Raw genomic sequence first — 215,390 nt, 5'->3', positions numbered from 1 at the left:
GTTCTGGCTGAATCGGGATGGTCATAAAAGTACTCTCATTCATTTAGATGGTTTTTTATTTCATACTCAATAATAGTTAAGAACCAGATTTTAGGTATTGCACATAAATATTTATAACGGTGAAAACCTTATAGAGCATTTGCACTTATTGTAATACTAGTGATGATACGCTGATAACTGGCTCCATAATGCTACTGCTTGCTGCATCATCGCCACATTATGGGTACGAATGATACTCGCGCCTTGCTGCAGCGCGAACAAACCAGCAGCAGTCCCTACGACATCGCGATCCACCGCTTTGGTAGTAGCAACTACTTCAACACCACTCTTGCTCAATACTTCTGCTAAAAAACGCTTACGCGAAATACCAAACATCATTGGCAATCCGAGTGCTTGTAAGCTTCTGAGCTGACTCAATAATACACAGTGATGTTCATAGTCCTTAGCAAAACCAAAGCCTGGATCAATGATTATATTTTCACGTTTAACACCAAGGCTCGTTACTTCTTCAATACGCGTCGTCAACTCTGTCATCACTTCATCAACCACATCATCGTATTGAGCTAGGTTGTTCATCGTGGTTGGCTCACCGCGCATGTGCATCAGCATGATGGGTATATCAAGCTCAGCCGCTAGTGCTGCTGCTCCCTCGCGTTTGAGTGCGCGTACATCATTCCAAATATCGGCACCAGCGTCAAAAGCTGCGTTCATCACCTCTGGATTACTGGTATCAATGGATAACCAAATATCCTCCCCGTAATGCTGACGGATGGCTCGAACTACTGGCACAACACGCTGCATCTCTTCAGCAGTGGACACAATATCCGCATTGGGGCGAGTAGACTCACCGCCAATGTCGATAATAGTCGCACCTTCGTTTATCATCTGCTGGCAATGAGCAACTGCTTTATCTACCACAGTGAACTGTCCACCGTCTGAAAACGAATCGGGTGTGACATTAAGAATGCCCATGATATGAGGCTGCGATAAATCTAGTGTTTTATCACGACTTGATATCTTATAGCTGGGTAAAGGCTGAAATAAGGACATAACCAAACCATCTCTCATCAAAATATTCTATATTATTGCACATTGTCTGTTATACACTGTGCTTATGATACCAGTAAACCTTATTCTGTACTAAGCCCTTCATGAAATATGGACAACAAAAAGCCCTTTATTAAAAAGGGCTTTTCTATTGAGTATTAATGAGCTAGCAACTACATCGCTGGTAATGGTGGCGGTGTTGAGCCAGTTGTCTTGATATCATTCTTTGACAAGTTGACTTCGTTATGCTGATAGACTCTTGGTGGACGTGGGTCTTCACCTGCTAGGATATCTTGCAATTGATCACGGTCAATGGTTTCCCATTTCATGAGAGCATCAACCATCGCATGCATTTTCTCTTGATTGCCTTCAATCAATTCACGCGCGATGTCATACTGCTCTTCTAGCATACGGCGAACTTCTTCGTCGACCTTTTGCTGCGTGGCTTCTGAAATCGTACGGCTACTAGAGCCAAAATAGCCTTGTGAGCTATCTTCGTCTTCGTAAACCATGATACCAAGGGCATCAGACATACCGTATTTTGTTACCATGGCGCGAGCCATCTTGGTTGCACGTTCAAAGTCGTTAGAAGCACCCGTCGACATTTGATTGATAAAGACCTCTTCAGCGATACGACCACCGAATAAAATAGCAATATCACTCAGCATTTTTGATTTATACATACTGGTTTGGTCATGCTCTGGCAACTGCCAAGTAACCCCAAGCGCAAAACCACGCGGCATAATAGTGACTTTATGCACAGGATCAGTACCTGGTAGTAGCTCAGCCACTAAGGCGTGACCTGCTTCATGATAAGCAGTCGCACGGCGCTCCTCTTCACGGATGACCATTGATTTACGCTCAGGACCCATATATAGCTTGTCTTTTGCATCCTCAAAGTCATTCATATCAACGCTGGTCTTATTACGACGTGCCGCAAACAGTGCCGCTTCGTTGACAAGGTTGGCCAGCTGCGCACCACTAAATCCAGGTGTGCCGCGAGCCAGTGCATTGGCATCAACACCGATAGTATTCGGCAGTTTTCTCAAATGCACTTTTAGAATTTGTTCACGACCTTTAATATCTGGCAAGCCCACTTGTACCTGACGGTCAAAACGACCTGGACGCAGTAGCGCTTTATCAAGCACATCTGCACGGTTAGTCGCGGCAATGACGATTACGCCTTCGTTGCCTTCAAAACCATCCATTTCGACCAATAATTGGTTCAGTGTCTGCTCACGCTCATCATTACCGCCGCCCATACCCGAGCCACGATGACGACCGACCGCATCAATTTCATCAATAAAGATGATGCAAGGTGCGCTCTTTTTCGCTTGTTCGAACATATCGCGTACACGTGAGGCACCGACACCAACAAACATTTCAACAAAATCAGAACCTGAGATTGAGAAGAACGGCACTTTAGCTTCACCTGCAATGGCTCTGGCTAATAAGGTTTTACCCGTACCTGGAGGGCCTACCATTAAGATACCACGTGGAATTGTTGCACCCAGCTTGGTAAATTTATCAGGGTCGCGTAAAAACTCGACCACTTCGACCACTTCTTCTTTGGCCTCTTCACAACCAGCCACATCTTCAAAGTTCACCTTGATTTGGTCTTCAGTCAGCATTTTGGCTTTTGACTTACCAAAGCTCATAGGGCCGCCGCCTTTACCGCCAGCGCCGCCTTGCATGTTACGCATGAAGAATAAAAACAGACCAATAATCAATAGAATTGGGAAACTGGCTATCAGTAATTGCATCAAGACGCTTTGGCGTTTTGGTGCAGTCCCTTGGACTTCAACTTGGTTCTCACGCAGCAATGGCATCAGCTCGTCATCTGACACAGCTGGTCTAATGGTCTCAAAAGATGAACCATTTTTCTTTTCGCCGGTGATTTGCTCGCCATCGATTTCAACGCTGGCTACTTGGTTTTCTGACACAGCGGTCACAAACTCAGAGTAGTTAAGGCTATCCGGCTCGGATGATTGATCAAAGCCGCTAAACACCAGCACCAAAACGCCGATTACCACCAGCCACAATAAGGTATTTTTTACCATGTCGCTCACTAGTTATTCCCATCCCTTACTTATTGGTGTGTTTATTAAACACGTGACGTCTATAAACGTATTGCTCATTTTTTAGTAGATATATTCATAGCCAGAATTTGTGATTCAGACTGACACAACCCAAATGCTGCATTAGAACTGTTTTCACAAGTTATAAATATCAATGACCTATATATCTATCGTAGATGAGCACATCAGGCGCTTATTGTCAGACGACTTTGCCTAAAACATATGCTTGAAACAAAGTTAATATACCATGATATGTGGTGCTAACCTGCATAATTCAAGCAGGTTTCGCTATTATTCAGTTAACGATTGTAGCGGGTTCAATGCACTCATAAGACTCTGTTATGGTGACACATTATCTCGCTTACAATGGCTGTGACGTAACGACTTTATGATTATTTAATCGCTATCCAAAACATCTCTTTTGACCGTGGTCTTGACGCACCTGGTTTGATACTACGAATCTTACTAAAATCCTGCTGCATCTGCTTGCGTAATTCTTGTGTGCCTTCGCCTTGAAACACTTTCATAATAAGTGCGCCACCTTCTGGTAAGGTTGCAAGCGCAAAGTCCACTGCCAGCTCGCATAAATACATCATGCGTGGCTGATCGATTGCGCTGTTACCTGCCGTATTTGGTGCCATATCGGACAGCACTACATCAACCTGCCTATCACCAACCTCTGCCATGATCGCATCAAACACTTCTGCTTCGCGAAAGTCGCCTTGAATAAAGGTCACATCAGGCAATGTATCCATCGGCAGAATATCAGAGGCAATCAAAATACCTTTTTCGCCTACCAGCTGACCTGCCACTTGAGACCAACTGCCTGGAGCACTGCCCAAATCCACAACCGTCATGCCTTTTTTAATAATATTGGTCTTTTCATTAATTTCTAATAATTTATAGGCAGCACGGGCACGATAGCCATCTTTTTGCGCTTTTTGCACATAATGATCGTCAATATGCTCTTTCATCCAAGCGCTACTACTCTTTGACAGTTTTTTATTTTCGATACGCGTGGCCAAAATACCTGCTCCTATTGCTTTGCAAAACATTAATACATATTACTGAAGTAGCTAAAAGATTTCTGAAGCACTTCGATATGGGTTAAATTCATTCGAGTATGCTATTAATCAAGCTTTTTATACATTTACAGTCTTAGACTGGCGAAATTCTATTGGTTAAAACACTGATTTATCAGACAGTAGCGTTTATAATGTGCCCAAACATTCAGTTTAACATTTTCATCACGTAAAATCGTGCAAAATCCTGCTGATCTCATGCAAGATGACCACAGATTATCTATAATGGTCGTCAACTGCTCTTAATAGCACTGTCTTTTATTTTTACCAACACCTAGGAATTCTATGCAACTCGATAACGCTACCATTAAACGCCTAAGAGGCATTGGTCACGACCTCAAACCTATCGTCATGATTGGTAACAAAGGTATTACCCCAACCATTACTGAAGAGATTGATCGCGCGCTATCAGATCATGAGCTCATCAAAGTAAAACTGCCTGCTGGCACAAAAGAAGAACGCGATGTCATCGGTGCGGAACTTGCCAAAGCGGCTAACGCGTCTTTGGTTCATTCTATTGGTCGTATGGCACTATTGCTACGTAAAAATCCAAACGCCAACCCAAAACTGTCTAACTTAGCACGTCATGCGCAATAATATGTCATGACCAGCTTGGTTTGAGTGATTGTATGCCGCACCAACTCAAGTCATAGCTAAATGATGACGATAAATATAAAAGCCGCGATGCATCTTGCTCGCGGCTTTTATATTGCCTAATCGTATTGGATTTACTTAGCGTGTAGTATTAGCTCTCTTAATCGGTACAACTTTTTTATGGTTACTTATATATTTTTATTGTCGGATCTTAAATTATGAACCAATCATTCAATCTCCGTATAGCCGCTGAAACGATAGCAAACGATGCGCAGCAACTGGGTGTGACTGTAGATGAGTTACAGCGTATCTGTATAGATGTGAGTGCACAGATTATTCGACAGCCATTATTGCACTTACAGCTGACCTATCAAGTTACCTTACCCAGTCAAGTGTTAGCAGATCAACTAACTTGGCCGACTTGGCAGCAAGCGCAAGTAAGATTCGATGATTACTTATGGGAGGAGACTTGCCTTGAGTGTTTTATCGCTGGTCGTCTGATAAATGATAAAGATCTAACGAATGATCACAAAACAGCGCCTTACATTGAGATTAATGCCAATCCAGACGGTCGTTACGCACTGTATCAATTTCAGAGCTATCGTAATCCTGCCACCTTACCGCCAATACCCTTACACACAGCTGATGGACAGCACGCATCTATTGATTGGACAGATAATGTAAAGCCAGCATTGAGCTACGTAGAAAACCCTTTATCTAATGGTTCATCAGTAGCAAATCAACCTCATCATTATGAGCGGAGCTTTGGGGTGCCCGTGACCCGACTACCCAATCAGCAGTACGTCACCGCAAATACTGTGATTGAGCAGATACATCCTTGCGTTATTCTATGGTTTGGTGAGACTGCTTTATATTTTGCCTCAAGCCATCCCTCTCCGCCTGACTTTCACAATCGCAACCACTGGTCGAGATTTAAGCTTTAGCTCTAGTTTTGCATTGGGCATCACAACTCAAAGCGCAAAAAAAGCCCAGCAACGCTATAAAAAGCATTACTGGGTTTGGAGAAAACTTTTAACTTAGGTTATATCTAACTAATATTTATTTGTCAGCCATCGCAAGGTAGATGCCGCGGTCTGATGCATCATCGACATATTGTGAATCACGCCATGTCGTATAGCTGTAAGTACCGCTGTATGGGCTAATACTGTTTTGACGGAAATCAGATACCCAATCGTTGCCATCAAAGATCTGGATATGACCATGTGGGCGGTTTGAAGTGCGATTATAGACAACAACGTCACCCACTTGTGGCTGCATATCATTACTGATCTTAGTAAAACCTGCTTGGGCAAGTGTGCCACGAGAGGCATACTGATATGCTGAAGGATTAGGCGTAAATTCGTAACCTGCTGATTGTAGCGCTTTACGTACATAGCGAGCACAGTAGCCAGAGCTTCTAGATAGGGCTACTCGAGAGGCATTTGCCGCTGCGATAGCAGGAGCAGAATTGCGATCAGGAGCACGGCTTGATTGCTGCTGACGCTGCTCGTAAGACAAACGGCTGGTAAGCGAAGCAAGCTGGTATTCTTTTTGCTTGGCATGCGCACTTAAATTATCAATAGCTTGACTGATCTCGTCGTTGCTATATACATGAGCACCACTGTTAGTGCTATAGATATTGCGACTAGAACCGTAGTTCGAAGAAGCAGAAATATTTGTGATGGTATGACTCAAGGTATTATTTGGTTGAAAGGTTGTTTCGACAGCACCACTTGTCTGTGCTATACCCATTCCCAATACTGACAAAATTAATAAAGCTTGTTTCATAAATTTACTACCTATTGTTAATACAAGACCGCTCGTCATCCGTGACAAAGCATCAATTAGTTTAGAGGAGATAATCATTAAAAAAACATGATAAAATCCTTATTACAACAGCCCGCTATTTCTTCTGTAGTGACTAATGCCGATATTAGCTATTAATACCATATTCTGCTTAGTCAACTATCTCGCAAATTGTTCACTATAAATTACTTTTAGCCTGTCAGTTATGAATATCGATTTTGTCACCTATTAGATGAGTCATTACGATGTCAAAAAAACAGCCAAATCGGCTTGCCCAACTTATCGACCATCAAGCTTTTGCTGGTAGCGCACTACCCCGAACGCTTGCTGACAATATGCGGCTATATATAGAAGCGACCCATGAGGTAAAAGAGTTATTGGTAGATTGTCTACCTGAAGAAATCCTTAATACCTGTTGGGTCGTAGGCCTCACATCCGAGCAATTAATACTCAGTGTGGGCTCAATGACTGCCGCTAATCATATTCGCTATTTACAGAGCGCTTATTTGCAAGTCCTAACAGAGCAGTCAATTACATTTAAACAACTCAAGCAAATTCGCGTCGTCGTAGCTAAAAGCTCAGCTGATAATCACTCATCTAAACAACTACCAGCAGCATCAGCAACCTTGTCAAAATCTAGTAAAGCCAATGCAAATCAGGCTCTTAGCCAAAACACAAAGCGGACTATATCACAGGCTGCAGAGCATGTCACCACTGATGAAAATCTCAAAAAAGCGCTTTTGCGTCTGGCAAATCATTGAAATTCTTAATGTTACTATGTAAAGTTGTGTAAACTAAACCGTAAAAATCAGCGGGTAAGGCTGGGATTTTGTAATGATGCAAACGAAAAAAATCACCTGCTCGCTCCGTTCACATTATGAACGTCACCAACAGATGATTGAAAAACTATCCACAGCTTGTATATTCTCTACTCTGGAGCAGAATTGTTAAAATAATCTAAACAATACATTCAAAATAATGAATATTATTAGAATGTAATTACAGCCGGATTATGTAATATTGCGTAAATGTTTCGATACTTCGTGTATATTCCTGTATTCATCCTTCAACAGTCAAACCTTCAAGAGGTAAATACTGGATTGGACACGTTACATTGTCATCAAAAGTTACAATTTCAAAATTATTATGGTCAGATAATATCTCACGTACCAATAAATTGTTCAACGCGTGACCAGATTTATAAGCATTAAAACGGCCCAAAATCGGATAACCAATCAAATATAAATCACCTAAAGCATCCAAAATTTTATGACGAACGAACTCATCATTAAAACGTAGACCTTCTTCGTTAAGAATATTTGCTTCATCAATAACAATGGCATTGTCCATACTGCCTCCTAACGCCAAATTATTCTGACGTAAGGCTTCGATATCCCGTAAAAAACCAAAAGTACGGGCTGAACTCAATTGCTCAATGAAGTTTTGCGTCGAAAACTGCAGCTGGGCATGCTGGAAATCTTTGTCGATAGCAGGATGATCAAAATCAATCTCAAAATTTAGCTCAAACCCTTCATAAGGGCGCAGTTCTGCCCATTTATCGTCTACTTTTACTCGTACTGGTCTGACGATTTTTATAAACTTCTTTAAAGCATCTTGTTCACAAAATCCTGCGTCAAGTAGCAGCGCCACAAAAGGAGCGGCACTACCATCCATAATTGGTATTTCTGAGGCTGACACACGGATTAAAAGATTATCCACACCTAGTCCAGCAATGGCACTAAGCAAATGCTCGACCGTCCCCACACGTGTTCCACCAAACACTAAATTTGATGACATCATAGTGTCTTGTACCAAAAAGGCACTGGCTGGGATCGGCTGGCTGCCTTCGATATCAGAACGCTCGAAAACAATACCCGTATCAATAGGTTGCGGATGAAACTCTAGGTCAACAGGCTGACCACTATGAAGACCAATACCTGTGACAGCAATCGCAGTTTTTATGGTTCTTTGGTTCATGGCTGTCTTCTCACATATTTTGTTACAATTGCCATAGTGTATCATTACCCGCCCCTAGTTCGCTATAGTTAAAACTCGCTAATTTTCTTATCTCCTTGATTGATAACACTTATCGCCAATAAATCTTGATTGTTTTTATGTCTTACTGATTGAACTTTCCTTCTTAGAATAGCGAAATATCAGTAAATATTTACAATCATAAATTATTCTATACGCTTATATATTAATGATTATCTTCATATCAAGAGGCGCTATTTATAAATAAAGCTCTTTGATAGCTGAATCAGCTTACTAATATATGGGCGTTATCTATACGCACAAAAAAGCCAGCAACTTAGTACTGGCTTTTTTTGATTCCAAATATCTAAAAATATTATTTGTTTTGTTGGCGTTTCAGATAATCTTGAATGCTATTGGTTTTGGTTTTTGCCTGCTCTTGAGGCGCGCTTGCACGGGTAGCACCAGCTGTATCTTGATACATCTGGGCCTGCGATTGCTTTTGACTGTTTAAAGCGCTGGTATGCACGTTAGGGTCAACAGGCTGAGTGCTATTGACAGAAGGAACTGGTGCCTCAACTACTTCCGGCTCTTGCCCAGCATTTTCATCTAAAGTCAGACCCGTGGCGATAACGGTAACATGCAAGTCATCACCCATTTTTTCGTCAATCACTGAACCATAGAAAATATGAGCATCGTCGATATCTGTAATTTCTTCAACGATGATACTAATTTTACTCATCTCATCCAATGATAGTGATTCAGAAGAGATTACGTTAACCAATAGACCTTTTGCATTCTCTAAACGCAAGTCATCAAGCAATGGTGATCTGATGGCTTTCTCAGTTGCTTGACGCGCACGATCATCACCGCTGGCACGGCCAATACCCATCATTGCATGACCTTTAGCCGTCATTGCGGTGCGAATATCGTTAAAATCGATATTGATCATACCCTCACTAGCGATAGTTTCAGCAATACCTTGAACCGCGTGTAATAATACATCGTCCGCTTTTTTAAAGGCGTCTTGCATAGAGATATTGCCATAGACACTCATCAGCTTATCATTCGGAATCGTAATGATAGAATCAACGAAGTTGGTCAGCTGCTCAATACCTGCTTTGGCAGCCTTGATACGTTTGCCACCTTCAAACTTAAATGGCGTAGTCACTACGGCGACTGTCAATACTTCCATTTCTTTAGCAATACGTGCAACCACAGGCGCTGCACCCGTACCTGTACCACCGCCCATACCAGCAGTAATGAACACCATGTCGGCATGTTCGAGTAATGCGCGGATAGCTTCCTCTTCGCTTTCTGCTGCTTCACGCCCAACTTCTGGGTTTGCCCCTGCGCCTAATCCACGATTCGTTTTTGCGCCAAGCTGCAATTTGTGCGGTGCAGTTAAACGATCAAGCGCTTGTTTATCCGTGTTAGCACAGACGAACGTTACACCTCTAATCCCTTGTTGTACCATATGTTCAACCGCATTACCGCCACCACCACCAACACCGAATACAGTGAAGCTTGCTTGGCCGTTATTTTGAAGCTGGTTATCATCTGGCATGGTGTATTTTGACATAAAAAGGTTTCTCCAGTTGCAGATAGCGTGATGGTCGATACTTGGTAACACACTTATATGGCGCGCTATCGACTTACTATATATAATTGTATTTAAATAAAACAGGGCAATGGCTTAGACAATTGTGTTAGCCAAAATATGCCAGTATGGTACAGGGTGTTACTTTTCGTATTCTTGCCTATAATCTAGCTGCATACTCTTATATTGCTTAATATAAGGATGCTTTGCTAACAGATTATAATATCTTTTTGAGTACACTAGCAAAACGTTGCCCTGCACTTTGAAAAACACCAGTGACTCGATTTTTTTGAATCGCTTCAGGCTCGCTTTTTTCACTACGGCGAAACTGCTCGCTTTGACTATATAATAGTGTACCAAATGCTGTCTGATAAGCACGATCATTTACTTGACTGTTTAGCTGCTTAAATGACTCATCATTATCAAAATGGTTATGAGCACTAATAGCAGGATGAGTATTGGTTAATACTACGGGCATTTTGAGCAATTTTTTGGTAAAGGGTATCATACCTTTAATCGCCGTACCGCCACCTGTAAGTACGATACCTTTGTCGATATAGCCGATGAGATCAGCCTCATGCAATTGACGAGCAACTTCCGTAAATATCTGCACATAGCGCGCCTCAATAATGCGGGCTAGATTATAGATACCAATATTAATCTCGTCACCTGTTCCTTGTGGTTTAAAGATAAAGAATGAGCTAGGATCGACGCTATTGACATCAACAGTACCATGGGTTTTTTTCAGCTTTTCAGCTTCAATCATGGAGATACCAAAATCAGCTGAGATATCCATCGTTACTTCGTGGCTGCCCGTCGCGATACAATGGGTAAATATCAGCTTGTTTTCTTTGTATACGCAAATACTGGTTGTACTAGCACCAATATCTACCAAACAAACCCCTTGCTGGCGCTCGTCACTCATCAAACTATATTCAGCACTCGTCACTGCATCAAATACGATATGGTCAATACCAACATCACAACTTTGCAGTAATTTTTGGATATTCTGACGGCTAGCAACAGGCATCATCATCATGTGGTACATCACAGTAATATTGTGCGCCATCATTTCGATTGCATCATCCACCATGAAATCTTGATCATCGACATAAATACCTTGCTGACAGCAATGCATCAAATAATAGTCTGACGATAGATCGCGTGACTTAGCATTAGACAAGGCCTGTACCATATCTTTGGCACGTACGGCCTCATCTTCTACGCGTACCTCGCCTGCACTATTTTTGCTCGATAGTTCGGGGGTCGCTAAGGTCAACCACACACTGTGCACACGGCAATTGGCAGTATCTTCTGCTTCTTGAATGGCTTGTTTAATAGCACCTTGTAGACGTTCACGGTGTTTTATTTGACCTTGGTAGAAATCGCTGTTTTTGACTTGTCCCACGCCCAGAATACGGATGTCTTTTGCAGAGACAACATTGCCAATGACGACATAGACTGCCGTGGCACTTAGATGGACAACAACCAGATTTTCAGTATTTTTCATGGTACCAGACAAATTATCGCTAAACAGGAGACCAAATGACGTCTCCATTAGATCATTAAAAAAAGCGTTATCAACACGCTATGATGTTGTATATTCTGTGCTACAAACTATCAAAACAGCTCAACCTAAAATACAAAGCAGTTTTTGCTTGCTTATGCTATCTATCTATAGTTATTTTGCTTCATCAGTTTTTGGCTGTGCCATATCCCAAGCGATGGTAAAGCCATTTTTATAACGCAAATCTACAGACTGTATTTCGCCTCGGCGCTTACTTAACTGATTACCCAGCAGCTGACTTAGACTCAGCAGCTTTTGAGCGGTATTCTCATTATCGACAATCACACGTAGCCCATTGTCAAAACGAATCAGCCAAGTCATTCTTGGTGACAGGATAATATCTTCGACCTGCATACCCAGTGGCGCGTACCAATCATTAACTTGCTGCATCTGCTGCATGATAACTGGGGCTTGCGTTATCTCACCTTGTAAGGTGGCGAAGCGTTCCTGCGTCAGATCTCTACTATCAGCAGGGACAAAAACCGCCCCTTTTGCATCTACCAACCGCTCTGTACCAAAATTAGCAACCGCTTGCTTAGGTAATGCGGTAACGACTATGCCTCGTTGCCAATCACGAGAAATACTAACCTGATCAACCCAAGCCAGACCCGTCGTAATATCTCTTAACGCTTGCAAATCAGAGGTAAAAAAGCTGCTTACCTTTTGTTGATTCATAACCTGTTGCAATGCGCGATATTGGGTAACTGTCAAACCCTGATTATTCACATGGATCGCAGCTGGAGGCGCATCACGCAATGCTTTTCCACCCATTATCAATATCAGTACGAGCAACCCTAGTACCAATACCATAAAAAAATATTTGACCGAAGTCGGTACTTGGAATTTAGAGTTTGGGCGACGGGTTTTATCACTCATCAAGTCAGTTACCTCGTTGACAGTTTGAGCCATAACGACCTTTGTCCCTATATTTGCATAAAACTGATCATGCTATTTATAAATGTAAATCTGCATATTTTTGCAGAAGCCTATTGAGTTAACATGTTATCAAAATATTTTACTAAAACGATTTATAGAATGACATTATGCTCATTTAAACGTAACATTTTTCTTAATTTATGAATAACTTATGGGCTATGTTCGTAGAAAACGGAAATATCACTAAAACAGACCTATAATTACAATATTAACGTATTTTATGGTTAAACAATAGCTTAACCCCTACTAGTGACAACGAATTTACACAAGTTTACATGACGCTGTGGTATAGCAGCTCTAGTGATACATTAGCCCGTTTTCGTCTATTAGTATTCACCGACTATAAGCAAAATTCAAATCTAATAATTCATAATTTTTATCACTGCTTTATTAAGACAGCCTATCAATGATAACTGTCTTAATGAATATGAATGGCATTATGAGCAGTGTAAAAAAGTAGAATCACTAAATAATCATTTAAGCAATGACTGCTAAACAAGTCCCTCTAATGTCTGCGCTAAAATATGCCAGCACAATGCATCAAAGTCCATGCCTCGAGCCTTGGCTGCCATCGGAACCAAGCTATGGCTGGTCATACCAGGAACCGTATTGATTTCAAGCAACCAAAAGTTACCTGCTTCATCTTGCATAGCATCGATACGTCCCCATCCTTTTGCATCAACGGCACGAAATGCCGCAAGGCTCAGATCTTGTAAATGCTTTTCATCAGCAGCGCTCAAACCACAGGGAATATAGTAACTGGTATCATTGCGATTGTACTTGGCTTCAAAATCATAGAAGTTGGTAATATCAGCAGGCTCAAGACGAATGACTGGATAAGCTTCATCGTCGATAATGACAATCGTGAACTCACGACCGGTAATCCAGCGCTCAGCCATTACAGCATCACCGCACTGTACCGCCGTTGCATAAGCCGCGGGCAACTCGTCAAGATTGTTGACCTTGGTCATGCCAATACTAGAGCCTTCATGAACAGGCTTGATAATAAGTGGCAGACCTAGCATGTTGACCACTTGCTGCCAGTCGGTATCAGCTGTCAGCAATGAAAATGGTGCAGTTGCTAATCCACAACCTTGCCACAATTGCTTGGTACGAACCTTGTCCATGCCCAGCGCTGATGCCAAAATGCCTGAACCCGTCTGCGGGATATCAAACCATTGCAGCACACCTTGTAACAAACCATCTTCGCCGCCGCGACCATGCAACACGTTGAACACACGGTCATACTCGCGTAACTCCGTGATGTCTTGATACTTAGGATCGAAATGAGTGGCGTCAACGTTTTGGTTTTGTAGCGCCTGCAATACGGCAGCACCACTGTCTAATGACACGCTGCGTTCATTGCTACTGCCGCCGTAGACAACCGCCACTTTACCAAACTGTCTGGCATCTTTTGCATCACTGGTCGTCGTGTTTAGGGTTGCGCCATTACTATCTAAATTATCTAAATTATCTAAATTTTGAGTGCTGGTATTTTCTTTATTATCAGTCGTCATGAGGATCGTTCCTAGAATTTTTTAGCTTACTTAATGTAAAGGTTATTGGCAGCCAAGTCGACAGCGATCTGCCCTACATTACCTGCACCTTGAGTAATGAGCATGTCATTGGCTTTTAATAAACGCTGCATGACAGGAGCTAAATTGTCCTTGTCAATAATCGTCGGTTCAACTTCACCGCGCAACCGAATACTACGTGCTAATGACTTGGTATCAGCACCAGTAATTGGGCTTTCACCTGCTGAATATACGTCTAATAATAATAATTCATCAACGCTGGAGAGTACTTCGACAAAATCATCAAAACAATCGCGGGTGCGACTATAACGGTGCGGCTGGAACATCATTACCAAACGACGTTCAGGGAAGCTTTGACGCGCCGCTTTAATAGTGGCATCGACTTCTTTTGGGTGATGACCATAATCGTCAATCAACAAAACATCACCATCATCAATACTGACCGAGGCATGCTGCTCAAAACGGCGACCAACCCCTTCAAATTTTTGCAGAGCGCGTTTGATGGCTTCGTCATCGACTCCCTCATCGGTCGCCATGGTAATAGCGGCAAGCGCATTGTAAACGTTATGAGTGCCAGGAATATTGAGAGTCAAACGTAAAGGTTCACGGTCACGGCGCAGTACCGTAAAGTGAGTTTTGGTTCCTTCCGTCACCAAATCAACGCCTTGTACATCATTAAAAGGCTCAAGTCCAAAGGTCAGTACGGGACGACCGATATCATCAATCATTGCATACAATTCTGGGTCGTCACCGCAGACCACCGCCAAACCGTAAAACGGCATGTTTTGTAAAAATTGAATATAAGCGGCTTTTAATTTATCAAAGCTATTTTCATACGTTTCCATATGGTCTTGATCGATGTTGGTCACAATCGCTGCCATCGGACGCAATGATAAGAAAGACGCATCAGATTCATCGGCTTCTGCCACCAAAAAACGGCTACTACCCAGCGCCGCATTTTTACCAGAAGCGTTTAATTTACCGCCAATCACATATGTTGGGTCAAGCTGCCCTTCTGCCATCATCGTAGTCAGCAAACTGGTCGTTGTCGTTTTACCATGAGCACCAGCAACCGCAATACCATGACGATAGCGCATCAACTCACCCAGCATATCGGCACGGCGTACCACCGGCAAACGCGCTTCTAACGCCGCTTTAACTTCAGGGTTGCTGCGATCAATCGCTGACGATACAACGATGACATCGGCATTGGCAATATTTTTGGAATCATGGCCGATTGATATTTTAATGCCAATTTGCTGTAGACGCCGAGTAACCAAACTTTCAGCAATATCAGAACCACTTACTTGATAGCCTTGATTGTTCATCACCTCCGCGATACCACACATCCCCGAGCCACCAATACCGACAAAATGCAAATGCTGAATACGACGCATTTCTGGTATTTCAATCAAACGCTTAGGTAGAGCTTTCGCAGGGTTAGACATAAGGCTTCTCTTTATTAAAGGCTAATAAAATTTAATGTATCAAAATAATTGGTGATAAAAACAGTCAGCTATAAGAATGTAGGCTACAGCGTTTGCCAGATAATATCAGCAACTTGCTTGCTCGCACTTCGATTGGCAAGGGCATGACCTTTTTTTGCCATCGTTAGACACGTTTCTCGATTAAGTACAGCAAGTTCATCACTTAAACGCTTAGCTGTCAGCTCAGACTGCGGTAACAGAATCGCCGCATCGTATGAGGTTAAAGTGCGGGCATTAGCAGTCTGATGATCATCTACTGCATGCGGCAGCGGTACAAAAATTGCGGCAATACCGACGTTTTGAATTTCCGTAACCGTCAATGCGCCTGCTCGGCAAACAATAATATCTGCCCAATTATAAGCGGCGGCCATATCGTCGATAAAAGGCTGTACCACAAACGTGTGCATACTCAAATCTTGCTCATCGTAAGCCGCTTGCGTGGCAGCCTCATTATTGCGCCCGCATTGGTGACGGACTGCAAAAGGCTGGTTTAGCAATGCCAGCGCTTTTGGCACAGTGTCATTTAAGGCTTGCGCACCAAGTGAGCCGCCCACCACCAAAAGTTTAAGCGGTGTGTTATCATTAACATCATAACGCACCGTCGGTTCAGAGACACCAGTGATGGCATTGCGTACTGGGTTACCAACCGTTTCAAGCTTAGGATCCTGTGCACTATTGGCAAAGGTATGCTCAAATGCTTGCAACACCTTGGTTGCAATCTTGGATAGGTAGCGATTACTCATGCCTGCAATGGCATTTTGTTCATGGATAATCAGAGGTGTATTGGTCAGACGTGCGGCGATACCGCCAGGCGCTGTCACATAACCACCAAAACCGACGACTATATCAATTTGATTGCTTCGAATCACTTTTATAGCGGCCATCGTCGCTGACAATAAGGTCACCGGTAACTTTAATAAACGCCCGATTCCTTTACCACGTAGTCCTTGCATATCGATAGCATGAAAGCGATAACCAGTCGGTGCAACCAAGCCATTTTCCATACCATTTGGCGTTCCTAGCCAATGAATAACCGCACCACGCTGGGTCAATTCCTCAGCCACTGCCAGCGCTGGGAACACATGCCCGCCAGTACCCGCGGCCATCATTAATATATGCGGTGCTTTCATGAACGCCTGCCTATCTTTTCTTTATTTATATGAAGGACTTATTATCCTATAATCATCTCAGTCATCAGCAAATAATGACCCTATAAAATCTCGCATAGTATAGTGTAAATCGTTGTCTGACATATAGCACTTTATGCACTGTCAATAACAAAAATCCAAGCCGTGAGCAATCGCGACTTGGCTGTTATAAATACTATCGAGAAGCCATAAAAGCATCGTTTGTTAATGACGTTTTATCGCCTTTTTATGGGCTATTAAAAGATGCCGTTTATCAATCTATCTTAGCACACTGTTTTTTAAGTATTGTGCGCATAGCTTAGTGATAAATCACTCTATCCTTACAGCGTTGCGCAAACTGCTAATTTATTTTCAATGGCGATGATAAAGTCTGTCGCGATGTCCGTACCACATTGGTCGTCAATCTCACGAACGCACGTTGGGCTGGTGACATTAATCTCAGTAATACGACCACCAATTAAATCTAGCCCGACAAACATTAGACCTTTTTCTTTGACAATCGGTGCGACTACTTCTGCCACTTGACGTTCGATATCGGTGAGCGGCATCGCAACACCGCTACCACCTGCCGCTAAATTACCACGGGTTTCGCCTTTGGTAGGAATACGCGCCAAGCTATAATCGACCACTTCTCCATCGACGATCAACACGCGCTTATCGCCCTCTTTGATCTCTGGCAAATAACGCTGCGCCATAATGGGTAGTGTCTCAAGCTCAGTTAAAATCTCAAGCGTGACGCCGATATTTGGACTATCTGCGGTCAAACGGAAAATCCCCGTACCGCCCATACCATCTAATGGCTTAACAATGACGTCTTGCTGCTCAGCGATAAACTTACGAATATGCGCCTGTTTACTGGTCACAATCGTTGGGCTCATATAATCGCTAAACCACGTGGCAAATAGCTTTTCATTACAATCACGTATCGCTTGTGGGTCATTGACCACTAGCACGCCTGCGGCTTTGGCATGATCAAGCATATAAGTGGCATAAATAAAACGCATATCAAACGGCGGATCTTTACGCATCAAAACCACGTCATAATCGCTGATTGGCGCTGTCGATTTATCCCCTAATGAATAAAAATCCTCAGGGTCACGCTTGACGGTCACTGGCTGCGTATCAACCATCAACTGTCCACGATCCAACCACAAGTCATGAATCTGACAGTAGCCAAGGCTGTGCTTACGGTCTTGCGCCGACCACATCATCGCAAGGGTCGTGTCTTTTTTATAATTAACCTGCTCGATAGGATCCATAATGACGAGTATGTTTAACGATTTTTTTTGATTTTCTAGACTCATAACAAGACTCACTTACGTTATATTATTAATATAGAACAGCTTCAAACTCAGTGCACAACTATACGCCGTACTGCGCGCGATAATGTTGCATCTTGGCAAGTTGGGTCGCATCTTTATATTGGCTGCTTTGTACGCCATGGTCATCTGCCAAATAACTGATTAAATCATCAATATCGACGAGTGCGCGCACCGGTACTTCTAATGTTGATGCCAGCTCTTGAATAGCAGAATACTCAGCCTGACCTTTTTCTTTACGGTCAAGGGCGACGATAATACCGGCAACGCTAGCGCCCGCTTGCTCTAAAATCTCAACCACTTCGCGCATCGCCGTACCAGCGGTAATGACATCATCGAGTACCCATACTGCTTTACCACTAACGTCAGCGCCTACTAAGTTACCACCTTCGCCATGAGTTTTGGCTTCCTTGCGATTATAGCCCCACTTAGCATTGATACCATGATGAATCCATAAGGCTTGCGCGGTTGCTGCCACAAAAGGAATACCCTTATACGCTGCACCAAAGATCACCAACTCCTGCTCATCTGTACCGTTATGACTAGCCACCATTTGCTCAGCCAAGGCATCGGCATAACCACATGCTAGCAACGACAACATCTCACCCGACGCCAGCAAGCCTGCATTAAAAAAATACGGACTGATACGACCAGACTTGAGGACAAACTCGCCAAATTTAAGGACTTGATTGTCTAAAGCCAGTTGGATAAATTGATGTGAGGAGAAAGAAGGGTGTTGAGCATTAGGCATTGGGGCATTAAGCATGGAAGCGTTCCTATTGACAAGAAGAAGAGCAAAAAAATTGGCGTTATTGTACGCATTATTGATCAGCTTGACCAACCATTGATGTCGTAATCCTGCATATTAGGATAACGGGTCAATAGGCCACTGCGCGATGAGAGATTAAAATAACACTGACCGCCATCACTCACTTGTATCTCCCAGCCTAAATGATACGCGGCAACAATAACATGTCCTGTGAAAACCCTTATTTGACGGTATGCATGACGCTGCGATGGTTCACAAATGATCTGACTCAGCAGATAGCTGCGTATGTGCTGACAGATTTGCGCAGCGCTATAGCGATGATTGATACTTTTGCGCGTATCACACTGCCTCAATGCATGGACAGCAACGCTACACGCCATAATGTCAGTAGCCAAACTGCCCTCGCCTGTCTCAAATTGCTGCGGCTGCAAAACCACCTGCCAATCTTCGGCGTAAACACTGTTGAGCAACTCATCTGGATTATAACGTTTGGTCAATGCACGTAAAGAAGCCTGTTGGTTTTTAGCATCGCTACTCACACTAGTCTCAGTACTTGCAGGAGAGTCATTCAGTGCAAAACCGTAACGATGTAGTTTTGGATAAGCACGAAGCACCTGCTGGATATCGGCCATATCGAGCAAAGTCATAGCATTTAATGATGATAATAATGGTTGCGCGCTATGGTTGTGATAAAAACTGTCTGGAAACTCGACAAGCTCTGCCGCCCGCAGTAATGACAGATGCTCGCCCAATACTTCTGAAGCAATCAGCGCCCATTTTGACAAATTGTGTGCTTTAGGCTGATAAAAACGCGCAGAGCGGCCATATAGCCTTTGCAACTGACCATTTAGGCGCCTGGCAGGCTCTGGAATATCGCTCAAGGGTCTGGCAGGATCAAGTGGCAAACGACTCGGGTCAAAATTAGGATGCACAATCGCAGGTTGGGTACTATCTGGCAAGATAGACGACTGCTCAGCATTGCCTTCTGAAATTGTACCGCCTACTGCTGTAAGGTTAGCACTGGGTAAATGGTTGTCAGAAGTAGAAGGCTGGGTCATGAAATCTCCATAAGCTATAAAAGATGAAACAATCAAATCAAACTGGCATATTACTCTTGATGTTGTTCTTGATGGCGCAAAATATCACGGTAACCGACTTGCCAATCAGGATATGCCAACCAAGCTAATGGAATATTACTGTGCAAGCGTTTTCCCGTAACCGCTACTTTTTTATCGTCAAGCGCAGGAGGCGTTTCATTTATCTGCTGACTTAACCAAACGCCTAACTCAAAAGTCGTGACTGGCGTATAATCAGTAGCAATATAAAGGGGCTTGGGCGCATGGATAGTCAGTACGTTAGTAATGATAGTGACCAAATCGCGATCCATAATTCGATTGCTCCAGTGCGCTGCTGCCACTGCCTCTTTGTGTGGCTCGCGGGCTTTGCGTAAGCGCATGAGACGCGCGCGTCCATAAATACCGCTTGGACGAATGATAATGGCTTTATCACCAAAGCCTTGTTGCAAGACTTGTTCTGCTTGCAATATCACCTGCGATGCTTCGCGTTGTGGCGGCACAGGTGCGGTATCTTCATCAATCCATTCGCCGTTATCTTGCCCATAAACACCCGTTGATGAAATAAAAACAATGCGCGAAAGGTTGGTGAGTTTGTCCGCAAGCGTTGCCAAATGCTGGCTAATTGCTAAGTAGCTGTTGTGATAGCCACTGGTTGAATAGTCATCGGGGGTAACGATAATTGCTATCGCCGTAAAATCTTGCAACTGCTCAGCCGTCAGAGTCAATGCATCGGCTTGCATAAATTCAGCGTTATCATCCAAAGAGTAATGATGGCGCTCACCACGAGCCAAACCTGTGACATTTAAGCCGTCCTGTGCCAGCTGATTGCTGACTGGCAAACCAATATCACCTTGACCGATAATCAATAAATTTTGTGTACTCATCATTTATCCTTTATTCGAACGCCACTTCTAATGACTGCTTATACATCTTTTTAATAACCTATGCATCTGTTTAATAATAAGTACTAAAAATAGCGTCTGTACGACAGCTGTATGTCTTCACTGGCATCAACACGATCTTGCCAATCATAATTAGCATTAATGCGTAACGCTTGTTTTTTATCGATATCATATTGCAAGCCTAAGCTTGAGATCGGCTGCCAATAATGACCACGGACATTAGACTCATTGCTGCTGCCATGATACCAATATGGCAGTTGCAATTCAGCTTGTGCGCGTAACTGATTGTTAATCTGATAGCGACAACCTGCATTCACGCCTGCACCAACGCGAAAGCCTTTATTGATACCACGCCCTGCTTGCGCTGTGCCGGACAAAAAGGTGTAGCATAGCTGCGGCGGCATCTCACCCGTACCTGTGCGAGGCGTGCCAAACGCCCATGACCAGCCCGTCTCGTAGCCCAAACTGCCGACTAAATGATCGGTGCCCTCTTGCTGAGAGCCATCATTAACGCGCGTCGCCTCGATACTGGCACCCCACGTTTTGCCTTTTTTGGCAGAATTTACTGGATTAAACGACCGCCCACGAATCAACGTAAAATTTTGCAAAACCACACTGTTTGGCTGATTGGCTTTATCATTATCAGTGTCGTACAAACGCAAAGTCGCAGATGCGCCTTCTAAATCAAAAAACTGTGGGAATCCTGAGGGACGATCGAGGGTATCATGGTAGCCCGCTCGTAAGCCCAAATCGATATAGTTATTATCACCGCGCTGCCCTAGTCCAATATGAGCCAGTTGCAGCGGATGTCTATCTATTGGATTGTTATCTGATACCGCTATATTAGGCTGCAATAATGTTTGTCCGTCAGCTGACATGCTCGAAACAGCATTGAGTTGGGCAGATTTAATCTCATTGATCGTCTGTTTAGCGCTGTTGTGATAGCCGAATTGCTCACGCTGCTCTTTGACCTTATTCAACTGTGATTGGCGTAAAGTACTATCAGAAGGAGTATAGTTGGTGCTGGCGAGTAAGCCCTCATCATCAAGTAATTGCACGACATCTGAGGGAATAACCGCATAAGGTAGACGACTTAATAAATGCTGCTGCGGTCGCACCACATCAATTAAGCGTAAAATCTCAGACGCGCAGTTATCAGTGGTGAAGTAATACGGCAATTTTAAATCTTTGGTTTCCCAAACGTGTAACATAATCTGCTGCACTTCCGCTGGAGTCAAATCTAATTGATATGTCCATGCATCACGCTCATCTTTTTGCAGATACTTGGCAAGCTTTTCTGGATAAGGATCGATTTCTATCAAATTATCATAGCGGCCAGTCATTGACTTGACGGCATACACCACAAAATTGTCTTTTGGATTACCACCAACCGTATAATTCAACGCAACCGCATGATGAATCTGGCTCGGATCAGCCACGCTCGCTTTTGAGTCGATACGCAATAAAGTATGAGCAAAGGCCGATAAAGGGTTGTCTAAATACTCTTGGGCAAACATGATAGATAGCTGCTCGGGGGCGATCTTTTGCATCCATTCATTAAGCGCTGGACAGTCAACTTGTAGCGCCGTCTTATCAATGCCTAATGTATTGGTCAGCCATTGTACGCGGGCTGGAAAACGACATAATACCGAATTATTAGCAGTATTTTTTTTAACAGTACGGTTATTCGTTGTCGCTACCTCATTAGCGAGAGCGACGAGTAATGCATCAAGCTCGGCAGCTGAATCATGCTGTCCATTCTCACTTAAAAAAAAGTCAGCCTCATCAACCATGCTGGTGTTTTTTTTCTTACCAATCAAATTCTTTTGATCATCAAAGAAATATAACAAACGTCGCCATGTCGTATGTTGGGCTAAATTTTGTGTTGCTGCTTGCTCACGCCACTTGGCTAATAATTGCTCAGCGGTGCTTTTTTCTAGCCCTTGGGTATCTTCTGGAGCGTCATTATCTAGCGTATTATTAGCGATTGCAGCAGCTTGAGGCGTAGGCGCTAATGCCCCTGTCGTTACTAATGATGCTGGGGTTGGCAAAAAAGCTTGCGCTTGTGCAGAGAGCAGCAATCCTGCAATAACAAGTGGTAAACACGCTCGTTGACTCATAGTAGTTAGGGTACAATCTACAGATAAAAAATTAGGCTTTAGAGACATGGGGTAAACCTCGCACGTTATTATTCATACGCCGATAGCGTGATTAAGGGCTGGTTGATAATGCCGATTGGATCGTCCACCGAAATAATCTCAAAAACCATATACGAGCTAGACCATTGAAATACCTTAGTCAAAGTGACTATTATCAATAGTTGCTACTATCAGAATGGCTATTAATTGATAAAAAATGGCTAGCAACTGGCAATCAATGCACACTTATTAATATCATGATAAAAGAGAATATTATGTCCATAACACCAATAACGATTAATGATGGCAGATTATCGGCAGCCACATACCTTGCGTCACCAAACTGCAATCTGCGACCAGCAGACATGAGTATTGATACTATTGTTATTCATAATATCAGCCTACCGCCGAACGAGTTCGGAGCGCATGATGCTGACGGCATTCATTACGTTAAAGCATTATTTACCAATCAGCTAGACTGGGAGGCACATCCCTATTTTCAAACGATTAAAGGCGCAGAGGTTTCGGCTCACTTATTTATCGAGCGTGATGGCACGATTACTCAGTTTGTCAATTTTAATGAGCGCGCGTGGCATGCTGGACGCTCTAGCTACTTGGGTCGCCCTGAATGTAATGATTATAGCATTGGCATTGAGCTTGAAGGGTCTGATTTTGTGTCCTTCACCGCCGCACAATATGAGGTACTTGCAAAAGTGGTCTGTGCAATTTATGCCGCCTACCCCAAAACTCGTCGTCATCTGACAGGTCATAGCGATATTGCACCTGGTCGCAAAACGGATCCCGGTGATTATTTTGAATGGGCAAGATTGCGTGAGATGGTTGCCAACACTCTTGAGGATTAAGTCGTATGGATAATTATTTTGTCCATCATATTAAAAGCTCTATTAACCGTACGCATCAATTCCACATCCAATTCATTTATCTCAGCGATGAAAGTGATATAATTCGTCAGTTTTTCGACACCAGCAAATCAGCAAACAACTTGGCATAATAGGTTCTCATGGCAAAAAGTCGGTTATTTCGTTCAACCATGGTGGTCAGTAGTATGACCATGTTGTCTCGTATCTTAGGTCTGGTACGCGATGTCGTATTGTTAGGCGTCTTTGGCGCTGGTGGTCTGATGGATGCCTTTTTGGTCGCTTTCAAAATCCCAAACTTTTTGCGGCGTCTGTTTGCAGAAGGTGCTTTTAGTCAAGCCTTCGTCCCTGTGCTATCCGAATACAAAGAAAAATATAGTTTGCAGCAGGTACAAATCTTAGTCAGTCGTACTTCAGGCGCTCTGTTGTTAATCTTGTCGATGCTTACCGTGGTTGTTATTTTAATGGCACCTTGGGTCGTGACTTTATTCGCGCCTGGTTTTGCCGACCAACCCGATAAGTTTGCCATCACTGCTGAATTACTGCGTCTGACCTTTCCTTATTTGCTATTTATTTCTATGACCGCCTTTGCCAGTGGCATTTTACAAAGCTACGGACGCTTTGCTGCGCCTGCTTTTGCACCCGTGTTATTGAACTTATGTATGATTGGTGGCGCGCTAATTTTTGCCCCTATGTTCGATGTTCCTATCATGGCGCTAGGCTATGCAGTCGCTATCGCAGGATTGTTGCAATTCTTACTACAGCTGCCTCAGCTATGGCAACAAAAGCTGCTGGTCGCACCAAAAATCGATTTTCAGCATGAAGGCGTTCGCCGTATTTTAAAACTCATGCTGCCTGCTATCTTTGGCGTCTCTGTCACTCAGATTAATCTGCTACTCAATACCGTTTTTGCCTCATTAATGATTGGCGGCTCGGTTTCTTGGCTGTATGCCGCAGAGCGTATGAGTGAGCTACCATTAGGCTTAATTGGCGTGGCAATCGGTACAGTAATTTTGCCCAGTTTATCGAAAAGTGAAGCCAAAAAAGACGATGTTAGCTTTAAAAAAACCATCGATTGGGCGGCACGCTTAATCATTTTAGTCGGTGTTCCGGCATCAGCAGCGTTGTTTATACTTGCCGATGTACTGATGCAAGCGCTGTTTTTGCGCGGTGAATTTACCTTACGCGATGCGCAGATGAGTTCTTTAGCGCTACGTAGTATGGCTGGTGGTATTTTAGGCTTTATGCTTATTAAAATCTTTGCCCCTGCTTTTTTTGCCCGTCAAGACACCAGAACACCAGTAAAAATCGGTATCATTTCTGTCTTTGCTAATATGGTTTTTAGTGTCATTTTTATCGGTATATTTTATTTCTTAGAGATTCCGCTGCATGGCGGCTTGGCATTAGCAACCACAGGCGCGGCCTTTGTGAACGCAGGCTTATTATATTACTTCTTACATAAACGCGATATTTTTCGTTTTGGCAGTCATTGGAAAAAACTATTCACCCAGTTTGCGATTGCGACCAGCGCTATGATTGGTGTGCTTTATGTCATGCTGCCTTACTTCCCTAGCGATGATGCGCAGTGGCGACGTATCGCCGCTTTGCTCATTATGTGTGCCGTGGGGGCACTGGTTTATGGCGTGGTATTACTAGCCACTGGTTTCCGTGCGCGTCAGCTAAAGCATGGTTAAGCAGCTTCTTTACGAAACCAAAACAAGCTTAGTAAGAGAATGGATAGTGAATGACGCGGATAGTTGCCATAATTGACCATTAATGGATAAATGAAATTTGAGGATTAATATGACAACCAAACAAGCAACCTTGCTACGCTTACCAACCATTCTGACTGCTGGTGTCCTTAGCACTGGACTGCTTTTAAGTGCTTGTAGCAACAACGATGAGACGGCTAGCAGTAACGAAAATACGGCAGCGGTCGCTGAAGGCAGTTCTGATAAAAGTATTGATACTGAAAACAATGCTGCTAATCAAACGTCAGCAGTGGAAAGCGAACAGATGGCTGACAGTGGTAAAGCTGAAACGGCGATTGATAGTGATAATATTAACCCAGTCACTTCTGCGACCAAGCAAAAAAGCCTAATCACCAATCCAACCCAAGCTGGCACACCAGAAGATACTGTAAAGCAAGCACTAGATAGCTTGTATTATGGCGACGTAAAAGAAGCCGCTAAATATTATAAAGTGGATATGGCAAACTTCGAAGAAGAGCTGGCTAAAACCCAATATGCCTTTCAGCAAACCGTTGATGGCGTCACTATTACCGATACTAAATACAGTGATGGTAAAACCCGTGCTACCATCACTGGAGAGTTGATGCTCAAAGGACAAAGCGAGCCTGCACCGTTGACTTATGAGCTACAAAAAATTGAAGGTCAATGGAAAATTTTAGGTTAGAAAACTTCGTTGTCCTCATTTAACATTACTTTAGCTTAAATCACTTTGACTTAAACTATTCTATTTGATACCAATCAATCTGACGACACTGCCTTGCCAAGCATCACGACATCAGCGATAAAGCCTTGCATATCACACACTTTTGGCATGTATCCCCATTGCTCAAAACCAAGCTTACGGAATAACCCTAAGCTTGGCTGATTGTGCGCAAAAATAAGCGCAATCACATTATGAATGCCTAGGTTTGGTGCTTGCGTCAACATCCAGCATGTCAATAAGCTACCCATTCCTTGACCATGATAATCTTTATGCAAGTAGATACTAATCTCGGTGCTGATATGATAAGCGGGACGTGCATAAAGGTCACTAAAGCTCCCCCATGCGACGATTGCTGCTGTCTCTGTTTGTGCTGCACTCTGAGTTGCCTTATTTATCACTTTTACGACATAAATAGGACGCGTCGGACTCTTTATATGCTCATCAAACCAATCCGTACGTTCTTCACAAGTCACTGGGGTGAGATTGGCAGTGGCTTGTTTACCTGCAATAGTCTGATTATAAATCGCCAAAATCTCTGACAAGTCGTCTCTACTTGCACGCTGCACGACAAACTCATCCGTAAGATAATGTTCCGACAAAACAGCTGGTACAGCATTTAAGGCAGCAGCGGACATAAGTTCTCCGTAGTTATTAATTAATAGTCTATTAGTAATAATTGTTGTAAGACAATCCATCTATAAAGAGGGTCATTATAGAAGCAGCATATACACAAGCATCACCTTATTTTAAGATGAGAGAGCTAATAGCACCATACTTTTATTGTGAGCAGACTATAGGATGTTAGTATGGTCATTTTACTTTATAATGGCTGATTTTAAACACATTGATTTTGGTATGGGTGTGTTTTTTATCTGGTTCTATCTATCATAGCTGAAAATTTATGAACACCTATTTTCTTGAGCAACTGATTGCCTCGCCAAGTAATTTGACTGCAAATACTAGTCCAATAGATTTAGCGCCCTGTGTGCTCACTATCGGTAACTTCGATGGTGTCCATCTTGGTCATCAAGCGATGCTTAAACAAGTCCGTGATATTGCCCATGCACAAAATCTTGGTTCTGCTGTCATGATATTTGAGCCACAGCCTCGTGAATTTTTTGCGCCAGCCACTGCACCTGCTCGCCTCACCAATCTCGCTGAAAAACAAGCCTTATTAGCAGAGTATGGCGTTGAGACCTTGATTGTGGCAGGATTTGATGAGGAATTTCGCTCGCTATCAGCCCAAGCATTTGCGGATCTTTTAGCCCTACGCTTAAATGTCAAAGCTTTAGTATTGGGTGATGACTTTAAATTTGGTCATGATCGTACTGGCGACAGTCAGTTTTTGCGGAATTATGGCTTAGATGTGACCAATCTACATACCGTCATCGATGATAGCGGTAAAGCGGCACGTATCAGCTCTACTCGCATTCGTGACTTACTATTGGCTGGTAATATTCACGCAGCTAATGCGCTACTTGGTCGCGATTACGCGATTACAGGGTTGGTCGTTGGTGGCGATAAAATTGGTCGCACCATGGATTTCCCTACTGCGAATATTGACCTACAGCGTTTAAAACCTGCCCTGCATGGTATATTTGCTGTTGATGTCGTCAGCCTTGACGATGATGGGCAAGTGATTGCTGATGGCTTAACGGCACTTGCTATAGATGGCAAATCAGGTATCTCAGGATTACGTTCAAACAGCCTATTTGGGACAGCCAATATCGGCACTAGACCCTCTGTCAACAAACAACACGATTGGCGGCTGGAAGTGCACTTCCCAGAATTAAATGCTGATTTATATGGATTAACTTTACAGGTTCGTTTTTTGCATTATTTACATGGTGAACGACATTATGATGGCTTAGAAGCATTAAAAACAGGCATCCATAATGATGTGAAAGCATTGATTGAGTGGCGAGAGCAGCAGCCCAGTTAGGTTGCTATTAAGCTTAAATGCGACCCTCGATATCTATAATTTATAAAAAAACCCACAGCGTTTATAACGTTAGTGGGTTTTTAATTAATGGTGGTTTTTCTAAGCATCTGGATGCATACGTACGTTTAAGTCATCGATGACTTCTACCCATTCCGCATCTTTTTCCCATTCTTCTTGTAGAAAAGCACGTTGATTGTCTGTCCAAATGCTCGCTTCTATTAACTTCTCTTCTTTTCCCAACTGATTGTTTTCAATAAAATTATCAATCGCTGCATCTGAGCTATCAAGTCCCAACTGTGCAAATAATTCATTCATATTGTATTCTGGTTCACCCAACATACTTTTCTCCTTAAATGATACGAGTGTCATTGTGTTTATTATCCAGATTGACATATTTATTGTAGCAAGCTTTATTTTAATAGCTGTTAATCAACGTGTATCTAACGTTATCAATTGTATTAATAGGCATGCAAGACACACAAAAAGGCCCTCTACATTAGAGGGCTTTTTTAGAACAATTTCTATATAACAGCTTTATGACATTATTACATTGGCTGCTTATGGTAGTAAATGAGCTACCGCATCACGTTCTTCGCTAAGCTCTTGCTCAGTCGCTGCCATTTTCTCTTTAGAGAAATCTGATGACACATCAACGCCGTCTACGATAGACCAGTCGCCGTTAGTGCATGTGCATGGGAATGAGTAGATCAAGCCTTTTGCAATACCGTATTCGCCGTTTGAATAAACGCCCATTGATACCCAATCGTTCTCATCAGTACCCAATGCCCATGTACGTACGTGTGCAATAGCAGCATTGGCAGCAGAAGCGGCAGATGATGCACCACGGGCTTTAATGATAGCTGCGCCACGTTGTTGTACTTCTGGGATATAAGTCGCTTCGTACCATTCGCGATCAACCAAATCTAACGCAGGCTTACCGTTGACAGTAGCAGCAGTCAGATCAGGATACTGAGTTGATGAATGGTTACCCCAGATGATCATTTTCTTCACGTCATTTACTGTGCTGTCAGTTTTGCCAGCCAACTGCGCCATGGCACGGTTATGGTCTAAACGAGTCATCGCAGTAAAGTTGCGTGGATCAAGATCTGGTGCATTACGCTGAGCGATAAGGGCGTTGGTGTTGGCAGGGTTACCAACAACCAATACTTTTACGTCACGGCTTGCAACGTCATTCAATGCTTTACCTTGCGCTGAGAAAATCGCAGCGTTGGCTTCTAGCAAATCTTTACGTTCCATACCTGGACCACGAGGACGTGAACCGACTAGCAGAGCATAGTCAACATCTTTGAATGCAACGGTCGCATCATCAGTTTGAACGATACCCGCTAATAAAGGGAATGCACAGTCTTCTAATTCCATGACTACACCCTTTAGGGCGTCAAGTGCTGGAGCGATTTCAAGCAATTGCAAAATAACTGGCTGATCTTTACCTAGCATCTCGCCAGATGCAATACGAAATAACATAGCATAGCTGATATTACCAGCGGCACCAGTGACGGCAACACGTAAAGGCTGTTTCATTGACATTGAATACTCCCTAATTATAGATTAGATAATTCATGATTCTAATTGATGACTATCGTTGTAGATAGCGACTTGCCTACTGAATATAGCAGTCATAAACCGAGAGCTAGTGTAGCACTTCGTTCAGCAAATCGTCTAGAGACAATAAGACGCCGACCACCGATTATATTGTTACATTTTATACGGAAGGAGTTTTATACCCACTATAAACCTATACGGATACAGTGCTAGAAAGTAATAAAAGGCAGCTGATAACAACATTTAGAAGCGTTATATACAATGATATGGCACTTAAAATAAGCGAATATTGCTAGAAATCGCTGCTTATAAATATCGTAAAGAAGGTCAGCAAATACTGATAAAAGACGTTTGAAAAGGTGGTAAAAAACTACTTTCCACCTGAAATGATGAATTTACTGCCACAATTATCCACAACATTATGACATGTGCCAAATTCGCTACCTTCATAACAAATATGAATCTCAGTCAATGTTGATTGACGACGACTGCCCGCTTGGCAAATCAAATCAATACTGTTTGAGGACATACCACTATTAAGCTGGGTCATTTGACTGATAAATCGAGATTTAGACACCGTATAACTGTTACCCGTATTAAGCTCATTTGGTAGCTTTAATGCGCTAGCGTAATTGGTAATCTGGCGAAAATAACTACTGGCACTGAGTGGACTACAAGCCCCATGACGCTGCCAAGCTTGACTACGCACTGTCGTATCAGGCATGACACGGTTGACGACTTTTAATTGAAGCGGTGTCAGACGTGGCTCGCTACCGCGTCCGCAGCGCTCACCATATCCCATATCTAGACCTGATACTGTCAAGGAGTAACCCTCCAAGCATTGACGCATGCGAGCACGTGTCGGCTGTATGCTACACAATGCTGGTGTCATCTCAATCATCAACACACGCTGTCCGCTTTTGACAGCGCTCGCGGCATGTACGGGCATCAGTATCATGCCTTGCAACATCACGAATGCACCGATACTTAGCGTCGTATTCATTTTGCCCATAGGTTTATTAGTTATCGAGCTTGCATAGTATTGACCCAAACACTTGACAGTTTTAGTCACTGAGTGTTTTTTCGATTGATTTAAATCTGATGTCAGATTAGATAGCGAGCGCACCTGCATCTGCTGAATAGATGACTGATGCCTAACTTTGGATAATATGGACAGTTTGAAATATTTTTTGATCATAGGGCTGAAGGCATCTAGCAATGATAAAAACATGGGCTATCGCTTAGATCATAGCGTTCGACGTATAAACACTGATGAAACTAAGAATAGAGCTAACAAAGATGTGTGCATTGATTGATAAGCACTTATTATAAGCACGTATTAAAGACACTAATTGATGCAATGGTAGCAAAACGTTTTTTTTAATCTATAGCAGAAACGTAAACATAAGCTAAGGATAGCATCAACAATACGAAAATATCGCAGCGTTAGCATGCCATTATCATTGAATTGAACATCGCGTTAAGGCAAAGCCAGCTTTGATTACACTGTAAAAAACAACATATAAAAAACCATTAATGATTGCTCATTAATGGTTTTTGTGGTTTATACATTAGCATTTTAGAACGAGGCAGGTATCGTTCCCATACGCTGACTAATAGGCTGACTACGACCTAATAGACTGCTATAAATGGTGGCATTTTCCATCACGTGCTTGACGTAATTACGGGTTTCAGGAAAGGCGATCGACTCGACGTACTGGTCGGCTGCGAGCGAACCATATGCTGGTTGCCAACGCTTGGCATTGTTCGGACCGGCATTATAGCCAGCCGTTGCCAACACAGGCTGACTGTTTAGCTTGCCAAAAATATCACCCATATACCATGTACCATAGCGGATATTTGTATCGCCACTATTGGCACGGCTGGCACTATAAGTCTCACCTAAGTTACGAGCAATATATTTCGCCGTATCAGGCATCACCTGCATCAGACCACTGGCACCAACATTTGAGCGTGCTGATGTAACAAAACGACTTTCTTGACGCATGATGCCATAAGCCCAAGCAGGATCGATACCTGCAGACTGACTATAACGTACGACTGCATCTTGATGCGGCATCGGATGTGATAACGCCAAGCTGTCTACTCTATCGGTGTTATCAACGGCATAAATTGCTCGGTCGAGCCAGCCCATATCATAGGCTTGACGAGCGGCGGCAATAATCAAGTTGTTATCACGCTTGTCACGCGCCTGCTTTACCGCCCAGTTCCATTCACGATTGGCATAGGCACGGCTGGCGTCGGCATTATATAAAGCAAAAGCACGCGCAAAGTTGGCATCTTGCATAACACGTGCACGATCTGCGGTACTGACATTTGGTAAATTACTACCACCCAAACGACTGGCATCGAAGCGCTGACCCACTTTATCTTTTGCCATTAAGCCATAATAGTCATTATTCTTTGCCAAGTTTTGATACATTTTTTTAGCAGTATTACGCTTGTTAGCATCGCTTGATTGCTCATAAGCGCGAGCCAACCAATATTGCCACTGGTCACTCTTTTGGGTTTCAACATCCATTTTTGCGATGGCTTCGACCACATCATCCCAGCGGCTAAAGCGAATCGCTGCCATGGCATAGTCTTCAGCTTCTTCAAAATTAAAGTCTTCGTCTAAGCTATTGCGGAACCAGTCGACCGCCTCAGCATTAAAGCCATCATCAGTATTATGATTCATACGTTGCACGCCAAGGATACGATACGCATAGCGACGGGTCTCAGCATTCAACAGCTTAACTGAACGCTGATTGTCTTGCTTAATATCAAAATCCAACTGTAATGCAGCCTCACGGTAAGACTTGTCAGCAACGCGCCCCATGGCATATAGATATAGGTATTGATTGTTTTGACTAGCAGGCTCTTGACTAAAACGGCTAAAAAAGGCAGACGGATTCAGTTGAATCTCACTCAATGCTGAATAAGCAATGGGCGTTCCTAAACGTGATGACAATGCCATAATGTCGCCCGTTTTGCCTTTACGTAGCATACGTTTGAGCCGAGCCGCGCGATCCTGATTGCTAATTAGCGCGTTATTATTCATCTCCATCGCGAGCTGGTCACACAAGGCGGGCTGCTTTTTGGTCGTCAACCAAACCTCAGACTTGGCTGCCATAGCCCGCATGGTGTCACCACCATTATTAAACCCAAGCGCAACCGCACAGCGCTCACTGGCATCCGCATTGGTAATCAAATTCGCGACTTGGCGTACTGAGGCGTAATCATTGGAGCCTGCTTTGGTCTCAGCAAAATCAGCCACTAGTTTTTCTGCCATCACGGTATTTGGATATTGACGCACAAACTGTGATACAGCCGCCGAACTTTGCGAATTAAGATCTAAATTCATCCGCCAATAAGTTGGATACATGGCAAACAAACCGCCACTCATTGCTTGCTCATAATTGTATAGGGCACTGACATCACCGCGATCTGCCGCAATTGCCGCTGCTGTAAATGAGCTCACACCGTTGTCTGGCTGATAACTACTGTTTTGTTGATAGCTATCTTCTTGCTGATAACTGTCCTCTTCACCCCACGTCAGCTCTGCACAAGCCACTTGCGACAATCCTAGCGCACTTACTGCCGTCGCCAAACTCAACGCACTTACTCGTAGCGTCCTTGCTTTCAATCGTTTTGCATCTTCATTTTGCTTAATAAACTCTCTATCCTTGATGCTATGAGCAACCTGCGGCTTTGTCATACTGACTCTCTTTGTAATGTGTCCAAATGATTTGGCTAAATAATATATTTAGAATAACAATGCCAAAACGGCGTAAATCGCGATGTAATCAATCGCGCTAATATGGTTGCATTCATCATACTATACTCGTTGCACTTTCAACCATCACCTTTACCTTTTGTTAATAAATACGATAGCACGGTGTAACATAGAAGTGATAGCAAGCCATAATTTTTGCCAAATGCGTTGCTATCAGCAGTAAACAATTGATACTGTTACGAATTATTTACTATATTACTGACTCATCGTCTGTGCTAATTTTTCACATTGTCACAGGGTTGTGATAAAATACGCCACCTGTTAATCACCTATCACGCTATATTTTTAGTCAATCATGGACTTATCCTTATGAGTGTTACTGTATTTAATCCCCGCATCGATGACACTGCTGTCGCTGAAACAACCGCTACTGCACCTGCTCTCACTGCACTCAAAGAATCAAGTTCAGCCCAAGCACCTGTCAAAACAGCGACGAAGAAAGTCTTTGTCACCACGCAGGGCTGTCAGATGAACGTCTATGATTCTGGCAAAATGCTGGATGTGCTCGGTGATTCACACGGTATGGAAGTCACACACGATATCGATGAAGCCGATGTACTGCTGATGAATACCTGCTCTATCCGCGAAAAAGCACAAGAGAAAGTCTTTTCAGAGTTGGGTCGCTGGCGCAAGCTAAAAGAAAAACGTCCTGACCTTGTCATCGGCGTTGGTGGCTGTGTGGCCTCACAAGAAGGTGATAATATTCAAAAGCGCGCGCCTTATGTTGATATGGTATTTGGTCCGCAGACTTTGCATCGTTTGCCAGAACTATATGATCAATCAAATGAGCAGCGTGAAATCGCGCCTAAAAATCGTATCGGTACGATTGATGTGTCATTCCCTAGTATTGAAAAGTTTGATTTTTTGCCAGAACCAAGAGTAGAAGGCTATAAGGCCTTTGTCTCTATCATGGAAGGCTGCTCAAAATATTGCTCATTTTGTGTGGTTCCTTATACCCGCGGTGAAGAATTGTCACGCCCGCTTGATGATGTGTTGGCAGAGATTGATAGTCTTGCCGCTCAAGGTATCCGTGAAATCAACCTATTAGGTCAAAACGTGAACGGCTATCGCGGCGAAAAAGACGACGGCAGTATTTGCCGTTTCGCTGAGCTATTGCATTATGTATCACACGTTGATGGTGTGGAGCGTATTCGTTATACGACCAGTCATCCACTTGAGTTCACAGATGATATCATTGACGCGTATGCACAATTGCCAGAGCTGGTATCGCATTTACATCTACCTGTTCAGAGCGGCTCAAATGCTATCTTGGCAGCGATGAAACGCAATCACACCATCGATGTTTATATTGATCAGATCAATAAGCTTAAAGCCATTCGTCCAGATATTCACTTGTCGAGCGACTTTATCATTGGTTTCCCTGGTGAGACGGATCAAGATTTCCAAGATACCTTGAACTTGGCAAAAGAATTGAACTTCGATCACTCTTACAGTTTCATCTATTCTAAGCGTCCAGGCACGCCAGCAGCAGAGCTACCAGATGATGTGAGCTTCACAACTAAAAAAGCGCGGTTGGCGGAGTTCCAAAAAGTTATTATCGACTCGACACTTGCGAAAACTCATGAGATGGTCGGCACCACCACTCGTGTATTGGTCGAGCAAATCGCCAATCGTCATCCTGACTGCCTAATCGGCACTGCGGATAACACTCGTACGGTCATGTTCACTTATGACGAAGACAAAATGGATGAGATGTTAGGTAAACTTGTAAGCGTACGTATTACTGATTTTGTCAGCCCGCACATGGTGAAAGGTGAGCTAATCGAAGTATTGGCGTAACTGTTAGAAAGCAGCTACTCAAAAGTAGCTATGAGTCAATAAGAAAAAGCCGTTCACTATAATAGCGAACGGCTTTTTTGTGAGCGTCTAATAATGATCGGTCTGAGAAGACTACTCATTATTTGCTGGTTACTTCTGAGGTAGTCTCTATCATAATCTTCCAGTAGTACAAAATCATTTTTAGCGTTTCATTAATTTTAGCCATTAGGAGCAGCCGTACTCCCTGCCAGAATGCCACCATCAATCGTTAGCTCAGTGCCAGTCACGTATTTTGACTCATCACTGGCCAAATAGAGTGCCGCATAAGCCACATCCATGACATCACCCATATAACCGAGCGGAATATCCTTGCTAATGGCTTTAATAGCGTCTTCACGCGCATCGCCTTCTCCCAACATCGCATCCCACATCGGCGTATAGATAGCGGCGGGATGGATGGAATTACAGCGAATATCATAGCCCTTTTGCGCACAGTATAAGGCGACTGATTTACTATGATTTCTAACGCCAGCTTTACTTGAGGCATAAGCTGCCGCTAAAGGAATACCGACCATACCTGAGCGAGAGGATATATTGATGATACTCGATGTGCTGTTTTTATCCGTTGGACGATTTTTCATCAAAGCGATCGCCGCCTTACACCCTAAAGCCACGCCATCTAGGTTCACTTGATGTACCTTGTGCCAACTTGCCATATCTAAGTGTTCAGGATCATGAGCACCTGTGGTCTCTAAAAATCCAGTAATACCAGCATTGTTTACGACAATATCTAACCCGTGATAGCTTTGTTGAATATACTGCTCGGCTTTTTGCCAATCGCTCTCGTTTGAGACATCCAGATGCATATATTCTGCTGGTTTTGACTCACGCCATTGTTGACGCTTGATATTAATATCATCGCAAGCTTGAATCCCTTTATCATCATGGATATCACTGAATATGACCGTTGCCCCTTCTTTTACAAAAAGCTCAGCAATCGCCTTACCAATGCCTTGTGCTGAACCCGTAACTAATGCAACTTTATTAAGCAATCTCATAGAACGCTCCTTTATGTCTGTTAAATCTTGATCTTAGGTACTACTTTACTTGGATACCCAATCATAGAAACTCGCGCTCTCAGTTTTCTTATTTAGTGTCGTGGTTTGAATGGCCTTGCCACCCAAACCATTTAAACTAAGAATGCATGATCGCTACTCTGACAACCAGTCCGTCTGCCGTAACTGCTGCTTAGTTTCGCGACGGCGCTTTTTTCGGACGATATCGATATCCTCTTTTTCATGAATACCGCCCTTTCTTAATAGTGGATCAAGCGCCAAGTAATTACGAGGCTTCACTACGCCTAGTGTTTGTTGACTCAAACTATTGTCAGAATCATTTTGGCGCTCTAATGCTTGTTCAATTTTCTTGGCCTTTTTTAAGGTTTGTTTTAAGCTCATATTGTTACCTATTCTGTAATTCTTCTTAGATACCAATGCCGAAAACCCTATTAGCGAGGAAAACGAGCGCAAATTGTACATCCAGTACATTAAGCAAGTTTAACGATGCTAAGAGGATTTGCAGGCTTGGTATTAGCCCTTAATACACATGACTTGTTTTAGCGTATGCACCACTTCGACCAAGTCCGTTTGATTGGCCATCACTTCATCAATGTCTTTATAAGCACCGGGTATCTCATCGATAACGCCCTTGTCTTTACGACATTCAATGCCATCAGTCTGCGCTTTTAGCTCATCAACGGTGAACGCTCGTATGGCTTTACCTCGGCTCATTTGTCGCCCTGCCCCATGTGAGCAGGAGCAAAACGACTCTGCCGCGCCTAGACCACGAACGATAAAAGATTTTGCACCCATAGAGCCGGGGATAATGCCAAGTTCACCTGCATAAGCACTAATTGCGCCTTTACGAGTGACATAAACTTGCTCGCCAAAATGCACCTCTTCATTGACGTAGTTATGATGGCAATTGATAGCTTCTTTGGTCAGCTGGAATCGTGGTAATCCTGCTTGCGGTGATTGCAGCGCCTTAATCACCAAACGCATCATTTCACGGCGATTTTCTAGCGCGTAATCCTGCGCCCAGCCGACCGCCTCGACATAATCAGCAAAGCTATCAGACCCTTGGGCAAAATACGACAAATCCCGATCGGGCACATGACCAAAGCGCGATTGACGTTCTTTTTTGGCCAGATTAATAAAGTAGCGACCGATACAGTTACCAATGCCACGACTGCCAGAATGCAGCATTACCCAAACATCTTGGTTTTCATCTAAGCACATCTCGATAAAATGATTGCCACCGCCAAGTGTACCCAGCTGCTTCGCCCACGTACGCTCAAAACCTTTAAGCATTTTAAGCAAGCCCGGATGTTTATCGGTAACTGGCTTTAGGCGTTTGTCTAACGGATCAAGCGTTGAGTTTTTCGCTTGGATTTGCTTGTGCATGTTAAAACCAACAGGCACTTGTTGCTCTACTACTGAACGTAATGACCTTAAGCTATCAGGTAAATCACTTGCGGTGAGGGATAAGCGCACGGCGTTCATACCGCAGCCGATATCCACACCGACCGCCGCAGGAATGATAGCAGACTTGGTCGGAATCACACTGCCAACGGTTGCGCCTTTGCCAACATGCACATCAGGCATGACCGCAATATGCGAGTGTACAAACTCTAGCTGCGCCAAGTTACGTAATTGCTGAATCGCGCCTTGCTCGACATCTGAGGTATAGATTTTGACAGGCACGCCATGCTTGCCACTTTTATTTAACGTTAATTGAATGCTCATTATTTTTTATTTCCATTCTTTTATTTTAAAGCCATATATTTTTTAATTCGCCTATTAATATTTTTTAGACACAGTTATCCGTCTTAAATAAACACGATGTTTAATAAGAAAATTAATTGATAAATAAAATATTATAGGCAATAAAATACCGTCTCTTTATTAATTAAAAATCAATAAAAAGTTATGGCTAATTTATTATGGACGTTTTAAAGAAGAGTCTTTCTATACCAAAAATGAGGGCATAAATATTATACGCACAGATATATAGTTGCTAAGTTAATAGCGTGACTCATTTTTTGGTAATAAAGGTAAAGCAGAATGTTAGATAAACAGACAGCAGCGAGCGCGAAACCAATTAGCACTATCGCATCGCTATTTTGACATAGAAGATTTAGAAGAAGGATGGAGCGAGTATATATAGGAGGCTATTTATTGATATTAATAGATAGAACATCACTCAATAGCTATATATAAACTTAGCCAAACCTTTTCGAAGTCTTCATTGTTGTCATTATTTTCATACATTCAGTCTTTAAAAACGTCTTTATAGTTATATAGGACACGATGATTCCTCCATAGGTTGTGGCTAATGTCAGGGCGACAGTAGCAGATTTATTAAAAATCTATAGCAAGACTATAAATCAATGATGTAATAATAACGATTTAAAAAATATTGTCAACTATTAATTTAAGTCGTCTTTAAAATAATTATTATTTAATATATAAAATATAAATAGGATTACTGTTTTTTTAAATGGTAAAACCTTTTATAACGTCTGCCAACAAAGCTGCTGCAATTATTATAAAGATAACGCCGCAACCGCGATTGAGCCACGCTAAACGATTACCTACATCAAGCCAGCTTGCCAGTTTTGTACCACCTAGCGTATATACGATCTGCCAAATGGTTTCGCTTAAAAATAAACCTATCGTCAATAAGATATATTGCGGCCATAGTGGCGCACTAAAATTAATAAACTTGGGAAAAAAAGCCGCGAAAAACAAAATAGCTTTTGGGTTGGATAGAGATACCCAAACACCGGTACGAAACAAAGTAAGATTACTGGGACCTACTTGCACGGCAGCGCTAGAGAGCGAACGTGGCTGCGGTGTAGTAGGTGCGCGCTCAGAGGCAGTATAGTCAGCTTCCACCTCTGCACTTAACTCTTTAGCATCGCTCATCAAGCTGCCATCGCCAGCATCACGCCATGAGCTGATACCCAAATAAATCAAGTATGCCGCACCCACGGCTTTGATGATCGTGAGCAGCCAAGGCGACTGCCGACTGATCACATCCAGTCCAAGCAGCGTTGATAGTAACAAAACAAACAGTCCAAGGCTTAGACCTGCCAGCGTCCATAATGTCCGCTTCACGCCATAGTTCATGCCGTACTGGAACGCCAGTAGCATATTGGGACCTGGGGTCGCGGAAATCAAAAACGTACTTGCGAAAAACACTGCAAACAGATGCCAAGACATCAGCTAACCCCTACTTTGTTATATATGAATGGTTCTTATACTAATAGCCATATCGCCAAAAAAAGAAATACCGCCATTAAGACGGTATTTTTTATACTTACTTATATTATATACATATGTTCGGCATTTTTATAGACTATTTAATGGTGCAGCTGGTTAGCAATTTCTGCAAAAACGCATCACAACGTTCAATTTCAATCAATTCAACATACTCATCGGCTTTGTGTGCCTGTTCAATACTACCAGGGCCACAAATGATGGTTGGGATACCTGCATTGGTAAACTGACCACCTTCCGTCGCATAAGCGACTTTATGACGCTCATCGTCACCAGTCAGCGCAGCTATCAATGACTGTAGCTCAGCGCTGTCATTATCCGTCATGGCAGGAACGCTTTCTTCTTGCATCAGCTCGATGCCCGTCTCAGGCGCACGTGCTTGCATTTGCGCATTTAGCTCAGCGACTTTTGCTTGAATAGGCGCTAGTATATCGTCTTGCGTCATGTGCGGCAGGTTGCGGTAGTCAAAGGTGAACTCGCACAGGTTAGGCACGATATTGGTGGCTGTGCCGCCGTGTATCGTACCTACTGACAATGTTGAATAAGGTACCGTAAACAATGCATCGTTATCGTTTCTCGTACTGAGCTCTTCGGCAAGCATATCGACATAGCCCACCAATTTGCTTGCATAGCTGATTGCATTGACCCCTTGAGCAATCAACGAAGAATGCGCTGATTTGCCATGGACACGGCAACGATAAACCGCGATGCCTTTGTGCGCGACCACCATCGCCATATTAGTCGGCTCACCCACGATGCAATAATCAGGCGTGATACCACGCGCTTTCAAGTCTGCCAAAATTAATGGCGCACCCAAACAACCTACCTCTTCATCGAACGACAAAGCCAAGTGCAATGGGCGACGCAGCTGACCGCTGTTCGACAACTGCACCGCTTGCGGCAACATCGTTAGCGCACACGCGATAAAACCTTTCATATCACAAGCACCGCGTCCATATAGCTTGTCACCACGAATCGTTGCTGCAAACGGCTCTGATGTCCATGCTTGCCCATCGACTGGCACGACGTCAGTGTGACCAGATAATACCAGACCGTTATTCACGATATCGGCATTTTCGCCAGCGGGTACCGTCACAAACAAGTTGGCCTTGGTTTTAGCCTCGTTAAAGGTCAGATCTACCGTTAAACCCAATTGCTCACAGTACGCTTTTACATCGTTAATCAAAACTAGATTGGAGTGTCGACTGACCGTATCAAAGGCAATAAGGCGCGTTAGCCAATCGAGGCTGTGTTTGGGATGCTCAGTATTGTTGAACTGCTTGTCATTGCTAACGTTATCACTACTAGCTGTATCATTAGTATCTTGGATCATAAAATATCCTTATCACGATATATGATAAAAAAGGTTACTGTTTTTTAAATGAGCGCCGCTGCAATGCCTTGATCTCTTCATCTAATCCTGCAATCGGACCTTGTATTGGTATGTTTGGCGCTACTTCTTGAATACTTAATGAGTTGATTGGCGATGTTGACGTCACGCCCATCTCCTCCATCCACTCGCCAAGCTGTTTTGATGAGCTAACGTAGATGATACGACCCAGACCTGCCCACGCATGCGCAGCTGAGCACATAGCACAGTGCTCACCTGAGGTATAAACCACCGCTTTTGTACGCGCGTCCGTAGTCATATTCTCTGCGGCCCACTTTGCAACAGCAATTTCAGGATGGTAAGTTGCATCGACGGTATTAGCACGATTACGATCTTCATGTAGCACCTGACCATCGCCATCAACCAATACACTACCAAATGGCTCATCGCCCGCCGCTAGCGCTTCAGTAGCAAGCTCTACGCAGCGGCGCAAATATATCATATCATTGTCAGTGATCATCTCCATCTCCTTTTATCAATTCATTCTAGGACGTGTTGAATATTAACCCATATCAAAGCATTTACGATGGCGTCTTTATTATGAAGGACGGTTTTGATTCATCGCATCGACGACTGGCGGCATTGGCTTTGGTAACTTACCTTCTGCCTGTAGCTCTTTGCTGGTTTTGGCATCGATAGCCAGTCCAGCAATCAGGGCAATATCTTTAACAGGTTTACGCTTGCGGGTAGCAAAGCTCACTGGCACCATGCGCGCAAACTCATAAATATGCAGATAAGACTCTTCGCCACCTTCAAAGTTTTCGTCATCTTCTAATCGAATACCACCGATTTTAGCCAAATCAGACAGCATCTCATTTTCATCGCCACTCAGACCACAGTCGGTAATACCAAAACCCGTCATAAAACCATTTGCCCACTGTTTCAATGCCATCACGCGCTCGTACAAATCATGTTCATCATCTGGCACTAATGGCGTGTAAGAATAAGCATCGTCTTTATCTTTAAGCTGAAAAACAGTGTCTTCCGCTTCTTCTGTTAACAGAGTCAATGCCTCATCGGGTAAAGGCGCAAAACTGAGCTCTTCAAACACCTTCGCCCATGTTGCTTCATCAGGCGCGTTACAGGCCGTCATCAGCCCTGTCATCAGGCCATGCACTTCACTGATAGACACGTCAGTCCAGTCATCAAAAGCAGTCAGCCATGTATTCCAGCCAGAGATATTGTCATTCATAATAGATGTCCTAGTAATTGATTATTGCTTAAAAAATAAAAATAGAAGGATAAAATAGGTGTGAGACATCGCTTGATATTATCAATCAAACCATGGCTCATAAAAATAAACAAACAACCCCTAATATAGGTAATTACTTTGTTGATATAGATATTATGCGGTCACCTATGGCATTATTAAACGCAGAGAACAAAATTCATTCACGCTTACTTGTTAAGGATAAAAACTGACTATGTATGATCAACTTAGAATATTAGAAAAAATGGTACTCGACATAAAAAAACAGTATCAGCTTGTCAGTGCTGAACTTAGCAGCCTCAAACAACACCCTGTTAGCGACCCTCAGGAGCTTGCGGCAATAAGAGCCAAGCTCAACACTAGCCATAGCGAACGTGATGGTGCCAAAAAACAATTGAACGATCTCGACAAGCGCTACCAAAGTCTCGCAGAAGCGCATCATATGATCGGTGAAGAGCAAGACAAACTGCAAAAACAGGTCAGCCAATTACAACAACAAAACAGCCAGTTAGAGCAACAAAACAATGAATTGAAGCAGCAATATAGCGATATTAAACAGCAAAACAGTGAGCTGCAGAAAAAGAATCAATTGGCAGCAGAGCGTACACAAGTCGTATTAAAACGCTTAACCCACATCGATCAAGTAGAAGGCTGATCAGTGATGGCAATAAGGACATATTACTTATTTAACTGCCCAACACTACTCGTAAAATCTGATATCACTCATTTCACTGACCAGACATTGTAGGATTTATCATGACCGATGACCACAAAAACTCTATAGAAAAACAGCCACAAAATAGCCAGCAGCAGAATATTGGCTCTAAACCACAACCAGTCGCTGCAACTGGCTCAAACACACCGAGTACTACTGTGAAAACCACTATCCCTGAACCACAAATCAAAAAAGTAGATATCGCAATTGCTGGTGTCACCTATCCTATTTATTGTCCAGTACACGAACAAGAAGAGCTACTCTCAGCCGTCTCTTATATCAATAACCATGCGCTAGATCTTAAACGGGACGCGCCAAGCCTCAGTCAAGAAAGCATCTTGGTACTGTGCTGCTTAAATTTGTATGAAAAAATACACACCAATCAAAGAAGCGATGAAGATCGGCTACAGCAAGACAAACAATCTGAAGCTCTATTAAATAAAATTATGAAAGACGCACAGTCTGTTTTATAAGCCTGTATTAGGCGACGAAACAATAAGCGCTTTGCTCTGATGAGCCAAGCGCTTTTTTATACCCAAGCCATAATCTAATTATTTATACGTCAGGGTTATAAACCTTACCTGCATGAAAGTCTGCTTGATGTTCATAATTGCAAAAGAATAATGCTTGGTTTTCGCCAATAGCACTATCACTACTTGCAGCCAAGTTGGGCTTAGTTTCAAGGACGCCGCGGTATTCAGCCAAGCTGTTGCCACAAAAGTTGCACTGACGCGGTGTGATCACATCACCTTTTTTTGGCATCATACTTTTGGGCGCACGCGGGTACATAAATTTATAAAACCCCCACATTACTATCCAAATAACGATGATGATAATGATAACAGCAAACACGGCAGTGCTCCTTTGAATATGAGTAAGCGCTATGAATGATAAAAGCCACTTGGCGGATTATTCAATACGTCTGGACAGTATAACTTAACCATCAATACTGACGATAGTAATATGCTTGAGCGAGTTAATTGACTATCCAATTCCCATGGTAACTTATCAATAAATGCCATGATACGGCGTAAAAAACTGGCCATAGCGGGCCAGTTTTTATATTAAACAGAAAACAATAAAGTGAGCGATCTATATTGGTGAAACTATAGCTGCAGCTCACTGATATCAGCCACAGTTAAGAACAATGCGCGTACTTGCTTAAGTAACGCTAAGCGGTTGTTTTTGAGGGCGGCGTCTTCACTGTTGACCATCACATTATCAAAGAATTGCGTCAACGGCTCATCTAAGCTAGCAAGTGTTTGCAATACTTGTGTGTAATCCGCTTGCTCTAGCAGCGGTTTAACCGCCGTCTGCGCTTGTATTACACTTGCGTATAAACCTTGCTCGGCAGGCTCAGATAATAACGCTTCATCGACATTATCAGCGACACTCACTTCTGATTTGGCCAATATATTGGCAACACGCTTGTTTGAATCAGCAAGCATTGAAGCTTGTGACAATTCGCTAAAGGCTTGTACCGCGCGAATACGCTGATCAAAATCAAGCGGCATATGCGGGTTAATCGCTTGCACTGCCTGAATGGTATCAACGCTCACGCCTTGCTCAGTATACATCGCACGATAGCGCGAGTTTAAGAATGCCATGACTTGGGTACGGGTAGTTCCCATACTAAAATCTATACTATTTCCATCCACGAAAAACTTTACAGCACTTTGTGTGCTATAACCTTTAATCGCTTGCTCAACCAATGCCACCAGATTAATTGGCAATTGCTTTTCGATCAAGATACGCAGAATACCAATGGCTGAGCGGCGTAAGCTGAATGGGTCTTTCGAACCCGTCGGTGCTTGATCAATCGCAAAAATACCGACGAGCGTATCTAAACGGTCGGCTAATGCTAAGCAAATACCGATCGGCGTCTGTGGTAATACATCACCGCTGAACTTAGGTAAATATTGCTCTTCTAAACTTGCCGCAACTGCTTCTGGCTCATTATTCAAACGCGCATAATAAGTGCCTGCAATACCTTGTAATTCAGGATATTCACCGACCAATGAGCTGGCCAAATCGGCTTTGGATAAAATACCCGCACGCACCGTTTCATCGATATCAATCTGCTGACCCTGCTGTTGCATCAAGGCGGCAATAAAGGCGGCAAGCTTAGCAATACGGTCAGATTTTTCCCAAATCGTACCCAGCTTGTCTTGGAAAACGCGAGTTTTGAGGCTTTCTGTCAGCGCAAACAATGGCTGCTTCTGGTCTTGTAAGAAGAAAAACTCGGCATCCGCCAAACGTGGACGTACGACTTTCTCATTACCTTCAATAATTTGATTAGGGTCTTTTGATTCAATGTTGGTAATAAAAATAAAGTAAGGCTGTAGCTTGCCAGTTTTATCGGTTAAGCAAAAATACTTCTGATCCGCTTGCATGGTAGAGATAAGCGCTTCTTGCGGTACTTGTAAAAAACGCGGCTCAAAGCTTGCTCGTAGTGCAATGGGGAAATCAACCAATGCGGTGACTTCATCCAACAAATCTTGCGGCACGATGGCATCAGAATTGACTTCATCTGCTAGCGCTTTGACTTGATTTTTGATCAGCATTTGGCGCTTATCAAAATCAGCCACGACTTTTAAACTGTCAAGCAGTTGCTCATAATCATTGGCGTGCGCAATCTCATGATAATTAGGACTATGGAAGCGATGACCACGAGTTTGCGTGCCTGTCTGATGCCCCTGAATGGTCGCATCAATGACGGTGCTATCTTGCATCAACACTGCCCACTGTACTGGACGCACAAATTCATTGCGGCTGGCACCTGAACGCATACGCTTAGCAATCGGTAGATTGTCTAGTGCAGTCTGAAAAATAGCAGGTAACAGTTCAGTGGTTGCTTGACCATGAATGACTTGCTCATAACCGACATAATCACCTTTATCGGTGTTAATAGTTATCAACTCGCTGGCGTCGATGCCCAATCCTTTAGCAAAACCCATCGCCGCACGTGTTGGATTACCATCTGCATCAAACGCGGCTTTAATCGCAGGGCCGCGTTTTTGCTCACTGCGATCCGGCTGCTTATCACTAATGCCCTGAATCTGAAGCGCCAAACGACGCGGTGCAGCAAAGGCTTTGATGCTATCGAAGCTAATTTCTGCTTCATTTAACTGTTCAATGACACTTGCTTGTAGCGCGTCACGTAGTGGCTTTAGGCTTTTTGGAGGTAGCTCTTCACACCCCAGTTCAAATAGAATAGTACTCATGGGATGCTCCTATTTATTATTGTTAGTTGATTGGTTTGTATTTGATTCTTCAATTGCCATGTCAGTGTCTTCTTTTGGCAAATACTTATCGAGCGCCGCTTGACGATGCGCCTCATCTGCTAATGGGAAGCCCAGCTTAGCGCGTGCTTCAACATAACCAATGGCCACTTTTCGTGCTAGCGTACGTACGCGTAGGATAAAGCGCTGACGTTCAGTCACTGAAATCGCACCGCGAGCATCGAGCAAGTTAAAAGCATGTGAGGCTTTTAGTACCATCTCATAGGCAGGTAATGGCAAACCTTCGGCAACCAATTTATCCGCTTGCTGCTCGTAGAAATCAAACATCTGACCCATCATCGGCACATCAGCGTGCTCAAAGTTATAGGTAGACTGCTCAACTTCGTTTTGATGAAAGACATCGCCATACGTGACACGACCAAACTCACCATCTGCCCAGACCAAATCATAAACGCTATCGACACCCTGCACGTACATGGCTAATCGCTCAAGACCATAAGTGATTTCGCCAGTGACTGGGAAACACTCAATACCGCCTACTTGCTGGAAATAGGTAAACTGCGTCACTTCCATACCGTTGAGCCAGATTTCCCAGCCCAGCCCCCACGCACCCAGCGTTGGCGACTCCCAGTTATCTTCAACGAAACGCACATCATGCACCAATGGGTCAATACCAATGGCTCTTAATGAGTCTAAATACAACTCTTGGATATTAGGTGGATTGGGCTTTAGCACCACCTGAAACTGATAATAATGCTGCAAGCGGTTGGGGTTGTCACCGTAACGACCATCAGTTGGACGACGTGATGGCTGCACATAAGCAGCATTCCAACGCTCAGGACCTAACGAGCGTAAAAATGTCGCGGTATGAAAAGTACCCGCGCCGACTTCCATATCATAAGGCTGCAAGATAACGCAGCCCTTATCAGCCCAATAATTCTGTAGAGTCAGAATTAAATCTTGAAATGTCATCGGTTGAGGGTCTGTGTCTTGTATCATCGGGGTTGTCGCTTGGGATGTCATAGTTTGGGTTTTCATAGTAAAGCCACTGTGAAATGAATATGAATAAATAAAGTTTTGATAGCACTCGTATAGCCTATTTGGCAACGACTCTATTTGCCTGCTCACCTTACTAAAAATTGACTATTTTATCTATATTTACATCAACTAAATTTATGCTGCAGACCAAAACGAGTCGTTATAAGGCTCATTTATAATCAAACTGCTGCAATAAAGGGCACAAAAGTAGCAGATAAAAAAATACCCAAATGCGCGAGCATCTGGGCAGGAGGAAAGGTATGTCTTTGGTATCCTGATGAGTCAGGCTTTTTGTTTTTTAGTTGAACTGCTGTTCTTTTCTTTTGATACAAATTTAATCTAAGTGGATTTTGATAGTATTACTATCAAAATAGCACTGTCAAAATGGTACTGCTGTTAAAAATACTGCTATAAAATATGAAACAATCTTATTGATAGGATGCACTGGTTGCTTTTGGCATGATTATCCATAAGACTATATAAATTAAGATGCCAGGTACTGCAGCACTCAAAGATGAGATAATCACGAATAATACTCTCACCCAAGTCGGTGACCAACCAACGTATTCGGCAATGCCGCCCATCACACCTGCTATCATGCGATTATTCTGTGAGCGATGTAGTTTTGCTAATTTAGCCAAATCAAATACCTCTCTATCATTTCTATTATTGTTTAAACTTCTGTTATTTTCGTTTGTTCTTCTATTTTTTATGCTTTTTTTCTGATTGTAGTCATGAAGATATTTAGCCCTCTTAACTTATGAATAATTATAGCAACTATTAAATATTTATCTGTTGAAGGTATAGAAGTACTTTGTGAGTTTATGCTACTTAAGCTTGCCCTAATCTGTCATAAAACCTCGTAAACTGCTGATTTTAAATAATTATTTCAAAATGTTTCAAAATTAGGTTTGTTGCTGCCACATTACAACGCTTGTTACAAATTCAATATTTAGCCATTGTCAGCACATAAACATTGTTATAGATGTAACTTCATAAATGGTAAAAAATTCAAACAATCACAGTTAAATTAATAACTTGGTGATATTTTTATCAGAAAAAAGTCTTATAAAAAAACACCTATTTACAATAACCTACCTGTAAATCCGCTTAAACCTTTATACCATGCTGATAAACCGCTTCTATTTTAGAAATCTACCTATAAAACTTAGTGCAATGAAGCACAAATAAAAATAAAGGAAAGCTATGTACGAGTCAGGATTGATGATTGGACATTTTGAGCCATTACATTTAGGTCAAATGCGCAGTATATTGGCTGCGGCAGGACAAGCGAAAACCTTGCATATTATCATTATGGCCCATCCAGCACCGCATCCAGACTTTACCATTACTTTGCAAGACAAAGCTCGTTGGCTACAGATGGCGTGTGCTGATTTGCCATTTATCCAAATTCATACCACCCATGAGATTGAGCTGCCGCTGCATGATAGCTTTGTTGATGTGACAATCAACATTCCCGCCAGCAATGCCAAACTACAACGTTTAACGGCAGCGCTCGACTTACCAGCAGAGACGGTATTGTTTGTCGCAGAAAACCACCCATTGGCGCAGAGTGATGTTTATAAGCAATTATCGATACCAGTCGTCACGACCCCGCTACAACCTGAGTTTGATTCTTATGCCATTGCTCATAATCCGGTCGCGCATTGGTCAGCCATTCATCCCCAAGCACGCGGCGACTATACCAAAACGGTTGCGATTGTCGGCGGTGAAAGCTCAGGTAAGACGACATTGGTGCATAAACTGGCCAATTATTATGGTGCCAGCTTTGCTTTAGAGATGGGACGTTTATATGTCGGCACAGATTTGGGCGGTAGTGAAGTCGGCCTACAATATAACGACTATGGTCCCATTGCCCTCCAGCATGCTCAAGCTATAAGAGATGCGGCGGCTAACGCGACGGCTCCTGTCACCATTGTTGATACCGATTTTGTGACCACTCAAGCGTTTTGTGAAGAGTACGAAGGTCGCAGCCATCCTTTTGTGGCGGCTTGTATCGATGAGTTTCGCTTAGATCATACCATTATGCTAGATAACAATACGCCGTGGGTTAATGACGGCATGCGCTCATTGGGCACTCCTGAGGCGCGCGGACGCTTTGAACGACGTCTCGTCGATATTTTCGCTCGTCATGATATCAAACCGCACATGATTGACCAGCCAGATTACGATGCGCGCTATCAGCAAGCACTGCTGCTTATCGATCAGTATGTTTATGGTAAATAGGCAGCATGGTAAAAATAGCGATAATACAAGAATAATATGATATTAAAAAACAAAATAAGAACCCATTATAGTTTTAATACTTTAAGGAAAAAGGCTTTATGCGTATTCAGCTATTAGATAATATTACTGGAAAATGGGCGATGCAATGGATTGTCATCTGGTTCATTTGCGGGGTGATTGCATTATCCACAGGTTTTTGGCTCACGACAGAACACACCACGCTTGATATGTTTTATCTGGGCGTATCTTTCGTTGGTTTGGTCTGTGTGGTTTCGCTGTCATTTCGCAAAAACGTCATGGGTAACGGGTTGGGAATGGCAGCAACTGCGGGAGAAGTCGTCGTGCAGGCGACGTCTGGTGCAGTCGGTTTGATGCTCGCACCACTCTTTAACTTTTTCACCCATGTCTACGGTATTTTTTATTGGTCAAAACATACCGATCCTGATGGCGACATGATACCAAAGGCCGCTAGCAAAGCTGTTTGGTTGATTACCGCCGCCTTTATTATTATCGGTCTTGCACTTTTCCCCACGGTAAATAATTTACTCGCTAGCTATGGCTATGCAGTGGTTGAAGATGATAACAGTAAATTCTTAGGATTTATCTCCTTCTTTTGGATCAACGTCATTGCTTTTGTCCTCTCCATTACTGCACAAGCCGCGATGATTTTGCGCTATTCATTTAATTGGTGGTTATGGATTATTGTTAACTTTGTCTGGCTCATCGTCAACCTAATGTCAGGCAATTACATTTTTGCCATTCAAACCATGATATATCAAATAAATGCCTTTATTGGTCTGTATGAATGGCAGCGCAGTGAACAAGGTTAACGGTTGTTTTGCATTGCTGTAAGTACTGACAGATTAAAAGGATAAAATTGACCAACTCGAGTATATTGATAGCGCTATAAGTTTTGACTGTGCCGTCTATCAGATAATGTGGTGGACTGGCTCAATTAATGCTAAAACTGATGGGAGAGATTTCTCAATTTATGGACTAACACGGAGGTTAGTATGTCTCGTACTCAGCAAAAGCGATTGTCTAAACGCACACTTGAGCAATGGCTTAGTGAATATTCTGTCAGTCATCAAAACCTAGTCAATAAAAAAATCCACTGGCTATGCGTTCCCACTATATTTGTCAGCTTGTTAGGCATGGGCATGTCGCTATCAGTCTGGTTTACCTTAGTGATGAGCGCTTTGGTGTTATTGTTTTATATGCGTCTATCCACGCCGTTATTTTTAGCGATGGGCATGTTTATTCTCATTTGCTTGTCAGTAATGACATTATTCCCATGGGGCTTTAAGATTTGGGCGGCTATTTTTATAGTTGCTTGGATTGGACAATTCATCGGTCATAAAATTGAAGGCAAAAAACCCTCATTTTTTGAAGACTTACAGTTCTTATTAATTGGTCCAGCATGGGTGGCTAATAGCGTGATGGGTCGTAAACAAAGCCAAGCCTAACTATTCATTATTGATGTTATTTTTAAGCTTAGTATCGTTAAGCTTAGTATCTAAAAAACTACTGTCTAAAATTAATTTTTACCAAAAAAAGCAGCCCTCAACAATCAGTTGAGGGCTGCTTTTGATATTAAACTATCAAAAAAATCTATTTACCAAATACTTGCATACGATCTTCAATTGGCTTGAACGCTTTATCACCTGCTGGTTGCTCGATAGCACCAAATACCATTTGGGCATTCAGTTCCCAATGTTCATCAATATTCCAGGTACTAGCCACTGCTTTATCAATGATTGGATTGTAATGCTGTAAGTTGGCGCCAACATCAATACTGGCCAACGCGGTCCAGATGACATACTGGTGCATAGCATTAGTCTGATGTGCCCAGATTGGAAACTTGTCCGCATACAAAGGCGCAGCAGCTTGCATGTCTCGAACCACACTGTGATCTTCAAAGAACATCACGGTACCTGCTCCTGCTTTAAAGCCAGCGATTTTTTGTTTGGTTGCAGCAAATTGCTCTTCATTATCAACGATACCGCGTAACGTATCTTCAGTAATTTGCCACAGCTTATTGTGGTCATCGCCGAACAGTACCACGACACGCGTCGATTGTGAGTTAAATGATGATGGCGTATGCAAAACAGCATGCTCAACCAGCTTGACGATTTCGTCATTTGAGACAGGTAATTGATTGCTCAATGCATAGATAGAACGACGTTTTTCAGCCAATTGCTGTAATGTTTTTAGATCTGACATAGTGTTTCTCCACGTTATTAATATTGATTGTTTAACTGCGGTTAATATGGATGATTAACGAGTATGGGAGTAATCCAACTAATCCCATACTTTGGTTTCGTCCACAAAATTGATGATAGATGAACCTTTAAAAACTGCGTTCATAGACAATGTCTAACGGCTTCCACCCTTAAAACCTTGCGGTAATTCTGGTGCTGGTAAACGCTTCATATCAGAGTCTACATTACCAAAACGCTCATGACCGTTATTCCAATCACTGATTGACTGCTCAATCTCTGCTTTATTGTCCGCGACAAAATTCCACCACAGTAGTACTTGGTTATTCAACGGCTCACCACCGATAAACACCACTCGCGTACCTTTTTTGGCAACCAGCTTGATACTTTTATTGTTCGCAACATCGCTATCACTGAAGCGAAATAGCTGATCTTGTGCGCAAACCTTGCCTTCAGATACGATCTGACCTTCTGTAACCAAGATACCGTATTCAAAATTTGGCTCTAAGTTGAGAATGACCTCACCGTCCTCAATGAAGTACACATCGATACCCACCATTTGTGAATACTGGATGGTCGGTGCTTCGTAACGCTTACCTGATAGGCTATTATAGCTGCCCGTCGTCAGAATCATCTCGACACTATCCTCTGTCCACGTTGGTAGCTCAGGATAATGGTGGAAGCTACGCTCGATTTTCTGATCCGTCGGTAGTGCTATCCACAGCTGTAACATGCTCAGACCGCGTGCCGCATCTACTGAGCCACCCGTATCTGGAAAAACGCTTTGTTCGGTATGACTGATGCCTTGGGTCAGACCTGTACCCGCTGTCATGACATTGACTTGATTTTTGATAATAACTTGCTCATTACCTAAGCTGTCTTTGTGCAGGACTTCGCCACTTAACATCCAGCTAAAAGTTTGCAGGTTAGTATGTGGATGGCGACCGACTTGCATGCCTGTCTCATCTTCACCAAACTCAGCAGGACCAGCGTGATCCAAAAAACACCACGCACCGATTGGCTTTTTGCCAGTATTGGGCAACAAACGGGCAATTGGTATGCCGCCTACCTCTGCCAACCGTGGCTCTAGAGTTTCGATACTCATGATTCATCTCTTATTATGTGATGCTGAAACTTATTGCTCATGACAATTAAAAGCTCATTGGAACTTCCATCAATAGCACCCTAGCATCTTCTTCTACGTCCATCGTAAAGTTCTTAGTATCGCAAACACCAAGCCCATCTCGGGTATCTAAAATGTTACCGTTTACAACGATTTTACCGCTAATAACAAAGATATAAACGCCGTTACTAGGGTCTTTTAACTGATACGTCTCAGTCACACCTTCATCAAAATCGCCCATGCTAAACCAAGAATTTTGATGAATCCACACACCTGCATCGTCAGCGTTTGGCGACAATACTTGATGAAATCCATTCGGCTGCATGATTTCATCGATGCGTACTTGCTGATAGCGTGGCTCAACGTTCATTTTATTGGGGATCACCCAAATCTGTAAAAATTTTACCGCTTCTTCGTTATCGCCGTTCATTTCACTGTGCGTGATACCAGTACCTGCTGACATGACTTGGATTTCACCCGTTTCGATAATGCCATTATTACCGATGTTATCGCCGTGACCGAGCCTACCAGACAAAGGAATACTAATGATTTCCATATCACGATGGGAATGTTTTCCAAAGCCTTGACCACCGATGACGAAATCGTCGTTGATGACACGTAGAGCGCCAAAACCCATACGGTCTGGATTATGATAGTTGGCGAAACTAAAGGTATGCTTGCTTTTGAGCCAGCCATGGTTGGCATCGCCACGAGAATCTGCTGCATGATAGACAGTTTGCATAATTTATCCTTAGATATTAATAAGTTAAATTTTTGTAAATTTATTATTAATTAATTTACTTAAACAATGGGTCTATTATAATTGTTGTCTGCTAATAGATAAACAATGATAAATGCAATTAACTATTCTAATTTTCAGAACAATAGCATGATAAACATAGCGTTAAATAGTGACACCATCACCATTGATTTCATAATAAATCCAGCTTATAAGCTCAATAATAAGTAAGCCCAAAAGCCATTACGCAATATGTTGTAGAAACTCTTTATCACGCGCCATCACTGATAGATATAGCACTGGCAATATAAACAAGCCTACCGCCCAAAAGCTCAGTTTAAGATACAGAAGCGCACCGACCAAAGCGCCTATTAAAAAGCTAAAAACCAATACCGAGCTGTGGGCCAGATCTTTAGCATTTTCAGGGCTGCGATTATTCAGATAATCCGTTAAATTAATACCCAGCTGCGTCGTATTACCCGTCATCAGCACAGTTGGACTCATCTTCTTAATCACCGTCTTGCTGGCGGTATTTCTTATCGCTAAAGCGATCAAGCCCAAAGCGCCCGTTATCGCCACAGTGATATCACCTGCATCGACAAAAGGTTGATAATACAAACCAGCGACCATAAATGCCGTCAAAAATGCCGCTTCGGCTAAGAACAAGTGACTCAGAATTAATACAGGCTTTTGACTTCTATCAATACAAGTCTTGGTCACCATGACAGTCAAAACGAATAGCGGCAGAGCAGCCAGTTTAATCCACAGACCATCCTCACCGTTGACCAAACCACTGCCTGCCATTACTAAGTTCCCCGTGACATGTGCCGTAAAGAACCCAAACAGGGTAATAAAACCAATGGTATCAATGGCGCCGCCGACCACCGTCAATAACACTGGCGTCTGATAACGCTGCCAAAAGCTCGGTAACTGCTCATTGGTAGCACTGTGATTTTGAGTTGTCATAATTATTAGTTGCCCTCAATATATCTTAATTATTGTTTTCTTAGCTGTTTACAGTATGGCGATACCGCCAAATAACTCGAGCGCAATGACTAATGATAGTTGCACAACCGGCACGTTCATCCATTTCATATAGTCTTGCGTCGCAGCGTAGCCTGTGATTTTAGTAAAACGTAAAGGATCAAAGTCATCGATAAAAATAGGCGACCAATCGAGGCGCTACACCGCTGTAATTTATACATCGTTGCTATCTAAGTATGTTTTCAAAATAAGAAGGCCGTCAAACTAAGTGTATGTTCAAATACGTTTTTAGCCAAAAAATGGCATCAGTATAGGCGTTGACTGTAAAGGGATAAACAGCAATAATTACAAATGTAAGTTCTCAAATTTAGAACAATGCTGCTTTAGAAAAATATTACTTTAGAAGAATCATAAACCTACAAAGGTGGGAAGGTAAAATGGGACAGTTAGAAGATATGGCGATGTTTGTACGCATTGTCGAAGCTGGTAGTATCACCAAAGCAGCAGAACAGCTAAATATTGCCAAGTCAGCCGTCAGCCGCCGTCTTAAAGAATTGGAAACACGTTTGGGTAGCCAGCTCATCAGCCGAACCACTCGACAATCTAACTTAACGCAAGCAGGTGAGCAGTATTACCAACAAGTGAACCATATCTTGAGCGCGGTTGATACTCTGAATGAACAAACCAGCGGCGCACCCACACGCATCGAAGGCACACTCAAGATGACTGCACCATTATCATTTGGACTCATGCATCTGAACGATGTGATTGATGAATACGCCAATCAGCACCCTAACCTACACTTTGAGTTGGATTTTTCTGATCGACACATTGACTTGATCGAAGAAGGATATGAGCTCGCCATTCGCATTAGAGAGCTGCAAGATTCTAGCTACCAAGCAAAACGTTTGGCGCTGATTCGTTATTCGCTCTGTGCCAGTCCCGATTATCTGAGCAGAATGGGGACACCTGAGACGCTAGCAGATTTGGAAAATCATGAGTTTTTACAATATGGTCTTGGTAAAACAAGCAGCCTAGAGCTGATCGATGAAGAAGGCAAAAAGCATAACCACACGATTCATGCCAAAATTAAAGCCACTAATGGTGAGTTTTTGGTAGATCTGGCCGTCAAAGGTCATGGCATTACCTTTATACCAACTTTTATCGCTTACCAAAAATTGGCACGTGGCGAGCTGATGCCCATCCTTCAGCAATATCAACTGCCCACGCTAAACGCCTATGCGGTGTATCCCAAAAATCGTTTTTTATCACAGCGCTGTCGCTATCTGATTGACTTTATAGCCGAGCGTTTCGGTGACGATCCTTATTGGGATAAATTTTGATAAGCCTTGATTCAGAAAATTGAGCCGTATTCTAGAATCTCTATGCAGCCATACGAATCAAACTAAAAGACAATGATTGACATAAGCAAATATTAAAACAAGCACATTGATACAATGTCGATATTTTATCACGCAAATAACATCACATATCTATCATAGTAGAATCATCGCTTATAGCCTGCCAAATCTAGCAATCTTAGTTACTTATGCATCCTACTCAGTGATAGCAGAAATTACACCAATCAGTTTTTTGGTCTTATATCTTGCTTCTGCTAGTGCCATCTTATTCTGCGCTACCACGGTCAATACACACGGCTTACCGATATAGTCAGTTTTGACGAATAGTATATTTCCAGCAGTGGCTTCGACGATAGTAATGTCGCACTTGCCCTGCTTCATTTGACTCGCAGATGAATCGCTCAGCGCTGATAGCGTGCTACTCATCGCTGCAAACTTGTCCGTTTGATTGCTCAATTCACTGATCGAAAAACAACTAATGGGAAAGCCATCTGTGGTGCATATACTGACCAATATAATTTCTCTATTGGCCTCGCACAATGCTTTCATGTGGCTTAATAACGCTATTTTTGCTGGTGATTTTTCGTCTACTTTTTCTTTTAACATAGTCATATCTGGCATTAGTCTTGATTATTAAGGGTATTAAATAATGACAACAGAGATACGGCGGACTCTCTGCTTCTAGGATCAGCATGGATCACGGGCGCCACTACATTATGCTGCATCAACATCATTCTTATTTCTTGTCCCAGTGCTGAAAGACTATCTTTGTCAGCATCCTCGCAATGCGTAATACCAATGATGCACGTGGTCTGATTTTTTTCTGGTGCAAAAAAGTGTAACAGCTTATCTAAATTGGCATAATCGGGTGTCTCGCCATATCTAATCAAAATGAGCAATCCCCATAGCGACTGATTGACGAACTCCCATAAAAAAGAAAAACGCTCTTGACCTGGTACGCCGTAAATACCTAGCGCCATATCGTCAGACAGAGTGATACGCCCATAATCGATGCCTACCGTCGTGTACTCCTTACCGATATCGATACTAGATTTTGCTTCTGTTTCGATGGGGCTTATCTCGCTTAAGGTCTTGACCAACCGAGTTTTTCCAGCGCCTACTTCACCAATGATAGCTAGCTTCTGATAATTCAATTTTTTACCTCATTCCTAAGAATTTTTTGATCGCACCATAAAATTTATTAGATTTTTTCTCATTTATGGTTTGCTCATTTATCGGCTCTGCTTCTGTGACACTCAATAAACCTAAACGCTCAAACTCTTTGATAATTTGTGTGACTTGATGATGAGTGCCAAACTCACCACTGCTCACTAATGCGCTGAACGGGTAAGGCTTCTTAGTCAATTTAACACACAGATTCATAATCATCTGCGGCTCGCTTTCATTGTTGAGGTCAGGCCATGCCAGCAATCTTAGATTCTTACCTTCATAATAATTTTCAGGTACAGTGTCAGATTTTTTTATATCAATAAAGGGCTGAATACGTTTCTGCTGATACTCATCAAAGCTGTTTAACACAGCACTATTGTTCTCTATGAATGCATTAAAAAAGCTGCCTTGATCCACAAAATCAAACACGCTAACGCCCCAGTTAGGAAAACTACGCTTGGCAACGCGCACATCCAAAAAGACCCAAAGATCTTCGTGTCTAGGATCAGAAGCTATCTTGCTCATCAACTTGTCTACTTCAAGATCATGTCCTTCTAGCACTTGCAGATACTGACCTTCACGGTAAGAGATGATACCAGTGATTTGCGACTTTAGATTTTTATTTCGAGATATCCTAATGATGTCTGATAATCCAGTAGGCAGTCGAATACTGCGATCACTAATAGGTGCTCTACTGACGTATGCAATACATTTCATTTTGCCACCACTTGATAAAACGGCTAACGCTCGTTAAGTTGTCATCACTGTATATAAAATGATCACTCGCTATGCACAGTACGTACATAACGAATATGACCTTCTTACTAGTCTTGTTTAGTACACGGTAAGCAACAAGGAGAGTCTGACCAATCACCCATTGGCTTGAATATTACCAACCAAATTATATTTCTAGTTTACTTTCTACGGCTTGCACCTTACGGCGAGCTAATGCAAGGTTGGCTTTTGATTTATCAAGAACCAAATAAATAAACAAATCTTCATGATTAGCAGCAGGACGAAGGATGTGCAGTTGAGACTCTAATGTGATTAACATATCTTCGATTTCACCTTTGATATCAAGTGATTTCATTGTTGCTACTTTCGCTTTTACTACTTGTGAGTTACCTGCTGCCGCCAGCTCTAAATCAACACCACCGCCAGTCATACCTAATACCATACCTGACATATAGTCGACAATACAGCCGCCCATAGCACCATCAAGATCCATTAATTCTTGTAAAGACTCATTGATATTTGACATACTTTCTTCCTATCCATTTGGTTGTGTTTAAATAAAATAATGCTATTTTGGGAACGCTTGTTCAGCTTAATAATACTAAGCTGCATTGAGCTTATTCACTACCTGGTTATTAGATTAACTTAAATTTAATCATTTATATTTAAGAAAATTATGATAATTCAATATAAATAATTAAATGTTTTTTTTGGTACAAAAAATATAGCGTACTCGTAAACAAAACCTAAATCCCGTAGTGCTGGCTATTATATTCTATATAACAAACTAGAGAACATTTGTACCTAACCGCTCATGAATAAAAAACGACCACTGAGTAGGAAAAACAATCGCAATCAATAATGATTCTATTTTAGAGCTTAAAGGTATTATTTTTAACCTTAAATTTGATCGATCCGCGGGTTCTCTTAATCTAATAATGAGAGAAACACAATGCCCGATTTACTCACAAAAAATTCCCAATTACCAAGTCATAAAAACTTGTGAATATCCGTTAGCGACGGGCATCAATACGACTATTTCTAGCAATAATATTTTAAATGCTTTCACGCCTTACGATGATGCCTCGCTGATTAGAATGGCAAATATGTATGCCAATATCACTCAATTAGCAAAGGATGAGCAGATAACAGAGGTATTCGATATGATTGGCAAAAATACAGCGAAGCTTTTGTCACGGCAAACGGAGATCAAAGTAGGAGCGCAAGCGACGTTGGTCGTATTAGAGGCGAAAGACGCAGTAGCCGCCATTAGAACCAACTCACAAGCCATAGCAGGCTTTAAAAATGGTAAACAAACCTTTTGCAACGAAGCCGCGCGTATTTGTTTTGAGTGATCTGAATAATCTTGATGGCGCATATTCAGTTTATCGAAGTGCCAATAGTTATATCGTAAAACATAATGACAAAAACGATAAAAGCGTCACCCAACTATACATTGGACGACGCTTTTCAGAACGGTTTTTCACTATTTACTATGGCTCTAATATTATGGTTTAAACACCATCGTTCAAGCGGCATAAATGAAAACATCAACTATCCATACAGATAATCTTAGTCTAAAGTTTGTACGCCGCCGCCATTCACAAATAGGGTTTGACCACTTACCCATTCAGATATTGGTGCGGCAAAATACAGCATGGCACCAGCGATATCATCCGCTTCACCTAGACGTTGAATCGGCGTATGCTCTAGCATTTTCTTTTCGATCTCTGGCGTTAAGACAGTTTGTAGGGCGTCGGTGCGTGTCGCACCAGGGCCAACAGCATTCACACGTACTTCAGGGCCAAAATCATGTGCTAAATTTGCCACCATATGATTGACGGCCGCTTTTGATCCCGCATAACCACTCATATTTGGGCTTTTATTGATACTCGACATCGAAGTGGTAAATACAATCGAACCATAACCCGACGCTTTCATATGTGGCACGCATAACTGGGATAAACGCCAGCCACTAAAGACGTTCAACTCAAAGTCACGACGAATATCATCCACTGAGATCTTCGCAGGGTTTTCACGACCGCCACCGCCGCCACCAGCATTATTAATTAAAATATTGATAGTCCCAAATTCAGTAATTACCTTGTCTACCATAGCGACCAAATCATCGTCTTTTAAGATATTACATTCGACTGCCAAACCTTTTACACCATACACTTCGATATCTTTAACCGCCGCATTGGCGTCTTCTATTTTTAGATCGGCAATCACAATGTTTGCACCCGCTTGTGCCAGACGTAGCGCCGTTGCTTTGCCAATACCATTTGCACCGCCAGTCACAATCGCAGTTTTTCCTGACAGATCAAATAATTGACTAAATGCTTTATGTTTGAACTCTTGCATGATTATTCCTTATTATCGTTATTTATAAATAGATTATTTATTGTTATGTTTATTTAAAAGGTATATATAATTATGCGCGGTCAAACTGGATCTAATGTGTCGAGTTGACCCTCTTTTGTAACTTAAATATGGTGACGGCGTTTTCATAGACAGCACTGAGTATGTATCTCTATTAAATGTGTTTGTTTAGACTTTCATCAGTTTTGTCCAAATGACTGATAGTTATGCCAGTAAAACCAAATAGCAGCGTCAGCAACAGCGATAAATAACAGAAAAAAGCATACGGCAAATAGTCAAGCACAGGCACGCCTAACGCCTGACTAATGAAGACCCCGCACACGCTCCAAGGCACCAACGGATTAATCACCGTGCCTGCATCCTCGATAGTGCGAGAGAGGTTTTTAGGGTGTAAATTGAGACGCTCAAACGTCGAGCGAAAGGTCGTACCTGATATCAAAATACTGAGGTACTGCTCACCGATGAGCACGTTGATACTGAGCGCTGACATGGCAGCAGCAAAGATGGCTCGCCCTGAATGCGTCAACGTGTCTTTTAGTCCAGATAGTAGCGCGGGTAAAATCCCTAATGCCGTCAGCAGCCCGCCAAGGCTCAACGCCAATATCACAATCGTTTGAGTAAAAAACATACTCTGCACACCGCCGCGTGACAGCATGCCACCGACCTCACCCAATGCTAGCGTTTCAGCAGGTTTATACCCAGCAAAAAGGTAACCGCCTAATTGTTCAAAACTTGGTGAGCTATGTAAGTAAGTGATGATCAACGCTGTAATCGTGGTACAGATGATGGTGTAAATGGCATTGACTCTACCTATCGCCAGCCCTATCAATACCAAGAATGGCAGTACGGCATAATAATATACTAAACCGCTATTGATAAGCTGTGACTGCAAAACCGTCACTTGGCTCAAATCTACATTGACCGTTTGCTCAGAAAACAGCCAAAATAAAATGACAGTCAGTATCCAAGCCGGTACTGTGGTGTACATCATATTGCGAATATGCGCAAATAAGTCAATGCCCACAACCGATGAAGCGATGGTACAAGTATCTGATAGCGGAGACATCTTATCTCCAAAAAAAGCGCCTGATACGACAGCGCCCGCTGCTATCGCGATATTGGCGTCAAACGCATTGCTCATACCAATAAAAGCCACGCCTAGCGTTGCCGCTGTTGTTAAACTACTGCCTAAGGCGATGCCGATAATGGAGGTCAATACAAAGGCTGATATATAATAAAATTCTGGTGATATCAGCTCAAAACCAAAATACATGAGCGTTGGTATCGCGCCTGACATCATCAAAGCCGCCACCATCAACCCAATAAAGAAAAACAGATATATCGCACCAATACCGCTCATCACCCCAGCAGCCATCTGTGCTTGCATACTATTAAAGGTCAATCCTTTATATAGACCGATAGCCAATAAAATGCAGATAGCGAGTATCAAGGAGAGATGAGGTACCCAGCCAAAACCAATCATCGTGACGCCCATAATCGTGATGACAATGGCTGAAATAATAACTGCCACTCCGGATGAAAACTGGGTCAATGTTTGTGGAGCCATGACACGCCCTTATGTTGTCTAGTAATTTGCGATACTTAAGGGTTTACAAGTTTAGTGAGTGGCAATCATTATTGCTACCCGCTTGTTCTTTGTTTGCTTTGTAGAGTACAAGACTACCAGTGCTTAGCATGCTGTATTTCGACTGGCTTTACTGAACAGACTTTTTGGCTGTCAATAAACGGCTCTTCAGCAGCCCAAAGTAAATTTTATGCATAAAAAAAAGCCTCACTTTATAGTGAGGCTTTTTGCGCTTTTTCAAGCCATATTTGGAGCGGGAAAAGAGATTCGAACTCTCGACCCCAACCTTGGCAAGGTTATGCTCTACCACTGAGCTATTCCCGCTGATTATCGAATTGTAGTGTTGTTAACAACAACTCCGTCTCGATAGGCTGGCTATTCTATCAAATATTCTGAGCCTGTCAACCACTTTTTTAAAATTTATTTCCAATATTATGGTTTTAATTCGCTATTTATTGATGCAATCATCATAAATAATTGATTTATCAATAATTATTTATTTAAAATAATATGACTTATTTTCCACAATAATGATAGAAAATTAAGGCTCTACTCTTCTAGATGATATCACATTGCTTATGAGACAATTTTTTGACTGATATTTATGCCGCCTATCAAGTTTGCGGCAGTGAGTAGCGAAAAATAGATTTGTTGGTATCAGCGTCCCTCTCACTTACAATCCTACGTTGTATTGTTACTTTTCCTGCATTGGTTTTGCCTTGGTAACATTATTATACTTATGCCTAATGACAGTTCGGGTAAAATTTTACTGTTGAGGTCGCGTAGCAAGCACAGGTAGAACATCAATAAAAAATTGCCTTACTTGCTACTTTAACTCTCCATTCTACGAAAAAAATTTAATACGAGTCATTTGAACGATAATCACTTTAACGACAACCGCTTTATTATTAACAGCGACTTTGTTCTATTTTACTTTTTATCATTTACAGCGAGGATGTTTATTATGAGAAAATTACTGACCACCACCGTGATGGCCGCTTCATTGTCGGCACTAACCCTGACAGGTTGTACCAGCACCACCAGCACCGGTGCCGTTGGCGTTGACCGTCAGCAGCTCTTACTGGTTTCTAGTGAGCAAGTTTTACAGCTGTCTGCACAGAGTTATGCCAAAACATTGCAAGAAGCAAAAGCGCGCGGCGTGCTAGATACTAATACAGCTCAGCTTAATCGCTTAAAAAACATCGCTAATCGTTTGGTCGGTCAGGTCGGCGTCTACCGTCCAGATGCCGCGAAATGGCAATGGGAAGTGCATACGATCAAATCTAATGAGTTGAATGCCTTTGTGGTGCCAGGCGGTAAAATCATGTTTTACTCGGGTATCATTGACCGCCTGAACCTCACTGATGACGAGATTGCGGCCATTATGGGTCACGAGATGTCACATGCGCTGCGTGAGCACTCACGTGAACGTCTCTCACGCCAATATGCCACGCAAACTGGTATCGGCGTGGCCGCTAGCATCTTTGGACTGTCACAAGGTCAGGCTGAGCTAGCAAACGTCGCTGGTGACTTGGGGCTGAGCCGTCCACACAGTCGCACACAAGAAGCTGAAGCCGATCAGATTGGTCTAGAGCTAATGGCACGTGCAGGCTATAACCCGCAAGCAGCAGTTACTTTATGGCAGAAAATGCAAAGCGCAAGCCAAGGTGAGCCACCACAGTTCTTAAGCACTCACCCGACCAGCAGTAATCGTATTGCTCAACTGCAATCATTGATGCCTAAAGTCATGCCGCTTTATCAAAAAGCGCGTCGCTAATGAGGTGGTCCGATTTCATGCTTTGAGTAAGTGGTAATAGCTTAATATTCATCGCTTAGAAAAGCAGAGTACATGTTATAAACTGTACTCTGCTTTTTTTGCTGTTAGCTAATAAGTGATCGCACTTGCCATTAAAGAGAATATCTTTCATTGCTATATTTTTTTAGAAACAGGGTTGCTGAAAAGTTTAATCGCTTACAGACACACGCAACTTAATAGCAGGCTTTACCACTAATAGCGTCTGTTATAATGGGCATGATATGCAATTCACAAATTGCTAAGTATGATACCGCCAAATACTATAAGTACTATTAAGCAAAATATATGGAAGGACTGTTATGAGTAAAACACCGACTGCCGATGCACTCAATGCCGAATTACAATCGTTGCAGCCGCAACATCTAGAATTGACGAATGAATCGATGGATCATGCCGGTTATTTTGACGGTAAAGAAAGTCACTTTAAGCTTACGATTGTCAGTGATGCTTTTGAAGGCAAACGATTGGTCGCACGCCACCAGCTTGTATATGGACTGGCAAACTCGTTATTGACCTCACAAGGCGGTCAAATCCATGCCTTAGCAATTCATGCTTATACCCCCATAGAATGGCAAGGTCAAAGCCCTGAGAGCCCATTATGTGCTGGACAAAACAAGGGCTAGTAGCTGACTGTTGCGTAAACAGTCTTTTCCATACCATAATTACATGCAATCAATAAGCAGTCAAAATGCTACTTTAAGGGAAACGATATCCAATGAAACATTTACACATGCTCATGGCTGTATTGCTCATTGTGCTGTTTTTATACCAGAGCTATCTGGTTTTGAGCACCAATAAACTAGCACCTCGCGCAGTTAAAATAGCGACCCATATCATCTATGCCCTTATTATTGTGTCAGGGGCAGTCATGCTAATGCAATTAATGAGTGCCAATGCACCGATACAATGGGTATTTGCCAAAATTATCTTACTGGTCGCAGCCATTAGTTCTAGCATAAAAGCCTTTAATAGTAATGCAACACCCGTACAAAGAAAAACAGGGATTCTTATCGCTGCTATCGCATATATTGGTATCGTCATACTGGCCTTCGCTAAGCCTGGCAACCTATTTTGATGAGTATTGAATAGTAGAGTTGCCCAAATAGTCGTGTTGCTAGGGGTGAAAAATATTTGATAACCGATGTATTTTCAATATCTTAATGACATTATTTTTGCTATCTTAAACAAACATAATCACCTCAACCTAGCCTAATGGAGCCACTATGAAAACTCTTACTGCAGCGATACTACTGGCGACAACTGGCATTTTTGGTCTCTCAGGCTGTGCCTCTACGGGCAATGTCACGCCACAATATGTGCCACCAAGCACTTATCAAAGTTACGATTGCCAAGCCCTTAGCCAAGAATATACTCGCGTCAATCGCTATGTCGACGCGGCACGCAATGAGCAATCAACTTTATCCGCTTCAGGTGTGGGGGTTGGGGTTTCTGCGGGACGTTGGGGCATCTCTCCTAACATCAGTTTTGGTGTTGGCAAAAGCAACAATACCAAAGCGCGCGATGCAAAATTATCACGGCTTTACGGCGAGCGTGATGCCATTATCCAATCCGCCCGCATTCAGCGTTGTAGCTTTGCCAATGGCATTAAGATTTATGGCGAGTAATGTTCGATAGGTTATGTTTAATAAGTCATGTTTGATGAATGACGTTTAACCGCTTAATTCTCTGATCACTTTAGATAGTATTTGTGATGAAAAAAGCCAGTATGTGATAAACATACTGGCTTTTTTGTCTAATTATAACGAGTTAAAACTCAAGAATTTAAGCTTTGCACCCACTGAACAATTTGATCGCTAGGTAACGCACCAGATTGTCGCGCGACCTCTCTGCCATTTTTAAAAGCCACCATGGTTGGCAAACTACGAATATTATAAGGTGCCGCTGCTTGCTCATATTTATCCGTTTGTATTTTGGCAAAGACTACTTGTGGCAGTTGCGCCGCTGCGGCTTTAAACTGCGGTGCCATCATTAGACACGGCTGACACCAACTTGCCCAAAAATCAACGATGGTCAATACTTCATTTTTTTGAATGACTTTACCAACCGTTTGGGCGTTTAGTTCATGCGGCATTCCAGTTAATAATGGCTGACCACATTTGCCACAATTTGGCGCAGCACTAAGTTTGGCTGCTGGTATGCGATTGGTTGCCTGACAATGTGGGCAGACCAGATGAGAGTTTTGCTCACTCATTATAAGACTCCTATACAAGTAGCATGGGTATTGGTCAATCAAAATATCCATGCTTGATGATGTATTTATGACAAAAAATCTAGCGACTGTTTAACGCTTGCAGGTATTCATCCCAAGCATTTTATACAGAGGACAAAAGCGGAAAAGTCCTGTGAGTAAAGGAACTAAGCCAATCACGCCCCACCAGCTTTGAAAATATAAACCCAAACCGATAATCACAACACCCGCGCTAATACGTAATAAACGCTCAGTACTGCCGATATTAATTACCATGGTTCAATCCTTAAGAGTGAAAGCTTAGTGGTAAAGGAGTAATATAGCCATGTATTTACAGTACAGACTAGCATTATGATGGCTTGTACTCGTATTGTGCTTACGTAACGTTATGCATGTTTATAATCTTTTGCTTTTACTGCTATTTATCTTATTGTCCCAATACGTTAATCGGTACTTTGAGATAACGGGTACCATTGTCTTCTGGCTCTGGAAAATGACCTGCATCGATGTTTACTTGTACCGATGGAATAATTAGGCGCGGCATATCAAGAGTGGCATCGCGGCGCTCACGCATTTGCACAAACTCTGCTTCATTGATGCCATCTTTCACATGGATGTTGCCCAGTTTTTGTGCAGCGACAGTCGTGGTTGGACAGTGTTTGCGACCCTTGCTTGGATAATCATGACACAGATACATCATCGTATCTTCAGGCAGCGCAAGGAGCTTCTTGATTGAGTGATACAGCGTCTTGGCATCCCCACCTGGAAAGTCACAGCGAGCCGTGCCGACATCAGGAGCAAATAAAGTATCACCAACAAAGACCACGGTCTTTTCATCATCAGTGGCAATATAGGCCATATCGGCTGGCGTATGACCTGGCACATACATGACCGTAAGAGTAATATTCCCAAGCGCCAAGGTGTCGCCATCATCCGTTAGAATATCGAACTGGCTGGCATCGGTGCGAAAGCTGATATCAAAGTTGAATATTTGCTTAAATATTTTTTGCACTTCGGTGATATGTTGACCGATTACCAACTGCCCACCGAGTTTGTCTTTGACGTGTATCGCAGCGGATATATGGTCGGCATGCGCATGAGTCTCTATGATGTAAACCAGCTCCCACCCATGCTCGCGGACGAACTTAACCACCTCATCGACGCTAGTAGTACTAGTACGCCCTGACTTAGCATCAAAATCCAACACGGGATCGATGATGGCACAGACTTGTTGTTGGACGTCCGCGAGTACGTGAGTATAAGTTTCTGTGTCGCTATGTAAGAATGAATGAACTTGCATGGCTACCTCTTTGCTTTTAGATGAATATTTTATTTTTTGATAAATTGTTCAGTATAATATGCGCTGGCTTATGCTTATCGTATTTACAGCCATATATTTATCAACGATGCATACCAATATAGCAACGATTTAACATTTTATCAATTTATATAATGCAAATAATGATAACTTGCTATCACTAGCAATATCATTGATAATTAACCATCTCTTAGCTATAAATCTTAAATTTTTTATTATGTCTTATATAAGGAGCTTGCTCTGACTACTTCTACTTCAGCATTGAGCACCTCGACTACTAGCATTGATGACATGTCATCTAGCGTAGCAGACTTTGCACCTAAAGACCTTGCTGAGCAAATGCAGCAAGCGTCCATGCAAGCTAGCCAGTTATTAAAGTCGCTTTCACATCCGGATCGCTTATTACTCTTATGTCAGTTGACTCAAGGAGAGTATTGCGTCAGCGAGCTTGAAAGCTTAGTCGGTGTTGGTCAGCCAAGCCTGTCACAGCAGCTCGGTATCCTACGCAAAGATGCGCTAGTGACGACCCGCCGCGAAGGCAAGCAAATTTATTATAGTATCGCCAGTGACGATGCCTTGGCGGTGTTACATTTGTTGTATGAACGCTTTTGTGCCAAAAATGACAGCTAGTTTGTTGGCTTGAGTTTTTAGCGTCAATTTTTAGCTTCATTCTTCAGCATGACCTTGTGAATTTAGTGCTTAGCTGTAATTAAACTTTTCTTTTATTTAACTTTTTCTTTTATATTGTGATGACGTATTGCTATGCCTTCTATCGCCGCTCGTCTGATTCCTGCTTGGTTGCGTCAATACCAGCTGTCTGCCCTGCCAACTGATGTTATTGCTGGGTTGGTGGTTGGGGTGCTCGTCATTCCACAAAGCTTAGGTTATGCGGTATTGGCAGGATTGCCACCCGTCTATGGACTCTACGCGGCCATCGTTCCCGTGCTGGTCTATGCATGGATAGGCTCGAGCAATGTGCAAGCAGTAGGGCCTGTCGCTATTACTGCGATTATGACAGCCAGTAGCCTACATCCTTATGCTACAGAGGGCACTCAGCAGTATATATTGATGGCAAGTTTGCTGTCATTGATGGTTGGTACGATGTTATGGTTGGCAGGTCGGCTCAAGCTTGGCTGGATTATGCAGTTTATCAGTCGCGGCGTTTCAGCAGGCTTTATCAGTGGCGCAGCCGTATTAATTTTTATCAGTCAGCTTAAATATCTTACCGCGATTCCTATTGCGGGAAATAACTTAATCGGTTATCTATCAAGCATGCAAATGTATGCGCGCCAGCTACACCCGCTAACCTTAGTTATTGGTGTCATTGCTTTTGCACTGTTGGTTGCCAATCGCTACGGCAGCAAATGGCTATGGAAATCTTGGTTATCAGTGTCTTATGCCAAATGGGCTGAGCGGCTATTTCCGCTCATTTTGCTTGGTATTGCGATTGTTTTGAGCATCAGCTTACACTGGACCACGAACGGCGTAGCCACGATTGGTAGTATTCCACAAGGCCTACCAACCTTTACCCTGCCCTATGTACCAGACTTCGATGAAGCACTGAACCTATTACCTAGCGCAGGTTTGATGGCATTGATAATATTTGTCTCTAGCAGCTCCGTCGCTAGCAACTATGCACGCCTGCGCGGTGAGGCTTTTAACGCCAATAGCGAGCTGACTGGACTGGGGCTTGCCAATATGGCGGGCGGCTTCTTTCAAGGCTTTACCGTCGCTGGCGGATTTTCGCGCACCGCTATCAATGCCGACTCAGGGGCCAAAACACCAGTTGCAAGTTTAGTAACCGTGCTGGTCATGATTGCTGCTTTAATCGCTTTTGGCAATGCACTCGCACCACTGCCCTATGCTTTATTGGGCGCGACCATCATGGCATCAATCATCGGTCTCATTGATATGGCAACCTTAAAGTCGGCATGGCAACGCGACCGCCTAGATGCGGCCAGCTTTTTGGCAGCATTCGTTGGTGTGCTGATATTTGGATTAAATACTGGCTTGGTGATTGGTTTGATGGTGTCGTTTGCTAGCCTCATTTGGCAATCGAGTAAACCGCACGTCGCTGTGGTTGGTCAGCTAGCTGGCACAGGGCATTTTCGCAATATAAACCGTCACGATGTAGTGACATTTAGCAACTTATTGATGCTGCGTATCGATGAGAGCTTATTTTTTGGCAATAGTGAATCCGTCCATCGCAGGGTCATACAAGCCACTCAGCAATATCCCGAAGCGCATGAGGTCATACTTATCATGTCAGCGGTCAATCACATTGACTTGACGGGACAGGAGATGCTTATTAGTCTCAATCAAGAGCTTTTGAACCAAAACAAACATTTAAACTTTAGCTTTATTAAAGGGCCAGTAATGGACATTATCGAGCATACTCCGGTCATTACTACCCTCTCAGGTCAAGTGTATTTAAGCACGATGGATGCGGTAAATGCGCTAAAGGATGTCTGATCGGTCTGTGAGCGATATGTTGCTTAATCAAGCATAATTATTATTGTCTGTGACAAAATATAGATATGATAAAAGCTGTGTTATGCTAAATTGGTATAAGCCCTTAAAAAATACAGCCTTTAGAAGAGATACCTAAAGCACAGCCTTTATAAAATGGCGCTTAGCTACAATACGATACCTCCAAACGTCTTTTAATATACGCGACCGAAGCTACTTATGACCGATAATTTAACTATTTATAAGCAAATTTATCCAAGCCAATGTGTCAAGATTGCTGAGCTTGGCTACCGCTCCGTGCTCAATATTCGTCCTGATGCCGAGACAGAAATGCAGCCCAATAGCTGTGATTTTACTAGTGCCACGGCAAAAGCCAACCTTACTTATCATCACTTACCTTTTGATGATGAGCGCTTAAGTATGGCGACTGTCGAGCAGTTTGCAGCGTTTTATCGCTCGATGCCTAAACCGATATTGATGTTTTGTGGGACGGGTGCGCGTGCTAAATTGTTGTATCAAAGCGCATTGATGCAAGGTTTGTTATAACCATTACTATAAAAAAGCGATAGCGTTTACATAGCGTATATTTAGATATCTGTACATTAAGCTTAGGCTAAGACACTGCTTTTTCAGCAAACACTATACGCTAATAGCAAAATTTTCATTTTTACTCTAAAAAATAAAAAGGAGCTCTTATGAGCCATCAAGTTAGTATTACCGGACAAATCACCCCTGATCAAATACCGATGATTGCTGAAAATGGTTTTAAAACCATTATTAACAACCGTCCAGATGGTGAAGAACCAAATCAACCGACCAGCGCTGAGATTGAAGCCGCTGCTAAAAAAGCAGGTCTTGCTTATAAAGAAGTGTCTTTTGCTGGTAGTGAGCTCAATCAAAACCATGTCGAAGAATTTGCTGACTTTTTTAATCAAGCTGAGCAGCCAATGCTGATCTTTTGCCGTACCGGTAACCGCTCAACAGGTATCTACGAAGCGGCTAAGCGTATGGACTTGTTAGACGATTGATAGTGATTTAAATACCATCGCTACTGCTGAAAAAACGCCCGTCCAAATTTGGATGGGTATTTTTTTGAAACTACTGAACTATAGACTGGTTAATTTCTAATATTGAGAACATAATAAAATCTTACTTATACAGCTCAATAGGATTTTATGATGCAAAAACCGCTACTCATCATCGGCAATAAAAACTATTCGTCATGGTCATTGCGAGCTTGGCTACTACTCAAGGCATTCAATATTGACTTCGATGAACAGCTGATTGAGCTTTTTCATCCATCCGCGACACCCATTCTCAATGAACATGCACCAACAGGAAAAGTGCCAGTTTTAGTCTATGGTCAAGATGATGAAAAAGTCACGGTATGGGATACTTTAGCGATTGCCATTCACGCCAATGATTATTTGACAGACTTAGATCTTTGGACAGGATTGAGTAAGTCTGTTGCTGAGACCAATACTAGCACTAGAATAAATAGCGCTTATTGCCAAAGCATCATTGCTGAGATGCACTCAGGGCTAATGGGTATCCGTAGTGAGATGCCGATGAACATTCGAGCCATCGCGAGGATACAACCCAGCAATGCCTGCTTAAATGATATCGCGCGTATAGAAGAGATTTTTGCAGATTGTTTAAAAAATCGCTCAACAGACAGTTATCTATTTGGTCATTTCACTGCCGCTGATGCTTTTTTCGCACCAGTAGTGCTACGCTTGCAAACGTATGCCGATACCTCTGACATAGTATTGAAATCAACGACCAAACAATATTGTGAAACGATGTTAAACAATCCTCATATACAAGCTTGGCGAGAAGCAGCACTTGAAGAAACTCGCATAATTGAGGAAGATGAAGCAGGTGAGATACTTTCGTTAATTGGATCATTAGCTAAATAGTACTTAATTCATATTTATAAGCAAAAAAACCCGACGCCTTAGCATCGGGTTTTTATCTGAACTTGTAGAAAATGCATTTAAAGCTTACTGCATCACTAAGTATTCAAATGCTGATAATGCCGCTTTACTACCCTCACCCATCGCAATATTAATCTGCTTAAACGGCACAGTCGTGACGTCACCACAAGCAAAAATACCTTTGCGATCAGTACGGCAGCGCTCATCAATCTCAATCTCGCCAAAGCGGTTTAAATCAACAAAGCCTTTAACAAACTCAGTATTCGGTACTAGACCAATCTGTACGAACACCCCTGCCAAGTCACGCTCATGGATATCACCTGTACTGCGATCTTGATAGACGACAGAAGTCACTTTACCATCAGTCGCTTTGATTTCTTGCGTCGCCGCGCCAGTGACAAACTCAATATTATCTTTTTCTTTGGCTTTGTTAATCAATACCTGATCCGCTTTCAAATCATCAGCGAACTCAAGTACCGTTACATGCTTCACGATACCGGCAAGATCTAATGCCGCTTCGATACCAGAGTTACCACCACCGACGACAGCAATATCTTTGCCCTTAAAGAATGGGCCGTCACAGTGAGCGCAGAAAGCCACGCCTTTACCGATGTTCTCTTCTTCACCCGGAACACCAAGCTTACGCCACTGAGCACCCGTCGCTAAGATAATACTACGTGTCTCAAACGTCTCGCCCGTGTTTAGATGAATGCGGTAGTTTTCATCTTCCGTCTCACTGATTTCTTTGACGCTGACGTGCTCTTTTAAAGTAATATCGTATTCACGCAAATGTTTTTCAAAGTTCGCTGATAGCTCACTACCAGTCGTCAAAGGCACAGAAATCAAGTTTTCGATATCCTGCGTGTCTTTCACCTGTCCGCCGATACGGTCAGCGACCATGGTGACTTTTAAGCCTTTACGAGCGGTATAAATCGCAGCAGCAACCCCTGCAGGACCAGCACCAATAATCGTCACATCTTGCTGCTCTAACTGCTCAGCATCGTCATCAGCTTCTGCTAATAAGTCAGGGAACTGCTCTTGCAATTTTTCAATCAATTTTGCCGTGTCGATGAGACCATTGGCAAATGGCTTACCATTTAAGAATACCGCTGGTACACCTTGGATGTTATTGGCATCAACTTGCTCTTGGAATAAAGCACCATCAATCATCTCGTTACTGATGTCATCGTTCAGTAGCGCAAACTGGTTCAGCGCTTGTACGACTTCTGGGCAACTGTGGCAAGACAACGATACATAAGTTTGAAACTGCAACGGCTTGTTAAAACGCTTAATCAGCTTCTGAATACTTTCATCCAGTTTTAGCGTATGACCACCCGCTTGCAAAATAGCCAAAATCAAGGAGGTAAACTCATGACCACCTGGGATACCACTAAAAACAATACCCGTATCAGTCAATGCGCCATCGACATGACTAACTACTTTAAAGCTAATTGGACTTGGTAAGCTGTCATCAGTTGCTGTTGCATCAAAATTAATTTTATCTGTGGTACCAGCAATTTTAGACAAAAAATCAATCAACTCGGCGCGCTTATTATGGTCGCCACTACCCAATACAAAAGTAATTGGGCGAGTCATCTTTTCACTATAGCTTTTCACGGCGTCTAATAAACTTTGATCTATCATGTTTGTTCCTCATCATTACTGGATATGTAACGGCAACTATCATGTTGCACGCTCAAATATGGATTATTTGGTATTAATAATTTTATCTAAAATATTATAGGACCTAACTTTATGCCCTTTGATGTCTCTATTATCATAGGTTCTAGAAGTTTGGGCAAGCTGAGAAACTCAAATACTATGTTTTATAAAACCAATCAATATTAGTTATTTACCATTAAATTCTAATTAAACTGCTCGTTCTTATCAGATTATTATCATAGTAACGAGGTTATTTTTCCGCTACAATCAAGTGAGGCTGATAGGAATAGTTCCTATTTGTCTAGTTGCAGATTGGCTTTTTTACAGGTTCATTAAAAGGGCTGTCTGCTGCTATTAGGCCTTATCTATATTGTGTTAAATATCGTTCTGGCTTAATAAAAATCAAGTCTCAAAATCATAGCAATTCATCACAGCACTTTTAACGACAATGCGCGGATGCTTATCGTAAGCTTGCGCTTCATAACAAGGATGACAACATGAGAAAGACTGATACATGGCAAGACAACAGAGATATTATTGCTGAGCTCAAGCTGAAAGACAGCCACTTCGCGAGCATTTTTGATGAGCATACTCAGCTTGATCAGCAAATTAATCAACTGGATAAAGACTTGGTAACACACACCAGTCGCGATGAAGAAATTGAACAAATGAAACGACGAAAACTACATTTAAAAGATGAGATCTATAAGATAATTGACAAAAATAAAATTCAATCTCATGCTTAGCGCTTCATTTATTATCACAAGACAGAAGTAAAATTCTTCATTGATACATACCATAAAAAAGCCCCCATCAACTTAGGCTGATGAGGGCTTCATTTATAGTACTGATTTAACTAATAGCATTATATGCAATACTACAAACATCTAAATCGTTAAACTGATTCATGAAATCAGGAGTTAGATTTTACCAACCAGATCAAGACTTGGTTTGAGCGTTTCTTGACCAGCTTCCCAAGCTGCAGGGCAAACTTCGCCATCGTTTTCACGAACATATTGTGCTGCTTTCACTTTACGTAGCATATCTTTTGCACTACGGCCGATACCGCCAGCATGGATTTCAGCTACTTGAATCAAGCCATCAGGATCTACTAAGAATGTACCGCGCTCAGCTAAACCAGCTTCTTCAATCATAACGTTGAAACCACGAGTGATTTTACCAGTAGGATCGCCGATCATTGGATACTGTACTTTGCCGATCGCTTCTGAAGAATCATGCCATGCTTTGTGCGTGAAATGAGTATCAGTCGATACTGAGTATACTTCAACACCAAGACCTTTAAGCTCGTCGTAATGAGCGGCCATATCTTCAAGCTCAGTTGGGCAAACAAAAGTAAAATCAGCTGGGTAGAATAAAAAGATTGCCCAATTGCCTTTTACGTCTTCTGAAGTGATGGTTTTGAATTCACCATTTACATACGCATCAGCTGAAAATTCTGGGATTTCTTGATTGATAATAGACGCCATGATTGGCTCCTTTATAGTTAAGTTGATTGAAATTTTTGGTATGATTGTTTCTATCAAGCCTTTAATACTTTGGGCTACCTGACAAACTATACGCGAATTCTATCGTTAATCCAGTTAAAAGTTTTTAATGTGATGTTTTGTTTTATTAAACTTGTTAAACTATTCTCTCTAATTTTTATCATCAGTGCACTGTACGTCAGTCACTATACAACCGTTAGGTTACGTTAAGATGACATCGAGTTTGGCTATCAAACTGGTACACCAAATAAATCAGCATAATATATCGCGTTAAAAGCCCATTAATAGAGAGGTTTTATGATTACTTTACGTCAACTTGAGTTTGCTTTAGCAGTGGCCAAACACCGTCACTTCAAACGTGCAGCAGAAGACTGTAATATCTCGCAATCAGCACTGAGCTTGGGTATTGCCGAGTTAGAAAAGCAACTGGATACGCAGATTTTTGAGCGTAACAATAAGCAAGTATTGATTACCCCTATTGGTGAAGACATTCTCACGCGGGCGCAGCGGGTTTTTTCTGAAGTCAATGATTTGACCACACGCGCCCATAGCCATCAATCGCCGCTGGCGTATCCGATGACTGTCGGTATCATTCCAACGATTGCCCCTTATCTGCTACCAAAAGTATTGCCTGCGCTGCGTGCTCAATATCCTGAGTTTCGTATGACCATCGTTGAGCAACAAACAGAGCGCTTACTTGAGCAAGTACGCTACGGTCATATTGATACGGCTATTATTGCGCTGCCTTATGCGGTAGACGGCTTGCACAGCTTTGAGTTTTGGGCAGAGGATTTCTTTGCTGTATTCCCAAAAGATGACGTACACGCCACGCTTGAAACCATCAACGCTGATGAGCTGGCTACTGCCAATCTTATGTTGCTCGGCGAAGGACATTGCTTGACCGATCAGACGCTGTCTGTCTGCCATTTTGACCGTGCACAGATGAAATCAAGCTTTTCAGACGCCAGTCTAAATACTCTTATTCAGATGGCACTTGCCAATATGGGGACGACGTTAGTACCAGAGATGGCGCTCGACCAGCTGCATCTGCAGAACCAAAATGCGGTCGCTGTGCCACTGGCAGAAAAAGGCCCGCATCGTCATATTGCCTTTGTCACCCGTCTAAATTATGCCCGTGTCGATGATGTTAATTTATTGGGTAAAGTATTCAAGCAAGCCTTTGAAGATGCTGCCAATAAAAAATAATCAGTTGGTTATAAATTGCCAACAGTTATCAAATGAAGGTTAACAATGGACGATTTGTCGCAGCTAAATACTGAGCTTGGTACGATTTTCACGCGGCATTTATCCGCTATGAGTAGCCATATCACGCTAGAGCAAGTGAGAATACTTTGGCAGGATATCGCCATGCGTTATAACGAAACGCAGCGTGTTTATCATAGCTTGCAGCATATTCAGCAGTTGTTTGGGCAGTTCGAACAGGTTAAGCATAATTTGCATGAGCCGCATATCATTGCGTTAGCACTGTTCTATCATGATGTGATATATGAACCGACGCGCTCAGACAATGAGCTACAAAGCGCAGAATATGCAGTAAAGTCATTAACTGGTTATTTAAGTGCGGAGCAATGCCAGCATATCTACACGCTGATTATGATGACGGCTAGCCATCAAATTGACGAGAATGATGAATGGTCAGACAAAGCTAAAGAGAAGGATAGATATTGCGATGCCGCTTATTTACTAGATATGGACTTAAGTATTTTAGGGGCATCTTGGTCGGAGTATGAACAGTATGCTCACGCTGTACGCCAAGAGTATGCACATGTCTCAGATGGCGATTATCGCGTCGGACGCATAGCAGTATTAAAAGAATTACTGGCGCATCCAACGCTTTATCTAACAGGTTATTACTATGCACGGTTAGAAAAGCAGGCTCGAAAAAATATTGAGCACGAAATTACGCTTTTACACGCATCTTAATAAACAGCTCACTGCCCTGCCTTGCAGGATGTGAATTATAGCTTGGCGCCATGATTTCAATATCAAAGTACTGCTCAAAACGTTGCTGATATTCAGCTTTTGTGCCGCCAAACGGTGGCTCTTCTCGTCCAAAGTCTTTATCAAATAGCAACCCAATCAGCTTACCATTCGGTTTCAGTAATGCTGCCATCTGCTGCACATACTCGTCACGGCGTGATGGATTTATCGCACAAAAAAACGTCTGCTCAAGCACCCAATCAAACTGATATTGCTCAGGCGATAACTCAAAAAAGTCGGCACAGATCAAATGCTTAGCTGGAAAGTCAGGATAACGCTCAGCAAACGCTGCAATCGGCGCAGGGGCAAAATCAACCAAAGTCACATTGGTAAACCCTTGCTCATGTAGATAACCCACCTCGTAAGCATTACCCGCACCTGGCACCAGAATCGCTTGCTCTTTGGCAGACTCTGGCAGTTGATCAATATAGGCTTTGAGCGGTGGTGACACCTGCCCCATGTCCCAACCGATACTGTCTTGCTCATAACGCTGCTGCCAAAACTGCGCTTGATTGACGTTTTCCATATGACATCCCTGTATGTATGATAAATAAGAATATTATTTAAACGACATAATTGGTATCGTTATGATTAATCATATCAGTCTTATCGACATTACTGAAACCACCTAAGTATTATTTCTAATCGAGCTGACCACCTTTACCTGCCAGCATATCGTGCCAATGCTGATAATCGGGCATCGCAGTCGCCACCGTTTGCCAAAAGGCACGGCTATGATTAGCATGGTGTAAATGACACAGCTCATGGACAATCACATATTCGGTGCACGCAATAGGATAAGCAGGCAGATAAACGGATAGCCAAATCCGCCGTGCGCGCGTATTACAACTGCCCCAGCGCGTATGCATCTTTTTTAGGCGTACCTGGTTAGCATAAGCGCCGACAATCGGTTGCCATTTATCAAATAATGCAGGCATTGCTTCGGAGAGGTGTTGCCGATAATAGACAATTTTTTCATCATTGTTTAAGGTGAACGGTTGCTCTACACCCCACAACAGCAGAGTACAGTCAGCAGTTGAAGCTTGCGCTAAAGGGATTCGTTGCCGCTTATATTGCTCTAATACTTGCGGGTGGTTTGCTATCGCCCATGGCACCCGTTTCACCACTGCCTGTACGGCTTGTGCGGAGCTAATAAACAATGGTACAGATACCAGTAATTGATGTGGCTTTAAGCGAAAGTTGATATTTTTAACCCGCTTTTTGGTGATGTATAGCTCAATATCTGCTTGCGCCAAACGCTGTATCGACTTTTCTAATAAGGGAGACTGATATGCTGGTGGCACATTCATGCTCACAGCGCTTGCAGATGATTATCAAACGACATCATATGTAACTTGCTGTCTATAACAATACGCTCGCTTTTATCTACAGCATCCAGTTCTGCCGTTGCCCAACGATGTACATCTAGTGCGGTTAACTGACCTTGCCCATCACTAACGATGAAACCTGATTGCACATCATGATTGTCTGTCTTATTAGCGCTCTGATGACACAACACTGCTGCCCCCGCACAATCTGGCAGGCTAACGTCATTTATCAAGGTGCGAGTGTTTAAATCATAAATCGCTGCACAACCGCCAATCGGTGTGGTCACACATAGTAGGTTACGCGCACTATCGACCGCCACACTGGCAATATATTGATGAAAACGCTGCCATTGATTATTGGGCATAATGAGCGCTTTAAAATCAGTATCACCGCGTTTATGCATCAATACTAACGGCACATTGATATGCTTTTCGCCTTGGAATTGAATGCCTATCATCACCGTTCCATCGTCATGCATGGCTAAATGTCGCACGCTCATTTGATTGTGCTCAGGCATAATCTGCTCAAGTAAAGCACCATTATGACGGTTGAGGTAAACCAATGATGGACGCATGCTGTCTAAATTTAGCTCTTCACGCGACGCTTGCTCGGTTTTGATACCGCCATTAGCGATCACCAATGTCTCACCATCAGGATGCATAATCAGCTCATGCGGTCCAATACCATGCGAGTCATACTCTGCTATTTTTTTATAATTATCATAAGCATCATAGATACCGATTTTACCATCCAAACTTATGGTGTCATTCTCGGTCACATACAGCAACTTGCCATCTAAACTATAACAAGCATGCCCATAAAAATGACGATAAGTAGATGCTTTAATAGCAAACTTTACTTGTCCAGTTGTCGTGTCTAATACCCAAAACTTTTCGCTCGGACGGCGACCCATCACCACGACGTCTCTATTTCTAATATCGATAAACGCATTTTTAATATCAGCGACGGGCTGAACGACAATATCGTGAACACGTTCAGGCATGGTAGTTTGCCAAACGATTTGTCTATCAGCGTCGATACCGACCACACCAAAATCATTGTCAGCACGCCTATCATCATTTGCTAATGCGCTATTTTTTGGCATAGACGCCACGCCGCTAACCCAACAAATGGGTCGCGTCAATAAGGTGGTGGTATGTAGCGCACTAAAGTCAGCGACGCGATGATGATTGGTATTTTTCCGATCATCTATCGGTAAATGATAAGCTTGTTGCCATGCAGCAGCGGCTTGGTGATAGGCTTGACTAAACCGTGCTAGCTGGGGTTTTGGTGTGGAGGTTAACGACTGCAACTGCGAGCGTATGCCTACCACATAATCTTGCAAGCTGGCATCAGGGTGACGCTGCTTGCGATAACGATGATGAATACTGACAAGCGCTACGGTACCCATTATAGTAGAAAGCATCGTCAATGCTGATGTCGCTAGCAGCTCATTATTAGACTGCTTATCTTCTAGCTGCTGTTGTGATTTTTTTGCTGTCTTAGCATCGATAGAGTGCATTTTTTAATCGCCATCAGTACTGTTAAAGCCTACACGGATACCTAGTGTCGGAATCAATTGGCGCTTAATAATACGTGTGATAGTCGTGAGGTGATCATAAAGCTCTTGTTGAATGGCTTTATCAGCAGCCCCTAAGTCTTCTGGCATTTGCGCTAATAATGTCGTGGCATCAGCAAGCGCGGTCGATAAGTTATCCGCTACTTCATTTTCATTATTGCTGCCCAAAATAGCCGTCAAAACAGGATCAGTCAGTGCTTCATTCAACGTGGCCAATTTAGCATTGATAATGGCACGGCTTTGCTCTGCGGTAGCGGCTGGCAAATGACCTTTTGCCTTTCCTGTTAATCCTAGCGGTTGATCGATGGCATTAGACTTCATAGTCTCAACCAACGAGAGTAAAGAATTAAACCATTGATTCAACCCTTGATCGCTTTCAGCCGTTTTATCAATGGCTAATAGCCCAGTGGCATTTTGCTGCCAGTTTCTCTCAATATCTTTTAAGCGCGTGCTCAAAGCACTACTTGCACTAATCACATAAGCACATTGACCAGCATCCAGACTGTCATTGGCATATAGCGCTTCTTCTAATCCGGGCACCCCTTGCACGATGGCGCTCTCGTTAGCCAATTGCTCGGCGGTGAGCTTAGGATTGGCAGCAATCAGCTCGGCAACGCCACTGTGTACCAGACCGCGCTCGTCAGGATAGTAATTGATATATAAATTACTCATGCTGGCGGTCGCTGGACCGAAATTAATCATCTCAGCGCCTGCCCATGCTTGTGCGAGCACTAGCCATTGATCGCGCAGTGCTTGCAGATCGTCACCGCTAACTGGTACTTGCTGACAATGCTTTTGTGCCAAATCATGCAGTAAAGCACTCTGTCTCGCGGCATCGGCATAAGCTGGAATGACAATGTCATTTGCCACATGGGCCAAATAGGTTTTTTCAGTATCAGCACTGATTTCCACTGCCGTCACTGGATTCGCAGACGCACTACTATCTTCTGCTGCGCTGGTAGATGCTGCTTTGTCTTGCACAACTTTTTGGCTGTCTGCCTCTGATGCTTTATTGTCATCAGCAGGTTTAACGCAGCTGATAAGTAAGCCTGCGCTTAAGGCCGACAAGGCCATCGCTAAAGCATGATTTATTTTCATAAATTTCTCAATGATATTATCAATAATTATTTAAATTCTAGTCCTTACGAACTCTAGTATTTGATTGGGCGGATAACCTCATCAACACTCACTTATTTTCTTAGCCATTATTCAGTCATTTAAAATAGTTGAATGACATTATCTCTATAATGACTGTAAGAACGCATTCAATTCAGTACGACCTTGTTTATCGAGTTTGAGTACTTTTTGCTGTTGCTTTTGTGCTTCTCCGCCGTGCCATAGCACCGCTTCCATCAACGTACGGGCGCGACCATCATGCAAAAACGTTGCTTGTGGATCGACGGTTTGTGCCAGACCAATACCCCATAAAGCAGGCGTACGCCATTCATAAGAATTGGCTAAAAACTCGACTTGGATATCTTTTGCGGGTAATTTTCCAGCAATCGTGCGGTCGGCAAGATCATCACCCATGTCATGTAACAGTAAATCCGTATAAGGATAAATCACTTGTCCATGCTGCTCAAGATGGTCATCGTCGGTTTTTGGCAACTGATATCTTGGTGTATGGCAACTTTGGCAACCCATATCATAAAAGCGTTTTTTGCCCGCTAGCACTAGCTTATCGTCAGCATCGCGGCGATGTGGTACGGCTAAATTTCGCGTATAAAACTCCACAAACTTCGCTACTTCATCATTGACTTCGACGGGCGGCTTACCATTGCCTTGTTCATCAGCACCAGTCGTCGCATTCATACAAGCAGTCTGTGTCGGCATACAGGATTCATGAGGACGTATATTTGAGGTCAAGCCCATGTCTTCATTAAAAGCACTTTGGTTTTGGGTGATAAGCTTGGTTTGCCCTGCTTTCCAGCCAAAGCGTCCAAGGGCATGCTTGCCAGTCTGTGGATCCATCACCCAGTTGAACTTACCACTGATATCGCCATTCGTACTATTTTTATTATCAACTGCTTGTTTTTTAATCGCTTCATCAGGTATTTGCTCGAGTAATCCAAGCCCAATCATCGGTAAAGCCACTCGCGGCGACACCATCAAATCATCATCAAATGCCCCATAACCTGGTTTGGTTAAATTAAAGGTGGGCGCACGTAATGTTTCGATGTGACCATCTGCAAAAGTAACAGGCTTGTCTGTCCACTGCACCGCGATTCGGGCTTCAGCAGGCACACCTTGAATACCTCGATCTTGTAGCTGACCGCCATACATAGGATGAACGACTTTTTCGATAAGTGAGTTTTGCAATTGCTGACGCTGCTCATCAGTAGTCGCTGGCATTGCAAGGCGAATAAGCAAGCTATCGGCATCGTCATCACTGGTCATCGGCGCATGACCGCGACCGTCCTTGACATGGCACGACTGGCAGGCAGCAACATTGAACAATGCGCCCAAACCATCGCGGCTGTCGGTGCTGGCAGGGGCAATCACCCACGGCTGCCGAAAGAACGCATTACCAATAAAGAAATGCCCTTTCCGTGACGCGGTCAAGTTTGATGAAGGTTTAGAGTAACTCTCAGCGCTGCTAATACTAATACTAATACCAGTATCACCACCTTGCTTGACCTCTTGCGGATCAAAGCTTGCCAATTGCTGCATTGGTACACCAGCGAGCGTTTCGATGGTTTGGAGGCGTTCAGATGTTAGCGTTTGGTTGTCAGCATTATTTATGGCAGATTTTTCATTTTCAGAAACGTCATCAGAAACACTGTCCATCGGCTGACAGGCACTAAGGGATAGCACGCATAGAATACCAAACGCTGGCTTTAATAGTGTAGTTTTGATGACAAAAGATGTGTAAAAAGAGGCAGAGGCTTTAGCTTTGAAGACATTTGTGGTGTTCATCGTGGTGTTCATAAAGAGTACCTTAGTTCTAATCTAGAACCATTAAAATCGCATGCTATAAAGTGCTTCACTTCTAGTCGATAAGGTACAGCAATGCACTGACCTATCAGGCTATTTTAATACGGTAAAAAATACGCTGCCAACGGTGGTTGACAACGTGTGTATTATACCTAAATTATTTTTCCATAAAAATAAGTCTCATTAGCTTATAGCGACTTGTCAGGCATTATAAATATAGGGTCTGTTGAAAAGACCCTAATTAAGCTTTGAATACGAAGACGTCTCAACTTAAAACTGCGAGCCTGCGTCAGCATCTAAATTGTCAATACCAACCGCTTTTGCCGCATTTTCGATACCAGCTGTCAGCTCTTGTAAGCTAGTGATACTATTTTCAATCCAGCTACGACGGACATTTTGCTCTTCAGCTGAAATACCTTGTTTGCTCACTTGACCAGCAGTGGCAATCATTTGATCAACTTTGATGCCTTCTTTTTCGCCTTTTTCAACGATCACATTAAAGGCGGCTTCTACCTTAGCAAAGTCGGCAGCCAATTTATCAGCCGCTTCTTTGTTGTTCGTATCGACGAGATAGTTTTTAACACCATAACCGCCAACGGTCTTACCTGCGACCGTCTTATAGCTGCCGTTAAAGACATTTTGAATACCACGGGCATTGTTGGCATAGCTCAAATGCGTCAGATCACTAAAGCATTCGTGCTCATCTTCGGTAGAGCCCGTCACAAACGCAACCTGCATACGCTCAGAAGCAAGCTCACCCAGTGCTAGGCTGCCCATCTGATACATGATTTGGCGTAAACCATTATCGTATTTACGAGCCATCAGATCGCTACGTAAGGTATTTTCACTCTCAGGCTGCCACTCAGCTTCCATTGCAGTCAAATCATCAACCAATAATTGAGTCGCTGCTTTTAAGAACGCGCCACGACGCTCACATATACCAGCATCCTCATTGACCGTCTCACCACTGGTACATTGGCCCGCCTCAGTCACATAATCAGTCACTGGACGATTGCCTGCACCTTCGCCAATGCCGTTGGTATCTTGACCCCATAGCATAAATTCAATCGCATGGTAGCCGGTCGTCACATTGGCTTCACTACCACCAATCTCATTCATTTCTGCTAACAGCTCAGGCGTGATCGTGCTGGTATCTTGTTTGATACTACCGACCGTAATGCTATCGCTATTGATGATATTATCTTGGCTATTATATTCACCTTCATAGCTATCACTAACGTAGTCAATCAGCGCTTCATCAAGTGGCCAAGCATTTACCTGTCCTTCCCAACCATCGATACTACCGAGTGCTCGCTTATCATTAGCTGTCACAAAGCCTTCATCAAAACGAAAAATCTCAGTTTGCGAATACGGCTGGCGCGCTGCTTTATACGCCGCTTTTGCCGCATCAAGGTTTGCTTGGGTTGGTGTTGTCACATATGTTTCTACTGCCGCTTGCAGGACTTTAGCAGTATCTAGCGAATCTTTGTAAGCAGCATGCGCCATGTTGGCATAGCTAATCACAAGTCTATCGGTATAAGCTTGATCAGCCGCTGATAGTTTCGTCGTATCGGCGGCTGTTGTGTCTTGCACTGCTGTTTGCGCATCGGCAGTAGTGTCTGTGTCTTCCTTGGCTTGCTTGGTACAACCCGACAGCATTAACAACCCTGCAAGTGCAGCAGCTAAAGTAGTTGGTAAAATCTTACGGCTCGTTACTGTGGTAATCGTCATACATATCCTCAAAAAGTATCGCAAAAGAAAAATGGGCTTTGAATAATAAAGAGCATTAGGGCATACCCTCATTTTAAATAATGCTGATAAAAACGAGGTAAATGACAGTCAAACAAGAAAAACAGCGCAGATAATATCAAGATATTGACCAGAAATTTGATGCTATTAGACAAAATTTAGCTGTTTCTAGTCTATTTGGATCACAATCAATTGAATTGAGAATCTACCCTAGTATCGCCACAATAACAAAGCTTTATAAATTATAGTGTTATTGATAATCATTATCAATATTTAATTAATATTAATATAACCATTTAGCTAACGATTGTTTTATAAATAAAAACACGAAAAACAGCTCTAAATTGGTTTGAAGCTAACGGAATCGTAACACCTAAAATCATTTTGAATTTAAAACCTAAATATCAGACATAAAAAAAGGCCAGTTTATCACTGACCTTTTCAAGACTATAATGACAGCCAAACTATCAGCTGAATTAACGTACGCTGCTTGGCGCATTGATCGTTAATTCAACACGGCGGTTTTGCTGACGACCATACTCGGTGCTGTTATCAGCAATTGGACGAGACTCACCATAAGCGACGACATTGATACGACTAGAAGCCACACCGCGTGCGCTTAAATAGTTCGCTACTGCATAAGCACGATCACGTGATAATTTCAGGTTATAAGCATCAGAACCTGTGCTATCAGTATAGCCAGCAACGGTTATCGTGTTTTGGTTATACTCATTTAGCGTTGCTGCAAGCTTATCAAGCGTTGGTCTAAATGATGGGTTTAAAGTCGCATCATCAAATGAGAATGTGATGTTGCCTGGCATTACTAGGTCAATATTACCGTTCGCATTTGGCTTAACCGTTACACCCGTACCAGCCATTTGCTGCTCAAGCTGCTTGGCTTGACGCTCCATATAATAACCAACGCCCGCACCTAGTGCTGCACCGATAGCGGCATCACGACCAGTGTTATCGCCACCTGTTGCTTTTGAAATAACACCGCCACCTAAAGCACCTGCCAATGTACCAATAGCAGTTTTGTTCAAGCGTTGTTGTCCAGTGTTTGGATCAGTAGCACAACCACTAAGAACCAAACCTGACGCTACTGCTGCAATCATTAATGTATTACGCATAATATTTCCTCTTAAGTTTAAAAAATTATAGACAAAGTGTGCTTTTTATAAATATTTTCTGTTAATTCCGTCTAGGTGCTTGTATACACTCGTCATTATTATGGCAATTACAATCTAACCATGTGTAATATTTTGTCACACCTCTGTATGAGAAGTGCAGAATGCTTTAATGAGGCTTTCACAGTGATTGGATAAGTTTGTCTTGTCACCTTTGGCTATTCATTATCATAAGATGTTATCACAAGTCACGTTTACACTCGTATACTCTGAGCCGTTTCTGCTAAAATTATGCAATAGAACTGGCAATGAATAATTCATATACTAATAAGACTGACCGAGAAGGATTTAGCATGCGATTGACATCTACTATTCGAAAAATACACAAGCGCAACCCTAAATTAGGCAAAGCCGTTTCACTTGCGACAGCGACTGGTGTTATTGCAGCCAACAGCTTCGGTGGTAGTATCCCCTTATGGTTAATGGGTGTCGGCAAAGTCATCACTGGTGCTCCTATCGCGGACAAAGCAGTCATCAAAATCGCTACTTATTGGATCAGTAGCAACAGTGCCTTGATCGATGACATGTTGCCGCGTAAAGATTGGCGTATCAGCTTACCCGATGACGTTCACATCAATGGCAAATATTTGCTGGTCAGTAATCATCAGTCTTGGGTCGATACCAGTATCGTGCAATATATTGGCGAAAATCGCCTGCCACTCACACGTTTTTTTACCAAATTTGAACTGATTTACATTCCGATTGTGGGTCAAGCTTTTTACTTTTTAGACTTCCCAATGATGCGTCGGCATTCTAAAGAAGCCATCGCTAAGAACCCTGCTCTACAAGGCAAAGACATCGAAGAAGCCAAACGCGCCTGTGCCCTGTTAAAAGACAAGCCGTTTACTTTGTTAAATTACTTAGAAGGCACGCGTTTCACCAAAGCCAAGCATGCAAAACAACAGTCTCCCTATACTCACTTATTGAAGCCACGGGCAGGCGGCCTATCTTTAGCAATTAACGCGCTAGGCGAAGACATCGATGGCATATTAGATATGACCATTGTTTATCCTGATGGTGTACCGACTTATGGGGATTTGTGGAAAGGAAATATCAAGCGCTTGGGCGTTGATGTCAGATATATCGAGATGCCTGACTCATTGTTTGCTGGGATTCAAAATGGCGGCTACGAAAACGATGACGCGGTAAAATCACAAATGTTTGATTGGGTTGAGAAAGTCTGGCGCGAAAAAGACCAGCGTATTACCGATATGCTGGCTGAGTTTGAAACAAACCCTAAAGCTCCGAATGCTTAGAGACATCATTAAGAGAGCAACGGTGCACAACAGTGAATTACTTTAGGTCGTTTTAGAACCACGATTGACCACTGTTGTTTCAAACGCTAAGGTTAAATACCAACTCCTAAATACCAGCTGTAAATGATAATGCGTAATTATAATGAAAGATGGGTTGTTTTTTGGCTCTATTCATTGATAATGTGAATAGTCATGAGCTTATGACTTTTTGACCATTAGTGACTTGATAGCCCTGTACTATTTGAGCCGCTTATTTTTCGTGCTATTTATCATTTATAAGGTTTGACTGTGCCCGCTTCCTCTTCTACTAGCCTGCCTCTAGACTCAGCGCCTGTGCCCAATCAGCCGCCTAGTCGGCCCGATAATACGCTGCCACCGCCAAACCGACCAACACCAAATCGTTTGAAACTTACTTACGATATCGTGATGATTATTGCTATCAGTATTGATCTATTATTGATTAGTATTGACGCTATCTTGATGAGTAGCTTTAGTAGCAATGCAGCAGGATGGCTCAGTATTAGCGATGCTCTCAACTGGTATCAAAATACCTTACATGAGCCTTTACGTACCGCTGGTGGATTTTTTACCCTATTTTTGATCTTTGAACTACTGCTACGTTGGGCGATTGCGATTAAACAAAACGTCTATTATCGCTGGTTCTTTTTTCCTTTTGTCCATTGGTATGAGGTATTAGGGTGCTTTCCGCAGCTACGTGCCTTACGTTTATTCCGAGCGGTCATCATTGGGCGACGTTTATACCAACTTGGTTACCAAGTGCTGCCGCAGCCATGGATTAATCGGATTAGGTTTTATATCGACTTACTGTTAGAAGAGCTGTCCGACCGCGTCATATTGACGACTATCCAAAACTTTCGGCAGCAACTGACCGATCCTAAAACGCATAAATCCTTTATTGAATCAACGATAGCTCGTAATCGTAACGAGATTGAGGCAGCAGTGCTGTCGATACTGCGCTCAGAGCTAGCACCAAAACTGCAGGAGTTGACGGCATCATCAGGTGGCGGCAGTATACTGGCAAGCGAGATGGGTAATGCTATTGAAGAAGGTTTGGCCAATACGCCTGAGCTACGTCGCTACCTACGCATGATACCGATCGCCGGTAGCTTGATTGAATCACAGTTGCAACACGTCGGTCACAATATAGGTGAAAACGTCGTTTATGCATTGAATAAACGCCTTCTAGATCCTGAGCGTCTCGACTCATTAATGGTAGCAATTGCCAATGGTATTGCTAGTATCGATACTGATAATACTGCGTTAGATACCTTAATTTCGAGTATCATTGATGACAGTTTGACTGAATTTGAAGCGCAGGTAAAAGTGCAGCAATGGAAGCATCAAGAGATGCTTAATCTATAATCCATACTACTAATAGCACGCCTTACCTACAAGATATTAGGCTTGGCAATCAAATGAATGGTATGACTCGATAATAAAAATAACACCGTGAATACAGCGACAGAATTATCTCTTGAGGATTTATATATGACAGTTTCAGATAATGACACCCAAGGCTCAAGCGCCGCACCAGCATTACCAGCATTGGCATTTTATGGCAAAATGCTGACCTTTTCGCGTTTGCAGTTTAGTACAGATGATTTAAGCGCGATAGACGCCCAGCTTGCCGCAACGCTTAGTAATAAATCTAGCAACATCCCCATCCTCATCGATAGCGAGGTCGAACAAGATCTATCAGCATTGGTAGAGCTTTTATGGTCGTGGGGCTTGCAGCCTATTGGCGTCGTGACCGGTACACTAGATGCGCAAGCCCGAGAGCAGCGATTGGCCATCTTCCCTGCTGATGGCAAACGTATTGAGCGTATCTTACCCAGCAAGAAAGCTGCGACTCAAGTGGATAAAGCTGCCGATGATAAGCGTACAGACTCAGCCAGTAGCAATTCAGCCAGTACCAATGATGCCGCAGCCATCAGCGAGTCGAATACAGAAACAACGATAGCAAACGCCACAGCAGAAACGCTGATGAGCGCTCAGCACATTACCAGCCTAATTTATGATCAAATGCTACGCTCAGGACAGAGCCTGAATCACGTTGGCGGTGATTTAATTTTAACCAATAGTGTCAATAGCGGCGCGGAAGCGATTACAGATAATAGCTTGCACGTTTACGGCCGTGCCCAAGGTCGCTTGGTTGCTGGCGCAACTGGTGACAAAGATGCCCGTATTTTTTGTCAGGTCTTTAATCCCTCATTAGTATCCGTTGCAGGGACTTATTGCTTACGAGACAACTTACCTGAGCACGTGATTGATAAATCTGTACAAGTAAGATTTGTAGAAGGCGAAGGTTTGGTATTTACGGTAATGGATGATGCTTAAATGCTTTAACCGTTAAGAACAATAAATGTGTCCATAATTTTTAAAAATGTAGACAGACTAAGCTGAATTTCATAAGACATGACGCTTATTGAAAAAGCTTAGTGCCAAAATCTCCATGATAGAGGCTTAGACAGCGCACTTAATATTATAGTAAGTTTATTTAACAAAACTGTTCTATGATGAATCGCTAGCTCTGCCACTATCTACACTACTCGTAGGCGTCTATTTTATTATTCACAATAGGTAATATCGGCCAGCAAATTTTAGGTAGCAATGCTTTGTGATCCATATATAAGTTGTTTTTCTGCTTTGCTATGGACGTGCTATAAATTTTTGTTTATTTATGCTAGGCTAGCTTCGCAGGTAGTGTATACATAGCATGTGAATAATCTGCAATTGCGCTATTTATTTATATAAAAGATATCCCATTGATTCATAGGAGTGTGCCATTGTGGCGAAGATAGTTGTAATCACTTCAGGTAAAGGCGGTGTGGGCAAAACCACGACAAGCGCTTCTTTTGCCGCAGGTTTAGCATTGCGTGGCTATAAGACAGTCGTTATCGATTTTGATGTAGGTCTACGTAATCTAGACTTGATCATGGGTTGTGAGAACCGTATTGTTTATGATTTTGTTGATGTCATCACCGGTAACGCACGCTTGTCGCAAGCACTGGTTAAAGACAAACAGCTTGAAAATTTGTATATCCTACCCGCCAGTCAAACGCGTGATAAAGACGCTCTGACAGACGAAGGAGTGGCAGAGGTCATGTCTGAGCTGTCTAAACAGTTCGATTATATTATCTGTGATTCACCTGCTGGTATTGAGCGCGGTGCACAGCTTGCCATGTACCATGCTGATGAAGCGATCATCGTCACTAACCCTGAAATTTCTTCAGTGCGTGACTCAGACCGTATTATTGGTATCTTGCAAAGCCAGACCAAAAAGGTTGAAGAAAACCAAGGCTCTGTACGTGAGCATTTGATTATCACTCGTTATAATGCTGAGCGCGCAGCGGCCAATGAGATGATGGACATTGATACCATTTCTAATGACATCCTAAAAGTTCCGTTACTTGGGGTTGTTCCTGAAAGTCATTCCGTACTTGAAGCATCTAACCATGGTGAGCCAGTTATTCATTATACTGATTCGGTCGCTGGTCAATGTTATGATGACATCGTCGCCCGTTTCTTAGGTGAAGAACGCCCACTACGTCATATTGATGTGAAGAAAAAGAGTCTATTACAGCGCTGGTTTGGAGGTCAATGATGACGAAGAAAAAAGGATTTTGGAGTAGCCTATTTGGTACTGACGACAGTAGTAGCGCAGGTAGCGCTAATTTGGCTACTGAGCGTCTTAAGGTTATCGTTGCGAGCGAAAATCGCTTAAACAACCGCTTAACAGCTGATCGTATCGAAAAAATGAAACGTGAGATCTTAGAAGTGGTTAACAAATACGTCAACGGCGTACAGATTGATGATGTGAATATCAATCATCGTTCTGAGGACAGTTTAGACGTATTGGAAATGAATATCAGTTTACCTGAGCACAAAAAGTAATATCTGTCTAAGAAGTATGCTTGACTACGTCAAATTTGATCAAGCTAATAAATAGCGTACTTTCACGACTTTTTTGCTAGTTAAATTTAGACCGTCTTAGAAAGACAAAAAAGCCCTAAGTATCATGACTTAGGGCTTTTTTTATTGTATAAAGTAGTAGGATTATCTATATCAGCCCACGACTGTTTTGATACCCACTATTTTATACGCGCTATCAAATTGTCTTTTTTGACAAACTGATGATATAGAGCAGCACCGATATGAATGAGTGTAAATACAATAATGGTCGGCCAAATAATATCGGTATGCAGATCATTATAAAAGCGAGCCAACCCTCTATCTGGTGTGACAAATACAGGGATTTGAAACAAGCCAAAAATATCGACGGGTCGCCCACCATAAACAGACATCAGCAAACCAGCCATTGGCATTGCAATTAATAAGGCATATAAGCCAAAATGCGACAGCTTAGAGGCTAATAACTGCCACTTCGGCATCGGTACAGGTGGCGGTGCCTTAGTAAGTACGCGATTAAGCACCCGTGCTATCATCCAACATAACAAACTGATGCCAAAAGCTTTATGCAACCCAATATAAAGATTGTTATCCAGATTATCGTACAACAGAATCATTATCCACGTAACCAACAGTAAAACTGCACTGATCCAGTGAAATATCCGGCTGCTGACTGGCCACTTTGACACATTTGAATTGGTACTATTCATGAGCTGTCCTATTACCCTCATCACTAATTATCTATCATCAATGTTATAGACAAAACAGCCACTCATTCAGCGCTTAGCAATCATCAAAGTGACTGGGTAACCCCTTTTCTCTTATAGTGAAAACTAACCCTGATATAAGCGAGAAGCTAACTGTCTAAATCGACCAACTGATGCGCAATTTTATCTAAGTCAGGCACCAAATAAGCTTTATCATCGATCATAACCGTTTGGAAAAGATAGGATAGCATAACGTTTTCATCAAAAGGTAGGGCTGTTTTGTCGCTGTCTATATTATCAAGCTGCTCAGGGGTGTTGAATTCTTCAGGAACCTCAATATCTTTGACTTCAGAAATACGCACTTGTCGGTGGTGCAGTGCGCCTGCCGTTTGTAAAGCTAAGCGATGATCTGCAGTATTACCCTCTAATACAATCATGGTATCTGGCATTTGCTCCTGTGGCAGCAAATGACACACCTCTACCTTTTGCTGCTGCCACTCATAGGTTGCCGTGCGCTCATTATAATCATCCACACTCAAAATCAGGCTACTTGGAATAAGCCAATCAGGTTGGTTAAATGCTGGAACAATAGTGACATCCAGCATACCGTTATTTGTGGTCAGTAAACTCACTGCCTCAAACGAATGTTTCAAAATTTGTTTCATACATCGCTCACAATCAGTTAATGCAAAGAGGCTACTACTAATCTGTCATCAATATAGTCTATTAGTTTTTGTGCTAAGTCTGCTGGACTGCCAATAAAACCACAATACCCTGAATCAATAATCGCCTGAGGTTGACTCGGGCAAGCGCTTAAGCTGGGATCTTGTACCCACAATTGACTGTTATTTTCTTGAATGAGATCCAAATACTGCGAACCATCATTCCCCATACCGGAAAATATAATATTGATAAGCTCGCTACCATAAACGTCGCTGGTATTTTTGAGAATCTGACCAATAGCTGGCTTATACTCACCCTCCCAAGCTTGCTCGAGCAATATGACTCGACCTGTCGAATCACAGACAATTTGCTTATCAATAGGGGCTATAAGACAATGGCCTGCTCTTAAACGCTGTGAAGAGGTAATAACCTGACAATGCCAGTCATTATGGCGATTCAAAATGCGTGGTAGTGTGCCAATCATCATTTTATTAAAATGGTGCGCCAGCAAAATACAAACCGGTAGCGTCGCCGACAAGTTATCCAAAAATTCTTTTATGGCACTCGGCCCACCCATAGAAGCCCCTAAAAATACTACATAGCGCCAGCTCACATCAGCATTATCAGGTTTGTGCACGGGTGCATCCATTAAAACGGGCAAAGCAAGCATATGTGCCAGTTTACGCTTTAATTTGCGCTGCCATTTGGCATATTGCGGTGCTTCATTTAGGTAAGGCGCTTGACTAAAACCCACCAACACCGCAGCAGGTTTAGACGCTGTGGTCGCGGTTACCACACTGTCATCATAATCACTATCTATCAGCCAGATATCAATCGCGGTGTCAGAGCGCCCCTGTTTTTCTTGCAGTCGCGCCCGTGACATACAGCCAACAAGGCTAAAGCCACAACTGCGTACAGTATCTGAAAAGGCCATACGCTGATGATGGTCTTCTGACACCACCATCACCTTAATGTCATCCTTGTTTTTTTCTCTCAGCGCCAAAACACGTGCATTATCCTTCATAAGTCAAGCTGACCTTTTGACCCAGTATGTGCTGGATTTTATTAAGTAGCTCTTGTTCTTGGAATGGCTTACCCATGTAATCATTCACGCCAATCTCTAATGCACGCTCACGATGCTTTTCACCTGTACGTGATGTGATCATGATGATTGGAATATGCTGCAAGCGCTTGCTATGTCTGACTTGAGTTGCCACCTCGAAGCCATCCATGCGTGGCATTTCAATATCTAGCAATATCATGTCTGGTATCATGTCTTGTAATATCTCAATCGCATCGATACCATCTTTTGCAACCGCCACATTGAACGCTTGGCGTTCCAAGAAACGTGACGTCACTTTACGTACGGTAACGGAGTCATCCACGACTAAAATAGTAGACTTAAATGCTAGACGACTTCGTTTAGAATCAGCAGATTGCGAGATATTTTTGACCAGCTGCGCATTACGCATCAAAGCAATCAAGTCTAAGATAAGCATGACCGAGCCATCGCCCATGATAGTAGCTGCTGAAATACCTGGTAGATTCGATAACTGTTGCCCTAAAGGTTTGACCACCACTTCAATACGTGACCCTGCAATCTGATCGACCTGCAATGCAATATTGTGTCCCGTACGGTTCTTAATGATAATAAGCGGCAAACTGGTATTGGTATTAACGACCAGCTCATTCAGTTCGTTGCCTGACAAAATCTCATTTAAGTAACGCACCCGATAATCCACATCTTCAAAGTTTAATGTTGCATCACCTGACTGGTAATAGTCATAAAGCTTTTCTGGGTTAATCCGTACCACACGCTCAATCTGTACCAATGGTATTGCATAATAGCGATCCGCTGCACGAACAACCAAAGCATCAGATACCGCAACCGTCAGTGGTAAGCGCAGCGTAAAGCATGAGCCTTTACCCAGCTCTGAGACAACCGATACGGCGCCGCCTAATTGACGAATTTCACTGATAACGACATCCATGCCCACGCCACGTCCAGAAATCTGCGTCACTTGCTTACTGGTACTCAATCCAGCATGGAAGATATACTGCATAATATCAAGATCAGTTAGGCTATTATCATTTGCATCAATCAAACCTTGAGAAATGGCTTTATTACGTACTGCATCTACATCGATGCCGCGACCGTCATCTATTAACTGGATAACAATCTCACTACCCTCTCGATTCACCTCAAGAGTAATACGCCCACTACGCTCTTTACCTGCTTTTAAACGTGTTGAGGTATTTTCGATACCATGATCGACGGCGTTACGGAGCATATGTTCAAGCGGTGAAGTGATACGCTCTAGAATGGTTCTATCCATCTCATCATCGGCATTGATGATCGTTAGTTCAACAGATTTGTTCAGCTCATTGGCAGTTTGTCGTACGATACGCTCAAGACGTGGCGTTAAGCGCGTAAACGGCACCATACGCGAATTCATAAGCCCATCTTGTAACTCGGTCTGCGTACGAGACAGCTGTAACAAAAGACTTTCACTATCGCGCGTCTTTTCTAATAATGTATGATTAATATCAATCAAATCCGAAGCTGACTCTGTCAAAGATTTGGATAACTGATTTAAAGAAGAATATTGATCCATCTCTAGAGGGTCAAACCCTTCGTGATTAATCAGCTCATCGTCTATCTGCGACAAGATCTGTTCCTCAAGCTCAATTTCCATTCGGCGTAACTGATCCGCCAAGCGCTGTACTGTAATACCCATATCTTCGATACTGTTGGTCAAGCTACTCATGCCCATGTCGATACGAGCACGGTTGATGGCTGACTCACCAGACAGGTTAATCATATGCTCGATCAAACCACCTGAGATACGAATCATCTCATTATTATTGGCACTCTGATCTTCCTCACCCGTACTGCTGAGCATAGAGGGCATTTCACTAATATCTTTTGCCAGATACTGTGAGTCTTGTTGCTCTCTAGCAATAAAGAGGGCTTCATGCTGCGATTGTAGGGACTCTTTAGGTATCTGCTTTAAGCTGTCAGGGTTTTTACCAAATTGCTGCAATGCCTCAATTAATAATGCAGGCGTCGGTGGGTTGACATGTTGTCTAAGGATGGATATCGCATCAGCAAGCCAGTCATGACTGGCAACCAGCAACTCCAATACTTTTTTGGTAGCAGGACGACGATTATCTACAAAATCTGTATAAACCGATTCCATTTCATGAGCCAGATCAGCGATACCCGCTGCAGTGACCATTCGTGCACCACCTTTGATGGTATGCAAATCACGCTGCAATGCCTGTAACGCTGTTGTATTATTGGTATCTTTTAAGAACAGTTGCAGATACTTATTACGATTGGTGAGCTCCTCAGCCTCTTCTAAAAACACCGACAATATATCAGGATCTGGCAAGCCATTCGCCCATGACTGTTTAATCATCATGTCTAGGCTCAGGGAATCTGATACTTCATAGCTGAGGTGAGCCTTGTTAGTCACCCTACTTTGTGCTTCAGGTTCGAAGTGGTTTTTCGGTATAGGTATGATGAGCTCTACCGTTTCTGGCAAGGCTTGGGCTTTTACAAAATGTTGTAGCTGCTCAATCAGTGCTGAAGCAAAAAATGATTTTTTGTAATTTAAGATATGCAGTACTTGCAATGACATTGTGTCTTGCACCATTTGCATTATTTCAAGCCATTGTGCTGTCGGTGTTCTTCTATTCTCTACAAATGCTTCATAGACACTTTCAGCTTCGTGGGTCAGATCACCAATACTACGAATACCTGCCATTCGCGCACCACCTTTGATAGTGTGCAGATGGCGCTGTAAAACCTTTAATGCATTAATATTGCTGATATCAGCACGCCACTTATTAAAACTCTCGTCTAGCGCGGCATCAAGCTCTTGAGCTTCTTCTAAAAATATTTCTAATAGCTCAGCATCCGTATCAATAGATTCAAGCTGTAGCTCAGCTGCTGCAATGGCTCGCACGACAAAGATACCCTCATCACCACTGCTATCATCGTCTTGGTAAATACGCTGTAGATCTGCAATAACTTGTTGGTCAATTTTCAATGACGTGCTACCAGCCAATGCATCGAACAAACCAACCAGTTGAGCATGACCGGCATGTAAAACAGCTTGGGTATCGATATTCCTTGCTGTATCAATATTATCTTTCAAATAGGCATAAGCGTGACTCAACTCATTAAGAATAAAAGTGAATTTTGGAAACGCTTCTGCTTTATTGGCTAAGTAAGCTATTTGCGATATTTGCTGCGATATATAGCCCTGAACATGTGCTGTCTCAGAGTGATTAAGTGCGTCATCTAATTCCCACTCAGCATCCAATAGTTCATCAATATTATTATCCAACAACTGCTCTATCGTTGGTTTGTTATCAGCCGTGACCTTATCATCGCTAATGACGTATTGCTCACTAAGCATGGCTTGCAATGAGGCTATGTCTTGCTGACTTTGCGCGTCTTCGATCGAGATATTCTGCGGCTGAACGTTTTGCTTGTAGTTGTTTAAATAACCGTCCATTAGCGTAGCAGACTTCGCCAATGCTTCTAGATGTTGAGTATTCATGGCAGTATCTTGCTGCTGTAGTAGCTCTAAGCTATGCTCTATCGTTGCGCTAACCTCACTGATCGCTGCTAAAGCACTAGAACCTGAAGCCCCTCTCAAAGTATGAAATGCGCGTACAATCTCATCCGTTACTTCAATATAAGACTGATCTTGATGCTCATCAACAAATTGGTCAATATCTTGTAATAATCCTTCTGCTTCGTCGATAAAAATCTCACAAAACATTTTTTCTTCTTCGCTTTGCGGTGCTAAATGAATAGGCGCTTCTGCTATCATTTCATTGACAGAATTAATCGTCTGCAGCGTCGTATCTATAGCTTCATTAGGATTATCTTGAGTGGGACTATGCTCATCAATAGCACAAGATACTACTGATGCTTGGATTGTATCAGGCTTAGAACGGTTTAACGCTTGCTCATATAAAGTAGAATAGCTAAATTCATCACCTTGCTGTTTACTGTAAGCATTAGCGCATGCGATCCATAAAGGCACCATCGCTGGATAACTTTGACTGTTATTTTCAAATATCGTTAGCATCGCAGGATAAGCAGCTAACACATCAGCAATAAGCTGACGCATATCTTCTGAGACAGTCACGCTATGATCCAATATGCGATTAAGCATATTTTCTATGGCCCAAGCCAACTCAGCAGTATAATTCGCACCGACCATGCGACCGGAACCTTTTAAAGTATGGAACCCACGACGGATATCCACCAATCCGCTTAAGTCGGCTGGCAATAATCGCCAATCTTCATATAAAGGTACGATCTCAGCCAATACTTCATCAGCTTCTTCTAAAAATATCTCTTTGATATCAGGGTCTGCATCATTAGCATCCGCCGATAGCTGCTCAGTTTCTTGCATAAAAGGTTCGAGTATCGCTGGAATATCGATAGCAGATAATGAGGCAACCGTAGGGCTCTTTGCGCTATCAGCAGTTGTCTCGTTTGACTCATTAGCCATGTCGAGAGCACTTAGCAACTCAGCACCATCAACCATTGGATGAGATAGCTCTGATACTAAGGCTGATTCTGAGTCAGGTGATGAGGCAGAAGATTGATTACCGAATGTTACCGCAGAATCAGCAATTGCAGGATCTAATATGGTCAGCCCCAAATTGATAGGTTGCTGTGCCATGAGGTTATGGCTTTGTAAAATAGTGACAGCAGGATCAAAGCTTGGAGATTGTTGCGCTTCAAAATCTATCACCAATGCGGGTAGTTGTTTTGCCGTATCCATCACCAGCTTTACCACTTCATCTGTGACAGGTAGTGTCTTATCTAAAAGGCGATTGAGCAGATTTTCGATTGACCATGCCATCTCGCTGATGCTAAAAGCCCCAACCATACGTCCTGAGCCTTTTAAGGTATGGAACCCTCTACGCACTTCAGTTAGTGGGGTTAAATCCTTTGAGTCTTGCTGCCAGATAGGTAGAAAGTCTTCTAAATCAGCAATGACTTCCGTCACCTCTTCAATAAAGATGTCACGGATATCTGCATCCATCTCAAAATTATCAGGCTTAACTTGCTCACGAGCACGCGTTAGTGCGTCACTCTCCGTACTATCACCATCAGCGGTATTTTGCCCTACCACACTTTCATTATTCACCTCTGCATCAGTCAAAGCGTGGTTAGCAACGTCATTTTGACTACTAACAGGAGCAATCTCGCCACTGTCATCGTAACGCAATACGTTGGTCGCTACGGATTTTTGGGTAAGGAAAGTGTCGTTGATCGTCTCTGGCGCTGCAATATAATGAGTAAGAAGCTCGGCGGCCTTAGCGGTATACTCATTTGCCCGCGTTAATAATTTCTGATCAAAAACCTGCTGCGCAAGGTAATCAAGCAACAACTCAATAGACGTTAGTCCTTCAGCCAATGCCTGAGTCACATCCCAACTGAGCACGTCAATCTCATGAATGGTCAATTGTGTAAATATGCTGGCCATGTCGTTCATGGTTTGGCGAATCGCGGGTAACCCCATATCGACAAAGGCATCACCAATATGGGTAAAGTCAGCAGCAATGGGCAATAAATCAATATCTTGACGCTGTACATATTCGTGGAAGCTTTGTTTGACATCTTCTACCGCAATGCGCAGCTCACGTAAACTTCCACCAACAGGGGCCTTTGCAGGACTTTCTTCCGACTGCGTCTCAATACCTTCAAACGTTGCAGATAGTGTCGTAAAAGAGGCGGCTTCCCCTATCTTGAGAGATATCGTCTGTTCGGTGTGATAGATAGCGTTATATAGCTCTTGAAGCTGGCGCTCAATCTGCCATTGTTCTTGTGCAAATCCTATTTCTGATGATAAAGCCTGCTCTATATCTGTAACAATTAAATGTATTTTCGACACATAATAAGTCCAACCTCGACCTTCGAGCTGACTTTGTATTTTCTGTAAAGGAACGAGAAGCATGTCTGGCTTATCTAAAGTAAAGATAAGTGTCTCAAGCTCGCTGAGTATACGTGGTAAAAAGCGTGATACCGTTGATGAGGTTTGTGATAAATCATTTAGAATTGACTGAGTGCGCTTGCTACTTTGTGCAAGGCTATGTAGTTCGATATACACACTTATGATCAAGCTTCGAATAACGCCTGATGACAATTCATTTTCCTGAGTACAGGATTCTATTACTTGATCCAGCTGACTTAACAGTGGCACATAATGCTCAGGTAAAGGGGTATCATTATGAGCGAGGTCATTTAGCCACAGTTCCGTTAAGTACCAAAGGCGTTGTAAGTCATCATCTTGAGTCGTCTGCCATAAATACTGGCTGACTCTTTCTAATACCGTTAATAAGGAAGGTTGATTGGTATTGGCACTCAATAACGCTTGTACTTGCTTTCGCCAAACCAGTAATAATTGTTGATAGTGATAATCAGCTAAATGCATCGCGGTTCTGTTCGCAGGCATCATCACTTCGATACTATCGATAATATGATCATCGATAGCATGATTACTTAAATTCTTATGCTGAGTGTTCGATAGTCGGGCAGAGGTGTCTGTCGCTATCCCTAATTTCGACAATGCTTGAGTAAGCTTGTCAGCGGCATTGTCAATTAAAGTAGTGTGGTGATTGCCCGTACGTGCGTATTGATTCAACCCACGCTGTAACAACCGATGAGAAAACTGACCAATACGGCGGTCATTAGCAGAAATACGATCGCGACTATCAACTTCTGCTAGCAAGCTCAGTTTATTAGCAAGATCTGCTAATAAATCAAGACGAATCATCGTTAGCGCACCACCAACCTGATGATAATGTTGCACCATCTGATCGTAATCAGTGCTATCAGCGTCTAACTGCCAGCCATCAGATATCTGTGATAATTGCTGATTAAACAGTGGTAATAACCACTCAAGCGTCACTATGTCATTGGGCTGGTTTTTCATAGGGTCATCCTAACTTGTCTAGGCACTAATTTAGACATTAATTTTTTGCCACACATTAACCTGTGGGTGCGCAATACGGCGCATATTCGAAGGACGCCAAAACAACGCCTCACCTGGAGCCAATATAATATATCCACCTAACGCACACTGCTCTGATAGCCTTGCTAAAATATCACGTTGATCAAACTTGCGAAAATATAGCAGCATATTTTGACAGATGATGACATGCTGAAGGTGTGAAGTAGGTGGTTTTTGCTCAATAATATTGTGTAAAGCGAAGCTAACATAGCGTTGCAACGATGGCGCAATCTGCCAGTCTGTCTGATTGCTAGTCATCGCCTTTTTTATAGTAGACACCTTATAAAAGTGCGATTGACTGATATCATGCTTAGCTCGCAAGGGCTGAACGAACTGCTGGCAAGCTTCTGGAATTAACGATTGCTGCCGCTTGTCATAATGCCCTAATCGCGCTTTTGTAATGGCTTGTTGGCTGACATCTGTACCCAGTATCGTATAATTCACCAATCGTTCAGAAGCCAAACTCATCGCCAACGACCATGTCTCCTGCCCACTGGCACAACCAACACTCCAAATGCGAAATAAATCATTAGAATCATCGTTATGAACGCTATCAAGACTGGTAGCAGTAAGTTGCTGATACTGTAAGGCACATTTTGTGACAAAATCGATAGAAGGCATATGACGAAAAAAACGACTTTCGTGAATTAGTACTTTATCTAATAACTGCTGGCGTATTTCATCATTTTTTGGTAGTTGATACCACAGTTTTTCAACTGTCAATCCATGTGCTAATGCCGTATGTTCAATCGCATTTATCAACCATTGCAACTGGACATTGGGTAGAACAAAACCAATTTCTTGTTCTATATATCGTTGCCACTGCTGCACATCAAAACTGTCTACCTGCAACAAACCCTTAATCAATAAGGGTTTAGCTGCTGTAATAGGATTGCTGTCTGGTTGGGTAAAATTATTCACGTCACCTGCTATAGTCACTGCTGCAAATCATCATTATTTGCACAGTATGTTAATTAACACATTCATTTAAATACGGTCAGTCATCTAACACTTACTTGATGTTCACACTTATCATTACACACTTGCTGATAACGTTTCTTCGGTATCTAACATCTCGTTTTCTAGTAGCTCATCATCGTTTGATACTTTAAAACCAGTGACTGACTCTTGTAGTGCTGCAGCCATTTCGCTCAGCTCTCCGATAGAACGTGCTGTTGCCATCGTGCCAGAAGAGGTTTGTGAGGTGATATCTTGAATAATATTCATCGTATGAGAGATGTGACCAGCTGACTCGGCCTGCTGCAAAGCGGCGTTTGAAATGTTTTGAATCAAATCAGCCAAGGTACTAGAAACGCTCTGCACTTCTTCTAGGGCTTCACCAGCATCTTTTGCCAAACGTGCACCGCGCACAACTTCAGAGGTCGTAGATTCCATTGACATAACCGCTTCGTTGGTATCTGCCTGAATGGTTTTTACCAATGTTTCAATCTGTTTGGTAGCGTTAGCTGAACGCTCAGCAAGACGTTGAACTTCATCGGCAACAACCGCAAAGCCCCGACCAGCCTCACCTGCCATCGATGCCTGAATAGCCGCATTCAATGCCAAAACGTTGGTCTGGTCAGCAATATCATTAATCAAACCAACGATATCACCAATTTCTTGCGAAGATTCACCAAGACGCTTGATACGTTTTGAGGTCTCTTGAATCTGATCACGAATAACGTTCATACCTTCAATAGAGCGCTGTACAACTTCTGCTCCATTATGAGAGATGGCTACTGAGCGCTGGGCAACGGTCGCCGATTCTGAGGCGTTGTTCGAAACTTGGTCAATCGATACTGTCATCTCATTAATAGCCGCTGATACACCAGCAATTTCTTGTGCTTGGTGCTCAGATGCTTCAGCAAGTTCAACCGCATTCATCTGTGTTTGATCTGAAGACTGCGAAACGCGGTCAGCCGTGTTGTTGATAACCAAAACCAATTGACGTAATTGGTCAATCGCAAAGTTCACTGAGTCAGCAATTGCGCCAGTAAAATCCTCTGATACTGTGGCATTAACGGTCAAATCACCTTCTGCTAAATCACCCAATTCATCAAGTAAACGCAGAATAGCAATCTGGTTACGTTCGTTTTCTTCTTGAATTTGACGGGCTCGCTCAGATTCCGCTTCTGCTTCCTGACGACGACGCAAGGTTTCTTTTTCAATGAGTAGACGCTCTGAACCCCCACGCTGCTTCAGTAGCTGATACAGAGCAAAGAGAATACCTAATACCCCTACGACAAATATAATCGCTGGTAAAGTAACGGATTGATTAAAATCAGCCAAGTACTGACTTACTGACGATAACGAATTGACTAGCCAAATCAGGCAGGCCAAACTTATTAGCACAAAAAACCCTAACAACAATTTCCACTTGCTGTTAGCGTCCTTGCCATCCGCTGTTGTATTGGTCGTACCAGCTACAGGTTTCTTTATAACATCACTCATCGTACGTATTCCTTTCAAACAATCATCAAAGTCTCATCGTGACTGACTTTGACAATCTTATTGTTATAAAAACAACAGTGATTAGCAAAGCCTGTATGAATACTGACATCCAACCGTATCATGTCATTCGCTATTATTTCGTCATCGTTATAGCAGCCCAATCGCTGTTATCGACTGCTATCGACTGCTATCGACTGCTATCGACTGCTATCGACTGCTATATTGCAGCATCTGTATACTGCAGGTCTTGTGCAAGCAGGCTTGGCATAAAAACATACCAATCTTGCTCATTTTTAAAGAACTTACCGTGATTGTAAGGGGCAAAGGGCGAATTAGGCTCTATAGCTTCTGCACGGTATTGATCATGCGTAAATTGTTCAATCCCAATAACTTGATCGACTAGCAGTCCTGAAAAGAGATTGTCATGTTCAATGACAATGACTTTGCGTTGGCTCATTTGCGTTAAACGACTAGGAACCTGTAGAAACTGGGACAAATCGGTGATTGGCAATAGGCGTCCACGGATATTGGCGATGCCTAGCATCCAAGGCTTCACTAGAGGCAAGCTGGTATACTCTGGCATGGCCAATACTTCTGATACTTGACCCATCGGTGCAACTAACCGCTGCCCGCCAATCTCGAATACCACACCTTGCCAGTCATACTCTTGTCCACCGCGGCGACCACTTTTGCGCGCACGTGCCAAGTCTGCTAAACGCAGAAGCTCAATAAACCCTCTGGAAGCCACAATCTACTCCATTACTTTACGAATGATATTAACCAATTCATTTTCGTCAACAGGCTTGGCCATATACTCTTTAGCGCCTTGGCGCTTTCCCCAAACTCGATCGGTTTCCTGATTTTTGGTACTGATCATAATCACTGGAATATGAGCGGTGGTTTTACCTCTAGTAATTTTTCGAGTGGCCTGAAAACCGTTCATTTCAGGCATAACCACATCCATTAAAATAACATCTGGTAAGTGATCAATGGCCATCTGACACCCTTGTTCACCATTTATGGCCTCTAATACTTTAAAATTATGTCTAGCCAGCATATCGCGAAATTTCGCCATCTCAGATGGCGAGTCGTCAATGACTAAAACAGTAGTCATAGGGATTTCCTTTATTTTCGAAAATATCCATAAGGATATTTTGTTATATTATTGAGACAACCCGACTGAAAGTAGCACGCCACAAATGCATGGCAGAGTAACTCTCTTAACAGTTGCGATTAAATGTTGAGCCGTTATTAGTCATATTTTGCTAATACTAAGTCCCTTGACCGCAATGTCTAGCCCAATTTATCTGATTATATAAAGCATAGCCATGCATAAATCATACCAACTTGTAAGACGACATTTAGTGATATGTCTACAAGTGGATTTATTTATATTAGCGGTACTGGTTGATTGCCTCAAACAGCTCATCTTTACTAAACGGCTTGGTCAAATACTCATCCGAACCCACAATACGACCACGTGCTTTATCGAATAAACCATCTTTAGATGACAACATAATTACAGGTTTGTTGGCATAATCAGGGTTGTTTTTTATCAGCGCACAAGTCTGATAGCCATCCAAACGCGGCATCATGATGTCAACAAAAATAATATCTGGATTGTTATCAACAATTTTTGCTAAAGCATCAAAACCATCAATGGCAGTCACAACTTCACAACCTGCTTTTTGTAATAAAGTCTCTGCAGTACGGCGAATGGTTTTTGAATCATCAATCACCATTACTTTTAAACCATCAAAATTATTTTCCATTATCAGTGTCCTATAAACGACTATTTATTCTTAATACTATCCATCAATGCAAGACTTTAACGGTTATTTCAACTTGTCATATCATTTATTATTCGATTGATACGAGCCGCTAAATTTGCATTACCATGTGTTAGGGCAGCCAACATATCATCTGCCAGTATCGGCCTGTCAAACAGAGCGTCAACATGGGTTACTATACGCACTTTCTAATTAATAAGCTTACTAAATTGCACCAAATATCTGGCTTTTTAGACGACTTATTTTGCCTTTATTATCGCCTACTGAAACCGTATTTGCTTTAAAGCAGTTTAACTCACCTTTTATTGGTTATTACCATTACTATAAAAGATGACAAGCCCCAAGTAGAAAAACCATCAACCTTATGATATTTCTGCATTATATAGAAACGATAGACACATTGCTGAATAATTTTATTTTGTAATAAAAATGTATCATTGTATTTTGTTATGTTTGTTTTAGCACAGTTATCGACTATTTTCCAGTCATGACTGAGCCAATATTCGAACTGGTCAGTAATATAAAAATTTGTTCAGACTTGCTGTCGCTACTAGCGTATCTAACCACTGGGTTTAACAGCCTTATTGTCACCTGTTCATTAAGTTTTCTGCAATTATTTCACCCAGTTGCAATTCACTATATAATAAAGCGATGATTACTATGGTGACTGCTATGACAGCTTCTAAACTTTTAAAAAATAGCACCTATCTACTGAGTGCTTTGCTTCTTGCTGCCTGTCAGCCATCGCCGCCTACCAATGAATCTGTGACAGATAACAACAGTGAAACTGTAAATAGCCCAATTGTCATTACTGACGATAGTGTGACCATGACGCCAGATCATATATTGAGTATAAAACCTTCACGTTATCAGCCCAGTCTCGGCTTACAAGGTAAGATTGAGCCTATTAAACAGACTAAGCTTATCGCTGCCCACCCTATTAAAGTCGAAGAAGTACTGGTTACTGAGGGTCAATGGGTAGAAAAAGATACGCCATTGCTCATTGTTCGACGTGTGCAGGCAGAGAGCAAAGCAGCAGATGTATCCAACCCAACCAAGGCACAATCTTCGGAATCAAACAACGTTGCACCAGATTCTGAAAGAGCTAACGATGCTATTGATGTAAAGCAAACACGCTCACAAGATACAGACACCGCGTCTAAACCTAGTCAGCCTACAGCAGAAAATAGCGCAACAACCGCGAAGAACATCCCAAGTGCTGACAAAAAAGATTCAGTAGCAAACGTAGCTGTGAGCAACCCTAAAAACAATGATAAAACTAGCGCTGATAGCACGACGAATTCAAAGCCTCAGCACAATCAGTATAACTTGGTCACTGTGCGTGCCAGTTTTTCAGGTCGCGTAAAAAACTTATATGCCAAAACAGGTCAAAAAGTAGAAGCGCGCACGCCTTTATTACAGCTTAGTGATGAGACTAAATTACACTTTATCGCCACCTTACCTATTCAAGCAGAACCGCAACTTTCAGTTGGCCAGACTGTCAATTTTACAGTTGAAGGTATGTCGGACAAATTTACGGGACAAGTCAGTAAGCTGACAGCGACCAGCCAGCCGAAGAAGCTGTTGGTCTATGTTAATGTCATTGATAATGAAGTAAGTCAAGACAAATTATTGCCAGATATGAAAGTCACGGGGCGGGTTAATTATGGGCAAATAGATGTGGGTACTATCGTACCTAAGCGCGCGCTGCACGATGTCGACTTGACAGAATTACAAACGTCACCATATAAACCTCTTAGACCTTTAACTGCTAACGTTTGGATTATTGGCCAAGATCAGCGTCTGATACGTCAGCCTATTGAAGTAATCGAATATGACCCTATCACAAAGCAGTATTTAATCGCAGGTATTAGCAACGACAGTTTAATTTGTTTGGCTGATTTACCGATTGATTCTAAAGGTAAAAAAGTCAGTGTCTCATAGCTATGAATGCTGACAGTTACATTGTGTAGAAACATTAACAAAGCCTCTCTTGTTTTGTAACTGCTAAATTAGGCAATATGGCCGTATGATATATAGCATTAACCGAGTATTCTGAATTGTTTGTATTACTTGAATAATTCAATTATTTTGAAAGTTTGAGAAATCTTAGAAAGTTTGAGAGCCTAGAGGCTTAATCGTTTAAATGTTCGAGTTCCTAAAGTCATCGATGTATTTATCGTGATACAGAACATCAAAGCAGATGACACGTTTGGCCACTCATAACAACAACTAGAGGATAACCCATGAGCAAGCAGATTTTATTAATTGAAGATGATCCTGATCTAGCTGAATTAATCAGCGATTACCTGACCATGAATTATTACGACGTCCATCATGCCGGTCTAGGTCAAGAAGGGCTTGATCTATTGGATACCAAAGAGCGGGATATTGATTTGGTCGTGCTCGACTTGATGCTACCTGATATGGACGGTATGCAAGTCTGTCAAAAAATTCGCGGCAACAAAAACAACATGACCAACAAAGTACCTATTATCATGTTGACAGCAAAAGGGGATACGACGGATCGCGTTCTAGGTCTTGAGATGGGTGCTGATGATTATATCGCTAAGCCTTTCGAACCGCGTGAACTTCTTGCCCGCATCCGCGCGGTTATTCGTCGCCATGAGCAACCCAATCAAGCAGACAGCCAATCTGACAGCTTGACCTTTGGTCGCCTAAGTGTGTTCCCTGACAGTCATGAAGTGACCATCGATGATGAGCCTGTCCGTTTAACGACACATCAGTTCCAATTATTGCATTATTTTGCCACTCATTCTGGTAAAGTACTGAATCGCGAGCAACTATGGCAAGCCATGCCCAATGATGACAGCTCAGACAACATTGATCGTGCCATTGATGTTCATATCTCGCGTCTGCGTGCTTTAATCGAAGACAATCCACGCCAGCCAAAGCGTATTATTACAGTACGCGGTGTCGGTTATCAATTTGCCACTGATCAGGTTTGATCATAAAAAACAGCCAAACAATCGAGAAAAACCATATTTTTGATTTTTTGATTCAAATTAAAAGTATGATTCGATATAAAGGGCTGATAGTAGAGATGTTTTAATGCAACATTTGGGTTTTCGTTCGGTATTTGCTAAGTTATTTGCCAGTGTCATGCTGGCACTTATCTTATTTGCAGTGGCGATGGTGCTCTTGACGCAACTTGTGCACGATAAAGATGCAAGTATTCGATCAGAAGTATTGGCCACACAGATTCTAGGACAAATAGACCCATTTTTGCATGAGCTGAATATCTCTGTTAGCAAGGACAACCGTCTACAATCACGTTTTATGCTAGCAGTGGTCAAAAAGAGCTTTGATATCTTTGATGAATCATTGCAAGCAAAGATGGGCTTGTATGACAGCGAAGGTCGATTGCTGATGCAAACCGACAACAGCGATTTGCCGTTGGAGTTACCCGCACCGCCCTCTTTATTTTCACGCGTTTTTCCTTCTTTAGCAGATACCTCTCCTACCAAGCAAGTTCAGGTTGATAGTAACACGGGCTATACGCTGTTATATGAATCACGCTTACCGCCTAAAAAACCAGTACTCTCTTCTGCACTGAATTTATTTACCGGCACACTACTACTGTTACTTATTATGGCAGGCGTTCTATGGTGGATCGCTCGTACCATCACTTGGCGTATCAATCAGATGAGCCAGCAGATGGCGCAATTGGGTGATGGCGATTTTACAGTACGGGTGAACGCTCGGGGTAACGATGAGATTGCCTCACTAGCGCGGGGATTTAACCAAGCAGCACAAAAAATTGAACACCTTATCGATGCCAATAACCTGCTCTTAGCACATGCTTCTCATGAGCTACGTACACCCATTACTCGTATTCGCTTACAGATTGAGATGATGGATATGCTCGCAGAGGGGCTACCACCTGATACCAAAGCAAAATTCGATAAACGCGCGCAAGCGATTAACCGTGATTTGTCAGGGCTCAACGATTTGGTAGAAAGTATCTTATTGGTTAGTCGTTTAGACGCCGGCCATGCCTTGCAGCAAGTTGAAAGCTTAGACTTGTACGATCTGGTGAATCAAGAACGGCAACATTATCCTGAAGCCACTCTGATTGGTGAGCACATTATGATCGACGGTCAGTCATCGATGTTGACCCATTTGATTCGCAACTTGTTAACCAATGCCATGCTACATGGTAAGCCACCCGTGACGGTACTATTGTATGGTGTGCAAGCTATTGATGAAGCAGATACCATCCCTGATTACCTGCTTCAAACGATAGTTTGCAGTAGCTTTGCTGATTATAATAGCTCTGATTTTGACTCCTATCACGAACCAATCGATGTCAATGAAAACGATACGCATAGTCATACGCAGTTAAATGACTCTTCTCATATTACTGATAAAGTTAAATCTGAAGCACCGGATACTATCACGGTGTTGCCAGCACCACCGATATATAGAAACGGAGAAAATATTGCGGTTGATCGTGATATCAATGCCGATACCGATGCCGATGTGAACATAGAGACGAAAATCGATAAGGCTGATATTCATAATACCAACAGCGACACTGATTCTATTGAAGCCCACGCGACCTTAATAGAATCTACTGATGCGGATAGTATTCAAACTGACTCAAGCACTGCGACAAACTTAGTCCACCGTGACGATACAGCTGGAAGCACGAGTGAATCTTCATTGATTGCTAATTATCATAACTTTACTAATGATTTGACTGACAAAATTAAAAAGGTCATTTGGAAAGCAGTTCCTGAAACTGAAGAGCCGTCTGGAGTTATTACTAGTCACGCTGATAGTGCTGCCATCAATGATGCAACTCCTAAGTCTAAGGATGTAGTGATAAGTAAAAGCGGCAGTACACGCGACAATGGTGATGCTCAGAATAACACTCAAAACCATACAGAAGTGCTCAGTACACCGCGTAAAGAAGGCTTGTTTGCCAAGCATCTAAAAAAAGCCAAAACCGACCCTATACGCCCATTACCGAAGTATGCGGTATTGGCAGTGATTGATGAAGGTACGGGTATTCCGGAAGACAAACGTGAAGAAGTATTTAGCCCATTTGTGCGTTTGCAACAAAAAAATAAAGGCTCTGGACTGGGCTTATCCCTAGTATCACAAATCGTTACCGCACACCAAGGGCGCATCATTACTGATACGTTGAATGGACATACCAGATTTTTAGTTATCATACCAGTCAAGCACGACCCACATTATCACCAGCATGATTAGTCAGCGATACCATAAGATGCTATAAATAGACACTTTATCTTACGCGATCATCGCGACTCACATTCTACAAAGCCCCTCTTACTAATAGCTATTAATCATAAGCCTGTCACGGATGTTCATATCCAAAGTGCTCGATAATATGCTATATTAGCGCCCCTTATTATAGGGTTATTAACGGTTGTTTCTTAATTGGCTTCTTACATTGTTATAGAGGCCGAACAGCACGTTTGTGACTATTAAAAAAATTATTGAATTTTGAGCCCTCCATGAATGACATGATTGTCTTAAACAATGTGACCAAGAGTTTTTTAAGCGACCGATCAATCAAAGACAAAGATGGCAAACCACATTGGTTTACTGCCGTTGAACCGACCTCGTTATCTGTCCAGCAAGGCGAAATCTTCGGCCTAATGGGATACTCGGGTGCGGGTAAGTCGACTTTGCTACGCCTAATCAATATGCTTGAGCGTCCGGATGCTGGTCAAGTCATCGTCGATGGCACTGACTTGACCACTTTGTCTGCCAGTGAGTTGCGTATCGCTCGGCATAATATTGGTATGATTTTTCAGCAATTTAATCTAATGTCCAATCGTACTGTTTTTGACAACGTGGCTTTTAATCTAACCGTTTCAGGATATCCGAGCCGCGATATTCATAAACGAGTCATGGATTGCTTAGAGATTGTTGACCTAACAGACCGCGCTGGTCACTACCCTGCGCAGCTGTCAGGTGGACAAAAACAGCGCGTTGGTATTGCCCGAGCGATTGCCCCCAGTCCCAAAGTATTATTGGCTGATGAGCCGACCAGTGCGCTTGATCCTGCGACGACCCGCAGCTTGTTGACTTGTCTACGTGATATCAACGAACAACTTGGCGTTACCATTGTGATTGTGACTCATGAGATGAGTGTCATCCGTAGACTGTGTGATCGCGCGGCATTACTACATCAAGGTCAGCTTTTGGAAGTTGCAGATGTGAGAGACGGTCTGATTCAAGCGACCACCCCGATTGGCAAAGGCTTAGTGCACGAAGACTAATGAGGCAGGAGAAATAAATATGTTAACTGGTAGTGAATTATCCGCCTCGATAGACAAGCTGTTTGCCCTGCGCAAAGAGATTGTGAATGCGTTTATTGATACATTTATTATGCTTGGCATCTCAACGACGGTGGCCATTGTCATCGGCGGGTTGTTTGGCGTGTTTTTATTTTTATCCAGTGATCGACAGTTTTTGCAAAATAAAACATTGTATGGCGTGCTTGGTGGTATCACCAATTTTATGCGCGCTTTCCCATTTGTCATTTTGATGATTGCCATGAGTCCATTTACTAAGGCTATCGTTGGCACGGGTATTGGACCGATTGCGGCGTCGTTAGTACTGGCCATTGCAGGTTCGTTTTATTTTGCCCGTTTGGTTGAGCAAAACTTACGCGAAGTGCCACGTGGCATCATTGAGGCGACCGAATCTATGGGCGCACGTCCACTGACCATCATTAAAGTTTTACTCAATGAAGCACGCTCAGGGCTGGTATTGTCCGTGACGATTCTCTGTATCAGTCTGCTCTCTTATTCAGCGGCGGCGGGCATGATAGGTGGCGGTGGTCTGGGTGATTTAGCCATTCGTTATGGCTACTATCGTTATCAAACGGAAGTGATGATTTTTATCGTTATTGTCCTATCGATAATGGTCGTCTCCATTCAAGCGTCCGGTAATTGGTTGGCTAATCGTTTGGATAAACGATAGAAAAAAAAGACTTAGACAGAGTCAAGCAGTGCTAATATGAATAATACTCAAGGTTTAATGCCGATTCATCCTAAGCAAAATGCTTGACTTTGTTACTGAGACCCTTTAATTTTGATACTAACTTAACAGTCGTTAACTTAGCAGCATTACTATCCCTAATGTTGCTTTTTTAATGGCCAGCATTTGCCCTACATCCAATCCCTCTTATTAAGGAAGCTCCATGAAATTAACAGATATCAGCCGTCAGTTAGCGACTGCATTTGCTGCTGTTGGCGTATCAAGCCTAGTCTTGGTTGGTTGCAACAACTCATCAGCACCGGAAGCGACTAAAGAGCCTGTTACTGAAGGCTCAACAGCAGAAACTGCCGCTAGCGATATCGATCCTGAGCATACCAAAATCGTCATCGGTACCACCGAAGGTGACTTCGCCGATATGGTACGTAACCAAGTGAAAAGCTCACTGGAAGCGCAAGGTTACGAAGTTGAGCTGGTTGCTTTTACTGACTATGTACGCCCAAACCTTGCCTTGGCTGAAGGTGATTTGGACATAAACATCTTCCAGCATAAGCCTTATCTTGATACCTTCAAAAAAGAAAACAATCTTGATTTAGTGGAAGTTTTCCAAGTACCTACTGCCCCACTTGGCATTTACTCAGGTAAAAAGACCACGCTTGATGATGTCTATAAAGGCATGAGAGTTTCTGCACCAAATGATCCAAGTAACTTTGCCCGTGCGCTCGTGATGATGGATGATCTTGGCTGGATCACGCTAAAAGACAATATTGACCCACTAACTGCATCAAAAACTGACATCGCTGATAACAGCAAATATGACATTGAAATCATTGAGTTAGAAGCTGCTCAATTGCCACGTGCTCGTGATGAAGTCGACTTTGCCGTTATCAATGGCAACTATGCCACGGATGCTGGCATCAAGCTGACTGAAGCGCTATTCCAAGAGCCTAGCTTTGCTTATGTCAACTGGTCAGCCATCAAATCAGCAGATGCTGGCAAAAAGTGGGTCGAAGATGTGACCAATGCTTATAACTCAGAAGCCTTTAAAAAGTATGCTCATGAAACTTTCCCAGGCTATAAGTACCCCAAAATTTGGGGCTCTGATCACAGTGCCCACACGGATACCGCTGCAGAACCTGCACCTGTAGAAACTGCTGCTCAATAAGGTCTTCAACCGAAAACACCTAAATATAGGCATCGTCCTGACTGTAAACGCCCATTGCTGAATCGTAATGGGCGTTTTTTATGGACTCGATTTTACGATTTCTGTTTTTTAACTGCACTCTTCTGTCTATCAGTTACGAAAAATGACGTTACAGCCTGTTTGTCCTTTGTAGGAAAGCGTCACTTGCCCTTTCACTTACCGCCACTTTTTTCTATAGTGGGTAACTTAAATAGAGATCGTGAACAGAGTATTGATGATTCGACACTCTATAAATTAATCCAATAAATGAACCCATAAATAACAAGGATAATAAGATGCGTGCTAAAACTTATAATATTCGTACCGCTGGACAAGCAAATATTCCTGTACTAGGACTTGGCACATGGCAATCAACCGGTCAAGACTGTGTCGATGTCGTCAGTCAAGCATTGAAAATGGGCTACGAACATATCGATACTGCTCAAGCTTATGGTAATGAAAAAGAAGTTGGTCAAGGTATCAAACAATCAGGAGTATCTCGTGATAAATTCTTTTTGACCACAAAGATTTTTCCTGATGATATGAAGTTTGAGCCAGAAAAACTGGTTGCAGCAGCTAAACGCTCTCTAGAAGATTTGGATACAGATTACGTTGATTTACTACTACTCCACTGGCCGGATGATCGTGTGCCGTTATCTGAGACTATTCCCGCATTGTGTGAGCTACAAAAACAAGGTTTGACACGCCATATCGGGGTGTCAAACTTTAATATTGCCAATATCATTGAAGCTGAAAAATATGCTGACGTGCCGATTGTGGTCAATCAAGTTGAGTTTCATCCTTTTATTAAGCAAAAAACCTTGCAGACTTTTTTGAACAATCACCACATTCTACTAGAAGCTTATTCGCCGCTTGCACGCGGTGATGTGTTCGACAATGACATCATTAAAGAAATAGCCGATAAACATAATGTCACGCCAGCACAGATATCATTGGCTTGGATTCTGTCAGACAAGTACCGTATTGCTATCCCAAAGACCGCCAATCCTGATCATTTGCAAGGCAACTTAGATGCTATAAAAGTACAATTAAGTTCGGATGATATTGAGAAAATCAGCAGCTTAGCACGTGCTGATGGGCGCAAAATTAAGCATCCAGATTACTCGCCTGAGTGGGACGACTAAATGCTTGTAAAGAACTACCAAAACTTACTAGTACCAAAATTCGTGTAAAAAAAGAGCCGCTAATATATTATTAGCGGCTCTTTTACTATTATATAAACTATATAATTACTGCTGTAAGGTATCCGTCTCATGCAACTTTTCAGCAGGATTGTATTGCTCAGAAGGAGGCACTATACCGCTACGGTTGTTTTCTTTCATCGATTTGGCCACTTCTGGCGGCATGTAGTTTTCATCATGCTTCGCCAATACTTCTCCAGCGACAAAAGTATCACCCTGCATCTTACCTGTAGCAACGACACCTGAGTTTTCAGCAAATAAATCTGGCAAGATACCTTGATAAGTCACTGGTACTGTCGATTGAAAATCAGTAATGGCAAACTCAACGTTTAATGGATTGTCTTCTGCGCGCTGGACACTACCCGCAACGACCATACCGCCTGCTCGAATACGCTTATCTTGTGGTGCTTCACCTTGCGCAATCGCGGTAGCATCAAAGTAGTAATCGGTCTGTTGCCCAATGGCATAAATAACCAATACCACGGCTATCGCCGCCCCTGCAAGCGTAAACATAACCCACATCAGTTTTTTGCGACGAACTGCGTTCATACCACTACCTCATTGATGAGTCACTGTTTTATAAACTATAGTCAATGCCATATAAATATATAAAACAGAAAATATTAAAGAAACTACCATTAGAAAAACGTTCTAAAAATGTCTTTCTAATCGTACTCTTCTAATGGCTATATGGTAGCATTTTTCGGACAAATCAATAAGCCCTATAACCTATGTGGAAGTCACCTCTTTATCAGGTGCTAAGTTGCAGATTGAGTGGCTAAAAATTAGCGGCTAACGCTAGAATATTAGGACGAGCCTGCTAATTTGACTGCTTAGTGACAGGCATCGTTGTTTTAGCCGTGCGCTGTGCTTGGCGTGCTTGCTGAATGGTCAGCTGCTTAATAAGAGCTTGTCGCTGCCTGCGACTATAAACAATAAAAGCCAGCATCATGCCAACAGTAATTGCCCAGCATGACCAAACAAACACACCATGCTTACCCATGGCGAGAAACTCAGATACGCTATAAAAGTAAGGCTGCATAATATTTTCCTAGCCGTGATTTGTTTTGGCGACAGTCATTACAGTCATTTGGCTTGCCCGCGAATATATTCTTTGACCCACGCTTTACCTTGATCACGATACAAGATAAGGGTATTGGTACGATAAATCGCTAATGTTGCCACTAATAAATAACTACCAATAATCATCAGTAGTAATGGCATCCACATATCTGCGGACATTTTGGGTGCGGCGGTTAAAGTAAAGGTCGAGCCTTGATGCAAGGTGTTCCACCACTGTACCGAATACTTGATAATGGGCAGATTTACTGCACCAACAATAGACAAAATGGCGGCGGCTTTACCACGATTGGCAGTGTGCTCAAACGCGGCAAATAACGCCATCACGCCCGCATACAAAAACGCCAAAATAAGCATAGATGTCAAACGTGCATCCCAAACCCAGTAAGTACCCCAAGTGGGTTTTGCCCAGATGGAGCCTGTGATTAAGCTAATCACGCAAAGCAAAAAACCCATGGGAGCAAGCGCCTGCGCCACTAAGCTAGCCGTTTTTATTTTCCAAACCAAGTAAATGACCCCAAGCACTGCTAAGGCAAAATAGATGGAAATGGCGATACTGGCAGCGGGTACATGGATAAAGATAATGCGGTAGCTATTACCTTGCAGATAATCAGGCGGCGCAAAAGCGAGACCCCAAACACTACCGATCAGCAGGCAGATACTGGCTAATATTGCTAGCCACTTGACCCAAGGCGAAAAAATGTGAAAAAACTGCTTGGTACCCACAGTGGTCAAAAAGCCCTGCCAGATGCGCTGCCACAGGCTAGGAGATGAGACATTATTCAGGTTGGGCATGGGAATAAACCTATTGGCACAGCGTATTGGTTGTAACCGATATAGCGCATCATGGGCGCGACTACCTGCCAACCTGCTGGCATTAAACACTGGATAGAATCTACAAGTGATTGTTTGCTTAGTTAGCTGACTATTATAGCAAAATTGCCAGTTTTCAACATGCTGTTAATACAAAGGTTTTTTATAAGGATTTTTAGCACAGACTCTTAATACAGGTTACTGTATACAACTTATGTCGTTTTTAATTCAGCCACGCCATTTTTAACGTCATGGCAATCACCCATGGCATCACCAAAACCGAGATAATACTACCTGCTAATAATAAAGCCAGTATCGGTAAGCCATTGAGACCAGTAGCAAATAAATCAACTGCTCCTGTGGCAAAAATCAACACCGGCAACTGCATCGGCAAAGCAATCAAAGGCACTAACACCGCACCATTCTTCAATGACAGCGTCAAACTACTCGCGACCGCTGACAGCATCAATAACATAGGACTGCCCGTCACAATAGACGCCATCAATATCCACGCCTCAAACCAACTAAGCTGAAACAGAGGCACGGCTAGCAAACTAAGCGCTGCCACAATACCACTACTAAAAATCCAATGGATAACCAAACGAATCAACACCCATAAGGGCAATGACGCTTTGGCGACGACCAATTGCGCCAGCGTGCCATTATCAAGGGCAGGCTTAAACAAACCATCGACACCCATGACCAGTGACAACAGAGCGGCTATCCACACCGCCGACACGCCAAGGCGTTGCAATAGCGCAGGCTCGCTACCCACTGCTAGCGGAAACAAGGTGATAATGACTAAAAACAGTACCAAAGGGTATAACCATTGTACCGCCCCTTGCTGCTTCACTTGCCACTCGCGCCGCCATAGCTGCATAAAGCTGATACCGCGCATCGCAGCTAAGTTAGCATTTGAGCTTTTATTCACTGTTTGTACTGGACTGTCTATTTCTATCATTTATCGGCTCTTCCACGGATGCTTGTCACACTCATACTGATAGTATTCAAACCATATAATCGGACAAATCGAGCACTTGATTGGCAACACCAACTGCCTGATGACTGGTCATTAATATAGCGCCGCCAGCATTGGCAAAATCGCACAATCTGTCTTCCATCCGCGCCACCATATCGACATCAAGGGCAGTAAAAGGCTCATCAAGTAGCCATAATGGTGTCACTTCAGGGGTTAATAAATATAACCTTGCAAGGGTGATACGGCGGGTTTGTCCAGCAGATAAATGGCTTGAGCTAATCGTCTCAAAGCCTTGTAATCCTACCCAAGCTAAGGCGTCATCAATATCAGCAACACTTGGGCTGATGCCGTATAAATTCAGCAAAAAGGTCAGGTTTTGCGCGACCGTCAGATTTGGATGTATACCCAACTGGTGTGACACATACAAAGGCTGAACCGGTAAACTTGCCAATCCTTCATAATAAACCTCACCGCTTAACACTGGCAATAACCCAGCCAGCTGCATCAGCAGAGTGGTCTTACCTGTTCCATTGGCACCCACTAGATGGCAAATGCTACCAGCTGCTAGATTGAGTACAACTCCTTCACATAGAGGGGTTTCGCCGCGCTGAACGGTCAGCTCATCAAGCGCAAGTAAGGCGGTATTCAGAGCTGTCATCAAAACCTCTTATTATTTATTAAGCAGCAGTCAATATTCATCACAAACACAGATGACGTTCATGGCATAATACTTTATGCTTACCCCACCCACACAGTATAACAAATTGTCGATTATTATGACCTCAAAACCTATGCAGACTTCAAAAGATAACCAAAATCTAGATACGCCAGCGCTAACCATAGATGGCTTAATCGAGGCGCAAGTTGCGTTTATGCAGCAATGGTTGCGCACGCAAGCTGAACCGCTGTCGATGGAGGCATGGCAATGGTTTGCTGCACAGCCATTGAATAAATATGTCAGTGCCGATGATTTACAACATCTGATTAACGACTGGCTACTGAACCAACCGATGACTGATATGATGCGTAAAGATATTCGCGATATCTTGCATACTGTCATTTATCATCCGGTCAATGATAACGTGCCGTTGTCTGAGCTGGTGGATGACACTCAAGTTGAAACCCTTGCCAACTATGTTGGTAGCCACGATCAGCAACGCAATATCTTGATTCATACACTGGTCGGCAACGAGACTTTTGCCGATTTGCTAACCCAAACGCTATATCATGCCATTAACGACTTTATGGAAACCACGCTGGATAAAGCGGGCGCTGCTGGTAAATTGATGAAATTTGGGCGCAGCTCTTTTGAAAAAGCAACCAATAGAAACCTTGACGAAAAACTGCAGGCGTACTTACATCGTAATATTAAAGATTTAGCACGCCGCGCAGAAGCCAATGCGCAAGAGCATTTATCAAATGACGAAGTCGCGCGATTATTAATCACTGGTTGGGCGCGAATCAAAGACCAGCCTGTCAGTCATCTACAGACTTATCTGCGTGATGAGCCTGACAACAGCAGTATCGATCATATCGAAGCCAGCATTCAGCAAAGCTATAACCGCCTGCGCCAATCGCCTTACTTACACAGCCTCGTGGCAGCCAGCATCGATACTTGGTATGGTAATCATCAGTCAGATACTATTGCGACGGTAGTCGCGAGTCTTCATATTGATGAGCAGGCCATGACTCAATTGAGTACAGCGCTCTTACCTGTGGTGCACGATGTCATTAAAAGCGAGTGGTTGACGGCACATACTCGTGAGATGTTACAAGCGTTTTATGAGCAACCAAATATTAAAGAAGGTTTAGCGCTTAATGCTCAATAATTTACTGTCTTGACGTATTTGTCTCAATTTTCCATATCATTCATTTATTTGACAGCACCATACTTATGAGTCAACGTAACACACTCAGCTTGTGGCAAAAACTCAAACAGTTACTGACTGGTTCAGCAGCGCAGGCTGATGAAGTTGAAATTGATATGATGCAAATAGAGCCTCATGACACGTATAGTAGTGATACATATAATAATGACGCACATAGTAGTGGTGCATGCGATGAGGACACTAGTGATGCTTATGATGATACCAAAATCGATTCTGAATCTGATGTCAAAAATAAAAGCGAACATTCAGAAACTGACGCTTTTGACTCGAGTGCCAGTCAACACGAAGCTAGCGGCACGCCCATTATCGATTTTCTGAAACAGTACTTTAATGATAAGCAATGGCGCTATACTCACTATCGACCTAAAAGTAGTGGCAACAAGAGCACTGACCGTCAGCAATCGCATCACTTATCGCTTAGAATGCGCAATAAAAACCTCGATTGCGGCTATTTGTTTCGCGTGCAAGAAAACAACAAGCTGCTGGCAGTCTATGGAATTTTGCCATTTTTAATACCAGAAAGTCATCAAAGCGCGGCGATGCTACTGATTACTCAAATAAATTATGACTTGCTAATCGGCAATCTAGAAATGGATGTCAATGATGGCGAAATACGCTACAAACACGCTATCGATGTCGAAGCGGTAGGCATCGATAATGATATTATTGAACATTTATTACAAAGTGTCATCGCGATGACTACCGTTGCGAATGAGATATTTAGTGATTTGATCAATAATCAGAACCCTGCAGAAGACTTGCCAACATTACTGACCGAGCTACGTCAACAATCAGATTCTAGAACCTTCTTTTTGCCAACGCAATTTGTACAGTAATTAACTGATGACAATAAATATCCATAGCTTTTACAATGTCTCATAAGCACTTTACTTTCAAAGCGCTTAAACCTATTTATCCTTAAAATACCTTTCAAAAAAAGACATCCTCTAACACTATGCTAAAAATTGCTTACTCTGATATTTTTCGATATTCCGTGCCGGAAAAACACCGTTTTCCTATGCAAAAATACACCATGATCCCTGAGCGGCTATTGGCTGAAGGTACTATCAATAACGATAATTTTTTTGCCCCTGCACGTTTGAGCGAAGATGAGATTTTGACCACTCATACTGCGGATTACTGGTATCAGCTGAAAACTCAGACGCTACCACGAAAGGAAGCGCGAGCCATTGGCTTCGAAATGACACCAGAGCTGGTAGAGCGTGGGCGTTATATTGCTCATGCTACTTATGAATGTGCATTATATGCGCAGCAATATGGCGCGGCGATGAATGTCGCAGGTGGCACGCATCATGCGTTTTCTGATCATGGCGAAGGGTTTTGCGTGTTTAATGATGTTTGTATCGCGAGTAATTTATTATTAAATCGTGGACAAGCGCAAAAGATTTTGGTGGTCGATTTAGACGTCCATCAAGGCAATGGTAATGCCAGTATCATGGCGCATGAGCCGCGCGTATTTGTCTTTAGTATGCATGGCGCAAAGAACTATCCATTTCGTAAGCAATCGTCCGACCTAGATATTGAGCTAGACAATGATACTGGCGATGCGGAGTATTTGCAGTTACTAGAGGAAAATCTGCCGCGTTTGATTGCTGATGTTGCACCAGATATGATTTTCTATCAATCTGCCGTCGATGTCCTTGCCACCGATAAATTAGGAAAACTTGGACTGACGATAGCCGGTTGTAAGGCGCGTGATGAATATGTGTTACGCCAAGCAAAAGCCGCTAATATTCCAGTTGCCATTGTCATGGGCGGCGGCTATTCAGAAGATATTGATGATGTGGTTGAAGCGCACTGTAATACCTTTCGAGTAGCGCAGCAGATATTTTTTGGTGAGATAACAGAATAACGCGCACATAAAATAGTAACTAAACAGCCAGCTGCCTCGCGATTTTATAAAAATGCCATAACTCCTTGCCAACCGACACGAATACCAAGTACCGTGAGAATCAATAAAATAAGCTGACGAAAGCGCGCTTGTGGTAAATAGCGCCGCAAGCGGATGCCGACTAAGAGCGCAGCAATTGATAATACACTAAGCAGAGTAATCAGCTGCCATTCACCACTGCTGAGCGCCATAATAGGCTCACGTAATACAATTATTTGGGCGATTTTACCCAAAAAATAGCACATGTTGCCGACTTTAGCGATGGTGTTTTTATCATCGCTGGCAGACAGTAGATACATCATCAATATGGTCGACATGGCATTGGTCGCCCCACCAATCACGCCTGCACTAAAGCCAACGATAATTAACACAGGCTTGGTAGCAGGTAGACGGAGTTGCTTACCAAGCAAGCTACTTATGACGTAAAAACCAATAACCGCTGCCAATAGCAATAAAATATAGGCGCTATCGACCCATAGTAAGAGCTTCGCGCCTAAAATACTACCGAGTAAGCTGGTCAACGCCAGTAACCAATAGCGCCTACCGTAATAGATAAAATTTTGCCAGATCGTGCGCCCGCCACCCGCGAGCCAAGTCATGGCATTAAGCAATAATGACGGAAAAATGACCAATACAATTGCATGTGGTAACGGGTAAATACTAGCAAGCGCAGTGGTCGTCACCAACGTCACACCCAGCCCACTAATACCGTGTAGCAACGATGCTAGTGCAAATATTACCATCAGTAATAACGTCTGGGTGCTATCACTATCCATCATATTAGCCATAAACATTAAGACCTAATATCTGGATTAATAGTGACATAACTAGGCATTGTGACCATTGTGGCGTTGCCATATTGTCTCACCAATGATGCCAGCCAACTGCTCGGCAATCTTATCTTTGCTCGCCTTCTCAAGTGTGACGCTATCGTGCTCATAACGCTCTGAGAAAAATACCTGCATGGCATTGTCATCACTGGCGAAACCAATATCTGCTCGTGAAACATCATTACAAGCGATCAAATCTAGATTTTTAGACACCAATTTACCACGAGCATAGCGCTCGATATCTTGCGTTTCTGCCGCAAAACCAACGACAAACAGCTCTGGATGCGCAAGCGAAATTGTCGCTAGAATGTCAGGATTTTTGACCAAACTTAGTGTCATTGCGTCTTGGGTTTTTTTAATTTTTTGCGGGGCAGCCTCTTCAGTACGATAATCAGCGACAGCCGCAGTGGCAATAAAGATATCCGCCATTACATTTTGATTCTCGCTATGAGAATGATGCTTATTATCAAGCTCATGGCTGTGATCGTCGCCGCAATCACACTCACCATGATGATGCGCATGTTCATGGCTATGATCATGTTCGTGATCATGAGAATGCTCATCTTCAGGCACATACTGTAGCGCACTGTGCGTACCATCCACGCATTGCTGCGCCGCCATCAGCATCTCTTTAGCCGACAACACATCAATGCGCGTGACATTCAGCGGTGTGGGCAGTGCCACTTTGCCACCCGCAATCAAAATAACGTCTGCACCAGCAGCCACGCACGCACGTGCTAATGCAAAGCCCATCTTGCCAGTAGAGTGATTGGACAAGTAGCGCACCGGATCGATAGCTTCTACCGTCGGTCCTGCAGTAATTACCACGCGTTTACCTGTCAATAATTGCGGCGTGGTTTGCATCGCGTTAAATAATAATACTTCTGCCAATAGCTGCTCAGGTTCAGGCAAACGCCCTGCTCCCACATCACCGCAGGCTTGCTCACCGCTAGCAGGTTGAATAATCTGATAATTCATATCGCGCAGGGTCTGGACATTGAGATTGACCGCAGGATGCGCCCACATCTGCTGATTCATGGCTGGCGCAATGATGACTGGTGCCGCCGTTGCAAGGCATACCGTTGTCAATAAATCATCAGCCATGCCCATCGCGAGCCGCGCAAGCGTATTGGCAGAGGCTGGCGCAATGATGATTAAGTCCGCCCATTTGGCCAATTCGATATGCCCCATCCCCGCTTCTGCTTTTTCATCGAGTAATGAGATATGCACCTCATTACCCGTCAAAGCTTGTAAAGTCAGTGGCGTAATGAAGGCTTGTGCGCCTGTGGTCATAATGACACGCACATCAAAGCCTGCTTTGACTAATAAGCGGGCAAAGATAGCAGATTTATAAGCGGCGATACCGCCAGTGATAGCAAGCACAATATTGGACATAAGCATGGCATCAATAAAAAGTTGAAAGATAAAATTGCGCTTATAGTAACAATTATGAGATAAGTTGGGTAAGAATTTCCGTATTTACTCAATATATCTGACAGTAATCCATTTTCAAGGAGTGACAATGGCGATTAAAGACTGGCATGAAGATGATAGACCACGTGAAAAACTGCTGAAATTTGGGGCAGCTCATTTATCTGATGCCGAGATATTAGCGATATTTCTGCGCACAGGTACGCAGTCACAGTCAGCTATCGAGTTGGCGCGTCATTTAATCGAGCAGTTTGGTAGCTTGGCAGAATTATTGGCGGCGCCGCAAGAGGCTGTACTTGCTTGTCATGGTATTGGTCCTGCCAAATACGCGCAGATATTGGCCTCACTTGAGATGGGTACGCGTTATTTGGACAGTCAGCTTAAAACTGGTCACGCACTTGGGCGCTCGCAAATGGTCAAAGACTATATCAGCACTCAGCTACGCGGAGAGCATCGCGAAGTCTTTGCGGTACTTTGCTTAGACAATGCATTAAATCTAATCAATTTTGAGATACTGTTTACTGGCGGTATTTCCTCTTGCTCGGTCTGTATCAAACACGTCCTACGTCATGCTTTGAGTCACGCAGCCAGCCAACTCATCGTCGCACACAATCATCCGCATACCGATGCGACCCCTTCAACGGCAGACAACTTATTGACCTACGAGCTAAAGAAAGCCTGTGATTTAATAGACTTATCCTTGGTGGACCATATTATTGTTGGACGCAATCAGACGTTATCTTATGCCGAAAGCTGCTTAGTACCTTTTGGATAATTAATAACCACTCTTCTTTTTACCTATATGAGAAAATTTTGATACATATTATCGACACAGCGTAGCACTTTAGCTATTGATAGTTATCGGCCACTGTTTCATATTGATAGCTAAATTTGTCTTTTATTTGTCTGTCACTGGTTAGACAGTTATCAAAGCCACTTTTGTAACACGCTCAACAAATTAAAATTGATTATAAAATATGCTACAAAACCCATAACGGCTCATTGTTTTAATTTGGTCACCAGACCCTTAAACATCAGCAAAAATAACAACAAGATTTATTCAAATACTTTAATACACACACATTTTTCACGCTTTTGGTTTAGCGTTATAAAGGAGACAGTCATGGCAATTGGCTTATTTATTTTGGCAATCATTATTCAATTAGCCATGGTTTTGGCCATCTTTTTATTGTCTCTATCACGAGTCACAGGCAGTATTGTTGCACTGGTTACCGTTCTTGTCACTGCCTTTATCAGTCCTTGGTCGCTCATTTTGGGCATACCAATCGCTTTACTTTGCATCGTTTTGCTCGTCGCTCCTATTCGTCAATCACTCATTACTAAACCTGTTTACAAGACTTTGGGCGGGGCAATGCCGAGCATGAGCGATACCGAGCGTGAAGCGCTTGATGCGGGTACCAGCTGGTGGGAAAAAGAGCTGTTTATGGGTGCGCCTGACTGGAACACTTTTGCTCAATATCCCTATCCAGAACTGTCAGCAGAAGAGCAAAGCTTTATTGATAATGAAGTAGAAACGCTGTGTGCCATGCTTGATGAATGGAAAATTCAGCATGAAGACAAAGAGCTATCGCCTGAAGCATGGCAATTTATCAAAGCCAATGGTTTTTTGGGCTTAATCATTCCAAAGGAGTTTGGCGGTTTAGATTTTAGCTCTTATGCACAAAGCCGTATCATGAGCAAAATCGCTTCACGCTCGCCGACCGCTGCGGTCACCTGTATGGTGCCGAACTCGCTCGGCCCTGGTGAGCTGTTGATGCATTATGGTACGGACGAACAAAAACAGCGCTGGCTACCCGGTCTTGCCAAAGGCGACGAGGTGCCTTGCTTTGGTCTCACGGGTCCTGAAGCGGGTTCCGATGCTGGTGCGATTCCAGATACAGGGGTGGTTTGTTATGGTACGCATGAGGGCGAGCAAGTGCTCGGTTTGCGTATGAATTTTTCTAAGCGCTGGATTACTTTGGCACCTATCGCCACGGTCGTGGGTTTAGCATTCAAGATGCACGATCCCGAAGGTTTGCTTGGCAATCCTGATAAGACTGATTACGGTATCACTTGTGCACTTGTGCCTGCCAGCCATAAAGGCGTCATCATAGGACCACGTCATAACCCAATCGGCTCGCCATTTATGAATGGTACAGTCGATGGTAAAGACGTCTTTATTCCACTAGATTACATCATCGGCGGCGTCGAAAATGCGGGTCGCGGTTGGCGTATGCTGATGGAGTGCTTAGGCGTTGGTCGCGGCATCTCTTTACCAGCCTTATCAACCTCAGCCAGTGAGATGACATATCTGTCTGTCGGTGCTTTTGCCAAAGTACGTGAACAGTTTAAAATCTCTGTTGGTAAGTTTGAAGGCGTCCAAGACGCTACCAGCCGCATGGCCAGTAACACCTATATGCTAGAGGCCTTTCGTCACCTCGTTACGTGCGGTCTGAACCAAGGCGGCACACCATCGGTGATGACGGCAATGGCAAAATACTATGCGACTGAGACTATGCGCAGTGTGGTGAACGATGGTATGGATGTGGTTGGTGGACGCGCAGTACAGATGGGTCCACGTAATTTTTTGGCCACACCTTATCAGGCAATTCCAGTATCTATCACGGTTGAAGGCGCAAATATTTTGACACGCTCGCTCATGATATTTGGTCAAGGCGCGATGCGTTGCCATCCTTATCTCTTTGATGAGCTGCAATTGCTGCAAAGCGAAGATAAAGAAGGTGCACTCAAACAGTTCGACACGCTATTTTTTAAACATTTGGGTTATACCTTCAATCGCGGCGCAAAGGCATTTGTCGCAGGTTATGTCGGTGGCAGTAATCATGCACCGAGCTTCGCTGACAGCTTTACTCGTCCCTATTACAAACACATCAACCGCCTGAGCGCAAGCTTTGCCTTAACGGCTGATATGGCGTTAGGATTGCTCGCTGGTGACTTAAAACGTAAAGAAATGCTGTCTGGTCGCTTAGCCGATATTCATAGCCATTTATTCATTAGCACTGCTATTTTACAGTTTTATGAGCATGGTACTAAATCAACGTCTGAACGCTTGCATGCTGAGGTTGCCTTACAAAATAGCTTATATACCATTCAAGAAGCTTTTGAAGCCTTTTTTGCGAACTTCCCTAATCGCATGGCGGCCAGTTTGGTAAGTTTTGTGACTTTCCCCAGTGGTCGCATCTTTACGCCGCCAAGTGATGAGCTTAAACGCAAGCTGGGCGATGCTTTTATGGATGACTATGAAGCCAACCCATTCCGTGATTATCTTAAAACCATGGTCTATTATAATACTGAAGCCGATGATGTCACTGGACGTATGGAACACGCTTATCAAACGCTGCTGAGCATCGAGCCATTATGGCAGAGGTTTAAAAAGGCTGAACACAAAGACAGTTTTGAAGGGCTTACTTTTGAAGACCATGTGGTATATGCCAGCCAAAACGGCGATATTACCGAAGAAGAAGCTGAAGTGCTTATTCAATATAACGCCATACGCTTTGACTCATTATTGACCGATGTGTTCGATAAGCATTTATTGCATGCTCAAGAGCGTAACAATCCACACAGCCTCGATAATGCCGTACAGCAACTGACTGACTATGCGCAATTGAGAAATAATGCGCAAGCCAGAAATGGTATTGCGACACACATCACAGCTGAAAATAATGTCGACTCTAATGACTTAGCTGCGCCCGCCAGTACAGACAAACCAACTGGCGATGCCAATCCCAATCATGGTTATGAAAGCGACGGTGATGTAGAAATGGTCAAAGAGCAAGATACCATTGAGGAAGTACGTGCGCAGACAGATTTCGATGAATATGACCCTGAGGTGGAAGCGCTAGATCATCGCCACCGTGATGCAGAGTCACACTTAAGTGAACGCATGAGCAACAACCATCGTCTGAATCAATATAATACTGACGAAGTAGACCGTTCTGCAGCATCTGAAGATGCAGAAATTGCAAAGGATGATATAGAAAAACCTGCCACTACTGACCCCAAATGGCAGGATGGTCTACGCCGTGATGAAGATGACAAAGTCTAAAAGAACAATGCTCAAAATATTCGAAAAATGACGGGTATTTAGGCAGTTAAAAATCTTGTATGATAGGCTCTAACAACCTACCTAAAAAAGACCGCTCAACTTGAGTGGTCTTTTTTTAGTTATAAATGACTGCTTTTAATCATTAGGACGTGTTGAATGATTCAACCATGGCACTGATAGAGACTATTTTTTAGGCAGTTCGACGTTAAAAATAATAAGTTTAGTCATTCTAAGCGTCTACTTTTAATAATGAAATGGCAAAAAACAGTCCTGTCTCCTTCTATTAATATTGGAAATAATGCTAAATTCTCCCAGCTCCATATAATAAATGTGTTATAAAACTAATTAAGGCATGAGCATTACCGTTGTTTTGTGCTTTGTCTGGAATAGTTTTGGCGTTCAGCAGTGCCTATTTGTCAGTGTTCAACACGCCCTAATATTGGTCAATATGCCGTGTTATTTACCTACTTTGCTCGCGAAAAATCCTGCGTAGACAACTTAACTATTGATTTATATCATCTTAGTCATAAAAAAACATTGCAGTACCCTTAACAATTATTTTATATTGTGCCCCGAAAACGTGACACTAAGTAGAAGTTAAAAGAATTTAATAGACGTAGCAAGAGCGGTGATGAGAATAATGGTAATAATCACATTGATGTGAGCAGCCATCTATCCGCTACTGGGACACGTACACAAAGGATATAAGTTATGTGGAAAAATATGGGACTGACGGGCAAGATTATTGTTGCCATGATACTCGGTATCGTACTGGGTTTATTTATAAACTACTCAGGGCTGAATACCGAAGGCGGTTTTGTTAGTACGTATATTACGAACGGTTTCCTCGCTATCGTTGGCAAGCTATTTGTTAACTCGTTAAAAATGTTGGTAGTCCCCTTAGTACTTATCTCACTGATTTGCGGCGTTTGCGGCATTGGTGACATTCGTTTGCTTGGTCGTATTGGTACCAAAACGTTCATTATTTATATGATCACCACCGCACTCGCTATTGCAACGGCGATTGGGCTTGGCGTGCTATTTGGTATCGGCAAAGGTATGAATATCGAAACTGAAGCGGCATTTGAAGCAGCTTCAGCGCCGCCTCTACTTGATGTTTTCTCTAACATTATCCCATCAAACCCCATCAGCGCGATGGCAAATGGTGATATGTTATCGATTATTTTCTTTGCTATTTTGATCGGTGTTAGTATCTTGATGGTGGGTAAACCTGCCAAAGGCTTAGTGCAGAGCTTAGAATTAATCAATGAAGTCATCTTAAAAATGGTGACCATCATTATGAATCTTGCGCCTTATGGTGTATTTGCTCTATTGACCAAAGCGATGGCAGAGCTGGGTTTAGACTTGATTTGGTCACTGCTCGGTTATGTGGCGGTATTGGTCGGCTCATTGGCATTCCATTTCTTTGTCACTATGATGATTGTACTAAAAGTCTCTTCAGGCTTATCCATCAAAACCTTTTTGGCAAAAATGCGTGAAGTTCAGATTTTTGCTTTTAGTACTTCAAGCTCGAATGCGACGATTCCTATTACCTTGCGTACAGTCACCAAGCGTATGGGTGTAAACAACTCAGTTGCTTCATTTACTGTTCCGTTTGGTGCGACCATCAACATGGATGGTACCGCCATCATGCAAGGTACTGCGACCATTTTCATTGCCAATATTTATGGTATTGACTTGGGCGTGACTGAGTATCTGACTGTCATTCTAATGTCCGTCTTGGCATCTGTTGGTACCGCTGGTGTACCGGGTGTTGGTCTGATTATGCTGTCCATGGTATTTGCCCAAGTCGGTCTACCTATCGAAGGTATTGGCTTAATCTTAGGTGTGGATCGTATCCTTGATATGTTACGTACCGCAGTGAACGTCGGTGGCGATGCTGCTGTGACCGCTATTGTGGCAAAATCAGAAGGCAAAATGGACTTAGCTATTTATAACGATCCTAACGCTGGCGCAAAAGACGTGTTCGATGGTCACATTGATGAAGACAATGAACGTGAATTCTCTGAAGTCTTTAGTGATGGGATCATGGGCAGTGAGTACGATGATATCGATCGTCGTCGCTAGTCACTCGCATTGAATAGATGTTGTTAGTTTATTAACGATACATAAAAAACCTCAGTCATATTGGCTGAGGTTTTTTGCTTCGCTAAATATATTTCCCTGATGGACAGCAATCAGCCAAAAACGTATTTGGTTATCATCGCCAAGCACACCAATACAATCACCGGACGAATCAGCTTACTACCGCCTTTGACCACCATATGAGAGCCAAAATACGCGCCTATCGTTTGTCCCACCATCATGGCAAGCCCCACTTTCCACAAAACATTACCACCCAGAATAAAGAATATTAACGAGCCAATATTGGTCGATAAATTCAATACCTTTGCTGCGCCTGTCGCTTCGATAATTTGCCGACCACGCAACGCCACGTTGCCGAGCGCAAAAAACATCCCTGTGCCTGGTCCAATATAACCATCATAAAAACCAATTAATGGTGCAACCACTTTTTGCCACTTACCTTCTGAGATACGCGGCGCGGCTTCTACTTCACCGAGTCGAGGCGCAAACAAGGTATAAACCCCAATAGCCGCAATCAAAAACGGAATTAGTGTTTCAAGCAGATCCGGCGGCGACATCTGTACGGCGATAGTACCGATAACAGAACCGATAAAAGCGCCTATAATAGCCACTTTAATGCGCTGCGGTTTGACCACCCCTTTCCTAATCATCGTAATAGAAGCTGCTAACGCACCTGACGCGGCTTGTAGCTTATTGGTACCGAGTGTCAGCACTGGTGGAATATTAGCAAGCAACATGGCGGGAATCGTCAATAATCCGCCACCACCAGCGATGGCATCAATAAAGCCTGCCAACGCTGCCACAGCGGTAAGCATTAATATAACCTCTAACGAAAGCGATAAATCCATGACGCTGACCTGTAAATTTTATGATGAAAAATAAGAAAGTCCTAAAAACTGGCTGTAGGAACTGAGAATAAATTATCACTATCAGTATTGCTACCAACTTTGCTATTCATTAGCCAATAGTAGTAGTACTGCTGATATGTATCAAAGCTGTGACATAACATCACAAAATGCTGCTCATTATAAAGATAAAACGCTAAAAAAAGCCAAAAACGTAAAAAAGTCTGCTAGATTTGTCTAAAGGCTCAATAAGCATCTAAAATAAACAGTGATCGATTAAAAAGATTTAATGACTTATCACGCTTTTGTCTGTTCTATCGACTTTATAATATCGCTATTATTGAGGTGACAAGCGGCACTTATAACTTTTGGTTGACGTATTTTGTTGTCTATATCAATAAGAGTATGAGAAACTGTTGCTTTCTATCATGTCTTTATGAGTCGTGGCATAGATTATTTGAGGTTATTGGATTATTTTATAATTCGTGTTTAGTAAATTGTATTTAGCAAATGAGGATGATATGGCAATACGCAGGATTAAAGCATTTTTTGAATTTGAGGCAGCGGGCGGTATCGTCTTAGCATTGGCTGCCATTGCTGCAATGATTATTGCCAACTCCCCTCTTAATGTGTGGTATGAAGGCTTTATTCACGCACCCGTTGCCATTCAAATCGGTGAGTTCGCTATCGCTAAAGACGCTCATCATTGGATCAATGACGGTTTGATGGCGATTTTCTTTTTCTTAGTGGGACTTGAGCTAAAACGTGAAGTCTTGATCGGTGAGCTGTCTAACGTCAAGCAGATCATCCTGCCAGCTGGTGCGGCACTCGGTGGCATGATCATGCCAGCGATTGTTTATCTGCTCTTTAACTATAACGAGCCTGAGTTTTGGAAAGGTTGGGCGATTCCAGCTGCGACTGATATTGCTTTTGCCCTAGGTATTTTGAGCTTGTTAGGCAACCGCGTTCCCAACTCCTTAAAAGTATTTTTAGTATCGATTGCGATTTTTGATGATATTGGCGCAATTTTAATCATTGCTTTATTTTATACCAGTGATTTGTCATTAGAGTCATTAGCAGTGGCAGGTCTATGCCTACCCTTTCTATACCTTCTTAATCGTCGCAACGTCACCAGCATCACGCCTTATCTGCTGATCGGTGTAATCATGTGGATTGCGGTACTCAAATCTGGCATCCATGCCACCTTGGCTGGGGTGGTCTTAGCCCTATTTATTCCTATGTTTGACCGTACTGATCCTGAGCATTCACCACTAGAAGAGCTAGAGCACGATCTACACAATACCGTTGCCTTCGGTATCTTGCCGTTGTTCGCGTTTGCCAACTCAGGTATATCCCTCAAAGGTGCAGGCTTCGCTGAGCTGTTCCATTCGGTACCACTTGGTATTGCAGCCGGTCTATTCATCGGTAAGCAACTGGGCGTGATGTTCATGTGCTGGTTGATATTTAAGCTTGGCATCTCAACCATGCCAAGAGGCATGAACTATAAGCAGATTTATGGTGCAGCCTTACTTTGTGGTGTTGGTTTCACCATGAGTCTGTTCATCGGCGGCTTGGCATTTGCTGGTGACACAGCCTTATTCGATGAACGCCTAGGTATTATTATGGGTTCAATCGTCTCTGGTATTGCCGGTTATCTCATGCTCAAAGTCAGCCTAAAAGACAATGCAAGCGGCACATCAGTCGATCTGACTCGCCCTCATTAATAGGACAACAAGCCACTTAAAGGCGATTTAGCTTATCGATGGCTTATGATTTGATAGTTCACGAGTTTTGATATCCGGACATGATTGATTAAAAGTATTTTTCATCAGCTATGTTCGGGCTTGCATCAATAGCCATGGAAAAGGTAATCATGCGACAGTTTGCACCGCGGCCTTCGTTAATGTTAGCTCTCCTTGGTAGCATTGTTTTACTATCAAGCTGTGCCACACTCTCTAAGCAGGAGTGCCTCGTTGGTGACTGGCAGGCTATTGGCTATAATGATGGCATGGCAGGTTACCCATCAGACCGCCTCGCATCACATGCCAAAGCCTGTGCCAAGGCCAGTGTTGCCCCCAACTATCTAGCATGGGAGCGCGGTCGCCAGCTGGGGCTTAAGCAATACTGCACGACCAATAATGCATACAATGTCGGTCGACGCGGACGTCAGCTCAACAATGTCTGTCCAATAACCTTGGCGAATACCCTGCAAACTGCCAATCAAAAAGGCTTAGACTATTACACCTTAGACAGTCAGCTAGACAAAGATAAACGCCTAATAGAAGCCTACCAAGAAGAATTTGATCAGCTAGAAAGTGGGGCGATGCTAGACTTTGCTAATGAAAAAGAAGCGCGCGCGCGATTGCTTTCATTAGCCGACGAGCTACGTAAAGCCAAGCGCCGTATGAATACCACGCAAAGACAATTAGAAGCTCTAAACCAGTCAAATAGACATTAATATTGTTGGCTTTGTGGAATGATCTAATAGGAAAGCATTTGGTAAAAAGGCATTTGATAAATATGGATTCAATCAACATAACTGATAAACAGACGGCCGATACTTTGAGTCACCAACAGCCCTCAATAAAACCTTATCAGCGTCACGGACGGACGACCGCGATTGATGACCATAGCGACCTGCAAGTCTTAAAACGCATTAGACGTTATTTGCTGCCAAAAGATTTTGTTATCTCGCAAGATTTATTAAATGAAATAGTAACGGGCTACGATATTGGCGATTCACTGGCAGATGCGTTAGCCGCTGATGGCCTTCGTTTTGCAAAGCCCCTACAGCAATTTATTATCAGCGACAACAGCAATAACCTAGACGCTGACCTCGCAAATAACCCTGCATTTAACGCTTTGACTGAACAATTTAGCCGTCATCCCGATTGGTTCGACCCCAAGCTCGCCCAAATCGGCGCGGTTGCCTATCGGCGCTATCCACTGATGCTGATTTGGCTATTACGTAATGTCGCCCTGATGGCAGGCTACAGCATTCCTGCCCTCTCCCTGCCGCTCATTCAGACAGGTGCATTGATGCATGATGCCCTGCCGCGCCTGATGCGTACTTACGCTTATATCCTAGCTGTCTCTGAACACCCACCATTACATAAGTCGAATACGAGTGCACGCAATCACCGTCAGCCTATCGAGCAAGTATTGGCGATTGGTTCTGAAGGTTGGCGGCAATCGATCAAAGTGCGGCAAATTCATACTTTAGTACGGCAAAATTTGCTCAAAGGTAAAGGCCATGCTGCTAAAGGTGTCATACCAAATGCCGACCAACACCATAATCCAGATGGCAGCTGGAATACCGCCTATTGGGGTCTTCCTATCAACCAAACCGATATGATTGCTACCCATTTGCAGTTTTCATTGTTGATTATGCGCGGCTTACGGCTGCTTGGTGCACGCATCAGCACTGTAGAAGCAGAAGGTATCCTGCATCTATGGAATCTTGCCAGCTATTGGATGGGCGTTGACTTAGATCGCCTGCCAAAAGATGAAACCGCTTGTTGGGAGTGGCTCTATACCTATTTATCAATTCAGCAGCTTGATTTTAAAATGGGACAGCCATTAGCCAAGGCCCTGCATGATTTGCCGCGTCAGCTGATGGGCGAGGACAACCGCCGTGGGCGTTTCGTTGAGATGGTCAATGCTAGCGTGACCCGTACCTTGGTCGGCGATGATATCGGCGATGGGCTGGATTTGCCAAAATCAAAAATCCGCTTTGGCGTCTTATCGTCGGTGCCGATTCTTTTTACTCTCGATACGGCACGCCAACACAATCAAACGATAGCTGAAAAATTAGAAGCTTTCCGCGCCAAACGCCAAGATAATATGAATTGGTGGCTAAAGAAAAATGACGAATATTATAAGTAAGCAATTATAAATAAAGCATAGTAGCTAAAATAAAACGAATAATAATTAAACGTCAACCGCCTTACGAGTTAATTGCGGGTATTTTGGATGCGATAATACCACTCAAGCTGGCGATCAAAGCCTGTTTCCAACAAACTGGCAATGACTCGCCCTGTCAGACCCCAAACCGTTTCACCATCCACTTGCCAGCTAGGCGTGAGAATGGTCGCGGTCTGATCTTGCATCGCATATTCTACTGCATACTCGACGGTAGGCTGAGTCAGCAAGGTTTCAAAATCTGCCCAAAAAATACGTGAGATTTCGCCCAGCTCAGGTACTAACAATAAATCTGGCGCAATCAGTGCCACAATAGGACGGACACTCATACCACTTTTAGAGGTTTGAATGGGCAGTTGACCAATTAGCTGGACTTTATTGGGTGGTAGTGCGGTCTCTTCACAGGCTTCACGCAAAGCGGTGACGACATTATTACCATCACCTGCGTCATGTTTACCCCCAGCACAAGAGACCTCACCAGCATGACTGTTCATGTGCGCAGCGCGACGTGTCAGTAGAAGTTTTGGATAGCGTTCATGAGTGATGGCGACCAATACCGAGGCATCGGCAATAGGTGTCTGATACAAGCTATCTAGAATGCGAGCGCTACGAGAGGTTTTAGCGTCGTATAGCGCAGGACTGGTGACAGCATTTAAGGTCTCATGCTGCACCCGTTCCGCCAACGTTCTAATGGTGGGATAACGAATAAAGTCCGGCACAGCGACTGAAAACTCATCAAAACGTAGCGACTGCGGGGGGAGTAACATTATCATTGCCCTATATTTTTATCAGTATGAAGCATCAATGCAATTAAATATAAATAGCAATCAAATACAAATATTGACTACTCAGGTTCACCAGTTTATCTTTTTTGACCTTATTTGGCATCGAATGGTGGAGCTTGTCTCTTGCAGCTATTACAGCGCTTGCGCTAGAGCATGCTCTCATTTATAACCATATCAGTCGCGGCGGCTATTACTGTCACCATTGGTAAAGCCATCATTCAATAGTTAGTGTAAGTCTAGCCTAGCGCAATCTGACCTTGACTGCATATACTTTATGTGACTGAGCTGCTCTGCCTATAGAACTCATTAATCCAATTATTAACACATCATAACCGTAGCAGAAACCAGTTGCGCAAACCTATTCGGTTTTTATTATCGCTGCCAGTGCGATGAGAATTTGTGTTATCTTAAGCGTAACGGCTATTGTCCCATCACATCTGATAAGCCAAAGTCATACTATTTTATAAAATAAGAATCATAATCCTTCAAATAACGATAACTCTTTTTCTCATTTCTATTTCTCATTATATAAGGCAGTTGATATGCGCTATTGTCTACAATGCGGTCATGAAGCAGAACGCAAAATACCAGCCACGGATAATATCCCACGCTTGGTATGCCCCAATTGCCACTATATTCATTATGAAAACCCAAAAGTGATTTGTGGCTCACTGGTCGTGCATAAAAATAGAGTGCTGCTATGTCGCCGCGCGATTGAGCCACAATATGGCCTATGGACGCTGCCCGCAGGCTTTATGGAAAATGGCGAAACCATGGCAGAAGGCGCGGCACGTGAAAGCTTTGAAGAGGCAGACGCAGTCGTCACCAATCCGCATTTATATTGCTTATATGATATTCCTGATATCGGGCAAATCTATAGTATTTATATCACTGACTTAAAAGATGGTGCTTATGGTATTGGCTCCGAAAGTCTAGACTGCGCTTTATTCACTGAAGAAGACATTCCATGGGATAAACTTGCCTTTGAAGCGGTGCGCCGCACTTTAAAAAGCTATTTTGCAGACCGCAAGCAATACGATGACCATGATAATTTTCCTATTCATCAAGATATTATCGGTAAAGACCAAGCGATCAAGCGCTACTAACCCTAAATTTATAAAAATAGCGTTATAAAAAATCAAAAGCTTTACAAAAGTGATTGGTAAAAACCATTGATAAGAATTATGCTAAGTTTTTAGTGTTGTCTCTTATCAATGGTTTTTTATTGTCTGCAATTAACTGCTTGATCCGACTTGTGAGAATATACCATGCTAACTTTATTACAACGCTCCCTGCCTCTCTTACCGCTGACCATCGCCATGACTCTATCCAGTATGCCCAGCCATGCAGATGACACACCGCTAACTGCCAAACAATCAGACCCACAAACGCTTGGATGGATGCAAGGCTTTCCGCCGCCCAAAGATAAACTGATAATGCAACCATCTTCAGATTTTTTTAGTTTTCCAAAGCTGCGCTGGACGGTCTGTCATATTCGCGAATTGATGCCCACCACTGACGTCAGTCGCGGTATCGGCGCGCCCTCCAAGCTTAGCTACGATTTAGACAAAAATATTGATGCCATCACCTTTACACCCACTGGCAGTAAGCGCCTAATGACGTGGAAGCAGTCATTGGATGCCAATTATACTGACGGCATTATGGTCATGCATCATGGTAAGGTGGTATACGAGCGCCAAAACGGCTGCCTTAATGAGCTAGGTAAACATGCGGCGATGTCGATGACCAAATCCATGACTGGGCTGTTAGCAGAAATCCTTGTCACCGAAGGTCAGCTTGATGATAGTGCACTGGTTGCTTCTATCGTTCCAGAACTAAAAAATAGCGGCTTTGGTGATGCGACCGTGCGCCAAGTCATGGATATGACGACAGCACTCGATTATAGCGAAGACTACGCCGACCCTAATGCCGATATATGGAAGTATTCAGAAGCTGCAAGCCCATTACCAAAGCCGAAAGATTATAACGGACCTGATGGCTATTTTGAGTACCTACAAACAGTCAAGAAAAAAGGCGAACATGGGGTAGAATTTAATTATCGAACCATCAATAGCGATGCATTAGGCTGGATTATTTCGCGTACCACTGGTAAAGCGGTGAATACATTACTCTCTGAGCGCATCTGGCAAAAAATTGGCGCCGAACAAAGCGCGTATATGACTGTCGATGCTAAAGGTACGCCGTTTGCTGGCGGCGGTCTCAGTGCAGGCTTGCATGACATGTCACGCATTGGTAGCTTGATGCTTAATAAAGGCGAGATTAACGGTAAGCGTTTATTCCCAGCAGCGGTCGTTGATCATATCGAAGCAGGCGGTGATAAAAGCGTTTTTGCTAAAGCAGATTATAAACAGCTCAATAATGGCAGCTACACAAGCATGTGGTGGTTATTCAATAATCCCACACCCGTCTATGCGGCACGCGGCGTCCACGGTCAAACCATTTATGTCGATCCAGCAGCTGATATGGTCATTGTACGTTTTGCATCATATCCAGACGCCAGTAACAGTAAAATCGACCCGACCTCACTCCCCGCTTATAAAGCATTGGCAAATTACTTGATAAAAAAGTAACGGCTTAAAAATAACGATGAAAAATAAAAACCGCCGCTTCCACTATAAATAGTGAAAGCGGCGGTTTTTTATATAGCAATTCAGTCAGTAAACTTTAAGTGAATTAGCTTTTGATTTTACAAACATTAAAGCCAAGGTCTTGTACTGCTGCTTCTTTATCATAAGGCGCGAGTACCGCACGTACGTGCTTTTGCCCTTGTAAATATTGCTTGGCGACGCGCTGTAAATCAGCCACTGTCACGGCCAATATTGCCGCACGCATTTTACGCTGCCAGTCGACACCGCGATGATGCAAATCAGCAAAGCAGGCTTTAACCGCCTCACCTGCTGGTGAACCTGGTTTATCCATACCTGAGATAATCCCTAAGATGGCTTCTTCTAACTGCTCGTCCGTTTGCGGCTCATTCAATAGCCATTCAATACTGGCATCGAAATGCGCAAAAGTCTCAGCACACTGCGGATCACGGTAGCTAAAGAATTTAAAGGCACAAGCATTGGCATCGTAGCCCGCACCGCCGCCATAAGCACCGCCACGCTCACGAATGGCGCTATGCAAATAACCATTGCGCAGATAAGGCGCTAGTACCATCAAAGCAGCTGTATCAGGATGATCAGCCGCTGGCACCGTATAAGCACTGGCGTTATGATAGACATTAGTCGGCATCAACCAAGCTAAGTCTTCAACATCAAGCGCCACACCACTTTCTAGCACTTTAACCGCGTCTTTTTCACCATTTAACGCCGCATCAAGTTGCAACTCAGCAAATTCTCTTGGGATATTATCTTCAATATCTTTATCAGAGCTATTTAACTGCGCTGCAATTTTCGGCGCTTGACTGTCTTGCCAGCTATCAACAATCAAATTGCTTAAGCGTTCGGTTTGCTCCGCTTCACAGATGATAACCGCATGCTTAGGCAAGCTAATTAAACGCTGATGTAATTCCATCAAACTGGTTGCAAGCTTATCCCACTGCGCATCGTCGTTACTGGCATGGGTTAAAAACTCTTTTAACGCGTTCAATGCTGGCAGTCCACTGCGCACATATTCTAACTGCGCTTGACGACTCATACCACGACTGGCGGTTTGCATGGCATATGAATGTCCTGAACCCGCAAGGTTTGATTGCCAGCCTGCTTGACGTTGCTGCAAAATCTCTTTGATACGGTCATGCTCGCTAAAGACGCTGTGTTCCATCACTTCTTTGAGCAAATCAATCGCTTCAGGTTTACGGTTTAGCGCGCGCGTTGCCACGACGAAATAGCTACTAATCGCTTGGCTATCATCGATATTGGTACGTTGGCTGATTCTGGCAGTCACGCCTGATGAATGCGCTGCTTGCTTGGCTTGCATTTCATGGGCGCTCAGCGAATCCGTACCTAGCTCAGATAATAAGCTTAAATAAATAGGCAGTAGCGGATGATTAATCACTTCATTAACGGGTAGCTCGCTTGTATCCTCATTACCAATCGCATCGGTCAACGGCACAATCACTTGGTAATAATATAAACCATTGGTACCGGCTTCATATTCAAATAAGGTACTGTCTTGCCCACTCAAATTCACCTGTTTTTGCGTGCCTTGTTTAAAGCTAATATCCGTTGGGACATCTTCTAAACCAACTTTTGGCAATAAGCTTAAATCATCAGGCGCTGCTTGGCGCGCGGCCAAATCAAGCGCTTGTTGTTTTAAGATAGCTTTATCATCCGCGGTCAAATCCATCGCGATGGTATCAAGACGGGTTTGCTCAGCTGCTGCCAAACGGGCTGACTTTTCACTATCAGGCGTCAGAGTGACACGGACGCGATGCTGATTATCAAGCAAATGGGTTTTAATTAAATTCGGTAGCCATTGCGCATCTTTTACTTGCTCACGTAGCCATTGCAGGTGCTCGTCAACTTCCCATACATCAATAGGATTACCATCATGAATGGCAGTGCTAAAGCCTTCTAGCATTAAATTTAGACCATAAGGCATACTATCGCCACCGATATGGCGCTGATCAATCTCGATTTGATGCAAGATGGTTTCGATGGTTTCATCATCAATCGGTTGGCTCGCTACTTGACTGAGTAAGTCAATAATGCCCTGCTCTACAGCCTCAGCATGTTCAGGGTTTGAACCGCGCAGACCTGTATAAAAGACCATTTCATAGTGACTGTCATCCAGCCCTAGTAGCGGACTTGGCGCTTTACCGAGTGGATGGCTGTCCAAATACGCACGCAGCGGCGAACCAGCATGCTCAACCAACACCCCTTCCAATAAACGCAAGGCTAAACGCTGTTTCGGATCAGTAATCGATGGTAATAACCACGCCACCACATGATGCGTTTGATCGGGGCCTGCTTCATCAGCCGTATAAGTATCAACCGCGCTAATCGGTGCAGACAAACGCTGCTCTGGACGTGAGACGTGTTTTTTACCCGCTTCAAACTGGATCAAAGCATCTTCATGGATTTTTGCTTGGGTTTCAGCGACTGGAATATTACCAAAACTCATGATCACGCTGTTTGAGGGATGATAATGGCTCTGATGAAATTCAACCAGCTCAGTATGCGTCAAGTCAGGAATTTCAGCAGGATCACCTCCCGAATTATAGTGATACGTCGTCGTTGGGAATAGATGATGGGCGACCGTATGATACAACTGGTCAATCTCACCACTCATTGCGCCTTTCATTTCATTAAATACGATACCCTTAAATTGCGGCTTTTCATTTTCGTCTAACTCAACGCGGATACCTTCTTGGGCAAAATCCAGCGGATGAATATTCGGGAAAAATGAGGCATCAAGATAAACGGCAAGTAAATTAAAGTAGTCGTTTTTATTTTGCGTCGCATACGGATACGCCGTCCAATCGGCAGCAGTCATCGCATTCATAAAGGTATTGAGCGAACGTTTAATCATCGAAAAGAACGGGTCACGAACGGGGAACTTCTCAGAGCCACATAAAGCCACGTGCTCTAAAATATGCGCCTCACCTTTTGAGTCCATTGGCTGAGTACGAAAACCAACCAAAAAGGCATTTTCATCACTCGGATGTGCCAAGTGATAATGCATTGCGCCTGTTTTGACGTGTTGGCTTATCAATACGTCCATCGACAGCGCCTCAATGTGGCGGTGTTCAATCAGCTCAAAGGCAGGATGCAAAGTTAGATCAGTAGTAGATAACGTGTCGGTCATAATTTTCCTTATGGATTGCCCCAATTTTATTTAGAAAAATGTGCTATCCATGACCAAATCTAGCCAGTAGCGATAACATAAAATCGGGGTAAACAAGAGATAAATAGTGAATATAATACTTATCGTAGGGTCTTTTTTATATGGTATTCATATAAAAATATTGTGCGTATTATTGTGATTAACCTATGAGTAACATTCAAATTTAATGGCATGTACCAGTGCATCATTTTAAATGACGGCAATGCGCCGGTATAAATTAAAAAGAATTTGCCTAACGGAATTAGATGGGGATCGCACCTTCATAAGTCAAGATACTGTAGTGATAAAGATGATCAATACGACAGATAGTCGGATTTTCACAAAGTGAACTCAAAGCTTACTTAACAGCAGCCATCAGTAGTGCTATAGTTAAAATTATCTGTCACAAGGAGCCGCTCATGAGTTACGAACATATTTTATTGGTCACCGACTTAATGTCCGATGCTGATGTGGTCGCCCAAAAGGCCAAACGTATCGTCGAGAATCGTCCTAACGCTAAATTATCGGTATTGCATATCGTTAAAGATACCATGGTCGGCTTCGGTTATGAGCTGGTGCCAGCCTCCAGCTTATATGACGAAATTGACGATGAACGCTGTCAGGAAGCGCGCGCCAAATTGGCACAGTTTTTGGACCGTAATGACTTACATGCGGTGAATTCTGAAGTGACCACTGCCATCTCTAACAGTGAAGGCATCGTCAACTATTGCCACAAGCATGACGTTGATCTGCTGGTCATCGGTCGTCATGAACGCCATGGCATCGCAGCTTGGCTCAGTGGCGCGACGGCAGATAATATCCTGCCTAACGTCCCATGCGATAGCTTAGTCGTGAGACTGGATAAGCCCGTTAATAAATAAGCGACCACCTTTAATTAAAGAATGCTTAAGTGGAAAAGGCTTAAGTGTAAAGGTAGCTTAGCTTTAATGAGCTAACTCGAGCCGCTTATATTACAAGCTAAACATAACATGTTATAAAACGTCCTATAGTAATGGCTATGGGACGTTTTTTGTTAGCCGCTTATCACTATAAAAGCTGACTATTAAGACCTCTCCTATGAACCATGAACGGTTAATCTTCTGTCAAAATATCAATAAAACTTTGCCAAATCGGGCTTTGATGGCGGGCTTTATGCCACACTAGCCACCAAGTTCGCGACAAATCGATGCCCGCTACTTTTACTTGTACCAGCGCTCCTGCTGTCAGCTCTGCCTGAATGACATGCTGCGATAAACAACCAAGACCAATATCTGCACTCACCATATGCTTAATAGCTTCCGATTGCTGGATGGCCATGACAATTTCAGCATCGGGCAAATGCTTGAGCAGCTGCTCATCGATAATTTGCCGTGTACCTGACCCTGCCTCTCGTACCAACAGCGGCAGTTTTGCCAGTTGTGCAATGCTAAGCTCGTAGCAATTATCCGCATCGTTATACGCTGCCATGTCTGTCAACCATTTGCTATCGCGCTTGGCAAAGACCATCAAGGTATCTGTCCGCCACGCACGCTGCTCAATGACTTTCATATCTGTGGGGCGCGGCATACCCTCTACGAGCGCAATATCAATATTTAACTGCTCAACCTCGCTGACCACTTCTTGAGTATTGGCGATATACATATCGATATGGGCATCGGGTAGCGCCGCATATAGCTTGGCAAGCAGCGGCGGCAGTACATAATTACCGATGGTGGTACTGGCACCGATATGAATCTGCCCTGCCTGATGCTTATGATAATGCTCCAGTGTCAAAGCCTGCCCTAGGATAGCTTGCGCCTGTATATAAATAGGATGAGCGTTTGGGTGCTGATTAAGCCTGCGCCCGACCCGCTCAAACAATGGCATTTGCAGCCTTGCTTCTAATTCTGTCAGCGCACTACTGACCGCCGACTGCGATAAATGCAGCACTTCACTGGCACGACTGGTGCTACCCGTTTGATAGATACTGACAAACACCGATAATTGCTTGAGGGTAATCTTTGGTAATACCTGCATGGCTTTTTTCATAATTTCTCTGACGCCCTATCCTATTGATACAACCTAAAAACTACCTTTTTAATCCAAAAGCTTTTAATTAACCCAAAAAATCGATAACTTATATCTTATTAATCTGTTTTTATTATAAATTAGTCTGTCTTATAATGTCTATTCATAAGCTTATGCTTATTTCGATTATAGACAATAGGACAGCCAGTCATGTACGCCTTGACCCAATCAATTAATAACTACTTTCCACGCAGCCGCCATCTAGCAGGGCTTATCGTCGTGCTGATTGGTAGCTTATTTTGCTTATGGCTCAATACTAGCGTAAACACATGGACAGATGGACGTATCGTTGGCTTGTCTTCTTTAACTTTAGCCATTCTAATTGGTATGGTACTGGGTAATACCGTCTATCCTAACCTTGCTGAGCGCTTAAATGTTGGCGTGGCATTTGCCAAAGGTCAAATATTGCGCCTCGCCATCATGTTTTATGGCTTTAAGTTAACCCTAACCCAAGTATCAAGTGTCGGACTGTCTGCAGTGATGAGCGATGCCTTAGTATTAACATCAACCTTTTTACTCACCTATTGGATAGGTACTCGATGGTTAAAAGTCGATAAACAAACGACGCTATTGATTGGGTCAGGCGCAAGCATTTGCGGTGCCGCCGCGGTGATTGCAGCAGAGCCTGTGGTCAAAGCGGAAGCACACAAAGTCACTATTGCCGTGGCGACAGTGGTGGTATTTGGTACGGTTGCGATGCTGCTCTATCCGTTTTTATACCATCTTGGTTGGTTGCAACCTTGGCTAAATACTCAACAGTACGGGATTTATACCGGTTCCACCATTCATGAAGTAGCACAAGTCGTCGTCGCTGGTAACGCAGTCAGCCCTGAAGTAGGTGACACAGCTGTTGTCACCAAGATGATACGTGTCATGATGCTTGCGCCTTTTTTACTTATTTTATCGTTTGCCTTAACCAAAGGTAGCAGCGACCATGGCAAAAAAACGTCATTCATGAATCGCGTGCAACAAGTCAAAGTCCCTTGGTTTGCCTTTATATTCATTGCCATCGTCTTACTACACACTTGGGTGCCGATGACCGCAAGCTTTGAGCGTAGTATGGTGATGCTAGACGATGTGCTGCTCACCATGGCGATGTTTGCGCTTGGTTTAACCACGCATTTGGGCGCTATTAAACAAGCTGGCGTTAAACCCCTTATCTTAGGGGCGATTATGTTCGCTTGGCTGATCGTTGGCGGTGGATTGATTAATATTGGTATTAGCTTGCTTGGCTAAATTAAATTACCAAACATCCTTGCCGTTCGTTATCATCCTTGCCATGAACTATATAAACCGAAAATGCCGACGACTATGCTATATGCTAGTCGTCGGCATTTTTGGTTTATCGTCTGATTCAAAAGCCACTTAACATAAAGCCGCGTTATAGATATTAAGCTTTAATTGCAAATAGCTTATATTGAATCGTAGACGAAAAAAAACGAACCCGAAGGTTCGCTTTTTTTTCATCTTGCTCTAATTGTCTATAAAGACAGATTAGATAGCAACGATGTTATGGGCTTGTGGGCCTTTTTGACCTTGAGTTACAGTGAACTCAACTTCTTGGCCTTCAGCCAAAGTTTTGAAACCTGAACCAGTGATTTCGCTGTAATGAGCAAAAACGTCTGCGCCAGTTTCTGGAGCGATAAAACCAAAGCCTTTAGCTTCGTTGAACCACTTAACTGTACCTTTTTGAGTATCTGACATATTGATAATCCTACTTTTAAATTTATTTAATGGCCTAGTGACCGGTAACGCTTGCAAATAGCTACTGAACGATAAATATTAAAACGAAGGATTATAACTAATACTACGAGGTAATGATTTGGTGCAGAACTGCTCTTAAGCTTGGACGTATTATAAGGGGTACATCCCAATATCGCAAGTCTTATCTCATGTTTCGTGTAACTGGCGGCAATTTTTCACTATTTCTTACCCTTATTACACTGATTTTTAGGCATTTGGCAAACGGAATAAATAGACCGCAACCCCACTACAAACCGTGGCTACCAGCCATGCTAGCCATATCATATCGGAGGGAATGTTAAAAAATAACATCGTTGTTGAAATAGTCATCATTATTGTCGCCAGCCACTTGGCATAGAGTGGCACCGCGTGATTATTTTCCCAATCGCGTACAAACTTCCCAAAATAACGATGATTGATCAGCCAAAAATGAAAGCGTCGCGAACTACGTGCCCAGCAACCCGCTGCCAATAATATAAAAGGCGCGGTCGGCATGACGGGCAGTAACACACCGATAATACCCAATACAAAAAATAGCCAGCCCAGTATGACAAACGTCCAACGCACCGTTGGGCTGTTATGTTGATTGGTTTTGGGTCGATAATAAAAGGCTTTTTTGTGTTGGCTCATAAAAATACTGTCATTGAATGATATGGAGGGGCTAGGGCGTGTCCTCATTTTAAAAATGGTGATAAAAATGAGATAAATTGCAGTCAAACAAGGAAAATAGCGCAGATAATATCGAGATATTAGTCAGCTATTTAACGCCGTTTGGCAAGATTTAGCCATTTTTAACCCATTTAGATGAATATCGATTGAATTGAGGACACGCCCTAATATTCGATAAAAGTTAGACAGCTAAATTTTTAAACGAGATGATCCTCTATATAACTGCCTATGCCTATATAGGTAGCTAAGCATGCAATATCACTCAGAACGGTACAAGACTATTTTTACAAGGTTTTTGCTATTAATAAGTATTTTTGGTTAGTGGTTGGGTAAGTGAGTTCACAACCTTTGACTGAATTTTTGGCAATAAAAAACCGCTCATAGCTAAACTATAAACGGTCTTATTGTTGAAGATACTATCCTAATTTATTTCGCTATCAATCCTATCTCGCGTGCTTCTTTTAGCCAGCTTGGAAATTCTTCTAGCATATTTTCATACAAGGCTTCTTCGCTAATGTCGTCTAAATCATCTAATTCAAAAAAGTCGCAATTATCAATCACGCGCCCTGTCATGTCGTCTAGTTTTTTTAGGATGCCATAACCACGACCACCCAAGCCCACAAACTGCCAAAATATTGGGAGTTTCGCCGCTTCCGTCATAACTCTTGTGATACCGCGATTGTCATTCACCCCGCCATCACTGATAAATAGCACGTAGATAGGCACATCTAAGCCGTCCTTTTGATAAAACTCAGTCACGGCTTTCATGACTTCGGCTTCATTGTTGATACGTGGGCCAAGTGCCCATTTGCGCCAGCCACCATGCGCGTTGTCAATGAAACCGTCATAGTTGCTCAGCCCAATCTCGCCCAAATACTGCGGATCTCGGGCAAAAGCCCAGCAGTCAAGCGCTTGGTCGTCATCGAAGTTCACTGCCAATGGCAATATGCGGTTGACCACCTCTTGCACGCGGCCTTTTTTGTACTGTCTGTTCATTGAGCCTGAGGCGTCTAACACCAACGCTACCTTTGCGGTTAATTGCTGCAATTGGCGTTTCTCAAGCGATATCGTGGCTTTTTTGGCGAGGTTAACCAGTTTTGGTGCTTTGTCTAGCATGACCTTTTCTAACGACGGTTTTACTTGAACTGGCGTTGCGGTTACCTCTGCTGCTTGCGGGCTACTCTCTTCTACGTCACCACCGAAGTGCTGCACGATGGCGGCAAGTCCACCATTAAAGCCTTGCGCGACGTTAGAAACCCGCCAAACGCCACTCTTACGATAAAGCTGCATCAACATACTGGCTTGCTGCTGTGCAAAATCGGCTGCTTGATATTCTGCCTGCGTTTTTTGCGACTGCTGCCAAATGCCAATCTCTAACGATTGAATTTGATTCAGCGGCGTGTCGGCTGATAACACAAAAAACAAGCTATCTATATTCGCTGACAGTTTGGATAAGTTAACCTCAAACTCGGCTTGGATGCCTTTATTTGCCGTTGGCTGCGACTCGTAATGGGTGAGCTTGATTTGCCCGCAAGGTGAGGTTGGCTGATTATAAAACACCATATAATCATCATTGATCAGTTTGCCCGCTGCGTCTAAGGCAAAGCAGCTGATGTCCGTCTCTATCGGGCTTTGGCGAGTGAACTTGAGCGTGATGGGTGCGGTATCGTCAATAGCAAGGTTGATTAGAGGCGCGCGTTGTCCGACGGTGAGATGGTTCATGGTGTTCCTTATACAAATTAAATATTATTATAGAACTCTATACTACTGTTTAATGCTGCGTATTTCTTTTAACTGAAACTATTATTTGCCATGTAAGTATGCCAAACCAGATAAAGAATATTAGACTGATAAACTCTACACCACTTTTCTTTTCAAGTGCTTTACTGAATAAGGGGACATTAGCGGCACAAGCATTCAAAAACTCTGATAGAGACACAAACCAGTCTTTTGTTACAAAGCTTCTCAGTGATACAATGTACTCTGATACCGGCTTCTCACTAAAAATACCTTTATGCACTTCCAAAATATAGGTATAAAAAACTATCGAAAATAAGAATATTACAATAGGCCTTATATAGCTTTTGCCAAACCCTGATATAGATTGATTTGCCATTAAAATCATATAAGTAAAAATCAAGCCTAAAGAAGATTTAAAAACAACTCTAAAAACAATTAATAGTAATATTATAGGTGTAGCTATAAGACCAAACCCAAAATATACGAAGAGCATTATACACATTAAAAATATAGCAAAAAAAGAATTCTTGCTAACTATGAATTTTGTTAAACCATCAGAAATATAGTTTTCGTTTTCTTGCTTATAAGAGTTCATCTCATAAATAAAAAACCTATTGGACTCTATCTTGTTATTTACTTTTTCAAATGAATTTTTTATTATTCTTAATGTTTCTCTATCTGTCAAATTCTCATCTAATATAGCATTTAAGAAATTAGGATCTTGCTTCAGATTTGCCCGTGAAAAATTTAAACCTGATCTAAAATCTGTATCCCTAAAGTTAGAAAAATCCTTAAAAGTTACATAGATAAAATCTGTTTTATTTTTTATAAATCCATCACCAAAAACCACATACTCGAATGCAGCGAATTCCTCAAAAATACTTTTAAAGAACCTAGCTTTTACAAAAAAACTCTTGTATACATCGAAAATACCTTTTATATTTGAATCTTCGAAATTAATATTTATCACTGTACAATTTTTTAACTCGAATTTTTCATTAAACTTAGTTTCTTTAATAATCAGACTGTTTATACTAAATATATCTTTAATTTCATTTGATAGATTTACATTATAGTCATCCATATCTTTTTTTTCTATATAGTCTAAATCTACACCATTAAACTTAAAACTACTGTCAAAATTACAATTTTTTATCAATATATCATTTAGAGAATAAATATTTTTATATTTACAAATTAATTCTTTATACTTATATTTATTACCAATAATTTTTATGTATTCAAATATATTTGAAATAGTAATAAGATCACTTCTTATTTTTATATTTTCTATATTTACATTTTTTTTAAAATCGCAATTTCTAAATAACTTATAATATATATAATTAATTTTTTCCTGCCCTAATATACTAACATCCTTTTCAAACACACATTCCTTATATCTATATTCATCTTCATCTAATGAAGAAAGAGCAGGATCATAATTTACATCCTTTTTATCTTTTGTATAAAGATACTCCGTATCTGCCTTTATCTCTATATTCTTATTAAAAGTACAATCTTCATAATACCTACAACTTTTTTCAACTATTAGATTGTCATTAAAAATACAACTCTCAAATTTAATTTTCTTGAACTCTTTTAATATGTAATCACAACTATGAAAACCGATGGTTGAACTTGGAAAAATTATATTTTTAATGCAAATATCTTTAGAATTTAAAATATCTTTTAGCTTTTTGTTTTCAATAAAAATAGAAGGTTTCATCACACTATAATGAATACTTTTCACATAATTCGAATCTGGAATACCTTTAAAATCATTCTCGAAAACCAACCCTCTTATCATATAGAAAATATACTCTCTTAACAGTAAATTGAAGTGTCTTTCGTGCTTATTCTTATTTTTTTTAGTAATGTTAGTGCTTGAACAGTGTAATGCGCACTCGCCAAGATTTTCAAAAACTGGATTCATACATTCTTTATATTTACTACATTTTTTGTAACTAATATTATAAAAGTACGTTAATGTTTTCAATAATTTTTCATCGCAACGTTTAAATATTTTTTCTTCTAACTTATGAAATACGTATGCCATACAAGCGCCCTGTTTGCAAATGATATTGAATTTTAGAATAATAGCACACAAATATTTAGTATTTGGCAGTACTAAGAGTTGATTAGAGAACTAAGCAGTAGACAATAAAAAACGCCATCACAATCGTGATAGCGTTCTTTTTAATATAGATATCTATCTTTTAAATTACAACGCTTTCAACTCTTCCATCTGCGCCGTCATCGCCGTCAACTGCCCCTCTAGCTCAGCCAGTTTCGCCTTCTCAGCATCGACCACTTCCGCAGGTGCTTTACTGACAAAGCCTTCATTACCGAGCTTACGCGCGATACCTTCCGCTTGACCTTTCAACTTATCATATGACTTACCCAAACGAGCCAGCTCAGCCGTAGGGTCAATTAGACCTTTCATCGGTACGAGTACACGTAGCTGACCAACCATGCTCGATGACGATAGCGGCACCTCATCGCCTTCTTTGACGATCTCTAGACTCTCGACTTTGGCAAGCGCTTTGAATTGGTTTTTGATACGGGATAGACGCGCTTCTTCGTCGCTAGAGACGTTTTGTAGCAGCACTGGCAGACGTACCGCATTGCCCAGTTTCATCTCACCACGGATGTTACGGACGCTCGCGATTAGCTCTTGTAGCCATGCCATGTCCGCTTCAGTCTGTTCACTGATTTGGCTATCATCGGTCTGTGGATAGTCAGCGACCACGATGCTATCGGTGTTTTTACGACCGAGTAGCGGGGCGATGGTCTGCCAGATTTGCTCCGTCAGATACGGCATGATTGGATGGGTGAAGCGTAGCGCCGTCTCTAGCACGTGCAGCAGTACATAGCGGATTTGCGCTTTACGCTCGTCAGACACTGAGTCATCATTTAGGCTGGCTTTGGCAAGCTCAACGTACCAATCACAGTACTCGTTCCAGATGAACTCATAGATATCTTGGCTGACCATATCGAGACGATACTGAGCGAAATGCTGATGAATGTCTTTGATGCTAGAGTTCAGACGACTCATGATCCATTTTTCTGGTAATTCCCATACGTCGGGATTCGCCGCTTGATCGATAGGCTTGGCATTGCTGTCACCATCGACACAGTTCATGAGGACAAAACGGCTGGCGTTCCAGATTTTATTACAGAAGTTACGATAGCCCTCGACACGCTTTAGATCAAAGTTGATATCGCGACCAGTACTAGCAAGCGAGGTAAAGGTAAAGCGCAGTGCATCTGTACCATAAGCTGGGATGCCTTCTGGGAACTCTTTACGCGTTTGCTTCTCAATCTTGGCCGCGTCTTTCGGATTCATCATATTGCTGGTGCGTTTTTCTACCAGCGCTTCTAGCTCAATACCGTCGATGAGGTCAATCGGATCTAAGACGTTACCTTTAGATTTTGACATTTTTTGACCATTGCCATCACGTACCAGACCATGCACATAGACGGTCTTAAATGGTACTTGCGGCGTGCCATCTTCGTTTTTCACGAAGTGCATGGTCATCATGATCATGCGGGCAACCCAAAAGAAAATAATGTCAAAACCCGTCACCAACACGCTGGTTGGGTGGAAGGTGTCCATCACGCGTGGATCGGCGTTGACGTCTGCCCAGTCAAGCGTACTAAACGTCCATAGACCAGAGCTGAACCATGTATCGAGCACGTCATTATCTTGGCGCAATACGATATCGTCACTGAGACTGTACTTGCTACGCACTTCCGCTTCGTCACGGGCGACATAGATTTCACCCGTCGCATCGTCATACCATGCAGGGATACGATGTCCCCACCACAACTGACGGCTGATACACCAGTCTTGCAGATCGGTCATCCACGACATATACATGTTTTTGTACTGCGCAGGGACGAACTCGATGCTACCGTCTTCTACCGCGTCAATCGCAGGCTTGGCAAGCTCTTTGACAGCGACATACCACTGATCGGTCAACCACGGCTCAACGATCGTACCGCCACGCTCAGCACGTGGGGCTTTTAGTGCGTAGTCTTCGATATCTTCTAGCCAGCCCTGCTCGCCTGCTTGCGCCACGAGGAACTTACGAGCGGCAAAACGCTCAAGTCCTGCGTACTCGCTTGGCGTGGTTTCTAATTCTGGCTCACGCGTTTGCAAGTCAGGATAAACTTCCATCGCTGGTAGGATATTGGCGCGCTCATCAAGGATATTAATCAATGGCAAGCTGTGACGACGACCCAATTCATAATCGTTAAAATCATGAGCAGGCGTGATTTTCACACAGCCTGTACCAAAGTCTTTTTCGACATAATCATCAGCGACGATAGGCACGACGCGACCAGTGATTGGCAGAGTAATGGTTTTGCCGACCAAATGCGCATAACGCTCATCGCTAGGATTGACCGCAACAGCAGTATCACCAAGGAGCGTTTCAGGACGTGTGGTGGCAACGACTAGATAGTTTTTACCATCTTGGGTCGTTAAGTCTTTATCCGTGAAATGATAGCGGAAATGCCACAAGCTGCCTTTTTCATCATGATTTTCTACTTCTAGGTCAGATAATGCGGTTTGGAATTTTGGATCCCAATTCACTAGACGTTTGCCACGATAAATCAAACCATCATCGAACAGACGAACGAACACTTCTTTTACCGCATTAGACAGACCATCATCCATGGTAAAGCGCTCACGTGACCAATCAACCGAGCTGCCCAAACGGCGAATTTGGCTAGTGATATTGCCGCCCGACTCTTCTTTCCATTCCCACACTTTATCGATGAAGTCTTCACGCGTCATATCACGGCGCTTGATACCTTGCGCCTCCAAACGACGCTCAACAACCATTTGGGTCGCGATACCTGCATGATCCGTACCTGGCTGCCAAAGCGTATTGTCACCATCCATACGATGATAACGTGTGAGCGCATCCATGATTGCATTGTTAAAACCATGTCCCATGTGTAGCGAGCCAGTGACGTTCGGCGGTGGTAGTGCGATAGAAAATGACTCGTCTTTGTCAAAAGTCGGCTGAAAATAGCCGCTTTCTTCCCAGCCTTGATACATACCTGCTTCGACTTGTGCAGGATTGTACGCATTTTCTAACTGGCTTAGCGCAGCTTGGATTGATTGGGTCAGGTTGGTCTTAGCATTGCTATCAATGCTGGTATCGGTATTAGGATTGCTCATAATAGGGTGATCTTATTGTTGATAATGAATGTGGTCAAAATGAGATAGCGTAAACACTATAAAAACAGGAAATATCATTGATAGAGTGATTTTAACGCAGATAGGCAGATTTTGTTAGATGGTAAGGCAATTTATAAAGCCTGAAGGTAGTTTTTAATGACGTTATTGAACAATTAATAACCCCAATCGGTTAAATGCTCAACAGAACCCGCCACTGTCATGCGCTAAAATAGCACTGATATCTTTATATTAAAAAATACTAAAAACGTTATCTAATCAATAGTGAGCCGACCTTGTCCCAAGATACCGAGCATAAAAGCAACTCTGAAGCTGACAAAATAGCCGATAAGCGCTTGACTGATAATAGTGTTAATCAACCATCTATTGCTGAAGATAAAGACGTTAGCAAGACTGAGATGCCAGATGATACCGATGCGACAGAAAGTTTGGAAGACGAAGATTTTTCTGAGGATATTAGCGAAGAAGACAAAGAAACCATCAAAAAAGTCGCCAATGATGACAATTTGAGTCAGGCAAAAAGCCACGCCAGCATTTTAGTAGAGCAAGCAATGGATGCCAAAGAAACCTTTGAGCGCTCACTTGGCTCACTATTTACCAGTGCTTTTACCGCTGGACTTGAGATTGGCATCAGTTTTTTTATGATTTTATCCGCTTTCGCGCTGCTCAGTGGCGTGTTACCCAGTCACTATGCGATTGTGCTCGCCTCCCTACTTTACCCAATCGGCTTTATTATCGTGGTCATTGGTCAGTCGCTATTATTTACCGAGCAAACCTCTCTTTTAAGCCTTCCTGTCCTCAATGGTATAGAGCCATTAACCAAACTGCTACGCCTTTGGGGCATTGTGATCGCTGGCAACATCGTTGGTGGTTGTTTGTTTGCCGCCTTAATGATTGGTTTGGGCTTAAATATGCAGCTGTTTAGTGTGAGTAATATTGACGCTTATGCTGAGCATATTTTGGGGTTTGAGTGGTGGGTTATCTTTGGTAGTGCGGTATTAGCGGGTTGGATGATGGGAATGACCGCATGGCTTGTTACCTCAGCACGCGACACACTTAGCCGTATTGTCTTAGTCTCTATTATCACTGGTAGCATCGGATTTTTAGGATTGCATCACAGTATCGTTGGCAATATCGAGATATTTTCTGCTTTGTTATATGGAAATACCGTCAGCTTATGGAATTACTTGCTGTTTTTAGTGGTGATATTGGTGGGCAATACCGTCGGTGGCGTGGTGTTTGTCGCGGTACTAAAAAATCGTACGTTTTTATTCGATGTCGAAAAAGTAAAAGAACAAACCGCCAATGACAGAGCAGATGCCAGAAAAAAAATAAACGGTCGTCGCTTTTAGCTGTTGTCCAATACAATCGAATTAAAGAGTATTTAAGCAGGTTATGGAATAAATGATTGGGTGACAGGCGTCGTTTAGATAGAGAATTGAAGAGCAGTAGTCGCATGACTGGTATTATCGATACTGATAACCGCTGTACCATAGGCAATGGCTTCGACCATGCTGCCCAATTGATTGATATTGCTGACTTCAAGGCGTAATCCATAAATATGGTTATAGCCTTTGGCCTTCGCTTCAGTGCGCATCCGTACAATAGCCTCGCGGCGGGCACGGTCGAGCAAGGTCTCGTAAGTGGTCAAGTTTTTACCAAAGATACTCAATACCCGAGCGATAATCATTTTGAAATAATCTTGGGCAATGACCACGCTGCCAAGCACCAGCTCACCTTCAGTATTGGCAGCAAGTTTCGGCACATAAAAGCGCTCACTTGAGACCATAATATGGCTTAATTCTTGCTCTGCAATGCTTAACTGCGCGAGATGTTGGCGCTCATGACGCGACCCAAAAAACCAACCAGCGGCGAATAGTAAAATAAACGGTGCATAATTGATAAGCATTTGGGTAAGGGAGTTATTCATGGCACGTCTCTTGTCATAAACTTATCATAAAAAAGCATCGATGCTTTAAGATTTGGTTAGCTAACCAAAAGGGTTGAAACGTGGCAAGTCATCGGTTGCTGTCGGTGCAGAATTTTGTAGATTTGGCTGCTGACCAGGCTGATGATGAGAGTCACTTGGTGGGGTTTGATAGACTTGCTGCGGCATCGGTATGGCTTTGACAGCGGTGCCATAGACAAACAATTCAGAGGCTCCCTGCGCGATGCTAGAGGTTGAAAAACGCAACCCCACAACCGCATCTGCACCCAAGGCTTCTGCCTTGACAATCATCCGATCTATCGCCTCTTGGCGTGACTCTTCTAACAGCTCGGTATAAGCCGTTAACTCACCACCGACGATGTTCTTAAGTCCAGCAAACAAGTCTTTGCCGACATGTTTTGAGCGCACGGTGCTGCCGTACACCACATCTAAACGCTCAGTGATCTGATAGTTGGGCAAATGCTCAAGATTGGAGAGTTGCACAGTCATAGTACGACCTTATCGATGACGTTATATAGACAGCGTCAACTTGGATATAGACCAAACCACGCTGCCCGTATATTGATAAAAAGGCTAATCGTTGGTATGGAACAATAAAAATAATTCGGTCAAATTGCCTTCGATGCTATTGGCCATTTGTGCCAGCTTGTCTTCATCTTTACGCATCTCTGCAAGCTCTGGATCTTCATCATCGATACCGCTTAGCAAAATCATTGGTAAGGTCAAGACGGCCACATCTTCTGCCGTTTCTTCATCTTCAAACCAATCACTGGCTTCATCACCATACATCGCATCGACAAAGCCAATTGACCAAGCAACGATATCTGACTCATCTGAAAAATCAACAGCCACTTCTTCATCACCCGCATCTTCACCAAACGGTAACTCAATCGGCGTCTCGTTTTTTAGCTCAGCGATAATAGAGTCGCGCCAGCGCTGGATACCATCGATGACGTTTTCTGGGATTTCACTGACATGCCCTTCAAACAGTGCATCCAGCCAGTTCGGTAATGGACGGCCAATGACTGTCGCTGTCAAAAAACCATGTGCGGCGACACTATCAAGCACAAACTGGCTCTCTTGGTTGTCCAAATAGTCTAATAATTCATCGAAGCTTAGTTGGTTACTCATGATGTAATTGTCCTTGAAAGATAGAGTGCGGCTGATGCCATAAACGATCGGTTAAGTGCAGAATAGCGGATAATTTGAAGGTAAAGGTAGTTTCGGTAAAGCACCCAAACCACCTTTATAAAGTAAGAATCATTGTATAGAGCGGGTTGCTAGCAACCGTCGAAAAGTAACGAACGAGATGTCATTGGCTTGACAGTATCAGCTAATACGCCATTATTAAGAGGCTTTAGTCGGCTTAAATGACTGGGCACTTTCACATTAAGCTATGACTTAAGTTTAAAGACTAAAGATCGTCATCATCCCAGTCATCGCCATCTTCATCGAAATTGTCTATATCGTCTAGATCATCCTTTAGCTCTTTAGCCAAACGCTTTTCTTCTAGCAGATTATCGATTAGTCGACGCTTCTCAAGACTGCTTAAGCGCGTACGCACGCTCGTCTCGGCCTCTTCCACCATCTTTGCATCATCATCGTCGACAAAATCATCATCAAAATCATCGTCAATATCAGCGTCACTCATGACAAACTCCTATCATTTTTAGCAAGGGTATTAAGAATACATTAATATATATATGCCTTATAAAGTCTCTACTTCATGTTGTCAATGCTTTTTATTATTACCGCCCTATTTTTAGGCGATATAAAGATAAAGATAAAGATAATATCGCAGACAATTGTATATTAATCAGCGAAGATAAGTAGCATTAAATAGCCGACTCATCTGCGCTTTCAATCATCAATACCGCATTACGCACATCCGCTAAGCGTTGGATCATCGAATCATTGCCACCATCAAACACGGCACATTCACGCTCATAAACCGTTGTTGGGCGCATGATACTCTGTACCTGTACATGGTGGCTGATTTGCTTGAGACCTGCATTGGGTAACAAAATCAGCATTTGCTCTTTTTTGCCAACACTGTGTAATAATTGCGTCATTGCTTGCGCCTGCGCATCATCGCTGACACCTGCTTTAGCGGGTAGCGCAAAGCGGCTTAGCTCAATGTGCTTGTCATGGATGATTTTATTGAGCATCAAATACAGCTTGCCAAGCATCACGCCTGCTAACGCCACTTTGGCATGGCTATTGTCCGCCTTTAACAACACACTAGCACCCGTGTCATCGAAACGTGGCTCATTCATCGCGCTGACACCTAATAATAAAGGCTGCTTAAGCAACTCAGTCACTGCTTGGTTCAATAGCTGCGTACATAATGCTAAATAAGGTAAACGCTGAGCCGGCGCAAGACGCTCAAGCATATTGAACTCGTCATGAAATACAATCTGCACTCTCACACTATCAAATGAGCGGGTGGCAGACAACCGAGAGGCGCTGCCAGATTTATGAGCGCTGCTTATATCAGTTTGAGCACCATCTGCTGCGTCATGCTCTGTCCGCTCTTCAGTTGTATCATTGATAGGCTGATTATTAGAACCTGTCGCGTCTTGATTTTGTTGCGTTCTTAAATACTGATTTACTTCACTATGCACATCCAATTTGCGTGCACTGGTTGGCTGCCCATCCGTTGCACTCTCTACAGAATACTCCGAAGTTTCTCTATCAGAATCCGTGGTACGACGTTCAAGCTCACGATCATAATTGCGCTGATCGATTTGCATATACTGCTCACGATGCAAATCTTGAATATCACGGCTAAGCGCATTGATCTGCTCTTTGGTCGGACGGGCAAGATAACCATAAACCAGCCAAAGCAACAAATGCAGCAGCATCGTACCGATGACGAATGGCCATTGCATAGCGATAATCTCGCCTTTGCTAATATCTTTTAACGTCAACGACACACTGCCAATTACCGAATCGCCATTGGTGGCAATCTGACGAATGGTATCACCTTGCTGCATGGGCGCATTGCCAACAGGCACCAAGATATCGTCGTTATTGTCTTTAATCAATATGCGTGTCACGTCTTGCTCGCTGGTATAGCGATTGGCAATGACGCTTAAGCTGACACGGTCTTTATTTTCTAAAGACAACCTTGCTTCATCAATCAGCTGGGCGACCATTTGCTCGCCTTTTAACGCACGACTTTTGCTCAGTTGTTGATCGGTGCTGATGACCAATAACAACGTCTGTAAACAAAAACTAACCAGAAGAATAATGGCAAACAACCCTTGCCGCGGCGCTAAATACGTCATGATATGGTAAACTTTTTTGGAGAAGAGAAATTAAAAAACAAGGCTATCGCTCATTTTTTGGCGAATTTAAAAAAACTGTACAGTACGTATCTTAATAAGCATTTATTGAATGTCAGCACCATGCTGTGACATGTCTGTTGTTGCCTAAAATAAGACTGACAACAAGATTTCGTTACTTAAAAACTGCTGTCTAAAATGCTATAACTCAGGATAATCTACTGCACATTTGGTAAGCGGCGAATGAAAGCATTGTCGTGAATATTATCATGAATACAATCCGCTTATCTTATCTACTATATCACCATAATAAGTCTTATAGCGTTAGCAGATTTATAAATTTATCATAATAATTACATTCAATTTCAAATGATTTTTCAACGATCGCTACCATCTTTAATCGACGGTGATACTTTGCGCGTCATCTATAGGCGCTGCCGAGTAAAGCTGCTATTATTCCCAATCTTATATGAGCATACAAGGGACCATTGAGCCATGCCACACAATACATCTTACTCGTTACCAAAAGACAGCAAAGCATGGCAACAAGCCGTCGACTCTATTGCGTCACTGTTACCAGATAACACGAACTTACAAGATTTTGATGCGCTACAGTCCCTGCCTGTTTTTGCGCTTATCGTCGTGCTACCAACCAAAGTATCGACGCTTGATATTCATCAGTATGTGCAATCATGGGTGGATGAACAGCCAAGCTGGCATTTGGTCACCGTCGCTGAAGATACTGATGCCAGTTTTGTCAATATCACCGTCTCTGATACAGAGCCAACGGCAGCAAACGCACAGCGCTTACCCTTTACCCAAGCACAAGTATTTCGCTATTTGTTGGTTCCAGTCACTGACACCCTCATGCATCCTGGCAAAAAGACCGCAGCAGCTCACATCATTGATGATCAGCTAACCACGCGCTTGCATCATGACTTGACTGAAGAATATAACAACACCCGTCGTGCGGGCAGTGCAGATAATCTAAACGTCGTCGATTGTCATATATTATCTGTCGGTCATATGCTGCGTACCCACAAGCTTGCCTGCTTTGATATGGACTCGACCTTGATCGAACAAGAAGTCATCGTAGAGCTGGCAAAAACTGCTGGCATTGGTGCAGAAGTCGAAGCCATTACTGAAGCTGCAATGCGCGGTGAAATTGACTTTGATGAATCTTTTGCCCAGCGTGTGGCATTATTAAAAGGCATCTCTACCGATGTGCTTGATGATATTTGCAGCCGCTTGACGTTATCGGTCGGTGCGCGGACCACCATCAGTGCGTTAAAAGCACTGGGCTATCATACGGTATTGGTATCAGGTGGTTTTACCTACTTTGCCCGCTATATCGCTGAGCAATTGGGCATTGATGAGGTTCATGCCAACGCGCTAGACATCGAAGAAGGTGAAGTCACCGGTCATGTGCAACTACCCATCGTTAATGGTGCCAAAAAAGCCTCTATCGTCGAACATACTGCTGAACGTTTAGGCATCGAGATGTCACAAGTGGTCTGCATCGGCGATGGTGCCAATGATTTACCGATGATGTCCATTGCAGATTTAGGCATCGCTTATCATGCCAAACCCATTGTCCAAGCACGCGCTGATGCCGCGATTAATGTCACGGGGCTTGAAGGCACACTTTATGCCTTAGGTTATCCAGCATTCGCACCTGCTGAGTAATCGCTAAATACTTTAGATTATCAAATAAGCTGGGTTGATGCCTTTATCATTAATCCAGCTTTTATACGTTAGCACACTTTTCAGGTGCTCTAGTATGTTTAGTAGTACCAACCTCTGATACTTATTTTTAGATAACACTTACTTTTAGATAATGAAGGATTGTTCATGACGGCATCACCATCACCACGGCAAAATGAGCCGTCAGCGCCACAACCACTGGATAAGAGCAGCACTGCCTCCTCCTCCAATAGTTCAAAGCAACTATTCGGGGTTTATATCAGAGGAATGGCCATGGGCGCAGCGGATATCGTACCAGGTGTCTCTGGCGGTACCATTGCGCTGATTGCAGGTATTTATGAGCGCTTGATTAATTCGCTTAGTAGCATCGGCCCCAATCTCTGGCAGATATTTCGACAGGAAGGCGGGATCAAAGGTTTGGTTGCGGTATGGCGACAAGTTGATGCGACTTTTTTATTATTTTTGTTATTGGGAATCGCCACCAGTTTTGCTACTTTAGCCGGTATCATTAAGCACCTACTGGACAACCAGCCCTTATTTATTTGGTCATTCTTTTTTGGACTGGTTATCGCAACGGTATTTATCTTATTAAGTGAAATTAAGCGCTGGAATATAGGGCGCGTGGCATTGTTTGCTGCCGGACTAATTGCCGCTGTGGTAATCAGTAGTATGCCACTACTCACGGCAACGCCAAGCCTGCCGTATTTATTTTTTGCAGGGGCGGTTGCTATTTGCGCCATGATATTGCCCGGTATATCAGGGTCTTTTATATTATTATTATTAGGTGCTTATGACACCGTATTGGAGGCCGTACATACCCTTAATTTTACGGTAATCTTCACGGTCATTGCGGGCATGGCAACGGGATTGTTATTATTTACTCGCGCACTTAAATGGCTATTATCGCGCTACTATCAAGCAACGTTAGCACTACTGACAGGTTTTATTGCAGGCTCTCTGGTAAAGGTATGGCCATGGAAAGTCGATGCCGTAGGCACGCTTAATAGTGACGCGATAAACAACGTGATGCCATGGCAGTATCCTACCGGTCCACATTGGCTAACCACTGTAGGATTGATGCTACTAGGCGCGATTTTGGTATCATTGTTATCTTGGTGGGGCACTCGTACCAATCGCGCTTAACCCTACCTCATCCCTGCATCAGGCTGTTTTTAAAACCAGAAAACTCTCTCTACTCTTAACAATAAGCGCCCAACCTTGCGGCGCTTAAGCTCAAATTCTGCCATACAAAACCATCAAAACGTGCTAAAAAACCAAACGTCAACGGTTGTCGCAAAGTCGCCTGTGCCCTCTTTAGCTTTGTTGCTCAAACTTTCATAATGACCTCATTGGAATTCACCTTATGAATAGCGAGATGAATAATGTTACTGACTATATTTGCGGTTATTGGTATAGAAACGTGGAGCACGGCAGCACTGCTTGGTTATAGCTTGCTAGCAGGCTTGATTTTGGTGCTTGCCTTATCCTCACAGCGCTGGCTGCTGTGGTATCTATTTGGTGGTATGGCATATTGGCTGGCGGTTGAGGGAATACAGAGTATTTTGGCGGGTCGTCCTATGCTATCAGAGCTGTCAGAGTTGCACAGCTATATCATCGCCATGGGCATCAGTTGGTTGCCTTTAGCAGGCTGGGTACTGTATCGGGCGTTACGTTACGAGGATGTCAGTCAATCGGTTCAGCAGCAGCGTAAATTGGAAGCGGCACGCTATATCGAGCATACACCTGTTTATGATGATGACGACTACCAACCGCGCTTCCACTGATAGAGTCGCGCCTATATCAATCAGATACGCTGTCCGGCTACCTCATTCACTATTTGCGGTACTTGCCTTCCTGATGCCTAACCTGTATCTAAATTATTTTTATCCGACTGTATCTCACCCAAAAAGTACGATTAGCCGCGTCAAAATCGCTTAATCTAGCATAGGTATTGCTAGCATTCATTTTCGCTGCTACTCTCATTTTTATAAATGATATCAACTTGTTTCAACTAAGGTAACGTCATTGAATGTTACAAGATACTTAACGCTCTCTACGTAACTCCTAAAGAATAGCAACCTCTCCATCGTTTATAATCTAGTTATATATTTGTCGCAAAAATTGTTATAAAGTACGCATTATTTTGCGTCTCATTTTTTAGGAGTTCGATTATGTTTACTGTTCCTGTATTAGATATTAAATCTGATCCGTTAGATGTGCTGTTGGCTGTGATTGGCTATCGTTTGTCCATGCTTGCTGATAGTGATAACGAAGATGTGAAAGCGTTATTTGCTGATCGTAATGTTACGATTGAGCTTGCCAGCGCCGAAGCGGATATCGCCCGTTATTTTGTCTTTGATAATGGACATTTCAGCCAATACAGTGGCCATGCTAAAAAAGCAGACCTCACCATCAACTTCAAGGATTCGATGACGGGCGTTAAGCTTTTGACCAAAGGAAATCTACCTGCCTTTATGACTGCCGTGCAAGAAGGCAACCTCAGCATTGAAGGTGACTATAGTCTCATGATGTGGTTCAATAAGCTTGCTAAGCATATCGTGCCCGCCATTCCAGAGGAATACAAACCGTACGTCCAAAAAGCCAAACCTTATGCTTATAAAGCTCAGCAATTTGCCAATCATTGGATTGGGGTTGCTAAGCACAAACTTGGCAAATAATGACGTAAATCTAGCGACGTAAATAAAGAAAACAGATAACGACTATTTATATCTCAGTTACTTTACTCTTTAGCAGTGTTCTGATTTTCTAAAAAGGTTGCGGTATACTATATCGCAGCCTTTTTTATTATCTAAAACCTTATGGCTTTATACATAACTACTTTAAACCCTACTCTCTTAAAAACGATTGTTTCAAAAACTATTATAAAAGGAATTATATGATGGCAGGATTACTTAACATCTCAGAGCCTAATGCCAGTAGCCCCACTGACACGTTCAATAATCAAAATAACAGCCACAACGGCTTGAACAATGACTTTTTAAACAACTTAACAACGGATGCCACCAAAGCCAATCAACCAATTGCCCGTAAGCATAACCGCGAAGAAATCGCCGAACTGTTTGACCTGCCTTTGATGGATTTGTTATTGCAAGCACAAACGATACATCGAGCACACTTCACTGCCAATGAAGTACAAATCAGTACTTTGTTATCGATCAAAACAGGTAACTGCCCCGAAGATTGCGGCTACTGCTCGCAATCAGGTCATCATCGCGATACCACCAAACTACAAGCAGAGAAGCGCATAGAAGTCGATAAAGTCATTGCCGCTGCCAAACGTGCCAAAGCCAGTGGCTCGTCACGGTTCTGTATGGGTGCGGCATGGAAACATCCAAGCGCCAAAGACATGCCCTATGTGGTTGAGCTGATCAAAGAAGTCAAGGCCTTGGGACTTGAGACCTGTATGACCCTTGGTATGCTAGATACCAATCAAGCAACGCAACTGGCGGATGCTGGACTGGATTATTACAATCATAACCTAGATACCTCGCGCAGCTATTATGAGCAAGTCGTCAGCACGCGTAGCTATGATGAGCGCTTAGATACGATAGATAACGTGCGCAACTCAGGCATCAATGTCTGTAGCGGCAATATCGTCGGCATGGGTGAAAGCCGTGACGACCGTATCGATTGGGTACATGAGCTGCTAAAAATGCCCAAAGCGCCAGAGTCAATTCCGGTCAACTTGCTTGTGCCCATTAAAGGCACACCAATTGGCGACAAAGTCTTGGCAGAAGGTCAACTGTCAGTGATTGAGTGGATTCGTACTATTGCCGTAGCACGTATTTGCTGCCCGACCAGCTATGTGCGTCTGTCTGCTGGCCGCGAAAGCCTATCCGACTCTGAGCAAGCCTTGGCCTTTATGGCAGGTGCCAACTCATTCTTTTATGGCGATAAACTGCTGACTACTGGCAATGCAAGCCAATCAGGCGATGACAGACTCATGCGTGAGCTTGGCTTAACAAAGCAATTTGCCGCACCAAGAGCACCCAAAGTATTGCCTGTGATGGATGCGATGAGTGGTCATCAATCGCAAGTGGTAATGGCAGAGTAGCGTTTTTTATCGCTACCATTATTGGATAATCTGCGCTAAGCTTGCCGACATTATTGATGATAAAATATTAAATCGTAAGAGAGAATGTGATGGCAGATTATTTTAATTGGATTAAAGCGGCGCATATTATATCGATGGTCTGCTGGTTTGCTGCGATATTTTATTTGCCACGCTTGTTTGTCTATCATGCGATGAGTGACGACAGCATCAGCCACGAACGCTTTGCTATTATGGAGCGTAAGCTCTATCGCGGTATTATGACGCCATCGATGATAGCAACATGGGTCTTTGGTCTATGGATGTTGGGGCTAGGCTGGGATGTATATAAGACCCAAGGCTGGTTACACGTCAAGCTCTTATTAGTGGTATTACTCTCTGGCTATCACGGTGCTTGTGGATTTTATCGTAAAAAGCTGATAGATAATCCACATTATAAGACGCATAAATTCTGGCGTTGGTTTAACGAAGTACCAGTGTTTGCTTTGGTCATTATCGTCATCTTAGTAGTGGTCAAGCCCTTCTAAAATTCAGTAAACATGCTAATAACTGATTTTTAGATCTGAACACCTCTAAACTAAAAGCGTCCGTTACTCATTAAAGTAACGGACGCTTTTTTTAGGACATAATGAAGATGAAACCTTAAACACTAGGGCGCATGATTTGATAGACATTACTCAAATCATAAACACGGTAACGCGCAGGTTCGCGGCGGTTTTCGCCCGCATAGCTGAGGATCAGTGCTTGCTTTGCGCGCTCATCAACCCAGCCGACAAACAGTCCACTATGCTCGACGCCATTGTAGCCATGGTTGATATAATAGAGCCAATCCCCGACTTCAATCTCGCCACTATTGGCATACGGGCCTTGACCATAAGTACCTTTATGAATAGTATCGCGTGTCACCCCGGCGCGTTTAAACACGGCATTCAGATAGTCCCAGCAGCCACCTTGAATAATCGCGCGCTCGTTCAGCGCCATCTTGCGTGCTGTACTAACCACTTCACGGGCGGCCAGACTGCTTTGCATCTCCGCACTGCTTAGTAACGGTAAATACTCGCTATCGACATTATCATAATTACCCGATAAAAATGCAGGGAGTACCGCAGGTGCTTGACGCGCTACTTCAGGATAACGATAGGATGTCTGAGTCGCTGGTGGAATACTGGAAGTATTTGAGCGATAAGTTGCTGCACGTTGAATGGTGGAACGAGTGCTGACTTTGGCAGAGGGCACGGAAGAGTATGATGGTGTATAGCGTGTACTGAAATCAGGTTGCACAGATTTTTGGGCGATCAGCGCACTCATACTATCTGCATGGGCTTGACCTACTAGGCCAACGGTAAACAATAAAAGACTGCACGACGCTGTAACCGACGACGACATAGACACAGGCAAACGCGACATGACCAACTCCTTGTCAATAAAATATAAATGACAACATAAACTATAATAATAGGACTTTCTAATCTTACTTATAAACCATTTAGACATGACGCTGCAAGCATTATTCGGCTCAAATGACCGATAAAAGGTATAAAAATACAGACTAATGGTTAGGATAAGAGGAACACGTAGAAGAACGATAGAGAGCTGGTGCTAAATAAAAAGGAAGTGAAATAAGCAGTGTTTAGATTAAATACTGCGTAGATAAAATATTACTTAGATAAAGTCACTTAGGATTTCATAGCTCAATCCAGTAGGTGATTGGCTAAGAAATAAGTTAATCGTTACTCATTTTGATATTCACATGCCGCTTGCCCAATGCTTGACCCTGCAAAATAGCTTTGGCAGCGGTTGCCTCTTGGATACTATCAAAGCCGCTAATATGGTATTTGCGTATATCATCACAATCAACAATCTGTAACTGCTCACCAATAAGCATGATTTTATCACCGTCGGTCAACTGAATATGCTCACGCTTACCTTGATTGTCATGCACCAGCTCACCAGCACGCAGCCATAAGATGCCGCTACTGATAGCGCCAGCCATGGCTTTTTTCTGTTGTTGGCGTTTTCGGTTAAACATAAAACTACCAATAATCAGTAGCGCCAATGCGCCTATAGCCAAGCGTTCAGGCAGCAGACTCATTGCCAAAGCAACCGCCACCGCGCCGATAAGTAATGCAGACCCAAACCAAAACATGCCATCATCAGTCGTTTTTGGCTGATCTTGTAGCGTGATTTTGGCACCATTGTCGGTCAGCTTGAGCATGCATGACTACCTGTTACAGAGTAATGAGAGAATAAAACTTTAATGAAAATACGATGAGCAAGCACTCATCAATAGGACTACCAACCCAAGGCTGTTTTTTGCATGGCAATCAGCTCAGCGATGCCTTTTTCGGCAAGAATCAGCATATCGTCGGCTTGAGCACGGGTAAATGGCTTTTCTTCTGCCGTTCCTTGTAGCTCAATAAATTCGCCTTTTTGAGTCATAACCACATTCAAATCGGTATCACAGCTGGCATCTTCTTCGTAGTTTAGATCTAGATACGCTTTGCCATCTTTCATACCAACAGAGACTGCAGCGACCAAACCAATCAGTGGATCTGCCTTGAGTTTTTTGCTTTTTTGGATACTCTCTAATGCATCGATAAGCGCAATAGCCGCCCCAGTTACACTAGCAGTACGTGTACCACCATCGGCTTGCAAGACATCACAATCAAGATAAATGGTATTTTCACCCAGCTTACTCAAGTCAATCATCGCCCGTAAGCTACGACCAATCAAACGCTGGATTTCTTGGGTGCGGCCTGATTGTTTACCGCGTGCCGCTTCACGTTGGTTACGGGTATTGGTCGCGCGTGGCAACATGCCATACTCAGCAGTGATCCAGCCTTTGCCTTTACCTTTGAGCCAACGCGGAACACCAGATTCAACACTAGCAGTACACAATACTTTGGTATCGCCAAAGCTGACTAATACTGACCCTTCGGCATGCTTAGTATAATGGCGCTCAAAGCTGATCGAGCGAAGTTGGTCAAGCTCACGATTGTCAATACGCATAAAAATCCCTAGTACGATGTTATAAAAGCAATGTCATAAAAATAATAAATATAGTGTTAGCTGGCCACTTGCGTTTTAGTTAGCGCTGTCTTTATATAATCAAGTAAAAGACAAAGACCACTGAATGCCTGAGCCAAGCCAAATATTAAGATATCCTAACGTGGCAGCGGCGCAATAGCAAGATTCGCTCAAGCTATTGCGCCGCTACTTTAGCAAGTCATGGGCTTAACAAAGAAATAGCGCCAACTTTATTCTAACCCTTCCATCTTACGCAATTCTTTACGCAGGATTTTACCCACGTTTGATTTTGGTAATTCATCAACGAACTGTATGTGGCGCGGACGCTTGTAGCCAGTCAGTTGCTTTTTGCCAAAATCTAGCAACTCTTGCTCGGTCACATCGCCTTTTTTGACCACAAACAACTTTGGCTCTTCGCCGCGGTCATCGTTTGGAATACCGATAGCGCCGCATTCTGCCACAGCAGGGTGCTCACTCATGGCTTCTTCGATTTCGTTTGGATAAACATTAAAACCAGAAACCAAAATCATGTCTTTTTTGCGATCAACGATTTTGATAAAACCTTTTTCGTCCATGATACCGATATCACCAGTTTTTAAGAAGCCATTGGCGGTAAAAGTTTCAGCCGTTTCTTCTGGACGATTTTGATAACCTATCATCACTTGCGGGCCTTTCACGCAGATCTCACCGCGATCACCCAATGTGACTTCATTTTCATCATCATCGATCAGTATTATATCGGTGCTAGAAGCAGGAATACCAATTTTACCTGTGAATTCAGCAATGGTCATCGGGTTAAAAGCAGCCACTGGTGAGGTTTCTGATAAACCATAGCCTTCAACGATAGGCAAGCCAGTGATTTTATGCCATTCTTTTGCGACACTAGGTAAGACGGACATACCGCCACCGATAGAGGCTTTTAGGTTAGAGAAATCTAAGTCTGCAAAGCCATCTTTATGTACCAGACCGTTAAACAAGGTATTCACCGCAGGGATAAAGGCGGGTTTGTATTTGGCCATCTCTTTAATCAGACCATCAAGATCACGAGGGTTCGGGATAAGCAAGCCAGCATAACCTCGGTACATACCATACATACCGCAGACCATAAATGAGAATACATGATATAGCGGTAGTGCAGTCAGGATGACATCGTTGGCATCAACGTCATCATCAAATGCGCTGTCCATCAGTGCACTAATCTGTAGCATATTAGCAACTAAGTTACCGTGAGACAGCATCGCGCCTTTGGCAACCCCTGTCGTACCGCCAGTATATTGCAATAATGCCACGTCGCTTAAATTCAAATCAGGACGCTTATATTTGCTGGCTGATACCGCATTTAAAGCGTGCTTGAAACTCACACTGTTTGGCAGGCTATAAGCAGGAATCATTTTTTTAATGTGACGCGCAACCAGGTTAACGACGGCTCCCTTCACTGTCCCTAGCATATCGCCAATCTTACAAACGATGACATGCTCAACCTGACCTTTGTCTTCTGCTTCTTGATAGGTCTTCGCAAAGTTTTCTACGATGAATAGAGCTTTGGTGCCACTGTCATGCAGCTGATGCGATAACTCTCGGCTGGTATATAAAGGGTTGACGTTGACCAGTACCATGCCTGCACGGATAATCCCCAAGGCGACCACGGGATACTGCAAAAGATTGGGCATCATCACCCCAACTTTATCGCCCTTTACCAAGCCTAATGACTGTAAGTAACTGGCAATCTGGCGACTATATATATCTAGTTGCTTATAGCTAATTGAAGCACCCATGCAGATATAAGCAGTTTTTTTCCCATAAAGGCTAAAATTACGCTCAAACACATCAAGTAAAGAGGTATTGTCATCAGGCATATCGATAGTCGCGGCAATGCCGTAACGCTCATAAGTGTTCAACCATGGATTATCACTAGATATCGTTGGCATAGTAGGAAATATGCTGTCTTTATTATTTATTGCAGCATTATCGTTTGTGGTCTCTTTATTGATACTGTCGGTCATAATTTTCCCTAAATGTTACCGTTAAAAACGTAGAATAATCTAATGAAAACACCATTATTTTTTGTGATTGATCAATGACAGCATAAGCTTGTGAATAAAAAACGTGGTAACAAAAAAAGGTTTGTCATTCACAAGCTTTGTCAATCAAAGCGCAACGTTAAGTCCTTAATAAATAGCATAATAACTCAGCATAGCCGAATTAAAAACTACTTTCGCTCTGATGGTTTTATCAGACATATAGAGCAAAACTGACGTCATCTCGTCGAAAAATATAAAAATATGTCGGTGAGCACTATAGCAGTTTTGCTAAAAATTCTCTATCTCTACTGACTCGGTCATCGGGACAAAAAAAGCAATAAATACAAAAAATGATAAGGCAGCATACCAGCAACCTTACCATTTTTGGATCACGACACCCGGTACTACGACAACCACTATCACGACAACTTTAGTATCCTGACCGCTTTTTGTAGCTTCAGTTTGTAGCTTCAGTATCGTGATGACTTTACGAGTGCCTAACCGTGACAGACACTCATAAAAATGCTCTGGCGCTAAAGATTGGCTGATTAACCGTGGTTCTTTTCTTCCAGCACGCGCAAATCTTTATGTAAAATTTTACCGACGTTTGACTTTGGCAACTCAGCGATGAACTCAACATAACGAGGACGCTTATAACCGGTTAAATTTTCTTTGCTATAAGCAAGCACGTCTTCTTTAGTCAAACTGTCATCACTACGCACGACATAAATCTTCGGCACTTCGCCGCTCTTTTCATCATCGATACCAATGACGCCACATTCTAAAATCTTTGGATGACCTGACATCACATCTTCGACTTCGTTCGGATAAACGTTGAAGCCTGATACCAGAATCATATTCTTTTTGCGATCAACGATTTTAAAGTAGCCTTCTTCATCCATCACGCCGATATCACCAGTACGGAAATAACCATCATCGGTCATGACCTCAGCGGTAGCATCGTCACGCTTCCAATAGCCTTTCATAACCTGCGGACCACGAACACAAATCTCGCCACGCTCACCTAGTGCTACTTCATTGCCTTCTTCATCCAAAATAGCCATGTCAGTAGCTGGCATTGGTAGACCAATATTACCGGAAAATTCGCCCGTACCATGTGGATTGGCGGACGCAACGGGAGACGTCTCTGACAAGCCATAACCCTGTACGATAATATTGCCTGTTATTTTTTGCCACTGCGTCGCGGTATCTTTTAATACCGCCATACCACCGCCCATCGACATCTCAAGCTTGCTATGATCTAAGGCTTTAAATGCATCACTATTTGCCAACGCATTAAACAGCGTATTAACTGCTGGGAAAAACGCTGGTGGGTAGTCTTTATAAGCTTTGATTAAGCTTGCACCATCACGCGGATTCGGCACGAGCAGCCCAATACAGCCACGATATAAACCATACATACCACAAACGGTAAATGAGAAAATATGGTACAGCGGCAAGGCAGTCATGATAACCGGCTGCTCATTCATTTTTTCAAACTTATCAAAAGCATCACCAAGGTAAGTATCACACTGAATCAAGTTAGCGACTAGATTGCCATGGGTAAGCATCGCGCCTTTTGCCACACCCGTTGTACCGCCGGTATACTGAAGTACCGCCACATCATCAAGCCCAATATTTTCAGGACGCTTATATTTTTTGGCAGAAAAGCGATTTAGTGCTGTTTTGAAGTTGGTGCTGGTTTTAAGGTTATAGTCAGGTACAAGCTTCTTCACGTGACGCACGACCATATTAACAATAAAGCCTTTTAATGGACTCATCAAATCACCCATCGACGTCACGACAACATGGTCAACCAAGTCTTTACCAATGTCTTCATACGTTTTGGCGAAGTTCTCTAAAATAAATAACGCCTTAGTGTCAGAGTCTGTTAGTTGATGCTCAAGCTCTTTTGAGGTATAAAGTGGATTAACATTAACCAAGGTCATGCCAGCACGCAGCACACCCAATACCGCAACGGGTAGCTGCAAAATATTTGGCATCATGACGCCGACTTTATCGCCCTTTTTTAGACCAAGTGATTGCAAGTAGGCAGCAATTTGTTTGCTATAACGGTCCAATTCTTCATAAGAAAGTTTGACATCCATACAGACAAACGCTGTTTTGCCAGCATGATTGATAAAATTCTGCTCAAGTATGTCAATTAACGAGGTATTGGCAGCTGGCATATCAATGTCGTACTTTATACCAAGCTTTTCGTAAGTTTTAACCCATACTTTATCGTTACGACGAATTAGGTTACCGTGATTTTCCATAATCTTTTCTCTCCTAGTAATAGTACGCTACCGTCAACCCATGCGAATCACAGTGTGATAAAAATACCAAAACTCAGAGCGCAGACTTGTCATCATAATGGCAAGCGCGTCTGTGAGGCAATGATATGGTGATGAGCAAACAATATAGCGGTAAATAACCCTCTGTTCATTAACATACACACTTTATACAGACTACTCAATATAAAAGATTGCTACTTGAGTTCGCAAACTGTCTTGACGGGCAACAATTTCATAGCTATCAAAATCTTAACAGCTATAATCAGTAGTTTTTCAGTGATTTACTAGCGAATATTAATTCATCAATTCTTGTTGTATAAAAGCTATGAGCCAAAGCGCAAGCAACACGCACGTCCAGCACGTCACGATCTGTCGTCTATTCTGACTTATGCCTTTTTAATTTTGCCAATATCCTTTACGATAGCGCTATCCTATTTGTACGCTTGCACCAATTATTTATACCTATTAAAACTGATAAGTGAATCCTATTTTATGTCCGATGTTATTGATCCTACCATTGCCCCAATCATTCCTAATGAGCCGATGGATACTCGCTCAGTTGCGGAGTTCACTGAGCAGGCCTATCTCAATTATGCCATGTACGTCATCATGGATCGGGCGCTGCCAAATATTGCCGACGGTCTAAAACCTGTACAACGCCGCATCGTCTACGCCATGAGCGAGCTTGGGCTAAAGTCGACTGCCAAGGCCAAAAAGTCTGCGCGTACGGTCGGTGATGTGTTGGGTAAATACCATCCACATGGCGATAGCGCATGTTACGAAGCGATGGTATTAATGGCACAGCCATTCAGCTATCGCTATCCGCTTATTACTGGTCAAGGTAACTGGGGTAGCCCTGATGATCCTAAATCCTTTGCCGCCATGCGTTATACCGAAGCCAAAATGTCTGCTTATGCCAATACTTTGCTCGCAGAGTTAGGTCAAGGCACAGTCGATTGGCAAGATAACTTTGATGGTACGATGCAGGAACCAACGACCCTACCTGCCCGCCTCCCTAATATTTTATTAAACGGTACGACTGGTATCGCAGTCGGTATGGCAACGGATATCCCGCCACATAACCTCAACGAAGTGGTACGCGCAGCAATTCGCTTGCTTAAAAATCCAGAGCTATCGGTTAAGCAATTAACCCAATCAATACCAGCGCCAGATTTGCCAACGCCTGCTGAAATCATTACCAGTAAAAAAGACTTGCAGGCGATGTACGAGACTGGACGCGGCAGCTATAAGATGCGCGCGACTTTTCATATTGACCCCAAAGAGAAAAATTTAGTCATTATCGATGCGCTGCCTTACCAAGTCTCAGGCAATAAAATTCAAGAGCAAATCGCCAAGCTCATGACTGACAAAAAGCTGCCTTGGATTACCGACATTCACGATGAATCAGACCACGAAAACGCTTGCCGTATCGTGCTTGAGCTGCGCTCAACGCGAGTCGATGTTGAACGTGTCATGAGTCATTTGTTTGCCAGCACTGATCTAGAAAGCAATTACCGTGTCAATATGAATATGATTGGGCTGAACGGTAAACCGCAGGTCAAAAACCTAAAAGAAATATTAGAAGAGTGGCTCGTCTGTCGCCGCTCAGTGGTCACGCGCCGCTTGCAATATCGCCTTGATAAAATCGATAAGCGCTTGCACATCCTCGCAGGTTTGCTGATTGCTTATCTTAATATTGATGAAGTCATTCGCATCATTCGTGAAGAAGACGATCCAAAATTATCGTTGATGCAGGATTATGATCTGACTGACATTCAAGCCAATGCTATTTTGGACATTCGTCTGCGTCAGCTAGCAAAGCTCGAAGAGATTGAGCTGCGCCGTGAGCAAGACGAACTAGCTGCCGAACGCGCCATTATTCAAGAGTATTTGGACAATCCAGACAGTCTGACCAATTTGATGATCGATGAGCTCACCGCTGATATGAAAGAACACGGCAACGAGCGCGTATCACCACTGGCAGAACGTGAAGAAGCGCAAGCATTAAAAGAGTCTGACCTCGTACCGAGCGAGCCTATCACTGCCATCCTATCAAAGGCAGGTTGGATTCGTGCTGCCAAAGGTCATGACGTCGATGCTGCTGGTATGAGCTATCGCTCAGGTGACAGCTATCAAGCGCACGTGCGCGGTAAGTCCAATGAAAAAATCTACGTGCTCGACAGTACCGGACGCAGCTATAGTATCGATGCGCACAACCTTGCCTCGGCACGTGGTCAAGGTGATCCATTGACCAGCGTATTAAAGCCGCCAGCAGGTGCCAGCTTTGAACAGTTATTAACGGGTGATAACGATCAGCGCATCATCCTCGCTAGCTCCGCAGGTTATGGTTTTATCAATACGCTTGGCAATCTCGATAGCAATCAAAAAGCGGGGAAAAACATCATCAACTTAGCCGCTGATAGTCACTTACTCCCTGTTGCACGTATCGATTCACCTGTAAATGTGACAGCCAATACTGAAGGTGAGAATAGCAGCACACGCGTGGCACCTGACCATGTCGCTGTTGTGACCAATGCGGGATATTTACTGATATTCGCGCTTGCTGATTTGCCTGAACAGGCTCGCGGTAAAGGTAATAAACTAATTAAATTGAAAGAGAATGAAGAAGTGCTCGCTATCACACCACTCAATCAGCAAGACAGCCTTGTCATTACTGCTGGCAAACGTCATGTGACGCTAAAGCCCAATGATTTGGCCAACTACACAGGCACTCGTGGTAATCGTGGTGGGCAGTTGCCACGAGGCTTTCAGAATGTGACAAGTGTTGAGGTTGGCTGATTTGGGTTTCTTAATTTTGAGTAAGCTGGGTTAAAAACCTAGCTACCACCCATGAAAAAGCCGTCTATACAGTGTGTATAGACGGCTTTTTCATGGGTGGTAGCTGGCCATGCTGAATATTAAGACAAGAAACTATTGTGACGAACGAATACTCTCAATTTAAATCTTGTTAATCTGCTCATCTGCAAAAACCGCCTTCAAAAAGCTGGCAATTTGAGAGTTTTTCATGAGATAGGGATTGAAGTCAGAACCTGCTGAAAAGCTTTTTAATGCATATTCTTCATCTTCAATACTTGACGTTAAATACTTGATCAAAAATCCATCCCACCGACGCACTACTATTTCCTCTACCCCAATAACATTGGGTAATATATCCAAATATTCACTAACTATTTTCGCCAAAGCATGGTTGACAGCCGGTCTTGAGCCTTGAACATTCTGAATGAAATAGTTCTCGTTAAATACAAGGGCTGAACTTATACCGCTTTCTTCGAAATATCTTCGCCAGTGCTCAAGAGCACGCGTCAATTCCATTCCTGAATTTACTTCGGTTTTTTTGGCGATATACGTTAGACTAATGAGAATATGCTCGCCGCTTCTATTCCTCGTTTCTGGTTCAAAATCTGTAGCTGCTTGCATAATCAATCCAATTAACAACGATATGTTTTAACTTAAGATAGCACTTAAAAAACAATCTATTCAACGATATTTTTCATATTTTTCTATCTCTCTGTAATCTCTAATAATAATTGGCTAGAACTTAAATAATACTCACATTCAGCCTCTATTTAACCTCGAAATAGAAATAAACCTGATACATAGATCAAGCGTTAAGAGTGCAGATTAGTGATGTCAGTCATAATATTATGAAACTGCTTACCAAATAATCCACTAAAAGTAACGAAGGCTGGCGATTACTGGCACGTTAATTTGATGTTGAGTTAACCTTTCTCTCTTCAAATAGTGCCTTTATCAAACTTGTGATCTGCGTTTGTCTCATCAAATAAGGATTGAATTCAGTACCTGCCAAAAAACTTTTGAGTGTATTTTCCGTGTCTTGGTCGTTTGACGTTAGATACTTGATTAAAAAGCCATTCCATCTACGACTCTCTATTTCCTTCACCTCAACAACATGAAGTAAAATACGCGGGTACTCCTTAGTCAATTTGGCTAGAACTTCATTAATGATCAATCTTGAACCTTCAAGATTTTGAATAAAATAAGTATCATTAATCGCAAGTGCTGAAGTGACATCCGTTTCTTTGTTGCTTACTCGCCATTTTTCAAGCGTACGAATCAACTCGATACCGTCATCTTTTCCTTTGTTATTACCGATATACGTTAAGCTTATAAGCGCATTTTCACCGTCTTTGTTGGTCATTGAAATACAGTTTGTTTTATTCTGCATAAAGATTCCGATAAATAAAATTTGTTTTAACTAAAAATATTACTTAGAAAATATCTGCCCAAAGCTTTTCACAATTAGTCATTAAAAATCTGACTTATTCAACCACCAAAAAAGCACTTTTCAGAGTTGATTACTTTGAAATCAGCTTAATTGGTTTTTATCAAATGCATTCTCTTCAAAGACCAAAGTTATGAAGTGTGCAATTTGGGTCTGACTCATTAAATAAGGATTGAAATCAGCCCCTACTGACAAACTCTTAAGCATATTCTCATCGTCTTGGGCGTTTAAGGTTAAATATTTGATCAAGAATCCTTTCCATCGACGTGAATCTAATTCTCCAACATCTATCACCTGAAGTGCAAGGTGTGGACGCTCATTAATCACTCTTGCCAAAAACTCATTGATATCATATCTTGAGCCTTCGAGATTTTGAATAAAATAATCATCATTAATGACAAGCGCTGAGGTTATGTTACTGTTCTCGTTATTTCTTTTCGCTTTTTCAAAAGTACGAGCCAAAAATATTCCTGAATTTTCTTTGCTGTTTTTACCAATGTACGTCAGATTAACAAGAATGGATTCGCCGTCTTTATTCCTCTCTTCAGGCGTGCCACTACTCTTTTCTATGAGGTAATCAATAATTTTATACATAAAAATTCCAATTAATAAAAAATTTTTTCATTAATATACTATTTTAAATGAACTTTACTCAATAATGATTTTTGGTATTTTGCTATTCATTTTGTAATCGCTACCTATTGATAGGTGAAAATATGACTTTAATTTAACCCCAAAATAGGAATAACTAAATCCTCTTCATCGGTCAAATGCTGTGAGAGTAACACACTCACGTTGACTAAGGTCTGATGCAGTTGTTCAGTGAGTGCTTTGTCTTCAACGTCACTTTTCGCTAAGTGACCATTTAACGCTTGCAGCTCATTCAATAACGCATCCAAGTGCACATGATCACGATCTAGTATTTCGAAACCTGCTTTTAGCTGAGGATACATACGAATGAAGGTTGGGAAGTAGGCTTGATCTTCAATATTGTGATGGTGATGCAGTTTAAGAATATACTGATTAATCCGTGGTAAGGTTTGAGTACGGTACGCTGACCATTCCAAATTATTCATTCGATAAGCGCCACTAATTTCAATCAGAATACGCTGACGTTGGCGTATGTCAGCATGTATATTAAGCCAGCCTGAGGTCTTATAGACATAATCGGCTTTGAACCAATCAGTAGGTGGCAACTGGTCATACAAAAATAGCCAATCCGTCTCAAGTCGACTGTCAGGATGACGCGGCGATAGACCAGACGCACCATTTGGTAGGTCTTGAGAGGTCACATTGTGATTAGAAGCAGCCATGGTGTTGTCCTTATAATTCATTTGCGCTCAGGCGATTTTTCCGCTTTCATACCACCATCTATGAGTATAGTTTACTGAAAAGTATAAAATTGAAATCGGTAAAAAGTTATTGATTAGCGAAACTAAAATATATAAGCTAATTATTTAGGTTATATATAGCTTTTCGCTGAAAAATCAACTTTTTATTTATCCATTTTATAATCACAAGAAATAATAACCAAAACTCAATTATTGTGTTACACAAAACCGCCAAAATCCTATCATTTTTAGCTTATGTGCCTGTAGGATAAAACGCATAATAACTAACGACAACATTGGCTTTATCTTATATCGCCAAGCGATAGTGAGCGACTCTTTACCCTAAGGAACAAACCACAAAGGACAACCATGTTTATTGTAGATAAGGCCGCTGCCGCCACTATGGATAATAAAATCCCCGCACCTAAGATTATCTTTTTTGACATCGATGATACCTTGAGCCGTAACGGTATTATCGCCGAACACAACCAAGCCACGCTTGAAGCGCTTGCCAAAACTGATATCAAGCTAGTGATTTCAACGGGACGCTCCAAAGCCATCTTACCTGAGGATATTTTAGCCTTGCTCGAAGCTGATGTCTTAGATGCGATTATTTGTATGAATGGGCAATACAGCTTTAATAAAGAGGGCATAATTAGTCATTATCCATTAACAGATACGCAGACTAACAAGATTGTACTGTTGTGCCAAAAAAGTGAACTTATTCATAAATTTGACTCAGCGACTCATATTGCATGGTCAGATGAGAATGAGCGCCTGCGTGAATACAATGCCATCACGCCAAACTCTATACTTGACCCAGATTACTATAAGGCAAATACGGTTTATCAGTGTTCGGTATTTTTTAACAATCAAGAAGAGAAGATGCAAGATGTAGATTTTGCTCAGGATGATTTAAAACTGGTTCATTGGCATCATATTGGCGCAGATATCTTACCCGCAGAAGCGTCTAAAGCACGAGGTATCATAGATTTATGCCTGCATTACGATATTGATGCAAAGGATTGCATGGCATTTGGTGATGGGATGAATGATTTAGAAATGTTTGACTTGGTCGGCTATGCGGTAGCAATGGGTGACGCAAAGCAAGAATTGATCGCGCGGGCGGATTTTGTCACTGGAACGATTGAAGAGCACGGCATACAAGCCGTACTTGAGCAGTTTCATATTGCGTCTTGATAATTGGAATTTGAAGTGAGTTATCCAGCAAAAACTTAATGACGCTTCGCTAGCAACCCATAAATCCAACCACCGATTTTATAAAATCCGACAATAATCAAAATGATTACCACAGCCGCTAATACATAAGCCAACCAAATGGGTGCACTGCTCAGCCAGCCAATCGTAAATGCCAGACCCAGATAGGTCTCAACTGGCCAATTAATAATAGGTGTCGGTGAGCCAGCGTTAAACATGGTCATAAAAGCGACGATGCCAAGCACAGCAGTAATCAGTCCAGCGCGTTTACGGTTGTTCATCTTATTTCCTTATATCTCATTCAATCAATATGATTAGGACTTCGCTTATTTTTTTATGTCGTTTTACTATTTATTGCACATTGCTTTTTTCATTAACGTTTAGGGATTACGGCCTCAAGGCATGGTCAAGCCACCATCGACAGCGATTGACTGCCCAGTAATCGCCGAACTCAAATCTGATGCCATAAGCAGCACTGAATTGGCAAAGTCAGCTACCGAGGTCGCTTGGCGTAGTGGTGTCGTGGTTGCAATATAATCAAACACCTCTTCGGTGGTGAGACTGCTCGCATCTGTGGTTTTTAGCAGCCCACCTGCTAGCAAGTTCACTCGTATCCCATATTGTCCAAGCTCAGAAGCCAAGTTGCGCGTGAGCCCAATCAATGCAGACTTAGCCGTAGTATAGTCATAATAAGTGACCACTGGATTATAAACAAGATTGGTTGAGATATTGATAATCTTGCCTGTTTTCTGCGCTTTCATCTGTGGCAATACCGCTTGAACGGTGTTTACTGCGCCTTTAACGATACCATCAATTTGCTTTGAAAAATGCCGCCATTTGACGGTTTCAATACTGGTATATTCAGCACTGGGATTAAACTGATAGCTTGGCAAAGCGTTATTGACCAATATATCAATACGACCATAACGCGTAACCACTTCAGCCACCAGCGCCTGTACTTGCTCAAGTTCAGTCACATCAGCTTGATAAGAAAATGCCTTGCCACCTGCTGCTATAATATCAGCAACCACTTGGTCGGCGGCCTCCTTACTATTCAGATAATTGACGCAGACGAGTGCGCCTGCTGCTGCCATTTGCTTAGCAATCTGGGCACCAAGTCCGCGACTAGCGCCAGTGACGATGCCAACTTTCTCTGGTAATAACGCTGGAATCGGTGAGTGACTCTGGGTCATGATGCTGCATCCTTTATTATTATGTTATGGTTGATCTATTTGTTTTGTACAAACTGTGTTGCTGAGTGATGACTAAAAAACAAACCAATGCTCATCATAGCACGATTATTTGCGCTTATTCTTTTGCTGAAATTCAGCGGCAATTCCCTATTTCTGACGACCACTTAACCAGTTATCAGCGCTATCTTTAATGATGGTCTGAAGAACGGTATTCACCTTTGCCCTTTAAATTACTAACAATCATAGCCATAATGGTTCCACAATTGGCTCGATACCTTTTCTTTAACACTTAGCATTCATTATCTATCACCTGGTTTTTATTCATTTGTATCATTTTTATTTAGGAGAGTTGTTTTGACCCATTTATCATCGTCTCACCCTGTCGCCCATAGCGTTGCTCGTAGCGCTCATATACTTCCAAAAGCCCTATTAGCAGTGGCTGTTGGTCTAGCACTTGCTAGCTGTAGCAAGTCAGATAATACGGCTGCTGATGGAACCACTGCCAGTGCTGAAACGCTAAATTTGTATAACTGGTCAGAGTATATGCCACAAGAAATCCTCGACGGCTTTACCGAAGAAACAGGCATTCAGGTCAATTACACCACCTTTGATTCTAATGAAGCCATGTATGCCAAGCTCAAGCTGCTCGACGATTCTAGCCAATATGACTTAGCCATCCCATCGACGTATTATGTCGAAAAAATGGCCAAAGAAGGGTTGTTGCAAGAGCTCGATAAATCCAAATTGAGCAACTTTAAAAACCTGGATACGTCTTTTACCAACACCAAGGTTGATCCAGAAAACAAATATTCGATTCCTTACATGTGGGGTAGCACTGGTCTTGCCATCAATGGTGATGCGGTCGATCCTGCGACAGTAAATAGCTGGAATGACTTATGGCGTCCTGAGTATAAAGGTCAAGTGATGCTGATGAACGATATGCGTGAAGTGTTTGGCATGGCGCTATTGACCCTTGGGCATTCAGGTAATAGTAAAAATCCTGATGAAATCAAAGCCGCTTATGAGAAGCTGACCACCTTAATGCCAAATGTAAAAACCTTTAACTCGGATGCTTCGCGCATGCCTTATATGGAAGGTGAAACCACGGTTGGTATGAGTTGGAATGGGGAGGCAATTATCGCCAATAACGAAGGCTTGACCAGCTTGGTTTATAAATATCCAACTGAAGGCGCTATCTTGTGGATGGATAACTTTGTCATTCCGAAAAACGCCAAACAAGTCGATGCAGCGCACAAGTTTATTGACTACTTGCTGCGTCCAGAGAACTCTAAAATCGTCAGTGAAGAGATTGGTTATGCGTCACCAAATATGGCGGCTCGCGAATTGATGGATGAAGATGTACGTAACAATCCGACCATTTATCCTAGCAAAGAAGTGCTAGCAAAAGCTGAGTTCCAAGAAGATGTGGGCGATGAAGCATTGCAAGTGTATCAGCAGTATTGGGATAAGCTAAAAACGGGTCGTTAAGCATTGTTTGTTAACAGCTGATTGTTTATAGCCGTTTTTAATCACCATTTTTAATAGCTTTTTTTAAGAATGGCTTTTAATAATTTTGACCGAAAAAAAACGCTGACTTTACAGAGTCAGCGTTTTTTATTTGTGTCTCATTTATAAGTGCAAATCGGTTTCACTGCCTTTATGTTCAATACGGCGCTGCTCACGGCGTTGATAGCGCAGACCAGAGGCAGCGAACCATTGCGGCTTAGTAGTTTGCAGCAAATCACTGAGACGCTGCAATTGTACTTGCAGAGTTTGGGTCAGCCAAAAATAGCCTTGCCACTCAAAGCCTAAATTTTCTACGCTTGGATATTCTGATACGGCGATGCGCGTAATAGGGCGAAACACTTCATCGTTTGGGCTACGTAATACCGCTGCCATATGCTGCATCGCCTGCGTCAATTCGTGCTGATAGTGGATGAGCAAAATATGATTTTCATCGTCAATCTCAATATTTGCCAAACGCGGTGCCGCGCTTAACAATAAATCAATCGTACCAATAATATTACGGTGAGTACGCTGGATGGTCTCTAGCGTTTCTTTTTTAATCCCTGATTCACTTGCTGTCGCTGCGATATGCGGACGCACGGCAAGCAAGCGCTTATTAATTTTTTGTAGCGCTTTCACCAAGGATTTATTGACTGGCGTATCTGGTATAGAACTGCTCGACGGATAAATAATGCTGGCTGAACTGGTCGCCTTACTATATTTAAACGGCTTGGGCACTAGAACTTCTGCATCAATATGATTGCCAACCCCTGCATACAAATTACTGCATGCCTCAAGATTACTGGCCAACAAAAACCGCCACATCAATGTCGATTTAAGCGGTAAAATTAGCGTTGCTGCCACTGCAACCCCTGCGCCAAGCAAAATATTGAACGCGCGATATAAGCCATCTTGGACGATATTGCTATGGTCAGGACTCGATACAATCATGAGCATGGTGATGCCTGTCAATAGACCGATATAACCCAATTGCTTGACCGCCACATAACCGATGATGCCACTGATAATGCCAATCAGTGCATAATATAGCCACAACCAGCCACCGATATCTTTAATCAGCCATAAAAAGCTAAGCCCCACCACCACCCCAAGCAAGGTACCCAAGATCCGCTCTTTAGCCTTGGTATAAATCGCTCCCTGATATTGCAACAAACCCAATATGACAAACACGGTAATGGTCGTCCACTCGCCATGCGGCAGATGAGTGACTTTATTAAGTAATAGCGCAGTGACAACCGCTACTCCCAAACGTATAGCATGCAAAACATCCGCATGCTGGTAGCGGGCATAAGGCTCTACAAACGGGGCGGTAAGTCGCTGCCAAAAAGTCGATTTCACGCAGGGTATCTCTTATAATGAATGAATAAAAAAGCGATTAAATCCTAGCTACTGGCTTAACCATACATAAAGTAATGATAAAAAATAACGCCTTTTACCTATTAAAAGATAAAAGACGCTGAAGGTCAAAACATGCTAGCACATAACAACAAAAAAACACCCTAAGAACATAGCATTTGGCTATTGGTAATAGCTAAAAGACGCTGACAAATACTTGCCAACATTCCGTGTATTTACAAGTGTAAGTCGGACTCGCCCCCCTGCTCTTTCATTCTACGCTGCTCACGCCGTTGATATCGAAGACCAGAAGCAGCATACCACTGCGGTTTGGTCGTTTGTAGCAGATCACTTAACTGTTGCAGTTGTGCTTGCAACGTTTGCGTTAACCAAAAATACCCTTGCCACTCAAACGTTGCATACTGTACGCTAGGATATTCTGATAGCGCAATGCGCGTAATGGGTCGAAAAGTTTGATCGCTTGGGCTGCGTAGCACTGCCGCGATGTGTTGCATTGCTTGGGTGAGCTCGTGTTGATAGTGAATCAGTAGCGTATGGTTATCATCATCGATATCGATATTTACCAAACGCGGCGCCGCACTTAACAATAAATCGATGGTGCCGATGATATTACGATGGGTTCGCTGAATGGTTTCTATGGTTTCTTTATCAATACCAGATTCACTTGCTGTCGCAGCAATATGTGGACGTACTGCGAGTAGTCGCTTGTTTATTTGCTGCAGCGATTTTATCAACGCTTTATTGACAGGCATATCTGGCATAGCGCTATTATTTTTAGGATAAGTCAGGCTGGCTGAGCTTGTCGCCTTAGTATAGACAAGCGACTTGGGAGCCATTATTTCAGCATCGATATGATGCCCGACACCAGCATAAATAGTACTACAGGCTTCTAAATTATTTGCCAATAAAAAGCGCCACATCAAGGTAGATTTGAGAGGTAAGACCACTGTCACCATAACAGCAATACCCGTACCGATTAAGATATTGAGTGCGCGATAGACACCATCTTGCGCCATATTAACTTGATTTAAATTAGAAACTATCATCAGCATAGTAATACCAGTGAGTAACCCAGTATACCCTAGCCGCCTGACCGAAAAATAACCAATAATCCCACTGATGATACCAATAAGCAGATACTCTGTCCCTAACCAAGCACCAGTCTCTTTATTGAACCATAAGATCGCAAATGCCACGACAATACCCAAAACCGTGCCCAATACTCGCTCTTTGGCCTTGGTATAAATAGCGCCTTGATACTGTAGCAATCCTAGAATAATAAAGACGGTAATAGTCGTCCATTCCCCATGTGGAAAATGGCTAATTTGATTTGCTAATAGGGCAAGCATGATAGCTGCACCTATACGTATGGCATGCAAGATATCAGCATGCTGATAGCGCGCATAAGGCTCAATGAATGGTGCGGTAAATCGTTGCCAAGTTTTTGGTTTCACGCATAGATACTCTTTTTAATTGAATAATAGCATTAAAGCATATAGATAATATGGTAGATGTAAAATACTAACGGTTTCTTAGGGCGCGTCCTAAATCTGAACGAAAGCAACTAAATGGGCTAAAAATAGCCAGCTATTAAAAAAAACGTCTCTTGCCTGTTACAAGGCAAAAGACGTTTGAGATTGAAATAGGACTGTTAATAACTGGATATAAACCAATTATACTTCTAAGAAGTCCAAAATACCTTCAGCGGCTTCACGACCTTCCCAAATGGCGGTCACGACCAAATCAGAACCACGCACCATATCACCACCAGCAAATATTTTAGGATTTTTGGTTTGGAATTTAAAGGTTTGCTTTTCCGCTGCCAGCACGCGACCAGAGCTGTCCATTGCCACTTGCTGAGTCTCAAACCAATCAGCAGGGCTAGGACGGAAGCCAAAGGCCATAATCACTGCGTCACATGGGATAATTTCTTCTGAATTAGGAATGGGTTCAGGACGCTGACGACCACGGTTGTCTGGTGCGCCCAATTGAGTCGTGACGACTTTTACGCCATTTACTTTACCATTCAAGCCAATGATTTCTGTCGGTTGACGATTGAATAGAAATTCAACGCCTTCCTCTCGAGCATTGACCACTTCGCGACGTGAACCTGGCATATTTTCTTCGTCACGGCGATAGGCACAGACTACTTGATTCGCCCCTTGACGAATACTGGTACGGTTACAGTCCATCGCGGTATCGCCACCACCTAGCACCACGACTCTTTTGCCCTTAAAGTCGATATACTCTTCAGGATTTTTTTCCCAGTCGTTGCAACGATTGACATTGGCAATCAGATAATCTAGCGCATCATGGACGCCTTCTAGTTCTTCACCAGCAAAGCCGCCACGCATATAAGTGTAGGTACCCATGCCCATAAATACTGCATCGTATTCGCTTAGCAGTTCATCAATACTAATGTCGGTACCGATTTCTGTCTCAAGACGAAACTCCATGCCCATGCCTTCAAAGATGACACGGCGGTTGCGCATAACGTCTTTTTCCATTTTAAACTCTGGAATACCAAAGGTCAGTAAACCACCAATTTCAGGACGCTTATCAAACACAACTGGTTTTACGCCGTTTCTAACGAGTATGTCCGCACAGCCCAAACCTGCTGGCCCTGCACCGATGATCGCGACTTTTTTGTCTGTCCAAACCACATCAGACATATCTGGACGCCAGCCAAGTGCAAAGGCGGTATCGTTGATGTACTTCTCGACATTACCAATGGTCACAGCGCCAAAGCCATCGTTCAGCGTACAAGCTCCTTCACATAAGCGATCTTGTGGACAGACGCGGCCGCAGACCTCAGGCAACGTATTGGTGCGGTGACACAATTCAGCCGCTTGAAAGATCTGCCCTTCGGTGGCCAGTTTGAGCCAGTTAGGAATGTAATTATGTACAGGGCATTTCCATTCACAATAAGGGTTACCACACTCCAGACAGCGGTGTGACTGCTGCGCGACTGCTTCACTCTCAAACGGTTTATAAATTTCAACAAACTCCGTTGAGCGCGTGGCGATGTCTTTTTTGGTCGGCTCAAGCCGTGGTACATCTAAAAACTGAAAACTATTTTCTAAGCGTTTTGCCATGGTATTGTCTCTTTAATATGAGGCTTTTTATATCAAGCTTTTTTAAAGTGGGCGGTGACAGTCAACGATGTCTCTTGTATCGCAAAATTAAGAGATTCATTCATTGCTGTCACTTACCTGCTGAAAACCTCTGAGTTAAAAGGTTTTTAAAAGCGGAACATTGGATAATCCAAGCAAAGCTATTGTGGGTCAGCCATGGTGGTTTTGAGAAGGCTCGCAATGTTTGCCGCTTTAGGCTTCACCAAGTAAAACTTACGAACATAGTGTTCAAAGTCAGCCAATATCGTTTGACCCCATGCGCTGCCTGTTTTATTAACATGCGCTTCAATCACTTGCTGCAAATGAATACGGTGTTCCTCAGTTTGCTCACTTGAGATACGGTTAAGATCGATCAGCTCATGGTTACAACGGTCAAAGAAATCACCTTCCATATCAAGTACATAAGCGAAACCACCTGTCATGCCTGCGCCAAAGTTGAGGCCCGTACGTCCAAGAATAGTGACAATACCGCCTGTCATATATTCACAGCAATGATCGCCTGTGCCTTCGATGACTGCGTGCGCGCCAGAGTTACGCACCCCAAAGCGCTCGCCAGCGGTACCAGCTGCATACAATTTACCACCCGTTGCGCCATATAAGCAGGTATTACCAATGATGGCTGTCTCTTGCGCCGTAAAGCTTGAGTCTTTTGGTGGATAAATGACAATCTCACCGCCAGCCATGCCTTTACCGACATAATCATTGGCATCGCCTTCTAGCTCAATATTTAGACCACCTGCATTCCAGACGCCTAAACTCTGCCCAGCAGTACCAGTCAGATGCAGCTTAATTGGCATATCACTCATGCCAAGGTTGCCCCATACTTGTGCAATCTCACCAGAGATACGCGCGCCGATAGAGCGATCACAGTTACCGACATAATAGCTATAATCACCGCCATTGCCTTGACGAATATTGAGCAGCATATCACTAATCATCTGTTCAGCGAGCAAGCCTTTATCAAACGGCTCATTACGCTCTACCTGACAGGTTTGGGCTTTACCACTACTGGCAGGATGGCTAAATAATAATGGCGTTAAATCCAAATGACGCTGTTTATCCGTGTTGCCTTCTAATACTTCAAGCAAGTCAGTACGTCCGACCAACTCTTCCATACTACGCACACCAAGGGCGGCGAGCCATTCGCGTGTTTCAGTTGCTACAAATTTGAAGAAGTTAATCAACATCTCCGCTTCGCCAATGAAATGCTCATCACGTAGCTTGGCTTTTTGCGTCGCAACCCCAGTCGGGCAATTATTAAGATGGCAAATACGTAGGTATTTACAACCAACCGCAATCATCGGCGTGGTACCAAAGCCAAAGCTTTCTGCCCCAAGGATAGCGGCTTTAACCACATCAAGACCAGTCTTTAAACCGCCATCAGTTTGCACTCGTACTTTATCACGCAGTCCATTCACTCGTAGCGATTGATGGGTTTCAGCAAGTCCTAGCTCCCATGGTGAGCCTGCATGATGGATAGAGGACAGCGGAGAGGCTGCTGTACCACCATCATAGCCTGAGATAGTGATTAAGTCGGCATAAGCTTTTGCCACGCCGGTCGCGATAGTACCAACGCCCGGACGTGATACCAGTTTTACCGATACCAAGGCATCAGGATTGACCTGCTTTAAATCAAAAATCAGCTGTGCTAAATCTTCGATAGAATAAATATCATGATGCGGTGGCGGTGAAATCAACGTCACACCCGGTACCGAATAACGTAAGCGCGCAATCAAAGCATTGACCTTACCACCCGGCAGCTGACCACCCTCACCTGGCTTGGCACCCTGTGCGACTTTAATCTGCATCACTTCGGCCGAGCGAAGATACGCAGGTGTTACGCCAAAACGACCCGAGGCAATTTGCTTAATTTTCGAGTTGCGCAGCGTGCCATAACGTACTGGATCTTCCCCGCCTTCACCAGAGTTTGAACGCCCGCCGATGGTATTCATCGCCATGGCAATCGCTTCATGGGCTTCGGGTGACAATGCCCCTAACGACATGCCCGCCGAGTCAAAGCGCTTCAAAATTGCTGAGATATCCTCTACGTCATTAACATCAATCGGATTATCTGTTTTTAATTGCAATAAGTCACGCAAGGTGGCAACCGGACGGCTATTCACTAAGTTGGCATAATTACGATAATTATCATAATCGCCCGTGCGTACGGCGGTATGCAAGCTGTTGATCACGTCTGGATTAAAGGCATGATATTCTTTATTAAAGACAAATTTCAGCAAGCCACCTTGATCTAGTGGTGCGCGGCGCTTGAAGGCATTCGCCGCTAATTGTGCTTGATCGGCAGCTAAGTCTGCAAAGGTAGCACCTTTAATACGACTCTGCACGCCTTTGAAACACAGGCTCACCACTTCTTCAGAGAGACCCACTGCTTCAAACAACTGGGCGCCGCGATAAGAGACAATAGTCGATATGCCCATTTTTGATAAGATTTTTAGCAACCCTTTGTCTAAGCCTTTACGGAAATTAACCCGTGCTTGGATCGGATCACCAAGCAGCTCACCAGTCGCGACCAAATCATCAATAACATCATAAGCCAAGTAGGGATAAACACAGGTCGCACCAAAGCCAATCAATACTGCCACTTGATGCGAATCGCGTGCCAAACCAGTCTCAATGATCAAATTAGCATCGGTACGAATGCCTTGACCAATTAAATAATGATGCACCGCACCTGTTACCATGATGGCATTGGCTGGTACTTTATCGGCATCGATGTCTTTATCAGACAACACAATCAAAGTGTGACCAGCTCGGATGCTGTTAGCCACTTGCTCGCAGATAGCACTGATGGCTTCTGACAACTCAAGGCTGCGCTCATAGTTTAAATCAATACGTGCCATCTTAAAGGCTGGATCACCCAAGGTCTCAAGCTGCTGCATCTTGCTGGCTGACAGTACGGGCGATGACAAAATAATACGGTGTGCATCGCGCGCTGATGGCGCAAACACGTTAGTTTCAGCGCCGAGGCAGGTCTGCAATGACATCACGATAGATTCACGCAATGGATCAATCGGTGGATTGGTCACCTGTGCAAACTGCTGACGGAAAAAGTCGCCGACATGGCGGATTTGCTGCGATAGCACTGCCATGGGCGTATCATCACCCATTGAACCAACGGGCTCTTGACCATTTTCGGCATTGGGGCGGATAATCTCAGTACGTTCTTCATTGGTAATATGATACATTTTTTGCAATGCTTTGAGCTTATCGCCGCGGCAAGCTTGCGTTGCTAGAGTCTCTTCTAAGCGCTCATTGTCACGGATACGAGTGGCTTCTTCACGTAACCATTTGCGATATGGATGAGCTGTTTTCAGTAAGGTTGCAATGGCAGTAGTATCTAGAATTTGGCCGGTCAACGTATCAATCACCAGCATCTGACCAGGCCCAACGCGACCTTTCGCCAATACATCTTGTGGCTCGTAATCCCACACCCCAACTTCAGAGGCAACGGTTATATAGCCGTTTTTAGTGGTTACCCAACGCGATGGGCGCAGACCATTGCGATCAAGCATACAGACTGCATAGCGTCCATCTTGAATCACCAAACCTGCTGGTCCGTCCCACGCTTCCATGTGCTGCGAATAAAACTCATAAAAAGCGCGTAAATCCATATCCATGCTATCGACATTCTGCCAAGCGGGTGGCACGAGAATCGACATCGCATGGAATAGATTCATACCGCCGGACATGAGGACTTCTAACATATTATCTAGGCTTGATGAGTCAGAGCCAGTACTGTTAACCAATGGCGTTAATTCATTCAGATTGGGCAGTTTGTCTGATTTTAGTTTTGGCGTCCGTGCTTCAGACCAATTGCGATTGCCTGTGATGGTATTCAGCTCGCCATTGTGGGCAAGATAACGAAACGGCTGTGCCAATGGCCAGCGCGGCAAGGTATTGGTGGAGAAACGCTGATGAAATACCACGATATGCGATGCCAAACGCTCATCTTGTAAATCTAAGAAAAATGCTGGTAAGTCTGATGGCATCACCAAACCTTTATAAATAATCGTCTGACAGCTCAATGAGCACACATAAAACAGCTCATCATCAGCCAAGCGCTGCTCTGCTTTTTTGCGTGCGACAAACAGTTTACGGTTAAAGTCGTCCGCTGCCAAATCATCAGGTGCGTTGACAAACACTTGCTTAAAGTCAGGTAAGGTCTCACGGCCAATGTCACCAACGATGCTCAAATCAAGCGGTACATCACGCCAACCAGCAACTTCTAATCCTTGGGCGACAATCTCATCGCTTAGCACTTGCTGGCTATCACGGGCTTTTGTTTCATCTACATTGACAAAGACCATACCAACCGCAAAGTTGTCAGCAATAGCGAACCCTTGCTCAGCAGCAATATTTCTGAAAAACTCAATAGGCGTCGCCAGTAGTAGACCACAACCATCACCCGTTCTACCGTCAGCAGCAACACCGCCGCGATGGGTCATACAGCTTAGACTATGAATAGCAGTTTTTACCAAATCATGGCTGGCTTGTCCCTCAATATGAGCGATCAAACCAAAACCACAATTATCAGAAAAGTCATCTGGCGTGGCCAGGTGGGTTTGCGAGGAAATCATTGACATGGCTAGTCCTTTTAAGTGAACGGGCAATTTATGCATCCAATGCAGATCATAAACTGAAGACCGTAAGCAGAACGGGCTGATAATTAATATTCGTATATCCGAATTAATAAATGGCGTGAGGCTCATAGACATCATACTTTGAGAGTAAGGTGAAATCCTGACCCTCCCAGTCATTGGATGATGTCTTAACAGATCATTAATATATTAACAGACAGTAAGCGGTTGCCCTTGGCAATGACATACGGCCCTGTATGCCCACTATCAATAACGCAATGTCGCTATCTTGAGTGTCGCTTGTTATCAAACCATACCTAGCAATTAGGGCTGATTGATTAAGCATTTAATAATCTTGCATTTGATTAACTTTGAATATCTGACGCTCTGTACTCAAGCGCTTCATTCACTCTAAAGAGAGCAATAATAAGAGAGGTTGCGCCACTTGCGATAGCTTAACTATACATGACAACTGGCCGCGCTTAAGAAAATAAGTTTTAGTAATGTATCTTTTAAATGATAAAAGCTTACCAATTTATCGTTGAAAAACAGTTTTTACGATAACTATACAGAACGTCGCCCACAGTTATATTAGTTAATGATGGGCAAAAAATCTAGTCTTTTCTATCGATTCATCAACCATATTTTGTAAGAGAACTTATTACTATTGGTTATAGGATGACTAAATATTTTATGCAAATTTTGATACATAGTATTGATGACAAGGCTTAATTAAGAGGATTGATCAAGGTTCGCTCCGTCTGAATATATATTTTTGGCGCTAACAACCTACTTTATGATGCCCCACAAAAAAACCCACCAACCAGCTTGTTAGTGGGTTTCTGTCAATCATAGTGGTAACGAGCTCATCACAACCATCAATGATATGGTCGAAGAGCAAACACGCTCTAATTACTTTTGTCTTCTATCAGCGTTTTTATGCTGTCGTTGTTGCTCTTAGGAGGATTGCTATTGGCATTCTTGCTAGTAGCGTTTGCGCCAGAATTTGTGCTACTGGTACTACTACTTGGCGGCTTGGGTGTTGGGACTACGGGAGGGCTTTTAATGCCGTTCTCAGTACCTGATGTCGCTGATTTTTTATTATCTTGCTCAGGTTTACTCGCGCTACCATCATTTTTAGAAGCTGTAGCAGATGAGACTTGCTCTTCATTGCCAACGATCCGTTCTTCAGTCACCGATAACGTAGCAGAGGTATCCGCTAACTGACGAATACTTTCACTGTCGCGGTTACTGGCAGTTTCTTGGCTACCGCGGTCAGTACTGTCAGCTTCTGGCAGTGTCTGGCGTACTGGCACTTCGCGCTTAGTCGGTTTTAAATCAACAGAACGTGTACGTCTGGTGCTCAAATCTTTAACCGGATCAGGGCGTTCATAGTTATCGATAATAGCGACATAGCGATTGATCTCTTCTGGTAACACACGCACATTATTAGGCAACTTAAAGTCTATCAGTTTTGCTGCGCCGACAGCTTCTTGTGGGCTGCTCATGATGCCATAAGTCAGCATATAACGTACTTGGTTTTCATCGTCAAGATAACGGAAATAAGCAAATTTATCGCGGTCGGCGCGGCCTTCTAGATAACTGGCAATTACATCATTTTCAGCGACATTCATAACCTGCACTGTCCATTTGCCTTTGTTCGCTAACAAATAACGTTTGTCTTTAAACTCAGCCGGATAATTTCGCAAATCACGCACCGTCGTATCAAAACTAATAGGCTGCACGTCGGTATCAAGCTCGTGTAACGACTCAATTTTCAAGGGCTGTTCAAGCACAGTACTTATGGTTTGCGGTGGCGATATTGGGGCATTTTCAATTTTTGCACCCATCGCTGGTGTTTGACTAAACATCCAAATCAGAGCCGTAACCACACCCAACAGCAAGGTCATTATCAGCCAAATCAATGCTTGACGGCGATATGATTGGCTAGCGGTACGCGGCGTTGATCTTGAAGCTGCCATGGAAGTATCCTTGGTAAAAATAAAGTTGACCGCATTCAAGAGATGCGCAGTCAAGTAAAATTGCGACGAGCCAGTCTGCTTTAAACCATTGAGTTCAGTGAGCATTCTTGAGCGCTAAAGCTTTGAGACATTATACGCTGTGCTCTGACAATACCGCATGCAAAAGCTCGTCATCAAAATCATTGGTCAATACGGCCTGACCCAGCGATTTTAACAAAATAAGGCGGATTTGTCCGTGTTTGACTTTTTTATCATGTCCCATCAAGCTCAGCGCCGTTTGTGTATCAATGCGTGGCGGTGTGATAGGCAAATTTGCCAAGGTTAAAATACGTTTAATACGAGCAACGTCCTCGACCGTTAGCCAACCCATTTTTTGTGATAACTCTGCCGCTTGTACCATACCAGCAGCGACTGCCTCACCGTGTAACCAATTACCATAGCCTTCATGTGTCTCAATGACATGGCCGAAAGTATGACCGAAGTTTAACAATGCTCGCATGCCTGACTCTCTTTCATCTTGCGCAACGATATCAGCTTTATACTGACAGCAGCGTTTTACGGCATCACCAAGTACCGCCAAATCCAAATCCATCATCGCCGGCAGATTGACCTCTAGCCAATCTAAAAACGTGATATCCATAATGAGCGCGTATTTAATGACCTCAGCTAACCCTGCTGACAATTCACGCGCTGGCAAAGTATTGAGGGTACTCATGTCTGCAAGGACCATTTGTGGCTGCCAAAAAGCGCCAATCATATTTTTACCTTGAGGGTGGTTGATACCCGTCTTACCACCAACGCTCGAATCCACTTGCGACAGTAGCGTGGTTGGAATCTGAATAAAATTCACACCACGCATAAAGCTTGCTGCAGCAAAGCCCGTCATATCGCCCACAACGCCGCCACCCAAGGCTATAAGCGTGACATCACGATTGAAATGTTCGGCCATCAATACATCATAAATTTTATTGATACTGCTCTGGTTTTTATATTGTTCACCATCTGGCAATACGCAAACGTGCACAGTGAACTGCTCTGTTAACTCTTTCTCTAAAGCGCTTAGGTATAAAGGCGCAACAGTATCGTTAGTGACAATCAATACTTGGCGACCACGAATATAGGGTGCGACCTGCTTTGCCATACTGTTGTGCTCTATCGCTGTTTTCTCAGTAATGACGATTGGATAGTCATGACTTTGCGTATGAACCGTTAAACCGTCATGAAACAGTGGCGTTGCCATTAAATACTCCCTAAGCATTTTGAATGAGATAACAGTAGCTAAGCGTAACTAGGGCATGTCCTGATTTTTATCGCCATGTTTACAATGAAGACATGCGCTAATAGAATTTTTCATTATTTAAGGTTAATTTTCTTTATGTTCTGCTGCTGTGGCAGTGCTGTCAGTCAACGTCTCTAATTGCTGTAAAAGCTGATTAACCATATGACGGGGGTAAGTATGACCGGTGGGCATGATGATATGGGCGACTTGGCGATATAAGGGATCACGGGTGCTATATAAATCTTGCAAGATTTTTCTAGGATTTGGCTGTTGTAATAGTGGTCGTGATTTGTCTTTAGCCGTGCGAGCCATTTGCACATCAACTGGAGCATTCAAATAAACAACGATACCGCGCTGCTGCAAAAACGCTCTGTTTTCAGCACACATCACAGCGCCACCACCGGTCGCTAAGACGATTTGGTCTTTTTGAGTCAACTCATCGATGGCGCGCGTTTCACGCTCACGGAAGCCCGCTTCACCTTCTTTAGCGAATATCCAAGCAATGTCAGCCCCTGTCTGCGATTCAATGTACCAATCGCTGTCTACAAAGGTGCGACCCAACTGCTTAGCCAGCAGTTTACCGATTGTCGTCTTCCCTGCTCCCATCGGCCCTACTAAAAATACCGACGGCAATTCCTCCACCATAACACTTACTCAGCTAAATTACCTATGATACAACGTCATTGATATTCTGGCTAGTAATGAGCGTTGATTATTGTTAGTAAATCTCAAAATTTTCCCACAAAAAAAGCAAGCGTTGATGCTTGCTTTTTTTAAGCGAAAACCAATCAATAAAGGATTAATCCAAGCGGCTGATACCGTCATTAATTAATTTTGGCGTCACAAATATCAATAACTCTTCTTTAGAATTACTACGCACATCTTTACGGAAAGCTCGACCAATATAAGGGAGGTCTCCTAAGAAAGGTACCTTATCGACACCATTGTTGGTACGATTTTTGAAGACACCGCCCAACACAACTGTTTGACCATCTTCAACAATAACATTGGTTGAAATAGAATCTTCAGCAATAGCAACCTGATTATTAATAATGGTCGGTGTGCCGTTAGTAATCAACAATTGCAAACCAATTTTACCATCTGGGGTGATATTTGGCGTTGCCTCTAAACTCAATGCCGCCTCTTTAAAGCTGGTCGTCGTGGCACCACTGGCAGATGCTTCTTGATAAGGAATCTGTGTTCCTGAAGAAACTTTTGCCGTTTGCTTGTCTGCTGTCAAAATCTTCGGCGTAGAAATAACTTCACCACGATTATCTGCTTGCAGTGCTGACAATTCAAGATCTAGCATCACATCTGACATACTAAGTAGGCCAAAAGCAATACTGCCAGCGGGGTTTGCCACACCCAAATCAACGTTTAAGTTATCAGGACGAGTAATATCGTATGAAGGATAAGAAACCGTTTGACCATTTACCGTCGTCGTTTCTACATCAAAGTCTTTTAAATCCCATAGCGTTTGATTACTACCACCAACCAATAAATTACGATTATTGGCTGCACCATTTGACAAGATACCCCAACGAACCCCAATCTCTTTACTAAAGCTATCGGTGGCACTCACAATACGCGCTTCAATCATGACCTGACGGACTGGAATATCAATTTTACCAATCAACTTATGGATATTTTCAATACTTTCAGCCACATCTTTAATAATTAAAGTATTGGTACGCTCATCCACCGTTACCGTTCCACGGTTGGACAATAAGGTGTTGTTATCAGCAGAATTTGAATTGCTGCCACCCGATGAACCACTACCTTGAGAAATAAGCGTCAAAACATCTGGCGCTTTTGCATAGCTTAAGCGAATGTATTCGGTACGTAATGGCGCAAAAGACTCAACCGCTTGCTGTGCTTCAAGCTCACGTGCTTCCTGCTCAGCAAGTTCGGTGGAAGGTGCAACCAAAATAACATTGCCATTTTCACGCTTGCCAAGATTCTTACTCTTTAGAATAATATCCAGCGCCTGATCCCATGGGACATTAATAAGGCGTAAGGTGATATTGCCCGCGACTGAATCACTGGCCACAATATTCATGTCCGTAAACTGCGCTAGGATATCTAAGACACTGCGAATCTCAACATCTTGAAACTCCATAGATAATGCTTCACCGCTATAGACTTTTTCTTCAAGTGTTGGCTCACGTAGTAGCTCAGGCTTTCTGATATTAATATTCAGCTGATTGCCTGATTGATAAGCCTGATACTCATAATCCTCTTTGACATTAATAGTAATCACACCATTTTGACCTTGGTTTTTAGTATCAATGCTATCAACCAGACCACTATTAATATTCAAACGGCGCAATAAATTTCTTGGCACGGTGCTACCCGTTAAGCGTACGACTAACTTGTTGCCTTGACGTTGTACATCAACTGGAATGGCTTCATTGGTAAGTGCGATACTGACGTTGCCACCACCATCATTTCCTGCGGCAAAATTGACCGCACTCAGACCATCGTAGCTATATTGCTTACTCACTTGCGACGCAGCAAGTTGTGGGCTTAATAATGGGTTAACTCTGACGACCATCGTATCAGCAGGCACTTGACTTTTAACCACATTTTCACTGGTTATAATGACTGCCGGTGCACTGCTGGTTTCTACAATCGGTGTAACAACTGCTGTCGTCGTGATCGCATTATTATCATTAAGCACGTCTTGGATCGGGTCATTGGTCATTACTGGGCGATTAGGATCCGTAATGGTTAATAGTAAATCGTTACCTTCAATCGACGTCGTATAGTTACCTGCCTGTTTTAGCTCAACAATCAGGCGGGTGGTACTGTCACTATTTAACGTCGTGACCTGATCAATCATACCAATATTGTATTCATTAAAGCGACTAGCAAGTCCATTTTGCACTTGTTCAAAATCTAGTACCAAACGACTAGGATTATCAAGTTGATAAGCAGCAGGTAACACTGGTAAACCTTCAAATCCCAAGCGCATTTGCGTCACTGCTGGCGCAGTTTGTACTACAGAAACCTTGTTAATGCGCTGTGCGGCATAGGCACTATTACTTACTGCTACCATGCTGATTGCCAATGCTGAAATAGCAAAAGCAGAAGATACGCGGTTGCTCATCATCATTACCTTGTTATTGCGTACTGTCATTATTTATTCCTCAAAAAATCTGCCGACTTAGCTTATGGGTGAAACCAACGACTGGGGTTTTTCAACAAACCCAGCGCGGCTGTCTGGCACAATTTCAATCAAATTAATCTGGGTCGGCGTGATTTCAACAATACGGCCGTCATTTAGTCCAAGATAACCACCTACTTTGACACTCGCGACTGAACCATCAGGGCGTTGTACCAATGCATATCGCTGACCTTCAGGTGAAATTACGACACCACGAAAAATCAGTTGCGATAGCTCATATTGTTCAAGAGGTTCTTTCACTCTGGTAATGTCAGGACGCACACCATCAATAGAGGTGGTAGGACCTTGTACATTGACTAAACTCGGTGGTAAGAATGGGCTGCGCTGCGCACTGGCACTATAAACAAAGTCTTCTACAAGTTCAGCTTTAGGCGGTGGTTCAATAGGCTGAGCGGGTTGATTGCGTATATCAGCCATTGATTGCTCTGCCATACCAATGCGATCGGTACACCCTGTCATTGACAATACAGCAATGCTTAAAACCAAGAGCGTAGGCAGTTTTTGGATACTCATTAGTTGCCTCCTGCAGCATCAGTTGTAGCGGTAGCATTAGTCGCGACGGCTTCAGGATCAGCTTCTTTTGAACGGTACGTTTTGGTTTGTAATACCAGATTAAGCTCTGGCAAAACATCCAATGTCGGTTGCGGATTGCTGACCTCAAAATCATGCATAGTAATGATTCGTGGTAAGGCGGCAAGACCACTAATAAAGCTACCAAACTGATGATATTCGCCCAAAGCAGCAATGCGGATAGGTTGCTCAATAAAAAACTCATTTTCAATCTCAGGCTCTACTGAAATATCTTGAAAACGTATATTGCTGCCAACGCCCGTCATGTTAATGCCCTCTACCAGCTCTGATACACGAGTATCTTTTGGTAGCTGATCGAGTAAGGTATTGAACTCGGCTTCCATTTGGACAACTTGCTCTTGATAAGCTTTTAAATGACGCGCCCGTGATTCTTTTTCACGATAGCTATCAAGCAGAGTTTGTTGCTGACTTTCAGCAGCATTGATCTCGTCAATTTTACTACTAATCGGTAAAGCCCATGCCAACGCTGCGATGAGCGTGATAATAAGCCCAATGACAGTGACCTTTACTGGTAATGGCCAGCTGCCATAGTTTTCAGAATCTAACGATTCAAAACTGCGGCGAAACTCCTGAAAATCAAACTGTTGCTTTGGTTTTAAGGTTGTTTTTTTGGTTTTGATCAGGCTCTTTTTACGGTTAAGCTTCATAACTCACCTCCAAGCCCAGTACTAGCGTCATCAGGTGTGACTGTCTCTGATTTAACTTTAGTCGTTACCACGAACTGAACATAACTGTCTTCAGGATAAACGGGACGCGGCTGTTCACCAGCGGCGACCGTATTATTAAGCGCTGGTGCAGATTCATAAGCACTGATATTTTGTTGGATATTACTAACTGCTGAATCACCCATCCATTTACTATCATCAAGATTACGAATCAAACTTGATACAATATTTGGATTATCAGCCAGACCTGTCAACGTTAAAATATCGCCCTCGCGTTTGAGATTATTCAAATAGAGTGCTGGCGGGATGGCTTTAGCAAGATCGTCCCATAAACGCACAGGCACAGGACGTCGACCCTGCAAATCTTGAATGACTTGCATACGTGAAATGATATCGTCACGGCGCTGCTCTAGACTGTCAATTTCAGTCAAAGCTGTATCTAAACGAGCATTCTCTTTTTCAATCAATGCGTTTGCATCAAGTTGCTCGTCAAGCTCGTTATTGAAGTAGCTCCATGAAGCAAATGCAACCAATAAAGTGAGCAAAGTCACGGCCACTACTAAGGTAAGAAATTCTTTATTGCGACGTTCGCGCTCTTCTTGGCGCCAAGGTAATAGGTTAATACGAGCCATTAGTCGAAGCTCCTTAACGCAAGACCGCATGCAGCCATTAAGCTTGGTGCATCAATGGCCAGTTGCTCATTATCGATATTTGGTGCAATGGTCATATTGGTAAAAGGGTTGGCAATACTGACAGTCACCCCAAGTTTTTGTTGTGCCATACCAGCAAGACCAGCAATAGAGCTACTACCACCAGCAAGGACCACATGATCGATACTACTGTATTGGCTTGAAGAAAAATAAAATTGCAATGATCGAGTAATTTGTTGAATGGTATTCTCAATAAAAGGCGTCAATACATCAAGGTAGTAGTCATCTGGTAAGGTACGCTCACGCTTACTGATAGATGCCTCTTCAGCAGATAGTCCATAACGGTTTTGTATCGCTTCTGTTAATTGAACACCACCAAATAGCTGTTCGCGGCTATATATAAACTCACCATTCTTAGCAATATATAAAGTCGTTTGATTGTGACCGATATCTATCAAAGCTACCAATTCTGGGGCGTTTGGCAAGTTATCTACCATGAGTCCAAAAGCGCGCTCTATAGCATGGGATTCGATATCCATAACCTTGGTCTGTAGACCGCCGAAAGTTAGCGCATCAACTCGTTGGTCGACATTTTCCGAGCGTGATGCGGCAAGTAATACTTGCACCATATCATCGCTTACTAAAGAAGGACCTAGAACTTCAAAGTCTAAGTTAACGTCTTCTAATGGATAGGGGATATATTGATCGGCATCTAGACGTATTTGTGCTTCACGCTCAACATCACTTAACGCAGCATCCATATCAATAATTTTAGTGATTACTGCTGACCCTGAAACGGCTGTTGCAGCACTACTACCAGCGACATGACAGCGTTTAGCTAGGTTAGCAATAATATGACCAACCGCTTCAGTATCTACAAGAAGTTTATCGACGACTATACCTTCTGGCAGTCTTTCAATGCCATAAGATTTTAGATGAAACATGCCCTGTTGGTGCTGTATGTCAACCAACTTTACTGAAGTGGCACAGATATCCATACCAATCAAATGTCGACTTTTTGAAGTAAATAGCCTCACAACCTCTATACCTTATATTAAGTGTACAATCTGATAGTTATTTGTAATAATTTAGTACAATACTTTACTTAACAGATAGATTCAAGCATTTAAACAGGCTATTAAGGTCAACTTACACATTTATTATGACCTGCTGATTTTGTTCAAGGTATAATACATTATCTGTTGCAAATTTTAATTGATAAGTTTTCTTATGACCAAAAAAAATGCTACCGCCCGTCTCATTCACTTTTTGGTGGGGCTTGTTATCGCCTGCTTAGCATTGGCAGTGATCCTAGCACTTGCTGTGCCCATTGGTTTTTATGGGATGGCGATGTATTTATCGCCTACCCTGCCTAGCATTCAAGAGATTAAAACAGCAAATCTAGAGATGCCATTACAGATATATAGTAGTGATGACAAACTCATTGGCCAATATGGCAACCGTTTGTCTTTACCAATTACTTTTGAAGATATTCCTGAAAATTTGACTCATGCCTTTTTAGCAGCAGAGGATGCGTCCTTTTTTCAGCACAGCGGTATTAGTATTAAAGGTCTTGGTCGTGCAGTCACAGAAGTAGTGACTGACGACGACAGCCAAACCGGTGGCTCTACCATTACCATGCAGGTTGCCAAAAACTACTTCTTAAGTCCAGAACGCACCTTAAATCGAAAATTGGTCGAGCTGTTTTTAGCACGTAAAATAGAAGATGAGCTTAGCAAAAATGATATCTTGACGCTTTATGTCAACAAAATCTATCTAGGCGAAGGTGCTTATGGTATCCGCGCCGCTGCCAAAAAATATTACAGTAAGTCACTAGAAAACCTCACTATTGCCGAAACTGCAATGTTGGCAGGCCTGCCAAAAGCCCCCTCTAAATACAACCCTGTTGCCAACCCTAGTCGCGCGCTGACTCGCCGCAACTGGATTATTGGCCGCATGCATGAGTTGGGCTATATCAGCAAAGCACAACGCGATGAAGCGATCAGCTCGCCAGTAGGCATTAACCTCTATAAAGAGAAGCTTGACGTCAATATGCCTTATTTGGCAGAAATGACACGCTCTACTTTGGTTGATCGCTATGGCGAGCAAGTGATGCATAGTGGTTGGCGAGTACGCCTTACGGTTGATAGTAAAGCACAGACAGATGCGGAAGCGGCGGTACTGACCGGTTTGGTGGCTTACGAACATCGTCATGGCTGGCGCGGTGCAGAAGCAAATGATGAGCCGTTAGAAAATTTCCGTCGCTATAGTAATATGTCTCCTGCCAAAGTTACCAAAGTTAATGCTCGCAGTTTTGAGGCGACAATGTCCTCTGGTGAAAATGTGACCGTTGGTTGGTCAGGTATGAGCTGGGCACGTAAGTATATTTCTGCCGATCGTATCGGTTACTTCCCTAATAACGCCCGCCAAATTGTCACTAAAAACGATATCGTTCGTTTAATACCTACGGCGAACGGCAATTGGCAATTGGGACAAATTCCCAAGCTACAAGGGAGTTTGGTCTCCTTGAATCCAGAAACTGGTGCCGTTAATGCGTTGGTCGGTGGCTTTGACTTTAATCACAGTAAATTCAATCGTGCCCTACAAGGCTGGCGTCAGCCCGGCTCAACTATTAAACCACTTGTCTATACCGCTGCCCTAGAAAAAGGCTATCGGCCAGATAGTATTGTTTCGGATCGACCGATTCAAGTAGGTGACTGGAAACCTAAAAATTCTGATCAACGTTTTTTAGGTGACATCACTTTACGCCGTGGACTGTATTTATCTCGTAACTTAGTCTCTATTCGTCTCTTACAAGCAATTGGTATCTCTGATACACGCGACCTATTAGATGAATTCGGTCTTGATAAAGAAAAGCTACCGACGACTTTGTCCTTAGCACTAGGTGCAGGGCAAGCAACACCGTTACAAATGGCAACAGCTTATGCCACGTTTGCCAATGGTGGTCATCGTGTGCAGCCGTACTTTATCGAACAAATTTATAATTATGATAACAACTTACTCTTTCAAGCAAACCCACGCCAAGCGTGTGCTACCTGCTTCAACGAAAAACTTGAAGACCTTAATAAGAATCTCATTGAGAATTATAAGAAATCAATTGAGAATGAAGACAGTCCTATCAACGATGAGGTGACGGTTAAGGCACAAACCTTAGAGAACAGTGATAATAGTGAACAAAACGATAAAGCGCTTAATTTAAATCTGTATGATGCTAGTCCACAGGCCGATCGCTTGAAAGCGCCTGCGGTTCAATATGCAATGGCAAAGCAAGCACCGCGAATCCTAAAACCTCGAGTTGCTTTCGAGATGGCAGATATATTGCGTGATGTCGTACAACTTGGTACTGCACGGAGAGCAAAGGCCCTAGGACGTGACGATATCGGTGGCAAGACGGGTACCACCAACGAAGCAAAAGATGCTTGGTTTGCGGGTTTTCATCCTACTAATGCAACTGTAGTATGGATGGGATTTGATCAACCATCAACCATGGGCCGTCGTGAATATGGTGGTGTGGCAGCCCTACCCGTTTGGATGGATTTTATGAAGGCTCAACTTAAAGACACGCCTCATCAATGGGTATCTATCAATAACCGTGCCAAATCGAAAAAACAAAAGCAAAGAATTATAGAAATGACTGACGACGGCATCCTTACTACCGATGAAGATACGGATAGCAGCGAATCAGAAAAACCGGTCAAGACTCAAACACAACAGCGAAAATCACCACCGGCTGAGCCTGCTGAAGAACAAAGTAGCTCTCAAGCCACCAAACCCAGTAACAGTCGTGATAATGATAGCGTGCCGCAAAACCCATTATCAGTAACACCCGTTGAACGCATGCCACCGATGCCGGAGTAAATAGAAACTCAAGAATGTAAACTTATAACGCAAAAAAAGGCTTATTTAGCACTCGCTACATAAGCCTTTTTTATACTTAATACTTTGATCTATACCATTCTATTAAAGAATAGTCGTTAGTTAGTCAATTAATACATCCATCTAATATTATTCGAAGTACAAAATTTTTAATAACTATTTCTAGAACTCAACCATACCAGCACGTAGTTGCTCAATCAGCTCTAAAAACTGCTGACGCCACTCTCGTATTGTCGTCTCATCTGGCAGCCATTGATTCGACAAGGTCACAACGTTAACAATAAGATCAGGTGAGGCAGCATCGCTTGGTGTTTGATCTACAATGGTATCTGGCGGTACGGCGTATAGACAACGCTGATAGGCACGCTCTATATTAGCCAAAAAGCCCTGCTGTTGTAATTGCTGTAAACGCTGAATTTCAGGCGATACTTGGGTACGCTCGCTTAATGCTTTCTCAATCTCTGATAACGTTGGTGCTGTCATGTTCAAACTATAAAAATGACCCAGCTCTTGGGTAAATGCAAGAAAAGCACCGTATAGATGAAAAATAGCGGTTTCACAATGTGATTGATATAGCTGCTTATCATCGGTATTCCCCGCTGCTTGGCAGGATAGACGACAGAAATACAGTTTTTGATTGGTTCGATCTGCTTGATATTTGGCAACGCGGGTTTTACCTGCCATTTGCGACTTATCCTTATATGAAGTGTAAATTAGGGCATATTTTCCAGTGTACTATTTTTTTAGATAACAGTACCATGCATTTCTCACTTTATTGCACACACAAAAAAGCCAGCAACTTAGGCTGGCTTTTTATCAAATTAACAATAAATCAAAGACGCTTAATACTATTAATTATCCTGATTAAGCTCTTGTGCAAAGGCTTCATCAAAGCTTGCAAAGTCTTTACTATCCGTGCTCGCTGACATATCAAATGCTGCATTGTCAAACCCTGCTTTAAGATCTTTATCTAGCAGTTTTTGCTCCGCTTTCTCTTTGCGTGCTTTATGATAAGCAAGACCCGTACCAGCAGGAATCAAGCGACCAACAACGACGTTCTCTTTCAGACCACGTAGTTCATCCACTTTACCAGTCACGGCAGCCGCAGTTAGTACACGGGTCGTCTCCTGGAACGATGCTGCTGAGATAAAGCTTTCTGTTGCCAGACTTGCTTTGGTGATACCTAGTAATTGACGCTCGAACTGTACTGGGAATTTATCTTCCGCTTCCAGCTTCGCATTCAATGCTTTGATATCAGAGTACTCTGCTTGATCGCCTTTGAAGTGGTTTGAATCGCCGCCATCGGTAATCTCAACTTTACGCAGCATCTGACGAATAATCACTTCGATGTGTTTATCGTTGATTTTTACACCCTGCAAGCGATAAACGTCCTGTACTTCGTTAACGATGTAATCAGCAAGTGCAGTCTGACCTTTCAAACGTAAGATATCATGTGGATTCTGTGGACCATCAGCGATTACTTCACCACGTGCTACCGTTTCGTTTTCAAAGACGTTGATTTGACGCCATTTCGGTATTAGCTCTTCATGAATCTCACCATCTTCATTGGTGATAATGAAGCGGTTTTTACCTTTGGTCTCTTTACCAAAGCTAACCACACCTGTCATTTCTGCCATGATAGCATGATCTTTCGGACGACGTGCTTCGAACAAGTCAGCAACACGCGGTAGACCACCGGTAATATCTTTGGTACCTGAAGAGGCTTGTGGTACACGACCCAAAATCGAACCGGCTGCTACTTTTTCACCATCGCTGACGCGAATGATGGTTTCAGCTGGTAAGAAGTAAACCACTTCTTTACCTTCATCAGTGTTCAAGATAATCGCAGGACGTAAGTCTTTTGCTGAACTTGAACGGTCACGAGTAGCAAGAATCTCAAATGAGCTCATACCAGTCGCATCATCAACTTTTACGGTAGCAGTTAAGCCATCAGTGATGTCACTGAAGCGTGCAGTACCAGCAAATTCTGTGATAATAGGATGCGTGTGCGGATCCCATTTAGCGATGGTTTGACCAGCATCAACCTGATCTTCGTGTTTCACAAGCACGCTAGAACCATAAGGCACTTTATAACGTTCACGCTCACGACCAAGCTCATCGGTCAAGGCGATTTCAGCTGAACGCGATACGATGACTAAGTGACCATCGGTATGTTGAACCGTTTTCATGTTTTCGAAATGCGCTTGGCCAGCACTACGAACTGAGATGCTGTTATCCACTGATGCTGAGCTTGCTGCCCCGCCCACGTGGAATGTACGCATCGTTAACTGAGTACCTGGTTCACCGATAGACTGAGCCGCCATAACACCGACTGACTCGCCAATGTTCACTTTATGACCACGAGCCAAATCACGACCATAACACTGTGAACAAACACCATGCTCAACATTACAAGTAATAACTGAGCGTACCCAGATATCATCAATCGCATTGTTATCAAGCACGTTTACCCAATGCTCGTCGATCAAAGTACCTGCTGGAATCAATACCTTATCGGCATCATCGTTATAAGTCACATCACGAGCCGTCACACGACCAAGTACTAGCTCACCTAACTTCTCAATGATTTCACCACCTTGAATATGTGGCTTCATGAGTAGGCCTTCTTCAGTACCACAATCATCACTAGTGATAACTAAATCTTGCGCCACATCAACCAAACGACGAGTTAGGTAACCCGAGTTAGCCGTTTTCAGTGCCGTATCCGCTAGACCTTTACGTGCACCGTGAGTTGAGATGAAGTACTGTAGTACCGTCAAACCTTCGCGGAAGTTTGCTTTAATTGGCGTCTCAATGATTGAGCCATCTGGCTTAGCCATCAAACCACGCATACCAGCCAACTGACGAATCTGAGCAGCACTACCACGAGCACCAGAATCTGACATGATAAAGATAGAGTTAAATGACTTCTGCTCTTCTTCAATGCCTTTGGCATTCATGATTTTATCAGTAGCCAAGTTGTCCATCATCGCTTTAGCGACTTTGTCATTGGTACGTGACCAGATATCAACCACTTTGTTATAGCGCTCACCAGCTGTCACAAAACCTTGCTCGAATTGATCTTCGATCTCACGAACTTCGCCTTCTGCCACTTCGATGATTTGCTTTTTCAGTGGTGGAATGACCATGTCGTCGATACCGATAGACACGCCTGATAACGTTGCTTGAGCAAAACCAAGATACATCAATTGGTCAGCAAACATGACGCTTTCTTTAACACCTACTTTACGGTAGCAAGAGTTGATCAAACGAGAGATGTTTTTCTTCGTCATCTCTTGGTTACACTCATCAAACGACATACCTTTAGGCATGATGTTCCAGATAAGTAAGCGACCAGCAACCGTATCTTTAATGCTAATTTCTTTGGTTTCGTTACCGTCTTCATCAATATGCGTCTCGGTGACACGCACTTTGATTTTAGCGTTTACATGTAAATCGTTTGAACCAATCGCACGCAATGCTTCATTAACGGTGGCAAAAATCATGCCTTCGCCTTTGGCATTAATAGATGAACGACTGATGTAATATAGACCCAGTACAACATCCTGTGATGGTACGATGATCGGATCGCCGTTGGCTGGTGACAAGATGTTGTTGGTAGACATCATCAAGGCACGTGATTCAAGCTGTGCTTCTAGCGTCAATGGCACGTGAACGGCCATTTGGTCACCATCAAAATCGGCGTTAAACGCAGTACAAACGAGCGGATGCAACTGGATTGCTTTACCTTCGATTAATACTGGTTCAAATGCCTGCAGGCCCAAACGGTGAAGTGTTGGCGCACGGTTAAGAAGTACTGGATGCTCACGGATAACCATGGCCAGCATATCCCACACTTGCGGCTCTTCACGTTCTACCATCTTTTTAGCAGCTTTAATCGTCGTTGCTAAACCATGAGACAATAGTTTGTTATAAGTAAATGGCTTAAATAGTTCTAGTGCCATTTTCTTTGGTAGACCACACTGATGTAGACGTAGTGTTGGGCCTACAACGATGACCGAACGACCAGAATAATCAACACGTTTACCTAGCAAGTTCTGACGGAAACGACCTTGCTTACCTTTGATCATATCAGCCAAAGATTTCAATGGGCGCTTGTTACTACCAGTAATCGCACGACCGCGACGACCGTTATCAAGCAACGCATCCACTGACTCTTGCAACATACGTTTTTCGTTACGTACGATGATGTCAGGTGCGCTTAGCTCAAGCAGACGCTTTAAACGGTTGTTACGGTTAATCACACGGCGATATAGATCGTTTAGATCAGACGTCGCAAAACGGCCGCCTTCTAGTGGTACTAGCGGGCGCAAATCTGGTGGTAGTACTGGCAAGATGTTCATTACCATCCACTCAGGCTTGTTATTAGAATCACGGAATGCTTCTAATAATTTAAGACGCTTAGACATCTTCTTAAGCTTAGTCTCAGAACCTGTTTGCGGAATTGCTTCGCGTAGCTCATCAATTTCGATATCGATATCGATGTCTTTTAATAAGTCTTGAACGGCTTCAGCACCCATTTTGGCAGTGAATTCATCGCCAAACTCTTCAAGCGCTTTGTAGTAATCTTCATCATCAAGCAACTGGTACTTTTCTAAGCTAGTTAGACCAGGCTCAGTCACGATGTAGCTTTCAAAATATAAAACGCGCTCAATGTCACGCAATGTCATGTCTAGCAACAGACCGATGCGGCTTGGTAATGATTTTAGGAACCAAATATGTGCCACAGGACTGGCTAGGTCGATGTGACCCATGCGGTCACGACGGACTTTAGCAGTGGTAACTTCAACACCACATTTTTCACAGATAACGCCTTGGAACTTACGGCGTTTATATTTACCACATAAACATTCAAAATCTTTTACTGGGCCAAAGATTTTGGCACAAAAAAGACCATCACGCTCAGGTTTGAACGTACGATAGTTAATAGTTTCAGGTTTTTTTACTTCACCGTGTGACCATGATTTGATCACATCAGGTGAGGCTAAAGTAATTTGAATGCTATCAAACTCTTGGTTACCGTTGCCGGTAGGGCTTTGCATGATATCGAGTAAATCTTTCAAGTTGCTTCTCCGTTATCTTTATAATCATCTGACAGCGTACCATTGACGCAGCTAAGATGAATGAAGGCAATGAACAGGGTTGAGACAAATCACTAAAAGCAGCAGCGATGCGCATACTGCTTTTAGATTGACCACTAAGGATAATAATTGACTAAGACCATGTTAAAGGTAGCCTCAGTCAGCCGTGCTTAATGGGTTTGCTTTAACTCAATATTAATACCCAGTGATTTGATTTCTTTGGTCAGTACGTTGAATGACTCAGGCATACCTGGGTCCATGTACTGCTCACCATCAACGATGTTTTTGTACATACGAGTACGGCCTTCAACATCATCCGACTTCACAGTTAGCATTTCTTGCAACGTGTAAGTCGCACCATATGCTTCTAGTGCCCATACTTCCATCTCACCGAAGCGCTGACCACCAAACTGAGCTTTACCGCCCAATGGCTGCTGTGTTACTAGAGAGTAAGAACCTGTTGAACGCGCATGCATTTTGTCATCAACCAAATGGTTAAGTTTGAGCATATACATGTAGCCAACGGTCACTTTGCGGTCAAACTTCTGACCGGTACGACCATCATACAATGTCTGCTGACCATCACGATCCATACCAGCAAGCTCAAGCAAATCTTTAACTTGGCTTTCTCTTGCGCCGTCAAACACTGCTGTGCCCATTGGTACACCAGCACGCAAGTTATCTGCTAGCGCCATGATATCATCATCACTCAAGCTATCAAGATCAACTTGTTCACCGCCGACTTGGTTATAGATTTTGTCCAAGAAATCACGCAGCTCTTTGATCGCTGCTTGAGATTTGAGCATACCATCAATCTTCTCGCCCAAACCTTTCGCTGCCATGCCCAAATGCGTCTCTAGTACCTGACCGATGTTCATACGAGATGGTACACCAAGTGGGTTCAATACGATGTCAACGGTATTACCATTCTCATCATAAGGCATATCTTCGACTGGCATAATGCGCGATACAACACCTTTGTTACCATGACGACCAGCCATTTTATCACCAGGCTGAATACGACGCTTAACCGCTAGATATACCTTAACGATTTTTTGTACGCCATGTTGTAAGTCATCACCAGCGGTTAATTTGCGTTTTTTCTCAGCAAACTTCACATCGATGTCTTTTTGCTTATCAACCAAATACTCAGCGATTTGCGTTAAACGCTCAGAGATTTCTTCTTCAACTGGCTGAATATCAAGCAAAGTCTCAAGGCTCATATCTTTCATATCAGCCAATGCCATAACCGTACCGGCTTTGAGACCAGAACCGCCGCTGACTTTTTGGCCATCTAATAGATTACCAATACGACCACGAGCGGCTTCTTCAAAGATACGTAGCTCTTCTTTTAAATCTTTACGGTAGCTATCAAGCTGTGATTTTTCAATCGCTCTTGCACGCGCATCTTTTTCGACGCCATCACGGGTAAAGACTTGAACGTCAATAACCGTACCTTTGCTTGATGTTGGAACACGCAAAGACGTGTCTTTCACATCAGCCGCTTTTTCACCAAAGATAGCCCGTAGTAGTTTCTCTTCTGGCGTTAGTTGCGTCTCACCTTTTGGCGTAACTTTACCAACTAGAATATCACCAGCATCAACTTCAGCACCGATATAAACGATACCAGCTTCATCGAGACTTGATAATGCTGCTTCGCCAACGTTTGGAATATCAGCCGTGATCTCTTCTGTACCTAGCTTGGTGTCACGTGCCACACAGGTCAATTCTTGAATATGAATAGTGGTGAAACGATCTTCTTTAACCACTTTTTCAGATAGCAAGATTGAATCTTCGAAGTTGTAACCATTCCAAGGCATAAATGCGATGCGAATGTTCTGACCGAGTGCTAGCTCGCCAAGATCCGTTGATGGACCATCAGCCAAGATATCACCCAAAGCGATCTCATCACCTTGGTTAACAATGATACGTTGGTTAATACAGGTGTTCTGGTTAGAGCGTGTGTATTTGATCAAGTTATAGATATCAATACCCGCTTCACCAGCGACCATTTCTTCTTCGTTTACACGAACAACGATACGTGATGCATCAACATCTTCAATCACACCGCCACGCTTGGCGATTACACAAACACCAGAGTCACGAGCAACGTGACGCTCCATACCAGTACCTACTAACGGCTTATCAGCACGTAACGTAGGAACCGCCTGACGCTGCATGTTCGAGCCCATCAAGGCACGGTTAGCATCATCATGCTCTAGGAATGGAATCAGACCTGCTGCGACCGATACTACCTGACTTGGCGACACATCCATATGCGTCACTTTTTCTGGCGGCATACGGACGAATTCACCATAGCTACGCACACTGACCATTTCATCAGATAACGCGCCTTCTGCAGTTACTGGTGAATCAGCCTGTGCAATGACCGTACCTACTTCTTCGATTGCTGATAGATACTCAATAACGTCTGTTACTTTACCATCAACCACACGACGATACGGCGTTTCTAGGAAGCCAAAGCTGTTAGTTTTTGCAAACGTAGCTAGTGAGTTGATCAGACCAATGTTTGGACCTTCAGGAGTCTCAATCGGACATACACGGCCATAATGGGTATCATGTACGTCACGTACTTCAAAGCCTGCACGTTCACGGGTCAAACCACCCGGTCCTAATGCTGATACACGGCGTTTATGGGTAACTTCCGACAATGGGTTGTTCTGATCCATAAACTGTGACAACTGGCTTGAACCAAAGAACTCTTTAACTGCAGCAGCAACAGGTTTTGAGTTAATCAAATCTTGTGGTGACAAGTTATCAGATTCCGCTGAGCTTAAACGCTCTTTGACTGCACGCTCAACACGTACTAGACCAACACGGAATTGATTTTCTGCCATCTCGCCTACTGAACGAATACGACGGTTACCTAAATGGTCAATATCATCGACTTCGCCGCGACCGTTACGGATTTCGATCAGCTCTTTTAGAACGTTAACGATATCTTCATTGGTCAATACGCTACGAGCGCGTTGAATATCTGGATCATCAGTGTTATCAAATTCTAAACCGAGACGACGGTTGAATTTCATACGACCGACATTTGACAAGTCATAACGATCAGCGTTAAAGAACATGCTGTCAAACAGTTTTTCAGCAGTCTCAACGGTTGGTGGCTCACCTGGACGCATGACTTTATAGATTTCAATCAATGCTTCTTCACGGCTTGAGGTGCTATCTGCACGTAGCGTGTCAGCAATATAACTACCCTGATCGATATCGTTGGTGAATAGAATGCTGAATTCTTTGATAGACTCGCTGGCTTCAAATGCGCTTAATTTAACCAATAATTCATGGTCAATCAAAGTATTAGCTTTAGCGATAACTTCATCATTTACGACGATATCTTCAGCTAAAATACGCTCATAGAGATATTCATCAGGCACCGCAATTTTCGTCATACCTGCTTCTTCAAGCTGACGGATACGGCGCGCATTAATACGCTTGCCCTGCTCTACAATGACATCACCTTCTGGTGATACGATATCAAACTGAGCCATCTCACCACGTAGGCGATCAGCTACTAAGTCAATTTCAAACTGCTCTTCGCCTTTATAAACAGCCACTTTATCAAAGAACAAATCTAAGATTTCAGAAGTTGTTAACCCAAGCGCACGTAGAATGATTGACGCCAGTAACTTACGACGACGGTCAATACGAGCAAAAACTAAATCTTTTGCATCAAATTCAAAGTCTAACCATGAGCCACGGTAAGGGATGATACGTGCGTTATAAAGCACTTTACCACTTGAATGCGACTTACCTTTATCATGATCAAAGAACACACCAGGTGAACGATGTAGCTGAGATACGATAACACGCTCAGTACCATTGATAATGAAAGTACCGTTAGCCGTCATCAAAGGCATCTCGCCCATATAAACGCTTTGCTCACGGATATCTTTGATTGCCGCTTTGCTGTCTTTGTCTTTGCTGTCTTTATCTTTGATAATCAAGCGAATTTTGACACGCATCGGTGCAGCAAACGTTGAGCCACGTAAGATACACTCACGCTCATCAAACTCAGGCGTACCTAAATAATATTCAACGAATTGTAGCTCTGCGTTACCAGAGTGACTCTCAATTGGGAAAATAGAGGAATACGCAGCTTGCAAACCAGTATTCTCACGAGCTTTTGGCTTTTTGTGCTCTTGCAAAAATTGCTCGTAAGAATCTACTTGAATAGACAGTAAATAGGGAATGTCCATCACAGTGGGCAATTCAGCAAAACTTTTGCGAATACGCTTTTTTTCAGTATAAGAATATGCCATCGAGAGTCCTTACAGTAAACGTGGAAACAAATTAAAAGCGTGGCCAGCGTACATAAATACGATGCAAACTTGGCGACGTAAACGATAATATAAAACAGGTGATCGTGTTCGGTTTATATCTTTTGTCAATTACTACTTCTGCTATCAGTGCTTGCTTAGCACCCTTACCTTAATTTTATAATCAGTATCTAAGTCAGTCTATATGACCACTCAGACTATTAAATTCAATATCATATCATCAAAAACATATTGCTTTTGAGGCAAAACTTACTCGTAAAGGTAAGGAAAAATGACTTACTTAAGGGTATTTCTAAGTTATCTGCTATCAAAACTGGTTATATTTAGGCAATTTTCTTTCAAAACAATGGCTCTATCAAAACCAACAACTCTATAAAAACTAATATCGTCGTTGATATGTACCGTCTATAAGCCTAACTACTGACAGTAAAACCATACGAAACGGACAACCTAAGCTTAATAGCTTTTCAGAATTAATAATAATCGGGGTAACTATAACTTTTAGAATCAGTATAAACTATAGTGTTAATGGGAAAGCATGCAGACACAAAAAAATGCCAAACATCTATGGACGTTTAGCTCATATCAACTGATTTCAAAAACTGGCATGTGTGCTTGCATGTATATCGTCTGTCCTTTTGATGGGTATCCACCGTGATGTTGCATACGTATGTTGGCAGACACAAAAGGTCAAGCTACGAATTATAGTAAAAAAAAGCTGGCAATGCAAGGCATTACCAGCTTTTTTTGTACAGCAGTTAAACTATTTTAGTTCAACAGTTGCACCAGCTTCTTCAAGTTTCTTTTTCAACTCTTCAGCTTCAGCTTTGTTAACGCCTTCTTTGATTGGAGCTGGAGCGCTTTCAACCAAATCTTTCGCTTCTTTCAAGCCAAGACCAGTAGCTTCACGTACGGCTTTAATTACGCCAACTTTCTTCTCGCCAAAGCTGGCAAGAACTACGTCAAACTCGTCTTTTTCTTCAGCAGCAGCAGCAGCAGGACCAGCAGCAGCAGGTGCAGCAGCAACAGCAGCTGTTACGCCGAATTTTTCTTCCATAGCGCTGATTAATTCAACGATATCCATTACTGACATTTCAGCGATTGCGTTTAACACGTCATCTTTAGATAGTGCCATGAGAACTCTCCGTTATCTGATAAAAATTAATTGATTTTAATATCGCTTGGATTGCTTGCCAAATTTTCAAATAGTGTTGGCAATAAAGTGCAATCGGCGATGTCAAAGTTACGTTAAAACAAGCAATTAAGCAGCTTCTTTTGCGTCTTTGATTGCTGCAACAGTGCGAACGAACTTGCCAGGAACTGCGTTCATAGTCTGGACAAGCTTGGTCACTGGTGCATTCATAGTAGCCATCAAGATAGAGATTGCTTCGTCGCGAGTTGGTAGCTTCGATACGCGCTCTAGCTCTTCTGGACCATAAACCACACCACCAACTGATACCAATTTGGTCTCTAAAGCTTTGTTATCTTTGCTGAAGTCGAAAACGACTCGAGCAGCAGATCCCAAATCTTCCATAGAGAAAGCCAAAAGTAGTGGACCAGTCATACGGTCTGACATGCTCTCAAACTTAGTGCCTTCAAAAGCGCGTTTTGCTAGGGTATTTTTTACCACTTTCAAAACGACGCCTTTTTCACGGGCTTGTTCGCGCAGCTTAGTAAGCTTTGCAACACCAATACCATGATATTCGGCAGCTACTGCTGAGTAAGCATTAGCAGCAACTTCAGACACTTCAGCCACAACTTGTTGTTTTTGCTCTAGCGTTAATGCCATAAGTTGACTCCTTTAATCTTATCAATCTGCTCAGTATTTCAATACTTAAAAACCGAAGTTCTTAATTATTAAACGACTGGCTTAGACCGACTTGATACGACACGTTATTCGTAAACCTTATAAAAATAAACTTTACTCATAACGACTGATTACGGCACCGTTATCAGAATGACATCAAGTGATAGGTTGCCCTATCGGCTCTTATCAACAACTGGGTGGGTCACCGTCTGCGTAGGACAACTAAGATTTTCATCTGTCGTCGATTAACAAAAGCAGCTCATTATCATTACTAATAATTTAAAAATTATTAACTATAACGCAAAACCACCCTCTACCTACGGTCTTAGACAGCATAGCGTTTGCTACGCTGACCTAATTCTTTAAAATATTTTTGCGTCCTTTATTTAAAATCGTTAAATAAAGGCACATATTTAACTATTTTGCTGTGCGATATGGAACTGGATCAATACTTAGACCAGGGCCCATCGTGCTAGACAAGGTAATTTTCTTGATGAAAGTACCTTTAGAAGTAGCAGGTTTAGCACGTTTTAGATCTGTAATGAGTGCTTCAGCATTTTGGATTACTTGCTCAGCAGTAAAACCAATTTGACCGATAGTCGTGTGGATAATACCTGCTTTGTCTACACGATACTGTGCTTGACCGGCTTTAGCGTTAGTAACCGCTTCAGCAACGTTAGGCGTAACCGTACCGACTTTAGGGTTAGGCATTAGACCACGTGGACCTAGGATAGTACCTAGTTGACCAACAACACGCATTGCATCAGGAGCAGCAATAACGATATCAAAGTCCATGTTACCGGCTTTGATTGATTCTGCTAGGTCTTCAAAACCAACGATATCTGCACCAGCTTCTTTGGCGGCTTCAGCAGCAGCACCTTGAGCAAATACAGCAACGCGTTTGGTTTTACCAGTACCAGCAGGTAGGTTGGTAGCGCCACGAACCACTTGATCAGATTTACGTGGGTCAACGCCCAAGTTTACTGCGATATCAATTGATTCTTTAAACTTAAGAGGTGGCAAATCGTTTAGGATTTGAACCGCTTCTTCGATAGTGTATTGTTTTTCGTGCTCAATACGGCTATTGATTTCTTTTTGACGTTTGGTTAGCTTAGACATTATACACCCTCCACGGTAATACCCATTGAACGTGCAGTACCAGCGATGGTACGAACAGCAGCATCAAGATCAGCAGCAGTTAAATCTGCATCTTTGGTCTTAACGATGTCTTCTAGTTGTGCACGGTCAACTTTACCGACTTTAGCGGTGTTAGGTGTACCAGAACCTTTAGCAATACCAGCAGCCTTACGTAGTAAGTATGCAGCTGGTGGTGACTTCATGATGAAGGTAAAAGACTTATCGCTGTATACAGTGATCTCAGTAGGAATCGGTAGACCCGGCTCTTGGTTTGAGGTCGCAGCGTTGAATTCTTTACAGAACGCCATGATGTTCACGCCTTTTTGACCCAATGCTGGACCAATCGGTGGTGAAGGATTTGCTTTGCCTGCAGGCACTTGCAGTTTGATGTAACCATCAATCTTCTTAGCCATGATACTCTCCTAAATGGGTAATAGCGCCAAATCAACGTAATATAATCTTCGTTGACTAACAGCTCCCCGGTTGATGAATTTTTTGCTGATTTAGTCTAGCTTTTCAACTTTACTAAACTCAAGCTCGACCTGAGTCGGACGATTAAATACGTTTACCGTTAAATGTAGCTTAGACTTTTCATAATCCACTTTTTCAACCAACCCTTTAAAGTCAGTAAATGGGCCGTCGATAACCAATAACTCTTCGCCCGGCTCAAATAGAGTCTTAGGACGTGGATCAGTTTCAGTCTGATTCAAACGGTTTAAAATACGATCTGCTTCTACTTGGGTAATGGGCGCTGGTGTTTCAGGTGTACCACCGATGAAACCCATAATACGTGGACAATCTTTAACGATATGCCAAGTATTGTCGTTCATTTCCATCTGGATCAATACATAACCTGGAAAGAACTTACGCTCACTCTTACGCTTTTTGCCGTCTTTCATTTCGACGACTTCTTCAGTAGGAACCAATACGTCACCGAAAGAATCCGCAAATTCACTACGATTAATACGATCAGTTAATGAACGCTGTACTTGCTTTTCATATCCTGAAAACGCTTGGACAATATACCAACGCATATCACGCTCCTGATCATTATAAGTAAGTTTTAGATTAAGTCTCACTAATACGTGCGACTAACCAATAAAGATGCCAACGAACCAATTGAAAAAGTTATCTAATAGCCAAACTAGAAACCCAACAATGGCAATCATGACAATGACTTGCCAGGTATATTGAAATGTTTCATCTTTACCTGGCCATGTCACTCGGCGCAATTCAACAGCAGCGTCTTTTAATAATATTTTAAAAGCGCGACCCTGATGCGTTAATGCCAAGCATACTAAGGCGAATACAATAAGGGCAACGATAATACCAATACGTACCCAAACATCATTAGCAGGTTGCCAATAGCCAGGTAAATATTGATTAACTAACGTCGCCCCGATCAATACTGCTGCGGCAAGTAGCCACAATACCACATCTTTTATTGAACCTGTTTTAGCCACTTCAACAGCAGTTGTTTGATTGCCCGCTGAGATGTGCTTACCTTTAGACAGCATTCCACCAGCACCGGCCTTGGCATCAGATAACTTAGTCTCGAGGTTATCTTGATCATTGCTCATAAAGAACTCGCTTCGGAGATGGTGAGGTATAACAAAGATGTGATAAGAAGATGGCAGGCGATGTAGGACTCGAACCTACAACCCTCGGTTTTGGAGACCGATGCTCTACCAATTGAGCCAATCGCCTATGGGTGTTAAGGCTGATAATTATACAAGATTTTAATGAGAATGCAAGTTTTAAGATGATATTTTATATGGATAATTTAATAAATCGCTTTTTTAGTGATAAAAAATCAGAAAACTCTATTTAGAATCACATATGAAAGCCAAAATCTAACAGAAGTTACTGCTTTAATAGTTTAAAGCATACAGCTAGTATTTGAATAACCACTGACTTGATAAGCATTGCTCTGACTTATTAAACTATTAATAAAAAAAGCCACCCTTTTACAAGGATGGCTTTTTCATGACTAACTCATAATCTCATTACTGAGACTTATGGATTAGTTCAATACGTTAGCAACAACACCAGCGCCT

The 215,390-nt window shown here is 42.9% G+C and carries 178 protein-coding genes, 2 tRNA genes and 1 pseudogene; 63 read left to right on the top strand and 118 right to left on the bottom strand.

Annotated features, from left to right (window positions below; genetic code table 11):
• Window positions 1-156: 156 nt before the first annotated feature.
• The 3 genes from folP to JFC10_RS06535 all read right to left on the bottom strand — a co-directional run bounded on the left by folP (window position 157) and on the right by JFC10_RS06535 (window position 4,150).
• Window positions 157-1,050: a dihydropteroate synthase gene (gene folP / locus JFC10_RS06545; RefSeq protein WP_198332172.1), complete on the bottom strand. Its 894-nt coding sequence runs from the start codon at window positions 1,048-1,050 to the stop codon at window positions 157-159.
• A 170-nt stretch (window positions 1,051-1,220) separates the two neighbouring features.
• Window positions 1,221-3,116, bottom strand: a complete 1,896-nt coding sequence (gene ftsH, locus JFC10_RS06540) for an ATP-dependent zinc metalloprotease FtsH (RefSeq protein ID WP_287045559.1) — start codon at window positions 3,114-3,116, stop codon at window positions 1,221-1,223.
• A gap of 401 nt (window positions 3,117-3,517) precedes the next feature.
• Window positions 3,518-4,150, bottom strand: a complete 633-nt coding sequence (locus JFC10_RS06535) for an RlmE family RNA methyltransferase (protein WP_045444188.1) — start codon at window positions 4,148-4,150, stop codon at window positions 3,518-3,520.
• 342 nt (window positions 4,151-4,492) lie between these two features.
• Here JFC10_RS06535 and JFC10_RS06530 point away from each other — a divergent pair, with 342 nt between their 5' ends.
• Both JFC10_RS06530 and JFC10_RS06525 read left to right on the top strand, forming a co-directional pair.
• A complete protein-coding gene (locus JFC10_RS06530; protein WP_193012510.1) occupies window positions 4,493-4,804 on the top strand; it encodes a YhbY family RNA-binding protein in 312 nt (103 codons plus the stop codon).
• 215 nt (window positions 4,805-5,019) lie between these two features.
• Window positions 5,020-5,745: a DOMON domain-containing protein gene (locus JFC10_RS06525; RefSeq protein ID WP_198332171.1), complete on the top strand. Its 726-nt coding sequence runs from the start codon at window positions 5,020-5,022 to the stop codon at window positions 5,743-5,745.
• 115 nt (window positions 5,746-5,860) lie between these two features.
• Here the strand turns inward: JFC10_RS06525 and JFC10_RS06520 are convergent, their stop codons facing one another.
• Window positions 5,861-6,589, bottom strand: coding sequence for a CHAP domain-containing protein (locus JFC10_RS06520; RefSeq protein WP_193012508.1), 729 nt, complete (start codon window positions 6,587-6,589; stop codon window positions 5,861-5,863).
• A gap of 263 nt (window positions 6,590-6,852) precedes the next feature.
• On the opposite strand from JFC10_RS06520, the gene JFC10_RS06515 reads away from it, so the two are divergent.
• Window positions 6,853-7,368 (top strand): hypothetical protein, encoded by a 516-nt coding sequence (locus tag JFC10_RS06515; protein ID WP_193012507.1) that lies wholly within the window; start codon window positions 6,853-6,855, stop codon window positions 7,366-7,368.
• 298 nt (window positions 7,369-7,666) lie between these two features.
• Here JFC10_RS06515 and lpxC read toward each other — a convergent pair whose 3' ends face one another.
• The 12 genes from lpxC to JFC10_RS06455 form a co-directional block, all read right to left on the bottom strand.
• A complete protein-coding gene (gene lpxC, locus JFC10_RS06510; RefSeq protein ID WP_055124715.1) occupies window positions 7,667-8,584 on the bottom strand; it encodes a UDP-3-O-acyl-N-acetylglucosamine deacetylase in 918 nt (305 codons plus the stop codon).
• A gap of 373 nt (window positions 8,585-8,957) precedes the next feature.
• Window positions 8,958-10,163 carry a cell division protein FtsZ gene (gene ftsZ, locus JFC10_RS06505; RefSeq protein WP_198332170.1) on the bottom strand — a complete coding sequence of 402 codons (1,206 nt, stop codon included), beginning with the start codon at window positions 10,161-10,163 and terminating at the stop codon, window positions 8,958-8,960.
• Window positions 10,164-10,398: 235 nt separating this feature from the next.
• Window positions 10,399-11,691, bottom strand: a complete 1,293-nt coding sequence (gene ftsA, locus JFC10_RS06500; protein ID WP_198329470.1) for a cell division protein FtsA — start codon at window positions 11,689-11,691, stop codon at window positions 10,399-10,401.
• 171 nt (window positions 11,692-11,862) lie between these two features.
• A complete protein-coding gene (locus tag JFC10_RS06495) occupies window positions 11,863-12,657 on the bottom strand; it encodes a cell division protein FtsQ/DivIB (RefSeq protein ID WP_198332169.1) in 795 nt (264 codons plus the stop codon).
• A gap of 518 nt (window positions 12,658-13,175) precedes the next feature.
• A complete protein-coding gene (locus JFC10_RS06490; RefSeq protein ID WP_198332168.1) occupies window positions 13,176-14,201 on the bottom strand; it encodes a D-alanine--D-alanine ligase in 1,026 nt (341 codons plus the stop codon).
• Window positions 14,202-14,227: 26 nt separating this feature from the next.
• Entirely contained in the window at window positions 14,228-15,667 is a 1,440-nt protein-coding gene (gene murC / locus JFC10_RS06485) for a UDP-N-acetylmuramate--L-alanine ligase (RefSeq protein WP_193012503.1), read from the bottom strand.
• Between the two features lie 83 nt (window positions 15,668-15,750).
• A complete protein-coding gene (gene murG / locus JFC10_RS06480) occupies window positions 15,751-16,836 on the bottom strand; it encodes an undecaprenyldiphospho-muramoylpentapeptide beta-N-acetylglucosaminyltransferase (protein WP_198332167.1) in 1,086 nt (361 codons plus the stop codon).
• A 338-nt stretch (window positions 16,837-17,174) separates the two neighbouring features.
• Window positions 17,175-18,158 carry a glutathione synthase gene (gshB, locus tag JFC10_RS06475; protein WP_198332166.1) on the bottom strand — a complete coding sequence of 328 codons (984 nt, stop codon included), beginning with the start codon at window positions 18,156-18,158 and terminating at the stop codon, window positions 17,175-17,177.
• Window positions 18,159-18,216: 58 nt separating this feature from the next.
• A complete protein-coding gene (pyrE, locus tag JFC10_RS06470; RefSeq protein WP_406947329.1) occupies window positions 18,217-18,939 on the bottom strand; it encodes an orotate phosphoribosyltransferase in 723 nt (240 codons plus the stop codon).
• 62 nt (window positions 18,940-19,001) lie between these two features.
• A complete protein-coding gene (locus JFC10_RS06465) occupies window positions 19,002-20,000 on the bottom strand; it encodes a hypothetical protein (RefSeq protein WP_198332165.1) in 999 nt (332 codons plus the stop codon).
• Between the two features lie 50 nt (window positions 20,001-20,050).
• Window positions 20,051-20,902 carry an SDR family oxidoreductase gene (locus JFC10_RS06460; protein ID WP_198332164.1) on the bottom strand — a complete coding sequence of 284 codons (852 nt, stop codon included), beginning with the start codon at window positions 20,900-20,902 and terminating at the stop codon, window positions 20,051-20,053.
• Between the two features lie 83 nt (window positions 20,903-20,985).
• Complete coding sequence (locus JFC10_RS06455; RefSeq protein ID WP_198332163.1) at window positions 20,986-23,088, bottom strand: Lnb N-terminal periplasmic domain-containing protein; 2,103 nt, start codon at window positions 23,086-23,088, stop codon at window positions 20,986-20,988.
• A gap of 245 nt (window positions 23,089-23,333) precedes the next feature.
• Here JFC10_RS06455 and ampD point away from each other — a divergent pair, with 245 nt between their 5' ends.
• From ampD to JFC10_RS06440, 3 genes are all read left to right on the top strand, one after another.
• Window positions 23,334-23,921 (top strand): 1,6-anhydro-N-acetylmuramyl-L-alanine amidase AmpD, encoded by a 588-nt coding sequence (gene ampD / locus JFC10_RS06450; RefSeq protein ID WP_198332162.1) that lies wholly within the window; start codon window positions 23,334-23,336, stop codon window positions 23,919-23,921.
• 158 nt (window positions 23,922-24,079) lie between these two features.
• Window positions 24,080-25,630 (top strand): murein biosynthesis integral membrane protein MurJ, encoded by a 1,551-nt coding sequence (gene murJ, locus JFC10_RS06445; protein WP_198332161.1) that lies wholly within the window; start codon window positions 24,080-24,082, stop codon window positions 25,628-25,630.
• Between the two features lie 109 nt (window positions 25,631-25,739).
• Window positions 25,740-26,351 (top strand): hypothetical protein, encoded by a 612-nt coding sequence (locus JFC10_RS06440; protein WP_198332160.1) that lies wholly within the window; start codon window positions 25,740-25,742, stop codon window positions 26,349-26,351.
• 74 nt (window positions 26,352-26,425) lie between these two features.
• Here JFC10_RS06440 and JFC10_RS06435 read toward each other — a convergent pair whose 3' ends face one another.
• Entirely contained in the window at window positions 26,426-27,025 is a 600-nt protein-coding gene (locus JFC10_RS06435; protein ID WP_198332159.1) for a GNAT family N-acetyltransferase, read from the bottom strand.
• Between the two features lie 266 nt (window positions 27,026-27,291).
• Here JFC10_RS06435 and ribF point away from each other — a divergent pair, with 266 nt between their 5' ends.
• Window positions 27,292-28,332, top strand: a complete 1,041-nt coding sequence (gene ribF / locus JFC10_RS06430; protein ID WP_198332158.1) for a riboflavin biosynthesis protein RibF — start codon at window positions 27,292-27,294, stop codon at window positions 28,330-28,332.
• Window positions 28,333-28,431: 99 nt separating this feature from the next.
• Here ribF and JFC10_RS06425 read toward each other — a convergent pair whose 3' ends face one another.
• From JFC10_RS06425 to JFC10_RS06410, 4 genes are all read right to left on the bottom strand, one after another.
• A complete protein-coding gene (locus JFC10_RS06425) occupies window positions 28,432-28,671 on the bottom strand; it encodes a DUF2789 domain-containing protein (RefSeq protein ID WP_198332157.1) in 240 nt (79 codons plus the stop codon).
• A gap of 219 nt (window positions 28,672-28,890) precedes the next feature.
• Window positions 28,891-29,880 carry a malate dehydrogenase gene (locus JFC10_RS06420; protein WP_173936711.1) on the bottom strand — a complete coding sequence of 330 codons (990 nt, stop codon included), beginning with the start codon at window positions 29,878-29,880 and terminating at the stop codon, window positions 28,891-28,893.
• Window positions 29,881-30,265: 385 nt separating this feature from the next.
• Complete coding sequence (locus tag JFC10_RS06415) at window positions 30,266-30,898, bottom strand: ribonuclease T2 (RefSeq protein WP_227685941.1); 633 nt, start codon at window positions 30,896-30,898, stop codon at window positions 30,266-30,268.
• Window positions 30,899-31,474: 576 nt separating this feature from the next.
• Window positions 31,475-33,613, bottom strand: a complete 2,139-nt coding sequence (locus JFC10_RS06410) for a lytic transglycosylase domain-containing protein (RefSeq protein WP_198332155.1) — start codon at window positions 33,611-33,613, stop codon at window positions 31,475-31,477.
• A 387-nt stretch (window positions 33,614-34,000) separates the two neighbouring features.
• Between JFC10_RS06410 and miaB the strand changes: the two genes are divergently transcribed.
• Entirely contained in the window at window positions 34,001-35,491 is a 1,491-nt protein-coding gene (gene miaB / locus JFC10_RS06405) for a tRNA (N6-isopentenyl adenosine(37)-C2)-methylthiotransferase MiaB (protein ID WP_198332154.1), read from the top strand.
• Window positions 35,492-35,688: 197 nt separating this feature from the next.
• Here the strand turns inward: miaB and JFC10_RS06400 are convergent, their stop codons facing one another.
• The 7 genes from JFC10_RS06400 to JFC10_RS06370 all read right to left on the bottom strand — a co-directional run bounded on the left by JFC10_RS06400 (window position 35,689) and on the right by JFC10_RS06370 (window position 42,392).
• Window positions 35,689-36,528: an SDR family oxidoreductase gene (locus JFC10_RS06400; protein ID WP_198332153.1), complete on the bottom strand. Its 840-nt coding sequence runs from the start codon at window positions 36,526-36,528 to the stop codon at window positions 35,689-35,691.
• Between the two features lie 153 nt (window positions 36,529-36,681).
• A complete protein-coding gene (locus JFC10_RS06395) occupies window positions 36,682-36,927 on the bottom strand; it encodes a hypothetical protein (protein ID WP_198332183.1) in 246 nt (81 codons plus the stop codon).
• A gap of 132 nt (window positions 36,928-37,059) precedes the next feature.
• A complete protein-coding gene (locus tag JFC10_RS06390; protein ID WP_198332152.1) occupies window positions 37,060-38,274 on the bottom strand; it encodes an RtcB family protein in 1,215 nt (404 codons plus the stop codon).
• A gap of 750 nt (window positions 38,275-39,024) precedes the next feature.
• Window positions 39,025-39,753, bottom strand: a complete 729-nt coding sequence (locus JFC10_RS06385; protein WP_198332151.1) for a LysE family translocator — start codon at window positions 39,751-39,753, stop codon at window positions 39,025-39,027.
• 136 nt (window positions 39,754-39,889) lie between these two features.
• Entirely contained in the window at window positions 39,890-41,143 is a 1,254-nt protein-coding gene (gene argE / locus JFC10_RS06380) for an acetylornithine deacetylase (protein ID WP_227685943.1), read from the bottom strand.
• A 34-nt stretch (window positions 41,144-41,177) separates the two neighbouring features.
• Complete coding sequence (locus JFC10_RS06375) at window positions 41,178-41,660, bottom strand: nucleoside deaminase (RefSeq protein WP_198332150.1); 483 nt, start codon at window positions 41,658-41,660, stop codon at window positions 41,178-41,180.
• Between the two features lie 78 nt (window positions 41,661-41,738).
• The gene (locus JFC10_RS06370) at window positions 41,739-42,392 is read right to left on the bottom strand and encodes a UPF0149 family protein (RefSeq protein WP_193012483.1); all 654 of its coding nucleotides are present in this window, start codon (window positions 42,390-42,392) and stop codon (window positions 41,739-41,741) included.
• 232 nt (window positions 42,393-42,624) lie between these two features.
• Between JFC10_RS06370 and JFC10_RS06365 the strand changes: the two genes are divergently transcribed.
• Both JFC10_RS06365 and JFC10_RS06360 read left to right on the top strand, forming a co-directional pair.
• Window positions 42,625-43,065: a hypothetical protein gene (locus JFC10_RS06365; RefSeq protein WP_198332149.1), complete on the top strand. Its 441-nt coding sequence runs from the start codon at window positions 42,625-42,627 to the stop codon at window positions 43,063-43,065.
• Window positions 43,066-43,166: 101 nt separating this feature from the next.
• On the top strand, window positions 43,167-43,598 hold the full coding sequence (locus tag JFC10_RS06360; RefSeq protein WP_198332148.1) for a cell division protein ZapA: 432 nt from the start codon (window positions 43,167-43,169) through the stop codon (window positions 43,596-43,598).
• A gap of 82 nt (window positions 43,599-43,680) precedes the next feature.
• On the opposite strand, the gene JFC10_RS06355 is transcribed toward JFC10_RS06360, so the two are convergent.
• The 4 genes from JFC10_RS06355 to JFC10_RS06340 all read right to left on the bottom strand — a co-directional run bounded on the left by JFC10_RS06355 (window position 43,681) and on the right by JFC10_RS06340 (window position 48,046).
• A complete protein-coding gene (locus JFC10_RS06355) occupies window positions 43,681-43,977 on the bottom strand; it encodes a hypothetical protein (protein WP_227685944.1) in 297 nt (98 codons plus the stop codon).
• Between the two features lie 254 nt (window positions 43,978-44,231).
• Window positions 44,232-46,349, bottom strand: a complete 2,118-nt coding sequence (glyS, locus tag JFC10_RS06350; protein ID WP_198332147.1) for a glycine--tRNA ligase subunit beta — start codon at window positions 46,347-46,349, stop codon at window positions 44,232-44,234.
• A gap of 9 nt (window positions 46,350-46,358) precedes the next feature.
• On the bottom strand, window positions 46,359-47,339 hold the full coding sequence (gene glyQ / locus JFC10_RS06345) for a glycine--tRNA ligase subunit alpha (RefSeq protein ID WP_198332180.1): 981 nt from the start codon (window positions 47,337-47,339) through the stop codon (window positions 46,359-46,361).
• Between the two features lie 494 nt (window positions 47,340-47,833).
• Window positions 47,834-48,046: a PspC domain-containing protein gene (locus JFC10_RS06340; RefSeq protein WP_198332146.1), complete on the bottom strand. Its 213-nt coding sequence runs from the start codon at window positions 48,044-48,046 to the stop codon at window positions 47,834-47,836.
• A gap of 565 nt (window positions 48,047-48,611) precedes the next feature.
• Here JFC10_RS06340 and nadR point away from each other — a divergent pair.
• The 3 genes from nadR to JFC10_RS06325 all read left to right on the top strand — a co-directional run bounded on the left by nadR (window position 48,612) and on the right by JFC10_RS06325 (window position 51,118).
• Entirely contained in the window at window positions 48,612-49,652 is a 1,041-nt protein-coding gene (gene nadR / locus JFC10_RS06335) for a multifunctional transcriptional regulator/nicotinamide-nucleotide adenylyltransferase/ribosylnicotinamide kinase NadR (protein ID WP_198332145.1), read from the top strand.
• Between the two features lie 98 nt (window positions 49,653-49,750).
• Window positions 49,751-50,482 carry a nicotinamide riboside transporter PnuC gene (pnuC, locus tag JFC10_RS06330; RefSeq protein ID WP_198332144.1) on the top strand — a complete coding sequence of 244 codons (732 nt, stop codon included), beginning with the start codon at window positions 49,751-49,753 and terminating at the stop codon, window positions 50,480-50,482.
• A gap of 183 nt (window positions 50,483-50,665) precedes the next feature.
• A complete protein-coding gene (locus JFC10_RS06325; protein ID WP_198332143.1) occupies window positions 50,666-51,118 on the top strand; it encodes an Mpo1 family 2-hydroxy fatty acid dioxygenase in 453 nt (150 codons plus the stop codon).
• 145 nt (window positions 51,119-51,263) lie between these two features.
• On the opposite strand, the gene JFC10_RS06320 is transcribed toward JFC10_RS06325, so the two are convergent.
• From JFC10_RS06320 to JFC10_RS06305, 4 genes are all read right to left on the bottom strand, one after another.
• Complete coding sequence (locus tag JFC10_RS06320; protein WP_198332142.1) at window positions 51,264-51,875, bottom strand: nitroreductase family protein; 612 nt, start codon at window positions 51,873-51,875, stop codon at window positions 51,264-51,266.
• Between the two features lie 153 nt (window positions 51,876-52,028).
• On the bottom strand, window positions 52,029-52,976 hold the full coding sequence (locus tag JFC10_RS06315) for a pirin family protein (RefSeq protein WP_198332141.1): 948 nt from the start codon (window positions 52,974-52,976) through the stop codon (window positions 52,029-52,031).
• 46 nt (window positions 52,977-53,022) lie between these two features.
• Entirely contained in the window at window positions 53,023-53,736 is a 714-nt protein-coding gene (locus tag JFC10_RS06310) for a pirin family protein (protein WP_198332140.1), read from the bottom strand.
• Between the two features lie 240 nt (window positions 53,737-53,976).
• Window positions 53,977-54,699, bottom strand: coding sequence for a YoaK family protein (locus JFC10_RS06305; RefSeq protein ID WP_198332139.1), 723 nt, complete (start codon window positions 54,697-54,699; stop codon window positions 53,977-53,979).
• 455 nt (window positions 54,700-55,154) lie between these two features.
• Here JFC10_RS06305 and JFC10_RS06300 point away from each other — a divergent pair, with 455 nt between their 5' ends.
• Window positions 55,155-56,060 carry a LysR family transcriptional regulator gene (locus JFC10_RS06300; protein ID WP_198332138.1) on the top strand — a complete coding sequence of 302 codons (906 nt, stop codon included), beginning with the start codon at window positions 55,155-55,157 and terminating at the stop codon, window positions 56,058-56,060.
• 213 nt (window positions 56,061-56,273) lie between these two features.
• Here the strand turns inward: JFC10_RS06300 and JFC10_RS06295 are convergent, their stop codons facing one another.
• The 4 genes from JFC10_RS06295 to JFC10_RS06280 all read right to left on the bottom strand — a co-directional run bounded on the left by JFC10_RS06295 (window position 56,274) and on the right by JFC10_RS06280 (window position 58,509).
• Entirely contained in the window at window positions 56,274-56,690 is a 417-nt protein-coding gene (locus JFC10_RS06295) for a roadblock/LC7 domain-containing protein (RefSeq protein ID WP_198332137.1), read from the bottom strand.
• Window positions 56,691-56,698: 8 nt separating this feature from the next.
• Window positions 56,699-57,232: a GTP-binding protein gene (locus tag JFC10_RS06290; RefSeq protein WP_198332136.1), complete on the bottom strand. Its 534-nt coding sequence runs from the start codon at window positions 57,230-57,232 to the stop codon at window positions 56,699-56,701.
• 4 nt (window positions 57,233-57,236) lie between these two features.
• A complete protein-coding gene (locus JFC10_RS06285) occupies window positions 57,237-57,965 on the bottom strand; it encodes a BLUF domain-containing protein (protein WP_198332135.1) in 729 nt (242 codons plus the stop codon).
• A 184-nt stretch (window positions 57,966-58,149) separates the two neighbouring features.
• Window positions 58,150-58,509 carry a hypothetical protein gene (locus JFC10_RS06280; protein ID WP_193011051.1) on the bottom strand — a complete coding sequence of 120 codons (360 nt, stop codon included), beginning with the start codon at window positions 58,507-58,509 and terminating at the stop codon, window positions 58,150-58,152.
• Window positions 58,510-58,921: 412 nt separating this feature from the next.
• Here JFC10_RS06280 and JFC10_RS06275 point away from each other — a divergent pair, with 412 nt between their 5' ends.
• Window positions 58,922-59,338, top strand: a complete 417-nt coding sequence (locus tag JFC10_RS06275; RefSeq protein WP_198332134.1) for an amidohydrolase family protein — start codon at window positions 58,922-58,924, stop codon at window positions 59,336-59,338.
• A 217-nt stretch (window positions 59,339-59,555) separates the two neighbouring features.
• Here JFC10_RS06275 and JFC10_RS06270 read toward each other — a convergent pair whose 3' ends face one another.
• From JFC10_RS06270 to JFC10_RS06260, 3 genes are all read right to left on the bottom strand, one after another.
• On the bottom strand, window positions 59,556-60,347 hold the full coding sequence (locus JFC10_RS06270; protein WP_193012916.1) for a glucose 1-dehydrogenase: 792 nt from the start codon (window positions 60,345-60,347) through the stop codon (window positions 59,556-59,558).
• Window positions 60,348-60,519: 172 nt separating this feature from the next.
• Window positions 60,520-61,932 (bottom strand): Na+/H+ antiporter NhaC, encoded by a 1,413-nt coding sequence (nhaC, locus tag JFC10_RS06265; RefSeq protein ID WP_198332133.1) that lies wholly within the window; start codon window positions 61,930-61,932, stop codon window positions 60,520-60,522.
• A 267-nt stretch (window positions 61,933-62,199) separates the two neighbouring features.
• Window positions 62,200-62,274 (bottom strand) — tRNA-Gly (locus JFC10_RS06260).
• Window positions 62,275-62,914: 640 nt separating this feature from the next.
• On the opposite strand from JFC10_RS06260, the gene JFC10_RS06255 reads away from it, so the two are divergent.
• From JFC10_RS06255 to JFC10_RS06240, 4 genes are all read left to right on the top strand, one after another.
• Window positions 62,915-63,727, top strand: a complete 813-nt coding sequence (locus tag JFC10_RS06255; protein ID WP_193013346.1) for a M48 family metallopeptidase — start codon at window positions 62,915-62,917, stop codon at window positions 63,725-63,727.
• A gap of 338 nt (window positions 63,728-64,065) precedes the next feature.
• Complete coding sequence (locus tag JFC10_RS06250) at window positions 64,066-64,389, top strand: BolA family protein (RefSeq protein ID WP_198332132.1); 324 nt, start codon at window positions 64,066-64,068, stop codon at window positions 64,387-64,389.
• A 92-nt stretch (window positions 64,390-64,481) separates the two neighbouring features.
• Window positions 64,482-64,841, top strand: coding sequence for a SirB2 family protein (locus tag JFC10_RS06245; protein WP_193013348.1), 360 nt, complete (start codon window positions 64,482-64,484; stop codon window positions 64,839-64,841).
• Between the two features lie 148 nt (window positions 64,842-64,989).
• Window positions 64,990-65,391: a hypothetical protein gene (locus JFC10_RS06240; RefSeq protein ID WP_193013349.1), complete on the top strand. Its 402-nt coding sequence runs from the start codon at window positions 64,990-64,992 to the stop codon at window positions 65,389-65,391.
• A 149-nt stretch (window positions 65,392-65,540) separates the two neighbouring features.
• On the opposite strand, the gene trxC is transcribed toward JFC10_RS06240, so the two are convergent.
• From trxC to JFC10_RS06225, 3 genes are all read right to left on the bottom strand, one after another.
• Entirely contained in the window at window positions 65,541-65,978 is a 438-nt protein-coding gene (gene trxC, locus JFC10_RS06235) for a thioredoxin TrxC (RefSeq protein ID WP_198332131.1), read from the bottom strand.
• A gap of 90 nt (window positions 65,979-66,068) precedes the next feature.
• Window positions 66,069-66,251, bottom strand: coding sequence for a YgaP family membrane protein (locus JFC10_RS06230; protein WP_198332130.1), 183 nt, complete (start codon window positions 66,249-66,251; stop codon window positions 66,069-66,071).
• Between the two features lie 151 nt (window positions 66,252-66,402).
• Window positions 66,403-67,275: an MBL fold metallo-hydrolase gene (locus tag JFC10_RS06225; RefSeq protein ID WP_198332129.1), complete on the bottom strand. Its 873-nt coding sequence runs from the start codon at window positions 67,273-67,275 to the stop codon at window positions 66,403-66,405.
• A gap of 309 nt (window positions 67,276-67,584) precedes the next feature.
• Here JFC10_RS06225 and JFC10_RS06220 point away from each other — a divergent pair, with 309 nt between their 5' ends.
• From JFC10_RS06220 to JFC10_RS06200, 5 genes are all read left to right on the top strand, one after another.
• Window positions 67,585-67,923, top strand: a complete 339-nt coding sequence (locus JFC10_RS06220) for an ArsR/SmtB family transcription factor (RefSeq protein ID WP_226914721.1) — start codon at window positions 67,585-67,587, stop codon at window positions 67,921-67,923.
• Between the two features lie 132 nt (window positions 67,924-68,055).
• On the top strand, window positions 68,056-69,765 hold the full coding sequence (locus JFC10_RS06215) for a SulP family inorganic anion transporter (protein ID WP_198332128.1): 1,710 nt from the start codon (window positions 68,056-68,058) through the stop codon (window positions 69,763-69,765).
• A 216-nt stretch (window positions 69,766-69,981) separates the two neighbouring features.
• Window positions 69,982-70,308, top strand: a complete 327-nt coding sequence (locus JFC10_RS06210) for a beta-lactamase hydrolase domain-containing protein (RefSeq protein WP_193013354.1) — start codon at window positions 69,982-69,984, stop codon at window positions 70,306-70,308.
• Between the two features lie 149 nt (window positions 70,309-70,457).
• Window positions 70,458-70,790 (top strand): TIGR01244 family sulfur transferase, encoded by a 333-nt coding sequence (locus tag JFC10_RS06205; RefSeq protein ID WP_020444228.1) that lies wholly within the window; start codon window positions 70,458-70,460, stop codon window positions 70,788-70,790.
• Window positions 70,791-70,937: 147 nt separating this feature from the next.
• Window positions 70,938-71,681 carry a glutathione S-transferase family protein gene (locus JFC10_RS06200; protein WP_227685946.1) on the top strand — a complete coding sequence of 248 codons (744 nt, stop codon included), beginning with the start codon at window positions 70,938-70,940 and terminating at the stop codon, window positions 71,679-71,681.
• 84 nt (window positions 71,682-71,765) lie between these two features.
• Here JFC10_RS06200 and ahpF read toward each other — a convergent pair whose 3' ends face one another.
• A complete protein-coding gene (ahpF, locus tag JFC10_RS06195; RefSeq protein WP_198332127.1) occupies window positions 71,766-73,343 on the bottom strand; it encodes an alkyl hydroperoxide reductase subunit F in 1,578 nt (525 codons plus the stop codon).
• Window positions 73,344-73,858: 515 nt separating this feature from the next.
• On the opposite strand from ahpF, the gene JFC10_RS06190 reads away from it, so the two are divergent.
• Entirely contained in the window at window positions 73,859-74,107 is a 249-nt protein-coding gene (locus tag JFC10_RS06190) for a YdcH family protein (protein ID WP_193013357.1), read from the top strand.
• 174 nt (window positions 74,108-74,281) lie between these two features.
• On the opposite strand, the gene ahpC is transcribed toward JFC10_RS06190, so the two are convergent.
• Window positions 74,282-74,848, bottom strand: coding sequence for an alkyl hydroperoxide reductase subunit C (gene ahpC, locus JFC10_RS06185; protein WP_193013358.1), 567 nt, complete (start codon window positions 74,846-74,848; stop codon window positions 74,282-74,284).
• Window positions 74,849-75,163: 315 nt separating this feature from the next.
• Between ahpC and JFC10_RS06180 the strand changes: the two genes are divergently transcribed.
• Together JFC10_RS06180 and JFC10_RS06175 are read left to right on the top strand one after the other, a co-directional pair.
• On the top strand, window positions 75,164-76,072 hold the full coding sequence (locus JFC10_RS06180; protein ID WP_193013359.1) for a hydrogen peroxide-inducible genes activator: 909 nt from the start codon (window positions 75,164-75,166) through the stop codon (window positions 76,070-76,072).
• Window positions 76,073-76,117: 45 nt separating this feature from the next.
• On the top strand, window positions 76,118-76,810 hold the full coding sequence (locus JFC10_RS06175) for an HD domain-containing protein (RefSeq protein WP_198332126.1): 693 nt from the start codon (window positions 76,118-76,120) through the stop codon (window positions 76,808-76,810).
• Here the strand turns inward: JFC10_RS06175 and JFC10_RS06170 are convergent.
• From JFC10_RS06170 to JFC10_RS06140, 7 genes are all read right to left on the bottom strand, one after another.
• Entirely contained in the window at window positions 76,788-77,393 is a 606-nt protein-coding gene (locus JFC10_RS06170; RefSeq protein WP_198332125.1) for a methyltransferase domain-containing protein, read from the bottom strand. The two genes, JFC10_RS06175 and JFC10_RS06170, sit on opposite strands and share 23 nt — an antisense overlap.
• A gap of 115 nt (window positions 77,394-77,508) precedes the next feature.
• Window positions 77,509-78,177, bottom strand: coding sequence for a M48 family metallopeptidase (locus tag JFC10_RS06165; RefSeq protein ID WP_198332124.1), 669 nt, complete (start codon window positions 78,175-78,177; stop codon window positions 77,509-77,511).
• 2 nt (window positions 78,178-78,179) lie between these two features.
• Window positions 78,180-79,718, bottom strand: coding sequence for a DUF1513 domain-containing protein (locus JFC10_RS06160; protein ID WP_198332123.1), 1,539 nt, complete (start codon window positions 79,716-79,718; stop codon window positions 78,180-78,182).
• A 3-nt stretch (window positions 79,719-79,721) separates the two neighbouring features.
• Complete coding sequence (locus JFC10_RS06155; RefSeq protein WP_198332122.1) at window positions 79,722-80,873, bottom strand: imelysin family protein; 1,152 nt, start codon at window positions 80,871-80,873, stop codon at window positions 79,722-79,724.
• A gap of 144 nt (window positions 80,874-81,017) precedes the next feature.
• Complete coding sequence (locus JFC10_RS06150; protein WP_406947330.1) at window positions 81,018-82,703, bottom strand: di-heme oxidoreductase family protein; 1,686 nt, start codon at window positions 82,701-82,703, stop codon at window positions 81,018-81,020.
• Window positions 82,704-82,979: 276 nt separating this feature from the next.
• Window positions 82,980-84,440, bottom strand: a complete 1,461-nt coding sequence (locus tag JFC10_RS06145) for an imelysin family protein (RefSeq protein WP_198332121.1) — start codon at window positions 84,438-84,440, stop codon at window positions 82,980-82,982.
• Window positions 84,441-84,934: 494 nt separating this feature from the next.
• Window positions 84,935-85,588, bottom strand: coding sequence for an OmpA family protein (locus JFC10_RS06140; RefSeq protein ID WP_193013367.1), 654 nt, complete (start codon window positions 85,586-85,588; stop codon window positions 84,935-84,937).
• 350 nt (window positions 85,589-85,938) lie between these two features.
• Between JFC10_RS06140 and JFC10_RS06135 the strand changes: the two genes are divergently transcribed.
• From JFC10_RS06135 to minE, 5 genes are all read left to right on the top strand, one after another.
• Window positions 85,939-86,901, top strand: a complete 963-nt coding sequence (locus JFC10_RS06135; protein WP_198332120.1) for an acyltransferase — start codon at window positions 85,939-85,941, stop codon at window positions 86,899-86,901.
• A gap of 333 nt (window positions 86,902-87,234) precedes the next feature.
• Window positions 87,235-88,284 carry a hypothetical protein gene (locus tag JFC10_RS06130; protein ID WP_406947335.1) on the top strand — a complete coding sequence of 350 codons (1,050 nt, stop codon included), beginning with the start codon at window positions 87,235-87,237 and terminating at the stop codon, window positions 88,282-88,284.
• A gap of 126 nt (window positions 88,285-88,410) precedes the next feature.
• Window positions 88,411-89,259 carry a septum site-determining protein MinC gene (gene minC / locus JFC10_RS06125; RefSeq protein ID WP_198332118.1) on the top strand — a complete coding sequence of 283 codons (849 nt, stop codon included), beginning with the start codon at window positions 88,411-88,413 and terminating at the stop codon, window positions 89,257-89,259.
• A 451-nt stretch (window positions 89,260-89,710) separates the two neighbouring features.
• Window positions 89,711-90,526, top strand: a complete 816-nt coding sequence (minD, locus tag JFC10_RS06120; RefSeq protein ID WP_193013371.1) for a septum site-determining protein MinD — start codon at window positions 89,711-89,713, stop codon at window positions 90,524-90,526.
• Window positions 90,526-90,816, top strand: coding sequence for a cell division topological specificity factor MinE (gene minE, locus JFC10_RS06115; protein ID WP_193013372.1), 291 nt, complete (start codon window positions 90,526-90,528; stop codon window positions 90,814-90,816). The genes minD and minE overlap by 1 nt, the downstream gene beginning before the upstream one ends.
• A gap of 197 nt (window positions 90,817-91,013) precedes the next feature.
• Here the strand turns inward: minE and JFC10_RS06110 are convergent, their stop codons facing one another.
• The 9 genes and pseudogenes from JFC10_RS06110 to pilG form a co-directional block, all read right to left on the bottom strand.
• Entirely contained in the window at window positions 91,014-91,541 is a 528-nt protein-coding gene (locus JFC10_RS06110; protein WP_198332117.1) for a cytochrome b, read from the bottom strand.
• 146 nt (window positions 91,542-91,687) lie between these two features.
• Window positions 91,688-92,203 carry a hypothetical protein gene (locus JFC10_RS06105; protein WP_193013374.1) on the bottom strand — a complete coding sequence of 172 codons (516 nt, stop codon included), beginning with the start codon at window positions 92,201-92,203 and terminating at the stop codon, window positions 91,688-91,690.
• A 17-nt stretch (window positions 92,204-92,220) separates the two neighbouring features.
• The gene (locus JFC10_RS06100) at window positions 92,221-93,225 is read right to left on the bottom strand and encodes a chemotaxis protein CheB (RefSeq protein WP_198332116.1); all 1,005 of its coding nucleotides are present in this window, start codon (window positions 93,223-93,225) and stop codon (window positions 92,221-92,223) included.
• On the bottom strand, window positions 93,215-100,171 hold the full coding sequence (locus tag JFC10_RS06095; protein WP_198332115.1) for an Hpt domain-containing protein: 6,957 nt from the start codon (window positions 100,169-100,171) through the stop codon (window positions 93,215-93,217). Before JFC10_RS06095 ends, JFC10_RS06100 begins: the two co-directional genes overlap by 11 nt.
• A gap of 30 nt (window positions 100,172-100,201) precedes the next feature.
• The gene (locus JFC10_RS06090; RefSeq protein ID WP_198332114.1) at window positions 100,202-101,170 is read right to left on the bottom strand and encodes a CheR family methyltransferase; all 969 of its coding nucleotides are present in this window, start codon (window positions 101,168-101,170) and stop codon (window positions 100,202-100,204) included.
• Window positions 101,171-101,284: 114 nt separating this feature from the next.
• A pseudogene (locus JFC10_RS06085) lies at window positions 101,285-102,565 on the bottom strand (methyl-accepting chemotaxis protein); the annotation flags it as partial.
• 352 nt (window positions 102,566-102,917) lie between these two features.
• Window positions 102,918-103,448 carry a chemotaxis protein CheW gene (locus tag JFC10_RS06080; RefSeq protein ID WP_055124771.1) on the bottom strand — a complete coding sequence of 177 codons (531 nt, stop codon included), beginning with the start codon at window positions 103,446-103,448 and terminating at the stop codon, window positions 102,918-102,920.
• 3 nt (window positions 103,449-103,451) lie between these two features.
• Window positions 103,452-103,814 (bottom strand): response regulator, encoded by a 363-nt coding sequence (locus tag JFC10_RS06075; protein WP_193013378.1) that lies wholly within the window; start codon window positions 103,812-103,814, stop codon window positions 103,452-103,454.
• A 280-nt stretch (window positions 103,815-104,094) separates the two neighbouring features.
• The gene (pilG, locus tag JFC10_RS06070; protein WP_021813722.1) at window positions 104,095-104,472 is read right to left on the bottom strand and encodes a twitching motility response regulator PilG; all 378 of its coding nucleotides are present in this window, start codon (window positions 104,470-104,472) and stop codon (window positions 104,095-104,097) included.
• Between the two features lie 690 nt (window positions 104,473-105,162).
• Between pilG and JFC10_RS06065 the strand changes: the two genes are divergently transcribed.
• From JFC10_RS06065 to JFC10_RS06035, 7 genes are all read left to right on the top strand, one after another.
• Window positions 105,163-106,434: an efflux RND transporter periplasmic adaptor subunit gene (locus JFC10_RS06065; RefSeq protein WP_227685947.1), complete on the top strand. Its 1,272-nt coding sequence runs from the start codon at window positions 105,163-105,165 to the stop codon at window positions 106,432-106,434.
• 302 nt (window positions 106,435-106,736) lie between these two features.
• Window positions 106,737-107,459, top strand: a complete 723-nt coding sequence (locus tag JFC10_RS06060; RefSeq protein WP_058025471.1) for a response regulator transcription factor — start codon at window positions 106,737-106,739, stop codon at window positions 107,457-107,459.
• 103 nt (window positions 107,460-107,562) lie between these two features.
• Window positions 107,563-109,731, top strand: coding sequence for an ATP-binding protein (locus tag JFC10_RS06055; protein ID WP_198332112.1), 2,169 nt, complete (start codon window positions 107,563-107,565; stop codon window positions 109,729-109,731).
• Window positions 109,732-109,997: 266 nt separating this feature from the next.
• Complete coding sequence (locus JFC10_RS06050) at window positions 109,998-110,768, top strand: methionine ABC transporter ATP-binding protein (RefSeq protein WP_055124775.1); 771 nt, start codon at window positions 109,998-110,000, stop codon at window positions 110,766-110,768.
• A 19-nt stretch (window positions 110,769-110,787) separates the two neighbouring features.
• Window positions 110,788-111,474, top strand: a complete 687-nt coding sequence (locus tag JFC10_RS06045; RefSeq protein WP_193013381.1) for a methionine ABC transporter permease — start codon at window positions 110,788-110,790, stop codon at window positions 111,472-111,474.
• A gap of 220 nt (window positions 111,475-111,694) precedes the next feature.
• The gene (locus JFC10_RS06040; protein ID WP_198332111.1) at window positions 111,695-112,654 is read left to right on the top strand and encodes a MetQ/NlpA family ABC transporter substrate-binding protein; all 960 of its coding nucleotides are present in this window, start codon (window positions 111,695-111,697) and stop codon (window positions 112,652-112,654) included.
• A gap of 314 nt (window positions 112,655-112,968) precedes the next feature.
• Window positions 112,969-113,817, top strand: a complete 849-nt coding sequence (locus JFC10_RS06035; protein WP_198332110.1) for an aldo/keto reductase — start codon at window positions 112,969-112,971, stop codon at window positions 113,815-113,817.
• Between the two features lie 105 nt (window positions 113,818-113,922).
• Here JFC10_RS06035 and ccmE read toward each other — a convergent pair whose 3' ends face one another.
• The 5 genes from ccmE to ccmA all read right to left on the bottom strand — a co-directional run bounded on the left by ccmE (window position 113,923) and on the right by ccmA (window position 117,404).
• On the bottom strand, window positions 113,923-114,423 hold the full coding sequence (ccmE, locus tag JFC10_RS06030) for a cytochrome c maturation protein CcmE (RefSeq protein WP_193013384.1): 501 nt from the start codon (window positions 114,421-114,423) through the stop codon (window positions 113,923-113,925).
• Between the two features lie 271 nt (window positions 114,424-114,694).
• Window positions 114,695-114,916, bottom strand: coding sequence for a heme exporter protein CcmD (gene ccmD / locus JFC10_RS06025; RefSeq protein ID WP_198332109.1), 222 nt, complete (start codon window positions 114,914-114,916; stop codon window positions 114,695-114,697).
• A gap of 44 nt (window positions 114,917-114,960) precedes the next feature.
• Window positions 114,961-115,749: a heme ABC transporter permease CcmC gene (gene ccmC / locus JFC10_RS06020; protein ID WP_193013386.1), complete on the bottom strand. Its 789-nt coding sequence runs from the start codon at window positions 115,747-115,749 to the stop codon at window positions 114,961-114,963.
• Between the two features lie 241 nt (window positions 115,750-115,990).
• On the bottom strand, window positions 115,991-116,665 hold the full coding sequence (locus JFC10_RS06015) for a heme exporter protein CcmB (protein ID WP_198332177.1): 675 nt from the start codon (window positions 116,663-116,665) through the stop codon (window positions 115,991-115,993).
• Window positions 116,666-116,774: 109 nt separating this feature from the next.
• Window positions 116,775-117,404 (bottom strand): heme ABC exporter ATP-binding protein CcmA, encoded by a 630-nt coding sequence (gene ccmA, locus JFC10_RS06010; protein ID WP_198332108.1) that lies wholly within the window; start codon window positions 117,402-117,404, stop codon window positions 116,775-116,777.
• Between the two features lie 133 nt (window positions 117,405-117,537).
• Here ccmA and JFC10_RS06005 point away from each other — a divergent pair, with 133 nt between their 5' ends.
• The 3 genes from JFC10_RS06005 to JFC10_RS05995 all read left to right on the top strand — a co-directional run bounded on the left by JFC10_RS06005 (window position 117,538) and on the right by JFC10_RS05995 (window position 120,508).
• Window positions 117,538-118,575 (top strand): hypothetical protein, encoded by a 1,038-nt coding sequence (locus JFC10_RS06005; RefSeq protein ID WP_227685948.1) that lies wholly within the window; start codon window positions 117,538-117,540, stop codon window positions 118,573-118,575.
• A gap of 65 nt (window positions 118,576-118,640) precedes the next feature.
• The gene (locus JFC10_RS06000) at window positions 118,641-119,471 is read left to right on the top strand and encodes a YbjN domain-containing protein (protein ID WP_198332106.1); all 831 of its coding nucleotides are present in this window, start codon (window positions 118,641-118,643) and stop codon (window positions 119,469-119,471) included.
• A 119-nt stretch (window positions 119,472-119,590) separates the two neighbouring features.
• The gene (locus JFC10_RS05995; RefSeq protein WP_198332105.1) at window positions 119,591-120,508 is read left to right on the top strand and encodes a histone deacetylase family protein; all 918 of its coding nucleotides are present in this window, start codon (window positions 119,591-119,593) and stop codon (window positions 120,506-120,508) included.
• Between the two features lie 44 nt (window positions 120,509-120,552).
• Here JFC10_RS05995 and JFC10_RS05990 read toward each other — a convergent pair whose 3' ends face one another.
• The gene (locus JFC10_RS05990) at window positions 120,553-121,335 is read right to left on the bottom strand and encodes a sulfite exporter TauE/SafE family protein (protein ID WP_193013391.1); all 783 of its coding nucleotides are present in this window, start codon (window positions 121,333-121,335) and stop codon (window positions 120,553-120,555) included.
• Window positions 121,336-121,374: 39 nt separating this feature from the next.
• Window positions 121,375-122,772, bottom strand: coding sequence for a bifunctional phosphopantothenoylcysteine decarboxylase/phosphopantothenate--cysteine ligase CoaBC (gene coaBC, locus JFC10_RS05985; RefSeq protein WP_198332104.1), 1,398 nt, complete (start codon window positions 122,770-122,772; stop codon window positions 121,375-121,377).
• A gap of 127 nt (window positions 122,773-122,899) precedes the next feature.
• Between coaBC and radC the strand changes: the two genes are divergently transcribed.
• From radC to JFC10_RS05970, 3 genes are all read left to right on the top strand, one after another.
• Complete coding sequence (radC, locus tag JFC10_RS05980) at window positions 122,900-123,583, top strand: RadC family protein (protein WP_198332103.1); 684 nt, start codon at window positions 122,900-122,902, stop codon at window positions 123,581-123,583.
• A gap of 348 nt (window positions 123,584-123,931) precedes the next feature.
• Entirely contained in the window at window positions 123,932-126,877 is a 2,946-nt protein-coding gene (locus JFC10_RS05975; RefSeq protein ID WP_198332102.1) for an acyl-CoA dehydrogenase, read from the top strand.
• A 711-nt stretch (window positions 126,878-127,588) separates the two neighbouring features.
• Complete coding sequence (locus tag JFC10_RS05970; RefSeq protein ID WP_198332101.1) at window positions 127,589-128,965, top strand: dicarboxylate/amino acid:cation symporter; 1,377 nt, start codon at window positions 127,589-127,591, stop codon at window positions 128,963-128,965.
• A 110-nt stretch (window positions 128,966-129,075) separates the two neighbouring features.
• Here the strand turns inward: JFC10_RS05970 and JFC10_RS05965 are convergent, their stop codons facing one another.
• On the bottom strand, window positions 129,076-129,831 hold the full coding sequence (locus tag JFC10_RS05965; RefSeq protein ID WP_198332100.1) for a TSUP family transporter: 756 nt from the start codon (window positions 129,829-129,831) through the stop codon (window positions 129,076-129,078).
• Window positions 129,832-130,349: 518 nt separating this feature from the next.
• Between JFC10_RS05965 and nhaA the strand changes: the two genes are divergently transcribed.
• From nhaA to JFC10_RS05950, 3 genes are all read left to right on the top strand, one after another.
• A complete protein-coding gene (gene nhaA, locus JFC10_RS05960) occupies window positions 130,350-131,552 on the top strand; it encodes a Na+/H+ antiporter NhaA (RefSeq protein WP_087813539.1) in 1,203 nt (400 codons plus the stop codon).
• A 149-nt stretch (window positions 131,553-131,701) separates the two neighbouring features.
• Window positions 131,702-132,286, top strand: coding sequence for a DUF2799 domain-containing protein (locus tag JFC10_RS05955; protein WP_198332099.1), 585 nt, complete (start codon window positions 131,702-131,704; stop codon window positions 132,284-132,286).
• A gap of 62 nt (window positions 132,287-132,348) precedes the next feature.
• The gene (locus JFC10_RS05950) at window positions 132,349-133,713 is read left to right on the top strand and encodes an oxygenase MpaB family protein (protein ID WP_227685949.1); all 1,365 of its coding nucleotides are present in this window, start codon (window positions 132,349-132,351) and stop codon (window positions 133,711-133,713) included.
• Window positions 133,714-133,781: 68 nt separating this feature from the next.
• Here the strand turns inward: JFC10_RS05950 and JFC10_RS05945 are convergent, their stop codons facing one another.
• On the bottom strand, window positions 133,782-134,516 hold the full coding sequence (locus JFC10_RS05945) for an NUDIX hydrolase (protein WP_198332098.1): 735 nt from the start codon (window positions 134,514-134,516) through the stop codon (window positions 133,782-133,784).
• Window positions 134,517-135,076: 560 nt separating this feature from the next.
• Here JFC10_RS05945 and JFC10_RS05940 point away from each other — a divergent pair.
• Both JFC10_RS05940 and JFC10_RS05935 read left to right on the top strand, forming a co-directional pair.
• Entirely contained in the window at window positions 135,077-135,640 is a 564-nt protein-coding gene (locus JFC10_RS05940; RefSeq protein ID WP_198332097.1) for an NUDIX hydrolase, read from the top strand.
• Window positions 135,641-135,802: 162 nt separating this feature from the next.
• Window positions 135,803-137,125: a serine hydrolase domain-containing protein gene (locus JFC10_RS05935; RefSeq protein WP_198332096.1), complete on the top strand. Its 1,323-nt coding sequence runs from the start codon at window positions 135,803-135,805 to the stop codon at window positions 137,123-137,125.
• Window positions 137,126-137,228: 103 nt separating this feature from the next.
• On the opposite strand, the gene JFC10_RS05930 is transcribed toward JFC10_RS05935, so the two are convergent.
• Window positions 137,229-140,306: an insulinase family protein gene (locus tag JFC10_RS05930; RefSeq protein ID WP_198332095.1), complete on the bottom strand. Its 3,078-nt coding sequence runs from the start codon at window positions 140,304-140,306 to the stop codon at window positions 137,229-137,231.
• Window positions 140,307-140,743: 437 nt separating this feature from the next.
• Between JFC10_RS05930 and JFC10_RS05925 the strand changes: the two genes are divergently transcribed.
• A complete protein-coding gene (locus JFC10_RS05925; protein ID WP_087813544.1) occupies window positions 140,744-141,205 on the top strand; it encodes a universal stress protein in 462 nt (153 codons plus the stop codon).
• A 211-nt stretch (window positions 141,206-141,416) separates the two neighbouring features.
• Here the strand turns inward: JFC10_RS05925 and JFC10_RS05920 are convergent, their stop codons facing one another.
• Window positions 141,417-142,352 (bottom strand): LysR substrate-binding domain-containing protein, encoded by a 936-nt coding sequence (locus JFC10_RS05920; RefSeq protein ID WP_198332094.1) that lies wholly within the window; start codon window positions 142,350-142,352, stop codon window positions 141,417-141,419.
• Window positions 142,353-142,541: 189 nt separating this feature from the next.
• On the opposite strand from JFC10_RS05920, the gene JFC10_RS05915 reads away from it, so the two are divergent.
• Window positions 142,542-143,627 carry a YeiH family protein gene (locus JFC10_RS05915; RefSeq protein ID WP_198332093.1) on the top strand — a complete coding sequence of 362 codons (1,086 nt, stop codon included), beginning with the start codon at window positions 142,542-142,544 and terminating at the stop codon, window positions 143,625-143,627.
• 258 nt (window positions 143,628-143,885) lie between these two features.
• On the opposite strand, the gene JFC10_RS05910 is transcribed toward JFC10_RS05915, so the two are convergent.
• The 5 genes from JFC10_RS05910 to JFC10_RS05890 all read right to left on the bottom strand — a co-directional run bounded on the left by JFC10_RS05910 (window position 143,886) and on the right by JFC10_RS05890 (window position 151,737).
• Window positions 143,886-144,095 (bottom strand): cold-shock protein, encoded by a 210-nt coding sequence (locus JFC10_RS05910; protein ID WP_010201661.1) that lies wholly within the window; start codon window positions 144,093-144,095, stop codon window positions 143,886-143,888.
• Window positions 144,096-144,341: 246 nt separating this feature from the next.
• The gene (locus JFC10_RS05905; RefSeq protein WP_198332092.1) at window positions 144,342-144,764 is read right to left on the bottom strand and encodes a YbaN family protein; all 423 of its coding nucleotides are present in this window, start codon (window positions 144,762-144,764) and stop codon (window positions 144,342-144,344) included.
• A gap of 465 nt (window positions 144,765-145,229) precedes the next feature.
• Entirely contained in the window at window positions 145,230-146,525 is a 1,296-nt protein-coding gene (locus JFC10_RS05900) for a VWA domain-containing protein (protein WP_198332091.1), read from the bottom strand.
• Between the two features lie 49 nt (window positions 146,526-146,574).
• Window positions 146,575-148,602, bottom strand: a complete 2,028-nt coding sequence (locus tag JFC10_RS05895; RefSeq protein WP_198332090.1) for a hypothetical protein — start codon at window positions 148,600-148,602, stop codon at window positions 146,575-146,577.
• Window positions 148,603-148,767: 165 nt separating this feature from the next.
• Window positions 148,768-151,737 carry a valine--tRNA ligase gene (locus JFC10_RS05890; protein ID WP_198332089.1) on the bottom strand — a complete coding sequence of 990 codons (2,970 nt, stop codon included), beginning with the start codon at window positions 151,735-151,737 and terminating at the stop codon, window positions 148,768-148,770.
• Between the two features lie 293 nt (window positions 151,738-152,030).
• On the opposite strand from JFC10_RS05890, the gene JFC10_RS05885 reads away from it, so the two are divergent.
• Window positions 152,031-153,107 (top strand): formate/nitrite transporter family protein, encoded by a 1,077-nt coding sequence (locus tag JFC10_RS05885; protein ID WP_198332088.1) that lies wholly within the window; start codon window positions 152,031-152,033, stop codon window positions 153,105-153,107.
• A gap of 74 nt (window positions 153,108-153,181) precedes the next feature.
• Here the strand turns inward: JFC10_RS05885 and JFC10_RS05880 are convergent, their stop codons facing one another.
• The 5 genes from JFC10_RS05880 to JFC10_RS05860 all read right to left on the bottom strand — a co-directional run bounded on the left by JFC10_RS05880 (window position 153,182) and on the right by JFC10_RS05860 (window position 156,993).
• The gene (locus JFC10_RS05880; RefSeq protein ID WP_198332087.1) at window positions 153,182-153,685 is read right to left on the bottom strand and encodes a YbjQ family protein; all 504 of its coding nucleotides are present in this window, start codon (window positions 153,683-153,685) and stop codon (window positions 153,182-153,184) included.
• Between the two features lie 60 nt (window positions 153,686-153,745).
• On the bottom strand, window positions 153,746-154,192 hold the full coding sequence (locus JFC10_RS05875) for a YbjQ family protein (protein ID WP_198332086.1): 447 nt from the start codon (window positions 154,190-154,192) through the stop codon (window positions 153,746-153,748).
• Between the two features lie 84 nt (window positions 154,193-154,276).
• Window positions 154,277-154,834, bottom strand: coding sequence for a YecA/YgfB family protein (locus JFC10_RS05870; RefSeq protein WP_193013416.1), 558 nt, complete (start codon window positions 154,832-154,834; stop codon window positions 154,277-154,279).
• Between the two features lie 283 nt (window positions 154,835-155,117).
• Window positions 155,118-155,354 (bottom strand): PA3496 family putative envelope integrity protein, encoded by a 237-nt coding sequence (locus JFC10_RS05865; protein WP_045443968.1) that lies wholly within the window; start codon window positions 155,352-155,354, stop codon window positions 155,118-155,120.
• 184 nt (window positions 155,355-155,538) lie between these two features.
• Window positions 155,539-156,993 carry a hypothetical protein gene (locus JFC10_RS05860; protein WP_198332085.1) on the bottom strand — a complete coding sequence of 485 codons (1,455 nt, stop codon included), beginning with the start codon at window positions 156,991-156,993 and terminating at the stop codon, window positions 155,539-155,541.
• A 492-nt stretch (window positions 156,994-157,485) separates the two neighbouring features.
• On the opposite strand from JFC10_RS05860, the gene serB reads away from it, so the two are divergent.
• From serB to hemJ, 6 genes are all read left to right on the top strand, one after another.
• Window positions 157,486-158,676 (top strand): phosphoserine phosphatase SerB, encoded by a 1,191-nt coding sequence (gene serB, locus JFC10_RS05855; protein ID WP_198332084.1) that lies wholly within the window; start codon window positions 157,486-157,488, stop codon window positions 158,674-158,676.
• Window positions 158,677-158,841: 165 nt separating this feature from the next.
• Window positions 158,842-159,837: a DUF368 domain-containing protein gene (locus tag JFC10_RS05850; protein WP_198332083.1), complete on the top strand. Its 996-nt coding sequence runs from the start codon at window positions 158,842-158,844 to the stop codon at window positions 159,835-159,837.
• Between the two features lie 239 nt (window positions 159,838-160,076).
• Window positions 160,077-160,478 (top strand): AciT family ciprofloxacin tolerance protein, encoded by a 402-nt coding sequence (gene aciT, locus JFC10_RS05845; RefSeq protein ID WP_193013420.1) that lies wholly within the window; start codon window positions 160,077-160,079, stop codon window positions 160,476-160,478.
• Between the two features lie 387 nt (window positions 160,479-160,865).
• On the top strand, window positions 160,866-161,372 hold the full coding sequence (locus JFC10_RS05840) for an SCP2 sterol-binding domain-containing protein (protein WP_193013421.1): 507 nt from the start codon (window positions 160,866-160,868) through the stop codon (window positions 161,370-161,372).
• 221 nt (window positions 161,373-161,593) lie between these two features.
• The gene (gene bioB / locus JFC10_RS05835; protein WP_198332175.1) at window positions 161,594-162,769 is read left to right on the top strand and encodes a biotin synthase BioB; all 1,176 of its coding nucleotides are present in this window, start codon (window positions 161,594-161,596) and stop codon (window positions 162,767-162,769) included.
• A gap of 89 nt (window positions 162,770-162,858) precedes the next feature.
• On the top strand, window positions 162,859-163,293 hold the full coding sequence (hemJ, locus tag JFC10_RS05830) for a protoporphyrinogen oxidase HemJ (RefSeq protein ID WP_102090486.1): 435 nt from the start codon (window positions 162,859-162,861) through the stop codon (window positions 163,291-163,293).
• 115 nt (window positions 163,294-163,408) lie between these two features.
• Here hemJ and JFC10_RS05825 read toward each other — a convergent pair whose 3' ends face one another.
• The 5 genes from JFC10_RS05825 to JFC10_RS05805 all read right to left on the bottom strand — a co-directional run bounded on the left by JFC10_RS05825 (window position 163,409) and on the right by JFC10_RS05805 (window position 170,090).
• Window positions 163,409-164,173 (bottom strand): hypothetical protein, encoded by a 765-nt coding sequence (locus JFC10_RS05825; RefSeq protein WP_198332082.1) that lies wholly within the window; start codon window positions 164,171-164,173, stop codon window positions 163,409-163,411.
• A 316-nt stretch (window positions 164,174-164,489) separates the two neighbouring features.
• On the bottom strand, window positions 164,490-164,981 hold the full coding sequence (locus JFC10_RS05820; protein ID WP_198332081.1) for a hypothetical protein: 492 nt from the start codon (window positions 164,979-164,981) through the stop codon (window positions 164,490-164,492).
• A 77-nt stretch (window positions 164,982-165,058) separates the two neighbouring features.
• Window positions 165,059-165,775 carry a ribonuclease PH gene (gene rph / locus JFC10_RS05815; protein ID WP_045443953.1) on the bottom strand — a complete coding sequence of 239 codons (717 nt, stop codon included), beginning with the start codon at window positions 165,773-165,775 and terminating at the stop codon, window positions 165,059-165,061.
• A gap of 248 nt (window positions 165,776-166,023) precedes the next feature.
• Window positions 166,024-167,796 (bottom strand): AMP-binding protein, encoded by a 1,773-nt coding sequence (locus JFC10_RS05810; protein ID WP_198332080.1) that lies wholly within the window; start codon window positions 167,794-167,796, stop codon window positions 166,024-166,026.
• Window positions 167,797-168,362: 566 nt separating this feature from the next.
• Complete coding sequence (locus JFC10_RS05805; RefSeq protein ID WP_198332079.1) at window positions 168,363-170,090, bottom strand: AMP-binding protein; 1,728 nt, start codon at window positions 170,088-170,090, stop codon at window positions 168,363-168,365.
• A gap of 510 nt (window positions 170,091-170,600) precedes the next feature.
• Between JFC10_RS05805 and parC the strand changes: the two genes are divergently transcribed.
• Entirely contained in the window at window positions 170,601-172,907 is a 2,307-nt protein-coding gene (parC, locus tag JFC10_RS05800; RefSeq protein WP_198332078.1) for a DNA topoisomerase IV subunit A, read from the top strand.
• Window positions 172,908-173,066: 159 nt separating this feature from the next.
• On the opposite strand, the gene JFC10_RS05795 is transcribed toward parC, so the two are convergent.
• From JFC10_RS05795 to JFC10_RS05780, 4 genes are all read right to left on the bottom strand, one after another.
• A complete protein-coding gene (locus JFC10_RS05795) occupies window positions 173,067-173,546 on the bottom strand; it encodes a BLUF domain-containing protein (RefSeq protein ID WP_198332077.1) in 480 nt (159 codons plus the stop codon).
• Between the two features lie 286 nt (window positions 173,547-173,832).
• Window positions 173,833-174,315 (bottom strand): BLUF domain-containing protein, encoded by a 483-nt coding sequence (locus JFC10_RS05790; RefSeq protein ID WP_198332076.1) that lies wholly within the window; start codon window positions 174,313-174,315, stop codon window positions 173,833-173,835.
• Window positions 174,316-174,456: 141 nt separating this feature from the next.
• The gene (locus tag JFC10_RS05785) at window positions 174,457-174,966 is read right to left on the bottom strand and encodes a BLUF domain-containing protein (RefSeq protein ID WP_198332075.1); all 510 of its coding nucleotides are present in this window, start codon (window positions 174,964-174,966) and stop codon (window positions 174,457-174,459) included.
• Between the two features lie 128 nt (window positions 174,967-175,094).
• Window positions 175,095-175,685 carry a hemerythrin domain-containing protein gene (locus tag JFC10_RS05780; RefSeq protein WP_198332074.1) on the bottom strand — a complete coding sequence of 197 codons (591 nt, stop codon included), beginning with the start codon at window positions 175,683-175,685 and terminating at the stop codon, window positions 175,095-175,097.
• Between the two features lie 387 nt (window positions 175,686-176,072).
• Between JFC10_RS05780 and JFC10_RS05775 the strand changes: the two genes are divergently transcribed.
• The gene (locus JFC10_RS05775; protein ID WP_227685950.1) at window positions 176,073-176,903 is read left to right on the top strand and encodes a Cof-type HAD-IIB family hydrolase; all 831 of its coding nucleotides are present in this window, start codon (window positions 176,073-176,075) and stop codon (window positions 176,901-176,903) included.
• A gap of 35 nt (window positions 176,904-176,938) precedes the next feature.
• Here JFC10_RS05775 and JFC10_RS05770 read toward each other — a convergent pair whose 3' ends face one another.
• Both JFC10_RS05770 and JFC10_RS05765 read right to left on the bottom strand, forming a co-directional pair.
• Window positions 176,939-177,202: a hypothetical protein gene (locus JFC10_RS05770; protein WP_193013432.1), complete on the bottom strand. Its 264-nt coding sequence runs from the start codon at window positions 177,200-177,202 to the stop codon at window positions 176,939-176,941.
• A gap of 114 nt (window positions 177,203-177,316) precedes the next feature.
• The gene (locus JFC10_RS05765) at window positions 177,317-178,114 is read right to left on the bottom strand and encodes a 3-oxoacyl-ACP reductase (protein WP_198332073.1); all 798 of its coding nucleotides are present in this window, start codon (window positions 178,112-178,114) and stop codon (window positions 177,317-177,319) included.
• A 354-nt stretch (window positions 178,115-178,468) separates the two neighbouring features.
• On the opposite strand from JFC10_RS05765, the gene JFC10_RS05760 reads away from it, so the two are divergent.
• Window positions 178,469-179,602 carry an ABC transporter substrate-binding protein gene (locus JFC10_RS05760; protein ID WP_198332072.1) on the top strand — a complete coding sequence of 378 codons (1,134 nt, stop codon included), beginning with the start codon at window positions 178,469-178,471 and terminating at the stop codon, window positions 179,600-179,602.
• A gap of 141 nt (window positions 179,603-179,743) precedes the next feature.
• Here the strand turns inward: JFC10_RS05760 and JFC10_RS05755 are convergent, their stop codons facing one another.
• The 12 genes from JFC10_RS05755 to pilM all read right to left on the bottom strand — a co-directional run bounded on the left by JFC10_RS05755 (window position 179,744) and on the right by pilM (window position 198,081).
• Window positions 179,744-180,979, bottom strand: a complete 1,236-nt coding sequence (locus tag JFC10_RS05755) for an FUSC family protein (RefSeq protein ID WP_198332071.1) — start codon at window positions 180,977-180,979, stop codon at window positions 179,744-179,746.
• 233 nt (window positions 180,980-181,212) lie between these two features.
• On the bottom strand, window positions 181,213-182,451 hold the full coding sequence (locus JFC10_RS05750) for an FUSC family protein (protein ID WP_198332070.1): 1,239 nt from the start codon (window positions 182,449-182,451) through the stop codon (window positions 181,213-181,215).
• A 219-nt stretch (window positions 182,452-182,670) separates the two neighbouring features.
• Window positions 182,671-184,092, bottom strand: coding sequence for a glutamate synthase subunit beta (locus JFC10_RS05745; RefSeq protein ID WP_198332069.1), 1,422 nt, complete (start codon window positions 184,090-184,092; stop codon window positions 182,671-182,673).
• A gap of 179 nt (window positions 184,093-184,271) precedes the next feature.
• Window positions 184,272-188,735 carry a glutamate synthase large subunit gene (gltB, locus tag JFC10_RS05740; RefSeq protein WP_198332068.1) on the bottom strand — a complete coding sequence of 1,488 codons (4,464 nt, stop codon included), beginning with the start codon at window positions 188,733-188,735 and terminating at the stop codon, window positions 184,272-184,274.
• A 902-nt stretch (window positions 188,736-189,637) separates the two neighbouring features.
• Entirely contained in the window at window positions 189,638-190,711 is a 1,074-nt protein-coding gene (locus tag JFC10_RS05735) for a hypothetical protein (RefSeq protein WP_198332067.1), read from the bottom strand.
• Window positions 190,712-190,841: 130 nt separating this feature from the next.
• Window positions 190,842-191,951 (bottom strand): 3-dehydroquinate synthase, encoded by a 1,110-nt coding sequence (gene aroB / locus JFC10_RS05730; protein WP_198332066.1) that lies wholly within the window; start codon window positions 191,949-191,951, stop codon window positions 190,842-190,844.
• Window positions 191,952-192,074: 123 nt separating this feature from the next.
• Window positions 192,075-192,635, bottom strand: a complete 561-nt coding sequence (gene aroK / locus JFC10_RS05725; RefSeq protein ID WP_198332065.1) for a shikimate kinase AroK — start codon at window positions 192,633-192,635, stop codon at window positions 192,075-192,077.
• A 154-nt stretch (window positions 192,636-192,789) separates the two neighbouring features.
• Window positions 192,790-195,129, bottom strand: a complete 2,340-nt coding sequence (gene pilQ / locus JFC10_RS05720; protein WP_198332064.1) for a type IV pilus secretin PilQ — start codon at window positions 195,127-195,129, stop codon at window positions 192,790-192,792.
• A 27-nt stretch (window positions 195,130-195,156) separates the two neighbouring features.
• Window positions 195,157-195,690 (bottom strand): pilus assembly protein PilP, encoded by a 534-nt coding sequence (locus JFC10_RS05715; protein ID WP_198332063.1) that lies wholly within the window; start codon window positions 195,688-195,690, stop codon window positions 195,157-195,159.
• Entirely contained in the window at window positions 195,690-196,415 is a 726-nt protein-coding gene (locus tag JFC10_RS05710; RefSeq protein ID WP_198332062.1) for a type IV pilus inner membrane component PilO, read from the bottom strand. The genes JFC10_RS05715 and JFC10_RS05710 overlap by 1 nt, the downstream gene beginning before the upstream one ends.
• Window positions 196,412-197,065 carry a PilN domain-containing protein gene (locus tag JFC10_RS05705; protein ID WP_198332061.1) on the bottom strand — a complete coding sequence of 218 codons (654 nt, stop codon included), beginning with the start codon at window positions 197,063-197,065 and terminating at the stop codon, window positions 196,412-196,414. The genes JFC10_RS05710 and JFC10_RS05705 overlap by 4 nt, the downstream gene beginning before the upstream one ends.
• Complete coding sequence (pilM, locus tag JFC10_RS05700) at window positions 197,065-198,081, bottom strand: type IV pilus assembly protein PilM (protein ID WP_198332173.1); 1,017 nt, start codon at window positions 198,079-198,081, stop codon at window positions 197,065-197,067. Before pilM ends, JFC10_RS05705 begins: the two co-directional genes overlap by 1 nt.
• A gap of 232 nt (window positions 198,082-198,313) precedes the next feature.
• On the opposite strand from pilM, the gene JFC10_RS05695 reads away from it, so the two are divergent.
• Entirely contained in the window at window positions 198,314-200,962 is a 2,649-nt protein-coding gene (locus JFC10_RS05695; RefSeq protein ID WP_198332060.1) for a penicillin-binding protein 1A, read from the top strand.
• Window positions 200,963-201,142: 180 nt separating this feature from the next.
• Here the strand turns inward: JFC10_RS05695 and JFC10_RS05690 are convergent, their stop codons facing one another.
• The 10 genes from JFC10_RS05690 to JFC10_RS05645 form a co-directional block, all read right to left on the bottom strand.
• Window positions 201,143-201,664: a DUF6586 family protein gene (locus tag JFC10_RS05690; protein WP_193013448.1), complete on the bottom strand. Its 522-nt coding sequence runs from the start codon at window positions 201,662-201,664 to the stop codon at window positions 201,143-201,145.
• A 167-nt stretch (window positions 201,665-201,831) separates the two neighbouring features.
• Entirely contained in the window at window positions 201,832-206,064 is a 4,233-nt protein-coding gene (gene rpoC / locus JFC10_RS05685) for a DNA-directed RNA polymerase subunit beta' (RefSeq protein ID WP_198332059.1), read from the bottom strand.
• Window positions 206,065-206,252: 188 nt separating this feature from the next.
• Window positions 206,253-210,371 carry a DNA-directed RNA polymerase subunit beta gene (gene rpoB / locus JFC10_RS05680; protein WP_198332058.1) on the bottom strand — a complete coding sequence of 1,373 codons (4,119 nt, stop codon included), beginning with the start codon at window positions 210,369-210,371 and terminating at the stop codon, window positions 206,253-206,255.
• A 781-nt stretch (window positions 210,372-211,152) separates the two neighbouring features.
• Window positions 211,153-211,524 (bottom strand): 50S ribosomal protein L7/L12, encoded by a 372-nt coding sequence (rplL, locus tag JFC10_RS05675; protein WP_011514491.1) that lies wholly within the window; start codon window positions 211,522-211,524, stop codon window positions 211,153-211,155.
• 126 nt (window positions 211,525-211,650) lie between these two features.
• Window positions 211,651-212,178 carry a 50S ribosomal protein L10 gene (rplJ, locus tag JFC10_RS05670; RefSeq protein WP_149488620.1) on the bottom strand — a complete coding sequence of 176 codons (528 nt, stop codon included), beginning with the start codon at window positions 212,176-212,178 and terminating at the stop codon, window positions 211,651-211,653.
• 435 nt (window positions 212,179-212,613) lie between these two features.
• The gene (gene rplA, locus JFC10_RS05665; protein WP_193013451.1) at window positions 212,614-213,315 is read right to left on the bottom strand and encodes a 50S ribosomal protein L1; all 702 of its coding nucleotides are present in this window, start codon (window positions 213,313-213,315) and stop codon (window positions 212,614-212,616) included.
• Complete coding sequence (gene rplK / locus JFC10_RS05660) at window positions 213,315-213,746, bottom strand: 50S ribosomal protein L11 (RefSeq protein WP_010201717.1); 432 nt, start codon at window positions 213,744-213,746, stop codon at window positions 213,315-213,317. The genes rplA and rplK overlap by 1 nt, the downstream gene beginning before the upstream one ends.
• Window positions 213,747-213,836: 90 nt before the next feature.
• Window positions 213,837-214,367, bottom strand: a complete 531-nt coding sequence (nusG, locus tag JFC10_RS05655) for a transcription termination/antitermination protein NusG (protein ID WP_193013452.1) — start codon at window positions 214,365-214,367, stop codon at window positions 213,837-213,839.
• Window positions 214,368-214,424: 57 nt separating this feature from the next.
• Window positions 214,425-214,913 (bottom strand): preprotein translocase subunit SecE, encoded by a 489-nt coding sequence (gene secE, locus JFC10_RS05650; RefSeq protein ID WP_083475710.1) that lies wholly within the window; start codon window positions 214,911-214,913, stop codon window positions 214,425-214,427.
• A 51-nt stretch (window positions 214,914-214,964) separates the two neighbouring features.
• Window positions 214,965-215,040, bottom strand: a tRNA-Trp gene (locus JFC10_RS05645).
• Between the last annotated feature and the right edge of the window lie 350 nt (window positions 215,041-215,390).

The organism is Psychrobacter aquimaris (assembly GCF_016107525.1).
GTDB classification, from domain to species: Bacteria; Pseudomonadota; Gammaproteobacteria; order Pseudomonadales; family Moraxellaceae; genus Psychrobacter; species Psychrobacter aquimaris.
Note: the sequence above shows the minus strand (reverse complement) of the source record. Positions and strands in the feature narration are given on the sequence as shown.

Excerpts from the sequence above, each read along its gene's own strand:
- JFC10_RS05710 (WP_198332062.1), bottom strand. The coding sequence starts at position 196,415 with ATGAAGCTTAACCGTAAAAAGAGCCTGATCAAAACCAAAAAAACAACC.
- JFC10_RS06005 (WP_227685948.1), top strand. The coding sequence starts at position 117,538 with ATGCAGACTTCAAAAGATAACCAAAATCTAGATACGCCAGCGCTAACC.
- JFC10_RS06045 (WP_193013381.1), top strand. The coding sequence starts at position 110,788 with ATGTTAACTGGTAGTGAATTATCCGCCTCGATAGACAAGCTGTTTGCC.
- ampD (WP_198332162.1), top strand. The coding sequence starts at position 23,334 with ATGTCCATAACACCAATAACGATTAATGATGGCAGATTATCGGCAGCC.
- glyS (WP_198332147.1), bottom strand. The coding sequence starts at position 46,349 with ATGAGTACTATTCTATTTGAACTGGGGTGTGAAGAGCTACCTCCAAAA.
- JFC10_RS06190 (WP_193013357.1), top strand. The coding sequence starts at position 73,859 with ATGAGAAAGACTGATACATGGCAAGACAACAGAGATATTATTGCTGAG.
- radC (WP_198332103.1), top strand. The coding sequence starts at position 122,900 with ATGGCGATTAAAGACTGGCATGAAGATGATAGACCACGTGAAAAACTG.
- JFC10_RS05940 (WP_198332097.1), top strand. The coding sequence starts at position 135,077 with ATGCGCTATTGTCTACAATGCGGTCATGAAGCAGAACGCAAAATACCA.
- JFC10_RS05905 (WP_198332092.1), bottom strand. The coding sequence starts at position 144,764 with ATGAGCCAACACAAAAAAGCCTTTTATTATCGACCCAAAACCAATCAA.
- JFC10_RS06105 (WP_193013374.1), bottom strand. The coding sequence starts at position 92,203 with ATGAAACAAATTTTGAAACATTCGTTTGAGGCAGTGAGTTTACTGACC.
- JFC10_RS06295 (WP_198332137.1), bottom strand. The coding sequence starts at position 56,690 with ATGACTATGTTAAAAGAAAAAGTAGACGAAAAATCACCAGCAAAAATA.
- JFC10_RS06390 (WP_198332152.1), bottom strand. The coding sequence starts at position 38,274 with ATGAGCATTCAATTAACGTTAAATAAAAGTGGCAAGCATGGCGTGCCT.
- JFC10_RS06395 (WP_198332183.1), bottom strand. The coding sequence starts at position 36,927 with ATGAGCTTAAAACAAACCTTAAAAAAGGCCAAGAAAATTGAACAAGCA.
- JFC10_RS06360 (WP_198332148.1), top strand. The coding sequence starts at position 43,167 with ATGACCGATGACCACAAAAACTCTATAGAAAAACAGCCACAAAATAGC.
- miaB (WP_198332154.1), top strand. The coding sequence starts at position 34,001 with ATGAGTGTTACTGTATTTAATCCCCGCATCGATGACACTGCTGTCGCT.
- JFC10_RS05920 (WP_198332094.1), bottom strand. The coding sequence starts at position 142,352 with ATGAAAAAAGCCATGCAGGTATTACCAAAGATTACCCTCAAGCAATTA.
- JFC10_RS05805 (WP_198332079.1), bottom strand. The coding sequence starts at position 170,090 with ATGGAAAATCACGGTAACCTAATTCGTCGTAACGATAAAGTATGGGTT.
- JFC10_RS06490 (WP_198332168.1), bottom strand. The coding sequence starts at position 14,201 with ATGACGACTGATAATAAAGAAAATACCAGCACTCAAAATTTAGATAAT.
- rpoB (WP_198332058.1), bottom strand. The coding sequence starts at position 210,371 with ATGGCATATTCTTATACTGAAAAAAAGCGTATTCGCAAAAGTTTTGCT.
- JFC10_RS06215 (WP_198332128.1), top strand. The coding sequence starts at position 68,056 with ATGCCTTCTATCGCCGCTCGTCTGATTCCTGCTTGGTTGCGTCAATAC.
- JFC10_RS06285 (WP_198332135.1), bottom strand. The coding sequence starts at position 57,965 with ATGAAATGTATTGCATACGTCAGTAGAGCACCTATTAGTGATCGCAGT.
- JFC10_RS05945 (WP_198332098.1), bottom strand. The coding sequence starts at position 134,516 with ATGTTACTCCCCCCGCAGTCGCTACGTTTTGATGAGTTTTCAGTCGCT.
- nhaA (WP_087813539.1), top strand. The coding sequence starts at position 130,350 with ATGGCAATACGCAGGATTAAAGCATTTTTTGAATTTGAGGCAGCGGGC.
- nadR (WP_198332145.1), top strand. The coding sequence starts at position 48,612 with ATGTACGAGTCAGGATTGATGATTGGACATTTTGAGCCATTACATTTA.
- JFC10_RS06415 (WP_227685941.1), bottom strand. The coding sequence starts at position 30,898 with ATGAATACGACGCTAAGTATCGGTGCATTCGTGATGTTGCAAGGCATG.
- minC (WP_198332118.1), top strand. The coding sequence starts at position 88,411 with ATGACAGTTTCAGATAATGACACCCAAGGCTCAAGCGCCGCACCAGCA.
- JFC10_RS06110 (WP_198332117.1), bottom strand. The coding sequence starts at position 91,541 with ATGAATAGTACCAATTCAAATGTGTCAAAGTGGCCAGTCAGCAGCCGG.
- rplA (WP_193013451.1), bottom strand. The coding sequence starts at position 213,315 with ATGTCTAAGCTAACCAAACGTCAAAAAGAAATCAATAGCCGTATTGAG.
- folP (WP_198332172.1), bottom strand. The coding sequence starts at position 1,050 with ATGTCCTTATTTCAGCCTTTACCCAGCTATAAGATATCAAGTCGTGAT.
- JFC10_RS05875 (WP_198332086.1), bottom strand. The coding sequence starts at position 154,192 with ATGACTGTGCAACTCTCCAATCTTGAGCATTTGCCCAACTATCAGATC.
- JFC10_RS06400 (WP_198332153.1), bottom strand. The coding sequence starts at position 36,528 with ATGAGATTGCTTAATAAAGTTGCATTAGTTACGGGTTCAGCACAAGGC.
- JFC10_RS06200 (WP_227685946.1), top strand. The coding sequence starts at position 70,938 with ATGATGCAAAAACCGCTACTCATCATCGGCAATAAAAACTATTCGTCA.
- JFC10_RS06170 (WP_198332125.1), bottom strand. The coding sequence starts at position 77,393 with ATGGAAAACGTCAATCAAGCGCAGTTTTGGCAGCAGCGTTATGAGCAA.
- murJ (WP_198332161.1), top strand. The coding sequence starts at position 24,080 with ATGGCAAAAAGTCGGTTATTTCGTTCAACCATGGTGGTCAGTAGTATG.
- JFC10_RS05910 (WP_010201661.1), bottom strand. The coding sequence starts at position 144,095 with ATGTCAGATACTCAAAAAGGTACAGTTAAGTGGTTCAACGAAGCTAAA.
- JFC10_RS06310 (WP_198332140.1), bottom strand. The coding sequence starts at position 53,736 with ATGCAAACTGTCTATCATGCAGCAGATTCTCGTGGCGATGCCAACCAT.
- JFC10_RS05990 (WP_193013391.1), bottom strand. The coding sequence starts at position 121,335 with ATGGCTAATATGATGGATAGTGATAGCACCCAGACGTTATTACTGATG.
- pnuC (WP_198332144.1), top strand. The coding sequence starts at position 49,751 with ATGCGTATTCAGCTATTAGATAATATTACTGGAAAATGGGCGATGCAA.
- ribF (WP_198332158.1), top strand. The coding sequence starts at position 27,292 with ATGAACACCTATTTTCTTGAGCAACTGATTGCCTCGCCAAGTAATTTG.
- JFC10_RS05715 (WP_198332063.1), bottom strand. The coding sequence starts at position 195,690 with ATGAGTATCCAAAAACTGCCTACGCTCTTGGTTTTAAGCATTGCTGTA.
- JFC10_RS05735 (WP_198332067.1), bottom strand. The coding sequence starts at position 190,711 with ATGGCAGCTTCAAGATCAACGCCGCGTACCGCTAGCCAATCATATCGC.
- JFC10_RS06015 (WP_198332177.1), bottom strand. The coding sequence starts at position 116,665 with ATGCGCGGTATCAGCTTTATGCAGCTATGGCGGCGCGAGTGGCAAGTG.
- JFC10_RS06175 (WP_198332126.1), top strand. The coding sequence starts at position 76,118 with ATGGACGATTTGTCGCAGCTAAATACTGAGCTTGGTACGATTTTCACG.
- gltB (WP_198332068.1), bottom strand. The coding sequence starts at position 188,735 with ATGTCAATGATTTCCTCGCAAACCCACCTGGCCACGCCAGATGACTTT.
- JFC10_RS05810 (WP_198332080.1), bottom strand. The coding sequence starts at position 167,796 with ATGACCGACAGTATCAATAAAGAGACCACAAACGATAATGCTGCAATA.
- JFC10_RS05825 (WP_198332082.1), bottom strand. The coding sequence starts at position 164,173 with ATGTCGCGTTTGCCTGTGTCTATGTCGTCGTCGGTTACAGCGTCGTGC.
- JFC10_RS06240 (WP_193013349.1), top strand. The coding sequence starts at position 64,990 with ATGAAAACTCTTACTGCAGCGATACTACTGGCGACAACTGGCATTTTT.
- JFC10_RS05770 (WP_193013432.1), bottom strand. The coding sequence starts at position 177,202 with ATGAACAACCGTAAACGCGCTGGACTGATTACTGCTGTGCTTGGCATC.
- JFC10_RS05880 (WP_198332087.1), bottom strand. The coding sequence starts at position 153,685 with ATGAATAACTCCCTTACCCAAATGCTTATCAATTATGCACCGTTTATT.
- JFC10_RS06495 (WP_198332169.1), bottom strand. The coding sequence starts at position 12,657 with ATGGCTCAAACTGTCAACGAGGTAACTGACTTGATGAGTGATAAAACC.
- JFC10_RS06300 (WP_198332138.1), top strand. The coding sequence starts at position 55,155 with ATGGGACAGTTAGAAGATATGGCGATGTTTGTACGCATTGTCGAAGCT.
- JFC10_RS06425 (WP_198332157.1), bottom strand. The coding sequence starts at position 28,671 with ATGTTGGGTGAACCAGAATACAATATGAATGAATTATTTGCACAGTTG.
- JFC10_RS06245 (WP_193013348.1), top strand. The coding sequence starts at position 64,482 with ATGAAACATTTACACATGCTCATGGCTGTATTGCTCATTGTGCTGTTT.
- rplK (WP_010201717.1), bottom strand. The coding sequence starts at position 213,746 with ATGGCTAAGAAGATTGATGGTTACATCAAACTGCAAGTGCCTGCAGGC.
- JFC10_RS06465 (WP_198332165.1), bottom strand. The coding sequence starts at position 20,000 with ATGACCCAGCCTTCTACTTCTGACAACCATTTACCCAGTGCTAACCTT.
- pilQ (WP_198332064.1), bottom strand. The coding sequence starts at position 195,129 with ATGACAGTACGCAATAACAAGGTAATGATGATGAGCAACCGCGTATCT.
- murC (WP_193012503.1), bottom strand. The coding sequence starts at position 15,667 with ATGTCTAACCCTGCGAAAGCTCTACCTAAGCGTTTGATTGAAATACCA.
- JFC10_RS06455 (WP_198332163.1), bottom strand. The coding sequence starts at position 23,088 with ATGTCTCTAAAGCCTAATTTTTTATCTGTAGATTGTACCCTAACTACT.
- JFC10_RS06165 (WP_198332124.1), bottom strand. The coding sequence starts at position 78,177 with ATGAATGTGCCACCAGCATATCAGTCTCCCTTATTAGAAAAGTCGATA.
- JFC10_RS05860 (WP_198332085.1), bottom strand. The coding sequence starts at position 156,993 with ATGACGTATTTAGCGCCGCGGCAAGGGTTGTTTGCCATTATTCTTCTG.
- JFC10_RS06315 (WP_198332141.1), bottom strand. The coding sequence starts at position 52,976 with ATGAGTATCGAAACTCTAGAGCCACGGTTGGCAGAGGTAGGCGGCATA.
- serB (WP_198332084.1), top strand. The coding sequence starts at position 157,486 with ATGCCACACAATACATCTTACTCGTTACCAAAAGACAGCAAAGCATGG.
- JFC10_RS06205 (WP_020444228.1), top strand. The coding sequence starts at position 70,458 with ATGAGCCATCAAGTTAGTATTACCGGACAAATCACCCCTGATCAAATA.
- ftsZ (WP_198332170.1), bottom strand. The coding sequence starts at position 10,163 with ATGTCAAAATACACCATGCCAGATGATAACCAGCTTCAAAATAACGGC.
- gshB (WP_198332166.1), bottom strand. The coding sequence starts at position 18,158 with ATGAGTCTAGAAAATCAAAAAAAATCGTTAAACATACTCGTCATTATG.
- aroB (WP_198332066.1), bottom strand. The coding sequence starts at position 191,951 with ATGGCAACGCCACTGTTTCATGACGGTTTAACGGTTCATACGCAAAGT.
- JFC10_RS05850 (WP_198332083.1), top strand. The coding sequence starts at position 158,842 with ATGACGGCATCACCATCACCACGGCAAAATGAGCCGTCAGCGCCACAA.
- JFC10_RS06055 (WP_198332112.1), top strand. The coding sequence starts at position 107,563 with ATGCAACATTTGGGTTTTCGTTCGGTATTTGCTAAGTTATTTGCCAGT.
- glyQ (WP_198332180.1), bottom strand. The coding sequence starts at position 47,339 with ATGACATTTCAAGATTTAATTCTGACTCTACAGAATTATTGGGCTGAT.
- JFC10_RS06040 (WP_198332111.1), top strand. The coding sequence starts at position 111,695 with ATGAAATTAACAGATATCAGCCGTCAGTTAGCGACTGCATTTGCTGCT.
- JFC10_RS06275 (WP_198332134.1), top strand. The coding sequence starts at position 58,922 with ATGAGAGAAACACAATGCCCGATTTACTCACAAAAAATTCCCAATTAC.
- ccmA (WP_198332108.1), bottom strand. The coding sequence starts at position 117,404 with ATGACAGCTCTGAATACCGCCTTACTTGCGCTTGATGAGCTGACCGTT.
- aciT (WP_193013420.1), top strand. The coding sequence starts at position 160,077 with ATGTTACTGACTATATTTGCGGTTATTGGTATAGAAACGTGGAGCACG.
- JFC10_RS06305 (WP_198332139.1), bottom strand. The coding sequence starts at position 54,699 with ATGACAACTCAAAATCACAGTGCTACCAATGAGCAGTTACCGAGCTTT.
- JFC10_RS06065 (WP_227685947.1), top strand. The coding sequence starts at position 105,163 with ATGACAGCTTCTAAACTTTTAAAAAATAGCACCTATCTACTGAGTGCT.
- trxC (WP_198332131.1), bottom strand. The coding sequence starts at position 65,978 with ATGAGTGAGCAAAACTCTCATCTGGTCTGCCCACATTGTCAGGCAACC.
- JFC10_RS06375 (WP_198332150.1), bottom strand. The coding sequence starts at position 41,660 with ATGATCACTGACAATGATATGATATATTTGCGCCGCTGCGTAGAGCTT.
- ahpF (WP_198332127.1), bottom strand. The coding sequence starts at position 73,343 with ATGATAGATCAAAGTTTATTAGACGCCGTGAAAAGCTATAGTGAAAAG.
- hemJ (WP_102090486.1), top strand. The coding sequence starts at position 162,859 with ATGGCAGATTATTTTAATTGGATTAAAGCGGCGCATATTATATCGATG.
- JFC10_RS05840 (WP_193013421.1), top strand. The coding sequence starts at position 160,866 with ATGTTTACTGTTCCTGTATTAGATATTAAATCTGATCCGTTAGATGTG.
- JFC10_RS06160 (WP_198332123.1), bottom strand. The coding sequence starts at position 79,718 with ATGCACTCTATCGATGCTAAGACAGCAAAAAAATCACAACAGCAGCTA.
- secE (WP_083475710.1), bottom strand. The coding sequence starts at position 214,913 with ATGAGCAATGATCAAGATAACCTCGAGACTAAGTTATCTGATGCCAAG.
- murG (WP_198332167.1), bottom strand. The coding sequence starts at position 16,836 with ATGAAAGCACCGCATATATTAATGATGGCCGCGGGTACTGGCGGGCAT.
- JFC10_RS06325 (WP_198332143.1), top strand. The coding sequence starts at position 50,666 with ATGTCTCGTACTCAGCAAAAGCGATTGTCTAAACGCACACTTGAGCAA.
- JFC10_RS05965 (WP_198332100.1), bottom strand. The coding sequence starts at position 129,831 with ATGGATTTATCGCTTTCGTTAGAGGTTATATTAATGCTTACCGCTGTG.
- JFC10_RS06210 (WP_193013354.1), top strand. The coding sequence starts at position 69,982 with ATGACCGATAATTTAACTATTTATAAGCAAATTTATCCAAGCCAATGT.
- JFC10_RS06270 (WP_193012916.1), bottom strand. The coding sequence starts at position 60,347 with ATGCAAGAGTTCAAACATAAAGCATTTAGTCAATTATTTGATCTGTCA.
- parC (WP_198332078.1), top strand. The coding sequence starts at position 170,601 with ATGTCCGATGTTATTGATCCTACCATTGCCCCAATCATTCCTAATGAG.
- pyrE (WP_406947329.1), bottom strand. The coding sequence starts at position 18,939 with ATGCTTAATGCCCCAATGCCTAATGCTCAACACCCTTCTTTCTCCTCA.
- ccmC (WP_193013386.1), bottom strand. The coding sequence starts at position 115,749 with ATGCCCAACCTGAATAATGTCTCATCTCCTAGCCTGTGGCAGCGCATC.
- JFC10_RS06140 (WP_193013367.1), bottom strand. The coding sequence starts at position 85,588 with ATGCGTAATACATTAATGATTGCAGCAGTAGCGTCAGGTTTGGTTCTT.
- JFC10_RS06410 (WP_198332155.1), bottom strand. The coding sequence starts at position 33,613 with ATGACAAAGCCGCAGGTTGCTCATAGCATCAAGGATAGAGAGTTTATT.
- JFC10_RS05795 (WP_198332077.1), bottom strand. The coding sequence starts at position 173,546 with ATGCAAGCAGCTACAGATTTTGAACCAGAAACGAGGAATAGAAGCGGC.
- JFC10_RS05890 (WP_198332089.1), bottom strand. The coding sequence starts at position 151,737 with ATGAGCAATCCTAATACCGATACCAGCATTGATAGCAATGCTAAGACC.
- rplJ (WP_149488620.1), bottom strand. The coding sequence starts at position 212,178 with ATGGCATTAACGCTAGAGCAAAAACAACAAGTTGTGGCTGAAGTGTCT.
- JFC10_RS05790 (WP_198332076.1), bottom strand. The coding sequence starts at position 174,315 with ATGCAGAATAAAACAAACTGTATTTCAATGACCAACAAAGACGGTGAA.
- JFC10_RS06530 (WP_193012510.1), top strand. The coding sequence starts at position 4,493 with ATGCAACTCGATAACGCTACCATTAAACGCCTAAGAGGCATTGGTCAC.
- JFC10_RS06000 (WP_198332106.1), top strand. The coding sequence starts at position 118,641 with ATGAGTCAACGTAACACACTCAGCTTGTGGCAAAAACTCAAACAGTTA.
- JFC10_RS05765 (WP_198332073.1), bottom strand. The coding sequence starts at position 178,114 with ATGACCCAGAGTCACTCACCGATTCCAGCGTTATTACCAGAGAAAGTT.
- rph (WP_045443953.1), bottom strand. The coding sequence starts at position 165,775 with ATGCGTATTGACAATCGTGAGCTTGACCAACTTCGCTCGATCAGCTTT.
- JFC10_RS06150 (WP_406947330.1), bottom strand. The coding sequence starts at position 82,703 with ATGAACACCACGATGAACACCACAAATGTCTTCAAAGCTAAAGCCTCT.
- JFC10_RS06520 (WP_193012508.1), bottom strand. The coding sequence starts at position 6,589 with ATGAAACAAGCTTTATTAATTTTGTCAGTATTGGGAATGGGTATAGCA.
- JFC10_RS06460 (WP_198332164.1), bottom strand. The coding sequence starts at position 20,902 with ATGAGTACACAAAATTTATTGATTATCGGTCAAGGTGATATTGGTTTG.
- JFC10_RS05870 (WP_193013416.1), bottom strand. The coding sequence starts at position 154,834 with ATGAGTAACCAACTAAGCTTCGATGAATTATTAGACTATTTGGACAAC.
- JFC10_RS06440 (WP_198332160.1), top strand. The coding sequence starts at position 25,740 with ATGACAACCAAACAAGCAACCTTGCTACGCTTACCAACCATTCTGACT.
- pilG (WP_021813722.1), bottom strand. The coding sequence starts at position 104,472 with ATGGAAAATAATTTTGATGGTTTAAAAGTAATGGTGATTGATGATTCA.
- lpxC (WP_055124715.1), bottom strand. The coding sequence starts at position 8,584 with ATGAACCAAAGAACCATAAAAACTGCGATTGCTGTCACAGGTATTGGT.
- JFC10_RS05690 (WP_193013448.1), bottom strand. The coding sequence starts at position 201,664 with ATGGCAGGTAAAACCCGCGTTGCCAAATATCAAGCAGATCGAACCAAT.
- JFC10_RS06095 (WP_198332115.1), bottom strand. The coding sequence starts at position 100,171 with ATGAAAAACCAGCCCAATGACATAGTGACGCTTGAGTGGTTATTACCA.
- JFC10_RS06385 (WP_198332151.1), bottom strand. The coding sequence starts at position 39,753 with ATGTCTTGGCATCTGTTTGCAGTGTTTTTCGCAAGTACGTTTTTGATT.
- JFC10_RS05820 (WP_198332081.1), bottom strand. The coding sequence starts at position 164,981 with ATGCTCAAGCTGACCGACAATGGTGCCAAAATCACGCTACAAGATCAG.
- JFC10_RS06145 (WP_198332121.1), bottom strand. The coding sequence starts at position 84,440 with ATGACGATTACCACAGTAACGAGCCGTAAGATTTTACCAACTACTTTA.
- coaBC (WP_198332104.1), bottom strand. The coding sequence starts at position 122,772 with ATGTCCAATATTGTGCTTGCTATCACTGGCGGTATCGCCGCTTATAAA.
- JFC10_RS05935 (WP_198332096.1), top strand. The coding sequence starts at position 135,803 with ATGCTAACTTTATTACAACGCTCCCTGCCTCTCTTACCGCTGACCATC.
- ahpC (WP_193013358.1), bottom strand. The coding sequence starts at position 74,848 with ATGGCGTCTATTATCAATCAAGAAATCCCAGAATTTTCAGCTGATGCG.
- JFC10_RS06370 (WP_193012483.1), bottom strand. The coding sequence starts at position 42,392 with ATGAATGACAATATCTCTGGCTGGAATACATGGCTGACTGCTTTTGAT.
- JFC10_RS06250 (WP_198332132.1), top strand. The coding sequence starts at position 64,066 with ATGAGTAAAACACCGACTGCCGATGCACTCAATGCCGAATTACAATCG.
- JFC10_RS06435 (WP_198332159.1), bottom strand. The coding sequence starts at position 27,025 with ATGTCCGCTGCTGCCTTAAATGCTGTACCAGCTGTTTTGTCGGAACAT.
- ccmD (WP_198332109.1), bottom strand. The coding sequence starts at position 114,916 with ATGCAGCCTTACTTTTATAGCGTATCTGAGTTTCTCGCCATGGGTAAG.
- JFC10_RS05900 (WP_198332091.1), bottom strand. The coding sequence starts at position 146,525 with ATGAACCATCTCACCGTCGGACAACGCGCGCCTCTAATCAACCTTGCT.
- JFC10_RS05865 (WP_045443968.1), bottom strand. The coding sequence starts at position 155,354 with ATGAGTGACGCTGATATTGACGATGATTTTGATGATGATTTTGTCGAC.
- JFC10_RS06320 (WP_198332142.1), bottom strand. The coding sequence starts at position 51,875 with ATGTCAGATCTAAAAACATTACAGCAATTGGCTGAAAAACGTCGTTCT.
- JFC10_RS06075 (WP_193013378.1), bottom strand. The coding sequence starts at position 103,814 with ATGACTACTGTTTTAGTCATTGACGACTCGCCATCTGAGATGGCGAAA.
- JFC10_RS05925 (WP_087813544.1), top strand. The coding sequence starts at position 140,744 with ATGAGTTACGAACATATTTTATTGGTCACCGACTTAATGTCCGATGCT.
- aroK (WP_198332065.1), bottom strand. The coding sequence starts at position 192,635 with ATGGTGGAGGAATTGCCGTCGGTATTTTTAGTAGGGCCGATGGGAGCA.
- JFC10_RS05745 (WP_198332069.1), bottom strand. The coding sequence starts at position 184,092 with ATGGCAAAACGCTTAGAAAATAGTTTTCAGTTTTTAGATGTACCACGG.
- bioB (WP_198332175.1), top strand. The coding sequence starts at position 161,594 with ATGGCAGGATTACTTAACATCTCAGAGCCTAATGCCAGTAGCCCCACT.
- JFC10_RS05950 (WP_227685949.1), top strand. The coding sequence starts at position 132,349 with ATGGATTCAATCAACATAACTGATAAACAGACGGCCGATACTTTGAGT.
- ccmE (WP_193013384.1), bottom strand. The coding sequence starts at position 114,423 with ATGAACGCAGTTCGTCGCAAAAAACTGATGTGGGTTATGTTTACGCTT.
- JFC10_RS06220 (WP_226914721.1), top strand. The coding sequence starts at position 67,585 with ATGTCATCTAGCGTAGCAGACTTTGCACCTAAAGACCTTGCTGAGCAA.
- JFC10_RS06155 (WP_198332122.1), bottom strand. The coding sequence starts at position 80,873 with ATGAAAATAAATCATGCTTTAGCGATGGCCTTGTCGGCCTTAAGCGCA.
- minE (WP_193013372.1), top strand. The coding sequence starts at position 90,526 with ATGACGAAGAAAAAAGGATTTTGGAGTAGCCTATTTGGTACTGACGAC.
- JFC10_RS06255 (WP_193013346.1), top strand. The coding sequence starts at position 62,915 with ATGAGAAAATTACTGACCACCACCGTGATGGCCGCTTCATTGTCGGCA.
- JFC10_RS06525 (WP_198332171.1), top strand. The coding sequence starts at position 5,020 with ATGAACCAATCATTCAATCTCCGTATAGCCGCTGAAACGATAGCAAAC.
- JFC10_RS06225 (WP_198332129.1), bottom strand. The coding sequence starts at position 67,275 with ATGCAAGTTCATTCATTCTTACATAGCGACACAGAAACTTATACTCAC.
- JFC10_RS06060 (WP_058025471.1), top strand. The coding sequence starts at position 106,737 with ATGAGCAAGCAGATTTTATTAATTGAAGATGATCCTGATCTAGCTGAA.
- JFC10_RS05915 (WP_198332093.1), top strand. The coding sequence starts at position 142,542 with ATGTACGCCTTGACCCAATCAATTAATAACTACTTTCCACGCAGCCGC.
- JFC10_RS06035 (WP_198332110.1), top strand. The coding sequence starts at position 112,969 with ATGCGTGCTAAAACTTATAATATTCGTACCGCTGGACAAGCAAATATT.
- nhaC (WP_198332133.1), bottom strand. The coding sequence starts at position 61,932 with ATGGCTCCACAAACATTGACCCAGTTTTCATCCGGAGTGGCAGTTATT.
- JFC10_RS05930 (WP_198332095.1), bottom strand. The coding sequence starts at position 140,306 with ATGACCGACACGTTATCTACTACTGATCTAACTTTGCATCCTGCCTTT.
- JFC10_RS05780 (WP_198332074.1), bottom strand. The coding sequence starts at position 175,685 with ATGGCTGCTTCTAATCACAATGTGACCTCTCAAGACCTACCAAATGGT.
- JFC10_RS05705 (WP_198332061.1), bottom strand. The coding sequence starts at position 197,065 with ATGGCTCGTATTAACCTATTACCTTGGCGCCAAGAAGAGCGCGAACGT.
- JFC10_RS05995 (WP_198332105.1), top strand. The coding sequence starts at position 119,591 with ATGCTAAAAATTGCTTACTCTGATATTTTTCGATATTCCGTGCCGGAA.
- JFC10_RS06100 (WP_198332116.1), bottom strand. The coding sequence starts at position 93,225 with ATGAAGGATAATGCACGTGTTTTGGCGCTGAGAGAAAAAAACAAGGAT.
- JFC10_RS06180 (WP_193013359.1), top strand. The coding sequence starts at position 75,164 with ATGATTACTTTACGTCAACTTGAGTTTGCTTTAGCAGTGGCCAAACAC.
- JFC10_RS06230 (WP_198332130.1), bottom strand. The coding sequence starts at position 66,251 with ATGGTAATTAATATCGGCAGTACTGAGCGTTTATTACGTATTAGCGCG.
- JFC10_RS06135 (WP_198332120.1), top strand. The coding sequence starts at position 85,939 with ATGCGATTGACATCTACTATTCGAAAAATACACAAGCGCAACCCTAAA.
- JFC10_RS05895 (WP_198332090.1), bottom strand. The coding sequence starts at position 148,602 with ATGGCATACGTATTTCATAAGTTAGAAGAAAAAATATTTAAACGTTGC.
- JFC10_RS05775 (WP_227685950.1), top strand. The coding sequence starts at position 176,073 with ATGTTTATTGTAGATAAGGCCGCTGCCGCCACTATGGATAATAAAATC.
- JFC10_RS05975 (WP_198332102.1), top strand. The coding sequence starts at position 123,932 with ATGGCAATTGGCTTATTTATTTTGGCAATCATTATTCAATTAGCCATG.
- JFC10_RS06365 (WP_198332149.1), top strand. The coding sequence starts at position 42,625 with ATGTATGATCAACTTAGAATATTAGAAAAAATGGTACTCGACATAAAA.
- rplL (WP_011514491.1), bottom strand. The coding sequence starts at position 211,524 with ATGGCACTATCTAAAGATGACGTGTTAAACGCAATCGCTGAAATGTCA.
- JFC10_RS05785 (WP_198332075.1), bottom strand. The coding sequence starts at position 174,966 with ATGTATAAAATTATTGATTACCTCATAGAAAAGAGTAGTGGCACGCCT.
- JFC10_RS06515 (WP_193012507.1), top strand. The coding sequence starts at position 6,853 with ATGTCAAAAAAACAGCCAAATCGGCTTGCCCAACTTATCGACCATCAA.
- pilM (WP_198332173.1), bottom strand. The coding sequence starts at position 198,081 with ATGGATATCTGTGCCACTTCAGTAAAGTTGGTTGACATACAGCACCAA.
- JFC10_RS06420 (WP_173936711.1), bottom strand. The coding sequence starts at position 29,880 with ATGTCAATGAAACAGCCTTTACGTGTTGCCGTCACTGGTGCCGCTGGT.
- JFC10_RS06050 (WP_055124775.1), top strand. The coding sequence starts at position 109,998 with ATGAATGACATGATTGTCTTAAACAATGTGACCAAGAGTTTTTTAAGC.
- JFC10_RS05955 (WP_198332099.1), top strand. The coding sequence starts at position 131,702 with ATGCGACAGTTTGCACCGCGGCCTTCGTTAATGTTAGCTCTCCTTGGT.
- ftsA (WP_198329470.1), bottom strand. The coding sequence starts at position 11,691 with ATGAAAAATACTGAAAATCTGGTTGTTGTCCATCTAAGTGCCACGGCA.
- JFC10_RS06280 (WP_193011051.1), bottom strand. The coding sequence starts at position 58,509 with ATGTCAAATATCAATGAGTCTTTACAAGAATTAATGGATCTTGATGGT.
- JFC10_RS05695 (WP_198332060.1), top strand. The coding sequence starts at position 198,314 with ATGACCAAAAAAAATGCTACCGCCCGTCTCATTCACTTTTTGGTGGGG.
- JFC10_RS05970 (WP_198332101.1), top strand. The coding sequence starts at position 127,589 with ATGTGGAAAAATATGGGACTGACGGGCAAGATTATTGTTGCCATGATA.
- argE (WP_227685943.1), bottom strand. The coding sequence starts at position 41,143 with ATGATCCAAGATACTAATGATACAGCTAGTAGTGATAACGTTAGCAAT.
- nusG (WP_193013452.1), bottom strand. The coding sequence starts at position 214,367 with ATGCGTTGGTATATTGTCCAAGCGTTTTCAGGATATGAAAAGCAAGTA.